Here is a 165,382-nt window from a genome sequence, read left to right on the forward strand (position 1 = left end):
AGGACGACCTCATGCGTCTGTTCAACTCGACGCTCGCCGAGTCGATGATGAACCGCGCAGGGTTCCCCGACGACGTGCCGCTCGAGTCCAAGATGGTCACGCGCGGCATCGCGAGCGCGCAGGGCCAGGTCGAGTCCCGCAACTTCGAGATCCGCAAGAACGTCCTCAAGTACGACGACGTCCTGTCCCGCCAGCGCACGGTCATCTACGACGAGCGCCGCCGCGTGCTCGAGGGCGAGGACCTGCAGGAGCAGGTGCAGCACTTCCTCACCGACGTCGTCACCGCGTACGTCGAGGGCGCCACGGCCGAGGGCAACCCGGAGCACTGGGACCTCGACGCGCTGTGGACCGCGCTCAAGGCCGTCTTCCCGATCTCCATCACGGTGGACGAGGTCGTGGAGCAGGCCGGCGGCGAGACGCGCCTGACGAGCGAGATGCTCCTCGAGGAGATCCTCTCCGACGCGCGCATCGCCTACCAGAACCGGGAGGAGCAGCTCGGCGCGGCGAACATGCGCCAGCTCGAGCGCCGCGTGACGCTCTCGGTCCTCGACCGCAAGTGGCGCGAGCACCTCTACGAGATGGACTACCTCAAGGAGGGCATCGGACTGCGCGCCATGGCGCAGCGCGACCCGCTCGTGGAGTACCAGCGCGAGGGCTTCCAGCTCTTCCAGGCCATGACCGAGGCCATCAAGGAGGAGACGGTCGGCTACCTCTTCAACCTGGAGGTCAAGGTCGCCGAGCCCGGTGCGGCCGACCAGGGCCAGTCCCCGGCGATCTCCGCGGCGGCGGCCGCTCAGGCCGCCCAGTCGGCGGCGGGCCAGGCGCTCGGCGGTGCGGCGGGCGCGGCGACGGCGGGTGCCGCCGCCGGTCTCGCGGCGGCGGCCCAGCAGGCGCAGGACGCCGCCGTGGCGGACGCTCCCGTCGAGGATGCGCCCGCGACGACCGACGCCCCGGTCGAGGACGCTCCGGTCGAGCCGGAGCCTGCTCCGGTCGCGACCCCGGCGGCGTTCGGCGGCCCGAGCGGTGGCCGCCCCGGCACGCTCATCGCGAAGGGGCTCGACGGCCCCGACCGTCAGGTCCCGCTGTCGTACAGCGCGCCGAGCGAGGACGGCACCGGCCGGGCCGTCGTCTCGGGCGACGCGGGCCGTCGTTCGCGGCGCGCGCTGCACGGCGAGGCGAGCGCGATCGAGAGCGACGGGCGCACCTTCCCCGGCACCCCGCGCAACGCGCAGTGCCCGTGCGGCTCGGGCAAAAAGTACAAGGTCTGCCACGGCCAGAACGAGGAGTGATCCTCGGCCCGTCCGACGCACGTCGTGACGGGACCGCGACGGCGGGGCGCGTCACCAACGGGTGGCGCGCCCCGCCGTCGTCGGGAGAGGTGCGCTGTCACCCGATCTCGAGCGCGACCACGCGCCACGTGCCGCGGCGTGCCTCGAGCCGTGCCGCGGCCGCACGGACACGGTCGCCGTCCTCGACCACGACCGTGCCCTCCGCGACGCCGTCGCCGATGCGCAGCACGCGGGCGCGTCGCACGGTGACGGGCCGTGTCGTCGTCCGCCGCGGGCCGTCGGCGACGAGCCGCGACCGCCGCGCGAGCGTCTCGTAGATCTCGGGCGACACCCACCGGGCGAGCTGGCCCACGGTGCGCTCGCCGCGCACGACCTCGACGGCAGCGCGCACGACGGCGCAGCACAGGGCGGTCGGGTCCGGGAGCGGGAGCGGTGCGGTCGGGGGCGCGAGGGGGCGGCCCCGTACGACGTGCTGCGGTGCCCGCGCGGTCGTGACGTCGTTCACGTCGATCGTCGCGACGGGGCGCTCGCCGACGCAGCGCAGCAGGCGAGCCGGCGGGTCGGCGGGCACGCTCGTGGTGCGGGTGGGGCGCCCGGGACGGCCGGGCGGCGCGGGGGTGGCCTGACGGCGCAGCGGCGCGACGACGTCGGTCGTGGTCTCGGCGGTGGTCAGCAGGGGAGCGGTCATGGTGGGGCTCCTTCGCGGCGGGCGGTCGTCAGGAGGCCGGTGCGACGAGCACCTGGCCGGGGCGGACGAGGTCGGGGTCGTCCCCGATGACCCCGACGTTCGCGGCGTACCAGCGCTGCACCGCGTGGGCGACCTGCGCGTCGGACGCGCCGTCCGGCAGGTGGCGTGCGGCGATCGACCAGAGCGAGTCGCCGCGCACGACGACGACCTCGCGCGGCCCGTCCGCGGGGACGTCCCGCACCACCGTGAGCACGGCGTCGCGCTGCTCGGTCGCGGTGACGGGTGACGTCGCCCGTGCCGGAGCCACGGCCGACGGTGTGCTCGCGTCCGTGCTCGGAGCGTCCGGGGCGTCCGGGGCGTCCGACGGCCTCGTGGGCGCGCCGGTCGCGGTGGCGGGTGGCTCCCCGGTCCGGGCGGTGACTGCCGGCGAGGGCTGGTCGGAGGGCGTCGTCGAGGCCGAGGGAGCGGGTGACGGAACGTCCGTCGGGAGGGGAGCGGGCTGCGCCGGCCCGGTCGGTTCGGGAGCGGTCGTCGACGTCTGCCACCCCAGGTCGACCGCCACGACGCCGGGGTCGGCGTCCGGGGCCGTGGCGGCGTGCGCGGTCCCCCCGGCCAGGGCCAGGCCCGCACCCACGGTCAGCCCCACGCCGGCCCGCGCGGCCCGGCGGACGACGGCAGGCGCCGCGCGCAGAAGGAGACGTTCCCCGGCTCCCCACGAGCGGCCCACCGCGCGCGCGACGACGCAGCCGAGGCCGAGGAGGGCGCTGGCCGCCACCCAGGTGGCCGCCACCGCCCCGAGAGCGACGGCGAGAAGCTCGACGTAGGGCTCCGGGCGGGCAGCCGGGAGGCTGCCGACGAGGTGGGTGGCGCGCAGCGCGAGCGCCGTGACGGCGCCGCCCATGACGAGGACGAGCGCGAGGAGGACGGTGACGCCTCCGGCTCGCCCGGGTACGGCGGTACGACGGTCCATCGGTGCCCCCTGCGTTGCCGTCTGTGGACGACGGCTCTTGATGTCGTTTGATGTCGTTTGATCGATCTAAGCGCGACATACCGCTCCTGTCCAGAGGGCTTCTCGTGATGTGGACAGGGCGCGGACCGGTGGCGCGAGGGACCGCTACGGTGTCCCGGTGCGATGGGACGCGCTCTTCGACGACCTCGCGGGGCAGCTCGCCGCCGCGGAGTCGCAGGACCGGGCTGCCGCCGTCGCGGACCTCACCCGCGCGGAGCACGCGACGATCACGCTCGTCGAGCGGCTGCGCGGCACGCCCGGCACCGTGACGCTCGAGCTGCGCGACGGGTCGGCCGTCACCGGAGAGCTGCGCCAGGCGGCGGACGAGTGGGTGCTCGTGGGCGAGGCCCGACGTCAGCACCTCGTCCCGAGCGGCGCGATCGCGGCCGTCCAGGGCCTCGGTCGCCATGCCCAGCCCGCGCCCTCGGGGAGGTCGGCACGGCTGGGTCTCGGCCACGCCCTGCGCGCGCTCATGCGCGACCGTCGGCCCGTCCAGGTGCGCACCTCCGCCGGCGTCTTCCCCGGCTGGGTCGCGCGCGTCGGCAAGGACCACGTCGACCTGGAGGTCGCCCCGGGCAGCGGGCACGGCTCGCGGGTCGTGCCCTGGTCCGCCGTCCTGTGCGTCAGCGAGTCGGAGACGGGGTTCGTCCCGCGGTGAGGAGCGTGCAGGGGGAGCGCGGGACGCTCGCGGGGGTTGCCGCGCGGCCCCGTCGGGTCCGAGGTCGAGGATGCGGCGGTCGCTCAGCCGTCGAAGTCGCCGGCCTCGATGCGCTGGCGCGTCTGGGCGTACATCCGCTGGATGTACGCCTCGAGCTCGCTGACCTCGACGCGCCACTGCCCCCGGCCACCCACCTGGATGGCGGGGAGCTCCCCGGAGCGGACGAGCGCGTACGCCTGCGCCGCGGAGATGTTGAGCTCGTCCGTGACGTCGGCGAGGGTGAGGAACCGCTGGGCCATGGCGTCAGTCTGGCACGCGCGCGCCGGGCCACGGCGGTCGTCCACAGCCACTGCCGCAGGTGGCGCAGACCCGGGATCATGAAGCCGCGGCACGGCTGACGTGCCGGACGACCGAGGGGGAGATCGATGATGACGACGACCACGGAACGACCCGTGGCGGTCGAGCCGGCACCACGGCCCGCCGCGCGCCTGAGGCGGCCCGGCTGGAAGGACCCGCGGCTCCTCGTGGGGATCGTGGTGGTCGCGCTGTCCGTGGCCCTCGGGTCGTGGGCCGTGAGCACCGCGAGCCGGACCGTCACCGTCTACGCGGCCGGGGCGGCGCTGACGCCCGGTACGTCGGTGACCGCGGCGGACCTGCGGGCGGTCGAGGTACGGCTCGGGCCGCAGACGGACCGCTACCTCCTCGTGGCCGACGGGCTCCCGGACGAGGCCGTCGTCCTGCGGACCGTCGCCGCGGGCGAGCTGGTCCCCGCGTCGTCGCTCGGCGCGTCCGCCGACCTCGCGGTGCGCGCCGTCGCGGTCCCCGTGACGACGGGCCTCTCGGAGCGGATCGTCGCCGGGGCGGCGGTCGACGTCTGGTACGTCCCCGAGCCTCCCGCCCCGACCGCCGGTGCCGAGCCGGGCACCACCGCGGGGGACGAGGCGTCGCAGCCCGAGCTGCTCGTCGGGGGCGTCACCGTCGCGCAGGTCGACGAGGGCGAGGGCACCCTCGTCGTGGGCGGTCCGACGACGGTCCACCTCCTGGTCGGTGTCGACGACCTCCCGGCCGTGCTCGCGGCGGTGGCCGGGGACGGGACGATCGCGCTCGTCCCCGTCGGGGGTGCGGGATGAGCGGCGCGACCGCGGTCGCGACCGTCCTGTGCGCGGTCCGGGGCGCGCGCGAGGCCGAGGTGGTCACGACGCTCGCCGCCCCGGGTCTCCAGGTCACGCGGCGGTGCGCAGACGTCGTCGAGCTGCTCGCCGCCGCGGCGGCGGGTGCGGGCCGGGTCGCCGTCGTGTCGTGCGACCTGCCCGCGCTGGACCGGCAGGCGGTCGCCGACCTGCACGCCCACGACGTCCGGATCGTCGCGCTCGCCCCGGCCGGGACGTGGGAGGAGGGACGGGTGCGGGCCTTCGGGGTCGACGCGGTCGTCGACCTGGACTCCGCCCCGGACACGCTGCGCGACGTCGTCCGGGCCGTCCTGCCGTCGCGCGAGGCGGCCACGGGTGCCCCCGGTGCGCCCCGGGAGGCCGTCGGCGCCGGCGCCACGGACCCCGGGCCCCAGCCCCGCCGAGGACGGACCGTCGCCGTGTGGGGGCCGACCGGCGCACCCGGTCGTACGACCGTGGCGACGAACCTCGCCGCCGAGCTCGCGGGACCGGCGCCCGCGAGGCGTACCCGTCCGCCGCGCCGGGCGCGGCGCTCCGCGGACGGGGACGTCCCTGGCCCCGTCCTGCCGGCACCCGACGCGGAGGTCCTGCTCGTCGACGCGGACACGTACGGCGGGAGCGTCGCCCAGCGCCTCGGCCTGCTGGACGAGTCACCGGGGCTCGCCGCCGCGGCCCGGAGCGCGGGCCAGGGGGCGCTCGACGCCGCGGGCCTGCTCGCCCTGGCCCCGACCGTCGTGCCGCGGGTCCGGGTCCTCACCGGGCTGACCCGAGCGGCTCGGTGGCCCGAGCTGCCCGGGGCGTCGCTCGACGCGGTGTGGGAAGTCGGGCGGTCCGTCGCGGACTGGACGGTCGTCGACTGCGGGTTCGGGATCGAGCGGGACGAGCTCCTGACGTACGACACCCGGGCACCGCAGCGCAACGACGCGACGTGGAGCGCGCTCGCGGCCGCGGACGTGGTGGTCGTCGTCGGCGCGGGCGACCCCGTCGGGCTCCAGCGTCTGGTCCGTGCGCTCGACGAGCTCGGCGAGACGGGCGCCTGCGTCGGCGCGGCGCGCGTCGTCGTGGTGAACCGCGTGCGCTCGAGCGTCGTCGGGCCCCGGCCCGAGCGAGCGGTGCGCGACGCGATGGCCCGCTATGCGAGCGTCGACGACCTCCACGTCGTGCCCGAGGACGCCGCGGTCGACCTCGGTCTCCGCGAGGGCCGGACGCTCGCGGAGTCGGCGCCCGCGAGCCCCGCCCGTCGCGCCCTCGCGCGGCTCGCCGCGCACGTGCGGGAGGCGGCGCCGCCCGGGCGTGGTGCGGCGCACGGACTCGCGCTCGAGGCGGCACACTGAACCCATGCGCATCTACCTCCCCGCGACGCTCGACGAGCTCGACGCCGTCAGCGTGACCGCCGACGCCGCCCGCTGGAGCGTCGCCCCGCGCGGCGCCCACGCCGTGACCGCCGCGCTGACGCGCGCGCTGCCCGACGAGGACGAGGAGGGCCTTGAGTACGCGGCCGCGCTCGAGGCGGCGGACGACTCGCTCGCGCTCGTCGCGGCGCGCCCGGACGCGCCGCGCCAGCGGCTCGTCGTGACGCTCGAGGTGCCCGACGGCGCGGTGCAGGTCGTGGGCGGCGACGACTCGGACGACGAGGACGCGCCGGCACCGAGCGCGGTCGAGATCCTGCGGACCGTGCCCGACGTCGCGATCGTCTGCGTGCACGTCGACGAGCCCGAGGCGGTCGAGGACGTCGAGGCGGTGCTCGCCGCCGCCGACGACGACGGCCCCGGTGCCGACGCCGCGCTGGACGCGGCGATCGATCGCGTCAACGAGCGCGACCTGCTCTGGTACGACTGGTCGGAGCTCAAGGACGTGCCGCGCGGCTGACGGCTGCGCGGGGCGGAGCGGCCGACCGGCCGGGAGCCGGGCGGTGCCCGACGGCGGTCCGCGTCAGCCGAGGCGGCCGAGCACCTCGTCGTGGAGCAGGCCGTTCGTCGCGACGGCGTTGCCGCCCCACGGCCCGTCGGCGCCGTCGAGCGACGTGAACCGGCCGCCCGCCTCGGTGACGATGGGGACGAGCGCGGCCATGTCGTAGAGCTCGAGCTCGGGCTCGGCCGCGGCGTCGACCGCGCCCTCGGCGACGAGCATGTACGACCAGAAGTCGCCGTAGCCGCGCGTGCGCCACGCGTCGCGCATGAGGTCGAGGAACGGCTCGAGCTTGCCGCGCTCCTCCCAGCCGTCGAGCGACGCGTAGGCGAGCGACGCGTCGGACCACGACGAGACGCCCGACACCTGCAGCCGTGACGCGGCGGCGAGCGACTTGCCCGTCCACGCGCCGGTGCCCTTCGCGGCCCACCAGCGCCGACCCAGCGCGGGCGCCGAGACGAGCCCGACGACGACCTCGTCGCCGTCGGCGAGCGCGATGAGCGTCGCCCACACCGGGACACCGCGCACGAAGTTCTTGGTCCCGTCGATCGGGTCCACGATCCAGCGCCGGGCGCCGTGGCCGGTCTCGCCGTACTCCTCGCCGACGATCGCGTCGCGGCCGCGCGCCCGGCCGAGCTGGCTGCGGATGATCTCCTCGGCGGTGCGGTCGGCGTCGCTCACGGGCGTCGAGTCCGGCTTCGACTCGACGTGCAGGTCGAGGGCCTTGAACCGGGACATCGTGTGGGCGTCGACCTGGTCGGCGATCACGTGGGCGAGGCGCAGGTCGTCGTCGTAGCCGCGCGTCGAGGGGGGCGTCATGGCTCACACCGTAGCGGTGCGTGCCGCGGTGGTGGGGAGCGCCGCGCGGTCCGGGCTCAGGCCGCGCCGGTGCGCGAGGCGAGCACCCGGCGGAACGACTCGAGCCGGGCGGCGCGCGCGGCGCGCGTCTCGTCGTCGGGCGACGCCGCGACCCACTCGTCGAGCGCGCAGTCCGGGGCGTAGTCGAGGTGCGTGCACCCGCGCGGGCAGTCCGCGGCGACGGCGTCGAGGTCCTCGAACGCGCGCAGCAGGTGGTCGACCTGCACGTGCGCGAGGCCGAACGACCGCACGCCGGGCGTGTCGATCACCCAGCCGCCGCCGGGCAGGCGCAGCGCGACGGCCGAGGTCGACGTGTGCCGGCCGCGGCCCGTGACGTCGTTGACGTGGCCCGTCGCACGCTGCGCGTCCGGGACGAGCGCGTTGACCAGCGTCGACTTGCCGACCCCCGAGTGCCCGACGAACACCGACGTGCGCCCGGCCAGCGCCTCGCGCACCGCGTCGAGCGGCTCGATCGCCCAGCCGTCCGGCGCGAGGCCGTCGGGCGCGCGGCGCGTCACGACGACGGACACCCCGAGCGGCTCGTACAGCGCGCGCAGGGGACCGGGGTCGGCGAGGTCGGCCTTCGTGAGGCACAGGAGGACGTCCATGCCGGCGTCGTACGCGGCGACCACGCACCGGTCGATCATGCGCGTGCGCGGCTCGGGCTCGGCGAGCGCCGTGACGACGACGAGCTGGTCGGCGTTGGCGACGATCACGCGCTCGTACGGGTCGGTGTCGTCCGCGGTGCGCCGCAGCACGGACGAGCGGTCCTGGATGCGGACGATCCGGGCGAGCGAGCCGTCGTCCCCGGACACGTCGCCGACGAGGTCCACCCGGTCCCCGCACACGATGCGCGTGCGGCCGAGCTCGCGCGCCTTCATCGCGAGGACCGTGCGCTCGTCCTCGGCGCGCACCGCGCTGCCGTCCCCGCTGCCGTCGTCGCCCACGAGCAGCGTGTAGCGGCCTCGGTCCACGCCGGTGACGAAGCCCGTGACCGCGTCGGCGTGCTCGGGCCGCTGCTTGGTGCGCGGGCGGCTGCTGCGCTTGCCCGGGCGCGACCGGAAGTCGGACTCGTCCGGGACGCGACGCGCCATCAGCGGGCCGCCGCTCCCGTGCCGGTTGCCGCCCCGCCTCCGAGCATGCGCTCCCACATGCCCGCGAACCCGGGCAGCGTCTTGGCCGTCGTCTCGACGTTCTCGACCCCCACGCCCGGGACGCGCAGGCCGATCACGGCCGCGGACGTCGCCATGCGGTGGTCGTGGTACGTGCGGAACAGCGCACCGTGCAGGGGGCGCGGGGTGATGACGAGACCGTCACGCGTCTCCTCCGCCTGCCCGCCGAGACGCGTGATCTCCGTCGCGAGCGCGGCCAGACGGTCGGTCTCGTGCCCGCGCAGGTGCGCGATGCCGCGCAGGCGGCTGGGGGAGTCGGCGAGGGCGGCGAGCGCGGCGATCGTCGGCGCGAGCTCGCCGGCGGCGTGCAGGTCGACGTCGACGCCGCGCACCTCGCCCGTGCCCGTCACGGAGAGCACGTCGCCGTCCAGCGACGCGGTCGCGCCCATCGACTCGAGCAGCTCGGGGACCATCGCGCCCGGCTGGGTCGTCTCCGTCGGCCAGCCCGTGACGCGCACGGTGCCGCCCGCGACGAGCGCGGCGGCGAGGAACGGCGCGGCGTTCGACAGGTCGGGCTCGACCTGCACGTCGCGGGCCGCGATCGGCCCCGGCTCGACGCGCCAGATGGCAGGCCGGGAGTCGTCGACGACGACGCCGACCTCGCGCAGGACCTCGACCGTCATCTCGATGTGGGGCATGCTCGGCAGCGTGTGGCCGATGTGCCGGACGGTGAGGCCCTGGTCGTAGCGCGCGGCGGCCAGCAGGAGCCCGGAGACGAACTGGCTCGACGCCGACGCGTCCACGTCGACGGCCCCACCGCGCACCCGGCCGCGGCCGCGGATCGTGAAGGGGAGCGTCGTCGGCAGCCGGTCGCCGTCGCCCTCGACCGGCACGTCGAGGGCGCTGAGCGCGGCGAGCACCGGGCCCATGGGCCGCACGCGCGCCTCCGCGTCGCCGTCGAACCGCACCGCGCCGTCGGCGAGCGCCGCGAGCGGCGGGAGGAAGCGCATGACGGTGCCGGCCAGGCCGCAGTCGACCTCCACGGGGCCGCGGAGCGGGCCGGGGGTGACGAGCAGCTCGCTGGGGGACGCGCCCTCCTCGACGACAACGCCGAGCGTGCGCAGGGCGGCGATCATGAGGTCGGCGTCGCGGCTGCGCAGCGCGCCGCGCAGCGTCCCGGGGCCGTCGGCGAGCGCGGCCAGCACGAGCAGCCGGTTCGTCAGCGACTTCGACCCCGGGACCTCGACCGTCGCGTCGAGGGGCCCGCCCGCCGTGGGCGCGGCCCAGCCCTCGTCGACGGCGGGGGGCACGGGCGCGGCGGAGGGCGAGGTCGTCATGGCCTCCAGGCTAGTGGAGGCACCGCGCCCGACGGCGGAGGGTCCCGCCGCGCGGACGCGTCACCAACGCATCAGGCGACCTTCGCGCGGACCGCGGCCTCGGCGTCGTGCACCGCACCCGCGGCGAGGGTCGCGGCGTGCTCGGCGGCCTCCTGCGCGGCCTTCGTGGCGCGCCGTGCCGAGCGTCCCGCCTCCTTCGCGGCGAGCCGCGTCGATCGCCTCGCCTCCTTCGCGGCGTGCTTCGCCGAGCGCCCCACGCCCTTCGCGGCTCCTCGTGCCGAGGCCGAGACGTCCTTCGCGGCAGCCTTGGCGCCGGAGACCACGGCTTCCTGCTTCGCCTGCTTCGCGAGCGCGAGGTCGTGCCGCGCCTTCGCCAGGCGCCACTGCACGCCCGGGCGGCCCTCGTAGTCCGCGCCCGCGATGAGTGCCGCGCCGATCGCGCCGACGTTCGCGACGAACTTCCGCGTGCGCTCGGCGCGCGTCGCCTCCCCGCCGGTGAACGGCTGGTTGACGACCGCCAGCGGCACCGTGAGCGCGGCGAGCGTCAGTGCGGCCGTGCGGGGAGCCTTGCCGACGGCGAGGAACAGCCCGGCGACGGCCGTCGCCGCACCGTGCGCGCGCACGAGCGTCGCGACCTGCTTCTCGCTGAGCGGAGCCTCGATGCCGGCGCTCTTCTCGACGAGCTCGACGCCCGAGCGCGCGGCTCGCACGTGCTCGGCGGGCTTGAGCGCGGCCTGGAGCCCGTCGTAGACGAACCACGAGGCCAGCATGGGCCTCGCGACGTGACGCAGCAGCATCGGTTCTTCTCCTCATCGCCGGTGTCTCGCCGGCGCGCGCCTGGGGCGCCCACCGGTGGGTCCCAGCCTGCCGCGACCGCCGGGTCGGCGCCACCCACGGACCGTGCGGCCCGCGGGAATGCGCGCGGCCACGCCGAGGTTGCACCACTCGTGACCGCCCTCCTCGAGACCCCCGTACCCGCCGCCCGGGCCGTGCCGCCGACCCCGGGGACACCGGCGTCGGACGCCGCGTTCGCCGCCGCGTGGTCGGTGCCGAGCGGTGCGCGGGTCGCCTCATCGAACACCCAGACGAACGGGGGACTAGGCTCGTTGTTGATGACAGAGCGAATCTCCGGCAGCGACGTCTCCGGCAGCCCCGCGACGGCGTCGGGAACGACGCCGGTCGAGGGCGCGACGCTGCCCACGGACACGGACGCCGAGGACACGAACCGCGCGCCGCAGACCGAGAGCGACGCCGCGCGCGCCGCACGGTTCGAGCAGGACGCGCTGCAGTACCTCGACCAGCTGTACTCCGCGGCGCTGCGCATGACGCGCAACCCGTCGGACGCCGAGGACCTGGTGCAGGAGACGTTCGCGAAGGCGTTCGCGGCGTTCCACCAGTACCGGCCGGGCACGAACCTCAAGGCGTGGCTGTACCGCATCCTCACGAACACGTTCATCAACACGTACCGCAAGAAGCAGCGCGAGCCGCAGCAGGCTCAGACGGACGACGTCGAGGACTGGCAGATCGCGCGTGCGGCGTCGCACACGTCGCAGGGGCTGCGCTCCGCCGAGGCGGAGGCGCTCGACCGCCTGCCGGACTCGGACGTCAAGCGCGCGCTGCAGGAGCTGCCCGAGGACCGGCGCATGGTCGTGTACTACGCGGACGTCGAGGGCTTCCCGTACAAGGAGATCGCGGAGATCATGGGGACACCGATCGGCACGGTCATGTCCCGCCTGCACCGAGGCAGGCGCCAGCTGCGCGAGCTGCTGGCCGACTACGCCGCGAGGCGAGGACTGGTGGGGGCCAAGAGCCCCGGAGGTGAGTCGTGAGCACGTCAGAGATCCGTGAGCCCGGGCGGGGCGCCGTCGATGAGCAGGTGACCCCGATCCCGCACTCGACCGCGGGCGAGTCCGAGTGCGAGCACGCGCTCACGCACCTGTACGAGTACCTGGACTCGGAGATGACGCCGGACGACGAGCTGCGCATGCGCCAGCACGTCGCGCACTGCTCGCCGTGCCTGGCCGAGCTGAGCATCGAGGAGCTCGTCAAGCAGCTCGTGCGCCGCTCGTGCCACGAGAAGGCGCCCGCGGGGCTGCGGGAGCGGATCCACACGCAGCTCACGGTCATGGTCACGACGACGACCACGGTCGTCGAGACCCGCTGAGGCCCGGGGCGCGCGTCAGCGCCGCCCGGAGCGAGAACGGGAGAGGGCCCGTACCGACGTCGTCGGTACGGGCCCTCTCGTCGTCCCCCGCGGGGGTGCGCCGTCTCAGGCGTTGGGGCGCTTGCCGTGGTTCGCGGCGTTGCCCTTGCGGCTACGACGCTTGCGTCCGCGCTTGCTCATGGTGTTCTCCTGACGATCGGGGGAGCCCCGCCGGTCCCGGCGGGTCAAGTCCGCCTCCCATCGTCCCACACGCGATCCCTTGCCAGGGTCGAGCACGCGATATATCGTGTCTGGAGGAACGAGATATATCGCGAGTGTCCTCGCGGTGTCGCCGTCGCGGCCGCACAGGACGCGACCACGGACGGAGCACAGGATGACGCAGGAGAGCTGGACCGTCACGGGTCCGCAGGCCATCGACCTGGCGCGCGTGCGGACGCTCGACGCGACCGTCATCGGCGGGCGCGTCGACGTCGTCGCGCACGACGACCCGGCGCGCACGGACACGCGCGTCGAGGTCCACTCGGTGGTCGGGCGCCCTCTGGAGGTGCGTCTCGAGGGGACGACGCTCCGCGTGGGCTACGGTCCCTTCGTCGCGGGCTGGAAGGGCTTCCTCGAGCGCTTCCGCACCTACACCGGCAAGGACGCGGCGGACGTGCACGTCGCCGTGCCGGCGACGACGCAGGTCAAGCTCGCGACCGTGCAGGGCGAGGCGCTCGTCGCTGGGGTGCGCGACGGCGCCCGGCTGGCGACCGTCTCCGGCTCGGTGATGACGAGCCGCACGCGCGGCGAGCTCCGCGTCGACACGGTCTCGGGCGAGGTCTCGGCGAGCGAGCACGACGGCCCGGTCCGCATGGACTCGGTGTCGGGCGGCCTCACGGCGACCGGCTCGCTGCACTCGCTCCGTCTCGACTCGGTCTCGGGGTCCGTCACCGTGGACACCCGCACGACGCCGTCGGAGATCACCGTGAGCGCCGTCTCCGCCGACGTGCTCGTGCGCCTGCCCGACCCCGACGCGATGGACTACGCGATCCGCTGCGTGAGCGGGCGCCTCCTCGTCGACGGCACCGAGCAGCGCGGCTCCGCGCGCTCGTTCCACCAGCCCGCGCGGTACGGGAAGGGCTCCCCGGTCCGCGTCTCCGCCGTCTCCGGCGACGTGACCGTCCTGCGCGGGGCGCCGGACGAGACCCCGTGGGACACGGACCCGGTCGAGGACGCCCCGGCCGACACGGACGCCCCCGCGTGGGGGAGCCCGGGGCCGCGAGGCACGGCGTCGTCGGGCGGGCCGGTGGACCGCTGATGGCCACCGTCTTCGCGCACGGGGAGCTCCGGCTCTACCTGCTGGCGCTCCTCGACGCCGGGCCCAAGCACGGCTACGAGCTCATCACCGAGCTCTCCGAGCGCTTCGGCGGCACGTACCGACCGAGCGCCGGGACGATCTACCCCCGCCTGGCGCGGCTCGAGGACGAGGGCCTCGTGCACCGCAGCGCCGACGGCCGCAAGACGACCTACGAGCTCACCCCCGCCGGGCGCGCGGAGATCGAGGCGCGTCGCGGGGACGTCGCCGCGCTGGAGCACGGCATCGCCGAGACGGTGCGCCAGCGCGCCGAGGCGCTGCGTGCCGACGTGCAGGGCTCGCTGAAAGGCCTGCGTGCCGAGCTCGCGGCCGCCGCGCAGACGGCCCGCGCTCGCCCGCGCGACGGCGGCCCGGACCCGCGCCGTCGTGAGTCCTACGCGTGGCGGATGGAGGCCGAGGCCGTGCTGCAGCGGTTCCGCGAGGACGTGCGCGCGGACCTGCGGCGCGCGGACGCCGCGAACGTGGTCTCGGAGCTCACGGTCGACACCCTGCGCACCGTGCTCGACAGCGCGCGCAAGGCCGTGCGAGCGACCCTGCCCTGACCGACCGTCACGAGAACCTCTCGACGAACGCACCCCGCACCAGAGAACCGAACGAGGAGAAGCGCATGAGCACCGAGTCCTGGGTCATCAACGCCCCCCAGACCGTCGACGTCGCCGACGTCCGGCGCGTCGTCGTCCAGCTCACCGACGGGTCGGTCGACGTCGTCGCCGACCCCTCCCGCGAGGCCGGGGCGCACCTCGACGTCAGCGAGGTGTCGGAGCGTCCGCTCCAGGTCAGCGCGCACGACGGCGAGCTACGCGTCGGCTACGACTTCGCCGGCGTCGAGGGCATCGTCGAGCGGGCCAAGGGCCTGCGCGACAAGGACCGCGCCGTCGTGCGCCTCACGGTCCCCGCGCACGTGCCGGTCAAGGTGACGACCGCACGAGCGAGCGCGAGCGTCCTCGGCACGCAGGCGGACCTGTCCGTGACGACCGCGACGGGCGCCGTCCGCGTGCAGGGCGTGTCGGGCACGGCGTCGATCAAGACGGCGACCGGCGCCGTGGACGTCGGCGAGCACGTCGGCGACGTCCACGTGAGCACCGCGTCCGGCGCGGTCACGCTCGGCGGGACGCTGGGCCGCGTGTCCGTGAACACCGTGACGAGCGGCGTCGAGGTCGTCGCACGGGAGAGCACGCCTCTCGTCGACGCGCGCACGGTCTCGGGCGACGTGGCCGTGCGCCTCGGCGCCGGCTCGCCGGTGAACCTCAAGGCCCGCAGCGTCACGGGCAAGGCCGTGCTCGACGGCGTCCGCCTGGACTCCGCCGCGCAGCGCACGACGTCCGTCGACCACGTCGACCAGCCCGGCGCCCGCGGCGCGTACGTCTCGGCGAACACCGTGTCGGGCGACCTCACCGTCTCGCGCGGCTGACGCCCGCGCGCGACGACGGCCCGTCACCCCGGGGTCTCCGGGGCGGCGGGCCGTCGTCGTGGGGGCGGGGTCACACCGTGTCGTCCGGCAGGCCCAGCCAGGCGTGCCAGCCCGTGTGCAGCACGAGCCACGCCATGAGCCCGTAGCCCGCCTGGCCGGGGAAGCCGTTGCCGCTCTGCGCGAGGTCCGCGAGCCACTGCTCGTGCGTCACGAGCGGGCTGAACGTGTCGACGTACGGCACGCGGCGCCGGTTCGCGACGTCCGAGAAGGCGTGCGAGAGCTCGGCGAGCCGCTCGGCGTCCTGCGCGTGCCCCGGCGGGGGGCCCACGACGAACGTCGGCAACCGGTGCGACTCCGCGACGTCGAGCACGTTGGCGAGGTTGAGGCGCGAGCGCGCGACCGAGAGCCCGGCGTCGAGGTCGTGGCGACCGAGGCCGATGACGAGGCGGTTGTCCACGTCCGGCTCGGGGGAGAACCGGCGCGCCGTCTCCGCCTCCCAGCGCTGGCTGAGCGCCGTCGTCGTCTCGCCGGGGATGGCGAGCGGGAACACGTACGCCGGCTGGGGGAAGCGTGTGCGCGCGACGACGCGTCCCGCCCACCCCAGGGCCTTCGCGTCGCCGACGCCGGCGCTCAGCTCGTCGCCGACGACGCAGATCCGTACCTCTCGACTCACCGCGTCTTCCACGGGCGCCATTCTCCCCGACGCGGGCGGCACGGGGCGAAACCGCCCTGCGGGGACGGCGTGTCCAGCCGGGCATTCCGGACGGACCGCCCACCGGGCGTCGGGTCAGAGCAGCGTCGCGCCCCAGGTGACCTCGTGGGAGGCGCCCGGCTCGAGCCGCACGAGGCGCTCGCCGGTGCGGAACGCGTCCGCGATGCAGCTCATGGGCTCCGCCGCGACCCCGGACCGGCGGAACGCGACGTCCCCGACGTGGTCTCCCGTGCAGACCTGCCAGGTGTCCATCGAACCGTCCATCCAGACGGCGGACGTGCGTCCGTCGGGAGCGGCGAGACGGATCCACGACAGCCCGTCGGCGTCGCGCAGCACGTCGACGTAGGCGTCGTCCAGGTCGACGCCCGCGAGCAGGCGCGGCTCGCGGAGGTCGTAGCTCCCCGCGACGGGCTCGGTGCCGGTGGGCAGGAGCCGCTCGTCGGTCGTGACGCGCGTCGCGGCGTCGAGGCGCAGCGTGCACTCGTCGAGGTCCGCGCCGTCGGCCGAGAGCCAGGGGTGGAAGCCGATGCCGTACGGGGCGGTCGCGGCGCCGACGTTCGTCGTGCGCACGTGGACGCGCAGCCCCGCGTCGTCGAGCGAGTAGGTCACGCGCGTGACGAGGTCGAACGGGTAGCCGGGCGACGGCGGCAGGTGCAGCTCGAGCGCCGCGTGCGACGTCTCGTGCTCGACGACGGCCCAGCGCTGCCAGCACGCGAGCCCGTGCAGCGCGGTGCCGCGCTCGGGCTCCGACACGGGCACCTGGTACGTCGTGCCGTCCACCTCGTAGGCGCCGTCGCGCAGACGGTTGGGCCAGGGGAGCAGGACCGCGCCGTTGAACGCGGGCGCGACCTCGTCCTCCGCGAACGGCGTGAAGACGGGTCGCCCGCCGACCGTGTACTCGCGCACGGCCGCTCCGACCTCGGTGATCGTCACTGCGTGGTCTCCGTGGGAGATGCGGACCTGGGTTCCCGAGGGGGCATGGGTGTTCACGCTCACATACGGTACTCGGCGTGCGAGCGTGCGCGATGCGCTCTCGCCAGTCAGACTCGGTGCCCGGGTGTGTCTCCCGGCGTACCCGACGCAGCACGAGGAGGAACGATGGAACGACAGGTGCTCGGGCGGACGGGACGGCTCGTCTCGGTCGTCGGACTGGGAACCTGGCAGCTCGGCGCCGACTGGGGCGACGTGAGCGAGGACGACGCGCGCGCCGTGCTCGACGCCTCCGCCGAGGCCGGCGTGACGTTCTTCGACACCGCGGACGTCTACGGCGACGGGCGCAGCGAGCAGATCATCGGCGGCTACCTCGCGGACAACCCGGGCCACGGGATCACCGTCGCGACGAAGATGGGCCGCCGCGAGGCGCAGGACGCGGACAACTACACGCTCGCGAAGTTCCGCGAGTGGACCGACCGCTCGCGTCGCAACCTGCGGACCGACCGTCTCGACCTCGTGCAGCTCCACTGCCCCCCGACGGCGGTGTACTCGCGCGACGAGGTGTACGACGGCCTCGACACCCTGGTCGCCGAGGGAGCGATCGCGAGCTACGGCGTGAGCGTCGAGACGGTCGACGAGGCGCTCACGGCGATCGCGCGACCCGGCGTCGCGACGGTGCAGATCATCCTCAACGCGTTCCGGCTCAAGCCGCTCGACGCCGTCCTGCCCGCGGCCTCGGAGGCCGGGGTCGGCATCATCGCGCGCGTGCCGCTCGCGTCCGGCCTGCTGTCCGGGAAGTACACCAGGGACACCACCTTCGCGGCCGACGACCACCGCACGTACAACCGCGACGGCAGCGCGTTCGACGTCGGTGAGACGTTCTCCGGCGTCGACTTCGAGACGGGCGTCCAGGCGGCGAGCGAGTTCTCCACGCTCGTGCAGGAGGTCGTCGGGCAGGATCTCACGCCCGCCCAGGTCGCGATCGCCTGGGTCTGGCAGCAGCCGGGCGTGTCCACCGTCATCCCTGGCGCGCGCAGCGTCGAGCAGGCGCGAGCCAACGCCGCGGCGGGCGGCGCAGAGGTGCTCGGACCGCTGTTCACCTCCGGTGTCCGGGAGATCTACGACCAGTACCTGCGCGCGAAGATCCACGACCGCTGGTAGGTCCGCGGCCCCCGGCCCCGCCGTGCACGACGAAGGCCCCCTCCGAGCGGAGGGGGCCTTCGTCCGTCAGGGCACGAGGGGGCCCGGGGGCGTCAGCGGGCGAACGCCTGCTCGAGCAGCACGGCCTGCTCAGCCTGGTGCTTCTTCGCCGTGCCGGCCGCCGTGGACGCCGAGGCCGGGCGCGAGACGACGCTCACGCGAGGCAGGTCCTCCGGCAGGTTGATGTGCACGAACGACCAGGCGCCCTGGTTCTCGGGCTCGTCCTGGACCCACACGACCTCGGCGCCCGGGTACTTCGCGAGCTCGGCCCGGATGCCGTCGACGTCGAGCGGGTAGAGCTGCTCGAGCCGGACGAGCGCCACGCCCTCGTCACCGCGCTTGGTGCGCTCGGCCAGCAGGTCGTAGTAGACGCGGCCCGTGCACAGGAGCACGCGGTCGACCTTCGCGGGGTCGGCCGTCGCGTCCGGGATCACCGGACGGAACGTGCCGGTCGTGAAGTCCTCGACGCTCGACGCGGCCGCCTTGAGGCGCAGCAGCTGCTTCGGCGTGAAGACGATGAGCGGACGACGCGGGCGGGCGTACGCCTGGCGTCGCAGCAGGTGGAAGTACGACGCGGGCGTCGACGGCTGCGCGATCGTCATGTTGTCCTCGGCGGCGAGCTGGAGGAACCGCTCGATGCGCGCGGACGAGTGGTCCGGCCCCTGGCCCTCGTAGCCGTGGGGCAGGAGCATGACGACCGAGGAGTACTGGCCCCACTTCTGCTCGGCGGACGAGATGAACTCGTCGATCACCGTCTGGGCGCCGTTGACGAAGTCGCCGAACTGGGCCTCCCACAGCACGAGCGCGTCGGGGCGCTCGACGGAGTAGCCGTACTCGAAGCCGAGCGCGGCGTACTCGGACAGGGACGAGTCGTAGACCCAGAACTTGGCCTGGTCCGCCGACAGGTACAGCAGCGGCGTCCACTCGGCGCCCGTCTCGCGGTCGTGCAGGACGGCGTGGCGCTGCACGAACGTCCCGCGGCGCGAGTCCTGACCGGCGAGGCGCACGGGCGTGCCCTCGACGAGGAGCGAGCCGAACGCGGCGAGCTCGCCGAAGCCCCAGTCGATGCCGCCCTCGACGGACATCTGCCGACGCTTCTCGAGGAGCTGCGCGAGCTTGGGGTGGACGGTGAAGCCCTCCGGCGGCGCGACGTGCACCTGGCCGACGCGCTCGAGGACCGAGCGGTCGATCGCCGTCTTCCAGCCGACCATCGTGCCGGCGTCCTCGAGCTGGGACTCCGGGCGCTCGAGACCGGCGACCGGCTCGCGGTCCGCGGCGGGCGTGAAGCCGCCCTCCTTGGTCTCGGTGAACACGCGCTCGAGCTGGGCCTGGTAGTCCTGGAGGACGTGCTCGGCCTCCTCGAGCGTGATGTCGCCGCGCGCGACGAGGTTCTCGGTGTACAGCTTGCGCACCGAGCGCTTCGCCTCGATGAGGTTGTACATGAGCGGCTGCGTCATCGAGGGGTCGTCGCCCTCGTTGTGACCGCGGCGGCGGTAGCAGATCATGTCGATGATCACGTCGCGGTCGAACTGCTCGCGGAACGCGAAGGCCAGCTCCGCGACGCGCACGCACGCCTCGGGGTCGTCCCCGTTCACGTGGAAGATCGGGACCTGGTAACCCTTGGCGACGTCGGTCGCGTACGTCGTCGAGCGGGACGACGACGGGCCCGTGGTGAAGCCGACCTGGTTGTTGATGATGACGTGCACGGTGCCGCCGGTGCGGTACCCGCGCAGCTGCGCGAGGTTGAGCACCTCGGGCACGACGCCCTGGCCCGCGAAGGCCGCGTCGCCGTGGATGAGGATCGGCAGGACGGAGAACCCGTCGCCGCCCAGGTCGATGCGGTCCTGCTTGGCGCGCACGATGCCCTCGAGCACCGGGTCGACCGCCTCGAGGTGCGACGGGTTCGCCGCGAGGTACACCTTCGTCGTCGCGCCGGTCTCGGCGGTGAAGACGCCCTCGGTGCCGAGGTGGTACTTCACGTCGCCCGAGCCCTGGACGCTCTTCGGGTCGAGGTTGCCCTCGAACTCCGCGAAGATCTGCGCGTAGCTCTTGCCCGCGATGTTGGCGAGCACGTTGAGCCGGCCGCGGTGGGCCATGCCGATGCCGACCTCGTCGAGGCCGTTCTCCGCCGCCTTCGACAGGATCGCGTCGAGCAGCGGGATGAGCGCCTCGCCCCCCTCGAGCGAGAAGCGCTTCTGCCCGACGAACTTGGTCTGCAGGAACGTCTCGAACGCCTCGGCCGAGTTCAGGCGGCGCAGGATGCGGAGCTGGTCCTCGCGCGGCGTGCGCGCGTACCCGGACTCGAGGCGCTCCTGGAGCCACTTGCGCTGCGTGCGGTCGGCGAGGTGCATGTACTCCACCCCGACGGTGCGGCAGTAGGAGTCGCGCAGCAGCCCGAGGATGTCGCGCAGCGAGGACTTCGACCTGCCGCCGAAGCCGCCCGTGGGGAACGTGCGGTCGAGGTCCCACAGCGTCATGCCGTGGTTCTGGATGTCGAGGTCCCCGTGCTTGCGCTGGCGGTACGCGAGCGGGTCGGTGTCCGCCATGAGGTGACCGCGCGAGCGGTAGGAGTGGATGAGCTCCGCGATCTTCGCCGGCTTGGCCGCCTCGATCTCGGCGTCCGTCGTGTTGTCGCGCACCCAGCGCACCGGCTCGTAGGGGATGCGCAGCGCGGCGAACACGCGGTCGTAGAAGCCGTCCTCGCCGAGGAGCTTCTGCGACAGGATCCGCAGGAACTCGCCGGACTGCGCGCCCTGGATGATGCGGTGGTCGTAGGTCGACGTGATCGTCAGGACCTTCGAGATGCCCAGGCGCGCGAGCCGCTCGGTCGAGGCGCCCGCGAACTCCGCCGGGTAGTCCATCGCGCCGACGCCGATGATCGTTCCCTGGCCCTGCATGAGGCGCGGCACCGAGTGCACGGTGCCGATGCCGCCCGGGTTGGTGAGCGAGATCGTCGTGCCCGCGAAGTCGTCGACGCCGAGCTTGCCGCCGCGTGCGCGACGCACGAGGTCCTCGTAGGCCGCCCAGAACTGGGCGAAGTCCATCGTCTCGGCCTTCTTGATGCTCGGGACGAGGAGCTGGCGGGACCCGTCCGGCTTGGCCAGGTCGATCGCGAGACCGAAGTTCACGTGCGCGGGCTGGTTGACCGCCGGCTTGCCGTCGACCTGCGTGTAGCTCGCGTTCATCACCGGCATGTCGGCCAGCGCCTCGACGAGCGCGAACCCGATGAGGTGCGTGAACGAGATCTTGCCGCCGCGACCGCGCGCGAGGTGGTTGTTGATGACGATCCGGTTGTCGACCATGAGCTTGGCCGGCACCGCGCGGACCGACGTCGCCGTCGGCACCTGGATGCTGGCCTCCATGTTCGTCACGACGCGCGCCGCGGGACCGCGGAGCTTCTGCACGTCGTCCGCGACGGTCTCCGCCTCGGCCGTCGGGGCGCCGGCGACCTTGCGGGCCGGGACCTGAGCGTACGGCGCGGTGGCGGGCTGGGCGGTCGCGACGGGGCGCGAGGCGTGCACGGCCTCGACCGCGGCGTTGACCGCCGGGTCGGCCGGAAGCTTCGGCGGCTTGACGCGCTGCGCCGCCTCGGCGGCGGCCGAGCCGTCCGTCACGGCGGCGGGAGCGGCCGGTGCGGCGGGCGCCGCCGGGGGCGCGGCGGGTGCCGGGGACGCGCCGTTCACGGGCGCGGCCGGCGCGTCCGCCGTCGTCGTGGCTGTCTCGGCACGCTCCGCCGGACGGTAGTCCTCGAAGAAGTCCCACCACGCGGGGTCCACCGCGTTCTTGTCCTGGAGGTACTGCTCGTACAGCTCGTCGACGAGCCACTCGTTCGCTCCGAACACGGAGCTTGCGTCGCTGATCGCCTCTGACTCAGCCTTCGGGGACACGCGAGGATCGCCCACTTTCACACACAGGTCGCTGTCGGTCACAGTCTGCGAGCAGACGCGTGACGGCACACCGGAGGCGCGACGCCCGACGTCGGCACAGACTCGTCCGGATCCCGGACCTCTCCAGCCTAGGCCCTCGACGGCGGCCCGGGGGGCTGCGCCGGGCGTTCGCGCGCGGCCTGTTCGCGGGTTCTTCACGCCGCGTCTGGGGCAGGCAAACGCGACCCCACGCGCACCTCGTCGGAGGGCAAGATCGCGGAATTCCAGGCCATCCTGAGGTATCCGCCGCCCGCGGTGTGACGGATCTCACGCACCGCCGGCGTCCGCTGCCCGCGTCGTCGGCGTGTGCTCAGGGCGTCGTCGGCTCCTCCGGGCCGGCGGCGGGGCCGTCGTCGAGAGGGTCCGGCTCGACGGCCCGCGCGTGCGCCGGGAGCGTGACGCGCATCGTCGCGCCGCTGCGCGAGTCCGCGACCTCGATCCGCCCGCCGTGCAGGTCGATCGCCCACCGGACGATCGCCAGGCCGATGCCCGTCCCGCCCGTCGAGCCGCCCGTCGTCGTGTGCGTGCCCGTCGCGCTGGCCCGGGCGAAGCGCTCGAAGATGCGCTCGCGGTCCTCCTTCGCGATCCCCGGGCCCTCGTCCACGATCTCGAGCACGACGTCGTCGTCCACGGGGTACGCCTCGAGCCGGATCTCGCCCCCCTGGGGTGAGTGCCGGATCGCGTTCTGGAGGAGGTTCGTCACGACCTGGTGCAGGCGCTCGCGGTCCGCCTCGAGCACGAGGTCGGGCGGCGTGACGTCGACGACGTACCGCAGCTCCTTGCCTGCCTCCACCATCGACACCGCCTCGGCGTTCTCCTCGAGGAAGTCGCCCACGTCGATCTCGGTGATGTTGAGGGCGGCCGCGCCGGCCTCGATGCGCGACAGGTCCAGGAGGTAGGAGACGAGGCGCGTGAGGCGCTCCGTCTGCGCCAGGGCCATCTCCATGGTCGCGGGCGTCGGCTGCGTGACGCCGTCGACGACGTTCTCGAGCTGCGCCTGGAGCGCCGCGATCGGCGTCCGGAGCTCGTGCGACACGTTCGCGATGAGCTCGCGGCGCACCTGGTCGCTCGTCGCGAGGTCCTCCGCCATGACGTTGAACGCGACGGCGAGCTGACCCACCTCGTCACGGCTCGTCGCCCGCACGCGCCGCGTGTAGTCGCCGTCGGCCATGGCGCGCGCCGCCGCCGTCATCTCACGCAGCGGCGACGTCATCCCGCGCGCGAGGAGCTGGGTCAGCAGCAGCGACAGGACGATCGCGAGCGGGAACGTGCGCGACGGCCCGAGCTGGTTCTGGAGCCCGATCCAGGTGATGAGGACCGCGAGCGTGACGGTCGCGGCCACGAGCACGCCGAGCTTGATCTTCAGCGAGCGGAACGAGTCGAGCGGCCGGACGTCGGGCAGGTGCGGGCGGATCGTGTGCGCCCGGTGGGGGCCGTTCCGCGCCGGGGCGCTCGTCGCCCCGCCCGGGCCCCGGCCCGCACCGTCGGCCGGGTCGACAGGGGCAGCGGGGTGGGAGGTCATCCGGCGGGCGGCTCGAACGCGTAGCCGACGCCGTGCACCGTGCGGATGAGGTCGGCGCCGAGCTTGCGGCGCAGGGCCTTGATGTGCGAGTCGACGGTGCGCGTCCCGCTCGCGTCGGCCCAGTCCCACACCTCCGCGAGGAGGCGCTCGCGCGTGAGCACGGTCTTGGGCGAGCTCGCCAGCATGACGAGGAGCTCGAACTCGGTGGGCGTGAGGTGGACCTCCTCGCCCGCGCGGTAGACGCGGCGCTGGGCCTTGTCGATGGTCACGTCGCCGACCGTCATGGGAGGGTCGGTCGGGGCGGCGCTCGCGGCCTGCGTGGCGCGGTCGACGCGACGCAGCAGCGCCTTGATGCGCGCGACGAGCTCGCGCATCGAGAAGGGCTTCGTCATGTAGTCGTCCGCACCGACGCCGAGCCCGATGAGCATGTCGGTCTCGTCGTCGCGCGCGGTGAGCATGAGGATCGGCACGGGCTGCTCGGCCTGGATGCGCCGGGTCACCTCGAGGCCGTCGATGCCGGGGAGCATGACGTCGAGCACGATGACGTCGGGGCGCAGCCTCGTGGCGGCGTCGACGCCGGACAGCCCGTCGCGCGCGACCTCGACGCGCCAGCCCTCCGCGCTCAGGCGCTGCGCGATCGCGGTCGCGATGGCCGGCTCGTCCTCGACGACGAGGACCGTGGCTGTCTGCTGCGGGGTGCCGCCGGCCAGGGGTGCCGTCGTGGGCACGGGCCCGCGGCCCGGGACGGGACCGGCGCCCGCGCCGGTCGGTGATGCGCTCGCTGCCCTCGGATCTGCCATGGGATACAGCGTGGCACACGTCGGCCCAGGTCGGCCGGATTTCGCCGCCGCCCGGCACCCCGACGCCGCACGGCCGGGCGGTCCGGGGGGAGCGGGCGCTAGCATCGTCGGCACGATGAAGAGCACCTCTCGATATCGGTGGAGCACCTCGTGGTAGGCGACTGGGTCATGGTCGCGCTCGGGGTGCTCCTCACCGCAGGCACCGCCGTCTTCGTGGCCAGCGAGTTCTCGCTGGTCACCCTCGACCCCGCGGTCCTCCCCGCCGGTGACGACCCCGACCAGGAGGGCGACAGACGCGGCTCCCCGCCGTCCGGCAAGAAGACGGGCGCCGACCGGCGAGACCGGAGCGTACGTGCCGGTCTCAAGCACCTGTCGACCGAGCTGTCCTCGGCGCAGGTGGGCATCACGCTCACGACGATCCTCCTCGGCTACACGGCCCAGCCCGCGCTGCTCTCGCTGTTCGGGGCGGGGCTCGCCGCGACGGCGCTCGGCCGTGCCGCGTCCGCCGTCCTCGCCGGCGTCCTGGCCCTCGTCGTGGTGAACTTCGTCTCGATGCTCTTCGGCGAGCTCATCCCGAAGAACTTCGCCCTGAGCGCCCCCTACGCGACGGCCCGGCAGGTCGTGCCGGTGCAGCGCCAGTTCACCAAGCTGTTCCGGCCCGTCATCGCCGTGCTCAACGGGTCGGCGAACGCGATCCTGCGGCGCGTCGGCGTCGAGCCGCGCGAGGAGCTGTCGGGCGCTCGCTCGGCGTCCGAGCTCGCCGCGCTCGTGCGCCGCTCCGCCCAGGAGGGCACGCTGGACGTGTCCGTCGCGACGCTCCTCACCAACTCCATCGAGCTGGACGAGCTGAGCGCCGTCGACGTCATGACCGACCGCATGCGGATGGTGGTGGTGGACCGGGACACGACAGCCGCGGACGTCGTCGACGCCGCTCGGCGGACCGGCCACTCCCGGTTCCCCGTGATCGGCGAGGACCGGGACGACGTCGTCGGGCTGGTCCACCTGCGCCGTGCCGTCGCCGTCCCGTACGAGCGCCGCGACGAGGTGCCGGCGGCCGCGCTCATGGTCGAGGCGCCCCGGGTCCCCGAGACCGTCCGGCTCGGTCCGCTGCTCGTCGAGCTGCGCGGGTTCGGGCTGCAGATGGCGGTCGTCGTCGACGAGTACGGCGGCACCTCCGGCGTCGTGACGCTCGAGGACGTCGTCGAGGAGCTCGTGGGCGACGTCGCCGACGAGCACGACCCCCGCCGCTCCGGCGCCGCCCGGCGCGCGGACGGTTCCTGGTTGGTGCCGGGCGTCATGCGCCCCGACGAGCTCACCGAGGTGACGGGCCTGCGCGTGCCCGAGGACGGTGCCTACGAGACGCTCGGCGGCCTGGTCATGGCGCGGCTCGGGCGCGTGCCCGTGCCGGGCGACGAGGTCGCCGCGGGCGACGCGCGGGACCGCGTCGTGCTGCGCGTGGAGGCCATGGAGGGCCGGCGGGTCGAGCGACTCTCGGTCCGGGCGACGCCGGTGGAGGTGGAGTCGTGAGCTCGACCACCGCGCTCCTCGTGGCCGTCCTCCTGCTCGCGGGCAACGCGTTCTTCGTCGGTGCCGAGTTCGCCGTCATCTCCGCGCGCCGCTCGGCGATCGAGCCGCTCGCCGCGCAGGGGAACCGCCGGGCGCAGACCGTCCTGTGGGCGATGGAGAACGTGTCCCTCATGCTCGCGTGCGCCCAGCTCGGCGTGACGGTCTGCTCCACGGGCCTCGGTGTCGTCGCGGAGCCTGCGCTCGCGCACCTCATCGAGGACCCGCTCCACGCCCTCGGCGTGAGCACGTCGCTCGCGCACCCCGTCGCCTTCGTCGTCGCGCTCGCGATCGTCGTCTACCTCCACGTGGTGCTCGGCGAGATGGTCCCCAAGAATCTCGCCGTCGCGGGTCCCGAGACGGCGGTCATGTGGTTCGGTCCGCCGCTCGTGTGGATCGGGCGCGTGCTGCGGCCCGTCATCGTCGCGCTCAACTGGCTCGCGAACCACGCGGTGCGCGCGACGGGCGTCGAGCCCAAGGACGAGGTCGCCTCCGCCTTCACCGCGGAGGAGGTCCAGTCGATCGTCGAGCACTCGCAGGCCGAGGGCGTCCTTCGGGACGAGCAGGGCCTGCTCTCGGGGGCGATCGAGTTCTCCGAGCGGACCGCGCAGGACGTCATGGTCCCGGTCGCCGACCTCGTGACCGTCACCGAGGGGTGCACGCCCGAGGAGGTCGAGCGTCTCGTCGCCAAGACCGGGTTCTCGCGGTTCGCCGTCGCCGACGCGTCGGGCGAGCTCGTGGGCTACCTCCACGTCAAGGACGTGCTCTACGCGGACGAGACGACGCGCTCGACGCCCGTCCCGTCCTGGCGCGTGCGCGCGCTCGCGACGGCCGCACCGGGCGACGAGGTCGAGGACGCGCTCCGGGCGATGCAGAGGTCGGGGGCGCACCTCGCGCGCGTCGACGGGCCCGAGGGCGGAGGCGCTCTCGGCGTCGTGTTCCTCGAGGACATCCTCGAGGAGCTCGTGGGGGAGGTGCGTGACGCCATGCAGCGTCGTCCGTGACGGGCCCGCGGGGGTCGGTTCCCGGTGCTGAGCAGGGGACTTGGCATCGCCGGAGTGCTTCGTTACTGTTCCGTGATTGGTCGGTCGTCGGTGGCCAGAGAGCCACCCGGAAGCGTGAGAGGCAGGTGGCGGGTGGAGTCGCAGCAGACCGCACCCGCCCTCGAGTCCCGACGGGCACGGCGTGAGGCGGAGCAGGGCTCCCGCCGTCGTCGCCCCCAGGCGCAGGTCTCCAGCCAGCACCGCTGGATGCCGCGGGTCGCCGTTCTCGGGACCCTCGCCGCCGCGACGATCGCGATGCCCCTCTCCGCCGGCGCGGACGACGGCCTGGGCACCGGATCTCCCTTCGAACCCGAGACCCGACCGCTGGGTCCCAGCGCGCTCGACCTCGCGACCGCGGGGTCGACGGCGCCCGCCGTCTCCCCGAGCGTCGCGGCCGCGCCCCGTGTCGAGGTGCGGCGCGAGGCCGCCTCCCGGTCCGCCGCGCGCGACCCGCTCCCCGGCTGCGACCCCACGGTCCGCCCCGCGGGCACCAACGGCAAGCTCGACGAGCACGCGCTGTGCGAGCTCTGGCAGGCCGGCGAGCACCTGCGGCCCGACGCGGCCGTCGCGCTGTCGGCCATGAACGAGGCCTTCCGGGCGACGTTCGGCCGCGACCTGTGTCTCGTCTCCTCGTACCGCACGCTCTCGACGCAGGTCTCGCTCAAGTCCTCCCGCGGCGCGTTCGCGGCACCTCCCGGCTGGTCCATGCACGGGTGGGGGCTCGCGATCGACCTCTGCTCGATCGAGACCGGCTCGCGCGAGGTCTACGCGTGGATCAACCAGAACGGCGCCACCTACGGCTGGGCCAACCCCGCCTGGGCCAAGCGTGGCGGCAGCGGCGCCTACGAGCCGTGGCACTTCGAGTTCGTCCAGGGCGTCGAGGAGATCCAGAACTCCTGACGGGCGACCCGTCGCCCTCCGCCGCGGACCTCGCCGCCGTATCGTCGGAACCGTGGCCGACCTGCTCCTCGCCGCGGTCGTCCTGCGCCGTCCCGAGCACGCGCTCGCCGCGCAGGTGCTGAGCCTCGCGCTGACCGGTCTCGTCCGGGCGGAGCCGACGGCGCCCGGGTCGCCCCCGGCGCTCACCCTCCTCGACCCGGTCCCCGGCTCCGAACGCGAGCGCATCGCCCTGTCGGCGGTGTTCGGCGACCGGGCCGGGCCGGGGGCGCGCGTCGTGCTCGACCCGGCCGACGAGGGCCTGCGTGCCCGGCTGCGTGCGGCGGCGAGCGAGGTCGTGCGGGCCGCGCGCCGCGACGGCTACCTCGAGCCCGGACGGACGCGCCGCCTCACGGAGAAGGGCGAGGCGGTGCGGGCCGAGCTCGTGGCGCTGGAGGATGCCGTCGAGCGGGAGGTCGCGGACGCCCGGGCGCACGACCACGCGCGCGAGCACGTGTCGTCCGGCGCGCTCCCGTGGGCCGTGCTGTTCGGTCACGAGCCGGGCTGGGTGCCGGTGGATCGCCGCACCGTCCGGTTCGACGTCGTCGCCGTGTGCGCCGCGGCCGACGCGCTGCGCTGACGGGGCGCCGAGCCTACGGTCCCGAGAGCCTCTCGTTGTGCCCGAAGTCCTGGAGGAACCGCGGCCCCGAGGCCGCGAGCTCGGCCTCGAACTGCTCGCGCCACCCGCCGTAGGGTCGGCTCGCGAGGGCGTCGTTGGAGAAGCGCGGGTCGTCGGTGAGCTCCGTGACGCAGAAGGCCGGGATCTGCAGGTCCGTGACAGGGCCGGTGCGCTCGCACTCCGCGACGACGAGCGGGTGGTTCGCCCCGCCGAACACGTCGACGACCCAGCCGTCCGCCCCGACCCACACCGAGTACCGCGTCTTGACGACGCGCGCGCCGCCGCGCCGGATCATCTGCACGCCGACCGCGACGTCCACCTCGCGCTCCGCCTCGTACCGCGTGCCGCCCGCCATGGGGCCCTTCACGGTCAGGGTGCACAGGTCGACGGCGGGCGCGTACCGATCGAGGAGTCGCACGGCGTCGGTCGCGGGGCCCATCGTCGCGTCGACCGTCGGCACCTTGGCGCGCAGCCGCAGCGCGTAGCCCTCGTCCGCCAGGTAGTAGCTCTGCACGATGAGCGCCGGTGCGTCGCGCAGGTCCTCGGGCAGGTCGCGCACGAGGAACCGGCGCTCGAACTCGAAGTCCCCGTAGCCGCCGTCGGTCATGGCCCCACCGTAGCGGGACGACGGGAGACGCGGCGGGGCGTGGGCGGGCCCGGGGACGGCGCGAGCCCGGCCGCCGGAGGCGGGCCGGGCTCGTCGGAGCGGAGCAGGGTGCCCTCGATAGGATTCGAACCTACGACCTTCTGCTCCGGAGGCAGACGCTCTATCCACTGAGCTACGAGGGCGAGCGTCGACGGAGACCGCCGACGCGATGCACGAGACTACCAGCACGTCCGGGGTGCGTGGACCCGGCGATGCCATGCCGGTCCGGTCCTGGCCGTGCCCGTGGCCCGGACGCACCGCGGAGGTGCCGTGAAAGAGCGCGACGGAGCGTGCCCGCGCCTCGGTAGAATCGCCCGGTGACCCCCGACGAGCTCTCCGAAGCGCTGAGCGCTGCCCTGGCCGCCGCCGTCGCCGACGGCACCCTCGCCCTGGACCCCACCGCGGTCCCCGAGCGCGTCCACGTGGAGCGACCCCGCCAGCGCGAGCACGGGGACTGGGCGACCAACGTCGCGCTGCAGCTCGCCAAGAAGGCGGGCACGACGCCGCGCGCCCTCGCCGAGGACCTCGCGACGCGGCTCGCCGCGACCCCGGGCGTCAAGGCCGTGGACGTCGCCGGCCCGGGCTTCCTCAACATCACGCTCGACGCCGCCGCGGCAGGCGAGCTCGCGCGCACGATCGTCGAGGCCGGCCCGGCGTACGGGCGCGGCGACTCCGAGGCGGGCAAGAAGGTCAACCTCGAGTTCGTCTCCGCGAACCCGACCGGCCCCATCCACATCGGCGGCGTGCGCTGGGCAGCCGTCGGCGACTCGCTCGCGCGCGTGCTCGAGGCGAGCGGGGCGGACGTCACCCGCGAGTACTACTTCAACGACCACGGCGCGCAGATCGACCGCTTCGCGCGCTCCCTCCTCGCGCGCTCGCGCGGCCAGGAGGCGCCCGAGGACGGGTACGGCGGCGAGTACATCACCGAGATCGCGGACGCAGTGGTCGCCGACGCGCTCGCTGCGGGCGACCCCGACCCGCGCACGCTGCCCGACGCCGAGGCGCAGGAGGTCTTCCGCGCGCGCGGCGTCGAGCGGATGTTCGGCGAGATCAAGGCGTCGCTGCACGACTTCGGCGTCGACTTCGACGTGTACTTCCACGAGGACTCGTTGCACGAGTCGGGCGCCGTGGAGCGTGCGGTCGAGCGCCTGCGCGGGTCCGGGCACATGTTCGAGAAGGACGGCGCGACGTGGCTGCGCACGACCGACTTCGGCGACGACAAGGACCGCGTCGTCATCAAGTCGGACGGCGACGCCGCGTACATCGCGGGCGACATCGCCTACTACCTCGACAAGCGCGAGCGCGGCTTCGACGAGGTCATCATCATGCTCGGCGCCGACCACCACGGGTACGTGGGCCGCATGATGGCTGTCTGCGCGGCGTTCGGCGACACCCCGGGGAAGAACCTCCAGCTCCTCATCGGGCAGATGGTCAACCTCGTCAAGGACGGCCAGCCCGTGCGCATGTCGAAGCGGGCCGGGACCGTCGTGACGCTCGAGGACCTCGTGGACGCCGTCGGCGTCGATGCCGCGCGCTACTCGCTCGCGCGCTCGTCCGCGGACCAGAACATCGACCTCGACCTCGACCTGCTCGCGCGGGCGACGAACGAGAACCCCGTCTACTACGTCCAGTACGCGCACTCGCGCACGGCGGCGGTCGACCGCAACGCGGCCGACCGCGGCGTCGCGCGCGCCGACGGCTTCGAGCCGGCGCTGCTCGACCACCCGAGCGAGGCGGCGCTGATCGGGCGCCTCACGGAGTTCCCGCGCATCGTGGCCCAGGCGGCGGAGCTGCGCGAGCCGCACCGCGTGGCCCGCTACCTCGAGGCGCTCGCGGGCGACTACCACACGTGGTACCAGCAGAAGTCGCAGCGCGTCCTGCCCTACCCGGACGAGGAGGTCACGGACACGCACCGCACGCGCCTGTGGCTCAACGACGCGGTGCGCCAGGTCCTCGCCAACGGCCTCGGCCTGCTCGGCGTGTCCGCACCGGAGCGCATGTGAGCAGCACCGGCGGGTACCCGGGCGAACCGTGGTCGCGGGGCGTGCGCCGTCGGGAGGACGGCGCCGTCGAGGTCGCGGGCGTCGACGTCCACGACCTCGCGGCCGAGCACGGCACGCCCGCGTACGTGCTCGACGAGGCGGACTTCCGCGCCCGTGCCCGGGCGTACCGCACGGCGTTCGAGACGGCGTTCCGCGCCGTCGGGTCCGACGTCGACGTCTACTACGCGGGCAAGGCGCTGCTCACGGTGGCCGTCGCGCGCTGGGCGCGCGAGGAGGGCCTGCGCGTCGACACCGCGAGCGGGGGCGAGCTCGCGGTCGCGCTGCGCGCGGGCGTGCCCGGCCCGGAGATCGGCCTGCACGGCAACAACAAGTCCGACGCCGAGATCGGGCGCGCGCTCGACGAGGGCGTGGGCCGGATCATCGTGGACTCGCTCGTCGAGGTGGAGAGGGTCGCGCGGCTCGCGGGGGAGCGTGGTGTCGTCGCGCCCGTCATGGTGCGCGTGACGACGGGCGTCCACGCCGGCGGCCACGAGTACATCTCGACCGCGCACGAGGACCAGAAGTTCGGGCTGTCGATCGCGGCACCGCGCTCCGCGGACGGCGACAGCTCCGGAGACTCCCCGGCGATGGCCGCGCTGCTCGACGTCGTCTCCCGCCCCGAGCTGCACCTGCTGGGGATCCACTCGCACATCGGGTCGCAGATCCTCGACCCGTCGGGCTTCGAGGTCGCGGCGCGCGCGGTGCTGGAGCTGCGCGCGGAGCTCGCCGCGCGCACCGGCGTGCTCGTCGACGAGGTGGACGTCGGCGGCGGCTACGGCATCGCGTACCTCCCGGGGGACGTCGCGCTCGACCCGGAGCGCGTCGCGAAGGACGTCGCGCGCGCCGTCGAGGCGGTGGCCGCGGAGCTCGGCACGCCGCTACCCCGGTTCTCCATCGAGCCGGGCCGCGCGATCGTCGGGCCGGCCGGCCTCACGCTCTACACCGTCGGGACGGTCAAGCCCGTGACGCTCGACGACGGGCGCGTGCGCACGTACGTGTCGGTGGACGGCGGCATGAGCGACAACATCCGCCCCGCGCTCTACGCGGCGCAGTACCACGCCGAGGTCGTGGGCCGGGCCTCGGACGCGGAGCCGGTGCTCGCGCGCGTCGTGGGCAAGCACTGCGAGAGCGGCGACATCGTCGTCCACGAGGTGCAGCTCCCGGGCGACGTGCGCGCGGGCGACCTCCTCGCGGTGCCGGCGACCGGCGCGTACGGCCGCTCGATGGCGTCGAACTACAACCTGCTGACGCGCCCGCCCGTGGTCGCGGTGCGTGACGGCGCGAGCCGCGTGCTCGTGCGGCGCGAGACCGTCGAGGACCTGCTGGCGCTCGACGAGGGCTGACCCGTCGGGTCGTGCCCCCAGGTCGGCATCCGACCCGTGGGCACGCCCCGAGCGGTCGCGCGAGGCGCCGTATCCTGTGCCTGCGGCTCCCGAGCCACCCGGGCACGACCCGGGCCGCGTGCGCGGCGCCGCACCCGTCCTGACCACCCGAGGAAGGTCCGTCGTGCCCCCTGCCGCCGAGTCCCACCCGCCCCTGCGCGTCGCCCTGCTGGGATGCGGCGTCGTCGGCACCCAGGTCGCGCGGCTGCTGACGGAGCAGGCCGACGACCTCGCCTCGCGCGTGGGCGCCCGCCTGGAGCTCGTCGGGATCGCGGTGCGGGACACGGCCGCCCCGCGCGACGCCGCGATCGACCGGTCGCTGCTCACCGCCGACGCCGAGGGCCTCGTCGCGCGCGCGGACATCGTCGTCGAGGTCATGGGCGGCACCGAGCCGGCGCGGTCGCTCCTGCTGCGCGCGATCGACGCCGGCGCCGCCGTCGTCACGGCGAACAAGGCGCTGCTCGCCGAGGACGGGCCGACGCTCTACAAGGCCGCGGACGCAGCCGGCGTCGACATCTACTTCGAGGCCGCCGTCGCGGGCGCGATCCCCATCGTGCGCCCCGTGCGCGAGTCGCTCGCGGGCGACCGGGTGCGCCGCGTGCTCGGCATCGTCAACGGGACGACCAACTACGTCCTCGACCAGATGGCCACCACGGGCATGGGCCTCGAGGAGGCCGTGAAGGAGGCTCAGGACCTGGGCTACGCCGAGGCGGACCCGACGGCCGACGTCGAGGGCTACGACGCCGCGGCCAAGGCCGCGATCCTCGCGAGCCTCGCGTTCCACACGCGCGTCTCGCTCGACGACGTCGCGCGCGAGGGCATCATGTCCGTCACGGCCGACGACGTCGCGTGGGCCGCGCAGACGGGGCACGTCATCAAGCTCCTCGCCATCGCGGAGCTGCGCGACGGCACCTCGGCAGGCGCGCCGGCCGGCGTGTCCGTGCGCGTGCACCCGGCGCTCGTGCCGATCGCGCACCCCCTCGCGAACGTCCGCGGGTCGTTCAACGCGGTGTTCGTCGAGGCGGAGTCCGCGGGCGAGCTCATGTTCTACGGGCGCGGCGCGGGCGGCGCGCCGACCGCGTCCGCCGTGCTGGGCGACGTCGTCTCGGCCGCTCGGCACCGCGTGCTCGGCGGCAAGGGCCCGCAGGAGTCGACCTACGCCGAGCTCGCCATCCTCCCGGCGAGCGCGGCCGTGACCCGCTACCAGGTGCGCCTCGACGTCGACGACCGCCCGGGCGTCCTCGCGCAGGTCGCGCACGCCCTCGCCGAGCACGGCGTGTCCATCGAGGCGGTCCGCCAGCCCACGGCGCCCGGCGGGGCGGACGTCGCCGAGCCCGGTGTCGCCGAGCTCCTCATCACCACGCACGCGGCGCCGGAGTCGGCGCTGTCGGCGACCGTCGCGGCGGTCGCCGAGCTCGAGCCCGTCCGCACGATCACGTCCGTCCTGAGAGTCGAGGGAGCCTGATGGCCCACCAGTGGAGAGGCATCATCTCCGAGTACCGCGACCGTCTGCCGGCGCACGTCGCCGAGCGGATCGTCACGCTCGGCGAGGGCGGCACGCCCCTCGTCGAGGCACCGGCGCTCTCCGCACGGACGGGCGCGCAGGTGTTCGTCAAGGTCGAGGGCATGAACCCCACGGGGTCGTTCAAGGACCGCGGCATGACGACGGCGATCTCCGCCGCCGCGGGCCGCGGCGCGCAGGCGGTCGTGTGCGCGTCGACGGGCAACACGTCGGCGTCCGCCGCCGCGTACGCGGTGCGCGCCGGCATGACGTGCGCGGTCCTCGTCCCGGACGGCAAGATCGCGATGGGCAAGCTCAGCCAGGCGATCGCGCACGGCGCGCGGCTGCTCCAGGTGGACGGCAACTTCGACGACTGCCTCGTCGCGGCGCGCAAGCTCGCCGACTCCTACCCGGTCGAGCTCGTCAACTCCGTGAACCCCGACCGCATCGAGGGCCAGAAGACCGGCGCGTTCGAGATCGTCGACGCGCTCGGCGACGCGCCGGACATCCACGCGCTGCCCGTCGGCAACGCGGGGAACATCACGGCGTACTGGAAGGGCTTCCGCGAGTACGCGGGCCAGGGCGCACCGGGTCACGCGGGCGAGCGGCTGCCGGCCGTCGCGACGCACGTCCCGCAGATGTGGGGCTTCCAGGCCGCGGGCGCCGCGCCGATCGTCGCGGGCCACCCGATCACGGAGCCGGAGACGATCGCGACCGCGATCCGCATCGGCAACCCCGCCTCGTGGGAGCTCGCCGAGGCGGCGCGCGACGACTCGGGCGGCGTCATCGAAGCCGTCACGGACGAGCAGATCCTCGCGGCGCACCGGATCCTGTCGAGCGAGGTCGGCGTGTTCGTCGAGCCCGCATCGGCCGCCGGCGTCGCGGGGATCCTCTCGCGCGCCGAGCGCGGGCTCGTGCCAGCGGGCGCGCGCGTCGTCGTCACGGTCACGGGCCACGGCCTCAAGGACCCGCAGTGGGCGCTGCGCACGCTCGACGGCGGCGAGGTCGCGCCGACGCGCGTGAGCGCCGACGTCGTGTCCATCGCCGACGCCCTCGGGCTCGACTGATGCGGCTCGGCGCGGACCACGTGCGGGTGCGCGTCCCGGCGACGAGCGCGAACCTCGGCCCCGGCTTCGACGCGCTGGGCCTGGCGCTCGCGCTCCACGACGTGCTCGAGGTGCGCGCGCTCGCGACCGACGAGGTCGTGGTCGACGTCGAGGGCGAGGGCGCCGGCGAGGTGCCCGGCGACGAGTCGCACCTCGTGGTCCGGGCCCTGCGCGCGGCGCTCGACGTGGCCGGTGCCCCGCAGACCGGCCTGCACCTGACCTGCGTCAACCGCGTGCCGCACGGGCGGGGCCTCGGCTCCTCCGCGGCCGCCGTCGTCGCGGGTGTCGTGGCGGCGCGCGCGCTCGTCGCCGACCCGTCCGTGCTCGCCGACGACGTGGCCCTCGGGCTGGCGACCGCGATCGAGGGGCACCCGGACAATGCGGCACCCGCCCTCCTGGGCGGGGCCACCGTCGCGTGGGACGCGGGCCCGGACGCCGGGCCCCGTGCCGCGCGGCTGGACGTGCACCCCGACGTCCGGGCCACCGTGCTCGTGCCCTCGGCCCGGCTCGCGACCAGCCGCGCCCGGGGGGTGCTCCCGGCGCAGGTGCCGCACGCCGACGCCGCGTTCAACGCGGGGCGTGCGGCCCTCCTCGTCGAGGCGCTCACCCGGCGTCCGGAGCTGCTGCTCGACGCGACCGACGACCGGCTGCACCAGGCGTACCGGGCCGACGTCATGCCGTCGTCGTTCGAGCTCGTCCAGGCGTTGCGGGCTCGCGGCCTCGCCGCGACCGTGTCGGGTGCCGGACCGACCGTCCTCGTGCTGTCCGTGGCGGACGACCTGGACGTGGTCGCGCAGGTCGCGGACTCGCTCGTGGGCGGGACCGCGGACTGGGCGGCGCACCGCCTCGACGTCGACACGCGCGGCGTCGTGACCGAGCGGCTCTGAACCCTGGCGCGCCGGTGCTAGGATGTCTCCCAGCCTTCGGTCACGCTCTCGCACCAGTACATCCGCACGCGGAGCGCGCTCTCATCCACCGGGTGTGCTGCGACCGAGCAGTCCGAGAGAAGGCAATCCAGCCCCGCGTCAGATGACGTCGTCGTACCACTGACGCGTGGTGACACCTGCGCACCGGCCGTCACGGCCGGGCGTCGACCACCCGCGGCCCGCCCTCTGAGCGGCGGGCGCAAACGAGGGGGAAGGGTCCTTCGTGACAGACACCATCGACACCGCCACGAGCAGCGCGACCGGTTCGGCCGCTGCCGGCGGGAACGCCCGGACCGGCGCGCTCTCCACGCTGCGCCTCCCGGAGCTGCAGGCCCTCGCCTCCCAGCTCGGGGTCAAGGGCACGTCCAAGATGCGCAAGGGCGATCTTGTGGACGTCATCCGCGCCCGCACCGGCGAGCAGAGCGCTTCCGAGCGCCCCGCCGCGCCGCGGCGCGACACGGACGGGGCGAACGCCGCGGGCCGTGAGACGAGCGAGGCGCCCGCCGCCTCCGGGCGCGGCCGCAGCCGCCGCGCCGAGCGCCCTGCCGCGAGCCCGGCGGGCACCACCGACACCGCGGCGCCGGCGCGCCAGGACGCGCCGTCGGCCGCGAGCCGCGAGGAGCGCACCGCCGCTCCCGTGCTCGACCTGCCCGTGCGCGCCGACGAGCAGCGCACGGAACAGCGTGGGGAGCGCCGCGACGGTCGTCGCGACGCGCGCTCGGAGGCCGCGGCCGCGGTCGCCGAGGCGCTCGGCGAGCAGGGCGTGCGCACGCGCGACACCTCGAACGAGTCCGCCGACGAGCGCGCCGCGCGTGCCGCGGCGGCAGTAGGCCTCGTCACGGGCGAGCGCGGTTCGCGCCGCGCGGGCCGGGGCGCGGGAGCTCCCCGCACCGGCGACGGCGACGGCGACGCGGCGCGCGCCGAACGTCAGCGCGACCAGCAGGGTGGCGAGCGCCAGCGCGACCAGCAGGGCGGGCAGCAGTCCGGCCAGCAGGGCCGCGGCGAGCGTCAGGGCGACCGCCGCGACGACCGTCAGCCGCTGGACGACGAGCGCGGCGGCCGTCGTCGCCGGGGTCGCGACCGGGGCCGCGACCGCGACCGCAAGCGCGGCCGCAACCGCCAGGGGCCGGACCTCGCGGGCCTCGACGACATCGAGGTGAACGAGGACGACGTCCTGCTCCCCGTCGCGGGGATCCTCGACATCCTCGACAACTACGCGTTCGTGCGCACGAGCGGGTACCTGCCCGGCCAGAACGACGTCTACGTCTCGCTCGGTCAGGTGAAGAAGGCCGGCCTGCGCCGCGGCGACGCGGTCACGGGTGCGGTGCGCCAGCCGCGCGAGGGCGAGAACCAGGGCAACACCGCGCGCCAGAAGTTCAACGCGCTCGTGCGCCTGGACACGGTCAACGGCATGTCGCCCGAGGAGGCGCGCCAGCGTCCGGAGTTCACCAAGCTCACGCCGCTGTACCCGCAGGAGCGCCTGCGCCTCGAGAACGCCGAGGCGACGCGCCTCACGCCGCGCGTCATCGACATCGTCGCGCCGATCGGCAAGGGCCAGCGCGGCCTCATCGTCGCGCCGCCCAAGGCCGGCAAGACGATCATCATGCAGCAGATCGCGAACGCGATCACGGCCAACAACCCCGAGGTCCACCTCATGGTGGTGCTCGTGGACGAGCGGCCCGAAGAGGTCACGGACATGGAGCGGACGGTGAAGGGCGAGGTCATCGCCTCGACGTTCGACCGCCCCGCGTCGGACCACACGATCGTCGCCGAGCTCGCGATCGAGCGCGCGAAGCGCCTGGTCGAGCTCGGCCAGGACGTCGTCGTGCTCCTCGACTCGCTCACCCGTCTGTCGCGCGCCTACAACCTCGCGGCGCCCGCGTCGGGCCGCATCCTCTCCGGTGGTGTGGACGCGTCCGCGCTCTACCCGCCCAAGCGCTTCTTCGGCGCGGCCCGCAACATCGAGAACGGCGGCTCGCTGACGATCCTGGCCTCGGCGCTCGTCGAGACGGGCTCGAAGATGGACGAGGTCATCTTCGAGGAGTTCAAGGGCACGGGGAACATGGAGCTCCGCCTGTCGCGCAACCTGGCCGACAAGCGCATCTTCCCGGCCGTGGACGTCAACGCGTCCGGCACGCGCCGCGAGGAGATCCTCCTGTCGCAGGACGAGCTGAAGATCATCTACAAGCTCCGCCGCGTGATGGGGGCGCTCGACCAGCAGCAGGCGATCGAGCTGCTGCTCGGTCAGCTCAAGAAGACCCAGACGAACGTCGAGTTCCTGCTGCACGTCCAGAAGACGACGCCGGGCGGCCTCGCGGACGACGACAACGTCGGCCGCACGATCTGACGGTCGTCCGGCAGGAGCCGACGGCGGGCGGCCCCGGGAAGTTCTCGGGGCGCCCGCGCGTTCTGGCACAATGGTTCGTCGGCCTGCGCTCGTCAGGCCGCCTGTCGCCGGTTCACAGGTGCGGTAGCCGCACCTGACCCGGAGACGTCACCCCAAGGAGAAAACCGTGAAGTCTGGTATCCACCCCGAGTACGTCGTCACCGAGGTGACCTGCACCTGTGGGAACACCTTCGTGACGCGCAGCACCGAGACGTCGGGCAAGATCAGCTCCGACGTGTGCAGCGCCTGCCACCCGTTCTACACGGGCAAGCAGAAGATCCTCGACACCGGTGGCCGCGTGGCCCGCTTCGAGGCCCGCTACGGCAAGAAGGCCGCCGACAAGTAGCGGCACCGCAGCGCCGGTGGTCCGAGCCCGACAACCTCTCCAGGGGCAGTCGGCGCGCTCGGACCGCCGGCGCTGTTGCTTTGCCCGAGCGATCTCCCGATCCTCGCGCGGTCGCCGCCCCCGGCCGACGACCGCCTCCCGCCCGCCACCGAGGAGCCGTCCGTGACCGAGTCGTTCGCCGCCGTCGAGCCGCTGCTGGCCGAGCACGCCGACATCGAGGCCCAGCTCGCCGACCCCGCCGTCCACGCCGACGCCGGTCGCGCGCGCACGCTCGGGCGGCGCTACGCCGAGCTCAACCAGGTCGTGGGCGCCTACCGGGCGTGGCGCGAGGCGATCGACGACGCGGAGGCCGCCGCCGAGCTGGCCGCGCTGGGGGGCGAGGACGGGGACGCGTTCGCCGCGGAGCTCCCGGGCCTGCGCGCCGCCGAGGAGGAGGCGCGCGAGCGGCTGCGCCGCGTCCTCGTGCCGCGCGACCCGGACGACGGCCGTGACGTCATCCTCGAGATCAAGGCCGGGGAGGGCGGCGAGGAGTCCGCCCTGTTCGCGGGGGACCTGCTGCGCATGTACCTGCGGTACGCGGAGCGCCGAGGCTGGAAGACGGAGGTCCTCGAGTCGACCGAGTCCGACCTCGGCGGCTTCAAGGACGTGCAGGTGGCGGTCAAGGCGCGCAGCACCCCGTCCGACCCGGCCGACGGCGTCTGGGCGAACCTCAAGTACGAGGGCGGCGTGCACCGCGTGCAGCGCGTGCCCGTGACCGAGTCGCAGGGCCGGATCCACACCTCCGCGGCCGGCGTGCTCGTGTTCCCCGAGGTCGAGGACGCGGGGGAGGTCGAGATCGACCCCGACGACCTGCGCATCGACGTGTACCGCTCGTCCGGCCCGGGAGGGCAGTCGGTCAACACGACGGACTCCGCGGTGCGCATCACGCACCTGCCCACGGGCATCGTCGTGTCGATGCAGAACGAGAAGTCCCAGCTCCAGAACCGCGAGCAGGCGATGCGCGTGCTGCGCGCGCGCCTGCTCGCCGCGCAGCAGGAGGCCGCGGCCGCGGAGGCCGCCGACCTGCGCCGCTCCCAGGTCCGGACCGTCGACCGCTCCGAGCGCATCCGCACGTACAACTTCCCGGAGAACCGCATCGCCGACCACCGCACCGGGTACAAGGCCTACAACCTCGACCAGGTGCTCGACGGCGACCTCGACCCGGTCGTGCGCTCGGCGGTCGAGGCAGACGAGGCGGCCCGGCTCGCGGCCGCGGGCGAGGCCTGACGTGGGCGACGCGCTCACGGCGGCCGACCTGCGGCGTGCCGTGCGCGCCGCGGAGGGGATCTTGTCGGACGCAGGCGTGCCGTCCGCCCGGCACGACGCGGAGGCCCTCGCGGCCTGGTGCCTGGGCCTCCCGCGTCTCGAGTGGTACCGGCTCCCCGCGGGCGACGCCGCGCTCGCGCCCGCGCTGCCGGGCGGGTCGACCGACGGCTTCCTCGGGGAGTACGCCGAGGTCGTCGAGCGGCGTCGCACGCGCGAGCCGCTCCAGCGCATCGTGGGACACGCCGTGTTCCGGCACGTGACGGTCGCGGTCGCCGACGACGTGTTCGTGCCCCGGCCCGAGACGGAGACCGTCGCCCAGGTCGCGATCGACGAGGCCGTGCGCCTGCTCGCCGACCCCTCGCGTGCCGACCGGCCGCCGCTCGTCGTGGACCTCTGCTGCGGGTCGGGCGTCATCGGGATCAGCGTCGACGTCGAGGCGCCCGGGACGCGGGTCGTCGCGGTGGACCTCTCGACCGAGGCGGTGCGCGCGACGACGTCGAACGCCGCCCGTGCGGGGTCGGGCACGCTGCGCACGCTCGTCGGCGACGTCACGGACCCGGCGCTGCTCAACGAGCTCGACGGGACCGTGGACGTCGTCGTGTCCAACCCGCCCTACATCCCGCCGGACGCCGTGCCCGTCGACCCCGAGGTGCGTGACCACGACCCGGACCTCGCGCTCTACGGGCGCGGGACCGACGGCCTCGAGGTGCCCCGCGCCGTCGTGCTCGCCGCGGCGCGTCTGCTGCGGCCCGGCGGTCTCCTCGTCATGGAGCACGCGGAGGTGCAGGCCGCGCCGGTGCGCGAGGCCGCCCGCGCGGCGGGCGCGTTCGCCGACGTGCGGACGCTGCCCGACCTCACGGGGCGCGATCGCATGGTCGTCGCCCGCCGCGCCGCCGACGGCGGCGACGTCCCGGGTGAGCCGGGCCAGGCCCGCGACCGTGGAAGGATGGACCCGTGAGCTCCGTCCACCCCGTGACCGACCCGAACACCTGGGGCGCCGGCATCGACGAGGCGGTCAACGCGATCTCCCGCGGTGGCCTCGTCGTGCTGCCCACCGACACCGTCTACGGCATCGGCGCCGACGCCTTCGACGCGGAGGCGGTCTCCGCGCTCCTCGCGGCGAAGGGCCGGGGCCGGCACATGCCGCCGCCCGTGCTCGTGCCGGACGCGCGCACGCTCGACGGCCTCGCCACCGACGTGCCCGACGCCGCGCGTCGGCTCGTCGAGGCGTTCTGGCCCGGCGGCTTCACGATCATCCTGCGTGCGCAGCCCTCGCTCGCGTGGGACCTGGGGGAGACGCACGGGACCGTGGCGCTGCGCATGCCCGACCACCCGGCCGCGCTCGCGCTCCTGCGCCGCACCGGCCCCCTCGCGGTGTCGTCGGCGAACGCGACCGGGCGGCCCGCGGCGCTCGACGTCGACGACGCGCAGGCACAGCTCGGGGACGCCGTGACGGTCTACCTCGACGGGGGGACTGCGCCCGGGGGAGTGGCGTCGACCATCGTCGACGCGACGTCGGGCACGCTGCGCGTCGTGCGCCAGGGGGCGGTCACGCTGGACCGGCTCCGCGAGGTCGCGGACGTCTCCGGCCCGGACGACCCGCCCACCGACGCTCCCTCCGACGCCCGGAGCACCGACGACGCCGGGGAGCCGGAGGCGAACGGCGGGTGAGGGTCTACCTGCTCGTGATGCTCGTCGCCGCCGTGGTGACGTTCCTCGCGACGCCCTTCGCCCGCTGGGTCGCGCTGCGCACCGGCGCGATCACCGCGGTGCGCGACCGCGACGTCCACACGATCCCCACCCCCCGGCTCGGCGGCCTCGCGATGCTCCTCGGCCTCGCGGTGGCCGTGGCCTTCGCGTCGCAGATGCCGTTCCTCGAGAGCGTGTTCGTCAGCGACGTCGCGGGCCGGCTCGTGGCGGACTCGAGGATCTGGGGGATCGTCGGCGGGGCCGCGATCGTCTGCCTGCTCGGGATCGCGGACGACGTCTGGGACCTCGACTGGATGACGAAGCTCGCGGGCCAGGTGCTCGCCGCGGGGTTGATGGCGACGCAGGGTGTCGTCCTGTACCGGCTGCCTCTCGGGGTCGGCGAGCAGCAGCTCATCTGGTCCTCGCGCCTGCAGCTCGCCGCGACGATCCTCGTCGTGGTCGTCGCGATGAACGCCGTGAACTTCGTCGACGGTCTCGACGGCCTCGCGGCCGGGCTCGTCGCGATCGGCGGCGCCGCGTTCTTCGTCTACTCCTACGTGCTCACCCAGAGGGCGAGCGCCGACGACTACTCGAGCCTCGCGACGCTCGTGATCGCGGCGCTCGTCGGCATCTGCGTCGGGTTCCTGCCCCACAACTTCCATCCCGCGCGCATCTTCATGGGCGACTCGGGATCGATGGTGCTCGGTCTCGTCTTCTCGGCCGCGGCGATCGTCGTGACGGGCAACATCGACCCGCAGACGCTGTCGACCGGTGCGCAGCTGCCGGCGTTCCTCCCGATCATCCTGCCGCTCGCCGTCATCCTCCTGCCGCTGCTCGACATGGGGATGGCGGTCGCCCGCCGGACGCTCTCGGGCAAGTCGCCCTTCCACCCCGACCGCCTGCACCTGCACCACCGCATGCTCGCCCTCGGGCACTCGCACCGCCGTGCGGTGCTCATCCTGTACCTGTGGACGGCGGTGTTCGCCTTCGGGGCCGTGGCCGTGGTGCAGTGGCCCGCCCGGGTCGTCGCCGTGGGGCTCGCGGTCGCCGTGGTGCTCGCCGCGCTGCTCACGATCGGCCCCCTGCGCACGCGCGGACGCTTCCTCGACGACGACGTCGCGGCGGCCTCTGCCGGCCCCCCTACGTCACCCACGCCCGTCCCGACGACCTCCGCCCCGAACACACCGCCGAAGGAAGCCCTCAGATGACGACGCGCCAGCCCGAGCCCGCCCAGCCGGACGGCGGGCAGCCCGCCGCGCAGCCTGCCGAGCAGACGATCGGCCCGCACGGGCAGGCCGTGCGGACGGTGTTCCGGACCGCGCTGCGGGACGTCCTGGTCCTGCTCGGCGCGCTCACGGTCCTCGGCGTCGCGATCGGTGCGCTCGTCGCCGGGCTGCCCGGCGTCTGGGGCGCCCTCCTGGGCGTCGGCGTGGCGCTGCTCTTCTCGGCGACGACCGTCTGGGCGATGCTGCGCACCGTGGACGCGAGCCCGACGACGACCGCGGCGGTCGTCATGGGGAGCTGGCTCGCGAAGATGGTCGTGCTCATCGTCATCCTCGTGGTCCTGCGCGGCATGGACTTCTACGACCGCTGGGTCTTCGCCGGGGTCCTGCTCGTCGGCGTCATCGGCTCCGCGGTCATGGACTACCGGGCGGTGAACAAGGGGCGCATCCCCTACGTCGAGCCCGGCGCCCGCTGACCCGCCGCGGGCCCCTACCAGGCGGGCGGCGCCCGGGCCAGGGACCAGTTGCCCGGAGCGCATGAGCAAAATGTCACAAGCACCGCCGGATCGGCGTGAGCACGCCGATCCATACGTTAGGCTACTGGCGAATCCATGACGGCCAGGTCCGACGGCGTGCCCACCAACGAGTGACGGCTGCCCGGACCACACGACCATTGGGAGTCCACCCTGTCCACGCTTGCGACCCCCGTGCTCCTCGCTGCTTCCGAGAGCGAAGGTGGCTTCCACGCGCCGTCGATCGCCGACTTCTTCCCGCCGGCCATCCTCTTCGAGGGCACCATCTTCCAGATCGACCGGATCTGGATCGTCCGCATCATCGCGACCGTCGTCCTCCTCGCGATCTTCGTGATCGCCGCGCGGCGCGCACGTCTGGTGCCCGGGCGGTTCCAGAACGCGATCGAGATGCTCATCGACTTCGTCCGCGTGCAGGTCGTCGAAGAGATCATGGGCAAGGAGAACGCGCGCCGTTTCCTCCCGATGATCGCGACGATCTTCTTCGCCGTGCTCGCGTTCAACATCACGGGCATCATCCCGTTCCTCAACATGGCGGGGTCCGCGCGCATCGGCATCCCCCTCATGCTGGCCCTGTGGGTGTTCGTCACCTACTGGGCGGTCGGCATCAAGAAGCACGGCCTCGGCGGGTACCTCAAGAACAACCTCTTCCCCCCGGGGATCCCCGCGCCGATCTACCTGATCGTCACGCCGATCGAGCTCCTGCAGATCCTCATCATCCGGCCGGCCTCGCTCGCCATCCGTCTCGTGGCCAACATGGTGGCCGGGCACATCATGCTCGTCCTGTGCTTCGCGGCGACGCAGTACTTCATCTTCGAGGCGGTCCCCGCGATGAAGGCGTTCGGCGTGCTGACCTTCGCGGGCGGCTTCGCGTTCACGCTCTTCGAGATCCTCGTGGCGTTCCTGCAGGCCTACATCTTCGCCCTCCTCGCCGCGGTCTACATCAACATGTCGCTCGAGGAGGAGCACTGACCCGCTGGGTCGTGCACCGACCACGCTCCACCAGACACACCATCAAGCGCAGTACCAACGCGACGCCCGGTCATCCGGTCGGGCGCCCAACGGAAGGAACGAGCAATCGTGGACGTCACCACTCTCGCTGAGGTCACCGGCAACATCGGCACCGTCGGTTACGGCCTCGCCGCGATCGGCCCGGGCATCGGCCTCGGCATCCTGATCGGCAAGACCATCGAGGGCATCGCCCGCCAGCCCGAGGTCGCCGGTCAGCTCCGCGCGACGATGTTCCTCGGTGTCGCGTTCGTCGAGCTCCTGGCGCTGCTCGGTATCGTCGCCGGCTTCCTCTTCACGGCGTGATGACGGCGCTGGCGACCGCCGCGCTGAACGTCGCGGCGGAGACGGGCGAGGAGCCGCAGGGCATCGACCTGTTCATCCCCGCCGGGTACGACATCCTCTGGTCGTCCGTCGTCCTGCTCATCATCGCGATCGTCTTCTACAAGGCCGTCCTGCCCAAGTTCCAGGCCGTGCTCGACGAGCGCACCGCGAAGATCGAGGGTGGCCTCGCCAAGGCGGAGTCCGCCCAGGCGGAGGCCGCGGCAGCGCTGGCGGAGTACCACCAGCAGCTCCAGGAGGCACGCACGGAGGCGGCGAAGATCCGCGAGGAGGCGCGTGCCGAGGGCTCGGCCATCGTCGCGGACCTGCGGGCGAAGGCGTCGGACGACGCCGCGCGCATCGTCGAGACGGCGCACCGCCAGATCGAGGCCGAGCGCCAGCAGGCCGCGGTCTCGCTGCGCAACGACGTCGGCCTGCTCGCGACGGAGCTCGCCTCGAAGATCGTCGGCGAGTCGCTCGCCGACTCGGCGCGCCAGAGCCGCGTCGTCGACCGCTTCCTCGACGAGCTCGAGGCCGCGGGTCCCGCGGCGGCGAGCGCGGCGGCCACGGCTTCCGAGGAGCGCTGATGCGCGGAACGAGCGGCGAGTCCCTGACGCAGGCGCGGGACCGGTTCGAGCCGGTCCTGCGCTCGGCGGGCGAGGGCGCGCTCGCGCTGGGCGAGCAGCTCTTCGCGGTCACCGCGGCCTTCGACGAGTCGGCGCCCCTGCGGCGCTCGCTCGCGGACCCGTCGCGGTCCGGCGCGGACAAGGCGGGCCTCGTGACCGCCGTCCTCGCGTCGGGCTTCGACGAGCGGGTCGTGGACCTCGTGGCCGGTCTGGTCCGGTCGCGCTGGACCCGTGAGGGCGACCTCGCGGACGCGACGGAGCGGCTGGGCCTCGACGCGGTCCTCGCGTCGGCCGAGGCCCGTGGCGCGCTGGAGAAGGTCGAGGACGAGCTGTTCCGGACCTCGCGCGCGCTCGTCGGGCAGCGCGAGGCGCGGCAGGTCCTCTCCGACGACACGACCGACCCCGAGCGTCGCGCCGCGTTCCTGCACGCGCTGCTCGGCGGCAAGGTCGACCCGGTCACCGAGGTGCTCGCGGTCCACGCGACGCGCGCGCTGCGCGGTCGCCGGTTCGTCCCGACGCTGGGCTGGATCGGGGAGATCGCGGCGGAGCGCCGGCAGCGTCTCGTCGCCTCGGTCACGTCGGCCACGGTGCTCACGCAGGTGCAGCTCGACCGCCTCGCGACGCTGCTCGAGCGGGCCTACGGGCGCGCGGTGCAGCTCAACGTGACGGTGGACCCCGCCGTGCTCGGCGGCCTGCGCGTCCAGGTGGGGGCCGACGTCGTGGACTCCACCGTGCTCTCCCGGCTCGCCGACGCGCGCCGACGTCTCGTGAGCTGACGAGCCGACCCTTCCGACCGACGACCGTCCTGCCGGCCACCGGCCGCACAACCGACAAACGTTCGACCGCACCCGAACCACGAGGTGCGGCCACGACAGGAGAAGAGCAATGGCTGAGCTGACGATCCGGCCGGAGGAGATCCGGGCCGCTCTGGACAGCTTCGTGAAGTCCTACGAGCCCGAGGGCGCCGTGTCCGAGGAGGTGGGCCGGGTCACCCTGGCCGCCGACGGCATCGCCCAGGTCGAGGGTCTCCCGGGCGCGATGGCCAACGAGCTGCTGCGCTTCGAGGACGGGACCCTGGGTCTCGCCCTCAACCTCGACGTCCGCGAGATCGGTGTCGTCGTGCTCGGCGAGTTCACCGGCATCGAGGAGGGGCAGGAGGTCCGCCGCACGGGCGAGGTCCTCTCGGTCCCCGTCGGCGACGGCTACCTCGGCCGCGTCGTCGACCCGCTGGGCAACCCGATCGACGGTCTCGGCGAGGTCGCGACCGAGGGCCGCCGCGCCCTGGAGCTCCAGGCGCCCGGCGTCATGGCCCGCAAGTCGGTCCACGAGCCCCTCCAGACCGGCCTCAAGGCGATCGACTCGATGATCCCGATCGGCCGTGGTCAGCGTCAGCTGATCATCGGCGACCGCCAGACCGGCAAGACGGCGATCGCGATCGACACGATCATCAACCAGAAGGCGAACTGGGAGTCGGGCGACCCGACCAAGCAGGTCCGCTGCATCTACGTCGCGGTGGGCCAGAAGGGCTCGACCATCGCGTCGGTCCGCGGCGCGCTCGAGGACGCCGGCGCGCTCGAGTACACGACGATCGTCGCGGCTCCTGCCTCCGACCCCGCGGGCTTCAAGTACCTCGCCCCCTACACCGGCTCGGCCATCGGCCAGCACTGGATGTACGGCGGCAAGCACGTCCTCATCGTGTTCGACGACCTGTCGAAGCAGGCCGAGGCCTACCGTGCCGTGTCGCTCCTGCTGCGCCGCCCGCCGGGCCGTGAGGCGTACCCCGGTGACGTCTTCTACCTGCACTCCCGCCTCCTCGAGCGTTGCGCGAAGCTCTCCGACGAGCTCGGCGCCGGCTCGATGACGGGCCTGCCGGTCATCGAGACCAAGGCGAACGACGTCTCGGCCTACATCCCGACGAACGTCATCTCCATCACGGACGGGCAGATCTTCCTCCAGTCCGACCTCTTCAACGCCGACCAGCGTCCGGCCGTCGACGTCGGCATCTCGGTGTCGCGCGTCGGTGGTGACGCACAGGTCAAGGCGATGAAGAAGGTCTCGGGCACGCTGAAGCTCGAGCTCGCCCAGTACCGCGCCCTCGAGGCGTTCGCGATGTTCGCGTCCGACCTCGACGCGGCCTCGCGCGGCCAGCTCCAGCGCGGCGCGGTCCTCATGGAGCTGCTCAAGCAGGGGCAGTACTCGCCGTTCCCGGTCGAGGAGCAGGTCGCGTCCATCTGGGCCGGCACCAAGGGCAAGATCGACGACGTCCCGGTCGAGGACGTGCGTCGCTTCGAGTCGGAGCTGCTCGACCACCTGCGCCGCAACACGGACGTCCTCTCCACGATCGCCGAGTCCGGCAAGCTCGAGGAGGAGACCGAGTCGCAGCTCGCCGCGGCGGTCGACGCGTTCCGCTCCGGCTTCCTCAAGGGTGACGGCTCGCCGCTCGTCGGCGGCGACACCGAGGACGAGGCCGAGACGGAGATCGAGCAGGAGCAGATCGTCCGGCAGAAGAGGGCCTGAGCATGGCCGGATCCCAGCGCGTCTACAAGCAGCGGATCAAGTCGACGCAGTCGCTCAAGAAGATGTTCCGCGCGCAGGAGCTCATCGCCGCGTCGCGCATCGGCAAGGCGCGCGACCGCACCGCCGCCGCGTCGCCGTACGCCCGGGCGATCACCCGGGCCGTCTCGGCCGTCGCGACGCACACGTCGACGCAGCACCCGCTCACGAGCGAGCGCACGGACACCAACCGCGTGGCGGTGCTCGTCGTCGCGTCCGACCGCGGCATGGCCGGGGCCTACTCGGCGTCGATCATCCGTGAGACGGAGCGCCTCGTCGAGCGTCTCGTGGCCGAGGGCAAGGAGGTCGCGCTCTACGCCGCCGGCCGCCGAGCCATCTCGTACTACACGTTCCGCGAGCGCGAGCTCGCCGGGTCGTGGTCGTACGGGTCGGACGCGCCGAACTCCGAGGTCGCGGGCGAGATCGCGGACGCCCTGCTCGGGGCGTTCCTCGCGCCGGCCGCCGAGGGCGGCGTGAGCGAGCTGCACATCGTGTACACGCAGTTCGTCAACATGGTCACGCAGCGCCCGCGCGTCGTGCGGATGCTCCCGCTCGAGGTCGTCGAGGGCGTCGCCCCGGCGGGCAAGCACGACGTGCTCCCGCTGTACGACTTCGAGCCGTCGCCCGAGGCCGTGCTCGACGCGCTGCTCCCGCGCTACGTCCGCAGCCGGATCTTCAGCTGCCTCCTCGAGGCGGCGGCGTCCGAGCTCGCGGCGCGTCAGCGCGCGATGCACACGGCGACGGACAACGCGGAGGACCTCATCCGCAACTACACGCGGCTGGCGAACCAGGCGCGTCAGGCGGACATCACCCAGGAGATCAGCGAGATCGTCTCGGGTGCCGACGCCCTGGCGGCGTCATGACGGGCCGCACGGTCCGCGCGGCCAGCACCATCACCGACATCCTGACCGACACCGCCGGGGACCACCCCGGCACTGCGAAGCGAGGCCAGCAATGACCGCCACCACCGTGGAAGCACAGGTCGAGCACTCCAGCGGTCCCGGCGTGGGCCGAGTCGCTCGTGTGATCGGCCCCGTCGTGGACATCGAGTTCCCGGCGGACGCCATCCCCGACATCTACAACGCGCTGACCGTCGAGATCGACCTCTCGTCGCAGGGCGAGGGCGAGAAGTCCTTCACGCTCACGCTCGAGGTCGCCCAGCACCTGGGCGACTCGCTCATCCGCGCGATCGCCCTCAAGCCGACCGACGGCCTCGTCCGCGGGGCCCAGGTGACGGACACGGGCGCTCCCATCAGCGTCCCGGTCGGCGACGTCACCAAGGGCAGGGTCTTCAACGTCACGGGCGACGTGCTCAACGCCGCTCCGGGCGAGACGGTCGAGATCACCGAGCGCTGGCCGATCCACCGCAAGCCCCCGGCGTTCGACCAGCTCGAGTCGAAGACCACGATGTTCGAGACGGGCATCAAGGTCATCGACCTGCTGACCCCGTACGTCCAGGGTGGCAAGATCGGTCTCTTCGGTGGTGCGGGCGTCGGCAAGACGGTCCTCATCCAGGAGATGATCCAGCGCGTCGCGCAGGACCACGGCGGTGTCTCCGTGTTCGCCGGGGTCGGCGAGCGCACGCGTGAGGGCAACGACCTCATCCACGAGATGGAGGACGCGGGCGTCTTCGACAAGACCGCCCTCGTCTTCGGCCAGATGGACGAGCCCCCGGGCACGCGTCTTCGCGTCGCGCTCTCCGCGCTGACGATGGCGGAGTACTTCCGCGACGTGAAGAAGCAGGACGTCCTGCTGTTCATCGACAACATCTTCCGCTTCACGCAGGCGGGCTCCGAGGTCTCGACGCTGCTCGGCCGCATGCCGTCCGCGGTGGGCTACCAGCCGAACCTCGCGGACGAGATGGGTCTGCTCCAGGAGCGCATCACCTCGACGCGTGGTCACTCGATCACGTCGCTCCAGGCGATCTACGTGCCCGCCGACGACTACACCGACCCGGCGCCGGCGACGACGTTCGCGCACCTCGACGCGACGACCGAGCTCTCCCGTGAGATCGCCTCGCGCGGTCTGTACCCCGCGGTGGACCCGCTCGCGTCGACGAGCCGCATCCTCGACCCGCGCTACGTGGGCCAGGAGCACTACGACGTCGCCACGCGCGTGAAGTCGATCCTGCAGCGCAACAAGGAGCTCCAGGACATCATCGCGATCCTCGGCGTGGACGAGCTCTCGGAGGAGGACAAGACGGTCGTCGCGCGTGCGCGCCGCATCCAGCAGTTCCTCTCCCAGAACACCTACATGGCCGAGAAGTTCACGGGCGTCGCGGGCTCGACCGTGCCGCTGAGCGAGACCATCGAGGCGTTCAAGAAGATCGCGGACGGCGAGTTCGACCACATCGCCGAGCAGGCCTTCTACAACATCGGTGGCCTCGAGGACCTCGAGCGCAACTGGGCGCGCATCCAGCAGGAGTACGGCGCCTGATCCGACGCACGCGCGGGGCCGGGCCGGTCGGTCCGGCCCCGCGGGCGTCGCTCCCGGACCCGGTCCGCTGCACGCGGGCCGGGCGTCGTCCCGGACACCACACCGGGCATGAACCGCCCATGAAGGAGTTCCAGTGGCACAGCTGAACGTCGACCTCGTGGCGGCGGACCGCAAGATCTGGTCGGGCCGCGCGCAGCGGGTCACGGCCCCCGCGGCGGACGGCGAGATCGGCATCCTCGCGGACCACTCGCCGCTGCTCTCCGTGCTGCGCGAGGGCTCGGTGCGCATCGTGGCCGAGGGCGAGATCCTCGACGTGCGCGTCTCCGGCGGGTTCCTCTCCGTCGACTCGAACCAGGTCACGATCGTCGCGGACTCGGTCGAGTCCGTACCGGCTCGCTGACCTTCGCACGACCATGACGCCCCTGGCCTGGCTCGCGATCGGACTGTTCGTCCTCGTCCTTCTCGCGATCGGGCTGGGGGCGTGGCGTCTGCGTGCGCTGTCCCACCGCGTCGGCTCGTTCGAGTGCGGCGCACGGCGTGCGGGCGCGCCGGGCGCCCCCTGGGTCGCGGGCATCGCGCACTACGGCGTCGGCCGCATCGACTGGTGGCGGCTGTGGTCGGTGTCGATCCGCCCCGCCCGGACGTGGTCGCGCTACGACCTCGTCATCGCCGGCCGCGAGCCGTTCGCCGGTGACGGCCCCGACACCTACCTCGTCCGCTGCCGCTACCAGGGCCAGGAGTTCGAGCTCACGATGTCGCGCGCCGCGTACGAGGGGCTCGCGTCCTGGCTGGAGGCCGCCCCGCCCGGACGGCGCGACGTCGTCGTCTGAGGCGTCGCCCGTGGGCCGACGCGGCAACCGGACCGCCCCATCCCGACCCCGGAGGACCTGCCCTCATGCGTCTCGTCGTCGCCCGCTGCTCCGCCCGTTACACCGGCCGTCTCTCGGCCCACCTGCCGCTCGCGACGCGCGTGCTCATCGTGAAGGCCGACGGGAGCGTGCTGCTGCACTCCGACGGCGGCTCGTACAAGCCCCTCAACTGGATGAGCCCTCCGTGCTCGCTCGCGGTCCGCGAGCCGTCGGAGGAGGCGCGCGAGCGCGGCGTGACCGAGGTCTGGGCCGTGCAGCACGCCAAGAGCGACGATCGCCTCGAGATCGAGCTCCACGAGGTCCAGCACGACAGCTCGCACGAGCTGGGCGTCGACCCGGGCCTCGTCAAGGACGGCGTCGAGGCGCACCTCCAGGAGATGCTCGCCGCGCAGATCGAGCTCCTCGGCTCGGGGCACACGCTCGTGCGCCGCGAGTACCCGACCGCGATCGGCCCCGTGGACATCCTCGCCAAGGACGCGAGCGGCGCGACGGTCGCCGTCGAGATCAAGCGCCGGGGCGACATCGACGGGGTCGAGCAGCTCACGCGCTACCTCGAGCTGCTCAACCGCGACCCGCTCCTGGCCCCCGTGCGCGGCGTGTTCGCCGCGCAGGAGATCAAGCCGCAGGCGCGCGTGCTCGCGACGGACCGGGGCATCGGCTGCCTCGTGCTCGACTACGACGCGATGCGCGGCGTCGACGACGTGGACTCCCGCCTCTTCTGACGCCGGCCCTCCCACCTGCGGCCGAACATGCGGTTGTGGCCCGTCCCGACGCCGGGACGGGCCACAACCGCATGCTCGCCGGGTCAGGACCGCAGGCTCGGCAGGTGAGCGGCACGTCCACGCCGCCTGGCTGGCGGCGACAGGATCGGCACGTGCTATTTTTTGAACATGTTCAAAATCTGGTGGGGTGCATGAGCGCGACGCCGAAGTCCGAGCGCACCCGCGCGCACCTGCGCGACATCGCGGTCCGGATGCTGCGCGACGTCGGGTACGAGCGCACGACCATGCGCGCCGTCGCCGCCGAGGCCGGCGTGAGCACGGGGAACGCGTACTACCACTTCCCGTCCAAGGACGCGCTCGTCCAGGAGCTCTACCTCGAGGTGCAGCGCGAGCACGCCGAACGCGCCGCGCCCGTCCTCGCCGCGGGCGGCTCGCTCACCGACCGGCTGCGCGGCGTCTGGGGGGCGTCGGTCGACGCGTTCGCGCCCTTCCACGCGTTCGGCGGCGAGTTCGTCTCCGTCGCGATCCGGCCCGGCTCGGACGCGAGCCCCTTCTCCGCGGCCTCTGCCGGGTCGCGCGACCTCTCCCGCGCCCTCTTCGACGACGTCGTCGCCGGGGCGTCGACCCGGGTCCCTGCGCGCCTGCGCGCCCAGCTGCCCGAACTGCTGTGGCTCGCCCAGCTCGGCATCACGCTCTACTGGGTCCACGACACCTCGCCCGGGTTCGCGCGCACCCGCCGGCTCGTCGACGGCGGGGCGGCCCTCGTCGGCAGCCTCGTCCGGCTCGCGCGGCTGCCGGTCGCGCGCGGCGTGGTCGACGACGTCCTGCGGCTCGTGCGCTCGGTCCACCCCGCCACGGCGGCCTCGGACGAGGGCCCTCGCGAGCGCGAGACGGCAGCACAGGGGGACGCGTGAGCCCCGCGGGTGCGGTCCTCGTCTCGGCGCTCGTGGTCCTCGGCATGGTCGTGGTCCTGCCGCTCGGCCTCCGCCTCCTCGGGCCCGACGTCGTCCCCGCGCCGCGCCGTGCCGCGTGGCCCCTCGCCGGGCTCGCCGGGGCGGCGAGCCTCGTCGTCCCGCGCGGTACGGCGTCCGCCCTCCTCGCGCTCGTCTTCGCCGTGGCGACGGCGGTGCTCGCCCTCGCCGGCGCGCGTCTGACGGTGCGCACGGTGCGCGACGTGCGCGCCGGACGGTCCGCCCCGGCGGCCCTGGCCTCGCGCGCGGCGAGCGTGACCGCGCTGGTCATGCCGGTGGTCGGGGCGAGCGCGCTGGTCGCCGAGCGCGCCGGGTGGGGGCTTCTCGGGTTTTCCGGGACGTACCTCGCGCTCACGGTCCCGCACATGCTCTACGCCGGGTTCGGCGCCGCGCTGATCGCCGGCACGGTCGCGCGCCTCGCCGGCGCCGACCGGCTCGCGGTCGCTGGCGCGTGGGGCGTGCCGGTCGGGACCGTGCTCGTGCTCGCCGGCTACTTCGTCGGCGACGTGGCCGAGCTCGTCGGCGCGGGAGTGCTCACGCTCGCCCTGTGGGCGACCGCGGTCGCGGCGGTCCGCTCGCTCGCGCGACCCGTCGGCCCGGCGCACCTGGCAGACGACGGGCGCCCGGCTGCTCCTGAGAGCAGCCCGGCGAGCACGGCGGGCGCCCGCGCGCTGCTCGGCACGGGTGCGGTCGTCGTCGGGCTGTCGATGCTGCTCGCGCTCTGGTGGGCCGCGGGCGAGGCGCTCGGGTTCGCGCACCCGGGCCTTGACGCCATGGCGGCGACGCACGGCGTCACGAACGCGCTCGGATTCGTGCTCTGCGCGCTCCTCGGGCTGCGGGTCCTCGCAGCCCCGCCGGCGTTCCCGCACGAGGCGGCGGGCGCGGACGCGGCGCACCGCGACGCAGGACAGGACACGACACGCGGGCCCGGGCGGGCCCCGGAGGGGAGTGCGGCATGACGTTCACCTACCCGGAGGTCGGTGCGACCCGGAGCGACGACCGGCCCGCGGGGTACCGGTACCTGCACGTGCGCCGGCGGCTCACCGACCGGCCCCGGACGCCCGACGACCTCGCGTGGCTCGGCGAGCAGCTCCTCACGTGGCGCGTGCACGCCGCGGCGCGCGTGCGGCTCGAGACCGACGCCCCGGTCGCGGAGGCGGGCGCGCGCGTCACGACCCTCCTCGGAGTGGGGCGCCTGCGGCTCCACGAGCCGTGCGAGGTCGTGTGGGTCGAGCGGTCCTCGCGCCGGGTCGCGTTCGCGTACGGGACCCTGCCCGGGCACGCGTTCGTGGGGGAGGAGCGCTTCGCCGTCGAGCGCGACGACGCGGGCGACCTGTGGTGGAGCATCGACGTGTTCAGCCGCCCGGTGCTGTGGTGGGTGCGCCCGCTCGCGTTCGCCGTGCCGGCGTTCCAGCGGCTCTTCGCCCTGCACCTGGGCCGGGGCGCGAAGCGGCTGCTCGCGTCGCGCGACCGCTGACGTCTCGCCTCCCGACCCCCGCGCGTCCAGCGTGGGACGAGTTTGCACGTCAGGTGTACGAAGTGCGCCAGAATGGGCGCATGACCGACGCCCGCAGCTCTCGTCCCGCCCAGCAGCCCGGTACCGCACGAGTCCTCGTGGGCCGCGTCGTCACCCCCACGGGAGTGCTCGACGACGGCGTCGTGGCCGTGCGGGACGGGCTCGTCGCGTGGGTGGGCGCCCGGGCGGACGCCGCGGCGGCGGGGTACACCGACGTGCCCGCCGGCGACGGGGCGACCGTCCTCCCCGGCCTCGTCGACGTGCACGACCACGGCGGCGGCGGCGCGAGCTTCCCGGACGCGACGAGCCTCGACGAGGCGCGCGTCGCCGCGCGCGAGCACCTGCGCCACGGCACGACCAGCCTCGTCGCCTCGCTCGTCACCGCGCCGCGCGACGTCCTGCTCGAGCGCACCGCGAACCTCGCGGACCTCGCCGACGCGGGGGAGATCGTCGGCATCCACCTCGAGGGCCCGTTCCTCTCCGAGGTCCGGTGCGGCGCGCAGAACCCGCACGACATGCTCGAGGGCGACCCCGGGCTCGTCCGCGCGATCGCGACCGCGGCGCGCGGGTACCTGAGGACCATGACGGTCGCACCCGAGGTGCCGGGCGTCGTCGGCGCCGGGGGAGTGATCGAGACGCTCGTCGAGGTCGGGGCGATCCCGTCGATCGGGCACACCGACGCGAGCACCGAGCAGACCGAGGCGGCGATCGCTGCGGGCGTCGCGGCGCTCGCGGCCGCGGGGCGCCCCGAGGCGCGGCTGACCGCGACCCATCTGTTCAACGGCATGCGCCCGCTGCACCACCGCGAGCCCGGCCCCATCGCCGCGTGCCTTGCGGCGGCCGCGCGCGGCGAGCTCGTCGTCGAGCTCGTGGCCGACGGCACGCACCTCGCGCACGGCACGATCCGCAGCGTCGTCGAGCTCGTCGGGTCGCACGTCGGGGCCGACGGCGTGGTCGCCGGGCCGGACGCCGTCGCGCTCGTCACCGACGCGATGGCCGCGGCGGGCATGGCCGACGGCGCGTACGAGCTCGGGCCGATGCGCGTCACCGTCGCGCACGGCGTCGCACGGCTCACCGAGGGCGGCGCCATCGCGGGGGGCACGTACCACCTGATCGACGTCGTGCGTGAGACGGTCGAGGCCGGCGTGCCGCTCGTCGACGCGGTCCGCGCGGCCTCCTGGACCCCGGCGGGCATCCTCGGCCTGGACGACCGCGGGGGCCTCGTCGCTGGCCGCCGCGCCGACGTCGTCGTCACGGACGCCGATCTGCGCGTGCGCGAGGTCGTGCGCGAGGGCGAACGGGTCGACCTCACGGCCTGACGCGGCACGACCCCGCCGCCGAACCCGGGGTTGCGGGCGATCCGTCGGCCGAACCCGCCGATATCCCCGGGTTCGGCGGCTCGGCGGCCGACGGATCGGCCGCGACGTCGTCGCAGATCAGGGCGGGTGCCTCCGATCGGAGAGCGCGGTCTTGCGCCGTGGGCTTGACTCTCGCCTTTTGTTCATCCAATACTCGTAACAGCGAAGCGCTTCGACGATGCGTTTCGACGAAACGCTTCGACGGACGAGGCGACGGACCGACCACAGGGGAGTGGTGACGATGGCGACGATGCAGGACGTGGCGCGACGCGCGCAGGTCTCGTTGAGCACGGTCTCCTACGCCCTGTCCGGGACCCGTCCCGTCTCCGAGGCCACGCGCCGTCGTATCGAGGACGCCATGGCCGAGCTCGGCTACCAGCCGAACGCGATGGCCCGCGGGCTCGCGTCGCGGCGCAGCCATGTGCTGGCGCTGATCTACCCCGCGATGGAGAAGGGCCTCGGCGGCACGGTCGCCGAGTTCGTCTCGTCCGCCGCGGAGACGGCGCGCGAGAACGGCTACCACCTCGTGCTGTGGCCCTTCCGCACGACCCAGGCCCCGGAGGTCCGCGACCTCGTGCGGCAGGGGATGGCGGACGGCGTCCTGCTCATGGAGGTCGCGCTCGACGACGACCGCGTCGACGTGCTCGACGAGGCCGGGGTCCCGTACACGATGATCGGCCGGACGCGCGACGTCTCCGACCGGCCGTCGGTCGACATCGACTTCGAGCGCACGACGGACGACGCGGTCCAGCACCTCGTGGACCTCGGGCACCGGCACGTCGCCCTCGTGAACCACTCGCAGGCGACGGCGGACGACGGCTACGCGCCGACGTTCCGCGCCGAGGAGGGCTTCGAGGCGGCCATGCGCCGCCGCGGGCTCGAGCCGATCGCGCTGCGCGTCGACGAGTCCCCCCGCGCGGGCCGCGACGCCGTCGCGACGCTGCTCGAGCGGGAGCCGCGCCTGACGGCCTTCGTCACCATGAACGAGATCGCGACGTTCGGCGTCGTCGCCGAGCTGCAGCAGCGCGGCGTCGCGATCCCCACCGACGTCTCGATCCTGTCGATCGTCACGTCCCCCGGCGTCGGGGAGATGAGCAACCCGCCGCTGACCACCATGCACGCGCCCGGGGCCGAGCTCGGCCGCCTGGGCGTGCAGAAGCTGCTGTCCCTCGTGGACGGCTCCCGTCCGAGCACGCCGAACGTGCTCATCCCGTGCGTCCTCGAGCCCGGCAGCAGCGTCGCCCCCGCGGCCGGCCGGGCCCCGGACGACGACGACCGCGAGCCCGCGGCTCGCTGAACCGACCGGCCGGGCCCTGGGCCCGGTCAGCCTCCGGCTCCAGCGCCGGAACTCGATGAGGAGGACACGCACATGCTGCGATCCCGGAAGATCTCGCTCGTCGCTGCCGTGGCAGCGCTCCCACTCGCCCTGGCGGCGTGCGGGGGCTCCGGCGGCAGCGGGGGGTCCGACGACCAGACCCTGACGATCTGGCACTACGAGAACGAGGACTCCGCCATGGGCCAGGCGTGGGCCAAGGCGATCGAGATCTTCGAGGAGGAGAACCCGGACGTCGACGTCGTCGTCGAGAAGCAGACGTTCGAGCAGATCCAGAAGAACGCCAAGATCGTCCTCACCGGCGACGACGTGCCCGACGTCATGGAGTACAACAAGGGCAACGCGACCGCCGGCCAGCTCGCCGCGCAGGGCCTGCTGACCCCGCTCACGGACGCGGCGACCGAGCGCGGCTGGGACGAGAAGCTCAGCGGCTCGCTCCAGACCACCGCGACCTACGACGACCAGGGCCTCATGGGCTCGGGCGAGTGGTACGGCGTCCCGAACTACGGCGAGTTCGTGCAGGTCTACTACAACAAGGACATGTTCGCCCAGTACGGGCTGGAGGTGCCGACGACGCTCGAGGAGCTCGAGACCGTCATGCAGGCCTTCAAGGACCAGGGCGTGACCCCGCTCGCCGAGGCCGGCGCCGAGTACCCCATGGGCCAGCTCTGGTACGAGCTCGTGCTCGCGGGCTCGGACCGCGACTTCATCGACCAGTACCAGCTGTTCGACGGCGACCCGGACTTCCACGGCCCGGAGATGACGCAGGCGACCGAGAAGCTCGACTCCTGGATCAAGTCCGGCTACGTCGCGTCCGACTCCGCGGCGCTCACCGCCGAGGACATGGGCGTCTCGTTCATCAACGGCACCTACCCGATGATGGTCTCCGGCTCGTGGTGGTTCGGCCGCATCGTCGAGGAGATGGACGCCGACTGGGGCCAGTTCAACTTCCCGGGCAACACGCTCCAGGTCGGCTCGTCCGGCAACCTCTGGGTCGTCCCCGCGAACGCGGACTCGCCCGACCTGGCCGAGGAGTTCATCGACATCACCCTGCGTCCCGAGGTGCAGAACATCCTCGCGGAGAAGGGCGGCCTGCCCGTCGCCGGTGACGCGTCCGTCATCACGGACGAGCGCACGCAGCAGCTCACCGAGAACTTCCAGGCGATCCTCGACGACGACGGCCTCGCGTTCTACCCCGACTGGCCCGTGCCCGGCTACTACGACGTGATCGTCAGCGAGCTCCAGTCGCTCATCAACCAGTCGAAGTCGCCGACGGAGGTGCTCGACGGCCTCGAGTCCGCGTACGTGGACGGCAAGGCGGACCTGCTCGACAGCTGAGCGGACGCACGCACCCGGCCGGCCGGGGCGGATCCCAGGATCGCCCCGGCCGGCCCGCCACCCCACCCGAGGACCTCCCGCGAAAGAGACCGTCATGACCACCCGCACCGACACCGTGCCCGAGGCCGGGCCCGCGCGCGAGGCGTCGCGCGAGACCGCGGCACGCCGCCGCCGTCGCCGGCCCGCCTGGCTCCCGTACCTGCCCTACCTCCTGCCCGGCGCGGTGGCGTTCGTCGTCGTGATCGGCTACCCGTTCGTGATGAACGTCTACTACAGCCTGTTCAAGTGGCGCGGCGGCATGGCGCCGATGCGCTGGTACGGGCTGGGCAACTACGCCGACCTCATGCACGACTCGGCGTTCTGGACCTCGTTCCAGAACTCGATCGCGATGATCCTCGCGATGGTCGTCGCGCCGACCCTCATCGGCCTCGTCCTCGCGGCCGTGCTGTTCGACTACCTCGGCCGGCGCTTCGGCCCCCGCGTCGCGGCGTTCCTGCGCGCGACCTACTACCTGCCGCAGATCCTGCCGGTCGCCGTCGCCGGCGTGCTGTGGAACTGGATCCTCAACTCCCAGACCGGCGCGCTCAACGTGATCCTGCGCGGGATCGGCATCGAGAACCCGCCCAACTGGCTCGGCGACACGACGACGGCGCTGCCGAGCGTCATGCTCGTGCTCATCTGGGTGCAGATCGGCTACCCCGTCGTCATCTTCATGTCCGCGCTCCAGCGCGTGGATCCCGAGCTCTACGAGGCCGCCGAGCTCGACGGCGCGGGCTGGTGGCGGCGCTTCCGGGCCATCACGATCCCGCAGATCCGCCCCGAGACGTTCGTCGTCACGCTCACGTGCACGGTCGCCGCGCTGAAGGTGTTCGGTCCCATCTACGTGCTCACGCGCGGCGGGCCCGAGAGCTCGACGCTCGTCCCGAGCTACTACTCGTACCTGAACTTCTTCGACAAGTCGAAGGTCGGCTACGGCGCCGCGGTGGCGACCGTGCTCACCCTCGTCATCATCGTCGTCGCCGTCGTGATCCTCGCGCTGCAGAGCCGCGCCGAGCGTCGTGAGCAGGAGGGCCGCTGATGTCCACCGTCACCACCACCCCGACCGCGGGCAGCACGCCGGCGGTGCCCGCGTCGTCGTCCGGGGCGCGCCGTCCGCTGCGGGCCACGCGCCAGGACGAGCGCTACCGGCACGGCGTCGGTCGCTGGTTCGTGCTCGCCGCTGCGGTCCTCGTCGCGCTGCTCATGCTGTCGCCGTTCGTCATCATGGTGCTCAACGCGTTCAAGTCGCCGGCCGAGTACTCCCAGGACGGTCCGCTGAGCATCCCGAAGGAGCTCTACGTCGAGGGCGTGCAGAACTTCTGGACACGGACGAACTTCCCGCAGAAGCTCTGGAACTCCGTCTTCATCTCGGCGCTCGTCGCCGTGTTCGGGACGCTCCTGTCGCTGCTCAGCGCCTATGCGATCGGCGTCGGCCGCATCAAGGGCCGCCTGTGGATCGTCACGCTCTTCCTCGTGGCCAACATGCTGCCGCAGGAGGCGCTCATCTACCCGCTGTTCGACATGGCGCAGAAGGTGGGCCTGTCGAACTCGCAGTGGTCGATCATCATCATCTTCACCGTCATCCAGGCGGCGTTCGGCACGTACCTGCTCGCGTCCGTGCTCGGGACGTTCCCGCCCGCGCTGCTCGAGGCCGCCCAGCTCGACGGCGCCGGGCGCTGGCGCATCCTGTGGCAGGTCGTCTACCCGATCGTCAAGCCCACGCTCGGCGTCCTCATGATCTTCTTCTTCATCTGGACGTGGAACGAGTTCTTCATCCCGCTGGTCATGCTGACGACCAACGACACCCAGACGATCCCCATCGCCCTCGCGTCGCTCCAGGGCGACCGGATGATGGACGCCCCGACGACCAACGCGGGCGCGCTCGTCTCGCTGGTCCCCGCGCTGATCTTCTTCCTCATCTTCCAGCGCACCCTCACGCGCGGCGTGACCGCCGGCGCCGTGAAGTGAGCCCCGCGGCGTGACGCCGCGCCGCCCCGGGGCCCAGGCCCCGGGGCGGCCCCCGAGACTCCGATACGCACCGACGAAGGAAGCACCACCCATGAAGTTCACCGACGGGTACTGGCAGGTCCGGCCCGGCATGCACCCGCTCTACGCGGTCGAGGTCGACGACGTCCGCGCGGACGAGGCGGCCGGCACGCTCACCGTGTACGCGCCGACGGCGAAGATCCGCGGTCGGGGCGACACGCTCAACCGTCCGATGCTCACGACGACCTACTCCTCTCCCGCGCCCGGCGTGATCCGCGTGCGCGTCGAGCACCACCAGGGCGTGGTGCGCCGCGGCCCGGCGTTCCAGGTGACCGGCGAGCCCGGGTTCCGGCCCGAGGTCGAGGTGCACGACGACGTCGCCGTCCTGCGGTCCCAGGACCTCGCCGTGCGCGTGCACCGGGGCGACCGGTGGCGCGTCGACTTCGAGGCGGACGGCGAGGTGCTGACCTCCTCGCTGCCGAAGTCGGTGGGGCACGTCACGTCGGACGACGGCGGCGCGTGGACGCACGAGCAGCTCGCGCTGGAGCCGGGCGAGCTCGTCTACGGTCTGGGGGAGCGGTTCGGCCCGTTCGTCAAGAACGGCCAGGTCGTCGACATCTGGAACGAGGACGGCGGCACGTCGAGCGAGCAGGCGTACAAGTCGGTCCCGCTCTACCTGACGACCAAGGGCTACGGCGTGTTCGTCGACCACCCGGAAAGGGTGTCGTTCGAGGTCGCGTCCGAGGTGAACACGCGTGTCCAGTTCTCCGTCGAGGGCCAGGCGCTGGAGTACCTGGTCATCCAGGGCCCGACGCCCAAGGACGTGCTGCGCCGGTACACCGCGCTCACCGGCCGCCCCGCGCGCGTCCCGGCGTGGTCGTTCGGGCTGTGGCTCACCACGTCGTTCACGACGAGCTACGACGAGCAGACGGTGAACGGGTTCATCGACGGTATGGCCGAGCGCGACCTGCCGCTGTCGGTGTTCCACTTCGACTGCTTCTGGATGCGCGAGTACCAGTGGGTCGACTTCGAGTGGGACCCGCGCACGTTCCCCGACCCCGAGGGCATGCTCCGGCGTCTGCACGACCGCGGGCTCAAAGTGTGCGTGTGGATCAACCCGTACGTCGCGCAGCGCTCGCCGCTCTTCGCGGAGGCCGCGGAGCAGGGCTTCCTCGTCAAGCGCGAGGACGGGTCCGTGTGGCAGTGGGACCTGTGGCAGGCGGGCATGGGCCTGGTGGACTTCACCAACCCCGACGCGACCGCGTGGTACGTGGGCAAGCTCGAGGGGCTGCTCGACCAGGGCGTCGACTGCTTCAAGACCGACTTCGGCGAGCGGATCCCCGTCGACGGCATCGCGTGGCACGACGGGTCCGACCCGAAGAAGATGCACAACTACTACGCCCAGCTCTACAACGAGGCGGTCTTCCGGCTGCTCGAGCGCAAGCGCGGCGAGGGCGAGGCGGTGCTGTTCGCGCGGTCCGCGACGGCGGGCGGCCAGCAGTTCCCCGTGCACTGGGGCGGCGACTGCGACTCGACGTACGCGTCGATGGCCGAGTCGCTGCGCGGCGGACTGTCGATGTCGATGTCCGGGTTCGGCTACTGGAGCCACGACATGGGCGGCTTCGAGGGCACGCCCGACCCGGGGGTGTTCAAGCGCTGGACGGCGTTCGGGCTTCTGTCGTCGCACTCGCGCCTGCACGGCTCCGGCTCCGTGCGCGTCCCGTGGGCGTTCGACGACGAGGCCGTCGATGTCACGCGCAAGTTCACGCACCTCAAGCTGTCGCTCATGCCGTACCTGGGCCGGGTGGCCGAGGAGGCGCACACCGACGGCGTGCCGATGATGCGACCGCTCGTGCTCGAGCTCCCGCACGACCGCGCCGGGTTCACCGCGGACACGCAGTACCTGCTGGGCGACGCCCTGCTCGTCGCGCCGGTCTTCCGCGCGGACGGCCGCGTCGAGTACTACGTGCCCGAGGGCACCTGGACGCGCCTGGTCCAGCCCGACGACGGCCCCGCCCTGAGCGAGACCGTGACCGGCCCGCGCTGGGTCACCGAGACCCACGGGTTCGACTCGCTCCCGGTGCTCGTGCGCCCGGGCACCGTCCTCCCGATCGGCGCCCGCACGGACCGGCCGGACTACGACTGGGCCGACGGCGTGACGCTGCACGCGTTCGAGCTGCCCGACGGGTACGACGAGCTCGTGGTCGTCCCGCCGGCGGACGGCGCGGCCGGGGCCACGTTCCGCGTGCGCCGGTCGGGCGCGACGCTCACCGTCTCGTCCGACGACGCCGTGGCGGCGTGGTCCGTGCGGGCCGGCTCCGCGACGGCCGAGGCCCGCGGCGCGGCGAGCGTGACGGTCGACCTCGGCTGACGGCGTATCCTGGGCGAGCATGTCATGGAAGCGCTCCCATGGCATGCTCGCCCCTGCACTTCCCGCTCGTGCTCTGCTCGCACCCACCGAGACGCACGAGCACCACCGACCACCCGTCGCGGACCGCGTCGTCCGACGACCGAGCAGCGAGGACCCTCGTGACCACCGACACCACCGCCCCCGACGCCGTCGAGACGCAGGCCGCGCCCGCGCCGTCGGGCCGCCGGACGTTCCCGACCGACTTCCTCTGGGGCTCTGCCACCGCCGCCTACCAGATCGAGGGCGCCGCCGCCGAGGGCGGACGCACGCCGTCCATCTGGGACACCTACTCCCACACCCCCGGCCGCACGCTCAACGGGGACACGGGCGACGTCGCCGACGACCACTACCACCGGTGGCAGGAGGACGTGCAGCACATCGCCGACCTCGGCCTCGGTGCGTACCGGTTCTCGATCTCGTGGTCGCGCGTCCAGCCGGGCGGCACCGGCCCGCTCAACCCCGAGGGCGTCGCGTTCTACTCACGCCTCGTCGACGCTCTCCTGGAGAAGGGCGTCAAGCCCGTCGTCACGCTCTACCACTGGGACCTCCCGCAGGAGCTCGAGGACGCGGGAGGCTGGGCCAACCGCGACACCGCGTACGCGTTCGCGGAGTACGCCCGCCACATGGCGCGCGAGCTCGGCGACCGGATCGACACGTGGACGACGCTCAACGAGCCGTGGTGCTCCGCCTACCTCGGCTACGGCTCCGGCGTGCACGCGCCCGGCCGCACCGAGCCCGCCGCGGCGCTCGCGGCCGTGCACCACCTCAACCTCGCGCACGGGCTCGCCGTCCAGGCGATCCGCGACGAGCTCGGCGAGGACGCGAGGACGTCCGTCACGCTCAACCTGCACGTCATCCGCCCCGACGACCCGTCGTCGGCCGCGGACCTCGACGCCGTGCGCACGATCGACGCGCTCGCCAACCGGGCGTTCCTCGGCCCGATCCTCGACGGCGAGTACCCCGCCGACCTGCTCGCCGACACCGCGCACGTGAGCGACTGGTCGTTCGTGCGCGAGGGCGACCTCGAGACCGTGCGCCAGCCGTTGTCCATCCTCGGGGTCAACTACTACTCGACCGTGCGCGTGCGCCACTTCTCCGGCGAGGGCGAGCGGGCCGAGAACGACGGCCACGGCGCGTCGAAGCACAGCCCGTGGATCGGCGTCGACGACGTCGAGTTCGTCCAGCAGCCCGGCCCGTACACCGCGATGGGCTGGAACATCGAGCCGGCCGGCATGACCGAGCTGCTCGTGTCCATCGCGAAGACCTACCCGCACCAGCCGATGATGGTCACCGAGAACGGCGCCGCGTTCGCCGACGAGGTCACGGTCGACGCCGACGGGACCGCCCGCGTGCACGACGACCGGCGCGTGGCGTACCTGCACGACCACGTCGACGCCGTGGGTGCCGCGATCGACGCGGGCGCCGACGTGCGCGGCTACTTCGCGTGGTCGCTGCTCGACAACTTCGAGTGGGGCTACGGCTACGACCGCCGGTTCGGCATCATCCGGGTCGACTACGACACGCTCGAGCGCACGTGGAAGGACTCGGCGCACTGGTACCGCCGGCTCGCGACGTCGAACGTCCTGCCCGGGGTCGACGAGACCGCCTGAGCCGTTCCCCGCCGAAGGCCCGTCCGGGGTTCGCTCCGGGCGGGCTTCGTCGTGCTTCTGACCCGCCGAGGTAGAACCCTGGTAGGCCGAGGTAGAACCCTGGTTCGTGGTCGAGAGGTGGCAGTCGGGCCTGCGTTCAGAGGTGACGTTTGTCGCACGTGCGTGGTTCAGCGTGCGACACGCCCAGGGAACGCGACACGCCGACGAGTTCGGCGCGCGTCGTGCCCGGATTGAACCGGTTCGCCCGGCTGTCCGCGCGTTGTGCCCGACGCCGGGTGGCCGCCTTCGCGCGGCGCGCGGCGGTCCGCACAGGGTGTGGACCGACGTCGTCCCCACCCTGTGGACGGTGTCGTGCGGCCCGCGCGAACACGCCGTTCCCGGGCCGTCCGGGCGGTGGACGACGGGCTGTGGACGAGCGTCCCGAGGGAGTGTCAGAGGTGCCTGGGACCATGGATCCATGGCCCCTAGCACACCCGCCAGGGTGAAGTTCGACCACGACATCTAGTGCGGTGGCACGGTGTCGACCACTAGGTATAGTGGTTGCACACCCAGGGGGCCGGAGGCCTTCTGGCGAATCACACAGACGTAGTTCCACGGGTGTCCTTCGAGGTCAGAGACGTGTCTCCCTCCCCGAGGACCGTTCCCGGACAGAGCGCGAGAGACGAGGAGTCACCTTATGAGCGTCACGGTCTACAGCAAGCCGGCTTGCGTTCAGTGCGACGCGACGTACCGCGCTCTGGACAAGAAGGGCATCGAGTACACCGTGGTGGACATCAGCCAGGACGCCGAGGCGCTCGAGCTCGTGCGCGGGCTCGGCTACCTGCAGGCGCCCGTGGTCGTCGCCGGCGACGAGCACTGGTCCGGGTTCCGTCCCGACCAGATCAACGCTCTCGCGCAGAAGGTCTCGCCGGTCGTCGCCTGACCGGCCTTCCCGGGGCGCCGCAGGCGCCCCGACCACGTACGGAAGCAGGCGGAGCAGGGCAGGACGGAGGTGCGTCCCCGTGGGGTCGCTCGTGTACTTCTCCAGCGTCAGCGAGAACACGCACCGGTTCGTCCAGCGGCTCGACCTGCCGGCCCTCGGCATGGACGTGCAGCGCATCCCGCTGCGTCCGACCGAGGGCTTCCTGCGCGTCGAGGAGCCGTACGTGCTCATGGTCCCGACCTACGGGGGCGGCAACGAGGGTGGTGCCGTCCCGCGCCAGGTCGTGAAGTTCCTCAACGACGTGCACAACCGGTCGTTGATCCGCGGCGTCATCGCCGCGGGCAACACCAACTTCGGCGACGCCTACTGCATCGCCGGCGACATCATCTCCGCGAAGTGCCAGGTGCCCTACCTGTACGCCTTCGAACTCCTGGGAACAGCCGAGGACGCCGCACGCGTCCGCGACGGATTGGGACGATTTTGGCAACGACAGTCACGGATTCCGGCGTGAGCGTGGCAGGCGGTGGCACGGTCACCGAGGTGCCGCTGGCCAGCACCCAGCTCGACTACCACGCGCTCAACGCGATGCTGAACCTCTACGGCCCGAACGGCGAGATCCAGTTCGACAAGGACCGCGAGGCCGCGCGCGCGTACTTCCTCCAGCACGTCAACCAGAACACGGTGTTCTTCCACGACCTGCAGGAGAAGCTCGACTACCTCGTCGAGAACAAGTACTACGACCCGGCCGTGCTGGCGAAGTACGACCGCGCGTTCGTCAAGTCGCTCTTCGAGTTCGCGTACTCCAAGAAGTTCCGCTTCGAGACGTTCCTGGGCGCGTTCAAGTACTACACGTCGTACACGCTCAAGACGTTCGACGGGAAGCGGTACCTGGAGCGTTTCGAGGACCGCGTGTGCATGGTCGCGCTCGGTCTCGCGGACGGCAACGAGCAGGCCGCGCTCGACATCGTCGAGGAGGTCATCTCGGGCCGCTTCCAACCCGCGACCCCGACGTTCCTCAACGTCGGCAAGGCGCAGCGCGGTGAGCCCGTGTCGTGCTTCCTGCTGCGCATCGAGGACAACATGGAGTCCATCGCGCGCGGCATCAACTCCGCGCTCCAGCTCTCCAAGCGCGGCGGCGGCGTCGCCCTGCTCCTGTCGAACATCCGCGAGCACGGCGCGCCCATCAAGCACATCGAGAACCAGTCGTCGGGCGTCATCCCCGTGATGAAGCTCCTCGAGGACTCGTTCTCCTACGCGAACCAGCTCGGCGCGCGCCAGGGCGCCGGTGCGGTGTACCTGCACGCGCACCACCCGGACATCCTGCGGTTCCTCGACACCAAGCGCGAGAACGCGGACGAGAAGATCCGCATCAAGACGCTGTCGCTCGGCGTCGTGATCCCGGACGTCACGTTCGAGCTCGCCAAGAAGAACGAGGACATGTACCTCTTCTCGCCGTACGACGTCGAGCGCGTCTACGGCAAGCCGTTCGCCGACATCTCGGTCACCGAGAAGTACGACGAGATGGTCGACGACTCGCGCATCCGGAAGACGAAGATCAAGGCGCGCGACTTCTTCCAGACGATCGCCGAGCTGCAGTTCGAGTCCGGCTACCCGTACATCATGTTCGAGGACACGGTGAACAGGGCGAACCCGATCAAGGGCCGCATCACCCACTCGAACCTCTGCTCGGAGATCCTCCAGGTCTCGACGCCGTCGACCTTCAACGAGGACCTCTCCTACGACCACGTCGGCCGCGACATCTCCTGCAACCTCGGGTCGCTCAACATCGCCAAGACGATGGACTCGCCGGACTTCGCCAAGACGATCGACACCGCGATCCGCGCGCTCACCGCGGTCTCGGACCAGACGAGCATCGAGTCGGTGCCGTCGGTCAAGCGCGCGAACGAGGCGGGACACGCGATCGGCCTCGGCCAGATGAACCTTCACGGCTACCTCGCGCGCGAGCGGATCCACTACGGGTCCGAGGAGGGCATCGACTTCACGAACATCTACTTCTACACGGTCGCCTACCACGCGATCGCGGCGTCGAACCGCCTGGCGATCGAGCGCGGGCGCGCGTTCGGGGGCTTCGAGGACTCGAAGTACGCGTCGGGGGAGTACTTCGACAAGTACACCGACCAGGTGTGGGAGCCCGCCACGGAGCGCGTGCGCCAGCTCTTCGCCGACGCCGGCGTGCACATCCCGACGCAGGACGACTGGAAGGCCCTCAAGGCCTCGGTCATGGAGCACGGGATCTACAACCAGAACCTCCAGGCCGTCCCGCCGACCGGCTCGATCTCCTACATCAACAACTCGACGTCCTCGATCCACCCGGTGCCGTCGAAGATCGAGATCCGCAAGGAGGGCAAGATCGGGCGCGTCTACTACCCGGCGCCCTACCTGACGAACGACAACCTCGAGTACTACGAGGACGCGTACGAGATCGGCTACGAGAAGATCATCGACACGTACGCCGCCGCGACGCAGCACGTCGACCAGGGCCTGAGCCTCACGCTGTTCTTCAAGGACACGGTCACGACGCGCGACGTCAACCGCGCGCAGATCTACGCGTGGCGCAAGGGCATCAAGACGCTCTACTACATCCGCCTCCGTCAGATGGCCCTGGAGGGCACGGAGGTCGAGGGTTGCGTCAGCTGCATGCTGTAGTCGCCTGAGGCAGCTGTCCGTTGCCTCGATGCCCGACGCCGTCGGCCACCCTCCCGCAGAGGCGTGGCCGACGGCGCAGGGTCCGGTCCCACGAAGTCGTCCCGGTCGGTCCGGGGTCAGCAGGAGAGAAGAAGGCAGATGTCGCCCACGGGGAAGCTCAAGCTCATCGATCGCGTGAGCGCGATCAACTGGAACCGTCTCGAGGACGAGAAGGACCTCGAGGTGTGGGACCGCCTCGTCGGCAACTTTTGGCTGCCCGAGAAGGTGCCGGTGTCGAACGACATCCAGTCGTGGCACACGCTCACCGCGCAGGAGCAGGAGCTCACGATGCGCGTGTTCACCGGCCTGACGCTGCTCGACACGATCCAGGGCACGGTCGGCGCGGTGTCGCTCATCCCGGACGCGATCACGCCGCACGAGGAGGCGGTGTACACCAACATCGCGTTCATGGAGTCGGTGCACGCCAAGAGCTACTCGTCGATCTTCTCCACGCTGTGCTCCACGCGCGAGATCGACGACGCGTTCCGCTGGTCGGAGGAGAACCCGAACCTCCAGCGCAAGGCCGAGATCGTCATGGAGTACTACAAGGGCGACTCCCCGCTCAAGCGCAAGGTCGCGAGCACGCTGCTCGAGTCGTTCCTCTTCTACTCCGGCTTCTACCTGCCGATGTACTGGTCGTCGCGCGCCAAGCTGACGAACACGGCCGACCTCATCCGCCTCATCATCCGTGACGAGGCCGTGCACGGGTACTACATCGGCTACAAGTTCCAGAAGGGCCTCGAGAAGCTCAGCCCCGAGGAGCGCGACGAGCTCAAGGCGTACACGTTCGAGCTGCTCTTCGAGCTGTACGACAACGAGGTGCAGTACACGGAGGACCTCTACGACGGCGTCGGGCTCACCGAGGACGTCAAGAAGTTCCTGCGGTACAACGCCAACAAGGCGCTCATGAACCTCGGCTACGAGGCGCTCTTCCCCAAGGACGAGACGGACGTCAACCCGGCGATCCTCTCGGCGCTGTCGCCGAACGCGGACGAGAACCACGACTTCTTCTCCGGGTCGGGCTCGTCGTACGTCATCGGCAAGGCCGTGAACACCGAGGACGACGACTGGGACTTCTGACCGTCACCCGTTCCCGCGCCGAGGGCCCCGACCTGCAAAAAACTGCGGGTTCGGGCCCTCGTCGTCTGGCATAGTCCCGGCATGCGCATGCTCAGGGAGCGGCTGCGCGCCGCGGGCCTCGACGACGTGACCTCCGTCGAGCCGGTGAGCGGCGGGCTCGCCGCGACGGCCGGGCTGGCCCGGCGGACCGACGCCGAGCCGCTGTTCGTCAAGGCGTTCGACGCGGACGCGCCAGGCGACGACGTCTTCACCGTCGAGGCCGAGGGCCTGGCCGCTCTCCGCGCCGCCGGCGTCGAGACCCCTGAGGTCGTCCACGCGGGCGCCGATCTCCTCGTCCTGTCGGCGCTCGCCCCGCGGCCGTCGACGCGGGACTTCTGGGAGGAGCTCGCGCACTCGCTCGCGCACGTGCACACCACGACGCGGAGCGAGCGCTTCGGGTGGCACCAGGACGGCTGGCTCGGCCGCCGTCGGCAGGTGAACACCTGGACGGAGGACGGGTTCGAGTTCTTCGCGCAGCACCGGCTGCTGCGCTGGCTCGACGAACCCCGGGTCCACGCCGCACTCGGTGCGGCGGACCGCGCAGCGCTCGAGCGCCTGTGCGCGCGGCTCCCGGAGGTGCTGCCGGGAGGTCCGGCCTGCCTGACGCACGGCGACCTGTGGGCGTCGAACGTGATGGCGACCGCCGACGGTCGTCCGGCGCTCATCGACCCGGCCGTCTCCTACACGTGGGCGGAGGTCGACCTCGCCCACGTGTGGACGACCGCGCCCCCGCCCGAGGCCGACGCCTTCTTCGGCCTCTACGCGGAGCTCACGGGCCTCGACGACGACTGGCATGAGCGCATGCCCGTCGTCCAGCTCCGGCAGCACCTGGCCGTCGTCGCGCAGTTCGAGCCCGACTGGGGCGCGGCGGACGCCGTCCGCGCGACGCTGGCCCCCTTCCGGACGCGCTGACCGTCGACGGGCGGCGGCTCAGTCGTTCGGGCGGGACTGCGCGCCCTCGACCGGCGGGTCGGCCGACCACGGGAACGTGATCCAGAGGTCGGTGTCCTTCCACGAGTAGTCCGGCTGGATGATGGTGCGCGGCTTGGTGTACAGCACCGCGGACCGCGCCTCGGCGCCGTGGTTGCTGAGCATCTCCATGACCAGGGCGAGCGTCCGCCCGGAGTCCGCGACGTCGTCGACCACGAGCACGTGCGCGCCCGGCAGGTCGGACGTGTCCATGAGCGGCGGGAGCACGCGCGGGTCGGTGAGGGTCTGGCCGATGTCGGTGTAGAACTCGACGTTGAGCGTCCCGACGCCTTTGGTCCCGAGCGCGTACGCGACCGCGCCGCCGGGTAGGAGACCGCCGCGGGCGACCGCGATGACGACCTCGGGGCGGAACCCGCTCGCCACGACCTGCTCGGCGAGCTCGCGCGCGGCGACGCCGAACGTCTCCCACGTGAGCACCTCGCGCTCCGGCGGGACGGCGAAGCTGGGCGACGACGCGTCGTCGGGCACGGAGGGGACCGGGGTCGTGGAGGCGTCCGTCATGGATCGAGCGTACGTCGCGCGACGCGCGGGCTCTGCCAGTCCAAGGCCCGGCGGTCCGCGCCTCACGACCCGGCCCGCTACCCGCGACGACAGAGGGCCGCACCCCGTGTCGGGGTGCGGCCCTCCGTGGAGCGGTGTCGGCTCGGTGCCGGGTCAGTACGCCGCGAGGATGTCCACGACGAAGACGAGGGTCTCGCCCGCGAGCTCGTTCGTGTTCGTGTCGCTCTTCTCGCCGTAGCCGAGCGAGGGCGGGATGACGAGGAGCACCTGGCTCCCGACGGTCTGGCCGGACAGGCCCTGGGTCCAGCCGGCGACGACGCCGCTCAGCGGGAAGGTGGAGGGCTCACCGCGGTCCCACGACGAGTCGAACTGCTCGCCGTCGAGCTTCCAGCCCGTGTAGTGCGCGATGACCGTCTGGTCCTCGGTGACCTCGGGGCCGCTGCCCTTGATGAGCGGCTGCACGACGAGCTCGGTCGGCGCGGTGTAGCCCTCGGGGATCTCGACCGACGGCTTGCCCGTGTCGTCGAGCGTGACGACGGGCAGCCCCTCGGCGGGCGTCACGGCCTCGCCCTCTGCGCGGTCCGGGACGTCCGCGGGGTCGGGCGCGACCGGGGCGTCCTTGACGGCCGTGACCTCGCCGACCGTGAGGACGGCCGAACCGTCCTGCCCCGGCGCTGCGAACAGGAAGCGCGTGCCGACCTTCTTGCCAACCAGCGCCTCGAGCAGCTGCGGGTACACCTGGTCGTCGAGGACGACCGGCTGCGCCGAGTCGTCCTCCCAGGTCGAGCCGAGCTTCGACCCGTCCGTGCCGGAGTACGCCGCCTGGTGGAGCGTGACCTCCTGGCCCTTGGCGATCTCGTCACCGTCGCCGTCGTTCAGCGAGAGCGCGGCCGCGCCGGAGACCTCGAGCGGGGCCTCGAACTCGACGGTCGGCTCGCTGCCGGGGTCGCCCGTGACCGTGACGGCCTCGAGCACCGCGACGTCCTCGGGCGACGACGTCGCGCCGTCGGTCGCGCCGTCGGAGGCGGACGGGCTCGGCGACGTCTCGTCGCCGGACCCGCCCTCCGACGAACAGCCGGAGAGGACGAGGGCGGCGCCCAGGGTGAGCGCGGCGACGCCGCGCAGGGTGCGGTGCTTCACGAGGGGGGTCCTTCGGGTCGGTGGGACGGCAGGGCCGTCGGGTCTGGGCCGCACCCGCACGACGGCGGTCGTCGGCGTCCCGGGTCGGGGCCGCCTCGCGTCCGCGCGCCGGGTGCAGCACCGGCCCGGACACTCTAGCGGTCCCACCTGGACACCTGCTGGGAGGTCCGGGGCTTCCTCGCACGAGGCCGTGCGCGAGCCGCCGGGGGAGAATGGGCGCATGCCGTCCCGCCGACCGTCCCGCAAGCGACCCTGGGGAGCGGAGCCCGCGCCCCTCGACCTGGACCGCGTGCTCGGCGGTGCGCGCCGCGAGTCCGGGGCCGACGGCGAGTGGCAGGTCCGCACGGTCCGCGGCGGTTCCAAGACGTACCTGTGCCCGGGCTGCAACCAGGAGATCCCGCCCGGCACGGGCCACGTGGTCGCGTGGCAGGAGGACTCGTTCTTCGGCGCCGAGACGGCGCTCGACCACCGCCGGCACTGGCACACGTCGTGCTGGCAGGCGCGCGGGCGCCGTCGTCCTCGCTAGAGGTCCGTGGCGGACGAACTAGGCTCGACCACGATGAGCACCGCACCCGATCCCGCGCCCGCCGGAGCCGACGCGCCGGCCGGTCCGACCCCTATCCGGTCCCTGACGGTCCTGCCCGCGCGGCGCGAGGACGTCGAGCTGCACACCGCGGACGGGCTGACGCTCGTCGGCGAGCTCGCGCTCCCCGCCGACCGCGACCCGGTCGCGACCCTCGTCACGCTGCACCCGCTGCCGACGCACGGCGGGTACATGGACTCCCACGTGTACCGGAAGGCGGCGTGGCGCCTGCCCGCGCTCGCCGACCTCGCGGTGCTGCGGTTCAACACGCGCGGGACGTCGTCGCCGCGCGGCACGAGCGAGGGCTCGTTCGACGGCGGCGAGGCCGAGCGCTTCGACGTCGCCGCGGCCATCGAGCTCGCGGAGTTCCGCGACCTGCCGCACCGCTGGCTCGTCGGGTGGTCGTTCGGGACGGAGCTCGCGCTCAAGCACGGGACCGACCCGGCCGTGGAGGGCGCGATCCTGCTCTCGCCGCCGCTGCACCGCGCGACGGACGAGGACCTCGACCGCTGGGACGCGTTCGGCAAGCCGCTCGTCGTGCTCGTCCCCGAGCTCGACGACTACCTGCGCCCCGACGAGGCGCGCCGACGCTTCGCGCGCGTGCGCAACGCCGAGGTGATCGGCGTCGACGGTGCCAAGCACCTGTGGGTGGGGGAGTCGTCGGTGCGCCGGGTGCTCGACGAGATCGTCGGCCACGTGCGCCCGGGGTTCCCGCTGCCGCTGCCGACCGAGTGGTCCGGCGACGGGGACGAGGCCGCGACGGCCGAGCGCGACACCGCCGACTCCGACCAGGCGAGCTACGACGCGAGCCGGTCGGACGGCGTCGACGACTGACACCCCCGGCGGGACGGCCCCGGGCGTGGGACGGTGGGACGAGACCTGACGGCGACGGACGCACGACCTGAGGAGGACGACGTGACGACGGCCCCGCTCGAGACCTTCACGCTGCGCGAGGGGTACGGGACCCCGCTCGTGCTGCTGCACGGCTTCCCGCTGGACCACCGCATGTGGGGCGACGTCGCGGCCGCGCTGCCGGGCGAGCCCACCGTCGTCGCCGTCGACCTCCCGGGGCTCGGTGCGAGCCCGCTGGCGGGCGACCCGGCGTCGATCGAGGCGTCCGCCGACGCCACCGCCGCCGCGCTCACCGCGGCGGGGATCACGCGCGCCGTCGTGGCGGGGCTGTCGATGGGCGGCTACGTCGCGCTCGCGCTCGCCGAGCGGCAGCCCGACCTGGTCGCCGGGCTCGGGCTCGTGGACACGAAGTCCACCGCCGACTCCGACGACGCACGGGCCAACCGGCTGCGAGTCGCGGACGAGGTGACGCGGTCCCAGACCGTCGACGCCGTCCTCGGCATGCCGGGCGTGATGCTCGGCGAGACGAGCAAGGCGGCGCGCAAGCACCTCACCGCGCGGCTCGAGGAGTGGATCCGCGGGCAGCGTCCCGACGGCGTCGCGTGGTCGCAGCGCGCGATGGCGGCACGCCCGGACCGCACCCACGTCCTCGAGGGGTTCACCGGCCCGGTGGCCGTGGTCGTCGGGGAGGAGGACGCGATCACGCCCACGGCGGAGGCGGAGCACATGGCGGACGCCGCGCCCGCCGCGCAGCTGGTCCTCGTGCCCGGTGCCGGGCACATGAGCGCCGTCGAGGACCCGGACGCGGTGGCGGACGCCCTCGCCGACCTGCTCGCCCGCGCGTCCGTCTGACCCGACCGCCCGGCGGCGGCGCGCTCGTCGTCAGCGGCCGTCGAGCACGAGCGCGAGCGCGTCGGCGAGGTCGATCGACTCGCCGTCCCGGCCGCCCTTGCCCAGCACCAGCGGCGGGTCCGACGGCTCGACGCTCACCCCGCGCAGCCGCCCCAGCACGGTGCCGGGCACCCCGAGCACGTAGAACTCCCCGTCCTCGCCGACGGCGACGCTGCGGTTGCGGCGCAGGTACCAGCCCTTGAGCGGGGTCCGGTAGGTGGCCGTGCCGTCGAACGACCGGGCGCGCAGCGGCTCGGGCGCGAGGCCGCGCTCACGAGCACGCACCACGAACTCGGCGAGGAGCGCGCGCGCCGCGGCGCTCTCCCGCGCGCGCCGGCGGTCGAGCTCGCGTTGCTGGTGCGCCGCGGCCTCGGTCCGCTGCCGACGCCAGTCGTCGGCAGCGGACCCGGTGCGGTCCGCGGGGTCCGCGGAGGACACCGGTCAGGCCGGTGCGGGAGCGTCGGTCTCGGCCTCGGCGTCCGCCTGACCGGCGGAGCCCCGCTTCGTCGAGGCGCCCGACCCGTCCTGCTGGGTCGGCTCCTCGGCGACGACCGGGAACTCGGCCGTCATGAGCGTCGCCGCCCGCGCCTGCTGTGCGGGCGTGCCCGCGGGCACCGCCGCCTTCTTCTTGACGGGAGCCTTCGCGGCCTCGGCCTCGCCGCCGAGGAGCCCCCGCAGCTCGTCGAGGTAGGTGTTGATCGAGTCGTGCTGGCGCGTGAGGTCCTCGAGCTGACGCTGGGCGACGGTGCGCTGCTGCTCCGCCTCCGCCTTCGCGTCGCTCACCGTCTGCTCCGCGAACGCCCGTGCCTCGGCGACGATCTGGTCGGCGTTGCGACGGGCCGTCGACATGAGGTCCTTGACGTACGCGTCGGACTCCCGGCGGACCTTCTCGGCCTGCTCCAGCGCGCGCGCGACGCGCTTCTCGGCCTCTGCCGCATGCTCCTCGGCCGTGGAGACGAGCTTCTCCGTCTCGGCCTTGGCGGCGGCGTGGCGCTCCGCGTTCTCGCGCTCCGCCTCCTCGCGGCGACGCACGACCTCGAGCTCGGCGTCGGCGAGCGCGGTGCGGGCCTTGTCGCGCAGCTCCTCCATCTCCGACGTGACCGCGTTGGCGGCCTCGGTCGCCTTGCGCTGCGCCTCGTCGACCTGGCGCTGCGCCTCGCGACGCGCGTTCTCCAGGAGCTCGGCGGCCTCGCGCTCGGCGGCCTCGCGCTGGGCGGCGGTCTCCGCCGCCACACGGGCACGCAGCTCGGCGGCCTCGCGCTCGGTCGTGACGCGCAGCTCCGTCGTCTCGCGCTCCACCGTCGCCCTCAGCGTCCCGAGCTCGCGCTCGAGCGACGCCCGGCGCTCGCTCTCCTCGGTGGCGATCGCGCTCTGGATGCGCGCGGCCTCGCGCTCGGCGGACCCGACGAACTCCTCGGCCCGGCGCTGGGCGTTGAGCAGCGTGCCCTCGGCCTCCGAGGCGCTCGTGGCGCGGATCTCCTCGGACTCGAGCCGCGCGCTGTTGAGGAGCTCGGCGACCTCGTTCTCCGCGCGCGAGCGCACCTGGCCCGCCGAGAGCTTCGCGCGCGCCATGATGTCGGCGGCCTGGGCGTTGGCCTGCGAGAGGATGTCCGCGGACTGCTCCTCCGCGGAGCGCATGAGCTGCTCGATGCGGGAGCCGAGGCCGGCGTACGAGGGGCGTTCCGCCTCGCGGAGCTGGCGCTGGGCGTCGTTGAGCTCGCTCGTGAGCTGCATCGCGCGGGCGTCCGCGGCCTCGACGCGCGCCCGCGCGTCCTCCACGGCCTTCTCCAGCCTCGCGAGCTGGGCCTCGACCTGGACGCGGTCGTACCCGCGCATCGTGATGGGGAAGAGCGTGCGCTCGTCGGACACGTCGATGACCTCCGGTGCTGGTTCGTCGCGGCCTCCGCCGCCGGGCGGCGTCCCCTCCCGAGGAGGGCGGGCGCGGCGGTCGTGCCACGGCCCCGCCGTGCTCCGACCAGGATACGGGGATCGCGCTGTCCTGAATACCCGGATTGGAGCAGGTGAGACGATGGTCGCAGTGCTGCGGGACGGACGGCGCAGGGTCAGGTGGCACCCGGTCCGACGGTGCGACGCGTGCCCTTCCTGAAGGCCGGCTGACGAGCGTGGGACCGTGGGGAGAGAGGCTCGTGAACGGATCGTGAGGATCCGCGCACGATCTCCCGCGGTCGATCTACGAGGGGTTTCGCACCTATTCTGGAACGTCGATCGACGAAGGGAAGCTCGGTGCTGCAACGAATCATCGCCGCCCTCCTGCTCGTGGGAGGGCTGGTCGCCGTCGGCCTCGGCGTCGCGTCCGCCACGGTGTGGCGGGACAGCGACACGGTCGTGGCGACCACGGCGTACACGGGGGACGGCACGATGCTCGTCACCGAGCCCGGGGTCCTGGACCTCGTGGCCGAGGACGTGACGATCCGTGCCACGGCACCGGGCGAGCAGCAGGTCACCCTGGCGATCGGGCGCGAGGTCGACGTGACCGGCTGGGTCGGGGAGGACGCCCACGGCGTGGTCACCGGGCTCAGCGACTGGGACGCGCTCGCGACCCGTGCGGCCGAGCCGACCGCCGCGGAGGAGCCCGCCGAGGGAGAGAGCCCCGCCGAGGAGGAGTCACCGACCGACGAGGCTCCCGCCGACGGCGAGACGCCCGCCGACGGTGAGGCCGCCGAGGGGGAGACCCCTGCGGACGGCGAGACCCCGGCCGAGGGCGAGACCCCGGCCGAGACGGCGGTCGTCGGCGTGGACCCCGCCGGGTCGGACATGTGGTTCGAGGAGTCGACGGGCGCCGGCTCGGCGAGCCTGCGCTGGTCCGACCAGCCCGGTCGCTGGCAGCTTCTGGTGGCCGGCGTGGGTGAGGATGCCGTCGCCCCGACGCTCGAGCTCTCCTGGCCGCGCCAGGTCGAGACGCCCTACCTGTGGCCGGGCGTCATCGGCGGTGCGGTCCTCATCCTCCTGGGACTCGGGATCGGCGCGGCGAGCCTGCGACCCAAGCGCCGCGGCCCGTCGGGGCGCGGCGCCGCGACGTCGGCCACCCCCGCGGTCGCCCCGGCCGCGGCCGCGCCCGGATCGTCGTCGGGCGAGCGGGACGCGGAGACGTCCGACGGCGAGGTGCCGACCGACACCGCGCAGGTGCGCATGCTCACGCGCCGCGAGCTCCGCGAGCGCGAGGAGGCCGAGCGGCTCGCCCAGCAGCAGGCACGCGCCCAGAAGCCGCGGCGTGCGTGGCTCACCGGCCAGATCCCCATCGTCGCGCGGGGCGAGCGGCGACCCAAGACCGCGACACAGCCGACCGTCGAAGCGGCCGACGGGCACCCCACCACCCAGGACAGCGCCTCCACGCGGGCAGACGCCTGGCGCCGGGCGTGGGGCTTCACCCCAGGCGGTAGCGCGGGGAACGGCGAGACCGCCGACCCGCAGCCCGACACGGACGAGACGAAGGACAGCACCCGATGATCAGCACCACCCGCGACGCGGCACGCCCTCGCGGCGCGCGCCGTCACCTCGCCGGAGTGGCCGGCGGTCTGGTCGGCGCGCTCCTGCTCGCCGCCTGCTCGGCCCCGCTGCCGACGCCGCAGCCCGACCCGACCCAGGACCCGCCCCCGCCCGTCCTCTCCGAGGCGCAGGAGACGGTGGTGCTGGACGCGGTCGCGTCGGCGCTCGCCGCGGCGAGCGAGGCGAACGACCCGAAGCAGCTCGAGGGCCGCGTCACCGGCCCGGCGCTCGCCATCCGCACGAGTCAGCTCGCCGTCGCGGCGGCGCGCGGCAACGCGGACCTCGTGACCGAGCTGCCGACCGAGGCCCAGCAGGTCGTCATCCCGACGACGCAGACCTGGCCCCGCACCTCGTACGCCGTGAGCGTCCAGCCCGAGAGCCTGCAGACGCCTCGCCTGTCCGTGCTCGAGCAGGCCGGCGCGCGGGACCCCTACCAGCTCTGGGCGTGGGTCCGCCTGCTCCCCGGCGTGACCATGCCGAGCTTCGCCGACCCGAGCATCGGGAGCGAGGCCGTCGCGCCCGACGACTCGAGCCTCCTCGTCACGCCCACGGACGCCGTCGCGCAGTACGCCGACGTGCTCAACCTCGGGACCGGCTCCGGCTTCGCCAGCACCTTCGAGGACGACTCCTTCCGCACGCTGCTCGCCGAGCGCGCCCAGGCCTGGACCACGGCGCTCGAGCCCGCCGCCGGCAAGTACGCGCTGACGTTCACCCCGAACGCCGACGAGCAGGTCCGCGCGGTCCGCACCGCGGACGGCGGTGCGCTCGTGGTCGGAGCCATGACGTCGCAGGAGTCCATGACGGCCGAGGAGGGGGCGCAGGTCCCGCCCGACACGGAGACGATCAAGGCGCTCTACGGCGACAAGACCCCGACGAACGTCCTCAAGGTCGGGTACCAGGACGTCGTCGCGCTCTACGTCCCGCCGGCCGGGTCGGAGGAGAAGATCCGCGTCGTGGGCAACGAGCACATCGCGACGTCCGTCGCCAACAGCTGACCGTCCCTAGGATTGCGTCCATGAGCGAACCTACCCAGCAGCCCGCGTTCGACGTGCGCGGAGCGGTCGACCTGTCCGCGCTGACCCGGCCGCAGTCCCCGCCGCCGGGGGAGGAGGGCGGCGCGCCCGCAGCCGGTGGCTACGTCGTCGACGTCACGGACGAGACGTTCGGCCAGCTCGTCCAGGACTCGACGCAGTACCCGGTCGTCGTCCTGCTCTGGATCCCGACCGACCAGGCGAACGCCCAGCTCGGCACCGACCTCGGCGCGCTGGCGGACGAGTACGCCGGCCGCTTCCTCCTGGCCCGCGTCGACGCCCAGGCCCACCCGCAGATCACCGCGGCGTTCCAGGTCCAGGGGGTCCCGACCGTCGTCGCGATCCTCCAGGGCCAGCCGGTGCCGCTGTTCCAGGGCGCCGCGCCCGTGGAGCAGGTGCGGTCGGTGATCGACCAGGTGCTCCAGGCCGCCGAGGCGAACGGCGTCACCGGCCGGGCGCCGTCCCAGGGTGGCGACGGCGAGTCGGTGCCCGCCGAGCCGACCCCGGAGCCCGAGCCCGAGCTCCCGCCGCTGCACCAGGAGGCGTACGACGCGATCGAGCGCGACGACCTCGACGCCGCCGTCGCGGCCTACGAGAAGGCGATCAAGCAGGACCCGCGCGACGCGCTCGCCGTCGCCGGCCTCGCGCAGGTGCGGCTCCTGCAGCGCACGCGCGACGCCGACCTCGCGACGGTCCGCGCCGCGGCCGCCGCCGCACCGCAGGACGTCGACGCCCAGCTCGCCATCGCCGACCTCGACCTGCTCGGGGGCCACGTCGACGACGCGCTCGGCCGGCTCCTGGACCTCCTGCCCGGTGCCGACGCCGACGGCAAGGAGAAGCTGCGCGTGCGCCTCCTCGACTACTTCGAGGTCGTCGGCCCCACCGACCCCCGCGTCGGCAAGGCCCGCCAGCGCCTCGCGATCAGCCTCTACTGACGCACCTGCACCTGCACGCGGACGACGAGCGGCCGGTCACCCACCGTGACCGGCCGCCGCCGCGCTGAGGAGGCAGCGCAGAAGGGCGAGACGAAGCCGGGTGGGTGGGGTGGTGGCGCCGGGTCGTGGCGGGCCTGGCGGGAGCCGCGAGGGACGAGCGGCGGATGGTAGACCCGGCGCCACCACCCCACCCACCACCCAGGGTGACCAGACCTCTACGTCAGCAGGCCAGACCTCTACGTCAGCAGGCCAGACCTCTACCTCGGCAGACCAGGCCTCTACCTCGGCGACGGGACGAGGTACAACGCGCCGAGCGGGGGCAGGCGCAGGGTCGCGGAGTGCGCGCGCCCCTTCCACGGGACGGCCTCCGCCTCGACCTCGCCGAGGTTGCCGACGCCCGACCCGCCGTACACCTCGGCGTCGGTGTTGAGCACCTCGCGCCACGTGCCGCCCGACGGCAGCGGGACGCGGTAGCCCTCGTGCGGCGTCCCGGCGAAGTTCACGACGACGGCGACCTCGCTGCCGTCGCGCCCACGTCGCACGTAGGCGAGGACGTTGTGGTCGGCGTCGTCGGCGTCGAGCCACTCGAAGCCGGCGGGATCGTGGTCGAGCTCCCAGAGTGCGGGGGTCGCGCGGTAGAGCACGTTGAGGTCGCGCACGGCCCGCTGGACGCCCTGCCGCCCGGGGTCGGCGGCGAGGCCGTCCCAGTCGAGCGAGCGCCCCTCGTTCCACTCGGTGTGCTGCCCGATCTCGCTGCCCATGAAGAGGAGCTGCTTGCCGGGGTGCGACCACTGGTAGGCGAGGAACGCGCGGACGCCGGCTCGCTTCTGCCAGTCGTCGCCGGGCATCTTGCCGTAGAGCGACCCCTTGCCGTGCACGACCTCGTCGTGGCTGATGGGCAGCACGAACTGCTCGGAGTAGGCGTAGACCATCGAGAAGGTGATCTCGTGGTGGTGGTAGCGCCGGTTGATGGGCTCCTCGGCGACGTAGCGCAGGGAGTCGTTCATCCAGCCCATGTTCCACTTGAGCCCGAACCCGAGGCCCCCGGCCGACGTCGGCCGGGTCACCCCGGGCCACGCCGTCGACTCCTCGGCGATCATCATGACGCCGGGCGTGCGCCGGTAGGCGGTGGCGTTGGCCTCCTGGAGGAACGCGATGGCCTCGAGGTTCTCGCGCCCGCCGTGCACGTTGGGGTGCCACTGGCCGGGGCCGCGCGAGTAGTCGAGGTAGAGCATGGACGCGACGGCGTCGACGCGCAGCGCGTCGACGTGGAACTCCTCGAGCCAGTACGTCGCGTTGGCGACGAGGAAGTTGCGGACCTCGTTGCGCCCGAAGTCGAACACGTACGTGCCCCAGTCGGGCTGCTCTCCGCGCAGCGGGTCGGCGTGCTCGTAGCACGGTGTGCCGTCGAACCGGGCCAGGGCCCACTCGTCGCGCGGGAAGTGCGCGGGGACCCAGTCGACGACGACGCCGATCCCCGCCGCGTGCAGGCGGTCGACGAGGTAGCGGAAGTCGTCGGGGTGGCCGAACCGTGACGTCGGCGCGTAGTAGCCGGTGACCTGGTAGCCCCACGACCCGCCGAACGGGTGCTCGGCGACGGGCAGGAGCTCGACGTGCGTGAAGCCCTGCTCGACGACGTACGCGGTGAGCTGCTCCGCGAGGTCGCGGTAGGACAGGCCCTGGCGCCACGAGCCGAGGTGCACCTCGTAGATGCTCAGCGGCTGCGTGTGCGGGTCGTGGGCGGCCCGCTCGGCGAGCCACGCGTCGTCGGACCACGTGAACTGCGACTCGACGACGACGCTCGCCGTCGCGGGCGGCACCTCGGTCGCCTTGGCGAGCGGGTCGGCCTTCTGCCGCCACGAGCCGTCGGGGCCGAGGATCTCGTACTTGTACCGCGCGCCCGTGCGCACGCCCGGGACGAACAGTTCCCAGACGCCGCTCGAGCCGAGCGAGCGCATCGGGTGCGTCGCGCCCCAGCCGTTGAAGTCGCCGATGACGCGGACCGCGCGCGCGTTGGGCGCCCAGACGGCGAACGCGGTGCCCGTGGTGTCGCCGAGCGCGCTGGGGTAGGTGCGCACGTTCGCGCCGAGCGCGCGCCACAGCTCCTCGTGCCGGCCCTCCCGGATGAGGTGCAGGTCCACCTCGCCGAGAGTCGGCAGGAAGCGGTAGGGGTCGTCGGCGGTCGTGGCCTCGTGGCCGTAGCGCGCCCGGACGCGGTAGTCGGGGGCGTGCCGGGTGCCGTCGGGGTCCTGGTGCACCGGGACGACCGCGGCCCAGACCCCGTCCTGCTCGTGCGCGGCCGCGTGCTCGCCGTCGGTCGTGACGACGACGACCTCGTCGGCGAGGGGGCGCAGGACCCGGACGACGGCGCGCGCGTCGTCGGAGTCGGGCGCCAGGTGCGGGCCGAGCACGGCGTGCGGGTCGAACGTGCGTCCGGCCGCCGCGGCGGCGAGCGCGTCCGGCAGCACGACGACGGGGAGTGGGGTGGGGGAGGCGGCGGACCCGGTCATGGGGCAACCTTTCCACGTCCCGCGTGCCCCCACAGGACGGGCTCGCCGGACGGTCACGTTCGCGGTCGGGTCCGCTGTCAGGCGTCGCCCGCGAGCAGGCGGTCGACCGCGGCGAGCGGGATGGGCTCCCAGTCCGGGCGGTTGCGCGACTCGTAGACGACCTCGTAGAGCGCCTTGTCGAGCGTGAGCGCCCGTACCAGGGCCTCGGACGTCGCGCGGTCGACGCCGGCCGTGTCGGCCCGGTCGTAGGCGTCGAGGAACGCGGTGCGCGCCTGGACGGCCCATGCGGCGTCGCGGGCGCGCCCGACGGCGGCGGCGTAGTCGAACGAGCGCACGATCCCGGCGACGTCGCGCAGCGCGAGGTCCGGGCGCGTGCGCTCGGCGACCGGCCGCAAGGGCTCACCCTCGAAGTCGAGCACCTTCCAGCCGAACCGCCGCGCGTGCAGCACCTGGCCGAGGTGCAGGTCGCCGTGGACCGTCTGGAGCCGGGGGAGCGCATCGGGGACGCGCGTGACGTTCGCGAGCCGCGCGGACGTGCGGTCCCAGAACGCGGCGACGTCCGCAGCGCGCCGTCCGAGCGCGCTGGAGGACGCGACGGCCTCGTCCGCACGCCGGCGCAGGTCCGCGACGAGCCAGCGCGCGTCGACGGGCGAACCGACGCCGAACGCGCGGCGGAGCGCGGCGTGCAGGTCGGCGAGCACGCGCCCCAGGTCGGCCGCGAGGTCGGCGAACGAGGCGTCCTGCCCCGCGTAGGAGCACGCGAGGTCGAACCCGTCGCGCGCGCCCTCGACGAACTCGCTGAGGATCGCCAGGTGCGCGGAGCGGGGCGCCTCCGGGCCCGCCGGGGTGCCCGACGGCGGTGCCCCGCCCCCAGCGTTCGGCTCGTCCGGTCGGTGGTCCGCGTGCGGGTCGACGGCGGTCGGGTCGTCCGCTGCGTCCCACGTCACCTCGAGCCACGCGAGCGGCCGGGGCACCCCGCCCCAGCCCTGGGCCGCAAGAGCGCGGGGGATGGTCACGTCGGGGTTGGGCCCGATCGCGATGGCGCGCAGGACCTTGAGCATGCTCCCGCCGGCGACCCGCGGCAGCAGCACCGAGCTGTTCGACTGCTCGACGCTCAGCGCGCGTCCACCGGTGAGGTCGGCGTCGACCTCGGGGCGAGCGCCGCCCGGACTCGCGCCGTCCGGTGCCGTGCCGTGGCTCTCCCACTCCGCCACGGCCAGGAGGGCTGCCCAGCACGCGGGGTGCGCGGCGCCGTCGTGCACGACCCAGCCGGCGTCGTCGGCGCCTCGCGGGGCGAGCGTCCCGATCGGCGCCGCGCCGCCCGGCGTCAGGCCCACCGGCGAGGTCGCCGGCTCGAGCACGAGGGGCACCTGTACGACGAGGTCCACACCGTCCCCGACGAGCCGCAGGAGGTGGAGCTCGACCCGGGTCCCCGGCCACGCGGCGTCGGGCCGGCCGGGTGCCGCGGCGGACGCCGGGACCTCGAGCACGAACGACAGCCACGGCACGTGGGTGACGGCGACCCCCTTGACCGGGTACCACCGCCGCGCGGGCAGCCAGGCGTCCAGGAGCGCCATGAGCTCCGCCGAGGGCGGGTCCGTCCGCCGTACCGTCACGCGCGCCTCCTCGGTCAGGTTCGGCCCCCATGCCACCACGGCCGGGCCGCACCCGCCGGGTGAGGGCCGTGCCCGGGCACGGGCCGCGCGGCAACGGTGGTCACACCGACGGGTCCTCGACGACGAGCCAGTAGAAGTCGCGCGACCCCCACGTCATGACGACGCGCTCGTCGTCGTCGACCGCGGGGAAGCGTGCTCCGCCGAACACGTCCGTGAGCGTCGCGCCGGCGTGCCCGGGCACGTGCACCGAGGCCGAGCGCGCGGTCGCGGAGAGGTTCGCGACGCACAGGATCGTCTCGGTGTCGGTGCGGCGCAGGAACGCGAGGATCGACTCGTTGTCGCACTCGAGCGCGACGAAGTCGCCCGTCCCGAACGCCTTGTGCCGGCGCCGGACCTTGAGCATCCCGTGCACCCAGTGCAGCAGGGACGTCGACTGCTCGAGCTGCGCCTCGACGTTGACGTAGCCGTAGTGGTGCACGAGCGACTGCACGAGCGGCAGGTAGACCTTGCCCGGGTCGGCGGTCGAGAACCCGGCGTTGCGGTCGGGCGTCCACTGCATGGGGGTGCGCACGGCGTCGCGGTCGGGCAGCCAGATGTTGTCGCCCATCCCGATCTCGTCGCCGTAGTAGAGGCACGGGCTGCCCGGCAGGGAGAGCAGGAGCGCGTGCGCGAGCTCGACCTCCTTGCGCGAGTTGTCGAGCAGCGGGGCGAGCCGGCGGCGGATGCCGACGTTGGCGCGCATGCGCGGGTCGGGCGCGTACCACCCGTACATGGACGCGCGCTCCTCGGTGGACACCATCTCGAGCGTGAGCTCGTCGTGGTTGCGCAGGAACGTGCTCCACTGCGCGCCGGGCGGGATGTCGGGCGTGTCGGCGAGGATCTCGAGGATCTGGTTCGCGCGCTGGTCGCGGATCGCGTAGTAGATCCGGGGCATCACGGGGAAGTGGAAGCACATGTGGCACTCCGGCTCGTCCTCTGTGCCGAAGTAGTCCACGACCTCGCGCGGCCACTGGTTCGCCTCGGCGAGCAGGATGCGCCCCGGGAACTCGGCGTCGACCATGCGCCGCACGCGCCGCAGGAACTCGTGCGTCTGCGGCAGGTTCTCGCAGTTGGTGCCTTCGGCCTCGTAGAGGTAGGGCACCGCGTCGAGGCGGAACCCGTCGACGCCCATCTGCAGCCAGAACCGCGCGACGTCGAGCATCGCGTCGGCGACGCGCGGGTTCTCGAAGTTGAGGTCGGGCTGGTGGGAGAAGAACCGGTGCCAAAAGAACTGGCGGCGCACGGGGTCGAACGTCCAGTTGGACGTCTCGGTGTCGACGAAGATGATGCGCGCGTCCTGGTAGCGCGAGTCGTCGTCGCTCCACACGTAGAAGTCGCCGTACGGGCCCTCGGGGTCGGCGCGCGACGCCTGGAACCAGGGGTGCTGGTCGCTCGTGTGGTTCATGACGAGGTCGATGACGACGCGCATCCCGCGCGCGTGCGCCTCGCTCACGAGCTCGGCGAAGTCGGACGTCGAGCCGTACTGCGGCGCGATCGCGGTGTAGTCGGAGACGTCGTAGCCGCCGTCGCGCAGGGGCGACGGGTAGAACGGCGGAAGCCACAGCGCGTCGATGCCGAGCCACTGCAGGTAGTCGAGGCGGTCGATGAGGCCCCGCAGGTCGCCCGTCCCGCTGCCGTCGGAGTCGGAGAACGCGCGGACGATCACCTCGTAGAACACGGCGGTGCGGTACCAGTCCGGGTCGTCCGACAGCCCGGGCCGCGCGTCGACCGGCGCGGCCGGCTGGCGTCGCGGCGGGAGCGCCGCGACGGGGACCGGCGCGGTGATGGGCGGCACGGGGGCGGGGCCGGCAGCGGGACCGCGTACGGGGACCGGTGCAGCATCGCGAGGGAACGTCATGCGGGCCTCACGTGCACGACGTGCGCGACCTGGCGCATCGGCTCGAGCCGCACGTACACGTCCTGGCCCCAGCCGTAGCTCTCGCCGGACAGCTCGTCGTGCGCGACGAAGGACGGTGCCCACGGGTCCTGGCCGTCGGCGAGCGGCGGCAGCCCGAGGGCCGCCAGGTCGAGGTGCACGTTCGACTCCTGCGGGGAGTGGGGGTCGAGGTTCACCACGACGACGACGGTGTCCGCCTCGCCGGTCGGGGAGTGCTCGGCGGGCAGGTGCCGCGAGAACGCGAGCACCTGGTCGTTCGTCGTCGGGTGCACGGTGAGGTTGCGGAGCTGGCGCAGCGCGGGGTGGTCGCGCCGCACCTCGTTGAGCCGCGTGAGGAGCGTCGAGATGCCGATCTCCTCGGCGAGCGCCCAGTCGCGCGGCTTGTACTCGTACTTCTCGTTGTCGATCTGCTCCTCGACGCCCGGGCGCGGCACGTTCTCCACGAGCTCGTACCCGGAGTAGATCCCCCAGGTCGGCGAGCCGAGCGCGGCGAGCACCGCGCGCACCGCGAACCCGGCCACCCCGCCGTGCTGGAGGTACGGCGGGAGGATGTCGTGCGTCGTCGGCCAGAAGCTCGGGCGCATGTAGGCCCCCGCCTCGCCCGACACCTCGGTGAGGTACTCGGCGAGCTCGTCGCGCGTGTTGCGCCACGTGAAGTACGTGTACGACTGGTGGAACCCGATGCGCGCGAGCGTGTGCATCATCGCGGGCTTGGTGAACGCCTCCGAGAGGAACACGACCTCGGGGTTGGTCGCGCGCACCTCGGCGAGCAGCCACTCCCAGAAGTCGAGCGGCTTGGTGTGCGGGTTGTCGACGCGGAACGCGGTGACGCCGCGGTCGATCCACACGCGCACGACGCGCAGCACCTCGGCGTAGATGCCCTCGGGGTCGTTGTCGAAGTTGAGCGGGTAGATGTCCTGGTACTTCTTGGGCGGGTTCTCGGCGTACGCGATCGAGCCGTCGACGCGCGTGGTGAACCACTCGGGGTGCTCGGCGACCCAGGGGTGGTCGGGCGAGCACTGGAGCGCGAGGTCGATCGCGACCTCCAGACCGTGGCGCCGGGCCTCCTTGACGAACGCGCGGAACGTGCGGTCGCTGCCGAGCTCGGGGTGGATCGCGTCGTGGCCGCCGTCCTTCGAGCCGATCGCGTACGGGCTGCCCGGGTCGCCCGGGAGCGCGGTCAGCGAGTTGTTGCGGCCCTTGCGGTGGGTCGTGCCGATGGGGTGGACGGGCGTGAGGTAGACGACGTCGAAGCCCATCGCGGCGATCGCCGGCAGGCGGCGGGCCGCGGCCGTGAACGTCCCGGAGCGCCAGCGCCCGTCCTTGAGCCGGCGCGCGCCCTCCGAGCGCGGGAACATCTCGTACCACGCGCCCGCGAGCGCCAGCGGGCGCTCGACGCGCAGGGCGTAGGTCGCCGACGCCGTCACGTGGTCGCGCAGGGGCGCACGGTCGAGGACGTCGCGCACCTCGGGCGACGTCGCGGCGGCGAGCCGGACCGGGGCGGGGCGGCTCGCGTCGGCGAGCGCGGCGGCGGCGTCGGCGAGCGTGCGCGCGTCCTCGGGGGAACGGGTGCTCGGGGTGCCGTCCGGGCCGGGGAGCGGGACGGCGTCGGCCAGGACCCGCTCGAAGAGACGGACGCCCTCGGCGAGCATGAGGTCGACGTCGACGCCGGCGGCGATCTTCACGGTCGCGTCGTGCGCCCAGGTGCCGTACGGGTCGCTCCACGCCTCGACGCGCAGCGACCAGTCGCCGGTCGTGTCGGGGTGCAGCGTGGCGCGGAACCGGTCGAGGCCGGGCGCCACGTCCACCATGCGCGCGGTGCGCTCGGACCCGTCGGGGGCGACGAGGACGGCGGTCGCGGCGACGGCGTCGTGCCCCTCGCGGAACACGGTGGCCTCGACCGGCACCATCTCGCCGACGACGGCCTTCGCGGGCCACCGGCCACCCTCGACGACGGGCGAGACGTCCAGCACGGGGATGCGGCCGATCGGGGCGGACGGGGCAGGGAGGGGGGTGGTCGCGAGGGCGCGGTGCGGCGCGGTGGCCGGAGGGGTCGACGTCACACGCACAACGTATCGAGGCCCGTGGGGGGCAGGCACCTGGGAGCGCGGTCGGCGCGTCGTCGACGGGGTGCGGGACGCAGATGACGCCGGGGTGAAAGTTCACGCAAGCGTGACGTGCGTGTGACACCGCGAGGGTGTGCACCGGCCTCGGCCTGCGTAGTCTCGTCCCCGTGAGAGCGATCCGACGGTTCACCGTCCGCACCCTGCTGCCCGCCGAGCTGCGCGACCTGGACGAGCTGGCCCACAACCTGCGCTGGTCCTGGCACGCCCCGACGCGCGACCTGTTCGCCGGCATCGACCCCGAGGCGTGGGCGTCCGTGCACGGCGACCCGGTCGCGCTGCTCGGCGCGCTCGGCCCGGAGCGCCTCGCGGAGCTCGCCGCTGACGGCGCGTTCGTCGAGCGCGTACGCGCGGCGGCGGCCGACCTGCGCCGCTACCTCGACGACGCGCTGTGGTACCAGCAGCGGGTGGCGTCCGGCGAGGATCTGCCGGCGGCGATCGCGTACTTCTCGCCCGAGTTCGGCATCACGTCCGTGCTGCCGCAGTACTCCGGCGGCCTCGGCATCCTCGCGGGCGACCACCTCAAGAGCGCGAGCGACCTCGGCGTGCCGATCGTCGGCGTCGGGCTCCTGTACGGTGCCGGCTACTTCAAGCAGTCCCTCACGCGCGACGGCTGGCAGGTCGAGACCTACCCGCTGCTCGACCCGGACGGCCTTCCGCTGACCCTCCTGCGCGACGACGACGGCACGCCCGCGCGCGTGTCGCTCGCCCTCCCGGGCGGTCGCACGCTGCACGCGCACGTGTGGGTCGCGGCCGTCGGGCGCGTTCCCCTGCTCCTGCTCGACTCGAACGTGCCCGGCAACGACGAGGCCGCGCGCAAGGTCACCGACCGCCTCTACGGCGGCGGCGGCGAGCACCGCCTCCAGCAGGAGCTCCTGCTCGGCGTGGGCGGCGTGCGCGCGCTGCGCCTGTGGTCGCGCCTCACCGGCGCCCCGGCGCCGGAGGTCTACCACACCAACGAGGGGCACGCCGGGTTCCTCGGCGTCGAGCGCATCCGCGAGCTCGTCGAGCAGGGCCTCACGTTCGACGAGGCGCTCGAGGCGGTGCGTGCCGCGACCGTCTTCACGACGCACACGCCCGTCCCGGCCGGAATCGACCGGTTCGGGCGCGACCTCGTCACGCAGTACTTCGGCGGCGACATGGCCGTCGACGGCCTGCCCGTCGAGCGCGTGCTCGCGCTCGGCGCCGAGGACTACGAGGGCGGCGACCCGACCGTCTTCAACATGGCGGTCATGGGTCTGCGCCTGGGCGGCCGCGCCAACGGCGTCTCGCTGCTGCACGGCGAGGTCTCGCGCGGCATGTTCGAGGGGCTGTGGCCGGGCTTCGACGCGCGCGAGGTCCCCATCACGTCCGTGACGAACGGCGTGCACTCGCCCACGTGGGTGGACCCGGCGCTCGCGGCCCTCGAGGCCGACCGCCTGGGCCTGGACGAGCTCACGGCCGAGCACGCGTCGTCGGGCTGGCTGCGCGGTCCCGGGGAAGGCGGCGTGAGCGACGGCGAGCTCTGGGCGATCCGCCGCGAGATGCGGGGCCGGCTCGTCGACGAGGCGCGCCGCCGCGTGCGCAAGTCGTGGCGCGAGCGCGGCGCGACCCCGGCGGAGCTCGGCTGGGTCGACGACGTGCTCTCGCCCGACGTCCTCACCATCGGCTTCGCGCGCCGCGTGCCCACGTACAAGCGGCTCACGCTCATGCTGCGCGACCCCGCGCGTCTCAAGGCGCTGCTGCTGCACCCGGAGCGCCCCGTGCAGCTCGTCGTCGCGGGCAAGTCGCACCCCGCGGACGACCAGGGCAAGCGGCTCATCCAGCAGCTCGTCCGCTTCACGGACGACCCCGAGGTGCGGCACCGGATCGTCTTCCTGCCGAACTACGACATCGCCATGGCGCAGTCGCTCTACCCCGGCTGCGACGTCTGGCTCAACAACCCGCTGCGCCCGCTCGAGGCGTCCGGGACGTCGGGCATGAAGTCGGCGCTCAACGGCGGGCTCAACCTGTCGATCCTCGACGGGTGGTGGGACGAGTGGTACGACGGCGAGAACGGCTGGGCCATCCCCACCGCGGACGGCGTGGAGGACGCGGACCGCCGTGACGACCTCGAGGCCGCCGCGCTCTACGACCTCGTCGAGCAGCAGGTCGCGCCCCGCTTCTACGACCGCGACGCGGACGGCGTGCCCGGCCGGTGGCTCGAGATGGTGCGGCACACCCTTGCGACGCTCGGGCCCAAGGTCCAGGCCACGCGCATGGTCGGCGAGTACGTGACGCGCCTGTACGCGCCGGCCGCGGCGGCCGGGCGGACGTTGGCCGCGGACGGCCTCGCCCCGGCGCGCGAGCTCGCGCACTGGAAGCAGTCGGTGCGCGACGGCTGGTCGCGCGTGCGGGTCGACCACGTCGACTCGTCCGGTATCGGCGAGGTGCCGCAGGTCGGGGACCGGCTCACGGTGCGCGCGTACGTGTCGCTCGGCGAGCTGCGTCCCGAGGACGTGCAGGTGCAGGTCGTGCACGGCCGCGTCAGCGAGGCAGACGTCATCGAGGAGTTCACCGCCGAGCCGCTCGCGCTCGCCGAGACGTACGAGGCCGGCCGGTACGCGTTCGCCGGCGACGTCGTGCTCGACGCGTCCGGCCCGTTCGGCTACACCGTCCGCGTCGTCCCGACGCACGACGGCCTCCCGAGCGTCGCCGAGCTCGGCCTCGTCGCCAACGCCTGACCCCTCCCGCGAGGTAGAACCCTGGTCGCGCGGGGTAGAACCGTGGTCGCGCGAGGTAGAACCGTGGTGGGCCGAGGTAGAACCGTGGTCGGCCGAGAATCCGGGACGGCCGGGGTAGAGCTCCGGTGAGGCGCGGTGGGGGCCGGCATCGGCCGGCCCCCACGGTGCGGTCAGGGTCACCCGCGCGGGTCGTGCCCGACGGCGTCGCCCTGCTCGGCCGTGACGCTCACCGCCCCCGTGGTTTTCCACAGATCCGAGATTCCCGTCCCGCGGAGTCCCGGTGGCCGCCAGGCTGGGGCGATGAACGAGTCATCGAACCTCTCCTCGCCCGCGGGGGCACCCGTTTCGACGGACACTCGCACGCGCGCGACCGCCCGGTCGCCCCGCCCACCAGGGCGCTACACCGCGGACACGACCGGCCCGCGCGGGGTCCCGGCGGCGATGCCGTACGACCGTCGTCGCCGTGCCGAGCTGGCGGCCCGTGCGCGCGACGGTGAGCTCGTGCGGGTGCGCCGCGGTGTCTATCTCCCGTCCCCGCACGCTGCCGCCCAGGCCCGGGAGCAGTGGTTGCTCGCCCAGGTGCGTGGTGTCGTCGAGAGCTTCACCACGCCGTACTGGGTGAGCCACGACACTGCGGCACTGCTCTGGGGGTGCTGGACCTGGCGGCTGCCGCCGTTCGTGCACCTGACCCAGCTCACGAACCCGCGGGTCGAGCGCGAACGCGACCCGATCGTCCGGCGGCACCGGACGGACCTCCCACCGCGCGACCGAGCACGCCTCGACGGCGTCCCGGTGACGAGCCTCGAGCGCACCGTCGTCGACTGCGCCCGCTCGCTGCCCCTGGAGCGCAGCCTCGTCGTCGTGGACTCGGCGCTACGTCTGGGCGCCGACCGGCATGTCGTCGAGCAGGTGCTCGAGGAGTCGCGGGGCAAGCGCGGTGTGGTCCGCGCGCGTCGCGCACTGGAGCTCGCGGACCCGGCATCGGAGTCGCCGGGCGAGACGCTGGTCCGGTTGGCCGCAACACTCGGCGGGCTCCCGACGCCACGACCACAGGTTCCGGTCGCCACCGCCCGCGGCCGCTACGTCCTCGATCTCGCCTGGATAGACGCCCGCGTCGCGGTCGAGTTCGACGGCGCTGTGAAGTACTCCGGTGGGCCGTACGGGGACCCGGCCGCGACGCGACGCGCCCAGGACGTCAGGGAGGCGGCACTCGTCGCCGCAGGCTGGACGGTCGTGCGGTTCACCTGGGACGACCTCGGCGACCCGGTCGCGGTCGGGTGCCGCCTGGCAGAGACACGCCGGCTCGCGCTCCGACGCCAGGCATCCCGGAGGGTGGCACCGGCGCCGAGGTAGAACGTTGGTCACGCGAGGTAGAACCCCAGTCACGCGAGGTAGAACCCCGGTCACGCGAGGTAGGACGCCGGTTGGGCGGAGAAGAAGGTCGGTGGATCCAGCGGAGCGAGCCGCGCTCGGTCCGGAGAAGCCACCGTTCTGTCGCGGACGACCAGCGTGCTCCTTCGTCGGACCACGGTTCCACCTCGCGTGACCGGGGTTCTACCTCGGCGGACCACAGTTCTACCTGGGCGCGGTGGCGGGTTCGTCGGCGGGCGCCCGGGAGGCCCTGTCGAGGAGGGTGAGGTAGCGGGAGCGGGTGCGGACGACGTCGGCGAGCTGGGTCTCGATGCCGTCGACGAACTCCGCGCGGTAGACCGCGTCGACCTGGACGGAGATCGCGTAGTAGAGCCCGGTGAACGTCGCGATCGCGACGGAGACGCGCAGGAGCGTCTGCGTGACGACGAGGTCCGCCCCGCCGACGCCGCCCCCGCCCGCCAGAGAGATCGTCTGCTGCCACGTGCCGCCGTCGACGTCCCACAGCGCCATGACCTCGGGCGTGACCGTGAGGGTCCCGAGCGCCATGAAGAACACGCCCATGCCGAGGCTCACGACGAGCACCTGCAGGAGCTGGCTGGTCGCGATCATCGTCGCGAGGTTCGCCGTCTGCCCGCGGCTGAAGCGCGTCGCGCTCTCGTGGTCGGGCAGCCTCGCCGCCGTCTCCGCGAGCGCCTCGCGCGCCTCGGCCGGCGAGCGCAGCGCGACGAACAGCACGACCAGGAGCGCGAAGAAGGCACCGAGCGCGATGTCCGCGACGCCGTGCGTGCGGTCGAACACCTGCCAGACCTCGGCGTTGTAGAAGAGGACCAGGGAGAACACGAGCAGGAGCGGGAGGAGGCGCACGAGCCGGAGGAGCGCGGCACCGAGCTCGTCGGTGACGCGCGCGAGCCCCCACCACAGCGACGACAGCACGCCGTACCCGACGACCACGCGCACGAGGCCCAGCAGGACGAGGTTGCCGACGACGGTGAGCAACGCGTCGCCCCACTGCCCGCCGAACACGAGGGGCAGCAGCGCGGGCACGAGCACGAAGAACGCGAGCTCGGGCACGCCGACCGACTGGGGGAGGGTCGACCACGGGCGTCCGCGGAGCACGTTGAGGCCGGCGTACGCGGCCGCGACGATCGCGGCGCCCCCCAGGAGTGCGAGCGCGTTGGCCCAGGCCGGCCAGCCGGACCGGATGGCGCCGCTCAGCTCGGCGAGCAGCACGACGAGCAGGAACGGTGCCGACCGCCCGAACACGTCACGGTCCACGGAGTGCCCCTGGACCAGCAGCGGGAGCCCGTTGCGGCGGAAGACGCGCTCGCACGCGGCGATGTCGGGCGGTGCGGCCCCCGGCCCCCGGCCGGGCTGCTCGACGACGCCGGGCCCGGCCGGTTCGTCGTGCCCGACCGGTCCCGTGCCCGACGCGAGGTCGGCTCGTCCGGATCGCGACGCGTCGTCGTGCACGCTCATGCTCGGTGACCCTACCGGCCGTGGCACCACGCACGACGGACGCCCACGGTCGGTTCTCAGCGACCACGGCTCTACCTCGCGCGACCACGGTTCTACCTCGCGCGACCACGGCTCTACCTCGCGCGACCGCGGCTCTACCTCGCGCCAGCAGGCTTCCGCTTCGTGCGACCTGTGGGTCAGCGGAGCTCGGCCGCGAGGGCGCGACCCGCGACGCGGCCGGAGTAGAGGCAGCCCCCGAGGAACGTGCCCTCGAGCGCGCGGTGGCCGTGCACCCCGCCACCGCCGAACCCGGCGGCCTCGCCCGCGGCCCAGAGCCCGGGCAGCACGGAGCCGTCCTGGCGCAGCACGCGCGCGGACGTGTCGGTCCACAGCCCGCCGAGCGTCTTGCGCGTGAGCACGGACAGGCGCACCGCGAGCAGGGGCCCGTCCTTGGGCATCGTGAGCGGGCGCGGCGGGGAGACGCGGATGAGCCGGTCGACGCGGTAGCGCCGGGCCATCGCGGTCGCGACGACCTGCGGGTCCTTGCCGAGACCGGTGCGGACCTGCTCGTCGCGCAGCTGGATGACGCGGGCCAGCGCATCAGGGTCGACGTGGCCGCGCGAGCCCGGGGTCGCCTCGACGAGCGCGTTCATGCCGGCCGCGAGCTCGGCGGGGGAGTCGGCCCAGACGAACTCCGGCGACTGCTCGGCGAACCGCGCGACGGGCCCGACGGCGCGCGGCAGGACCCGCTGGGCGAGCAGCCGGACGTCCTTGCCGGTGAGGTCGGGGTTCTGCTCCGACCCGGACAGCGCGAACTCGGACTCCATGATCGCCTTGTTGAGCACGAACCAGGAGTGGTCGTCGCCGCGCTCGGTGACGTGCTGGAGCGCGCCGAGCGCGTCGAACCCGGGGAACAGCGGCGCGGGCAGCCGGTTGCCGTCGGCGTCGAGCCACAGCGAGCTCGGGCCGGGCAGGATGCGGATCCCGTGGTCGGTCCAGACGGGGGAGTGGTTGGCGATGCCCTCGGGGTAGTGCCACATGCGGTCCTCGTGCACGAGCGCGGCGCCCGCGTCGGCGGCGACGCCGATCATGAGCCCGTCGGTCGAGTCGGGGACGCCGGAGAGCATGCGCGCGGGGAGCCGGCCCGCAGCCTGCGGCCACCGCGAGCGCACGAGCTCGTGGTTCGCGCCGATCCCGCCCGACGTCACGACGACGGCGCTCGCCGCGATCTCCACCTCGCCGACGACGTCGCGCGACGACGGCGCCCCGCGCTCGACGTCCGACGGCGCGAGCACCTCCGCGCGCACGCCCGTCACCGCGCCGTCCGTCACGACGAGCGACGTGACCCGGTGCCGGAACCGCAGGTCGAGCAGCCCGGCGGCGCGCGCGTCGAGCGCCGCGCGCACGAACGGCTCGAGGATCGCCGGCCCGGTACCCCACGTGACGTGGAAGCGCGGGACGGAGTTGCCGTGCGCGCCGGCGGCCGTCCCGTCGGCGCCCGAGGTCACCGGGTACCCGCCGCGCTCGGCCCACTGCACGAGCGGGAACCAGCGCACGCCCTTGTCGTGCAGCCAGCCGCGCATCTCGCCCGCGGCGAAGTCGACGAACCCGCGCGCCCAGGCGTACCCGTGACGGTCGGGGCCCTCCCCGCGGTCGGCGCCGGGCGCGAACCGCGCGGACCCGAGCCAGTCGTCGAACGCGAGCTCGGCGGAGTCGGTGACGCCCATGCGCCGCTGCTCGGGCGAGCCGACGAGGAACAGACCGCCGAACGACCACCACGCCTGGCCGCCGAGGCTCGCGGCGGGCTCCTGGTCCAGGAGGACGACGCGTCGCCCGGCCGCGGTGAGCTCGGTCGCCGTGACGAGCCCGGCGAGACCGGCGCCCACGACGACGACCTCGGGGTCCTCGATCGCGGGGGAACTGACGGAGGAGTCGACCGCGCTGTCACTCATGCGGGAAGAGTAGAGCACGTGTCCAGCCCTCGGGACCCGGGCGCGGGAAGCCGGCGTACCGCTAGGGGAAGGACACGTAGACGCGCACGCTCAGCGCCTCGAGCCCGACGACGTCCCCCGCCCGAGCGGTGCCGTTGCCGTTCGCGCGGTCCCGGTCCTCGGGGTGCTCCCAGTCCGAGTCCCACGCGAGGTCCCAGTGCTCGACGTCCCCGCCCGAGGCCGCGCGCACGCCCGGGAGCGTGACGTCGACGGGGTCGAGCGCGCCCGCGAGGACGACGAGCACGTCGGCGTCGCCCGGCTCGGGCGCGGTCCGCAGCATCTGCAGCGTCCGGACGGCGGGGTCGTGCCAGGCGGAGTGGTCGAGGGGCTCGCCGTCGGCGTCGAACCACACGAGGTCGGGCACGGCGACGCGGGTCCGCGTGCCGCCCTCCGTGTCGCCAGGGTCCGCCTCGCGCGCGGGCCGCGGCCGGCCGGTGAAGAACGTGTTGGGGCGCAGCGCAGGGTGCTCGCGCCGCAGGGCGAGCAGGTACCGCGCCGTCGCGAGCAGGTCCTTGCGCCACGGCGAGAGGTCCCACGACACCCAGGACGTCTCGTCGTCCTGCACGTAGGCGTTGTTGTTGCCACGCTGCGTCCGGCCCATCTCGTCGCCCGCGGTGAGCATCGGGGTGCCGGCGGCGAGGACGAGCGTCGCGAGGAGGTTGCGGATCGACCGACGGCGCAGGGGCGCGATCTCGACGCCGAGCCCGAGCGCGTCGAGCCCGGCACCGCCGCCTGCCCGTGCGTCGGGCGCCGCGACCGGGCCCTCAAGACCGTGGTTCCAGGACCGGTTGTCGTCCGTCCCGTCGCGGTTGTCCTCGCCGTTCGCGAGGTTGTGCTTGTGGTCGTACGCCACGAGGTCGGCGAGCGTGAACCCGTCGTGCGCGGTCACGTAGCTCACCGACGCGACCGGTCCGCGCAGCAGCGGCGGGTCGGAGTGGCCGAACAGGTCGGCCGAGCCCGCGAGACGCGTCGCGAGGTCGCGCACGCCGTGGCCGGGCCGCCCGTGCGACGCCTCGCGCGCGTCGGCGAGCCAGAACTGCCGCGCCGCGTCGCGGAACCGGTCGTTCCACTCGGCGAGCGGCGGCGGGAACTGCCCGGTCCGCCAGCCGCCCGGCCCGACGTCCCACGGCTCCGCGACGAGCTTGAGCCCGCACAGCACCGGGTCGGTCTGGAGCGCGACGAGGAACGGGTGGTCCGGGTCGAACCCGGCGCTCCCGCGCCCGAGCGTGACGGCGAGGTCGAACCGGAACCCGTCGACCCCCACGACGTCCGCCCAGTACCGCAGCGAGTCCAGCGCCGCCCGCACCACGGCGGGGCGCCGGAAGTCGAGCGAGTTGCCCGTCCCGGTGACGTCCGCGAGGCGCGCGGGCGAGCCGCCGTCGTGCAGGTAGTACCCGGCGTTGTCCAGACCGCGCCAGGACAGGTGGTACCCGTCGGCGCCGCCCTCGCACGTGTGGTTGTGCACGACGTCGAGCAGCACCTCGATGCCCGCCTCGTGCAGCAGGTGGACCATGCCGCGCACCTCGTCGAGGACGGCGCCCGGCCCCGCCTCGCGGGCCGCGCGCGTCGCGTACGCGGCGTGGGGCGCGAAGAACCCGAGCGTCGAGTAGCCCCAGTAGTTGGTGCGGCCGCTCGTGAGCAGGTGCGGCTCGGGCACGTTCGCGTGCACGGGCAGGAGCTCGACCGTCGTCACGCCGAGCGACCGCAGGTGCTCGATCGTCACGGGGTGGGCGACTCCCGCGTACGTGCCGCGCAGGTGCTCGGGCAGGGCCTCGAGCCGCTGCGTGAGGCCGCGGACGTGCGCCTCGTAGATCACGGTGTCGCGCCAGGGGACGCGGGGCCGGGGCGCCAGGGCCCCGGTCGGTTCGGCCACGACCACCGCGTGCGGCACGAACGGCAGCGAGTCGCGCGCGTCCGCCGGGCCGTACGGGTCGCTCCCGACCTGGCCGCGAATCGCGGGGTCGTCGACCAGCCTGCCCACGAGGCCGCGCGCGTACGGGTCGACCAGCAGCTTGGCGGGGTTGTGCCGCAGCCCGGCGGCGGGTTCCCACGGGCCGTGCACGCGGAACCCGTAGCGCTGCCCGGGCCGCACGCCGGGGACGTGGGCGTGCCAGACGCCGTACGCCGGCCCGGCGAGGGCGACGCGGCGCTCGCGGTAGCGGGCCGGGTCGTGGTCGGGCCGCGACGCGTCGACCACGTCCACGAGGCACAGCTCGACGGCGGTGGCGTGCGACGCGAGGACGGCCACGTCCACGCCGTCGCCGGCGACGCGCACGCCGAGCGGCGGCACGAGGGCGTGCCGGTCGACAGGGCCTGACGGGACGAGGAGCGTTGGCTCGTCGGTGGCCGCCGGGACGGGGGAGGGGGTCGGGGGCACGTGCACCCGACCATTGTGGCGGGTGTCACCGGCTCGGCCCGCCGCCCGCCGGTAGGCTTCGCGGAGCGGGCCGGGAACTCTCCGGCCGACCGCCCAGCGCACAGGGAGAGCAGCCGATGCGGATCGTCGTCGCCGTGAAGTACGTCCCGGACATCCACGCGGACCGGGGCTTCGAGGGCGGGCGCGTGGTGCGCCGGGCCGACGAGGGGACGCTCAACGAGCTCGACGAGAACGCGGTCGAGGCGGCCCTGCGCCTCAAGGAGGCGCTGCCGGAGGCGGAGCGCGAGACCAGCGAGGTGATCGTCCTCACGGTGGCCGGCCCGGACGCCGACGGGGCCGTGCGGCGCTCCTACCAGCTCGGCGCGGACCGCGGCGTGCGCGTGAGCGACGACGCGATCGCCGGCTCCGACTACTTCGGCACCGCGCGCGTGCTCGCCGCCGCGGTGCGCCGTCTCGCGGACGAGGCGCCGGTCGACCTCGTCGTCACCGGCATGGCCGCGCTCGACGGGCTGGGCTCGGTCGTCCCGGCACTCCTGGCGGCAGAGCTCGACCTGCCGCAGCTCACGCTCGCCGGGAAGCTCGAGGTGCTCGGCGAGCCGGGCGCGCGCACCGCACGCGTGACGCGCGAGCTCGACGGCGTCGACGAGGTCCTCGAGGCCCCGCTGCCGGCCGTCGTGTCCGTGACCGACCACGCGAACGACCCGCGCATGCCCAACTTCAAGCTCATCATGGCGGCGCGCACGCGGCCGGTGGAGGCGTGGAGCCTCGCCGACCTCGGCGTCGACCCCGCGCTCGTCGGCGACGCGGGCGCCCGCTCGCGCGTGCTCGACGCGTCGCCCCGCCCGCCGCGCCCCGACGCCGAGATCGTCGTCGACAAGGGCGAGGGCGGACGCGCCCTGGCCGAGTACCTCATCCGCAACGACCTGGTCTGAGAGGCGTCCGCACATGAGCACCCCCGGGACCCGTACCGTCCTCGTCCTCCTCGACTCCGCCGGCACCGAGCTGCGCTCGCCCGTGCTGGAGCTGATCACCGTCGGACGCTCGCTCGGGCGCGTCGAGGCCGTCGCACTGGAGGCGCCGAGCGTCGACGTGCTCGCCCAGCTCGGCGCCCACGGCGTCGCGCTCGTGCGCCAGGCCGAGCCGTCCTCGGGCGGGGAGGTCGTGACCGGCGACGCGCTGCACCTCACGCCCGTCGTGGCCGAGGTCCTCGCCGCGGCGACGCGCGCGTCCCACGCCGACGCCGTCCTGCTCACGTCGTCGTTCCCGAACAAGGAGGCGGCGGCGCGCCTCGCGTTCCTCACCGAGGCCGGCCTGGTGATCGACGCGTCCGCGCTGACCGACGGCGGCACGCACCTCGTCGCGGACAAGCGCGTCTTCGCGGGGTCCTGGGACGTGCGCAGCGAGATCGTCACCGACCCCGCCGTGCTCACGCTGCGCGCCAACTCCGTCGTCCCGCAGCCCGCGGACGCGGCCGTCGCGACCGAGGTCGAGGCGCTGCGCGTCGAGCTGTCGCCCGCGGCGACCGCGGCGCGCGTCGTGTCGCGCACGGTCGACGAGTCCGCGGGCGCGGGGCGCCCCGCGCTCGGCGAGGCCGCGATCGTCGTCGCCGGGGGACGCGGCACGAACGGCGACTTCGGGCCGGTCGTCGAGCTGGCCGACGCGCTCGGCGCGGCCGTGGGCGCGACGCGCGACGCCGTCTACGAGGGCTGGCACGACCAGTTCGTCGGGCAGACGGGCGTGACCGTCGCGCCGCGCCTGTACATCGGCGCGGGCATCTCCGGCGCCCCGCACCACCGCGGCGGCATGCAGGCCTCGCAGGTGATCGTCGCGGTGAACAACGACCCCGAGTGCCCGCTGTTCGAGATCTCGGACTTCGCGGTCGTCGGCGACCTCGCGGACGTGCTGCCGCAGGCCGCCGAGGCGATCCGCGAGCACCGGGCGTCCCAGGGCTAGCAGCCCGCCGCGCGGGTCGGCACACTCCTCGCATGGAGATCACGCTGCGCGCGCTGGAGGACGGCGACCTCGACCAGGTCTTCGCGTGGGAGCGGGATCCCGAGGCCGTCGCGCTCGCGGCGTTCACGCGCGCCGACCCGTCCGACCGCGCCGCCTTCGACCGCCACTACGAGCGCATCCGTGCCGACCCGACGTGCACCGTGCGGGCCGTCGAGCGCGACGGCGCGTTCGTCGGGACGATCGGCAGCTTCACCGTGGAGGGGGAACGGGAAGTCACGTACTGGGTCGACCCGTCGCTCTGGGGGCGGGGGATCGCGTCGGCCGCGCTCTCGGCCTACCTCCTGGTCGAGCGGGAGCGACCGCTGTTCGCACGCGTCGCGGCGCACAACGCGGCCTCGGCGATGGTGCTCGCCCGGGCGGGTTTCGTGGAGGTGGGCACCGAGGTCTCGTTCGCGCCCGGCGTCGGTGCCGAGGTGGTCGAGCGGATCCTTACCCTGGAGGCGTGACCCGGGCGAGGTCGCACAGCGGGCTCCGAGAATTCACCCGGCGTCCTCCGGGTGGTGGCCGGCCCGTCATCGACCGTTCCTAGCGTCGGGCCGACTCCCCGGTGACGGGGAGGCCCCCCGACCTGTGGAGACGACCGATGACGATCACGCCTGCCCCCGAGCATCGCCCCCTGCTCTCCGTCGCGCCGCACGCGCGCGGCAAGCGCAGCCCCGTCACCTGCCGGCTGAAGTGCGCCGACGCGTGCTCGCACCCGGTCCCCAACGCGAGCGCCAACGAGACGTTCCGTGACGTCGTCGCCGGCGCGATGTCGCGCCGTGCGCTGCTCGGCGGGCTCGCGGTCGGCGCCGCCGCCGTCGTGCTCGGTGCGCAGACGATCGGCGCGTCGCCGGCCGCCGCGCAGGGTGTCGCGGCGCACGGGGGCCACGGCGGCGGCCGTCCGCAGAAGGGCCTGGCCTTCGGCGCGATCTCGCCACAGCCCGCGGCGCGCGACGCGTTCGTCGTGCCGGAGGGCTATCGGTGGCGCCCGGTGATCCGCTGGGGCGACCCGATCCTGCGCGGCGGGCGGCCGTTCGACGTCGCGCGCCAGACGCCCGAGCAGCAGGCCCGGCAGTTCGGCTACAACAACGACTACCTCGACATCCTGCCGTTCGAGCGCCAGCACGCCCTCGCCGGCGCGCAGGGCCGGGGCAAGGGTCCGGGCCGCGGTACGCGCGGCCTGCTCGTCGCGAACCACGAGTACACGAACCCGGCGATCATGTTCGACGCCTCGTACGACGCCCCGACGCGCCGCGCCATCGAGCGTGCCGCGCACGGTATGTCGGTCGTCGAGGTGCGTCGCCGCCGCACGGGCACGCCGTGGGACTACGTGGCCGACAGCCGGTACAACCGTCGCGTGCACATGACGACCGAGTTCCGCCTCACCGGACCCGCGGCCGGCTCGGACCTCGTCAAGACCGTCGCGGACCCGTCGGGGACGCGCGTGCTCGGCACGCTGAACAACTGCGCGGGCGGCACGACGCCGTGGGGCACCGTGCTCTCGGGCGAGGAGAACTACAACGGCTACTTCCGCACGTCGGGCACCGGCCACGACGCGCGCTACGGCCTGCGCGACGCCGCGACGGGCTACGGCTGGGAGCTCGACGACCCGCGCTTCGACGCCCGCAACCCCGGGTACGAGAACGAGCCCAACCGGTTCGGCTGGATCGTCGAGATCGACCCGTACGCGCCCGACGAGGCCCCGGTCAAGCACACGGCGCTCGGTCGCTTCAAGCACGAGGGCGCCAACGTGATCCTCTCGCGCCGCGGAAACGCGGTCGCGTACATGGGCGACGACGAGCGCTTCGACTACGTCTACAAGTTCGTCTCGTCGCGCACGATGCGCCCGGGGAACAGCGAGGCGGCGCGGCGCCACAACAAGACGCTGCTCACCGAGGGCTCGCTGTACGTCGCGCGCTTCCACGGCGACTCGCCCGCGTCCGAGATCGACGGGTCGGGGGCGGTGCCGTCCGACGGCGCGTTCGACGGCTGGGGCGAGTGGGTCCCGCTCGTCCTCGACGGGCGGAGCCAGGTCGAGGGCATGAGCCTCGAGGAGGTGCTCGTCTACACGCGCGTCGCGGCCGACAAGGTCGGGGCGACGAAGATGGACCGGCCCGAGGACGTCGAGCCCAACCCCGTGACGGGTCGCGTCTACGTCGCGTGCACCAACAACACCTCGCGCGGTCCCGCGGCGGCCGAGGCCGCGACCGAGCCGAACCCGCGCAACACCAACCGCGACGGGCACGTCGTGGAGATCGTCGAGGACCGCGACGACGCCGCGTCCCTGACGTTCCGGTGGAACCTGCTCCTCGTCGCGGGCGACCCCGCGACGAACACCTCCACCTACTTCTCGGGCTACCCGAAGGAGAAGGTCTCCCCGATCTCCTGCCCGGACAACCTCGCGTTCGACGCGGAGGGCAACCTCTGGATCTCGACCGACGGCCAGCCGAGCACCATCCAGAAGTGCGACGGGCTGTTCAAGGTCACGCTCGACGGTCGCGAGCGCGGCCGGGTCGAGCAGTTCCTCTCGGTGCCGCGCGGCGCCGAGACGTGCGGGCCCCTCGTGGACTCCACGGACCGCATGGTCTACGTGGCGGTCCAGCACCCCGGCGAGGACGGGTCGTTCGACGCCCAGGCGTCCTACTTCCCCGACTACCTGACGCCGGGGGCCCCGGTGCCGACGGGTGCCTTCGCGGGCCCGCGCCCGTCCGTCGTCCAGGTCTGGCGCGACTGAGGTCGCCCGCATGACGGAGGGGCTCGGCGCCGCGACGGCGCGGGGCCCCTCCGTCGTCCGCGGAGGGACTGTCGCGGTGGGGCGGTCAGAGACCGAGGTGCTCCAGCCAGGCGACGGCTGCGACGCCCTGGGCGCGCTGGAAGGCCCGCAGGCGGGGGATCGTCGGGACGGCGGGCTTGCGCGCCGAGTGGAGGAAGTAGCCGGCGATCCCGGCGACGACGGACCGCAGGTCGGTGGGGTGCACGTCGTGCCCGAGGGGGTGCGCGGCGAACGTCGAGGCCGCCCAGGCGCCGCCGCGCGCGCGGCGCGGCGCGTCGGCGCTCACCGTGACGGGCTCGCACACGCCGACGACGCCCTGCATGACGACGCTGGGCAGGAACATCGCGAGGTCGAGCCACGCCGCGCCGCGCGAGGCGTGCGGCCAGTCGACGAGGTAGACCTTCTCCGGCGTGAGCAGGACGTTGTCGGCGCGCAGGTCGCCGTGCACGAACGACTCGCCCTCGCACGCGACGAGCGCCCCGCGCTCGGCCTCCGCGAGCGCGTCGAGGTGCGCGGCGGCCCACGGCGCGACGGCGGGCAGGCGCGGGTCGGGGTCCGCGCGCAGCGCGCGCCACCCGGTCGCCATGTCGGCGAAGTCGGGCCCGGTCGGCGGCAGGCGCATCGCGCGGGCACCTGGGACGGCCGCGACGCGGACGAGCGCGGTCAGGACCCGGTCGAGCTCGTCGGGGTCCCACGGCGTGGTGGGCACGTGCCCGTCGACGACGTCGAACGCGAGGGCGATCCAGTCGCCGTCCCCGTGACCCCAGGCGAAGCGCGGGGCGGGGACCGCGCGCGGCAGCCGCGTCGCGACCTTCGCCTCGGCGCGGTGCAGGTCGGCCGCGACCGGCTCGTCCGCGGTCCGGGCGGCCTTGACGAAGAGCCGGCTGCCGTCGTCGAACGTGAGCACGGACGCGAGGCCGGGGCTGAACCCGGACGAGACGGAGCGTTCCTGCACGACCCGGCCGCCGGCGACCGCCTCGAGCTCGTCGCGCAGCGCGGGCGGCAGGTCTCGCCAGAGCAGGCGGCCGCCGCCCGAGGCGACCGGGACGTCCCCGGTGGCCTCGACGGCGGGCGGTGCGGCGTCGTCGGGCATCGAGATGCCACTTCCCCTGTCGGTGGCTGGACGGACTCGTCCTCGGCACGCTTCCGTCCCGCGGCGACGTGTGGCGCGCGACGGCGGTCCTGCGACCGGGACGAGCGCCCGGCGACGGCCGGGCGCAGACCTCCCACAACCTAGCGCTTCTCGTCGGGAAGTCCAGCGCCGCCCACTCCTCGGACCGCGAGCGCCGCGACGCTTCGTAGACTGGGTGACCGTGACCCACCCTTCCGGCCCTGTCCCCGCGGCGGCCGCGTACCTCGACCACGCCGCCACGACGCCGCTGTCCGCGGCGGCGCGCGAGGCGTTCGTCGACGAGCTGTCGCGCACCGGCAACCCGTCGTCCCTGCACGCGGCGGGCCGCGCCGCCCGACGCACGGTCGAGGAGGCGCGCGAGTCGGTCGCCGCGGCGCTCGACGCCCGCCCGAGCGAGGTCGTGTTCACCGCGGGGGGCACCGAGGCGGACAACCTCGCGATCAAGGGCCTGTTCTGGGGCCGGCGCACGACGGACCCGCGCCGGCTGCGGATCGTCGTCTCTGCGGTCGAGCACCACGCGGTGCTCGACCCCGCGTTCTGGATGGCCGAGCACGCGGGCGCGGAGATCGTGCTGCTGCCCGTCGACGGCGAGGGGCGCGTGGACCTCGCGGCGCTGCGCGCGGAGATCGCGGAGCACGCGGACGAGATCGCGCTGATCTCCGTCATGTGGGCCAACAACGAGGTGGGCACGCTCCAGCCGGTGCAGGAGGTCGTCCAGCTCGCGCGCCCGCACGGCATCCCGGTGCACTCCGACGCGGTGCAGGCGGTCGGGCAGGTCCCCGTCGACTTCGCGGCGAGCGGTCTCGACGCGATGACCGTCTCCGGGCACAAGCTCGGCGGCCCCGTCGGCGTCGGCGCGCTCGTCGCGCGCCGCGACGCGCCGCTCACGCCCGTGCTGCACGGCGGCGGGCAGGAGCGCGGCGTGCGCTCCGGCACGCTCGACGCGCCCGCGATCCGCGCGTTCGGCGTCGCCGTCGCGGAGGCCGTCGCACGCCGCGAGGAGCGCGCCGCCCACCTCGGCACGCTGCGCGACGAGCTCGTCGCGGGCGTGCGCGAGCGCGTCCCCGACGCCGTGCTCAGCGGCCCTGAGCCGAGGTCCGGTGACCGTGACGCGGCGCGGCTGCCCGGCAACGCGCACTTCACGTTCCCGGGGGCCGAGGGCGACTCGCTCCTCTACCTGCTCGACTCCGCGGGCGTGCAGGCCTCGACGGGCTCGGCGTGCCAGGCCGGCGTGCCGCAGCCGTCGCACGTGCTCCTCGCGATGGGCGTGCCGGAGCAGGACGCGCGCGGCGCGCTGCGCTTCTCGCTCGGGTCGACGTCCACGCCCGACGACGTCGCGCGCCTGCTCGACGCCCTGCCGGCCGCGGTCGAGCGCGCGCGGGCCGCAGGCCTCGCGTCGTCACCGACGCGCACGCCGGCCTCGACCCGCACCGCGGTCCCGACCCGCGCGGGGGGTGCCGCGTGAGGGTGCTCGCCGCCATGTCCGGCGGCGTCGACTCGGCCGTCGCCGCGGCGCTCGCGGTCGAGGCGGGCCACGAGGTCGTGGGCGTGCACATGGCGCTGTCGCGCAACCGCGACCAGTTCCGTACCGGGTCGCGCGGGTGCTGCTCCATCGAGGACGCGGGGGACGCGCGGCGCGCGGCCGACGTGCTCGGCATCCCGTACTACGTGTGGGACCTCTCGGAGCGGTTCGAGGACACGGTCGTGGCCGACTTCCTCGCGGAGTACGAGGCGGGCCGCACGCCCAACCCGTGCGTGCGCTGCAACGAGCACATCAAGTTCGAGGCGCTGCTCGACAAGGCGACCGCGCTCGGCTTCGACGCCGTCGCGACGGGCCACTACGCGCGCGTCGTGACGCGCGAGGAGGCCGACGTGTCCGCCCCGGGCGGGGTGCGCACGGTGCGCGAGCTCCACCGCTCGCCGAACACGGCCAAGGACCAGTCGTACGTCCTCGCGGTCATGGGTCCCGAGCGCCTCGCCCGAGCGGTGTTCCCCCTCGGGGACTTCGCGTCGAAGGACGAGGTGCGCGCCGAGGCCGCGCGACGCGGGCTGTCCGTGTCCGCGAAGCCCGACTCGTACGACATCTGCTTCGTCGCCGACGGCGACACCCAGGGCTTCCTGCGCGACCGCCTCGGCGCGCGGCCGGGCGAGATCGTCGACGCCGAGGGGACCGTGCTCGGCCGGCACGACGGCGCGTACGCGTACACGGTCGGCCAGCGCAAGGGCCTGGGCATCGACCGTCCCGCGCCCGACGGCCGGCCCCGGTACGTGCTCGACGTGCAGCCCGCGAGCAACCGCGTGGTCGTCGGCCCGGCCGAGCTGCTGAGCGTCGACCGGATCGAGGCCGGCGCGGCGGTCTGGTTCGACGACGCGCGCCCGGCGGCGGGGGAGCGGGCCGACGTCGAGGTGCAGGTCCGCGCGCACGGCGCCCCGGTCGCGGCTCGGGTCCGGGCCGTCGGTGACGCGATGGAGGTCGAGCTCACGGGGACGCCGCTGCGGGGCGTCGCCGCCGGGCAGTCGCTCGTCGTCTACGCCGGCCCGCGGGTTCTCGGTCAGGCGACCGTGGACCGGGCCTACCGGGCCGGGGCGGGGCCGGCCGCCACGGCGGCTACCGCCCAGCCCGCTCAGCCGACGCCGACGGGCGCCGGGTGAGCGAGCGCGCGCACGAGCGCGGACTCGTCACGCACGCACCAGTGCTCGGCCTCCCGGCCGTCCGCGAAGCGCAGCACGTGCATCTCGCGCACCCGGAACCGGCGCCCCGTCGGGGCGACGCCGCGGAAGAACCCGGTGTGCCGCGCGCTGAGCTCGACGTGCAGCGCGACGAGGTCGCCCTCGGCGACGGCGTGCAGGACCTCGACGTGCTGGTCCTCGAAGGCCTCGTCGTACCAGTGCATCGTCGCGAGGAGGGCGTCGGCGCCGCCCTCGCAGCCGGGCGACCCGTCGTGGTTGCGGAACCCGGGGGCCAGCAGCGTCGCGAGCGCGTCGCCGTGGTTGCCGGGGATCGCCCGCGTGTGCACGGCGACCGCCGTGGCCTTGTTCTCGTGCGTGCCCATGTCGGAGCCCTTCCGCCAGGCGGCCGCGCGGCCCCCGGACCCCGGCGGGGTCGCGGCACGGCTCGGTTTCCCAGTGTGCTCCTGGAGAGAGGTGGACGGCACGTGGTTCGTGACGAGAGGTCGGGCGGCGCCCGGGCCGAGGGCTCGCGCGGGGATGCGGCATGACCGCGGTGAGCGGCCTCGGGCCGTGGCCCGGCGGCGAGGGCGCGGACGTGCTGGAGGCGCAGCTCACGGTGCTCGGCGACCTCGCGGAGGTCCCGACCGGCGTGCGCGGCGTACCGTTCCTCGTCCAGCTCCCGGGGCGCGGCCCCGGCGCGGACGCGACCGGGCGGACCGCCGCGCTGCTGCCCGGCCTCCCCGTCGAGCTGGGGCCGCACGGGTGGAAGCTCGCGGACCACGGGGGTGCGGACCTGCGCCGCGCCGAGTCCGTCCTGCGTGCGGACCTGGAGGCGCTCGCCATCGCGGGCGCGGGGTACTCCGGGCCGCTCGCCGTGACCGTGACCGGTCCCTGGACGCTCGCCGCGGACGTGTACCTCGCGCGCGGCGACCGCGTGCTGTCCGACCCGGGCGCCGTGCGCGAGGTGGTCCAGGCGCTCGCCGTGGGCGTGGGCGAGCACGTCGCCCAGGTGCGCCGGCAGGTGCCGGGGGCGGACGTCGTCGTGCAGGTGGACGAGCCGCTGCTCGCCCAGGTCGGGGCGGGCGTGCTCCCGTCGTTCTCGGGCTACTCGCGGTTGCGTGCGGTCCCCGGCCCGGACCTCGTGGACGGGCTGCGGCCCGTGCTCGACGCCGCCCGGGACGCGTCGGCGTCGACGGTCGTCCACGTGGGGCCCGCATGGGTCGGCGTGGCGCCGGCCGTGCTCGCGGGGACGGACGCCGTCGGCCTCGCGCTCGGCGCGTGGGACGAGCGGCTGTGGGAGACCGTCGCCCGGGCCGTCGAGCGGGGCGTCGGCCTGTGGGCCGAGCTCCCGCCCGCGAAGGTCTCCCAGTGCGCCGGGCCCGCGCTGGGCGAGCTCGCCGACCTGGTCAGTGTGCCGTGGCGCCGCATCGGGCTCCCGCTCGCGGCGCTCGACGACGTCACGCTCCTGGGCGCCGCGCGCACGGCCGGGGGAGGCCCGGGCCGCGGCGTCGACGGCACTCCTGACGAGCACCGCGCGCTGCTCGCGAACCTCGGCCGCGTCGCCGACGTCCTGGCCGAGCGCGCCCACGCCTGAGCAGCACCTGGACGCACGCTCGGCGCTTCCCGCGCGCGCCTCCGCATGCGTACGCTTGACCGTCGTCCCCCCTCGTCCCCCCACCCGTGAAGGACCCCCATGCCCGTCCTGCGAGCCGTGCTGTTCGACCTCGACGGCGTGCTCACGCCGACCGCCGAGCTCCACATGCGCGCCTGGGAACGGCTGTTCGCGCCCTACTGCGCCGCGCACGGCCTCGCCCCGTACACCGCCGCGGACTACTTCGCGTCGATCGACGGCAAGCCCCGGTACGACGGCGTCGCGACGTTCCTCGCGTCGCGCGGCGTCGAGCTGCCGCGCGGCGAGGTCACGGACGCGCCCGGCGAGGGGACGGTGTGCGCGCTCGGCAACCGCAAGGACGAGATCGTCAACCGCATGTTCGTCGACGAGGGCATCACGCCCTACCCCGGCTCGGTGCGCTTCCTCGACGCCGTGACCGAGGCGGGCGCCGCCGTCGCGGTCGTGTCGTCGTCGCGCAACACGCCCGCGGTCCTCGCGGCGGCGGGCCTGACCGACCGGTTCCCGGTCGTCGTCGACGGGAACGTCGCGGCCCGCGAGCACATCGCCGGCAAGCCGGCTCCCGACACGTACCTGTACGCGGCGCAGCTCCTCGGCGTCCCGGCCGCCGAGGCTGTCGTCGTGGAGGACGCGCTGTCGGGCGTCCGGGCCGGCGCGGCCGGGGACTTCGGGCTCGTGCTCGGCGTCGACCGCGGCGTGGGCGCGGACGCGCTGCGAGCGCACGGGGCCGACGTCGTCGTTCCCGATCTCGGCGAGCTCGACGCGACGGTCCTCGACCGGCCGCGCGCCGCCGTCGCTGCTCCGGCCGACGAGGAGGCGGGCGCGTGATCCGCAAGACCGCCGACGAGCAGAGCACCGTGGACCGGCTGCGCTTCCCGGCCGAGCCGTGGCGGCTCGTCGAGTCGCAGTTCTCCGCCGAGGACCTCGGGGTGACCGAGACGCTGTTCGCCGTCGCGAACGGCTACCTCGGCATGCGCGGCAACGTCGAGGAGGGGCGGGAGTCCCACTCGCACGGCACGTTCGTCAACGGGTTCCACGAGACCTGGTCGATCCGGCACGCCGAGGAGGCGTACGGGTTCGCGCGCGTCGGGCAGACCATCGTCAACGTCCCGGACGCGAAGGTCATCCGGCTGTACGTCGACGACGAGCCGCTCCTGCTGCCCGTCGCGGACCTCGTGGACTACGAGCGGTCGCTCGACCTGCGCGACGGGGTGCTACGTCGCGAGCTGCTGTGGCGCACGCCGTCGGGCAAGCGCGTGCAGGTCCGCTCCGAGCGCATGGTGTCGTTCGTCGAGCGGCACCTGGCGATCATGACGTTCGAGGTCACGCTGCTCGACGCCGCGGCGCCCGTCGCGATCTCCTCGCAGGTGCTCAACCGGCAGGACGGCCAGGACGAGTACCACGTGCGCGCCGCGTCGCTCGGCGAAGGGTTCGACCCGCGCAAGACCGACCAGTTCTCGGGGCGCGTGCTGCAGCCGCAGTCCCAGTGGGGCGACGACGAGCGGCTCGTGCTCTCCTACCGCGCGACGAACTCGGGCATGACGCTCGCGGTCGCGGCGGACGACCTGCTCGAGACCGAGAACGAGTGGGACGTCCGGACGCAGGTCGACGAGGACCTCGCCAAGCACGTGTTCCGCATCCACGCGGAGCCCGGCCGGCCCATCCGGCTCACCAAGCTCGTCGCGTACCACACGTCGCGCGGCGTACCGTCGCGCGAGCTCGTCGACCGCTGTCGCCGCACGCTCGACCGCGCGCGCGAGACCGGCGTCGAGGCCCAGCTCGCGCTCCAGCGCGGGTGGCTCGACGACTTCTGGGCGCGCTCCGACGTCGAGATCCCCGGCCAGCCGGGCATCCAGCAGGCGGTGCGCTGGAACCTGTTCCAGCTCGCCCAGGCGACGGCCCGCGCGGAGGGCAACGGCGTCCCCGCCAAGGGCCTGACGGGCTCCGGGTACAGCGGGCACTACTTCTGGGACACCGAGATCTACGTCCTGCCCTTCCTGACCTACACGAGCCCCCGGTACGCGCGCAACGCGCTGCGCTTCCGCTACCAGATGCTCGACGCGGCCCGGCGCCGCGCGGCCGAGCTGTCGCAGAAGGGCGCGCTCTTCCCCTGGCGCACGATCAACGGCGAGGAGGCGTCCGCCTACTACGCGGCGGGCACCGCGCAGTACCACATCGACGCGGACGTCAGCTACGCGCTCGTGCAGTACGTGCGCGCGACGGGCGACACCGACTTCCTGCGCCGCGAGGGCGTGGACATCCTCGTCGAGACCGCGCGCATGTGGGAGGACCTCGGGTTCTGGCGCGCCAACGGCGACGACAACTTCCACATCCACGGCGTCACCGGCCCCGACGAGTACACGACCGTCGTCAACGACAACCTCTTCACGAACGTCATGGCGCGGTTCAACCTGCGCGCGGCGGCGTTCGTCGTCGAGCGCATGAAGGCCGAGCACCCCGAGGACTACAAGCGCCTCGTCGACCGGCTCGGGCTCGGCGCGTACGAGGCGGCGGAGTGGGTCCGCGCGGCCGACCACATGTCGATCCCGTACGCCGAGAGCATCGGGATCCACCCGCAGGACTCGCACTTCCTCGAGCGCGAGATCTGGGACCTCGCGCACACCCCCGCGAACAAGCGGCCCCTCCTGCTGCACTACCACCCGCTCGTCATCTACCGCTACCAGGTGCTCAAGCAGGCGGACGTCGTGCTCGCGCTGTTCCTCCAGGGCCAGCACTTCACGGCGGAGGAGAAGCTCGCCGACTTCGAGTACTACGACCCGCTGACCACGGGCGACTCGACGCTGTCCGGCGTCGTGCAGTCGATCGTCGCGGCCGAGGTCGGGTACCACGAGCTCGCGCTCGAGTACTTCGTGTCGTCGCTGTTCGTCGACCTGGCGAACCTCCACGCCAACGCGGCCGACGGCGTGCACGTCGCGTCAGCGGGCGGCACGTGGTCCGCGCTCGCGTGCGGGTTCGGCGGCATGCGCGACTCCGACGGCGAGCTGAGCTTCGACCCGCGCCTGCCGCAGGAGTGGGAGTCGCTGACGTTCCGCGTCCAGTGGAACGGCTCGCGCCTGCGCGTCACGGTGCACCCCGACGCGATCGAGCTCGACGCCGAGACCGGCGACGGCGCGCAGGTCACGGTGCGCGGCGAGAAGGTCAAGGTCGTCCCGGGCGACGTCGTACGCGTCCCGCTCGACGGCCAGGGCCCCGTGCGTCCCGGCCGCCCGAGCCTGCGCGCGCTGTCCGGCAACCGCCGCGACGACGGCACCCTCATCACCGCGACGGTCCCGCACTCCTGACCTCGCGCCGAGGGAGAACCCTGGCCTGCCGAAGTAGGACCGTGGTCGCGCGAGGTAGAACCGTGGTTGCGCGAGGTAGAGCCGTGGTTGTTTCCTGGCCGACGGCGGTCTGGTCGCCTGGGGTGGTCGGGGTGGGTGGTGGTGCCGCGTCTACCATCCGCCGCTCGTTCCTCGCGGCTCCCGCCAGGCCCGCCACGACGCGGCACCACCACCCACCCCGACCGGCTTCGACCCACCCTGGTCTTGGCCCACCTCGGGCGACCGCCCGCGGTGCCGGTTCGCCTCGCTGCGGCGTGCCCTCGGGACGTCCGGCGGCGTCCGCGGGCTGGACCGACGTGCCAAGGCCCAGGGCCGATGCGAGCCCAGGGCGGGGCGGTGCCTCAGGTGCATCGCGGGCCCGGGTCGGACGGTGACCCAGGTGCGCTGCGGGGCCCGGGCGGGGGCGAGCGCCCCGCTGGTGCGTCGCGGTCCCCTGACACGGTCGGGTCGCCCGGCTCGGCCAGCCGGGTCCGCCTGGTCGATCCGACAGGCCGCGCGGTCCGACCCGGGAGGCTCGCCGCTCCCGGCCTCGCGAGCGACCGGGGCGCCGTCCGCGAGCCCGTCGCCTCGGGGCCGCGACACCGACGACGGCGGGCGAGCGACCGTCGTCGGGCACGACGACGCTTGGGTGACTCGGCAGCACGGGCCGCCGACCGCCGTCGAACACGGTGACCACCGTTCTACCTCGGGCGACCACAGTTCTACTCGGGCGACCAGGGTTCTACCTCGCGCGACCAGAGTTCTACCTCGGCCGACCACGGTGCTACCCCGGCAGTCCGGTGGGGGGCGCAGGAACTCCCAGGAACGTCCCCGTGTCGCCCCCGAACGCGCTGCGACGGCGGTGGGGACCTGGAGGTCGCCAACAACAGCGGGGAGGACGTGACCGTCCGGACCGGGGACGAGAAGTCGGAGGTCGACGGGGGCGGTGGGGTCGTGTTCCTCGACTACGGCGGCACGCCGGGTGACGTGACGGTCGTGCGGGCGTCGGGCGTCGAGGAGGTCGTGGACGGGCCCGTGTGCCCGGACGAGAGGATCGTGGTCCGCGACGACGAGGTGGTCCTGGTCCCCGTCGTCGCGGACGACGACTCCTGAGCGGGCGTCAGCCGAGGCGCTCGGCGAGGAAGCGGTAGTGCACCGCGGCCATGTACGCCGCCTGGGCGTTGTTCGCGGCGCCGCCGTGGCCGCCCTCGATGTTCTCGTAGTACGTGACGTCCTTGCCCTCGCCGAGCATCTTCGCGGCGAGCTTGCGCGCGTGGCCGGGGTGGACGCGATCGTCCTTGGTCGACGTCGTGAACAGCACCGGCGGGTACTCGCGCTCGGCGTCGAACAGGTGGTACGGCGAGAAGGTGCGGATGAACTCCCACTGCTCCGGGTCGTCCGGGTCGCCGTACTCCGCTGCCCACGAGGCCCCGGCGAGGAGCTTGGTGTACCGGCGCATGTCGAGCAGCGGGACGCCGACGATCACGGCGCCGAAGAGCTCGGGGTACTGCGTGAGCATGTTGCCCGCGAGGAGGCCGCCGTTGGAGCGGCCCTCCATGCCGAGGTGCTCGTGGGTCGTGATCCCGCGGGCCACGAGGTCGCGCGCGACGGCGGCGAAGTCCTCGTACGCGCGGTGCCGGTTCGCCTTGAGCGCGGCCTGGTGCCAGGCGGGGCCGTACTCGCCTCCGCCGCGGATGTTCGCCACGACGTAGACGCCGCCGCGCGAGAGCCAGGCTCGGCCCAGGGCGCCCGAGTACGCGGGCGTGAGCGAGATCTCGAAGCCGCCGTACCCGTAGAGCAGCGTCGGTGCCGCGCCGTCGCCCTCGCCCGAGACGAGGTCCGCGCGGCCCACGACGAAGTAGGGCACGCGCGTGCCGTCGTCGGACGTGGCGAAGTGCTGGGCGACGGTCATGCCGTCGGCGTCGAAGAACGCAGGGTTGGACTTGACGACCTCCGGCGCGCGCGCCTCGTCCGGACGCTCGCCGAGCGACAGGAGGGAGAGCGTCGTGGGCGTGAGGTAGTCCGTCGTGACGAGCCACAGGTCGTCGGAGTCGACGGGGTCGACCGCGCCGACGGCGACCGTGCCGAGCTCGGGCAGGCCGGGGATCTCGGAGCGCACCCACGGCGCGTCGGCGGGCTCCGTCCCGGCGGTGTCTCCCGCGCCGCCCGACGCGTCCGGCGGCGTCAGCACGTGCAGGCGGTTCTTCACGTCCTCGAGCACGTTGACCACGAGGTGGTGGCGCGTCCACGTGGCACCCGCGAGCGACGTCGTCGCCGTGGGCTCGAACAGCACGGTGAAGCCGCGGTCGCCCGCGAGGAAGTCGTCGAACCGCGCCACGAGCAGCGAGCCCGCGCGGTACGTCGCGCCGCCGACCGTCCAGTCGTCGCGCAGCTCGACGAGCATCCACTCGCGCCGCACGCCGACCTCGGCCGAGTCGGGCACGTCGATCTTCGTCAGGCGCTGCTCGGGCGTGCCCGGGTGCTCGGCGAGGTAGAGCTCGTCGGAGTAGAACGCCTTGGAGCGGTGCACGAAGTCGCGCTCGAACCCGGGCGTGTGCGAGCGCCAGGCGGAGATGTACATGTCCTCGTCGGTGCCCTCGTAGACCGTCACGGCGTCGTCGAGCGGCGTGCCGCGCGTCCACCGCTTGACCACGCGCGGGTACCCGGACGGCGTGAGCGTGCCCTCGCCGAAGTCGGTGAACACGTAGACGGTGTCGGGGTCGATCCACCCGAGCGAGCCCTTGGCCTCCGCGCGGAAGAACCCACCGTCCTCGGGGGCGACGAACCGCTTCTCGACGAGGTCGAACTCGCGCGTGACGTCGGCGTCGGAGCCGCCGGGGGAGAGCTCGACGAGCGCGTGGCGCCACGGCTCGCCCGCGGCGAGCTGCTCCGGCGTCGGGCGCAGGACGCTCGCGCCGTGCCAGACCCACGACTCGCCCTCGGACGCGGCGAGCGCGTCGAGGTCGAGCACGGTCTCCCACTCGGGGTCGTCGGTGCGGTAGGACTCGAGCGTCGTGCGACGCCAGAGGCCGCGCTCGTGCTGCGCGTCGCGCCAGAAGTTGTAGTACCGGTCCCCGATCTTCGAGACCTCCGGGATCTTGGCGTCGGAGTCGAGCACCTCGCGGATCGCGCGCTCCGTCGTGGCGAACTCCTCCGCCACCTCGAGCGTGTCGGCGACCTCGGCGTTGCGGGCGCGGACCCAGGCGAGGGCCTCGTCGCCGTCGACGGACTCGAGCCAGAGGTACGGGTCGTGGGGTGCGCCGTCGTCGGGGAGCGCGGTCCCGGCGGGGTTCTGGGGCGCGGGCGCAGGGCTGGTCGTCTGCTCGGCGGTCATGGTCCCCCACCCTACGGCGGGGCGGGCGGTGGTGCGGAGGTCACCGGGGGGCAGGGACCTTGGACCTCGAACGGTCTCCGGGCCTTGTCCCACCCCGCGACTTGTGAAAACCTTCACAAGTAGAGACCGCTGAAGGAGCCGGGGCAATCCGGTCCCGGCAGCACCCGCGGCCGACGCCCGGCCCGACCGGGCACCGGAGGGGACGCATGAGCGCGAGGAGCGCCGCCACGAAGGTCGAGACCCGTACCGAGGACACCCGCACGACGCAGGAGATCGACGTCCTCGTCGAGCGAGCCCGCAAGGCGCTCGACCAGTACATGAGCCTGACGCAGGAGGACGTCGACCGCATCGTCCTCAAGGCGTCCGTCGCCGGCCTGCACCAGCACGGCCACCTCGCGCAGATGGCCGTCGCGGAGACCGGGCGCGGCGTGTTCGAGGACAAGGCGACCAAGAACATCTTCGCGTGCGAGCACGTGCCCAACTCGATGGCGAACCTCAGGACGGTCGGCATCATCGGTCGCGACGAGCTCACGGGCGTCGTGGAGATCGCCGAGCCCGTGGGCGTGGTGTGCGCCGTGACGCCGGTGACCAACCCGACGTCGACCACGATCTTCAAGTCGCTCATCGCGCTCAAGACGCGCAACCCCGTCGTGTTCGCGTTCCACCCGAGCGCGCAGCGCTCGTCGGTCGAGGCGGCCCGCATCGTGCGCGACGCCGCGGTGGCGGCGGGCGCGCCCGACGACTGCATCCAGTGGGTCGAGCACCCCTCGATCGAGGCGACCAGCACGCTCATGCACCACCCGGGCGTGGCGCTCATCCTCGCGACGGGCGGCAACGGCATGGTCCGCGCGGCCTACTCGGCAGGCAAGCCGGCGCTCGGCGTCGGCGCGGGCAACGTCCCGGCCTACGTCGAGAGGAGCGCCGACCTCGGCCGCGCGATCAACGACGTCGTCATGTCCAAGGCGTTCGACAACGGTATGGTCTGCGCGTCGGAGCAGGCGCTCATCCTCGACGACGTGATCTACGACGACGCGATGCGCGAGCTGGCCCGTCTGCACGCCTACCGCGCGACGCCCGCCGAGAAGGCGATGCTCGAGCGGCTGATCTTCGGGGTCGAGGCGAGCGGGACGAACTGCGCCGGCGCGAGGCTCAATCCGAAGGTCGTCGGCAAGTCGCCCGTGTGGATCGCGCGCGAGGCCGGCTTCGAGGTTCCCGACGACACGTCGATCATCCTCGCGGAGATCGACGACGTCGGCCCGCAGGAGCCGCTGAGCCGCGAGAAGCTCACGCCCGTCCTCGCGGTGCTGCGCGCGCGGGACACCGAGCACGGCGTCCGCCTCGCGGAGCGCATGGTCGAGCTCGACGGCCTGGGCCACTCGGCCGCGATCCACACGTCCGACGAGGCGCTCGTCGAGCGCTACGGGTCGCGCGTCAAGGCCGTGCGCGTGCTGTGGAACAGCCCGACGTCGCTCGGCGGCATCGGCGACATCTACAACGCGCTGCTCCCGTCGCTCACGCTCGGGTGCGGCAGCTACGGCGCGAACTCGGTGTCGAACAACGTCTCGGCGGTCAACCTCATCAACGTCAAGCGGATCGGGCGGCGCAACAACAACATGCAGTGGTTCAAGGTGCCCGCCAAGACGTACTTCGAGCCGAACTCGATCCAGTACCTCGCGCAGATGCGCGACGTGCACCGCGTCACGATCGTCACCGACAAGGTGATGAGCCGCATCGGCGTCGTCGACCGCGTGCTCGACGTCCTCGCCCGCCGCGAGGAGAAGGTCGCGATCCAGATTATCGACGGGGTCGAGCCGGAGCCGAGCGTCGGCACGGTCGACCGCGGCGCCGAGTCGATGCGCGACTTCGAGCCCGACACGATCATCGCGATCGGCGGCGGCTCGCCGATGGACGCCGCCAAGGTCATGTGGCTGCGGTACGAGCACCCGGAGATCGAGTTCTCCGACATGCGGGAGAAGTTCTTCGACGTGCGCAAGCGCGCGTACAAGTTCCCGGAGCTCGGGGGCAGGGCGAAGCTCGTGTGCATCCCGACGTCGTCGGGCACCGGCGCGGAGGTGACGCCGTTCGCGGTCATCACCGACCCGGAGACGGGCTTCAAGTACCCGCTCGCGGACTACGCGCTCACTCCGACCGTCGCCATCGTCGACCCCGTGCTCACGGAGACCATGCCGGCCAGGCTCGCGGCCGACTCCGGCTTCGACGCCCTCACGCACGCGACCGAGGCGTTCGTCTCCGTCTACGCGAACGACTTCACCGACGGGCTGTGCCTGCAGGCGATCAAGCTGGTCTTCGAGAACCTCGAGGCCTCGGTGACACGGGGCGACCCGAAGGCGCGCTCGACGATGCACAACGCGGCGACCATCGCGGGCATGGCGTTCGGCTCGGCGATGCTCGGCATCGTCCACGCCATGGCGCACACCGTGGGGTCGACGTTCCACCTCGTGCACGGGCGCACCAACGCGGTGCTCCTGCCGCACGTGATCCGCTACAACGGGCAGGTGCCCACGAAGCTCACGAGCTGGCCCAAGTACGAGCGCTACGTGGCCCCGGAGCGGTTCCAGGAGATCGCGAAGCACCTCGGCCTGCCGGCCTCCACCCCCGAGGAGGGAGTCGAGTCGTACGCGACGGCGGTCGAGGAGCTGCGCGCGAGGGTGGGCATCGAGCCCACGTTCGCCGCGCAGGGAGTCGACGAGCGGGCGTTCCTGAGCCGTCTCGACGACCTCGCGCTCCGGTCGTTCGAGGACCAGTGCGCACCCGCGAACCCGCGGATGCCGGTCCTGGAGGACATGCGCGACATCCTCGTCGCGGCCTACCGCGGCAGCAGCCGCGAGGCCGTGCGCGCGGAGCGCCTCGCGGCCCACGAGGTCGCAGGTGCCGAGGACGGGCAGGCGGCGACCCCGCCCGCCGAGACCGTGGCGGCCGGCTGACGCGACCGGCGAAGGGACCGACCCCACGAGAACCCGGAGCCCGACGGCGCGAGTCCCCTTCCGCCGTCGGGCTCCGTGCGTCCCTCCGTGCGTCCCTCGTGCGTCCCGGCGGCGTCAGTCGCGCGTCCCCGGGCGTACGAGCCCGGCCTCGTACGCGAGGATGACGAGCTGCACGCGGTTGGTCAGCCCGACCTTGGTGAGCAGCGAGCGCACGTGGCTCTTCACGGTCGCCTCGCTGAGGTGCAGCTCCGCGCCGATCTCGCGGTTCGACAGCCCGCGCGCGACGGCGAGCAGCACCTCGCGCTCGCGGGGTGTCGCGGCGTCCAGCCCGGTCACGGGCGCGCCGGTCGCGGCGGCCTCCGGCCCGAGCGGCGCCGTCCGTGCGAGCTCGACGTACGTCGAGATGATGCGCCCGGTGACGGCCGGGTCCAGCAGCGAGTCGCCCGCGCGGACGCGGTGCACGGCGTCGACGAGCGTCTGCGGGTCCGCGTCCTTGAGGAGGAACCCGGCCGCCCCGGCGCGCAGCGCGCCGTACACGTACTCGTCGTCGTCGAAGGTCGTCAGGACGAGCGTGCGCACGTCCGCGAGCTCGGGATCGGCGACGAGGCGCGCGGTCGCCTCGATGCCGTCGAGACGCGGCATGCGCACGTCCATGAGCACGACGTCGGGACGCAGCGCGCGCGCCATCGCCACCGCGGTCTCGCCGTCCCCGGCCTCGCCGACCACCGTGACGTCCGGCTCGTTGTCGAGGATCATGCGCAGACCGAGCCGGATCGTCGACTGGTCGTCCACGACGACGACGCGCACCGGCCCGAGCGCGTGGTCGTCCCCGGTCGTGGCGGGCTGCGTCGTGCTCACGCCCCCTCCCGGGGGATGCGCGCCTCGACGGTCCAGCCGCCGCGCCCGTCCGGCCCGGCGGACAGCTCGCCCCCGGCGGCGAGCGCGCGCTCGCGCATGGAGGTCAGTCCGTGCCCCTGGCGCCCCTCGGTGCTCGGCAGGGGAGGGCCCGGGTCGTGGACACGCAGGCGCAGGTCGGGCGCGTCGTCGGTCAGCGTCACGGTGACGTCGCAGGCGAGCGAGTGGAGCAGCACGTTGGTCAGGGCCTCCTGGGCGATGCGGACGACGGCGAGGCCGGACTCGGCGCTCGTCGTCGGCCAGGGGCGGGGGATCGTGAGGTCGACGTCGCGGCCTGCGTCGCGCAGGCGGCGAGCGGCAGCGCGGAGCTCGTCGGGCGCGCGGGCGCCGTCGGGCGTCGGGGCGAGGGCCGCCGTCCCGCCGTCGTCCTCGGCGCCGCGGCGCAGCACCTGCACGACCGAGCGCATCGCGGTGAGCGCCTGCTTGCCCTCGTCGCTGATCCAGCGCACGGCCTCGGCGGGAGCCTCGGGCCGGTTCGCCGCGACGCGGTCCGCGGCCTGCGCCCGCACGACGATCGCGGACATGTGGTGCGCGACGACGTCGTGCAGCTCGCGCGCGATCCGCGTGCGCTCGGCGAGCACCGCGCGCTCGGCGAGCTCGGCCTGGAGCGCCTGGAGCTCGGCGTTGCGCTCGCGCAGCCGCTCGGACGTCAGCGCGAGGCGGCGGAAGAAGTAGCCCGCCGCGACCGCGCCCAGGACGAGCGCGAGAGCGAGGAGCACGTCCGACGGCGACCGGGCGAGCCCGACCCACTGCGGGAAGAAGGGCGCCGGGGGGAACGTCAGGTGCGGGCGCTCCGCGAGCTGCGTCGCGAACGCCGAGAGACCTCCCGCGAGGCCGGCGAGCGCCCACGGGACGGCGCCCGAGCGGGTCGCGGCGAACCCCGCGACCAGGAGCGGCAGGAGCTCGAACGGCGTCTGCATGGTCCACGGCAGGGCCAGGGGGTAGAGCATCGCCGTCGCCCAGAAGAGCGGCCCCGGCACGACCCGGCGCAGGGCGAGGGTCAGGACGATCCACAGCCCCGCCACGCGGTACGACTCGGGGTGGCGGGGATACCAGTAGTCGCCGCTCTCCATCACCGTGATGGTCGCGAACCACACGAGTCCCGCGGCGAGCGCGGTCGTGAGGTCCTGCGCCCACGCGGGCAGCCGGGAGAACGAGGGCACCCGTCCACGGTAGCCGGGGCCCGGTCCGCGCGGCACCGCCCAGGGTGGGAGGGCGCGCCACCGGTCCTCCGCCCTGGGGCGGAACGGCGTCGGGCCGGGGGCGGACCTCGCGGCGCGCCCGTGCGCCGGACGGCGGGGGCCAGGAGTCGCCGTCGGGCCGAGGCGACGACGTGGCGCCGCGGGCGAGCCTCGACGCATGACCACGACACCCTTGCGCCCCGTCCGCCCCGCCCGCCACGTCCCGGGTCGTCCCGGACCCCGACGCGTCGCCCGCGCCGTGGTCGGGATCCTCGTCGTCGGAGGGCTCGGCGCCGTGGGGGCGCTCACGTACCTCACCGTGACGACGCGCGACGGCGGCGCCGTCGCCGACCCGTCGCCCACGCCGCGCCCGCAGACCGCGACCGGGCTCGACCCGGAGCTCGAGCGGCGCTTCGACGCGGCGCGCGCCGCGGCGGACGCCGACGGGGTCGAGCTCACCCTCACGTCCGGGTGGCGCACCGCCGCCGAGCAGCAGGAGCTCGTCGACGCGGCGCTGGAGCGCTACGGGTCGGCGGAGGAGGCGCACCGGTGGGTGCTCCCGCCCGAGTCGTCCGAGCACGTCGCGGGCCTCGCGATCGACGTCGGGCCGACGGACGGCGCGCTGTGGCTCGAGCAGCACGGCGCGGAGTTCGGCCTGTGCCGCACGTACGCGAACGAGCTGTGGCACTTCGAGGCCGCGACCGAGCCCGGCGGCACGTGCCCGCCGATGCACGAGGACGCGTCCCACGGCTGGGAGTGATCGCCCGGCGGCCGGGGTCACGACCCCTCCGTGGACCCCTGCCGCCGGAGCCAGTCGAGGAGAAGGCGGGTGGTCTCCTGCGGCAGCTCCTGCTGGATCCAGTGGCCGCAGTCCAGCTCCACGACCTCGACGCGCGGGACGAACGCCTCGAGGTTCGGGGCCCTCATGACCGTGTCCCGCGCGCCGTAGACCATCAGCGCGCGCTGGCGGACGATCGGGTCGACCTCCCTCATCAGCTCCCAGTTGCGGTCCACGTTGCGGTACCAGTTCACGCTCGGGGTGAACCCCGACGCCTCGAACGCGTCGACGAACACCGCCAGCTCGGCGTCGCTCATCACCGGCTCCCCGCGCGGGGTCTCCGCGTGGGCGAGGTCGAGGAGCCACGTGCCCGCCTCCGGCTCGGCCGCGGGCTCGCTCGTGCGGTACAGGTTGCGCAGGAACCGGTGGACGTTCGCGTCGAACACGGCGTCCGCCACGCCCGGCTGACGGTTGAAGTGGACGAAGTACGAGTCGCTGCCGACGACCGCCTCGATGAACGCGAGGGGCGGCACGTCGCCGCGCTCCATGTACGGCACGCTGAGCGCGACCACCGTGTTCACGCGGGTCGGGTGCAGCACCGCGGCGCTCCACACCACGTTCGCGCCCCAGTCGTGGCCCACGAACGTCGCGTCCTCGTACCCGTAGTGGTCCAGGAGGCCGACGAGGTCGCCGGTCAGGTGCACGACGTCGTAGTCGGTGACCTCGGCGGGGCGGGACGACCTGCCGAAGCCCCGCTGGTTGGGGGCGATGACGTGATGGCCGGCGGCCGCGAGCGCCGCCATCTGGTGGCGCCACGAGAACGCCAGCTCCGGCCAGCCGTGGCAGAGGACGACGGGCCGGCCGGCGTTCTGCTGCCCCGCCTCGAAGACCTCGAGCTCGATGCCGTTGACGGCGACCATGGTCGGTTCGGGAAAGTCGATGGCGTGTGACACGGTGCGGTCCTTCCGGTGACGTGCCGATGCGCGTGGTGCGGCGATCGATCGGTGCGACCGTACGGACCATCGCGGACAGGGGATGTCCGTGGTGCGCGGGAGGCTGTGACCATGTCGACGGATCCCACCGGCCGCGCGCTCGCGCTGCTCTCGCTGCTCCAGACCCACCGGTTCTGGCCCGGCGCGGAGCTCGCCCGGAGGCTCGACGTGACCGAGCGGACCGTGCGCCGCGACGTCGGCCGCCTCCGGGGTCTCGGCTATCCCGTCGCGGCCACCTCGGGCAGGTACGGGGGCTACCGTCTCGAGTCCGGCGCGCACCTGCCACCCCTCGTGGTCGACGACGACGAGGCCGTCGCGCTCGCGGTCGGTCTCGGCTGTGCCGCGGTCGCCGCCGTCGAGGGCATGGAGGAGACGTCGCTGCGGGCCCTCGCCAAGGTCGAGAGCCTGCTGCCGCACCGGCTCCGCCGGCGGGTGGCAGCGTTGCACGGCAGCATCACGCCCGTGCCGTCGCCGCCCGGCGACGACGTGGTCGACCCCGGGGCGCTCAGCGTGCTCGCGGCGGCGTGCCGCGACCACGAGCTCGTCCGCTTCCCGTACCGCGCCGGCGACGGCAGCCCCACCCGACGGCTGGTCGAGCCGCACCGGCTCGTCCCCGCCGACCGCCGCTGGTACCTCGTCGCGTGGGACCGGGACCGCGACGACTGGCGGACGTTCCGGCTCGACCGGGTCGCACGTCCGCAGGCGACCGGGGGACGCTTCACGCCCCGCGAGATCCCCCGCGGTGGCGCGGCCTCGTTCGTCGCCCACGCCGTCGGCGCGGTCCCGCGGGAGCGCGTCGCCACCCTCGTCCTGGGCACCGAGCCCGAGGTGCTGCGGTGGGTGGACCACGAGGTGGTCGACGCCGCGTCGGGGGCCGTGACGGTCCAGATCCGTGGTGAGGACGTCGGGCGGCTGGCCCTGACGGTCGCCCGCCTGGCTCTCACCACCCCCGTGCGCGTGGTCGAGCCCGACGACCTCGCGGGCGCCGTCGAGCGCCTCGCCTCCCACCTCGCGCACCGGCGTCGGCCCTGAGCGAGGCGACCCCGTGCTGGGCGCGCCCGCCGGGGAGGGCGGCGGATGTCGGCGGTCCGCGCGATGATGTGCGGGTGAGCGAGAGCACCCCCGCGACGGCCGCCCCGACCACCCCGACCGTGACGGACGAGGAGGTCCCCGCGGCCACGTCCGCCGCCGAGCTCGACGAGGCCGCCGCGCAGCGGCGCTGGGCCGAGCTCGTCTCCCAGGTCGAGGCCGACCAGCGCGCGTACTACGAGGAGGACCAGCCGGTCTCCTCGGACGCCGAGTACGACGCCCGCATGCACGAGCTCCAGGCGCTCGAGGCGGCGCACCCCGCCCTCCAGTCGCCCGAGTCGCCGACGCAGCGGGTCGGGGGCCGGGCCGCGGCGGGCTTCGCGACGGTCCAGCACCTCGAGCCGATGCTGTCGCTCGACAACGCGTTCAGCGAGGAGGACCTCGCGGCGTGGGCGGCGCGCGTGCACCGCGACCTCGGCGTGGCCGCCGACGCCGAGGTGGACTACCTGTGCGAGGTGAAGATCGACGGCCTCGCCATCGCCCTGCTCTACGAGAAGGGCCGGCTCGTCCGGGCGGCCACGCGCGGCGACGGGCGCACGGGCGAGGACGTGTCCGCGAACGTGCGGACGATCGAGAGCATCCCGCAGCGCCTCGGCGGTGACCCGGCGACCCACCCTGACGTCATCGAGATCCGCGGCGAGGTCTTCATGGGCGTCGCGGACTTCGCCGCGCTCAACGAGAAGCTCGTCGCCGCAGGCCAGGCGCCGTACGCGAACCCGCGCAACACGGCGGCCGGGTCGCTGCGGCAGAAGGACCCCGCCGTCACCGCGAGCCGCAACCTGCGCATGTACGCGCACGGCGTCGGCGCGCTCCAGTGGGAGGCGGGCGAGCACGCCGAGCTCGCCAGGCAGTCCGACGCGTACGACCTGTTCGAGCAGTGGGGCGTGCCCGTCTCGCCCCACAACCGGGTGGTGAGCGGCCTCGACGAGGTGATGGAGCGCATCGCCTACTTCGGCGAGCACCGCCACGACATCGAGCACGAGCTCGACGGGATCGTCGTCAAGGTCGACGAGCTCGCGCTCCAGCGGCGGCTCGGTGCCACGAGCCGCGCGCCCCGGTGGGCCATCGCCTACAAGTACCCGCCGGAGGAGGTCAACACGCGGCTGCTCGCGATCCAGGTCGGCGTGGGCCGCACGGGCCGCGCGACCCCGTACGCCGTCATGGAGCCGGTCAAGGTCGCGGGCAGCACGGTGCGCCAGGCGACCCTGCACAACCAGGACGTGGTCCGGGCGAAGGGCGTGCGCATCGGCGACATGGTCGTGCTGCGCAAGGCGGGCGACGTCATCCCCGAGATCCTGGGCCCGGTCGCGGCGCTCGCGGACGACGGCTACCCGCGCGAGGACTTCGTCATGCCGGCGGACTGCCCGGAGTGCGGCACGCCGCTGCGCCCCATGAAGGAGGGCGACGTCGACCTGCGCTGCCCCAACGCCGAGTCGTGCCCCGCCCAGGTGCGTGGCCGGGTCGAGCACATCGGCTCGCGCGGGGGACTCGACGTCGAGGTGCTCGGCGAGGTGACGGCGGCGGCGCTCACGCAGCCCCTCGAGCCCGCCGAGCCGCCGCTGCGCACGGAGGCCGGGCTGTTCGAGCTGAGCGTCGACCAGCTCGTGCCGATCCGGGTCGTCGTGCGCGACTCCGAGACGGGCCTCCCGCGCGAGTACGACGGCACCGGCGAACCCGCCGAGATCACGATGCCCGACGGCTCGACCGCGACGGTCAAGTCCGTGTGGCCGTTCCGCAAGAAGCGCAAGCTCTCCAAGGCGGCGGAGCGCGAGGCGATCGAGGCGGGAGAGCCGCTGTTCGAGGCGTCGACGAACGCGACGAAGCTGGTCGAGGAGCTCGAGCTGGCCAAGACGAAGGACCTGTGGCGGATCCTCGTGAGCCTCAACATCCGGCACGTCGGCCCGGTCGCGGCGCGCGCCCTCGCGGACTGGTTCGGCTCTCTCGACGCGATCCGCGCGGCGTCCCGCGACGAGCTCGCTGCGGTCGAGGGCGTGGGCCCGGTGATCGCGGACCAGGTCGTCGAGTGGTTCACGGTCGACTGGCACGTCGAGATCGTCGACCGCTGGCGCGCCGCGGGCGTGCGGTTCGACATCCCGGGCCACCCGGGACCCGGTGCGCGCCAGGAGCCCACCGGCCCGCTCGCCGGGCTGACGGTCGTCGTCACGGGATCGCTCGAGGGCTTCAGCCGCGACGGCGCCAAGGAGGCCGTGATCGCGGCGGGCGGCAAGGCGTCGGGCTCGGTGTCGAAGAAGACGGACTACGTGGTCGTCGGCGCGAACGCGGGCTCGAAGGAGACCAAGGCTCGCGAGCTCGGCCTGCCGATCCTCGACGAGGAGGGCTTCGTCGCACTGCTCGCCGGCGGCCCGGACGCCGTGGTCGACCGCGTGCGCACCGGTGACGCGTCCGGTGAGGAGCCGGCGGGCGCGGACGGCTGACCCGCGCGACGAGCCGCGGCTCGGCGCGCACGTGGGAGATCCCTACCCGACGGGCGGCCACCGGTGGCGCTCGACGAGGTCGCGGTGCGCGCCGAGCACGTCACCGGCCAGCCGTCGCGCCGCACCCCACCCCGACTCGCCGGCCGCGGCGCGCACGTCACCCCGGCATCCGACGACGCGAGCACGACGACGCCGTCGACCCCCGCGCGCGCCGCGCCGTCCACGAGGGCGGCGAGCGCGTCGAGGTCCGGCGTGTCGGCGGCGGTGAGCGGCGTGACGGGACAGGCGAGGAGGTCGTGGAACGAGGTCACGCGCCGAGTGCAGGGAACGCGGCGGGCGGCGAGCAGGGGGTCAGCGGCTCGCCCAGAGGATGCCGCGCTCGACGATCGTGCGGACGGGCGGGACCTCGAGGTCGGCGAGCTGGTGACCTGCCGCGCACACGAAGATGCGGCCCGCGCCCCAACGGCGCGTCCAGACGGCGGGGGAGACGACGGGCTCGTGCCAGGGATCGCCGTCGCGCGGGACGATCGTCGTCGTCGCGAGGACCTCGTTGTACGAGTCGGCGAGCACCCAGTACTGCTCGGAGTGCAGCGCGATGGAGCTGATGCCCGCGACGATGGGGTGGTCCGCGTGCTCGGGGGCGATCTCGATCGTGTGGTCGATGAGGTCGTGCGCGTGGGCCGCGAACTGCCCGCCCACCATCTGCAGGTAGTCGGTCGCGAGCCGGAACGAGTCCACGATCCCGCCGTGCCAGCCGGCGAACCCGGTGCCGTTCGCGACGGCGTTGCGGAGCCCGCGCATCTCGTCCGGGAGGATCTCGCCCATCGTCCAGCACTGCACGACGAGGTCCATGCTCGCCATGAAGTCCTCGTCGGCGTACGACTCGAGCGATCCCTCGAGCGTCACGTCGTAGCCGGACGCCTCGAGAAAGGGGACGAACAGCTCCGCCGCCTCCTCGGGTGCGTGCCCAGGCCAACCACCCCGGACCACGAGCGCTCGACGGTCCCGCTCGGTCATGACTCCTCCTCGTGCCTCGTCACACTCGTCACGCCCGCGTGTCGCGGGCAGCGGCCCCCGGCGACCGCGCTCAGGCGATGAGCGCGTCGATCGCTGCGGGCGAGAGTACGTGATCCACGGCCATGGCGCTCGCACCGAGCACGCCGGCCTGGCCGCGGGCCTGCGAGGTGACGATGCGCAGGTGCTGCGTCGCGAGGGGGAGCGACCGCTGGTACACGATCTCGCGGATACCCGCGATGAGGTGCTCGCCCGCCTCGGCCACGATGCCGCCGATGACGATGAGCGAGGGGTTGAGCAGGCTCACGCACGCCGCGAGCACCGAGCCGATGTCGCGTCCGGCCTGGCGCACGGCCTGGCTCGCGGCGAGGTCGCCGCCGCGCACGAGCGCGACGACGTCGGCGCTGTTCGTCGCGTCGAGGCCCGCGGCGGCGAGCGCGGCGGCGACGGCCTGCCCGCTCGCGACCGCCTCGAGGCACCCGACGTTCCCGCAGCGGCAGGGGACGTCGGCCGCGCTCGGGACGGCGACGTGTCCGATGTCGCCGGCGGCGCCCTGCGCGCCGCGGCGCAGCTCGCCGTCGGCGATGATGCCGGAGCCGATGCCCGTGGCCACCTTGACGAACAGCATGTCGGTGACGGCCGGCCAGGCGGTCCGGTGCTCGCCGAGCGCCATGATGTTCACGTCGTTGTCGACCAGGACGGACGCGTTGAACCGCTTCTGCAGGATGCCGGGGACGTCGACGTCGTCCCACGCGGGCATGATCGGCGGGTTGATGGGGCGGCCGGTCGAGTGCTCGACCGGCCCGGGCAGGCCGACGCCGACGCTCACGAGGTCGTCGATGCTGCGCCCGGTCGTCGCGACGAGCTTCTCGCCCGTGTCCGCGACCCACGACAGCACGACCTCCGGGCCGTCCGCGATCGCGAGCGCAGCGTCGGTCTCCGCGAGCACGTTGGACGCGAGGTCGGTCACGGCGAGGCGTGCGTGCGTGGCGCCGAGGTCGACGGCGAGCACGATGCGTGCCTCAGGGCTGAAGGCGAAGGTCACGGGCGGTCGACCGCCCGTCGAGCTCGCCTCTCCCGCGGGGGCGATGAGGCCCGCCGACATGAGGAGGTCGATCCGGGCGGCGATGGTGGATCGCGCCTGCCCCGTGATCGCTGCGAGGTCCGCGCGCGTGCGCGGCTGACCGTCCCGGAGCAGCTGGAACATGTCGCCGGCGCCGGTCGGGCGCGGCGCGAACTTCAGCAGTTCCTCCATGGGCACAGTGAATCACGGAGCCTCTCGTCGGTCGTCCGTACATGCCGGACGAGTCATCGGCTTTTGCTTGACGATCGCCAAAAGGTACCCTACTGTCCCCTCCCAAGGCGACATGGACGTCGTCGGAAGGTGTGGAGGTCCGAGGAAGGGCCTCTCGTCCGGGCGGACACCGCCCCTCATCGTCTCGTGCAGACCCGACCGCAGGCCGACTTCCGCCCGTCGTGGCTCGTCACCGCCCCGTCACGACACGACTCCGATCCGTGCTGCGCCGCGGGCCCGGCAGCCGTGGGGAGCGTTCCCACCGGTCGTTCGAGGGCTGCTCACTTTTGCTGGTAACGAAGTTGTAACGGCGGCAAAAGACCGAGACCTTATGATTGACCGTCGTCAAAAGGTCCGCTAGGTTCACCGCATGGTCACCGCAGACCCTCCCCAGCCGCTCCTGCAGATGCAGGGCATCGTCAAGGTCTTCCCCGGGGCTCGAGCGCTCGACGGCGTCGATCTCGAGATCCTCCCGGGCGAGGTCCACTGCCTCCTCGGGCAGAACGGCGCCGGCAAGTCCACCCTCATCAAGGTGCTCGCCGGTGCCCACCAGCCCACCGAGGGCCAGATCCTCCTCGACGGCGAGCCCATCACGATCTCCGACCCCGTCGCCGCGCTGCGGCACGGCGTCGCGACGATGTACCAGGAGCTCGACGTCGTCGACGGCCTGACCGTCGCGGAGAACGTCTACCTCGGGCACGAGCTCGCGACGCTCGGGTTCTCCCAGCGCCGCGAGGCGGTGCGCAAGACGCGCGAGCTGCTCAAGCGGCTCGGGCACTCGGAGATCTCGCCGACCAAGGAGGTCGAGCACCTCTCGGCCGCGGGCAAGCAGATCGTCTCCATGGCGCGGGCGCTGTCGCACGACGCGCGCGTCATCATCATGGACGAGCCGTCGGCGGTCCTCGACTCCGAGGAGGTGGGCAACCTCTTCCGTGTGGTCAAGGAGCTGACGAAGGCGGGAGTCGCCGTCGTCTACATCTCCCACCGGCTCGAGGAGATCCGCGAGATCGGCGACCGCATCACCGTCCTCAAGGACGGCCGGACCGTCGCGCAGAACCTCCCCGTCTCCGAGACGCCGACGGCCAAGCTCATCACCCTCATGACCGGGCGATCGGTCGAGTACGTGTTCCCGGAGACCGACGGCCCTGCCGAGGACGCCCCGGTCGTGCTCGACGTCGAGGGCCTCGCCCTGCGCGGGGTGTTCGAGGACGTGTCGCTCCAGGTGCGGGCCGGGGAGATCGTCGGTCTCGCCGGCCTGGTCGGCGCCGGCCGCTCCGAGATCATCGAGACGATCTACGGCGCACGTCGTGCGACCGCGGGCACGGTGACCGTCGACTCCAAGCGCCTGCGGGTCGGCTCGGTCGCCGCCGCGGTGGACGCGGGGATCGGGCTCGCACCCGAGGAGCGCAAGAGCCAGGGCCTGCTCCTCGACGAGCCCGTCTACCGTAACGTCACCCTCTCGACGTTCGCACGCTTCGCGCGCGGTGGCCTCCTCGACGAGGGGGCCGAGCGCAAGGCGGCCAAGGAGCAGGCCGACTCGCTCGAGCTGCGTCCCGCCGGCGTCGACCGCGCGATCCGCACGCTCTCGGGCGGCAACCAGCAGAAGGCGATGCTCGCCCGCTGGCTCGTCCACGGCTGCCGCGTCCTGCTCCTCGACGAGCCGACGCGCGGCGTCGACGTCGGCGCGCGCGCCGAGATCTACGCCCTCATCCGCAGGCTCGCCGACGAGGGCGCCGCCGTCGTCGTCGTGTCCAGCGAGATCCCCGAAGTCCTCGGCCTCGCCGACCGCGTCCTCGTCGTCTCCGAGGGTCGCGTCGTCCACGAGGGGCCCTCGAGCTCCATCGACGAGCACCAGGTGCTCGACATGGTCATGGAAGGAAGTGTCGCGTGAGCGAGCAGCAGGTGTCGGCCTCGATGCCGACGAAGAAGCCGGACGCCGACGAGTCGGCCCGGGTCGAGAAGGCGGCGGGCGAACGCCGACGGACCGGGTTCCTGTCCGGGGCGGCGGGTCGGAACATCGGCCTCGTCGTCGCGCTCCTGCTCCTGTGCGTCGTGGGCTTCGCGACGGGTGGCGAGCGGTTCCTGAGCGTCAGCAACCTCATGACCATCCTCAGCCTCGGGTCGGTCACGGGCGTCGTGGCCATCGGGATGACGTTCGTCATCACGACGGGGGGCATCGACCTCTCGGTCGGCTCCGTGCTCGGCCTCGCCTCCGTCTGGGCGACCACGCTCGCTACCCAGTCGTACGGGTGGGTCGTCATGGTCATCTGCGCCCTCGCGGTCGGTATCGGTGCCGGGCTCCTCAACGGCGTGATCATCGCCTACGGAAGGGTCGTGGCGTTCATCGCGACGCTCGCGATGCTCGTCGCGGCACGCGGCCTCGCCGAGCTCATCGCGCAGAAGCGCACGCAGATCGTCCAGGTCGACGCGTTCAACGACGTCTTCCGGGGCAACCTCCTCGGCGTCCCGAAGATCGTGTGGATCTTCGCGCTCGTCGCCGTGCTCGGCTGGTTCCTCTTCAACCGCACGACGTTCGGCCGCCGGACGGTCGCCGTCGGCGGCAACGCCGAGGCCGCCCGCCTCGCGGGCATCAAGGTCAAGCGCCACCTCGTCTACGTCTACGCGCTGTCCGGGCTCACCGCCGGCATCGCCGGCGTCATGATCCTCGCCCGCACGAGCGCCGGCTCCTCGACCAACGGCCTGCTCCTCGAGCTCGACACCATCGCCGCGGTCGTCGTCGGCGGCACCCTCCTCGCGGGTGGTCGCGGCACGATCGTCGGCACGGTCCTGGGCGTGCTGATCTTCACGACGCTCACGAACGTCTTCATCATCAACAACATCGACAGCTCGGTCCAGCAGATCGCCAAGGGCGCGATCATCGTCGGCGCGGTCCTGCTCCAGCAGCGCCTCTCCCGACGAACGACCTAGCCGGTCGGACCACCCGGTCGTCCCTCGCACCACCCACCCCCACAGTTCCGCAGAGTTCCTCCAGCAGGACAGCATCGAAGGAGATCCCATGTCCGCACGTACCACCCTCCGCCGTCGCATCACGCTCGCGACGGTCTCGGCTGCCTCGATCGCCCTGGTCGCCGCGGCCTGCACGTCGAACACCCCGACCACCGAGGAGACCGGCGACGGGGGCGGGGGCGGGAGCGCGAACGAGGCCGTCTCCGACAACGACGCCCCCGGCGACCCGATCGTCATCGGCTTCTCGGCCCCCGCCGCCGACCACGGCTGGATGGGCGCCATCACGACCGCCGCCGAGGCCGAGGCCGCGGAGTACGAGGACGTCGAGCTCCGCGTGGCCGACGGCACGAACGACGTCAACGTCCAGATCAGCCAGATCGAGGGCTTCATCAACGACGGCGTCGACGCGATCGTGCTCCTGCCGTTCGACGGCGCGGCGCTCACCGAGGTCGCGACCAAGGCGATGGAGGCCGGGATCCCCGTCATCAACGTCGACCGCGAGTTCTCCAGCCCGTTCGCCGCGCGCACCACGGTGCTCGGCGACAACTACGGCATGGGCGTGAGCGCCGGCCAGTACATCTGCGAGCAGCTCGGGGACAACCCCGACGCCGTCGTCGCGGAGATCGCGGGCATCGACTCGCTGCCCCTCACGCAGGACCGCAGCCAGGGCTTCGCGGACGCGCTGTCCGACTGCGGCCTCGACGTCGACAACCGCGTCGCCGCCGACTTCACCGTCCAGGGCGGCGAGGCCGCGACCGCCAACCTGCTCCAGGCCGCGCCGCAGATCGACGCCATCTGGAACCACGACGACGACCAGGGCGTCGGCGTGCTCTCCGCGATCGAGAACGCGGGCCGCGACGAGTTCTTCATGGTCGGCGGCGCCGGCTCGAAGCAGGTCATGGAGCACATCCAGGCCGGCGACTCGGTCCTCCAGGCGACCGTCGTCTACCCGTCGACCCAGGCCGCGGACGGCATCAAGCTCGCCCGTCTCGTCGCGCACGAGAAGAACATGAGCGACCTCGCTTCGTCCGGCGTCCCGCGCACCGTCCAGCTCTACGCGCCGGTCGTGACCAAGGACAACGTCGACCAGTACCTGCCCACGGCGTTCCAGTCCTGACGGACCGGTCCCGCACCTCGCAGGAAGAACGCGGACCACGCCCACGGTCCGCCCGGGTGACCCCCGGCCGGACCGTGGGCGTGCGCCGTGAGAAGCACGGAAGGAACGTCATGGCAGGAAACGACGGCGCTCAGCTCGGCGTCGGCATGGTCGGGTACTCGTTCATGGGGGCAGCGCACTCGCAGGCATGGCGGACCGCCCCCCGGTTCTTCGACCTCCCCCTCGTCCCGCGCATGCGGGTCCTCGGCGGCCGCAACCCGGAGGCGCTGGCCGCCGCCGCGGAGCGGCTCGGCTGGGAGTCCACCGAGACGAGCTGGCAGGCGCTCGTCGGCCGCGACGACGTCGACCTCGTCGACGTGTGCACGCCCGGCGACACGCATGCCGAGATCGCGATCGCGGCGCTCGAGGCGGGCAAGCACGTGCTGTGCGAGAAGCCGCTCGCCAACACGGTCGCCGAGGCCGAGAAGATGGTCGCGGCGGCCGAGGCCGCGGCACAGCGCGGGCAGGTCGCGATGGTGGGCTTCACCTACCGCCGCGTGCCGGCGATCCAGCTCGCGCGGCAGCTCGTCGCCGACGGGCGCATCGGGACCGTGCGGCACGTGCGCGCGCAGTACCTGCAGGACTGGATCGCGGACGAGAACGCACCGCTGTCGTGGCGTCTGGACAAGAGCAAGGCCGGGAGCGGGGCGCTCGGCGACATCGGCGCCCACGTCATCGACCTCGCGCAGTTCATCACCGGGGAGAAGATCACGAGCGTCTCGGGACTCCTCGAGACCTTCGTCAAGGAGCGCCCGGTCGCGACGGAGTTCGCCGGGTTGTCCGGCCAGGGCGGCACCGAGCGCGGCCCCGTCACGGTGGACGACGCGGCGGTCTTCCTCGCCCGGCTGTCCGGCGGGGGCATCGGGACGTTCGAGGCGACACGCTTCGCCTACGGCCGCAAGAACGCGATCCGCCTCGAGATCAACGGCTCGAAGGGGTCGGTCGCGTTCGACTTCGAGGACATGAACGTCCTGCACTTCTTCGACGCCGCGGACGAGGCGGCCGTCGCCGGCTTCCGACGCATCGTCGTGACGGAGCCGGAGCACGCGTACGTCGCGCACTGGTGGCCCGCGGGCCACGGGCTCGGGTACGAGCACGCGTTCACGCACCAGGCGGTCGACCTCGTCGAGGGGATCGCCGCCGGGACGCACCCGGCGCCGACCTTCGCGGACGGCCTCGTGGTGCAGCGCGTGCTCGACGCGGTCGAGCGGAGCGCGGCGTCGGGCGGCTGGGTCCAGCCGTAGTATCGAGTCCGGGTCGGCCCGCGGGGCGGAGGGTCGACCCGGACGCCGGCCCGACGGTGTCGGCCGTTGCAGCGCAGCACGGCCGGCCGGAACCGGCGCGGAGGAAAGGAGGCTGGACGCGCAGCGATGGCGCGCATTTAGTACGACGGGCAATCAAAATTGTCGGTCGAAAATTCCGGGACGGCGGCCGGCCGATGGCGGCACCCGGCGGAGCGCAGCACTGATTCCCCATCTCGACGAGGAGACCTTGTGAGAAACGTGCTAGGAGGATCGCTCGCCATGAGGCGGACGGTCGCGGTAGCTGCCGCGACAGCGGTCGCTCTCCCCCTGACCATGGCGGCGGCGGCGACGTCGGCGACGGCCGTGACGACGCCCACGGGCGTCGCAGCGGCGCCCGTCGTCACGGCCGCTGACGCCGTCCCGTTCGACGTGCTCGTCTTCAGCAAGACCGGTGGCTTCCGCCACGGGTCGATCCCCGCGGGCATCGCGGCGATCCAGCAGCTCGGGGAAGAGAACGACTTCACGGTGACCGCCACCGAGGACGCGGGAGCGTTCACGGACGAGAACCTCGCCCAGTACGAAGCCGTCGTGTGGCTGTCCACGACCGGCGACGTTCTCAACGACGACCAGCAGGCCGCGTTCGAGCGCTACATCCAGAACGGGGGCGGGTACGCGGGCATCCACGCGGCGTCCGACACCGAGTACGACTGGCCCTGGTACGGCGGGCTGGTCGGCGCGTACTTCAGCGCCCACCCCCAGAACCAGACCGCGACCGTCAAGGTCGAGGACCACGTCCACGAGTCGACGGCGCACCTGCCCTCGCGGTGGGAGCGGTTCGACGAGTGGTACAACTTCCGCACCAACCCGCGCGACACGGTCCACGTGCTCGCGAGCCTCGACGAGACCACCTACAACGCGGGCAGCGGCGCGATGGGCGCCGAGCACCCGACGGCGTGGTGCCAGGTCTACGACGGTGGCCGCTCCTGGTACACGGGTGGCGGGCACACCGACGAGTCGTACTCCGACCCGGACTTCCTCCAGCACCTGCTGGGCGGCATCCAGACGGCGGCGGGCGCCGTGGCGTCGGACTGCTCGGCGACCCAGTCGGCGAGCTACGAGCAGATCGCGCTCGACGAGGAGACGCGCAACCCGATGGTCCTGGACGTCGCCGACGACGGCACGGTGTTCTACGCCGAGCGTGACGGCCGCGTGCAGGTCATCGACCCGTCGACCAACACGACGCACACCGCGACGACCCTCCCGGTGACCACCGCCAACGAGGACGGTCTGCTCGGGCTCGTGCTCGACCCGAACTTCTCGGAGAACGGGTGGGTCTACACCTACTGGGCTCCGGCGAACGTCGGCTCCGACGGCCCGCACAACCGGATCTCCCGGTTCGACTTCGACCCGGCCACGGGCACGATCGACCAGGCCACGGAGAAGAAGGTCCTCACCGTCACGACGCAGCGCAACACGTGCTGCCACGCCGGCGGTGACATGGTCTTCGACGAGGACGGCAACCTGATCCTCGCGACCGGTGACAACACCAACCCGTTCGAGTCGGGCGGCTACTCGCCGCACGACGAGCGCGCCGGTCGCCAGGACTACGACGCCCAGCGCTCGTCGGCCAACACGAACGACCTGCGCGGCAAGGTCCTGCGCATCCACCCGGAGGACGACGGGACGTACACCATCCCCGAGGGCAACATGTTCGACGAGGCGGCGGACGCGGAGGGCAAGACCCGCCCGGAGATCTTCGCGATGGGCTTCCGCAACCCGTTCCGCATCGGCGTGGACCCCTACTCCGGCAACATCCTCGTGGGTGACTACGGTCCCGACGCGGGCAGCGCGAGCCCGACGCGTGGTCCGGGCAACACGGTGGAGTGGAACGTCGTGAGCGAGCCCGGCTTCTACGGGTGGCCGTACTGCACGGGCGCGAACGCGGACTACCTCAAGTACAACTTCGCGACCGGGCAGTCCGGCGCGGCGTTCAACTGCGCCGAGGGCCCGGTCAACCAGTCCCCGAACAACACGGGTCTGACCCAGCTGCCCCCGGCCATCGAGGCCGAGATCTGGTACAGCTACGCCGGCAACCCGGAGTTCCCGGAGATCGGCGGCGGCGGCGCGCCCATGGGCGGCCCCGTCTACCAGTACGACCCCGAGCTCGACTCCGACGTCCAGTGGCCCGAGTACTGGGACGGCAAGGCGTTCCTGGGCGAGTGGAACCAGGGCAAGCTCTACTCGGTCCAGCTCGACGGCGAGAAGCGCGACGACATCGTCGACATCAACCGCGTCCTGCCGAAGATCTTCGACCCGAGCGCCGGTTTCGACCGTGCCATGGACTTCGACTTCGGTCCCGACGGCGCGCTCTACGTCGTCGACTGGGGCTCGGGCTTCGGCGGCGACAACGACTCGAGCGGGATCTACAAGGTCAACTACGTCAAGGGCAACCCGACGCCGATCGCACGAGCGAGCGCCGACGTGACGAGCGGCCACGCGCCGCTCACGGTGCAGTTCTCCTCGGAGGGCACGCGCCACCCGGCCGGTGACGAGCTGGCTCTGCAGTGGACGTTCGGCGACGGCTCCGAGCCGTCGACCGAGGCGAACCCGGTCCACACGTACACCGAGAACGGGTCGTACGTCGCCCAGCTCGTGGCGACGGACGCCCAGGGTCAGACGGGTGTCGCGAACGTGACGATCGTCGTCGGCAACGAGGCGCCGTCGATCTCCATCACGTTCCCCGACAACGGCGGGTTCTTCCAGTGGGGTGACCAGGTCCGCTACGAGATCTCCGTCGACGACCCCGACGGTGAGGTCGACTGCAGCCAGGTCGAGCTCTCGACGTCGCTCGGCCACGACTCGCACGCGCACCCGATGGACGTGCTCGGCGGTTGTGAGGGCGTCTTCCAGACGGCGCGCGACGAGGGCCACGGCATCGAGTCGAACATCTTCTGGGTGATCGAGGCGTCGTACACGGACGACGGTGGCGCCGCCGGTGCCCCGCTCACGGCGAACGACCTCCAGGTGCTCCAGCCCAAGCTGCTCCAGGCGGAGTTCTTCACCTCCACCGGTCGCCTCGCGGACTCCACGAGCACGGGCGACCCGGGCGTGCAGCGCGAGACGACGAGCGACACGGCCGGCGGTGGCCAGAACATCGGCTACATCGAGCCGGGTGACTGGTGGGCCTACGACCCGATCTCGCTCTACGGTGTCGACTCGATCGCGCTGCGCGCGGCGTCGCCGAGCAACGCCACGATCTCCGTCCGCTGGAACGCCGCGGACGGCCCGGAGATCGGGTCCGTCCAGGTCCCCGGCACCGGTGACTGGCAGGTCTACACGAACGTCTCGACCGAGCTGACCGACGTGCCCTCGGGTACCGGGACGCTCTACTTCGTCCTGACGTCCGGCCAGGCCAACGTCAACTGGCTCGAGTTCGACGGCCGCGGCGTCACGGACAACGAGCGCCCGACCATCGACTCCTTCGAGGTCACCCCGACGACGGGCACCGCCCCGCTGACGGTGACCGCGACGGCGACCGCCTCCGACCCCGAGGACGACGCGATCACGTTCGCGTGGGACGCGGGACTCGGTGACGGGTTCGTCGACGGGACCGACTCGTTCGAGGTCACGTACGACCAGCCGGGCACGTACCGGCTCCAGGTGCGGGCCTCCGACGAGCGCGGTGCGTACTCGGTCGAGTACACGACCGTGACGGTGAAGGCGCCGGAGACCGGGCCGGGGATGTGCTTCTCGGGCCGCTCGGACGACTTCCTCGGCACGGACCTCGACGAGAACCGCTGGTCGGTGCTCAACCGCGACCAGAACCTGGTCGTGCGGGACGGCAAGCTCGTCATCCCGACGACGGCGACCGACTTCTACGGCACCGGCAACACCGCGGTGCCGAACCTGGTGCTCCAGGACCTGCCGGACGGGCCGTTCACGGCCACGGCCAAGCTCACGCTGCCGGCGCGCCAGCAGTACCAGCAGGCCGGTCTGGTGATCTGGGAGGACCAGGACAACTACGCGAAGATGGTGCTCCAGGGCCGCTCGCAGTCCGCGGACCCGGCGACCAGGATCTTCCAGTTCATCCGTGAGGAGAACGCCCAGCCGAACGAGGTCGGTGCGTCCAACTCGCCGAACCTCGGCGCCGACTACCCGGACACGGTCTACGTCCGGTTCGTCAGCAACGGTGAGAACCTCCAGGCCGCGTACTCGGCCGACGGCGTCGACTTCACGACGATGTCGGAGACCAAGTCGATCGCCGACCTGGAGAACGCGAAGATCGGGCTCGTCTCGCTCAAGGGGAACAACACCGCGTCCCCGGTCGTCGACGCCGAGTTCGACTGGTTCCACATCACGCCCGACGACACGGCGTCCGCCCCCGGGCCGGACGACGAGTTCGACGGCAGCGCCCTCGACGCGTGCCGCTGGTCGATCGTCCGCGAGGACCCGACCGGCTACCGCGTGGCGGACGGCTCCCTGCAGATCGACACGACGCCGACGGACATCTACGGGACGGACAACCGCCCCGTGCCGAACATCGTGCTGCAGGACCAGCCGGGCGAGGAGTGGACGGTCGAGACCGTCGTCGACGGGTCGGCGCTCGACCGCCAGTACCAGCAGGGCGGTCTGATCGTCTACGGCGACGACGACAACTACGTCAAGCTCGACTACGTGGTCGACAACCAGGCGGGTCAGGCCAAGAACGCCCGGATCGAGCTGCGCAGCGAGGTCGGCGGGGTCGTCCAGAACCCGCAGCCCCAGTCGTCGAGCCTCACCGGCGACGTGTGGCACCTGCGTCTGACGCGCTCCGGTGACACGTTCACCGGCGCGTACAGCGCCGACGGCGAGACCTGGACCACGTTCGACCAGAGCGTGACGAACGCCCCCGCGGCGGACGCCCAGGTCGGGCTGTTCGCGCTCGGCGCGGCGGCCGACACCGGTGCGCCGGCGTCGTTCGGTCACTTCCGGGTGGTCGGCGACGACGTCGAGCCGATCGCGGTGACGATCACCGCGGAGACGCGGTGCATGGCCGGCAAGGTGTTCGTCGCGGTGCGTGCGGCGAACGACGACGCGGTCCCGCTCGCGATCACTCTCGAGACCCCGTACGGGTCGAAGGAGTTCGCGGACGTGGCGCCCGGCGCGAACGCCTACCAGTCGTTCGCGTCGCGTGCCGCGGGGATCGACGCCGGCAGCGTGACGGTGACCGCGACCGACGCCGAGGGGAGGACGTTCTCCGGGACGGCGGACTACGCCGCCCGGGCCTGCTCCTGACAGGTTCCGGCGGGCCGGTGCCCTGAGCACCGGCCCGCCGGGCACCGCGCTCGGCGTGCGGGCGCTCGGCGGACGGGCGGCCCATCGGCCGGGCCGACCGTACGCTGCCCGCACGACGAGCACGACGGGGACCTCCGGGTCTCCGGCCCCGGCGCCCGGGAACGGGCGCTCCGGCCCGGCGCCGGGGCACCCCGGGGACCGACGACCGCCGTCGGACCCGGTGCCAACCACGGACCACGACGAGGTGATGACCCGATGTCCCGAACGTCCCCGCACCGCAGCGGCACCAGCACCCGACCCCCGGTCGGCGCGCGCGCCGTCCTCGCCACGGCGCTCGGCGCGCTGCTCGGCGCCGTCGTGGCGCTGCTGGGCGTCGCGGCACCCGCGTCCGCGCACGGCGGCGACGTCGTGATCTCCCTCGGCACCGACGGCGAGGGCGGCATCTCCGCCAACCTGACGTGGAAGGTCGACGGCCACCCGGTCGAGGAGGCGGCCGACGTCTCCGTGACGGCGGAGTCCGCGGCCGGCGAGACCGTCGGCCCCCTCACCCTCTCCTCGGCCTCGGAGGGCGTCGGCTGGTACACGTCCGAGCCCGGCGTCCTGGCCGAGGGCAACTGGACGCTCACCGCCACGATCACCGAGCCCTCGGCGGCGACCGCGACCGCGCAGGTCGACGTCGTGCCCCTGCCCGAGCCGGCCCCGCGCGCCGACGACGAGGCCGCAGCCGGGGCCGAGGACGGTGCGGCCGGGGACTCTCAGGACGCCGAGGACCCCGCCGCCGCGGCGGACGGGACCGGCACCACGGACGAGGAGTCGACGGGCGTCGGCGCGGGCGTGTGGATCGCCGTCGCCGTGGTCGCCGCGCTCCTCCTCGCCGGCGGCTACGTCGTCGTCCGCCGCCGCTCGCGCGCTGCCGCCGCCGACGAGTCGTCGGACGGCAGGCCCCGCCCCCTGACCAGCACGTCCGCCCGGTGACCCCGGGCACGAACCGAGAACGACCGAAGGAGACACGACCATGGCACGACCGATCACCCTCTTCACGGGGCAGTGGGCTGACCTGCCGTTCGAGGAGGTGGCGCGGCTCGCGTCCGGCTGGGGCTACGACGGCCTGGAGATCGCCTGCTGGGGAGACCACCTCGACCCGTGGCGCTGGGACGACGACGAGTACGTCCAGGGCAAGCTCGACCTGCTCGCCAAGTACGACCTCAAGGTCTACGCGATCTCGAACCACCTCAAGGGCCAGGCCGTCTGCGACGACCCGATCGACCAGCGCCACCGTGACATCCTCCCGGACGTGGTGTGGGGCGACGGCGACCCGGAGGGCGTGCGCCAGCGCGCCGCGGAGGAGATGAAGCACACCGCGCGCCTCGCCGCGAAGCTGGGCGTGAAGACGGTCGTGGGCTTCACGGGCTCGGCGATCTGGAAGTACGTCGCGATGTTCCCGCCGGTCTCGCAGGAGGCGATCGACGCCGGCTACCAGGACTTCGCCGACCGCTGGAACCCGATCCTCGACGTCTTCGACGAGGTCGGCGTGCGGTTCGCGCACGAGGTGCACCCGAGCGAGATCGCGTACGACTACTGGACGACCGTGCGCACCCTCGAGGCGATCGGGCACCGCGAGGCGTTCGGCCTCAACTGGGACCCGAGCCACATGGTGTGGCAGGACATCGACCCGGTGAGCTTCCTGTGGGACTTCAAGGACCGCATCTACCACGTGGACTGCAAGGACACGAAGAAGCGGATGCACAACGGTCGCAACGGCCGCATGGGGTCGCACCTGGCCTGGGCGGACCCGCGCCGCGGCTGGGACTTCATCTCGACCGGCCACGGTGACGTGCCGTGGGAGGACGCCTTCCGCATGCTGAACACGATCGGCTACGAGGGCCCCATCTCCGTCGAGTGGGAGGACGCCGGCATGGACCGCCTGGTCGGCGCGCCGGAGGCCCTCGAGTTCGTCAAGAAGTACGCGTTCGACGCCCCGGACGCCGCCTTCGACGCCGCGTTCTCGACCAAGTAGCACGCGCAGTCTCCCGTCGGCCGGCTCGGCCGGCCGGCGGGTGGGGGAAGAACAGTCCGACACGCCACCGCCCCCGGTCGTCCGACGGCCGGGGGCGGTGGCGTGCCTGTCCTGAGGGGCGTCGTCGCCGTGTCCGGGCCTGCGGCCGTCGCCGCAGGCTGCAGCCATGTGAGCCTTCACATTTGTTTTGTGGCTTCGGTTATATAACCGTGACGGGCAATGTGCGCCTTTTGCTTGACCCTCGACAGAAGTGCCCCTACGTTGTCATCCATGCGAGCCGACGACGTCGCGCAGGACGTGCGTACCCCGGTGCTGGACCCGGGTACGCCCCTCCCGGGAGCGACCACCACAGGGGCCTCTTCCGCCCGGAGCACCTTCCCCGCCAGCGCCCCCGACGAGGGCGGCCTCCCGGCCGTCGGATACCGCGCGGGGATCCTCGGCGCTGGCTTCATGGGCGGCGTCCACGCGCGGGCCGTGCGCACCGGCGGGGGACGGGTCGTGAGCGTCGCCGCCGCGGACCTCGAGATCGCCCGCGCGGCCGCGCCGGGGCTCGGTGCCGAGCGGGCCGTCGCCACCGCGGAGGAGGTGCTCGCGGACCCGGAGGTCGACGTCGTGCACGTGTGCACGCCCAACCACCTGCACGTCCCCCTCGCCCGGGCCGCGCTCGCGGCGGGCAAGCACGTGGTGTGCGAGAAGCCGCTCGCGACGGACGTCGCGGGCGCGGTCGAGCTCGCGGGGCTGGCCGCCGAGGCGCGCGCCGCCGACGGCCGGGTCGCGGTCGTGCCGTTCACCTACCGGTTCCACGCGATGGTGCGCGAGGCGCGCGAGCGCGTGCGCCGGGGCGAGGTCGGCACCATCTCGCTCGTGCACGGCTCGTACCTCCAGGACTGGCTCCTGCGCGAGTCGGACGACAACTGGCGCGTCGACCCCGCGCTCGGCGGCGCGAGCCGGGCCTTCGGCGACATCGGCTCCCACTTCTGCGACCTGCTCGAGTTCACCACCGGGCACCGCATCGCCCGGCTCGTCGCCCAGTCGGCCACCGTCAACCCGCACCGCCGGGGTGCGGACGGCGTCGTGCACGAGGTCGCGACCGAGGACGCCGTCACGCTCCAGTACGTGACGGACGGCGGGGCGCTCGGGACCGCGGTCATCTCCCAGGTGTCGGCCGGGCGCAAGAACCGGCTGTACCTCGAGATCTCGGGCTCCGAGTCGACGTTGTCGTTCGACCAGGAGCAGCCCGAGACGCTGTGGGAGGGCCGCCGCGACGTGTCGCGCCTCCTCGTGCGCGACCCCGAGGTGCTCTCCGCGGCCGCCGCCCGCTACTCGCGCCTGCCGGCCGGGCACGCGCAGGGCTACCAGGACTGCTTCGACGCGCTCGTCGCCGACACGGCGACGGCGATCCGTGGCGGCGTCCCGGACGGCCTGCCGACGTTCGACGACGGCCTGCGCGCCGCGCGCCTCGCCGCCGCCGTGGGCGAGTCGGTGCGCTCGGGCGGCTGGGTGGAGGTGCCGGCATGACCGCGACGACCACGCGCGAGCCCCGGCCGCCGGCGGCGGGGGAGGGCGGTGACGAGCCGATCCTGCGGTTGCGCGGCATCGGCAAGGAGTTCTTCGGCAACTCCGTGCTGCGCGACATCGACCTCGACGTGCGGCCGGGCGAGGTCCACGCGCTCGTGGGCGAGAACGGCGCGGGCAAGTCGACCCTCATGAAGATCATCGCGGGCGTGCACCGCCCCGACGCGGGCACGATCGAGCTCGACGGCGAGACCACGGCGTTCGCCTCGCCGCTCGCCGCGCAGCACGCGGGCGTCTCGACCGTCTTCCAGGAGTTCAACCTCCTGCCCGAGCGCTCGGTCGCCGAGAACGTCTACCTCGGCCGCGAGCCGCGCCGCGCGGGCCTCGTCGACCGTCGCCGCATGCACGCGGACACGACCGCGCTGCTCGCCGACCTGGGTCTGTCCGGCCTCGCGTCGTGGACGCGCGTCGGTTCGCTCTCCGTCGCGCAGCAGCAGATCGTCGAGATCGTCAAGGCCGTGTCCTACGACGCGCGCATCATCTCGATGGACGAGCCGACCGCCGCCCTCGCCGACCAGGAGGTCGAGCTGCTCTACGAGCTCGTCCACCGGCTCAAGGAGCGCGGCGTCGCGATCCTCTACGTGTCGCACCGGCTCAAGGAGATCTTCGACCTCTGCGACACCATCACGGTGCTCAAGGACGGCAACCACGTCCTGACGACCCCGACGGCGGACATCGACCCCGACCGGCTCGTGCGCACCATGGTCGGCCGTGACTTCGCCGGCTACTTCCCGGACAAGGACCCGTCGACCGTCCCGGGCGAGGTGCGCCTCGCGCTCGAGGGCGTGGGCAACACGCAGGTCGACGACGTGTCGCTCGAGGTCCGCGCGGGCGAGATCGTCGCGCTCGCCGGGCTCCAGGGCTCGGGGCGCACCGAGATCGCGCACGGCATCTTCGGCATCGCGGGCTTCACGCGCGGCCGCGTGCTCGTCGGCGGCAAGCCGGTCGACGTGCGCTCGCCGCGCCAGGCCGTGCGAGCCGGGCTCGCGCTCGTCACCGAGGACCGCAAGGCGGAGGGCCTCGCGCTCGGGCAGTCGATCCTCGCGAACGCGCGGCTCGTGCTCGACGCCGTCGTCCCCGGCCAGGCCGACCGGCGCGCGAAGCGCATCCCCGGCATCCTCTCCTCGCTCGAGCTCGTCGCGAGCTCGCAGGAGGCCGAGGTCCAGTACCTGTCGGGCGGCAACCAGCAGAAGGTCGTCCTCGCGAAGTGGCTGGTCACCGACCCCCAGGTGATCGTGCTCGACGAGCCGACCCGCGGGATCGACGTCGGCGCCAAGCGCGCCGTCTACGACCTCATGCGCGAGCTCACCGCGAACGGCGTCGCCGTCCTGTTCATCTCCTCCGAGCTCCCCGAGGTCGTCGCGATGGCGGACCGCGTGCTGGTCATGCGCGACGGCCGCCTCGCCGGCGAGCTCCCCGCCGGCAGCGACGAGGAGACCGTGATGGCCCTGGCCACCGGCGCAGGGGAGGACACGTCGGGCGAGCACGTCCTGGTCGACCTCGGCGCCCTCGCGGACGCCGACGACCTCCCCGGCGCCGAGCCCGCCGCCGCTCCCGACGGACCGCCGGCGTCCCCCCAGCACCCCACCGACGGCCCGCAGGAGGACCGATGAGCACCGCGGTCGCGACCGCCGCCCCCACCGCGCGCCGCGCCCCCGCGCGCCGGCGCCGCCTGGGGTCGACGGAGATCGTCTATCTCGCCCTCGTCGGGATCCTCGTGATCGCCGGCGTCCTCGTCGCCGTCGGCGGCGGCAACCTGTTCAGCACCGCGAACACGGCGTACATGCTCACGCAGACGAGCCTGCTCGGGTTCGTCGCGATCGGGCAGACGTTCGCGATCCTGTGCAAGTCGCTCGACCTGTCCGTCGGGTACGTCGTGGCGCTCAGCTCGATCGTCGGCGCGACGACCATGGCGGGCGACCCCGCGCGCGTCTGGCTCGGCGTCCTCGCGGCGGTGGGCGTCGCGGCGGTCGTCGGCCTGGTCAACGGGCTCGTCATCGCCAAGCTGCGCGTCAACGCGTTCATCGCGACGCTCGGCGTCGGCCTCATCATCAAGGGCTACCTCGACACGCAGTTCAAGGGCCCGGCCGGCGAGGTGCCCGCCTCGTTCCAGATGTTCGGGTACACGCGCGTCGGCCCGGTGCCGATCTCGACGATCGTCATGCTGCTCGTGGCGGCTGCCGGCGTCGTGCTCCTGGCGCGCACCCGGCCCGGGTACCACATGTTCGCCGTCGGCGGGAACACCGACGTCGCGCGGCTCTCGGGCATCCGGACGGACCGCACCCTGATCCTCGCGCACGTGCTGTGCTCGGTCTGCGCGGGCGTCGCCGGCCTGCTCATCGCCGCGCGCTTCGGCACCGGCAACGCGCTCGTCTACTCGTACGGCCTCGATCTCGACTCGATCGCGGCCGTCGTGCTCGGCGGGACGCTCCTCATGGGCGGCCGCGGCTCGGTCGTCGGGACGGTGGGCGGCGTGCTCATCCTCGCGGTGCTCGACACGGTCTTCAACGTGCTCGACATCGACCCGTTCTTCAAGGACGTCCTGCGCGGCGTCATCATCATCGCCGCCGTCGCGCTGTACGCCCGGCGCCAGATCGACCCGGCGAGCAGCCGGGCCCGCTTCCGCCCGACCCGCACCGGAGGTGCGTCCGCATGACCACCGACACCACGCGCCGGACGATCCCGGCGCGCGCACCGCGGGCCGGCTGGCTCGAGCGACTCGCCGCGGGCGGGAGCTGGACCGTGTTCGCGCTGCTCGTGCTCGTCTTCGCGGTCATCCTCGTGATGAACCCGTCGTTCGGCGAGCCCATGTCGCTCATGGCCTTCGTCAAGAAGGCGGCGCCGCTCGTCATCCTCGCGATCGGGCAGTACTTCGTCATCGTCTCGGGCGAGTTCGACCTCTCGGTCGGCTCCCTGGTCGGCGCCCAGGTCGTCATCGCGGCGAAGCTCATGGACGGCGAGGACTCGATGACGTGGCCGGTCATGGCGCTCATGCTCGTCTTCGGCCTCGCGGTCGGCCTCGTCAACGGACTCGTCACGACGCTCCTCAAGGTGCCGTCGTTCATCACGACGCTCGGCATGATGCTCGTGCTGTACGGCGCGATCCGGCTCTGGACGGGCGGCGCCCCCACGGGCGCGCTCACCGACGGCTTCCGGCAGTGGGGACGCGGGGGCATCCCCGACACCCCGGGCCAGTTCCAGGTGCCGTACGCGCTGCTGATCGTCGTGGTGCTCGGCGTCCTCGCCGCCCTGCTCATGCGCCGGCCGTTCGGTCGCACGCTCGTCGCCACGGGCGACAACGACGTCGCGGCCGGCTACGCCGGGAGCTCGGTCTGGTGGGTCCGCACGCGCGCGTTCCTCCTCTCGGGCTTCATGGCGAGCGTCGCCGCGGTCCTCATCGGCGGCTACGCGGGCGTCACCGCGCAGGTCGGCCAGGGCCTGGAGTTCATGGCCATCACGGCCGTCGTGCTCGGGGGCGTCGTCCTCGGCGGCGGGCGGGGCACCGTGGTCGCCGCGATGGCCGGCGCGCTCACCCTCGAGGCCCTGTTCACCCTGTTCAACCAACTCAGCCTCCCGTCGACGATCCGTCCGGCCGTCCAGGGCGTGATCATCATCGCGGCGGTCGCCTACGCCGCGCTGCCGCGCCGGTCGCGGCGCCGCGCGCCCACCCTCGACGCCCCGCCTGCGGCGGGCCCGACCCCCGCACCGAAGGAGCCCGCCCCCGCGAACGCCTGAGCACCGGCGCCCCGGCGGACCCCCGCCCGCGCGACCTCGACCACGCCCGAAGACCCCACCCTTCCGAGCTGTACCCCTTCCCCCGCACGCTGCGGGACGACGACGTCTCACCCCTAGGAGAGAAGGACATGCGACGTACACGAGCACTCCTGGCCGGCGCGGCGGTGGCCACGCTGTTCCTCACGGCCGCCTGCACGACCGACACGCCCACCGACACCGGCGAGGGCGGCGAGACCTCGGCCGAGGAGAGCCCCGCGAGCGAGGAGTCCGGCGGCGCCGACTCCGAGTGGTTCGTCCAGGCGGACTACGACCGTCAGCTCGCCCAGCGCGAGGTCGTGCCCGAGGGCCCGGCGGACCAGCCCTGGCTCCAGGCCATCGAGCCCGAGTACGTGGACACGGCCGAGTACGCGAGCGAGGGCGGCGGCAAGACGCTGTGCTTCTCGAACGCGTCGGTCTCCAACCCGTGGCGCGTGACCGGCTTCATCACGATGCAGCAGCAGGTCGACGTGCTGAAGTCGGAGGGCGTCATCGGCGAGTTCCGCGTCTCGGACGCGGCCGACGACGACAACAAGCAGATCTCCGACATCCAGGCGTTCGTCGAGGCGGGTGACTGCGACGCGATCGTCATCTCGCCGTCGACGACCGCGACCCTGACGCCCGCGGTCGAGGCCGCGTGCGAGTCGGGCAAGCCGGTCATCGTGTTCGACCGCGGCGTCAACACCGACTGCATGGTCACGTTCATCCACCCGATCGGCGGCTACGCCTACGGCGCCGACGGCGCCGAGTTCCTCGTCGAGAACCTCGAGCCGGGCTCGAAGGTCCTCGCGCTGCGCATCCTGCCCGGCGTCGACGTGCTCGAGAACCGCTGGGCCGCGGCCGACAAGATCTTCTCGGAGTCCGAGCTCGAGGTCGTGGGCGCGGAGTTCACCGGTGGTGACGGCGCGAAGATCAAGGACATCGTCACGCAGTACCTCCAGCGCGGGGACGTGGACGGCATCTGGATGGACGCGGGCGACGGCGCCGTCGCGGCGGTCGAGGCGTTCGAGGACGCCGGCAAGCCCTACCCGGTCTTCATGGGCGAGGACGAGATGAGCTTCCTGCGCAAGTGGAAGGAGACGGACATGACCGCGATCGGCGCCGTGTACTCGAACTTCCAGTGGCGCACCCCGATCCTCGCGGCGCAGATGATCTGGGCCGGCGAGCAGGTGCCGTCGGAGTGGGTCCTGCCGCAGGCGCCGATCGAGGCCGAGGAGCTCGACGCGTACCTCGAGGCGAACAAGGACATGCCGTCGCTGCACTACGCGAAGTTCGGCGGCGAGGACCTGCCGGGCTTCCCGCAGGCCTGGACGGACCGCTGACCGGTCGTCCGCACGGGACCTGAGAGGGTCCGCGGAACCACCCGGTCCGACCCTCGGGTCGGGCCACCCAGGGGCCGCCCGGTCGCCGTCCGACCGGCCGGGCGCCCCGCCCGTCGGCCCGACGACGCGGCGCCGCCTCCCGTGCGGAGGTGCGCCGCGGCGTCGGGCACGCGGGCGGGACGGCCGTTCGCTCGGACCCGACGAGAGAGAGCGACGTGGCTCTTCCTTCCCCGACCCCGCCGCTGCGCCGCCGCGCGCTCGGCGTCAACACGTGGGTCTGGACCTCCCCGCTCACCGACGACGCGCTGCGCGGCATCGCGCCCCGCGTCGCGGGGTGGGGCTTCGACGTGCTCGAGCTCCCCGTGGAGGACCCGGGGGACTGGGACCCCGCGACCGCGGCGACGGTCCTCGCCGACCACGGCCTCGGCGCGAGCGTCTCGCTCGTCATGGGCGAGGGCCGCGAGCTCGTGGCCGCGGACGCCGCGACGGTGCGCGCCACGCAGGACTACCTGCGGCACGTCGTCGACGTCGCGCACGCGGTCGGCGCCCCGGTGATCGGGGGGCCGGCGTACGCGTCGGTCGGGCGCACGTGGCGCCTGGGCCCCGCCGAGCGCGAGGCGGCGTACGCCGAGCTCGTCGAGAACCTCGCCCCGGTCGTCGAGCACGCGATCGCGGCGGGCGTCGTCGTCGGGCTCGAGCCGCTGAACCGCTACGAGACGAGCCTCGTCAACACCGTCGACCAGGGGCTGGAGGTCGTGCGGCGCCTGCCTGCGGCCGGGATCGGCCTCATGCTCGACGTCTACCACATGAACATCGAGGAGACGGACCTGCCCGCGGCGGTCGCGCGCGCGGGCGAGCGCATCGCGCACGTCCAGGTGTGCGGCAACGACCGGGGCGCACCCGGCAACGACCACCTGGACTGGCCCGCCCTCCTCGCCGCGCTCGACGCGACCGGCTACGACGGACCCCTCGTCATCGAGTCCTTCACGGCCGACAACGCGACGATCGCCACGGCCGCCTCCATCTGGCGGCCGCTGGCGCCGACCCAGGACGCCATCGCCGTCGATGGCCTGGCCCACCTGAAGGGACTGATGCCCACGCCGGAGCACCCGTAGCCGTAGTCGACCCACGACCGCAGCGCCGGCACGCCGCGGGATGACGACCACCCTTCCCGGACGAGGACGTCCGGGTCCGCACGTCATGCCCCTGGAGGCACCACGATGACCGCACGACGCCCACGCAGGGCGAGGTCCGTCGCGGCTCTGACCATCGGAGCGCTCGCGTTCACGCTCGCGCCCGTCACGATGGCCAGCGCCGCCGACGACCCCGTCCCCGCGGACGAAGAGCACAAGGTGCTCATCTTCACCAAGACGACCCAGTTCCGGCACACCGAGGCGATCACGCAGGGCACCCCGGTGCTCGAGGCGGCGTTCGCCGAGGTCGGGATCGCGTCCGACCACACGGAGGACTCGTCCGTCTTCAACGACGAGGACCTCGCGCAGTACGACGCCCTGGTCATGTTCCAGACGTCGGGCGACCCCTGGAACGCCGACGAGAAGGCGGCGCTCGAGCGCTACCAGCAGGCGGGCGGCGGCATCGTCGCGATCCACAACGCGACGGACATGCGCGGCAGCTACGGCTGGTGGGACGACATGATCGGGGCGCTCATGCCCGGTCACGCCGCGACCGGCACCAGCCCGGGCCTGCCGGGCACGGTCCGCGTGGAGGACCGCACGCACCCGTCGACCGAGCACCTGTCCCAGCGCTGGACGCGTGCGGACGAGTGGTACAACTACTCGGCCAACGTCCGGGGCAGCGCGCACGTGCTCGCCACGATGGACGAGTCCACGTACGACGCGGGCGGCAACAAGATGGGCTACGACCACCCGATCTCGTGGTGCAAGCCGTACGACGGCGGCCGTGCCTGGATGACGGGCATGGGCCACTTCGGGGCGCACTACACGCAGGAGCCCGACTTCGTGCAGCACATCGTCGGCGGCGTCCAGTGGGCGGCCGGCCTCGTCGAGGGCGACTGCGGCGGCACCGACTGGGGCTCGTTCGAGAAGATCGCGCTCGACTCCAACACGAGCGCGCCCTTCGGCATGGACGTCGCGCCCGACGGCCGGGTGTTCTACACCGAGCTCGTGCGCGGGCAGATCCGCGTGTACGACCCGCGGACGCAGAACACGACGACCGCGATCACGATCCCCGTGTACTCGGGCGGCGAGGACGGCCTGCTCGGCATCGCGCTCGACAAGGACTTCGCCGAGAACGGGTACCTGTACCAGTACTACTCGCCCGCGAGCTCGAACGACTCCGACCCGGCGAACTTCTTCAGCCGCGTCTCGCGGTTCACGGTGTCCTCGGACGGCCCGGGCTCGACGGTGATCGACCCGGCGTCGGAGAAGGTGCTCCTCGAGATCCCGGCCGGGCGCCTGCCCGACGAGCCGGGGCACACGGGCGGCGGCCTCCTCGTCGACCACCAGACCGGTGACCTGTACATCGGCGTGGGCGACGACGTGAACCCGCACTCCGAGCCGTCGGGCGGCTACGCACCGATCTCGGAGCGCGACGGCACGTGGCACGACGCGCGCGCGACGTCCGCGAACACGAACGACCTGCGCGGCAAGGTCCTGCGCATCCACCCGGAGGACGACGGCACGTACTCCATCCCCGAGGGCAACCTCTTCCCCCCGGGCACGGAGAAGACGCTGCCCGAGATCTACGCGATGGGCTTCCGCAACCCGTTCCGCTTCACGATCGACCCGGCCACGGGCTACCTCGGCGTCGCGGACTACTCGCCCGACAACGGCTCGGACAACCTCGCGACCCGCGGCCCGGCCGGCATCGCGGAGTGGAACCTCGTCAAGGAGCCCGGCTTCTTCGGCTGGCCCCTGTGCATGGGCGACAACGAGCCGTTCCGCGACGTCGACTACCGGACGAGCCCCGTCACCGTGGGCGACTTCTTCGACTGCGACAACCCCGTGAACGACTCCGTGAAGAACACCGGCCTCACCGAGCTGCCCCCGGCCCAGCCCGCGGACATGTGGTACGGCTACCAGCGCTCGTCGGTCCCCGGCGCGATCAACGCCGGCGGCGGCCTCGCGCCCATGGGCGGCCCGTTCTACCAGTTCGACCCCGAGCTCGACTCGGACACGAAGTTCCCGGCGTCGTACGACGGCAAGGCCTTCTTCTACGAGTGGGCCCGCAACAAGATGTACACGATCGACCTCAAGGACCCGGAGGCCGCGCCCGGCGTGACCGACGTCGAGAAGGTCAACCCGTTCCTCCCGCAGGAGCAGTTCCTCGCGCCGATCGACTCCAAGTTCGGCCCCGACGGCGCGATGTACGTGCTCGACTGGGGCGGCGGCTTCGGCCGTGACAACCCGAACTCGGGCCTGCACCGCATCGACTACCTCTCGGGCTCGCGCTCGCCGGTGTCGAAGCCGGTCGCGACGCCGGACTCCGGCATCGCGCCGCTCGAGGTGACGTTCGACGGGACCGGGAGCACGGACCCCGAGGGCGAGGAGCTCACGTACGCGTGGGACTTCGACGGTGACGGCACGACGGACTCGACGTCCGCCGCGCCCAGCCACACCTACACCGAGAACGGCGTCTACGACGCGCGCCTCACGGTGACCGATCCCGCCGGCAAGGTGGGCACGGCGACCGTGCCGATCACGGTGGGCAACACGCGGCCCGAGGTCGACTTCGGCCTGCCGCCCACCGGCTCGTTCTTCACCTTCGGCGACGACATCACGTGGGACGTCTCCGTGACGGACGCGGAGGACTCGCCCGACGGCGAGGAGATCGACGACGAGCAGGTCATCATCCAGCCCGCGCTCGGGCACGACGCGCACGCGCACCCCGCCGAGCCCCTGCACGGCCGCACGGGCACCGTGGCGACGAGCCTCGGCGGCGGCCACGGCGAGGACATGAACGTCTTCTACGTGATCGACGCGCGCTACACCGACCGCGGAGGCGAGGGCGACGTGCCCGCGCTCACCGGCTCGGACACCACGCTCATCTTCCCGAAGAAGCGCGAGGCGGAGTTCCACGCGGACTCCGACGGCACCACGACCATCCCGAGCCGGGACGTCGAGGGCGGCGGTTCCGTCATCACCGGGTCCAACGGCTCCTGGGCGTCGTACGACCCCGTGAGCCTCTACGGCGTGCAGGCGCTGAACCTGCGCGTCGCCGCGGCGGCCGAGGGCACGATCGAGCTGCGTCGCGACGCGGCCGACGGCGAGCTCCTCGGCACGGCCGAGATCCCGCAGACCGGTCTCGGTACGTTCACGGACGTGACCGTCGAGGTGACCGACCCGCTGGAGCCGTTCACGCTCTACGTCGTCTTCCCGGGCGAGGGGGAGCGTCGCCTCAACTTCATCGAGGCGGACGGCAAGGGCGTCTCGGGGACGACACGCCCCAAGGTCCGCATCACGTCCCCCGAGGCGGGCGTCCGTCTCGAGCAGGGCGAGATGACGGTCACCGCGGAGGCGGACGACACCGAGAACACCGTGACGCAGGTCGAGTTCTTCGTCGACGGCGAGTCGATCGGCGTCGACGACACGGCTCCGTACGAGGCCACGTGGAACCCCACGGCGGACAACTACTACGAGCTGACCGCCGTCGCCACGAACGACAAGGGCCTGTACACCCGCTCGCGCGTCGTCCTCGCCCAGGTCGGGGACCTCTTCGGCGGGATGAAGACCTTCACGAACGCGAACGGGACGTTCGAGCAGCTCGCCGAGGGCAAGTACCTCATCACGTCGGGCGGCGCGAACATGTGGCAGGGCACCAACGAGTACTCGACCATCTACCGTGAGCAGGGCGCCGACGAGAACTGGTCGGCGACCGTGAAGATCAACAGCCAGGGCAACTCCAACGGGTCCGCCAAGGCCGGGATCATCGTCCGCAACGACGTCACGCAGACGGCGAACTCGCCGGGCTACGCGGCCCTGGGGATGCGCCCGAGCGGGGGCTTCGAGTGGCTCCGCGGCAACGCGGCCGGCCAGCTCGTCACGTCGTCCGCCGCGAGCTCCACGAGCTACCCCGCGTGGGTGCGGATCGTGCGCGACGGCGACCTGTACACGGCCTCCTGGAGCAAGGACGGCGAGAACTTCACGCAGATCGGCGAGCCGCAGGCCTTGCCGGGTGCGGCGTCCGTCCAGGACGTGGGTCTCTTCGTCACGGCGCACAGCACGACGGTGACCAGCGCGGTCGAGTTCCAGGACTTCGTGTTCGACGACGACCCGCAGACCGAGGAGCCCGGTGGCGGGAACCCGCCGCAGTGCCTCGCGGACTCGTCCGACGAGTTCGACGGCGAGGCGCTCGACCCGCGGTGGACGGTCGTCCGCCAGGCCGAGGGCAAGCCGATCACGGTCGCCGACGGCCACGCCGTCCTGCCCGTCGTGCAGGGCGACATCAACGAGGCCGCGACGGGGCCGATCAGCTACCTCGGTCAGCCCGCCCCGGCCGGGGCGTGGACGCTCGAGACCAAGCTCGACGTCCCGCTCGCGCGGCACTGGCAGCACGCGGGCCTCCTGGTCCACGTGACCGACGACGAGTACACCAAGCTCGCGTTCACGAAGAACCAGAACGGCAACCGCTTCCTCGAGTTCCAGACCGAGACCGGCGGGTCCCGCACGTGGCACGGCCAGACGAACGTCGCCGGGGACTTCCCGTCGACGATCCACCTGCGCCTGGTCTCGGACGGGTCGGCGATCACCGCGGCGTACTCGGCGGACGGCCAGTCGTGGACGGCCCTCGCGGGCTCCGCCCCCGTCAAGGAGGGTGCGACGTTCGGCGTCATGGCCGGCGGCGACACGGCGACGGCGGACACGGTCGCGAAGGTCGACTACGTCCACGTCACGGGGAGCGAGCCGGACGACGGCGTGCGCGAGCCGAGCGACGAGTTCGAGGGCGACGCCCTCGACGGCTGCCGCTGGGACGCGATCGTCCGCTACGACGGGTCGAAGGTCGCCGTCGCCGACGGCGAGCTGCGCATCACGACCCAGCCGGGCGACATCAACGCCGGGAACAACGGCGACCCGCGCAACTTCGTCCTCCAGACCGCCCCGGAGGGCGACTGGGTGGTCGAGACGCGGTTCAAGGCGCCGCTCGCGCACCGGTGGCAGCTCGCGGGTCTCATCGCGTACGGCGACGACGACAACTACGTCAAGGCCGACGTGCTCGCGAAGAACGCCCCGGGCACGGCGCTGAACCTCGGCGCCGAGCTCGTCTCGGAGAAGGCCGGCCAGTTCGGCAACGGTGGCAACCGCCAGCTCGAGCTCGCCGACTCGACCGAGTCGGGCTACTGGTACGTGCGCCTCGAGAAGGTGGGGAGCACCTACCAGGGGTGGGTCAGCGACGGCGGGGTGAACTGGACGTCGCTCGGCGCTCCGGTGACCAACGACGTGCCGCTGACCAAGGTCGGCCTCATGGCGATCGGCCCGGAGCAGGAGACGCCGGTCACGGTGGCCTTCGACTGGTTCCGTCTCACGACGGAGTCCGAGCCGGAGCCGACGGTCGACGTCGAGGTCACCGCCTCCGCCCGCTGCCTCGCGGGCAAGGCGTACCTCGCGCTCCGCGCGACGAACGCCGACGAGGCGCCCGTCGCGATCACCCTGACCACGCCGTTCGGCTCCAAGGAGTTCGGCGCGGTTGCGGTGGGTGCCAACGCCTACCAGTCGTTCGCGTCGCGGGCGACGTCGTTCGAGGCGGGCACGGCGACGGTCACGGCGACGCTCGGCGACGTCACGACCGAGATCGAGGTGCCGTACGACGCCGTGAGCTGCGGCTGACGACGGGCCGGTGACGGGCGACCCGCTCCCGCCACCGGCCACCGCGCCGGCCCGGCCTCGCGGCCGGGCCGGCGCACACCGAGCGGGAGGACCAGGGACAGGAGCGACAGGTGGCACAGCGCACCTCGGCACGGACGCCGACGACACGGACACCGGCGGGAGGAGCCCGGAAGGGCTCGGGCCGCACGGACGGACCGACGACGCCCGCGCGCTCCCGTCCCGCCGACCGGGGCGGTGCCGGCCGCCCCGAGCCCCGGCCGCCGGCGCGCGTCCGCGCGCGCCGGTGGTTCGCGGGCCTCGACCCGTGGCGCCGGGTGCTCGTGGCCCTCGCCGCGCTCGCCGTGGTCGCGGTGGCGGTCGCGCTCGTCGTCGTGCTCACGCGGCAGGTGCCGGCCGCGACCGACGAGGGCTTCGCCGTCGACCCTGCGCGGGTCGCCGAGCTCGAGGCGGCCGAGGAGGCGCGCGACGCGGACAACCTCGTCGCGTCGATCGAGCACGCCCGGCACGTGCAGGCCGAGCTCGTCCCCGTCCTGCACGGGCTGCACGCGGTCCTGCCGGTCGACGGCTCGACCGCGGTCCCGGCCGACCCGGACCAGGTGGCCACGTGGCGCGCGACCGTCGACACGCTGGTCGCCGAGACGGAGAGCCTCGACAGCGGCTCGTCCGAGCACAACATCGTCCGCAACGGGATGCTCACGTCGCTCGAGCTCGTCGGCGACACGCTCGACGCCGTCGGCCTCGCGGCCGCCGCGGACGCGAGCGACCCGACGGCGGCGGCCGACCTCTACGCCCTCGCGGGCGAGCTGCGCACGCGCGCCGTCGACACGTGGGGTCTCGCCGCGATCCAGCTCGACCTCCGCTCGACCTCCGGGGGTCAGGGCCACGTCCACGTGTTCCTGCCCGTGCACCCGGACGACTCGCTCGACGGGGGCATGGACCTCGGGCACGAGGGCGGCTCCACGGACGACGAGGACGCGCACGAGGACCACGACCACTGACCGACGGCGGCCCGGGAAGGGGCCGCCCCACCGACCTCCCGGTCGGGCGCCCTCCGGGGTGCAGGCCGAGCCCGACCGGGACCTGACCGGAGCGCCCCGCGCGAGGACGCGCGGCGCCGACGCACCACGAGGAAGGAGAGCAGGACCTGCGGCCCGGCAACGACGCCGAGCCGCACCGATCAGTTCTCAAGGAGGAGAAGTGACAGCACGACCTTCGAGGGGTCGGCGCCAGGGGGTCGCGGCGGTCACCGCCGCGGCCCTCGTCGCGCCGGCGCTCACCCTCGCGACGGCGGCCCCTGCCGCCGCGCACGACGAGTTCTCCGTCATGGTCTTCAGCAAGACCGCCGCGTTCCGGCACGGCTCGATCCCGGCGGGCATCGCGGCGATCCAGCAGCTCGGCACCGAGCACCACTTCGCCGTCACCGCGACCGAGGACGCGGGAGCGTTCACGGACGAGAACCTCGCCCGGTACGACGCCGTCGTCTGGCTGTCCACCACGGGCGACGTCCTGAACGCCGAGCAGCAGGGCGCGTTCGAGCGGTACATCGCCGCCGGCGGGGGGTACGCCGGCGTCCACGCGGCGTCCGACACCGAGTACGACTGGCCCTGGTACGGAGAGCTCGTCGGCGCGTACTTCGACAGCCACCCGCACAACCAGGACGCGACGATCGTCGTCGCGGACGACGAGCACCCCTCGACCGCGCACCTCGGGTCCACCTGGGACCGGTACGACGAGTGGTACAACTACCGCGAGAACCCGCGCGGCCAGGTCCACGTGCTCGCGAGCCTCGACGAGTCGTCGTACTCCCCGGGGTCGGGCGCCATGGGCGCGGACCACCCGATCGCCTGGTGCCAGGAGTACGACGGCGGCCGGTCCTGGTACACGGGCGGCGGCCACACCGACGAGTCGTACACCGACCCGGCGTTCGTCCAGCACCTGCTCGGCGGCATCCGGACCGCCGCCGGTGCGGTCGACGCCGACTGCGGCGCGACGGTCGACGCCTCGTTCGAGCAGGTGACGCTCGCCAAGGGCGCGGCCAAGACGGGCGAGCCGATCGCCATGGCCGTCCTGCCGGACGGCGACGTCCTGCACACCTCGCGCGACGGGCGCGTCTGGTACACGACGGCGGACGCCACGACGGCGCTCGCGGGCACCGTGCCCGTGTACACGCACGACGAGGACGGCCTCCAGGGCGTCGCGATCGACCCCGACTTCGCCGAGAACCGCTGGGTGTACCTCTACTACGCGCCCAGGCTCGACACGCCGCCCGGTGACGCGCCCGAGACGTCGGCCGACCCGGCCGCGTTCGAGGCGTTCGAGGGGTACAACCAGCTCTCGCGGTTCCGGCTCACCGAGCAGAACGTGCTGGACCTGGCGAGCGAGCAGAAGATCCTCCAGGTCCCAGCGGACCGCGGGCTGTGCTGCCACGCGGGCGGCGAGATCGACTTCGACGCCGAGGGCAACCTCTACCTGTCGACCGGTGACGACACGAACCCGTTCGCGTCCGACGGCTATGCGCCGATCGACGAGCGGGCGACCCGCAACCCGGCGTTCGACGCCCGCCGCAGCTCGGGGAACACGAACGACCTGCGGGGCAAGCTCCTGCGCATCACGGTCGCCGAGGACGGGTCGTACACGATCCCGGAGGGCAACCTGTTCCCCGAGGGCGAGTACGAGGCCGGCAAGACCCGGCCCGAGATCTACGCGATGGGTTTCCGCAACCCGTTCCGCTTCGCGGTCGACAAGGCGACCGGCGAGGTCCACCTGGGCGACTACGGCCCCGACGCGGGCGGCGCGAACGCGAACCGCGGCCCCGGCGGCACGGTCGAGTTCAACGTCATCTCCGAGGCGGGCAACTACGGCTGGCCGTACTGCATCGGCGACAACCTCGCGTACAACGACTACGACTTCGAGACCAAGGTCTCCGGGCCGAAGTTCGACTGCGCGGCGCCCAAGAACACGAGCCCGCACAACACGGGGCTCGTCGACCTCCCGCCCGCCGTGCCGGCGTGGCAGCCGTACGACGGCGGGTCCGTGCCCGCGTTCGGGACGGGCGGCGAGTCCCCGATGGGCGCCGTCGTCTACGACTACGACCCCGAGCTCGAGTCCGAGACCAAGTTCCCCGCGTACTACGACGGCAAGCCCCTGCTCTACGAGTGGGACCGCGCGTGGATCAAGGAGGCGATCCGCGCCGAGGACGGCAGCCCCGCGGGCTTCGTCCCGGCGCTGGAGTTCATGGACCTGCGCCGGCCGATGAACCTCGAGTTCGGGCCCGACGGCTCGCTCTACGTGCTCGACTACGGCGGCGGCTACTTCGGGGGCGACGCGCTCTCGGCCGTCTACCGGATCGACTACGTGCGCGGAGGCCGCTCGCCGGTCGCCCAGATCGACGCCACGCCGACGGACGGCCAGGCGCCGCTCGTCGTGTCGTTCGACGGCACCGGCTCGTCCCACCCGGACGGCAAGGAGTTCACGTACGCCTGGGACCTCGACGGCGACGGCCAGACCGACGCCACCGACGCCCAGGTCTCGCGGACGTTCACCGAGAACGGCCGGCACGAGGTGCGGCTCACCGTCACCGACGCCGACGGCAAGCAGGGCGTGGCGACCACGACCATCACCGTGGGCAACACCGCGCCCGAGGTGACGCTCGAGCTCCCGGCCGACGGCCAGTTCTTCGACTTCGGCGACCAGGTCCCGTACCGGGTCACGGTCACCGACGCCGAGGACGGCGCGCAGGTCGACTGCGGCCGGGTCGTCGTCGAGTACATCCTCGGCCACGACAACCACGGCCACCCGCTGTCGAGCGCGACGGGCTGCGAGGGCGTCCTCACGACCGCCAAGGACGAGGGCCACGGCCTCGACGCGAACATCTTCGGCGTCGTCAACGCGACCTACACCGACGGCGGCGGCGTCGACGGCGTGCCCGCCCTCACGTCCGACGACGAGGTCGTGCTGCACACGCGCACCAAGCAGGCCGAGTACTTCACCGACAGCCACGGCGTCCAGGTCGTCGCGAAGGACGTCTCCGAGGGCGGCAGACAGCTCGGGTACATCGCGGCGGGCGACTGGTTCGCGTTCGACCGGATGAACCTCGCGGGCATCGACTCGATCTCCGCGCGGTACAGCTCGGGCGGCTCCGGCGGCGTGCTCGACGTGCGGGACGGCGCCGTCGACGGGCCGGTCCTCGCGACGCTCACGCTGTCGCCGACCGGGAGCTGGGAGACGCCGGCGCGCACGCAGGCGGTCCCGGTCACCGGCCCCGGCGGCACGCGCACGCTCTACTTCGTCGCGCGCTCGACGACGGGGGCGACGGGCGACATGTTCGACGTCGACTCGGTCACCTTCACGGGTCGGGGCGCGGCGAACAACGTGGCCCCGGTGGTCGGCTCCGTGACGGCGACGCCCGCCACCGGCGACGCCCCGCTCGACGTCGCGTTCTCCGCGCAGGCCTCCGACGCCGACGGCGACGCGCTCACGTACGCGTGGGACTTCGGCGACGGCGGCACGGCGACGGGCGCGACCGCGCGGCACACCTACGCCGAGGCCGGGAGCTACACGGCCAAGGTCACCGTGAGCGACCCGTCGGGCGCGCACGCGACCGGCACCGTCGCGGTCTCCGTGTACGGCACGCTCGAGTGCACCGAGCCGGACCCCCAGCGCGGGCCCGAGGACGAGTTCGAGGGCGAGGCGCTCGACGGCTGCCGCTGGGACGCCGTCGACCTCCGCCCCGACCTCGCCCAGGTGCGCGACGGGAAGTGGGTCGTGCGCACGACGGACGCCGACTTCGCCGGCACCGGCAACCAGCGCGTGCCCAACATCATCACGACCGACCAGCCGGGCGACTCCTGGACGGTCGAGACCAGGATGACGGCCGCGTTCGCGAACCAGTACCAGCAGGGTGGTCTCATCGTGCGCGCCTCGGAGTCCGACTACGTCAAGCTCGCCGTGGTCCAGCACCCCGGCGGCTTGCGCGTCGAGCTCCGCAGCGAGATCGGCGACGTCGTGCAGTCCACGAACGGCGACGTCCTCGACATCGCGAAGCCCGTCTACGGCGAGTACCTGCTGCGGCTGTCGCGTGAGGGGAGCTCGTTCACCGGGTCGTACTCGCTCGACAACGGGCAGACCTGGGTCCCGACCACGCGCGCCGTCACGCACGCGGGGCTCGGCGACGCGGGCGTCGGCGTGTTTGCGCTCGGCAAGGGTGCGGGCGCGAACCAGATCGACGTCGCGTTCGACCACGTGCGCGAGGTCGACGGCAGCGGCGTGCCCGTGTGCGAGGACGTCACCGCGAGCGACACGTTCGACGGCAGCGGCTCCGGCCTCGGCCTCGACCCGTGCCGCTGGTACGTCGTCAACGCCGACCCGTCGCGGCTCGCCGTCACGGACGGCGCGCTCCGGCTCACCACGACTGACGACGACGTGTACGGCGCGACGAACTCCACCGTGCCGAACATCGTCCGCTCGAAGGTCGTGACGGGCGACGAGTGGACCGTCGAGACGACGGTGCGCGCCGACCTCACGCAGAACTACCACCAGGGCGGCCTCATGGTCTACAAGGACCAGGCCACCTACGTGAAGGTCGGGGTGATCCACAACGGCGGCACCGCCGGGACGGTCGGCTTCGAGGTCCGCAGCGAGAAGGGCGACGTCGTGCTGCAGCCGCAGCCCGGAGTCAGCTCCCTGCCCCGCGAGGCGGACGGGACGTACCACGTGCGTCTCGCCCGGTCCGGGGACACGTTCGTCGGCTCGTGGTCGCTCGACGGCGAGCGGTGGACCGAGCTCGCGGCCGTGACGAACGACCAGCTCGACGGGATCGGGGTCGGGCCGTTCGCGCTCGGCAAGAACCAGACCCAGCCCACGGTCGTCGCGTTCGAGGACTTCGTCCTCGAGGGCGAGCAGGTCGAGCAGCCGCTCGACGTCGCGACCGAGGTCCAGGTCCGGTGCCTCGCCGGCAAGGCGTACGTCGCGGTCCGCGCGACGAACGCCGACGACGTGCCGGTCGACGTCACGCTGACGACGCCGTTCGGCACCAAGGCGTTCACCGGCGTCCAGCCGGGCGCCTCGGCGTACCAGTCGTTCGCGGCCCGGGCGACGTCCGTCGAGGCGGGCGTCGTGGGGATCGCGGCGACCGGTGACGGCCGCACGTTCGCGGCCGACGTCGCGTACGACGCCAAGAGCTGCGGCTGACGCGACAGCTCGGCAGCAGGCAGAGGGCCGGTCGGGGGCGTCCCCGACCGGCCCTCGGTCGTACGGGTCGTCGCGTCGCGTCAGGCGCGGGGGAGCGCCATGACCACGTCGGAGTGCGTCTCACCACCGACCACGTAGGTGCGGCGCCCGACGACGTCGAAGCCGTGCTTCCGGTAGAACGCCTGCGCCCGGGCGTTGAGCACGTTCGTGCCGAGCCAGACCGGCAGGCGCGGGCCGAGCCGCGCGGCCGCCTGCGTCGTCGCGGTCATGAGCACGCTCGCCGCACCCGTGCCCTGGGCCGCCGGGTGCACGTAGATCTTCGAGAGCTCGACCGCCTCGCCCGGTCCGACCGCCGCCGCGACGTCGGGGTCGTCCGGCACGCCGCGGGCGAGGAGCGCGTACCCGAGGAGGCCCGAGGCCTCGTGCCCGTCGTCCGTGACGTCGTCGGGCACCGGCTCGACGACGAGGAGCGCGTGCGCGGCGCTCGCGGCCCACGCGCGGAACCGCTCGGGCGAGAGCTGCGTCGCGACGTGCTCGGCGATCGCCTCGGGCGACGTGCCCGGCGGGCACGCGAGCGGGAACGTCAGGGCCGCGAGCCCGGCGAGCGCGGGCGCGTCCTCGGTCGTGGCGCGGCGGACGCGCACGGTCGCCGGAGCGGTGGGGAGGTCGTCGGGCATGCCCGCGAATCTACGCCCCGACGCTGAGGGCGCGGCCGGCCCGCGCCGGGCGCCGGCTCGCTCCGGGCATGATGGTCGGGTGACGCGCATCGACCTCAACGCCGACCTCGGCGAGGGCTTCGGCCGCTGGACCCTTGCCGACGACCAGGCCCTGCTCGGCCTCGTGACCAGCGCGAACGTCGCGTGCGGGTTCCACGCGGGCGACCCGGCGACGATGCGGGCCGTCACGCGCGACGCCGCCGCGCGCCGCGTGCGCGTCGGCGCGCACGTGAGCTACCGCGACCTCGCGGGCTTCGGGCGTCGCTTCATGGACGTCGCCCCCGTCGAGCTCGCCGACGACGTCCTCTACCAGCTCGCGGCGCTCGACGGCTTCGCACGCCTGGCGGGGGACCGGGTGCGCTACGTCAAGCCGCACGGTGCGCTCTACAACGCGATCGTCCACCACGAGGCGCAGGCCCGTGCCGTCGTCGACGCGGTCCGCGCCTACGACCCCGCCCTCCCCGTGGTCGGTCTCCCCGGGTCCGCGGTCCTGCGCCTCGCCGACGAGGCCGGGCTGCCCACGGTGCGCGAGGCGTTCGCCGACCGTGGCTACCTCCCCACGGGCGAGCTGGTCCCGCGGGGCCTGCCGGGCGCCGTCGTGCACGACGCCGAGCAGGTCGCCCGGCGCGTCGTGGAGCTCGTGACGTCCGGCACGGTGCCGGCCGTGGACGGCTCGCCCCTGCGGGTGGAGGCGGACTCGGTGTGCGTCCACTCCGACACGCCGGGCGCCGTCGGTCTGCTGGGCGCCGTCCGCGCCGCGCTCGAGGACGCCGGCGTCGAGGTGCGCCCGTTCGTCGACACGGGAGGCGACGGCCGCGCGTCCGAGGGCGCGGTGCGGTGACGGGAGCGGCCGGCGTCGTGCACCGGTTCGGCGAGACGGCGCTGCTCGTCGACCTGCCCGACCTGGCGGCCGTGCGGTCGCTGCACCGCGCGCTCGCGAGCGAGGCTCCGGCCGGGGTCGTCGACGTGGTCCCGGCCGCGCGCACCGTGCTCGTCCGGTGCGCGACGCCCGCAGACGTCGCGGACGCCCGGGCCTGGGTCGAGGGCGCCCTGCTCCACGCGTCGTCCGACGACGGACCGCCGCCCGCCGGGGCCGTCGTCGAGATCTCGGTGCACTACGACGGTGCCGACCTGGAGGACGTCGCCCGCTGGGCCGGGGTGAGCGTCGAGGAGGTCGTCACCCGGCACTCGGGGCGGGAGTACGAGGCCGCGTTCGGAGGCTTCGCGCCCGGGTTCACCTACCTCGTCGGCGTCGACCCGGTCATCGCGGCCCCGCGCCTCGACACGCCGCGCACGCGCGTGCCCGCGGGGTCCGTCGCTCTCGCGGGCGAGCTCACCGCGGTCTACCCCGGCGAGTCCCCGGGCGGGTGGCGGCTCCTGGGCCGCACGGACGCACGGATGTTCGACGTCGACCGCGACCCGCCGGCGCTCGTCGCGCCCGGCGCGCGGGTGCGGTTCGTGCCGTCCAGAGCCGACGCCTCGGCGCTCGCGGACGTGCGTCGGGGCGACGGCCGCGGCACCGCGGCGCGCGGCACGACCGCGGCGAAGGACGTCGCGGGAAGGGAACCGGGGGAGGGCCGCCCCGTGGGCCGGGAGCCAGGGGAGGGCTCCGTGGGCCGGCGTGCGGGTGCGGGCTCCGGTACGACGGGCGCCGTCGAGGTGCTCGCGACGGGCCCGCTCGTGCTCGTCGAGGACGAGGGGCGCCCCGGTCTCGCGGCGATCGGCGTCGGACCGTCGGGGGCTGCCGACCGCACGTCCCACGCGCTCGCGAACCGTCTCGTCGGCAACCTGCCGAGCGCCGCGACGCTCGAGGTCGCGCTCGGCGGGCTCGCGCTCCGGTTCCGGGGGCGCGCGGTCGTCGCGCTCGCTGGGGCGGCGGTGCCCGCCACGGTCGACGGGGTGCCGGTCGGCATGAACGCATCCGTCCCGGTGCCGGCCGGCGGCGTGCTGCGGCTCGGGCTCGCCGCGCGGGGACTGCGGACCTACGTCGCGGTGCGGGGCGGCGTCACCCCGGACGCCGTCCTCGGGTCGCGGTCGCGCGACACCCTCGCGGGGATCGGCCCCGCGCCGCTGCGGCCGGGCGACGAGCTGACGGTCGGCGCCCCGGTGGCGGGCCGCTGGCCCCTCCCCGGCGTCGCACCCGTGCGCCACGTCCCGGGGGAGCTGCGCCCCGGCGAGCGGGCGGTCGCGGTGCTCGAGGTCCTGCCCGGACCGCGCGCCGACTGGTTCCTTCCGGGCGCGTGGCAGGCGTTGCGGGCGCTGCGGACCGTGAGCGCGGACAGCGACCGGGTCGCGATCCGGCTGGACGGCCAGGCGGTCCCGCGCCGTGCGGGCGAGCTGCCCTCCGAGGGCCTCGTCCGCGGAGCGGTGCAGATCCCGCCGGACGGACGACCGGTCGTCTTCCTGGCGGACCGTCCGGTGACCGGGGGCTATCCGGTCATCGGGGTGCTGCGCGACGACGACGTCGACCGCGCGGCGCAGCTCCGACCGGGCGACCACGTCGTGCTGCGGGCTGCGCGGCCGTCTCGACGGGGATAGACGGTCGAGCGTCGGCCCTCCCGCGGGCACCGGGAACCGGGGGCGGTGCTCGTGCGCTGCGACCGGCGACGGAACCAGAGTCGGTGGGTCGCCGGCCTGTGTGGCGGGTCACCCGGACCCGGCTTGACCCTGGAGCGACGAGCCGCGTAATGTTCTGGATGTCGGCCCGACAGGGAGGAACAGACACCGCCTCGAACGATCGAGGGTGGCTGGTCCCGGGGTCGAAACCCTTCCACCGCATGGCGTAGGATATTCTCCCGCCTGCGACGAGGAAGACCACGGCGAACAGCCGGGGTTGAGGAGCCGAGGGAGACCTGGTAAGGTTGAAGGGTTGCCCCAAGCGAGGTTCTGCCCGGTCGGGTGGTGCTGAGTTGGTGTGTGTCGGTTGTTTGAGAACTCAACAGTGTGCTTGTTAGTCAATGCCAAATTTTTTGTCCCTGTGGCATGGCTGGCTGTTCCTGCCCGTGGGGTGGGGGTGGTTGGTTGTGTCTGGGATTCCTTTGGTTGATTTCGGAAGATGATGTCATCTTTCGTGTTGATGCCAGTTTTGTGAACCCTTGGGGGTTCGCTTCGTATGGATTGTTCACTGCTGGGCTGTGTGTCTGGTGGTGGGCGTTGTTCATTTACGGAGAGTTTGATCCTGGCTCAGGACGAACGCTGGCGGCGTGCTTAACACATGCAAGTCGAACGATGAAGCCCAGCTTGCTGGGTGGATTAGTGGCGAACGGGTGAGTAACACGTGAGTAACCTGCCCTTGACTTCGGGATAACTCCGGGAAACCGGGGCTAATACCGGATATGAGCCGTCCTCGCATGGGGGTGGTTGGAAAGTTTTTCGGTCAGGGATGGGCTCGCGGCCTATCAGCTTGTTGGTGGGGTGATGGCCTACCAAGGCGACGACGGGTAGCCGGCCTGAGAGGGCGACCGGCCACACTGGGACTGAGACACGGCCCAGACTCCTACGGGAGGCAGCAGTGGGGAATATTGCACAATGGGCGCAAGCCTGATGCAGCGACGCCGCGTGAGGGATGAAGGCCTTCGGGTTGTAAACCTCTTTCAGCAGGGAAGAAGCGCAAGTGACGGTACCTGCAGAAGAAGCGCCGGCTAACTACGTGCCAGCAGCCGCGGTAATACGTAGGGCGCAAGCGTTGTCCGGAATTATTGGGCGTAAAGAGCTCGTAGGCGGTTTGTCGCGTCTGGTGTGAAAACTCGAGGCTCAACCTCGAGCTTGCATCGGGTACGGGCAGACTAGAGTGCGGTAGGGGAGACTGGAATTCCTGGTGTAGCGGTGGAATGCGCAGATATCAGGAGGAACACCGATGGCGAAGGCAGGTCTCTGGGCCGCAACTGACGCTGAGGAGCGAAAGCATGGGGAGCGAACAGGATTAGATACCCTGGTAGTCCATGCCGTAAACGTTGGGCACTAGGTGTGGGGCTCATTCCACGAGTTCCGTGCCGCAGCAAACGCATTAAGTGCCCCGCCTGGGGAGTACGGCCGCAAGGCTAAAACTCAAAGGAATTGACGGGGGCCCGCACAAGCGGCGGAGCATGCGGATTAATTCGATGCAACGCGAAGAACCTTACCAAGGCTTGACATGCACGGGAAGCCGCCAGAGATGGTGGTCTCTTTGGACACTCGTGCACAGGTGGTGCATGGTTGTCGTCAGCTCGTGTCGTGAGATGTTGGGTTAAGTCCCGCAACGAGCGCAACCCTCGTCCCATGTTGCCAGCGGGTTATGCCGGGGACTCATGGGAGACTGCCGGGGTCAACTCGGAGGAAGGTGGGGATGACGTCAAATCATCATGCCCCTTATGTCTTGGGCTTCACGCATGCTACAATGGCCGGTACAAAGGGCTGCGATACCGTAAGGTGGAGCGAATCCCAAAAAGCCGGTCTCAGTTCGGATTGGGGTCTGCAACTCGACCCCATGAAGTCGGAGTCGCTAGTAATCGCAGATCAGCAACGCTGCGGTGAATACGTTCCCGGGCCTTGTACACACCGCCCGTCAAGTCACGAAAGTCGGTAACACCCGAAGCCCATGGCCCAACCGTTCGCGGGGGGAGTGGTCGAAGGTGGGACTGGCGATTGGGACTAAGTCGTAACAAGGTAGCCGTACCGGAAGGTGCGGCTGGATCACCTCCTTTCTAAGGAGCTACCAGCAGCTCGTCGCCGGCCTCGTGGTCGGGACGGGTTGTTCAGGTGCCACGCCATCGCCGAACGTGCGAGTGGGTGGTTGCTCATGGGTGGAACATTGACGAAAGAGTCTTCTGGTCTTCGCTGGTGTCAGTACCTGCCGGCCTGTCTGGTCCCTTCGGGGGTTGGGTGGGGTGGTGGTGGAACATCGCTGGTGGGGGCGGGGGGCTTGTCGAGCACACTGTTGGGTCCTCAGGTCACCGGCCACCGGTTGGTGGGGTGCCTGGTACGGGCCGGTCCTCGGACCACGAACCGCTGTCCTTGGTCCTCCTTCGTGGAGGGGTGGGGGTGGTAGGCGGGTCTAGGTGGGGGTCGGGGTCGTTGGTTGTTTGAGAACTGCACAGTGGACGCGAGCATCTTTGTAAAGATCAAGACACATCTTCGGGTGTGGTTCTTGGTTCTCTGCAGTTTTGTTGTTTTTGTTGAAGTTTTTAAGGGCACAGGGTGGATGCCTTGGCACTAGGAGCCGAAGA

126 protein-coding genes, 1 tRNA gene and 1 rRNA gene (1 of these 128 cut by a window edge) are annotated in these 165,382 nt (G+C 73.2%); 93 read left to right on the forward strand and 35 right to left on the reverse strand.

The genetic code is table 11. The annotated features are described in order from the left end of the window. Window positions 1–1,289: the 3' portion of a preprotein translocase subunit SecA gene (gene secA, locus JN535_RS12595; protein WP_205205891.1), read on the forward strand. 1,762 nt of this gene lie to the left of the window's left edge; the window shows 1,289 of its 3,051 coding nt (coding positions 1,763–3,051); the start codon falls outside the window, past its left edge; the stop codon is at window positions 1,287–1,289. Window positions 1,290–1,386: 97 nt separating this feature from the next. Here secA and JN535_RS12600 read toward each other — a convergent pair whose 3' ends face one another. After that, window positions 1,387–1,977: an Rv3235 family protein gene (locus JN535_RS12600; protein ID WP_240201065.1), complete on the reverse strand. Its 591-nt coding sequence runs from the start codon at window positions 1,975–1,977 to the stop codon at window positions 1,387–1,389. Window positions 1,978–2,005: 28 nt separating this feature from the next. After that, window positions 2,006–2,947 (reverse strand): LysM peptidoglycan-binding domain-containing protein, encoded by a 942-nt coding sequence (locus JN535_RS12605; protein WP_205205892.1) that lies wholly within the window; start codon window positions 2,945–2,947, stop codon window positions 2,006–2,008. 157 nt (window positions 2,948–3,104) lie between these two features. On the opposite strand from JN535_RS12605, the gene JN535_RS12610 reads away from it, so the two are divergent. Further along, window positions 3,105–3,644 carry a hypothetical protein gene (locus tag JN535_RS12610; protein ID WP_205205893.1) on the forward strand — a complete coding sequence of 180 codons (540 nt, stop codon included), beginning with the start codon at window positions 3,105–3,107 and terminating at the stop codon, window positions 3,642–3,644. 83 nt (window positions 3,645–3,727) lie between these two features. Here JN535_RS12610 and JN535_RS12615 read toward each other — a convergent pair whose 3' ends face one another. Beyond that, on the reverse strand, window positions 3,728–3,943 hold the full coding sequence (locus JN535_RS12615) for a helix-turn-helix domain-containing protein (protein ID WP_087472469.1): 216 nt from the start codon (window positions 3,941–3,943) through the stop codon (window positions 3,728–3,730). A gap of 126 nt (window positions 3,944–4,069) precedes the next feature. On the opposite strand from JN535_RS12615, the gene JN535_RS12620 reads away from it, so the two are divergent. From JN535_RS12620 to JN535_RS12630, 3 genes are read left to right on the forward strand one after another with little or no spacing between them, the layout of a single operon-like run. Continuing rightward, window positions 4,070–4,774: a hypothetical protein gene (locus JN535_RS12620; protein ID WP_240201066.1), complete on the forward strand. Its 705-nt coding sequence runs from the start codon at window positions 4,070–4,072 to the stop codon at window positions 4,772–4,774. Further along, entirely contained in the window at window positions 4,771–6,147 is a 1,377-nt protein-coding gene (locus JN535_RS12625; protein WP_240201067.1) for a hypothetical protein, read from the forward strand. The genes JN535_RS12620 and JN535_RS12625 overlap by 4 nt, the downstream gene beginning before the upstream one ends. Window positions 6,148–6,151: 4 nt before the next feature. Beyond that, window positions 6,152–6,682 (forward strand): DUF6912 family protein, encoded by a 531-nt coding sequence (locus JN535_RS12630; protein ID WP_205205894.1) that lies wholly within the window; start codon window positions 6,152–6,154, stop codon window positions 6,680–6,682. A 63-nt stretch (window positions 6,683–6,745) separates the two neighbouring features. Here the strand turns inward: JN535_RS12630 and hisN are convergent, their stop codons facing one another. From hisN to JN535_RS12650, 4 genes are all read right to left on the reverse strand, one after another. After that, entirely contained in the window at window positions 6,746–7,540 is a 795-nt protein-coding gene (hisN, locus tag JN535_RS12635) for a histidinol-phosphatase (RefSeq protein ID WP_205205895.1), read from the reverse strand. A gap of 56 nt (window positions 7,541–7,596) precedes the next feature. Continuing rightward, entirely contained in the window at window positions 7,597–8,673 is a 1,077-nt protein-coding gene (rsgA, locus tag JN535_RS12640) for a ribosome small subunit-dependent GTPase A (protein WP_205205896.1), read from the reverse strand. Then, a complete protein-coding gene (gene aroA / locus JN535_RS12645; RefSeq protein ID WP_205205897.1) occupies window positions 8,673–10,028 on the reverse strand; it encodes a 3-phosphoshikimate 1-carboxyvinyltransferase in 1,356 nt (451 codons plus the stop codon). Before aroA ends, rsgA begins: the two co-directional genes overlap by 1 nt. A 71-nt stretch (window positions 10,029–10,099) precedes the next feature. After that, entirely contained in the window at window positions 10,100–10,825 is a 726-nt protein-coding gene (locus JN535_RS12650; protein WP_205205898.1) for a DoxX family membrane protein, read from the reverse strand. Window positions 10,826–11,140: 315 nt separating this feature from the next. Between JN535_RS12650 and JN535_RS12655 the strand changes: the two genes are divergently transcribed. Together JN535_RS12655 and rsrA are read left to right on the forward strand one after the other, a co-directional pair. Then, window positions 11,141–11,857, forward strand: coding sequence for a sigma-70 family RNA polymerase sigma factor (locus JN535_RS12655; protein ID WP_240201068.1), 717 nt, complete (start codon window positions 11,141–11,143; stop codon window positions 11,855–11,857). After that, on the forward strand, window positions 11,854–12,192 hold the full coding sequence (rsrA, locus tag JN535_RS12660; RefSeq protein ID WP_307868670.1) for a mycothiol system anti-sigma-R factor: 339 nt from the start codon (window positions 11,854–11,856) through the stop codon (window positions 12,190–12,192). The genes JN535_RS12655 and rsrA overlap by 4 nt, the downstream gene beginning before the upstream one ends. A 105-nt stretch (window positions 12,193–12,297) precedes the next feature. Here rsrA and JN535_RS21710 read toward each other — a convergent pair whose 3' ends face one another. Then, window positions 12,298–12,372: a 50S ribosomal protein bL37 gene (locus JN535_RS21710; protein ID WP_099052597.1), complete on the reverse strand. Its 75-nt coding sequence runs from the start codon at window positions 12,370–12,372 to the stop codon at window positions 12,298–12,300. 193 nt (window positions 12,373–12,565) lie between these two features. On the opposite strand from JN535_RS21710, the gene JN535_RS12665 reads away from it, so the two are divergent. From JN535_RS12665 to JN535_RS12675, 3 genes are all read left to right on the forward strand, one after another. Beyond that, window positions 12,566–13,489: a DUF4097 family beta strand repeat-containing protein gene (locus JN535_RS12665; RefSeq protein ID WP_205205899.1), complete on the forward strand. Its 924-nt coding sequence runs from the start codon at window positions 12,566–12,568 to the stop codon at window positions 13,487–13,489. Further along, window positions 13,489–14,088 (forward strand): PadR family transcriptional regulator, encoded by a 600-nt coding sequence (locus JN535_RS12670; protein ID WP_205205900.1) that lies wholly within the window; start codon window positions 13,489–13,491, stop codon window positions 14,086–14,088. Before JN535_RS12665 ends, JN535_RS12670 begins: the two co-directional genes overlap by 1 nt. A 65-nt stretch (window positions 14,089–14,153) precedes the next feature. Next, window positions 14,154–14,957, forward strand: a complete 804-nt coding sequence (locus tag JN535_RS12675; protein WP_205205901.1) for a DUF4097 family beta strand repeat-containing protein — start codon at window positions 14,154–14,156, stop codon at window positions 14,955–14,957. A gap of 70 nt (window positions 14,958–15,027) precedes the next feature. Here the strand turns inward: JN535_RS12675 and JN535_RS12680 are convergent, their stop codons facing one another. Continuing rightward, window positions 15,028–15,651, reverse strand: coding sequence for a GDSL-type esterase/lipase family protein (locus JN535_RS12680; RefSeq protein ID WP_205205902.1), 624 nt, complete (start codon window positions 15,649–15,651; stop codon window positions 15,028–15,030). Window positions 15,652–15,744: 93 nt separating this feature from the next. Next, a complete protein-coding gene (locus JN535_RS12685) occupies window positions 15,745–16,665 on the reverse strand; it encodes an aldose 1-epimerase family protein (protein WP_205205903.1) in 921 nt (306 codons plus the stop codon). Between the two features lie 102 nt (window positions 16,666–16,767). Between JN535_RS12685 and JN535_RS12690 the strand changes: the two genes are divergently transcribed. Continuing rightward, window positions 16,768–17,763, forward strand: coding sequence for an aldo/keto reductase (locus tag JN535_RS12690; RefSeq protein WP_205205904.1), 996 nt, complete (start codon window positions 16,768–16,770; stop codon window positions 17,761–17,763). A gap of 92 nt (window positions 17,764–17,855) precedes the next feature. On the opposite strand, the gene JN535_RS12695 is transcribed toward JN535_RS12690, so the two are convergent. The 3 genes from JN535_RS12695 to JN535_RS12705 form a co-directional block, all read right to left on the reverse strand. Then, window positions 17,856–21,644 carry a multifunctional oxoglutarate decarboxylase/oxoglutarate dehydrogenase thiamine pyrophosphate-binding subunit/dihydrolipoyllysine-residue succinyltransferase subunit gene (locus tag JN535_RS12695; RefSeq protein ID WP_374100503.1) on the reverse strand — a complete coding sequence of 1,263 codons (3,789 nt, stop codon included), beginning with the start codon at window positions 21,642–21,644 and terminating at the stop codon, window positions 17,856–17,858. Window positions 21,645–22,038: 394 nt separating this feature from the next. After that, on the reverse strand, window positions 22,039–23,250 hold the full coding sequence (locus JN535_RS12700; protein ID WP_205205906.1) for a sensor histidine kinase: 1,212 nt from the start codon (window positions 23,248–23,250) through the stop codon (window positions 22,039–22,041). Further along, window positions 23,247–24,050 carry a response regulator transcription factor gene (locus JN535_RS12705; RefSeq protein WP_240201069.1) on the reverse strand — a complete coding sequence of 268 codons (804 nt, stop codon included), beginning with the start codon at window positions 24,048–24,050 and terminating at the stop codon, window positions 23,247–23,249. Before JN535_RS12705 ends, JN535_RS12700 begins: the two co-directional genes overlap by 4 nt. A 150-nt stretch (window positions 24,051–24,200) precedes the next feature. On the opposite strand from JN535_RS12705, the gene JN535_RS12710 reads away from it, so the two are divergent. From JN535_RS12710 to JN535_RS12725, 4 genes are all read left to right on the forward strand, one after another. Further along, window positions 24,201–25,577 (forward strand): hemolysin family protein, encoded by a 1,377-nt coding sequence (locus JN535_RS12710; protein ID WP_205205907.1) that lies wholly within the window; start codon window positions 24,201–24,203, stop codon window positions 25,575–25,577. Next, a complete protein-coding gene (locus tag JN535_RS12715; RefSeq protein ID WP_205205908.1) occupies window positions 25,574–26,617 on the forward strand; it encodes a hemolysin family protein in 1,044 nt (347 codons plus the stop codon). The genes JN535_RS12710 and JN535_RS12715 overlap by 4 nt, the downstream gene beginning before the upstream one ends. 132 nt (window positions 26,618–26,749) lie before the next feature. Continuing rightward, a complete protein-coding gene (locus JN535_RS21275; RefSeq protein ID WP_307868673.1) occupies window positions 26,750–27,556 on the forward strand; it encodes a M15 family metallopeptidase in 807 nt (268 codons plus the stop codon). 52 nt (window positions 27,557–27,608) lie between these two features. Further along, window positions 27,609–28,172 (forward strand): hypothetical protein, encoded by a 564-nt coding sequence (locus tag JN535_RS12725; RefSeq protein ID WP_205205909.1) that lies wholly within the window; start codon window positions 27,609–27,611, stop codon window positions 28,170–28,172. Between the two features lie 13 nt (window positions 28,173–28,185). Here JN535_RS12725 and JN535_RS12730 read toward each other — a convergent pair whose 3' ends face one another. Both JN535_RS12730 and JN535_RS12735 read right to left on the reverse strand, forming a co-directional pair. Next, window positions 28,186–28,818: a CYTH domain-containing protein gene (locus tag JN535_RS12730; protein ID WP_205205910.1), complete on the reverse strand. Its 633-nt coding sequence runs from the start codon at window positions 28,816–28,818 to the stop codon at window positions 28,186–28,188. Between the two features lie 109 nt (window positions 28,819–28,927). Continuing rightward, window positions 28,928–29,000: transfer RNA gene (locus JN535_RS12735), tRNA-Arg, on the reverse strand. 174 nt (window positions 29,001–29,174) lie between these two features. On the opposite strand from JN535_RS12735, the gene argS reads away from it, so the two are divergent. From argS to JN535_RS12920, 37 genes are all read left to right on the forward strand, one after another. Then, a complete protein-coding gene (gene argS, locus JN535_RS12740; protein ID WP_205205911.1) occupies window positions 29,175–30,860 on the forward strand; it encodes an arginine--tRNA ligase in 1,686 nt (561 codons plus the stop codon). Further along, the gene (gene lysA, locus JN535_RS12745; RefSeq protein ID WP_205205912.1) at window positions 30,857–32,242 is read left to right on the forward strand and encodes a diaminopimelate decarboxylase; all 1,386 of its coding nucleotides are present in this window, start codon (window positions 30,857–30,859) and stop codon (window positions 32,240–32,242) included. The genes argS and lysA overlap by 4 nt, the downstream gene beginning before the upstream one ends. A 163-nt stretch (window positions 32,243–32,405) precedes the next feature. After that, window positions 32,406–33,746 (forward strand): homoserine dehydrogenase, encoded by a 1,341-nt coding sequence (locus JN535_RS12750; protein ID WP_205205913.1) that lies wholly within the window; start codon window positions 32,406–32,408, stop codon window positions 33,744–33,746. Further along, window positions 33,746–34,849 (forward strand): threonine synthase, encoded by a 1,104-nt coding sequence (thrC, locus tag JN535_RS12755; protein WP_205205914.1) that lies wholly within the window; start codon window positions 33,746–33,748, stop codon window positions 34,847–34,849. The genes JN535_RS12750 and thrC overlap by 1 nt, the downstream gene beginning before the upstream one ends. Further along, entirely contained in the window at window positions 34,849–35,775 is a 927-nt protein-coding gene (gene thrB / locus JN535_RS12760) for a homoserine kinase (protein ID WP_205205915.1), read from the forward strand. Before thrC ends, thrB begins: the two co-directional genes overlap by 1 nt. 262 nt (window positions 35,776–36,037) lie before the next feature. Beyond that, window positions 36,038–38,161, forward strand: a complete 2,124-nt coding sequence (gene rho, locus JN535_RS12765; protein ID WP_205205916.1) for a transcription termination factor Rho — start codon at window positions 36,038–36,040, stop codon at window positions 38,159–38,161. Between the two features lie 166 nt (window positions 38,162–38,327). Then, window positions 38,328–38,546 carry a 50S ribosomal protein L31 gene (gene rpmE / locus JN535_RS12770; protein ID WP_205205917.1) on the forward strand — a complete coding sequence of 73 codons (219 nt, stop codon included), beginning with the start codon at window positions 38,328–38,330 and terminating at the stop codon, window positions 38,544–38,546. A 162-nt stretch (window positions 38,547–38,708) separates the two neighbouring features. Then, on the forward strand, window positions 38,709–39,812 hold the full coding sequence (gene prfA, locus JN535_RS12775) for a peptide chain release factor 1 (protein ID WP_205205918.1): 1,104 nt from the start codon (window positions 38,709–38,711) through the stop codon (window positions 39,810–39,812). A gap of 1 nt (window position 39,813) precedes the next feature. After that, complete coding sequence (prmC, locus tag JN535_RS12780) at window positions 39,814–40,809, forward strand: peptide chain release factor N(5)-glutamine methyltransferase (protein ID WP_307868675.1); 996 nt, start codon at window positions 39,814–39,816, stop codon at window positions 40,807–40,809. Then, window positions 40,806–41,522, forward strand: a complete 717-nt coding sequence (locus JN535_RS12785; RefSeq protein WP_205205919.1) for an L-threonylcarbamoyladenylate synthase — start codon at window positions 40,806–40,808, stop codon at window positions 41,520–41,522. The genes prmC and JN535_RS12785 overlap by 4 nt, the downstream gene beginning before the upstream one ends. Then, window positions 41,519–42,748, forward strand: a complete 1,230-nt coding sequence (locus JN535_RS12790) for an MraY family glycosyltransferase (RefSeq protein WP_205205920.1) — start codon at window positions 41,519–41,521, stop codon at window positions 42,746–42,748. Before JN535_RS12785 ends, JN535_RS12790 begins: the two co-directional genes overlap by 4 nt. After that, the gene (locus JN535_RS12795; protein WP_240201070.1) at window positions 42,745–43,239 is read left to right on the forward strand and encodes a hypothetical protein; all 495 of its coding nucleotides are present in this window, start codon (window positions 42,745–42,747) and stop codon (window positions 43,237–43,239) included. Before JN535_RS12790 ends, JN535_RS12795 begins: the two co-directional genes overlap by 4 nt. A gap of 231 nt (window positions 43,240–43,470) precedes the next feature. Further along, window positions 43,471–44,265 carry a F0F1 ATP synthase subunit A gene (gene atpB / locus JN535_RS12800; protein WP_307868676.1) on the forward strand — a complete coding sequence of 265 codons (795 nt, stop codon included), beginning with the start codon at window positions 43,471–43,473 and terminating at the stop codon, window positions 44,263–44,265. Window positions 44,266–44,373: 108 nt separating this feature from the next. Beyond that, the gene (locus JN535_RS12805; RefSeq protein WP_100423677.1) at window positions 44,374–44,607 is read left to right on the forward strand and encodes an ATP synthase F0 subunit C; all 234 of its coding nucleotides are present in this window, start codon (window positions 44,374–44,376) and stop codon (window positions 44,605–44,607) included. Next, entirely contained in the window at window positions 44,607–45,209 is a 603-nt protein-coding gene (locus tag JN535_RS12810) for a F0F1 ATP synthase subunit B (protein WP_205206020.1), read from the forward strand. Before JN535_RS12805 ends, JN535_RS12810 begins: the two co-directional genes overlap by 1 nt. Then, window positions 45,209–46,024, forward strand: a complete 816-nt coding sequence (locus JN535_RS12815; protein WP_205205921.1) for a F0F1 ATP synthase subunit delta — start codon at window positions 45,209–45,211, stop codon at window positions 46,022–46,024. The genes JN535_RS12810 and JN535_RS12815 overlap by 1 nt, the downstream gene beginning before the upstream one ends. Before the next feature lie 109 nt (window positions 46,025–46,133). Beyond that, window positions 46,134–47,765 (forward strand): F0F1 ATP synthase subunit alpha, encoded by a 1,632-nt coding sequence (gene atpA, locus JN535_RS12820; RefSeq protein ID WP_205205922.1) that lies wholly within the window; start codon window positions 46,134–46,136, stop codon window positions 47,763–47,765. 2 nt (window positions 47,766–47,767) lie between these two features. Then, the gene (locus JN535_RS12825; RefSeq protein WP_205205923.1) at window positions 47,768–48,664 is read left to right on the forward strand and encodes a F0F1 ATP synthase subunit gamma; all 897 of its coding nucleotides are present in this window, start codon (window positions 47,768–47,770) and stop codon (window positions 48,662–48,664) included. Between the two features lie 91 nt (window positions 48,665–48,755). After that, window positions 48,756–50,237 carry a F0F1 ATP synthase subunit beta gene (gene atpD / locus JN535_RS12830; RefSeq protein ID WP_205205924.1) on the forward strand — a complete coding sequence of 494 codons (1,482 nt, stop codon included), beginning with the start codon at window positions 48,756–48,758 and terminating at the stop codon, window positions 50,235–50,237. Between the two features lie 133 nt (window positions 50,238–50,370). Then, complete coding sequence (locus JN535_RS12835) at window positions 50,371–50,637, forward strand: F0F1 ATP synthase subunit epsilon (RefSeq protein ID WP_205205925.1); 267 nt, start codon at window positions 50,371–50,373, stop codon at window positions 50,635–50,637. Window positions 50,638–50,650: 13 nt separating this feature from the next. Further along, entirely contained in the window at window positions 50,651–51,067 is a 417-nt protein-coding gene (locus tag JN535_RS12840; RefSeq protein WP_205205926.1) for a DUF2550 domain-containing protein, read from the forward strand. Between the two features lie 65 nt (window positions 51,068–51,132). Then, the gene (nucS, locus tag JN535_RS12845) at window positions 51,133–51,828 is read left to right on the forward strand and encodes an endonuclease NucS (RefSeq protein WP_205205927.1); all 696 of its coding nucleotides are present in this window, start codon (window positions 51,133–51,135) and stop codon (window positions 51,826–51,828) included. A gap of 191 nt (window positions 51,829–52,019) precedes the next feature. Then, window positions 52,020–52,742: a TetR/AcrR family transcriptional regulator gene (locus tag JN535_RS12850; protein WP_205205928.1), complete on the forward strand. Its 723-nt coding sequence runs from the start codon at window positions 52,020–52,022 to the stop codon at window positions 52,740–52,742. Then, the gene (locus JN535_RS12855) at window positions 52,739–53,758 is read left to right on the forward strand and encodes a YndJ family transporter (protein WP_307868677.1); all 1,020 of its coding nucleotides are present in this window, start codon (window positions 52,739–52,741) and stop codon (window positions 53,756–53,758) included. The genes JN535_RS12850 and JN535_RS12855 overlap by 4 nt, the downstream gene beginning before the upstream one ends. Then, the gene (locus tag JN535_RS12860) at window positions 53,755–54,276 is read left to right on the forward strand and encodes a DUF1990 family protein (protein ID WP_205205929.1); all 522 of its coding nucleotides are present in this window, start codon (window positions 53,755–53,757) and stop codon (window positions 54,274–54,276) included. The genes JN535_RS12855 and JN535_RS12860 overlap by 4 nt, the downstream gene beginning before the upstream one ends. Before the next feature lie 80 nt (window positions 54,277–54,356). Then, a complete protein-coding gene (locus tag JN535_RS12865; protein WP_205205930.1) occupies window positions 54,357–55,634 on the forward strand; it encodes an N-acetylglucosamine-6-phosphate deacetylase in 1,278 nt (425 codons plus the stop codon). 280 nt (window positions 55,635–55,914) lie between these two features. Beyond that, window positions 55,915–56,970 carry a LacI family DNA-binding transcriptional regulator gene (locus tag JN535_RS12870; RefSeq protein ID WP_205205931.1) on the forward strand — a complete coding sequence of 352 codons (1,056 nt, stop codon included), beginning with the start codon at window positions 55,915–55,917 and terminating at the stop codon, window positions 56,968–56,970. Between the two features lie 72 nt (window positions 56,971–57,042). After that, entirely contained in the window at window positions 57,043–58,344 is a 1,302-nt protein-coding gene (locus tag JN535_RS12875) for an ABC transporter substrate-binding protein (RefSeq protein WP_205205932.1), read from the forward strand. Between the two features lie 94 nt (window positions 58,345–58,438). Beyond that, window positions 58,439–59,422, forward strand: a complete 984-nt coding sequence (locus JN535_RS12880; protein WP_205205933.1) for a carbohydrate ABC transporter permease — start codon at window positions 58,439–58,441, stop codon at window positions 59,420–59,422. After that, window positions 59,422–60,351: a carbohydrate ABC transporter permease gene (locus JN535_RS12885; protein ID WP_205205934.1), complete on the forward strand. Its 930-nt coding sequence runs from the start codon at window positions 59,422–59,424 to the stop codon at window positions 60,349–60,351. The genes JN535_RS12880 and JN535_RS12885 overlap by 1 nt, the downstream gene beginning before the upstream one ends. Before the next feature lie 91 nt (window positions 60,352–60,442). Next, window positions 60,443–62,740, forward strand: coding sequence for an alpha-xylosidase (gene yicI, locus JN535_RS12890; RefSeq protein ID WP_205205935.1), 2,298 nt, complete (start codon window positions 60,443–60,445; stop codon window positions 62,738–62,740). Window positions 62,741–62,898: 158 nt separating this feature from the next. Beyond that, a complete protein-coding gene (locus JN535_RS12895) occupies window positions 62,899–64,389 on the forward strand; it encodes a GH1 family beta-glucosidase (RefSeq protein WP_205205936.1) in 1,491 nt (496 codons plus the stop codon). A gap of 676 nt (window positions 64,390–65,065) precedes the next feature. Continuing rightward, on the forward strand, window positions 65,066–65,311 hold the full coding sequence (nrdH, locus tag JN535_RS12900; protein WP_205205937.1) for a glutaredoxin-like protein NrdH: 246 nt from the start codon (window positions 65,066–65,068) through the stop codon (window positions 65,309–65,311). 79 nt (window positions 65,312–65,390) lie between these two features. Continuing rightward, complete coding sequence (gene nrdI / locus JN535_RS12905) at window positions 65,391–65,822, forward strand: class Ib ribonucleoside-diphosphate reductase assembly flavoprotein NrdI (RefSeq protein ID WP_205205938.1); 432 nt, start codon at window positions 65,391–65,393, stop codon at window positions 65,820–65,822. Beyond that, window positions 65,819–67,978 carry a class 1b ribonucleoside-diphosphate reductase subunit alpha gene (gene nrdE, locus JN535_RS12910; RefSeq protein WP_445082669.1) on the forward strand — a complete coding sequence of 720 codons (2,160 nt, stop codon included), beginning with the start codon at window positions 65,819–65,821 and terminating at the stop codon, window positions 67,976–67,978. Before nrdI ends, nrdE begins: the two co-directional genes overlap by 4 nt. A 138-nt stretch (window positions 67,979–68,116) precedes the next feature. Beyond that, entirely contained in the window at window positions 68,117–69,097 is a 981-nt protein-coding gene (nrdF, locus tag JN535_RS12915) for a class 1b ribonucleoside-diphosphate reductase subunit beta (protein WP_205205939.1), read from the forward strand. Between the two features lie 81 nt (window positions 69,098–69,178). Beyond that, entirely contained in the window at window positions 69,179–70,048 is an 870-nt protein-coding gene (locus JN535_RS12920; RefSeq protein WP_205205940.1) for a fructosamine kinase family protein, read from the forward strand. Window positions 70,049–70,066: 18 nt separating this feature from the next. Here JN535_RS12920 and JN535_RS12925 read toward each other — a convergent pair whose 3' ends face one another. Together JN535_RS12925 and JN535_RS12930 are read right to left on the reverse strand one after the other, a co-directional pair. Beyond that, a complete protein-coding gene (locus tag JN535_RS12925) occupies window positions 70,067–70,627 on the reverse strand; it encodes a phosphoribosyltransferase (protein ID WP_205205941.1) in 561 nt (186 codons plus the stop codon). 153 nt (window positions 70,628–70,780) lie between these two features. Then, a complete protein-coding gene (locus tag JN535_RS12930) occupies window positions 70,781–71,767 on the reverse strand; it encodes an FKBP-type peptidyl-prolyl cis-trans isomerase (protein ID WP_205205942.1) in 987 nt (328 codons plus the stop codon). Between the two features lie 220 nt (window positions 71,768–71,987). Between JN535_RS12930 and JN535_RS12935 the strand changes: the two genes are divergently transcribed. The 3 genes from JN535_RS12935 to JN535_RS12945 all read left to right on the forward strand — a co-directional run bounded on the left by JN535_RS12935 (window position 71,988) and on the right by JN535_RS12945 (window position 74,054). After that, window positions 71,988–72,293 carry a hypothetical protein gene (locus JN535_RS12935; protein ID WP_205205943.1) on the forward strand — a complete coding sequence of 102 codons (306 nt, stop codon included), beginning with the start codon at window positions 71,988–71,990 and terminating at the stop codon, window positions 72,291–72,293. Window positions 72,294–72,326: 33 nt separating this feature from the next. Further along, on the forward strand, window positions 72,327–73,184 hold the full coding sequence (locus JN535_RS12940; protein WP_240201071.1) for an alpha/beta hydrolase: 858 nt from the start codon (window positions 72,327–72,329) through the stop codon (window positions 73,182–73,184). 81 nt (window positions 73,185–73,265) lie between these two features. Beyond that, window positions 73,266–74,054 carry an alpha/beta fold hydrolase gene (locus JN535_RS12945; RefSeq protein WP_205205944.1) on the forward strand — a complete coding sequence of 263 codons (789 nt, stop codon included), beginning with the start codon at window positions 73,266–73,268 and terminating at the stop codon, window positions 74,052–74,054. 30 nt (window positions 74,055–74,084) lie between these two features. On the opposite strand, the gene JN535_RS12950 is transcribed toward JN535_RS12945, so the two are convergent. Both JN535_RS12950 and JN535_RS12955 read right to left on the reverse strand, forming a co-directional pair. Beyond that, entirely contained in the window at window positions 74,085–74,531 is a 447-nt protein-coding gene (locus tag JN535_RS12950) for a hypothetical protein (RefSeq protein ID WP_205205945.1), read from the reverse strand. Window positions 74,532–74,534: 3 nt separating this feature from the next. Beyond that, window positions 74,535–75,962, reverse strand: a complete 1,428-nt coding sequence (locus JN535_RS12955) for a hypothetical protein (protein WP_307868678.1) — start codon at window positions 75,960–75,962, stop codon at window positions 74,535–74,537. 375 nt (window positions 75,963–76,337) lie between these two features. Here JN535_RS12955 and JN535_RS12960 point away from each other — a divergent pair, with 375 nt between their 5' ends. Genes JN535_RS12960 through JN535_RS12970 form a run of 3 tightly spaced genes read left to right on the forward strand, consistent with a single transcriptional unit; the run spans window position 76,338 to window position 79,566 of the window. Next, entirely contained in the window at window positions 76,338–77,561 is a 1,224-nt protein-coding gene (locus JN535_RS12960) for a hypothetical protein (protein WP_205205946.1), read from the forward strand. After that, complete coding sequence (locus tag JN535_RS12965) at window positions 77,558–78,595, forward strand: hypothetical protein (RefSeq protein ID WP_205205947.1); 1,038 nt, start codon at window positions 77,558–77,560, stop codon at window positions 78,593–78,595. The genes JN535_RS12960 and JN535_RS12965 overlap by 4 nt, the downstream gene beginning before the upstream one ends. A 20-nt stretch (window positions 78,596–78,615) precedes the next feature. Next, the gene (locus tag JN535_RS12970; RefSeq protein WP_205205948.1) at window positions 78,616–79,566 is read left to right on the forward strand and encodes a tetratricopeptide repeat protein; all 951 of its coding nucleotides are present in this window, start codon (window positions 78,616–78,618) and stop codon (window positions 79,564–79,566) included. Between the two features lie 278 nt (window positions 79,567–79,844). Here JN535_RS12970 and glgB read toward each other — a convergent pair whose 3' ends face one another. The 4 genes from glgB to JN535_RS12990 all read right to left on the reverse strand — a co-directional run bounded on the left by glgB (window position 79,845) and on the right by JN535_RS12990 (window position 87,697). Further along, on the reverse strand, window positions 79,845–82,076 hold the full coding sequence (gene glgB / locus JN535_RS12975; protein ID WP_205205949.1) for a 1,4-alpha-glucan branching protein GlgB: 2,232 nt from the start codon (window positions 82,074–82,076) through the stop codon (window positions 79,845–79,847). A 77-nt stretch (window positions 82,077–82,153) separates the two neighbouring features. After that, on the reverse strand, window positions 82,154–83,692 hold the full coding sequence (locus tag JN535_RS12980) for an aminoglycoside phosphotransferase (protein WP_196217191.1): 1,539 nt from the start codon (window positions 83,690–83,692) through the stop codon (window positions 82,154–82,156). A gap of 100 nt (window positions 83,693–83,792) precedes the next feature. Beyond that, window positions 83,793–85,589 carry a maltose alpha-D-glucosyltransferase gene (gene treS, locus JN535_RS12985; RefSeq protein ID WP_205205950.1) on the reverse strand — a complete coding sequence of 599 codons (1,797 nt, stop codon included), beginning with the start codon at window positions 85,587–85,589 and terminating at the stop codon, window positions 83,793–83,795. After that, window positions 85,586–87,697, reverse strand: a complete 2,112-nt coding sequence (locus JN535_RS12990) for an alpha-1,4-glucan--maltose-1-phosphate maltosyltransferase (RefSeq protein ID WP_374100505.1) — start codon at window positions 87,695–87,697, stop codon at window positions 85,586–85,588. The genes treS and JN535_RS12990 overlap by 4 nt, the downstream gene beginning before the upstream one ends. Before the next feature lie 164 nt (window positions 87,698–87,861). Here JN535_RS12990 and glgP point away from each other — a divergent pair, with 164 nt between their 5' ends. Beyond that, the gene (glgP, locus tag JN535_RS12995) at window positions 87,862–90,453 is read left to right on the forward strand and encodes an alpha-glucan family phosphorylase (protein WP_205205951.1); all 2,592 of its coding nucleotides are present in this window, start codon (window positions 87,862–87,864) and stop codon (window positions 90,451–90,453) included. A gap of 300 nt (window positions 90,454–90,753) precedes the next feature. Further along, a complete protein-coding gene (locus JN535_RS13000; RefSeq protein ID WP_205205952.1) occupies window positions 90,754–91,806 on the forward strand; it encodes a DUF559 domain-containing protein in 1,053 nt (350 codons plus the stop codon). Window positions 91,807–92,028: 222 nt separating this feature from the next. Here the strand turns inward: JN535_RS13000 and JN535_RS13005 are convergent, their stop codons facing one another. The 3 genes from JN535_RS13005 to glgX all read right to left on the reverse strand — a co-directional run bounded on the left by JN535_RS13005 (window position 92,029) and on the right by glgX (window position 97,647). Then, on the reverse strand, window positions 92,029–93,300 hold the full coding sequence (locus tag JN535_RS13005) for a hypothetical protein (RefSeq protein WP_205205953.1): 1,272 nt from the start codon (window positions 93,298–93,300) through the stop codon (window positions 92,029–92,031). Between the two features lie 176 nt (window positions 93,301–93,476). Beyond that, window positions 93,477–95,231, reverse strand: a complete 1,755-nt coding sequence (locus JN535_RS13010; RefSeq protein WP_205205954.1) for an FAD-binding dehydrogenase — start codon at window positions 95,229–95,231, stop codon at window positions 93,477–93,479. Between the two features lie 61 nt (window positions 95,232–95,292). Further along, a complete protein-coding gene (gene glgX, locus JN535_RS13015; protein WP_445082670.1) occupies window positions 95,293–97,647 on the reverse strand; it encodes a glycogen debranching protein GlgX in 2,355 nt (784 codons plus the stop codon). A 116-nt stretch (window positions 97,648–97,763) separates the two neighbouring features. Between glgX and JN535_RS13020 the strand changes: the two genes are divergently transcribed. The 4 genes from JN535_RS13020 to JN535_RS13035 all read left to right on the forward strand — a co-directional run bounded on the left by JN535_RS13020 (window position 97,764) and on the right by JN535_RS13035 (window position 102,376). Then, window positions 97,764–98,579 (forward strand): electron transfer flavoprotein subunit beta/FixA family protein, encoded by an 816-nt coding sequence (locus JN535_RS13020; protein WP_205205955.1) that lies wholly within the window; start codon window positions 97,764–97,766, stop codon window positions 98,577–98,579. A gap of 13 nt (window positions 98,580–98,592) precedes the next feature. Next, window positions 98,593–99,600, forward strand: a complete 1,008-nt coding sequence (locus JN535_RS13025) for an electron transfer flavoprotein subunit alpha/FixB family protein (protein WP_205205956.1) — start codon at window positions 98,593–98,595, stop codon at window positions 99,598–99,600. 32 nt (window positions 99,601–99,632) lie between these two features. After that, window positions 99,633–100,106 (forward strand): GNAT family N-acetyltransferase, encoded by a 474-nt coding sequence (locus JN535_RS13030; RefSeq protein ID WP_205205957.1) that lies wholly within the window; start codon window positions 99,633–99,635, stop codon window positions 100,104–100,106. Between the two features lie 137 nt (window positions 100,107–100,243). Further along, window positions 100,244–102,376, forward strand: a complete 2,133-nt coding sequence (locus JN535_RS13035) for a PhoX family protein (protein ID WP_205205958.1) — start codon at window positions 100,244–100,246, stop codon at window positions 102,374–102,376. A gap of 85 nt (window positions 102,377–102,461) precedes the next feature. Here JN535_RS13035 and JN535_RS13040 read toward each other — a convergent pair whose 3' ends face one another. After that, entirely contained in the window at window positions 102,462–103,508 is a 1,047-nt protein-coding gene (locus JN535_RS13040; protein ID WP_205205959.1) for an aminoglycoside phosphotransferase family protein, read from the reverse strand. Window positions 103,509–103,728: 220 nt separating this feature from the next. Here JN535_RS13040 and JN535_RS13045 point away from each other — a divergent pair, with 220 nt between their 5' ends. Both JN535_RS13045 and mnmA read left to right on the forward strand, forming a co-directional pair. Next, window positions 103,729–105,012, forward strand: coding sequence for a cysteine desulfurase family protein (locus tag JN535_RS13045; RefSeq protein WP_205205960.1), 1,284 nt, complete (start codon window positions 103,729–103,731; stop codon window positions 105,010–105,012). Next, window positions 105,009–106,199 carry a tRNA 2-thiouridine(34) synthase MnmA gene (mnmA, locus tag JN535_RS13050; protein WP_205205961.1) on the forward strand — a complete coding sequence of 397 codons (1,191 nt, stop codon included), beginning with the start codon at window positions 105,009–105,011 and terminating at the stop codon, window positions 106,197–106,199. The genes JN535_RS13045 and mnmA overlap by 4 nt, the downstream gene beginning before the upstream one ends. On the opposite strand, the gene JN535_RS13055 is transcribed toward mnmA, so the two are convergent. Then, window positions 106,172–106,600, reverse strand: coding sequence for an ester cyclase (locus tag JN535_RS13055; RefSeq protein WP_205205962.1), 429 nt, complete (start codon window positions 106,598–106,600; stop codon window positions 106,172–106,174). The two genes, mnmA and JN535_RS13055, sit on opposite strands and share 28 nt — an antisense overlap. A 161-nt stretch (window positions 106,601–106,761) precedes the next feature. On the opposite strand from JN535_RS13055, the gene JN535_RS13060 reads away from it, so the two are divergent. From JN535_RS13060 to JN535_RS13075, 4 genes are all read left to right on the forward strand, one after another. After that, on the forward strand, window positions 106,762–107,811 hold the full coding sequence (locus JN535_RS13060) for a hypothetical protein (protein ID WP_205205963.1): 1,050 nt from the start codon (window positions 106,762–106,764) through the stop codon (window positions 107,809–107,811). A 99-nt stretch (window positions 107,812–107,910) separates the two neighbouring features. Then, window positions 107,911–108,675 carry an HAD family hydrolase gene (locus JN535_RS13065; RefSeq protein ID WP_205205964.1) on the forward strand — a complete coding sequence of 255 codons (765 nt, stop codon included), beginning with the start codon at window positions 107,911–107,913 and terminating at the stop codon, window positions 108,673–108,675. Continuing rightward, a complete protein-coding gene (locus JN535_RS13070) occupies window positions 108,672–111,149 on the forward strand; it encodes a glycoside hydrolase family 65 protein (protein ID WP_205205965.1) in 2,478 nt (825 codons plus the stop codon). Before JN535_RS13065 ends, JN535_RS13070 begins: the two co-directional genes overlap by 4 nt. A 918-nt stretch (window positions 111,150–112,067) precedes the next feature. Then, window positions 112,068–112,280 (forward strand): hypothetical protein, encoded by a 213-nt coding sequence (locus JN535_RS13075; RefSeq protein ID WP_205205966.1) that lies wholly within the window; start codon window positions 112,068–112,070, stop codon window positions 112,278–112,280. A 7-nt stretch (window positions 112,281–112,287) separates the two neighbouring features. Here JN535_RS13075 and JN535_RS13080 read toward each other — a convergent pair whose 3' ends face one another. Further along, entirely contained in the window at window positions 112,288–114,501 is a 2,214-nt protein-coding gene (locus JN535_RS13080) for a prolyl oligopeptidase family serine peptidase (protein WP_205205967.1), read from the reverse strand. Window positions 114,502–114,707: 206 nt separating this feature from the next. Here JN535_RS13080 and adhE point away from each other — a divergent pair, with 206 nt between their 5' ends. Next, window positions 114,708–117,446 carry a bifunctional acetaldehyde-CoA/alcohol dehydrogenase gene (gene adhE, locus JN535_RS13085; protein WP_205205968.1) on the forward strand — a complete coding sequence of 913 codons (2,739 nt, stop codon included), beginning with the start codon at window positions 114,708–114,710 and terminating at the stop codon, window positions 117,444–117,446. Between the two features lie 114 nt (window positions 117,447–117,560). Here adhE and JN535_RS13090 read toward each other — a convergent pair whose 3' ends face one another. Continuing rightward, complete coding sequence (locus tag JN535_RS13090) at window positions 117,561–118,304, reverse strand: response regulator transcription factor (protein ID WP_307868682.1); 744 nt, start codon at window positions 118,302–118,304, stop codon at window positions 117,561–117,563. Continuing rightward, a complete protein-coding gene (locus JN535_RS21280) occupies window positions 118,301–119,524 on the reverse strand; it encodes a sensor histidine kinase (RefSeq protein ID WP_205205969.1) in 1,224 nt (407 codons plus the stop codon). The genes JN535_RS13090 and JN535_RS21280 overlap by 4 nt, the downstream gene beginning before the upstream one ends. Window positions 119,525–119,720: 196 nt before the next feature. Between JN535_RS21280 and JN535_RS13100 the strand changes: the two genes are divergently transcribed. Next, window positions 119,721–120,302, forward strand: a complete 582-nt coding sequence (locus JN535_RS13100) for a M15 family metallopeptidase (RefSeq protein WP_205205970.1) — start codon at window positions 119,721–119,723, stop codon at window positions 120,300–120,302. A 17-nt stretch (window positions 120,303–120,319) separates the two neighbouring features. Here JN535_RS13100 and JN535_RS13105 read toward each other — a convergent pair whose 3' ends face one another. After that, window positions 120,320–121,273: an alpha/beta fold hydrolase gene (locus tag JN535_RS13105; protein ID WP_307868683.1), complete on the reverse strand. Its 954-nt coding sequence runs from the start codon at window positions 121,271–121,273 to the stop codon at window positions 120,320–120,322. A 111-nt stretch (window positions 121,274–121,384) separates the two neighbouring features. Between JN535_RS13105 and JN535_RS13110 the strand changes: the two genes are divergently transcribed. Together JN535_RS13110 and ligA are read left to right on the forward strand one after the other, a co-directional pair. Further along, on the forward strand, window positions 121,385–122,344 hold the full coding sequence (locus tag JN535_RS13110; protein WP_205205971.1) for a helix-turn-helix transcriptional regulator: 960 nt from the start codon (window positions 121,385–121,387) through the stop codon (window positions 122,342–122,344). A gap of 74 nt (window positions 122,345–122,418) precedes the next feature. Continuing rightward, entirely contained in the window at window positions 122,419–124,836 is a 2,418-nt protein-coding gene (gene ligA / locus JN535_RS13115; protein ID WP_374100506.1) for an NAD-dependent DNA ligase LigA, read from the forward strand. A 351-nt stretch (window positions 124,837–125,187) separates the two neighbouring features. On the opposite strand, the gene JN535_RS13120 is transcribed toward ligA, so the two are convergent. Together JN535_RS13120 and JN535_RS13125 are read right to left on the reverse strand one after the other, a co-directional pair. Continuing rightward, window positions 125,188–125,853, reverse strand: a complete 666-nt coding sequence (locus tag JN535_RS13120) for a ThuA domain-containing protein (protein ID WP_205205972.1) — start codon at window positions 125,851–125,853, stop codon at window positions 125,188–125,190. 70 nt (window positions 125,854–125,923) lie between these two features. Beyond that, window positions 125,924–127,105, reverse strand: a complete 1,182-nt coding sequence (locus tag JN535_RS13125) for an ROK family transcriptional regulator (RefSeq protein ID WP_205205973.1) — start codon at window positions 127,103–127,105, stop codon at window positions 125,924–125,926. 409 nt (window positions 127,106–127,514) lie between these two features. Here JN535_RS13125 and JN535_RS13130 point away from each other — a divergent pair, with 409 nt between their 5' ends. The 16 genes from JN535_RS13130 (at window position 127,515) to JN535_RS13205 (ending at window position 159,462) form a co-directional block, all read left to right on the forward strand. Continuing rightward, entirely contained in the window at window positions 127,515–129,035 is a 1,521-nt protein-coding gene (locus JN535_RS13130; protein WP_205205974.1) for a sugar ABC transporter ATP-binding protein, read from the forward strand. Next, entirely contained in the window at window positions 129,032–130,072 is a 1,041-nt protein-coding gene (locus JN535_RS13135; protein ID WP_307868685.1) for an ABC transporter permease, read from the forward strand. The genes JN535_RS13130 and JN535_RS13135 overlap by 4 nt, the downstream gene beginning before the upstream one ends. Window positions 130,073–130,160: 88 nt before the next feature. Next, window positions 130,161–131,228: a substrate-binding domain-containing protein gene (locus JN535_RS13140; RefSeq protein WP_205205975.1), complete on the forward strand. Its 1,068-nt coding sequence runs from the start codon at window positions 130,161–130,163 to the stop codon at window positions 131,226–131,228. 110 nt (window positions 131,229–131,338) lie between these two features. Next, entirely contained in the window at window positions 131,339–132,511 is a 1,173-nt protein-coding gene (locus tag JN535_RS13145; protein ID WP_205205976.1) for a Gfo/Idh/MocA family protein, read from the forward strand. A gap of 279 nt (window positions 132,512–132,790) precedes the next feature. Then, entirely contained in the window at window positions 132,791–137,785 is a 4,995-nt protein-coding gene (locus tag JN535_RS13150) for a ThuA domain-containing protein (protein WP_205205977.1), read from the forward strand. Window positions 137,786–138,040: 255 nt separating this feature from the next. Beyond that, window positions 138,041–138,760 (forward strand): hypothetical protein, encoded by a 720-nt coding sequence (locus JN535_RS13155; RefSeq protein WP_205205978.1) that lies wholly within the window; start codon window positions 138,041–138,043, stop codon window positions 138,758–138,760. A gap of 40 nt (window positions 138,761–138,800) precedes the next feature. Then, a complete protein-coding gene (locus JN535_RS13160) occupies window positions 138,801–139,802 on the forward strand; it encodes a sugar phosphate isomerase/epimerase family protein (RefSeq protein ID WP_205205979.1) in 1,002 nt (333 codons plus the stop codon). Between the two features lie 270 nt (window positions 139,803–140,072). Further along, window positions 140,073–141,320: a Gfo/Idh/MocA family protein gene (locus JN535_RS13165; RefSeq protein WP_205205980.1), complete on the forward strand. Its 1,248-nt coding sequence runs from the start codon at window positions 140,073–140,075 to the stop codon at window positions 141,318–141,320. Then, the gene (locus JN535_RS13170; RefSeq protein WP_205205981.1) at window positions 141,317–142,990 is read left to right on the forward strand and encodes a sugar ABC transporter ATP-binding protein; all 1,674 of its coding nucleotides are present in this window, start codon (window positions 141,317–141,319) and stop codon (window positions 142,988–142,990) included. Before JN535_RS13165 ends, JN535_RS13170 begins: the two co-directional genes overlap by 4 nt. Beyond that, window positions 142,987–144,033, forward strand: coding sequence for an ABC transporter permease (locus JN535_RS13175; protein WP_205205982.1), 1,047 nt, complete (start codon window positions 142,987–142,989; stop codon window positions 144,031–144,033). The genes JN535_RS13170 and JN535_RS13175 overlap by 4 nt, the downstream gene beginning before the upstream one ends. After that, a complete protein-coding gene (locus tag JN535_RS13180; RefSeq protein WP_205205983.1) occupies window positions 144,030–145,112 on the forward strand; it encodes an ABC transporter permease in 1,083 nt (360 codons plus the stop codon). Before JN535_RS13175 ends, JN535_RS13180 begins: the two co-directional genes overlap by 4 nt. A 128-nt stretch (window positions 145,113–145,240) precedes the next feature. After that, entirely contained in the window at window positions 145,241–146,470 is a 1,230-nt protein-coding gene (locus tag JN535_RS13185) for a substrate-binding domain-containing protein (RefSeq protein WP_205205984.1), read from the forward strand. 215 nt (window positions 146,471–146,685) lie between these two features. Continuing rightward, window positions 146,686–147,585 (forward strand): sugar phosphate isomerase/epimerase family protein, encoded by a 900-nt coding sequence (locus JN535_RS13190; protein WP_307868686.1) that lies wholly within the window; start codon window positions 146,686–146,688, stop codon window positions 147,583–147,585. Between the two features lie 105 nt (window positions 147,586–147,690). Further along, a complete protein-coding gene (locus tag JN535_RS13195; protein WP_205205985.1) occupies window positions 147,691–153,273 on the forward strand; it encodes a ThuA domain-containing protein in 5,583 nt (1,860 codons plus the stop codon). 110 nt (window positions 153,274–153,383) lie between these two features. Next, window positions 153,384–154,271, forward strand: a complete 888-nt coding sequence (locus JN535_RS13200) for a hypothetical protein (protein ID WP_205205986.1) — start codon at window positions 153,384–153,386, stop codon at window positions 154,269–154,271. 199 nt (window positions 154,272–154,470) lie between these two features. After that, the gene (locus tag JN535_RS13205; protein WP_205205987.1) at window positions 154,471–159,462 is read left to right on the forward strand and encodes a ThuA domain-containing protein; all 4,992 of its coding nucleotides are present in this window, start codon (window positions 154,471–154,473) and stop codon (window positions 159,460–159,462) included. A gap of 80 nt (window positions 159,463–159,542) precedes the next feature. Here JN535_RS13205 and JN535_RS13210 read toward each other — a convergent pair whose 3' ends face one another. After that, window positions 159,543–160,139 (reverse strand): GNAT family N-acetyltransferase, encoded by a 597-nt coding sequence (locus JN535_RS13210; RefSeq protein WP_205205988.1) that lies wholly within the window; start codon window positions 160,137–160,139, stop codon window positions 159,543–159,545. Window positions 160,140–160,218: 79 nt separating this feature from the next. On the opposite strand from JN535_RS13210, the gene JN535_RS13215 reads away from it, so the two are divergent. The 3 genes from JN535_RS13215 to JN535_RS13225 all read left to right on the forward strand — a co-directional run bounded on the left by JN535_RS13215 (window position 160,219) and on the right by JN535_RS13225 (window position 164,860). Continuing rightward, window positions 160,219–161,019 (forward strand): LamB/YcsF family protein, encoded by an 801-nt coding sequence (locus JN535_RS13215; protein ID WP_205205989.1) that lies wholly within the window; start codon window positions 160,219–160,221, stop codon window positions 161,017–161,019. Further along, window positions 161,016–162,716 carry a 5-oxoprolinase subunit B/C family protein gene (locus JN535_RS13220; protein ID WP_307868688.1) on the forward strand — a complete coding sequence of 567 codons (1,701 nt, stop codon included), beginning with the start codon at window positions 161,016–161,018 and terminating at the stop codon, window positions 162,714–162,716. Before JN535_RS13215 ends, JN535_RS13220 begins: the two co-directional genes overlap by 4 nt. 622 nt (window positions 162,717–163,338) lie before the next feature. Next, window positions 163,339–164,860 (forward strand): 16S ribosomal RNA (locus JN535_RS13225). The last annotated feature ends 522 nt before the right edge of the window (window positions 164,861–165,382 follow it).

The sequence above is a fragment of the Cellulosimicrobium cellulans genome (assembly GCF_016921195.1).
In the GTDB taxonomy this organism is placed as follows: Bacteria; Actinomycetota; Actinomycetes; order Actinomycetales; family Cellulomonadaceae; genus Cellulosimicrobium; species Cellulosimicrobium cellulans_F.

Excerpts from the sequence above, each read along its gene's own strand:
- JN535_RS12675 (WP_205205901.1), top strand. The coding sequence starts at position 14,154 with ATGAGCACCGAGTCCTGGGTCATCAACGCCCCCCAGACCGTCGACGTC.
- nrdH (WP_205205937.1), top strand. The coding sequence starts at position 65,066 with ATGAGCGTCACGGTCTACAGCAAGCCGGCTTGCGTTCAGTGCGACGCG.
- JN535_RS12655 (WP_240201068.1), top strand. The coding sequence starts at position 11,141 with ATGACAGAGCGAATCTCCGGCAGCGACGTCTCCGGCAGCCCCGCGACG.
- JN535_RS13080 (WP_205205967.1), bottom strand. The coding sequence starts at position 114,501 with ATGACCGCCGAGCAGACGACCAGCCCTGCGCCCGCGCCCCAGAACCCC.
- JN535_RS12615 (WP_087472469.1), bottom strand. The coding sequence starts at position 3,943 with ATGGCCCAGCGGTTCCTCACCCTCGCCGACGTCACGGACGAGCTCAAC.
- nrdF (WP_205205939.1), top strand. The coding sequence starts at position 68,117 with ATGTCGCCCACGGGGAAGCTCAAGCTCATCGATCGCGTGAGCGCGATC.
- JN535_RS12665 (WP_205205899.1), top strand. The coding sequence starts at position 12,566 with ATGACGCAGGAGAGCTGGACCGTCACGGGTCCGCAGGCCATCGACCTG.
- JN535_RS12865 (WP_205205930.1), top strand. The coding sequence starts at position 54,357 with ATGACCGACGCCCGCAGCTCTCGTCCCGCCCAGCAGCCCGGTACCGCA.
- JN535_RS13185 (WP_205205984.1), top strand. The coding sequence starts at position 145,241 with ATGCGACGTACACGAGCACTCCTGGCCGGCGCGGCGGTGGCCACGCTG.
- rsgA (WP_205205896.1), bottom strand. The coding sequence starts at position 8,673 with ATGGCGCGTCGCGTCCCGGACGAGTCCGACTTCCGGTCGCGCCCGGGC.
- JN535_RS12840 (WP_205205926.1), top strand. The coding sequence starts at position 50,651 with ATGACGCCCCTGGCCTGGCTCGCGATCGGACTGTTCGTCCTCGTCCTT.
- JN535_RS12880 (WP_205205933.1), top strand. The coding sequence starts at position 58,439 with ATGACCACCCGCACCGACACCGTGCCCGAGGCCGGGCCCGCGCGCGAG.
- JN535_RS12600 (WP_240201065.1), bottom strand. The coding sequence starts at position 1,977 with ATGACCGCTCCCCTGCTGACCACCGCCGAGACCACGACCGACGTCGTC.
- JN535_RS13170 (WP_205205981.1), top strand. The coding sequence starts at position 141,317 with ATGACCGCGACGACCACGCGCGAGCCCCGGCCGCCGGCGGCGGGGGAG.
- JN535_RS12925 (WP_205205941.1), bottom strand. The coding sequence starts at position 70,627 with ATGACGGACGCCTCCACGACCCCGGTCCCCTCCGTGCCCGACGACGCG.
- JN535_RS13130 (WP_205205974.1), top strand. The coding sequence starts at position 127,515 with ATGGTCACCGCAGACCCTCCCCAGCCGCTCCTGCAGATGCAGGGCATC.
- JN535_RS13175 (WP_205205982.1), top strand. The coding sequence starts at position 142,987 with ATGAGCACCGCGGTCGCGACCGCCGCCCCCACCGCGCGCCGCGCCCCC.
- atpD (WP_205205924.1), top strand. The coding sequence starts at position 48,756 with ATGACCGCCACCACCGTGGAAGCACAGGTCGAGCACTCCAGCGGTCCC.
- JN535_RS12700 (WP_205205906.1), bottom strand. The coding sequence starts at position 23,250 with ATGACCTCCCACCCCGCTGCCCCTGTCGACCCGGCCGACGGTGCGGGC.
- JN535_RS13150 (WP_205205977.1), top strand. The coding sequence starts at position 132,791 with ATGAGGCGGACGGTCGCGGTAGCTGCCGCGACAGCGGTCGCTCTCCCC.
- JN535_RS12885 (WP_205205934.1), top strand. The coding sequence starts at position 59,422 with ATGTCCACCGTCACCACCACCCCGACCGCGGGCAGCACGCCGGCGGTG.
- JN535_RS12810 (WP_205206020.1), top strand. The coding sequence starts at position 44,607 with ATGACGGCGCTGGCGACCGCCGCGCTGAACGTCGCGGCGGAGACGGGC.
- JN535_RS12970 (WP_205205948.1), top strand. The coding sequence starts at position 78,616 with ATGAGCGAACCTACCCAGCAGCCCGCGTTCGACGTGCGCGGAGCGGTC.
- JN535_RS13155 (WP_205205978.1), top strand. The coding sequence starts at position 138,041 with ATGTCCCGAACGTCCCCGCACCGCAGCGGCACCAGCACCCGACCCCCG.
- JN535_RS13195 (WP_205205985.1), top strand. The coding sequence starts at position 147,691 with ATGACCGCACGACGCCCACGCAGGGCGAGGTCCGTCGCGGCTCTGACC.
- JN535_RS13160 (WP_205205979.1), top strand. The coding sequence starts at position 138,801 with ATGGCACGACCGATCACCCTCTTCACGGGGCAGTGGGCTGACCTGCCG.
- JN535_RS12815 (WP_205205921.1), top strand. The coding sequence starts at position 45,209 with ATGCGCGGAACGAGCGGCGAGTCCCTGACGCAGGCGCGGGACCGGTTC.
- thrB (WP_205205915.1), top strand. The coding sequence starts at position 34,849 with ATGCGGCTCGGCGCGGACCACGTGCGGGTGCGCGTCCCGGCGACGAGC.
- JN535_RS13145 (WP_205205976.1), top strand. The coding sequence starts at position 131,339 with ATGGCAGGAAACGACGGCGCTCAGCTCGGCGTCGGCATGGTCGGGTAC.
- JN535_RS12670 (WP_205205900.1), top strand. The coding sequence starts at position 13,489 with ATGGCCACCGTCTTCGCGCACGGGGAGCTCCGGCTCTACCTGCTGGCG.
- JN535_RS13100 (WP_205205970.1), top strand. The coding sequence starts at position 119,721 with ATGACCACGACACCCTTGCGCCCCGTCCGCCCCGCCCGCCACGTCCCG.
- JN535_RS13065 (WP_205205964.1), top strand. The coding sequence starts at position 107,911 with ATGCCCGTCCTGCGAGCCGTGCTGTTCGACCTCGACGGCGTGCTCACG.
- nucS (WP_205205927.1), top strand. The coding sequence starts at position 51,133 with ATGCGTCTCGTCGTCGCCCGCTGCTCCGCCCGTTACACCGGCCGTCTC.
- JN535_RS12730 (WP_205205910.1), bottom strand. The coding sequence starts at position 28,818 with ATGACCGACGGCGGCTACGGGGACTTCGAGTTCGAGCGCCGGTTCCTC.
- atpA (WP_205205922.1), top strand. The coding sequence starts at position 46,134 with ATGGCTGAGCTGACGATCCGGCCGGAGGAGATCCGGGCCGCTCTGGAC.
- JN535_RS13060 (WP_205205963.1), top strand. The coding sequence starts at position 106,762 with ATGACCGCGGTGAGCGGCCTCGGGCCGTGGCCCGGCGGCGAGGGCGCG.
- JN535_RS13110 (WP_205205971.1), top strand. The coding sequence starts at position 121,385 with ATGTCGACGGATCCCACCGGCCGCGCGCTCGCGCTGCTCTCGCTGCTC.
- JN535_RS13030 (WP_205205957.1), top strand. The coding sequence starts at position 99,633 with ATGGAGATCACGCTGCGCGCGCTGGAGGACGGCGACCTCGACCAGGTC.
- JN535_RS13010 (WP_205205954.1), bottom strand. The coding sequence starts at position 95,231 with ATGAGTGACAGCGCGGTCGACTCCTCCGTCAGTTCCCCCGCGATCGAG.
- JN535_RS13120 (WP_205205972.1), bottom strand. The coding sequence starts at position 125,853 with ATGACCGAGCGGGACCGTCGAGCGCTCGTGGTCCGGGGTGGTTGGCCT.
- adhE (WP_205205968.1), top strand. The coding sequence starts at position 114,708 with ATGAGCGCGAGGAGCGCCGCCACGAAGGTCGAGACCCGTACCGAGGAC.
- JN535_RS12870 (WP_205205931.1), top strand. The coding sequence starts at position 55,915 with ATGGCGACGATGCAGGACGTGGCGCGACGCGCGCAGGTCTCGTTGAGC.
- JN535_RS12625 (WP_240201067.1), top strand. The coding sequence starts at position 4,771 with ATGAGCGGCGCGACCGCGGTCGCGACCGTCCTGTGCGCGGTCCGGGGC.
- JN535_RS12860 (WP_205205929.1), top strand. The coding sequence starts at position 53,755 with ATGACGTTCACCTACCCGGAGGTCGGTGCGACCCGGAGCGACGACCGG.
- JN535_RS13140 (WP_205205975.1), top strand. The coding sequence starts at position 130,161 with ATGTCCGCACGTACCACCCTCCGCCGTCGCATCACGCTCGCGACGGTC.
- JN535_RS12795 (WP_240201070.1), top strand. The coding sequence starts at position 42,745 with ATGACGACGCGCCAGCCCGAGCCCGCCCAGCCGGACGGCGGGCAGCCC.
- treS (WP_205205950.1), bottom strand. The coding sequence starts at position 85,589 with ATGACGTTCCCTCGCGATGCTGCACCGGTCCCCGTACGCGGTCCCGCT.
- JN535_RS12605 (WP_205205892.1), bottom strand. The coding sequence starts at position 2,947 with ATGGACCGTCGTACCGCCGTACCCGGGCGAGCCGGAGGCGTCACCGTC.
- JN535_RS12825 (WP_205205923.1), top strand. The coding sequence starts at position 47,768 with ATGGCCGGATCCCAGCGCGTCTACAAGCAGCGGATCAAGTCGACGCAG.
- JN535_RS13005 (WP_205205953.1), bottom strand. The coding sequence starts at position 93,300 with ATGAGCGTGCACGACGACGCGTCGCGATCCGGACGAGCCGACCTCGCG.
- yicI (WP_205205935.1), top strand. The coding sequence starts at position 60,443 with ATGAAGTTCACCGACGGGTACTGGCAGGTCCGGCCCGGCATGCACCCG.
- JN535_RS13210 (WP_205205988.1), bottom strand. The coding sequence starts at position 160,139 with ATGCCCGACGACCTCCCCACCGCTCCGGCGACCGTGCGCGTCCGCCGC.
- JN535_RS12850 (WP_205205928.1), top strand. The coding sequence starts at position 52,020 with ATGAGCGCGACGCCGAAGTCCGAGCGCACCCGCGCGCACCTGCGCGAC.
- JN535_RS13035 (WP_205205958.1), top strand. The coding sequence starts at position 100,244 with ATGACGATCACGCCTGCCCCCGAGCATCGCCCCCTGCTCTCCGTCGCG.
- JN535_RS13040 (WP_205205959.1), bottom strand. The coding sequence starts at position 103,508 with ATGCCCGACGACGCCGCACCGCCCGCCGTCGAGGCCACCGGGGACGTC.
- JN535_RS12690 (WP_205205904.1), top strand. The coding sequence starts at position 16,768 with ATGGAACGACAGGTGCTCGGGCGGACGGGACGGCTCGTCTCGGTCGTC.
- JN535_RS13125 (WP_205205973.1), bottom strand. The coding sequence starts at position 127,105 with ATGGAGGAACTGCTGAAGTTCGCGCCGCGCCCGACCGGCGCCGGCGAC.
- JN535_RS12875 (WP_205205932.1), top strand. The coding sequence starts at position 57,043 with ATGCTGCGATCCCGGAAGATCTCGCTCGTCGCTGCCGTGGCAGCGCTC.
- JN535_RS13000 (WP_205205952.1), top strand. The coding sequence starts at position 90,754 with ATGAACGAGTCATCGAACCTCTCCTCGCCCGCGGGGGCACCCGTTTCG.
- JN535_RS13165 (WP_205205980.1), top strand. The coding sequence starts at position 140,073 with ATGCGAGCCGACGACGTCGCGCAGGACGTGCGTACCCCGGTGCTGGAC.
- aroA (WP_205205897.1), bottom strand. The coding sequence starts at position 10,028 with ATGACGACCTCGCCCTCCGCCGCGCCCGTGCCCCCCGCCGTCGACGAG.
- JN535_RS12620 (WP_240201066.1), top strand. The coding sequence starts at position 4,070 with ATGATGACGACGACCACGGAACGACCCGTGGCGGTCGAGCCGGCACCA.
- JN535_RS12680 (WP_205205902.1), bottom strand. The coding sequence starts at position 15,651 with ATGGCGCCCGTGGAAGACGCGGTGAGTCGAGAGGTACGGATCTGCGTC.
- JN535_RS12940 (WP_240201071.1), top strand. The coding sequence starts at position 72,327 with ATGAGCACCGCACCCGATCCCGCGCCCGCCGGAGCCGACGCGCCGGCC.
- JN535_RS13180 (WP_205205983.1), top strand. The coding sequence starts at position 144,030 with ATGACCACCGACACCACGCGCCGGACGATCCCGGCGCGCGCACCGCGG.
- JN535_RS12965 (WP_205205947.1), top strand. The coding sequence starts at position 77,558 with ATGATCAGCACCACCCGCGACGCGGCACGCCCTCGCGGCGCGCGCCGT.
- JN535_RS13025 (WP_205205956.1), top strand. The coding sequence starts at position 98,593 with ATGAGCACCCCCGGGACCCGTACCGTCCTCGTCCTCCTCGACTCCGCC.
- JN535_RS12705 (WP_240201069.1), bottom strand. The coding sequence starts at position 24,050 with ATGGCAGATCCGAGGGCAGCGAGCGCATCACCGACCGGCGCGGGCGCC.
- JN535_RS12935 (WP_205205943.1), top strand. The coding sequence starts at position 71,988 with ATGCCGTCCCGCCGACCGTCCCGCAAGCGACCCTGGGGAGCGGAGCCC.
- JN535_RS12630 (WP_205205894.1), top strand. The coding sequence starts at position 6,152 with ATGCGCATCTACCTCCCCGCGACGCTCGACGAGCTCGACGCCGTCAGC.
- JN535_RS12920 (WP_205205940.1), top strand. The coding sequence starts at position 69,179 with ATGCGCATGCTCAGGGAGCGGCTGCGCGCCGCGGGCCTCGACGACGTG.
- thrC (WP_205205914.1), top strand. The coding sequence starts at position 33,746 with ATGGCCCACCAGTGGAGAGGCATCATCTCCGAGTACCGCGACCGTCTG.
- JN535_RS13020 (WP_205205955.1), top strand. The coding sequence starts at position 97,764 with ATGCGGATCGTCGTCGCCGTGAAGTACGTCCCGGACATCCACGCGGAC.
- JN535_RS12650 (WP_205205898.1), bottom strand. The coding sequence starts at position 10,825 with ATGCTGCTGCGTCACGTCGCGAGGCCCATGCTGGCCTCGTGGTTCGTC.
- glgB (WP_205205949.1), bottom strand. The coding sequence starts at position 82,076 with ATGACCGGGTCCGCCGCCTCCCCCACCCCACTCCCCGTCGTCGTGCTG.
- JN535_RS13055 (WP_205205962.1), bottom strand. The coding sequence starts at position 106,600 with ATGGGCACGCACGAGAACAAGGCCACGGCGGTCGCCGTGCACACGCGG.
- hisN (WP_205205895.1), bottom strand. The coding sequence starts at position 7,540 with ATGACGCCCCCCTCGACGCGCGGCTACGACGACGACCTGCGCCTCGCC.